Here is a 230686-nt window from a genome sequence, read left to right as displayed (position 1 = left end):
CCAAGGTTGTGAAGGGTGGTCGTCGCTTCAGCTTCACCGCGCTGGTCGTGGTGGGCGATGGTGACGGCACCGTGGGTGTCGGTTACGGCAAGGCCAAGGAGGTGCCGGCCGCGATCGCCAAGGGTGTTGAAGAGGCCAAGAAGCACTTCTTCAAGGTCCCCCGTATCCAGGGCACCATCCCGCACCCGATCACGGGCGAGAAGGCCGCGGGCGTCGTCCTGCTCAAGCCTGCTTCCCCCGGTACCGGCGTTATCGCCGGTGGCCCGGTGCGTGCTGTGCTCGAGTGCGCCGGCGTTCACGACATCCTGTCGAAGTCGCTCGGCTCGTCCAACGCGATCAACATCGTGCACGCGACCGTGGCGGCCCTCAAGGGTCTGCAGCGTCCCGAGGAGATCGCGGCTCGCCGTGGTCTGCCCCTCGAGGACGTCGCCCCCGCGGCCCTGCTGCGTGCACGTGCGGGAGCGGGTGCGTAATCATGGCTCAGCTCAGGATCACGCAGACGAAGTCGTACATCGGCAGCAAGCAGAACCACCGCGACACGCTGCGTTCGCTCGGGCTCAAGCGCCTGAACGACGTGGTCGTCAAGGAGGACCGCCCCGAGTTCCGCGGAATGGTGCACACCGTCCGCCACCTCGTGACGGTTGAGGAGGTCGACTGATCATGGCGGAGAACAACCCGCTCAAGATCCACAACCTCCGTCCCGCCCCGGGCGCCAAGACCGCCAAGACCCGTGTGGGTCGTGGTGAGGCGTCGAAGGGTAAGACGGCCGGTCGTGGTACCAAGGGCACGAAGGCCCGCTACCAGGTTCCGGAGCGCTTCGAGGGCGGGCAGATGCCCCTCCACATGCGCCTCCCGAAGCTGAAGGGCTTCAAGAACCCGTTCAAGACCGAGTTCCAGGTCGTGAACCTCGACAAGCTGGCCGCGCTGTACCCGGAGGGTGGCGAGGTCACCGTCGAGGGTCTCGTGGCCAAGGGTGCCGTTCGCAAGAACAGCCTCGTCAAGGTCCTCGGCCAGGGCGAGGTCTCCGTGGCGCTGCAGGTGACGGTCGACGCCGTCTCCGGCTCCGCCAAGGAGAAGATCACCGCCGCCGGCGGTACCGTCACCGAGCTCGTCTGATCACTTCAGGCGCCTCGATGACTTGAGCGATCCCGACCGGGGATGCCCCAACAAATGGGGCATCCCCGGTTGGTCGTTCCAAGGGGGGCAGTCTCGCCGGTAAGGTGGCCTGCACTGCCGACTTTCGTCCGGCTTCCCGCCGGGCGGCAGTTGACCGATACCTATTCGTCGAACCTCAAGACCATCACCCTTGACGCAGTTGCGCGGGGGTCGCAGGAGGCACCGTGCTCACCGCGTTCGCCCGGGCGTTCAGGACGCCCGACCTGCGCAAGAAGCTGCTCTTCACGCTCGCCATCATCGTGGTCTACCGGGTCGGTACGCACATTCCGATCCCGGGCGTCGACTACAAGAACGTCCAGACCTGTATCGACGCGGCCTCGAAGGGCAATCAGGGGCTGTTCGGTCTGGTCAACCTGTTCAGTGGTGGTGCGCTGCTGCAGATCACGATCTTCGCGCTCGGCATCATGCCGTACATCACGGCGAGCATCATTCTGCAGCTGCTGACGGTGGTGATCCCGCGCCTCGAAGCCCTGAAGAAGGAGGGCTCGTCCGGCACCGCGAAGATCACGCAGTACACCCGATATCTGACGGTGGCCCTCGCCATCCTCCAGGGCACCGGTCTCGTCGCGACCGCGCGCAGCGGCGCCCTGTTCAGCGGCTGCCAGGTCGCCAACCAGATCGTGCCGGACCAGTCGATCTTCCAGACCGTCGTCATGGTCGTCACGATGACCGCCGGTACCGGCGTCGTCATGTGGCTGGGCGAGCTCATCACCGACCGCGGCATCGGCAACGGCATGTCGATTCTGATGTTCATCTCGATCGCCGCGAGCTTCCCGACCGCGCTGTGGGCCATCAAGACGCAGGGCACCCTGGCCGGAGGCTGGATCGAGTTCGGCACGGTCATCCTCGTCGGCCTGGTCATGGTCGGCCTGGTGGTCTTCGTCGAGCAGGCCCAGCGGCGCATTCCCGTCCAGTACGCGAAGCGCATGATCGGCCGCCGGTCCTACGGGGGTACGTCCACGTACATCCCGCTGAAGGTCAATCAGGCGGGTGTGATCCCCGTCATCTTCGCGTCGTCGCTGCTCTACATCCCGGCGCTGGTCGCCCAGTTCTCCAACGGCAACTCCGGTTGGAAGACCTGGATCACGCAGAACCTGACCAAGGGCGACCACCCGATTTACATCACCATGTACTTCCTTCTGATCGTTTTCTTCGCGTTCTTCTACGTGGCGATCTCGTTCAACCCCGAGGAAGTAGCCGACAACATGAAGAAGTATGGTGGCTTCATCCCGGGCATCCGGGCTGGCCGACCGACCGCTGAGTACCTGAGTTACGTACTCAACCGGATCACCTGGCCGGGGTCGCTGTATCTGGGTCTGATCGCTCTCGTACCGACGATGGCGTTGGTTGGCTTCGGGGCAAGCCAGAACTTCCCGTTCGGTGGTACCAGCATCCTGATCATCGTGGGTGTGGGTCTTGAGACGGTGAAGCAGATCGAGAGCCAGCTTCAGCAGCGCAATTACGAAGGGTTCCTCCGCTGATGCGAATCGTCCTCGTCGGGCCGCCCGGTGCCGGGAAGGGAACGCAGGCCGCGTTCCTTGCCAAGAACCTGGGGATTCCGCACATCTCCACGGGCGACCTCTTCCGTGCCAACATCAGCCAGGGCACGGAGCTCGGCAAGCAGGCGAAGGCGTACATGGACGCCGGCAACCTGGTACCGGACGAGGTCACCATCGGGATGGCCAAGGACCGCATGGAGCAGCCCGACGCCGCGAACGGCTTTCTGCTGGACGGCTTCCCTCGTAACGTCTCGCAGGCCGAGGCGCTCGACGAGATGCTGAAGGCCGAGAGCATGCGGCTGGACGCGGTGCTGGACCTGGAGGTCCCCGAGGACGAGGTGGTCAAGCGCATCGCCGGCCGCCGCATCTGCCGCAAGGACTCGAGCCACGTGTTCCACGTGGAGTACAAGAAGCCGCAGCAGGACGGTGTCTGCGACGTCTGCGGCGGCGAGCTGTACCAGCGCGACGACGACTCCGAGGAGACCGTCCGTACGCGGCTGGAGGTCTACCACACGCAGACCGAGCCGATCATCGACTACTACAAGGCCCAGGGCCTGGTGGTCACGATCTCGGCGCTCGGCAAGGTGGAAGAGGTCACGGCGCGCGCCATGGAGGCGCTCCAGAGCAAGGCCGACGACAAGTAGTCGTCACGCTGTTTCGGCCGCGGTGCCCTCCGGGGTGCCGCGGCCGTAGTGTTGTACAGGTAGTCGTTCGTGTACGCAGTCGGTTGACGGAGAAGACGGAGAGCGCGGACCGCCATGGTGCAGATCAAGACCCCCGAGCAGATCGCCAAGATGCGTGAGGCGGGCCTGGTCGTAGCCGCGGTGCACGCGGCCACGCGCGAGGCGGCGGTGCCCGGCGCGACGACGCGGGACCTCGACGAGGTGGCGCGCAAGGTGCTCGCGGAGCACGGCGCGAAGTCGAACTTCCTGGGATACGGCGGTTTCCCCGCGACCATCTGCACGTCGGCCAACGAGGTCGTCGTGCATGGCATCCCGGACGACAAGACCGTCCTGAAGGACGGCGACATCATCTCCATCGACGCGGGCGCGATCGTGGACGGCTGGCACGGCGACGCGGCGTTCACGGCGTTCGTGGGCTCCGGCCACGCTCCGGAGCTGATCGAGCTCTCCCGGGTGACCGAGGAGTCGATGTGGGCGGGCATCGCGGCGATGAAGTCGGGGAACCGGCTCGTCGACGTCTCCCGCGCGATCGAGACGTACATCCGCCGCCAGCCGAAGGTGGGCGGCGGCCGGTACGGGATCATCGAGGACTACGGCGGCCACGGCATCGGCACCGAGATGCACATGGACCCGCACCTGCTGAACTACGTGGAGCGCCGGCGCGGCAAGGGCCCGAAGCTCGTCCCCGGTCTCTGTCTGGCCGTCGAGCCGATGGTGTCGCTGGGCACGCCGAAGACCGAGGTGCTGGAGGACGACTGGACCGTCATCACGACGGACGGTACGTGGTCCTCGCACTGGGAGCACTCGGTGGCGGTGACGGAGGAGGGCCCGCTGGTCCTGACGGCTCCGGACTGCGGCAGGGCGAAGCTGGCGGAGTACGGAGTGACGGCGGCGCCGGACCCGCTGGCGTAGCCGGACCGGCCGTGCCGGGGGTGCGCCGGCGCGGGTTCCGGTTCCGGGCGGGCCGACGGTACCGGGCAGGGTCCGTTCCCGGTCGGCAGGTGCGCGTCCGGCCGATTCGCGGTCGGCCGGTTCGCGCTCAATCACCAGGGGTCCAGGTTAAGGATCTCCCTGATGGGGCATTCTTCCTCGATTCGTCTTTCCGGGAGCCCTGACGTAGACTGACTCGTCGGCTCTCGTGCACCCGCATGTCTGCATGCGCTCGCGCGGAGTCGATCAAGGTAGTCGATTCGAAGGGCGAAGCGTGGCCAAGAAGCAAGGTGCCATCGAGATCGAGGGCACTGTCGTCGAGTCTCTTCCGAACGCCATGTTCAAGGTTGAGCTCCAGAACGGCCACCAGGTTCTGGCACACATCAGCGGCAAGATGCGTATGCACTACATCCGCATCCTCCCTGACGACCGGGTCGTGGTGGAGCTGTCTCCGTACGACCTGACGCGTGGCCGGATCGTCTACCGGTACAAGTAGATCTTGCCTTTACTCCGCGGTCCCGGTTCCGGGACGCGGGTGGTGGCACTGACCCGGAGAACCTCACCTAATGAAGGTCAAGCCGAGCGTCAAGAAGATCTGCGACAAGTGCAGGGTGATCCGCCGTCACGGTCGGGTCATGGTCATCTGCGACAACCCGCGCCACAAGCAGCGCCAGGGCTGACGCACGACCGCACCTTCTGCACCCGCAGATACTTCGCGCGACGCAAGCAGTACATGTTCATACGCAGAATCCAGGGCTGATTTCGATCAGGCCTGACACCCCCGGTCGGAGGCCGGGGACCCGGTTCGTACCGAATCTTCAGCAGAAGAGGACGGCGGGCGGGATCCGGTTCTGCGGAAGACCTCCGAACGACAACTGGAGCCATTGAATGGCACGCGTTTCCGGTGTTGACATCCCGCGCGAAAAGCGTGTGGAGGTCGCCCTGACCTACGTGTTCGGCATCGGCCGGACCCTTTCCCAGCTGACGCTGGCCGAGACCGGCGTGAACCCGAACACCCGCGTTCGTGACCTCTCCGAGGAGGAGCTGGTCAAGATCCGCGAGTACGTGGACGCCAACCTGAAGACCGAGGGTGACCTCCGTCGCGAGATTCAGGCCGACATCCGCCGCAAGGTCGAGATCGGCTGCTACCAGGGTCTGCGCCACCGTCGTGGCCTGCCCGTCCACGGTCAGCGCACCAGCACGAACGCTCGTACCCGCAAGGGCCCGCGTCGCGCCATCGCCGGTAAGAAGAAGCCGGGCAAGAAGTAGTCCTCAGCGGACGCTTATCAGCGGTCTTCGCTGTAGGACCGACCACCTCCCGTAGGAGTAATAGATGCCCCCCAAGGGTCGTCAGGGCGCTGCCAAGAAGGTGCGCCGCAAGGAAAAGAAGAACGTCGCTCACGGGCACGCTCACATCAAGAGCACGTTCAACAACACCATCGTCTCCATCACGGACCCCTCGGGCAACGTGATCTCCTGGGCCTCCGCCGGCCACGTCGGCTTCAAGGGCTCGCGCAAGTCCACCCCCTTCGCCGCGCAGATGGCCGCCGAGTCGGCCGCCCGCCGCGCGCAGGAGCACGGCATGCGCAAGGTGGACGTCTTCGTGAAGGGTCCGGGCTCCGGTCGCGAGACCGCGATCCGCTCCCTCCAGGCCACTGGCCTCGAGGTCGGCTCCATCCAGGACGTCACCCCCACCCCGCACAACGGCTGCCGTCCGCCCAAGCGCCGCCGCGTCTGACGCACGGCCGCTTGTCGGTTCGAGGTTTCCGGGCGGTACGGCTCTGTGAAAGGGCCGTATCGCCCGTACCCTTGCAGTACCCGTGCGGTGAAAACGCACGGTTTTGTCGGACGTCAAATAGCGGGCGTCCACGAAAGAAGGATCTGATCCACACATGCTGATCGCTCAGCGTCCCTCGTTGACCGAAGAGGTCGTCGACGAATTCCGCTCCCGGTTCGTGATCGAGCCGCTGGAGCCGGGCTTCGGCTACACCCTCGGCAACTCCCTGCGTCGGACCCTCCTGTCCTCGATCCCGGGTGCGGCGGTCACGTCCATCCGCATCGACGGCGTGCTGCACGAATTCACCACCGTGCCGGGCGTCAAGGAGGACGTCACCGACCTGATCCTCAACATCAAGCAGCTCGTCGTCTCCTCGGAGCACGACGAGCCGGTCGTGATGTACCTGCGCAAGCAGGGTCCGGGTCTGGTCACCGCCGCCGACATCGCGCCCCCGGCCGGTGTCGAGGTGCACAACCCGGACCTCGTCCTCGCCACGCTCAACGGCAAGGGCAAGCTGGAGATGGAGCTGACCGTCGAGCGCGGTCGCGGCTACGTCTCCGCCGTTCAGAACAAGCAGGTGGGCCAGGAGATCGGCCGTATCCCGGTCGACTCCATCTACTCGCCCGTTCTGAAGGTCACCTACAAGGTCGAGGCGACCCGTGTCGAGCAGCGCACCGACTTCGACAAGCTGATCGTCGACGTCGAGACCAAGCAGGCCATGCGTCCCCGTGACGCCATGGCGTCGGCCGGTAAGACCCTGGTCGAGCTGTTCGGTCTGGCCCGTGAGCTCAACATCGACGCCGAGGGCATCGACATGGGCCCGTCCCCCACGGACGCCGCCCTCGCCGCTGATCTCGCCCTGCCGATCGAGGAGCTCGAGCTCACCGTTCGGTCGTACAACTGCCTCAAGCGTGAGGGCATCCACTCCGTGGGTGAGCTCGTCGCCCGCTCCGAGGCCGACCTCCTGGACATCCGCAACTTCGGTGCGAAGTCCATCGACGAGGTCAAGGCGAAGCTGGCCGGCATGGGCCTGGCCCTCAAGGACAGCCCGCCCGGATTCGACCCGACCGCCGCCGCCGACGCCTTCGGCGCCGACGACGACGCGGACGCCGGGTTCGTCGAGACCGAGCAGTACTAAGAGCTCGGGACCGGCTGCCGGTTCTCGGGTGCGGGCGCGCTGTGCTTGATCGCGCAGTTCCCCGCGCCCCCTCCGGGACGCCCCTTCGGGGACGTCCCGGATCTCCGACGGGCAATCGCCCGCTCGGACACTGACTCCGGTACCTGATACGGCCGGGGCAGACACCTAGGAGAAACACCATGCCGAAGCCCACCAAGGGTGCCCGTATGGGCGGCAGCGCCGCGCACGAGAAGCTGCTCCTCGCGAACCTCGCGAAGTCGCTCTTCGAGCACGGCCGCATCACCACCACCGAGGCGAAGGCCCGTCGCCTGCGCCCGTACGCGGAGCGTCTGGTCACCAAGGCGAAGAAGGGTGACCTTCACAACCGCCGTCAGGTGCTCTCGGTGATCACGGACAAGAGCATCGTGCACACGCTCTTCACCGAGATCGGCCCGCGCTACGAGAACCGCCCGGGTGGCTACACCCGTATCACCAAGATCGGTAACCGCCGTGGCGACAACGCGCCCATGGCCGTCATCGAGCTGGTGGAGGCCCTGACCGTGGCCCAGCAGGCCACCGGTGAGGCCGAGGCGGCCACCAAGCGTTCCGCCAAGGACGCCGAGGCTCCGGCCAAGGTCGAGGACACCAAGGTCGAGGACGCCGCTGAGGCTCCCGCCGAGGAGTCGAAGGACGCCTGAGGCACTGCCTTGCTGTGAGCGGGTCCGTCCCTTCGGGGGCGGGCCCGCTTTCGCGTTCCGGCGGAGAAGCCGGGCTTGAGAGGATCCAGGAGTGAGTGACGAAGCGGAGCCCGGGTTCGTACGGGTGCGGATGGACCTGTCCTACGACGGGAGCGCGTTCTCCGGGTGGGCGAAGCAGGCCAGCGGCCGCAGGACGGTCCAGGGCGACATCGAGGACGCGCTGCGGACGGTGACGCGGACGAAGGACACGACGTACGAGCTGACCGTGGCCGGGCGCACCGACGCCGGGGTGCACGCGCGCGGGCAGGTGGCGCACGTCGATCTGCCGGCGGAGCTGTGGGCCGAGCACCGGGAGAAGCTGCTGAAGCGGCTGGCGGGGCGGCTGTCGAAGGACGTGCGGGTGTGGTCCCTGGCCGAGGCGCCCGCCGGCTTCAACGCGCGCTTCTCGGCGATCTGGCGGCGCTACGCCTATCGCGTCACCGACCACGCCGGGGGTGTGGATCCGCTGCTGCGCAATCACGTCCTCTGGCACGACTGGCCGTTGGACGTCGACGCCATGAACCAGGCGGCGGCCGGACTGGTGGGCGAGCACGACTTCGCCGCCTACTGCAAGAAGCGCGAGGGCGCGACGACCATCCGTACGCTCCAGGAGCTGAGCCTGGTGCGCGGGGACGACGGGATCATCACCGCGACCGTCCGGGCCGACGCCTTCTGCCACAACATGGTGCGTTCGCTGATCGGGGCGCTGCTGTTCGTGGGGGACGGGCATCGCGGGCCCGAGTGGCCCGCCAAGGTGCTGGCCGCCGGTGTACGGGACTCGGCCGTCCATGTCGTACGGCCGCACGGGCTGACGCTGGAGGAGGTCGGCTATCCCGCCGACGAGCTGCTGGCCGCGCGCAACAAGGAGGCGCGCAACAAGCGCACCCTGCCCGGGGCGCCGGGGTGTGACACCTGCTAGTGCCTCCTGGGCCGTGGACGGCCGCTGGTGCGCCGCGCAGGCGTCCGGCCGCCCCGTGCGGGGTGGCCGGGAGCGGCCCGGTCCACCCGCGGCGGCCGGCCGGTGACTACTGGTTGGCCGCCGACGAGGCCTGGGCCTCGCCGCGCCGACGGATCTGGCGGAAGGTGAACTCGGCCAGGTCGTCGCCGGTGCTGAACACCTCGGCGCTCTTGGCCGTCGCGTCCTTGCCGTTGGTGAAGCCGGCCAGGGTGAAGTAGGCGTAGCGGCCCACGGAGTTGGTGGTCGAGCGGCAGACCGCCGTGCGGCAGAAGGTGGCGACACCCTGGCCGGGCAGCGAGGTGATGATGCTCTTGCTGTCCGCCTGGGCCTTCGCCTTGTCCGCCTGGGCCTTGGTGTCGAAGACCGCGACGCCCACGGTCACGGCGACGCCGTCCTTGCTGTAGGTGACGCGCAGCAGCCGGGTGCAGCCGTTGTCGGTGAGGACCTTGGGGAGCGTCCGCTGCACGCCCGTCGCGCACTTCGTCGTCGAGGCGGTCGGGCCCTTGCGGTAGACGCGGTCACCCACGGTCAGCTGCGAACCGGGGAAGAGGATGTCCGGGCTGAGCGGAGCGGTGTCCTTCTTGACGCTGGATATGAAGTCCATCGGATCCAGCGGCGGAGGGGCCGAGGTCGGCGCGAACGAGGGCGCCGGCGCGGTGGTGTCGCTCGGGATGGCCGCGGTGCTGGGCAGCTTGCCGGGCTGGTTCGACGCCGTGTTGTCGCCGTTCGCGGAGACGACGGCCACGGCGACGGCCGCGCCGACCGCGAGCGTGGCGATCGCCGAGCCGCCGATCACCAGCAGCCTGCGGCGCCTGTTGCGCGTCTCGGACGCCTCGGCGAGTGCCGCCCAGTCCGGAGTCCGGTTCCCGCTACCCCAGTCGGGTTGCTGCGAACCAGGCTTCCACGGATCCCACGGGGGCTCCCCCTGCCCACCCTGCCCATAGCTCATGGGGCGCATCTTAGACGGGCGTTGGGGGGTGCCGTTCCGCACCGGGGGATACCTGAGCCCCTAGCGTGACCTGACCGCGCACGGGCAAAACTGACATCTCCGGGTGGTTGGTACGTCACGCCTTCCGGCGGGCTCGGCCGGGGCCGGCGGCGGTGTCGTGCGCACCCGTGACGGAGACGGCGTCCGGGTGCGTCGAAGCCGGCGCGCGAGAGTGGGGACGGGGAGCGTCGGGCGGAGGCGGATCCCGTGGGGTTCCTCACACGGGTGCCGGGCCGGGGGCGCGGCGCGCCTTCCCGGACTGGCTTACGCTGGGAGTGCAGGCTGCAGCGGCGGCCGTGCGGCCGGGAGCGGCCTCGGGGCGCACAGCGCCCGGAGTCGAGAGGCGTGCCCATCCGCCCGGACGACCGCCCGCGGCCGGCCGCAGGAGCCGCGTTTTGACCCGTCCGGGGAAGCGCGGGTACTCTTGCAGTTCGTTATGTGTATTGGCTTGCTCATTCTCACGTGAGGGGCCCTTACACCGGTCCACCGGGGCCGATGACCAGCGACCAGCACTCGGTATGCGTCACCGAGGTGCGGTCAGGGCTGTCGTGATCGTCCGTGGTGGCCATGTCAGGACCCACTCACTGAAGAAGCGAAGGCTACGACCGTGCGTACGTACAGCCCCAAGCCCGGCGACATCACTCGCCAGTGGTACGTCATCGACGCCCAGGATGTCGTCCTGGGTCGTCTGGCGACCACTGCAGCGAACATCCTGCGGGGCAAGCACAAGCCGATCTATGCGCCCCACGTCGACGCTGGTGACTTCGTCATCATCATCAACGCCGACAAGGTGCACCTCTCCGGCAACAAGAAGACCCAGAAGCTGGCGTACCGCCACTCCGGTTACCCGGGTGGTCTGCGCTCCGTCCGTTACGACGAGCTGCTGGCGAAGAACCCCGAGAAGGCCGTCGAGAAGGCCATCAAGGGCATGGTTCCGAAGAACACCCTGGGCCGTCAGGTGCTCTCGAAGCTGAAGGTCTACGCGGGCGAGAACCACCCGCACGCTGCGCAGCAGCCGGTCCCGTTCGAGATCACCCAGGTCGCGCAGTAGTTCCGGCCACCCCCTAAGACGAAAAAGAATCTGAGGAGAATCGTGGCCGAGACCACCGTTGAGCAGCCGGTCGAAGAGACTGAGCTCGTCGACATCGAGAACTACACCACCGAGTCCGAGGTCCCCGTCGAGGGCGAGTACACCTCGGAGTCGCTCGCGGGCCGCTTCGGCGACCCGCAGCCGGCCGCCGGCCTGGGCCGTCGCAAGAACGCCATCGCCCGCGTCCGGATCGTCCCGGGCACCGGCAAGTGGAAGATCAACGGTCGCACCCTTGAGGACTACTTCCCCAACAAGGTGCACCAGCAGGAAGTCAACGAGCCCTTCAAGGTGCTCGAGCTCGACAACCGCTACGACGTCATCGCCCGTATCTCGGGTGGCGGCGTCTCCGGTCAGGCCGGTGCGCTCCGTCTCGGTGTCGCCCGCGCCCTGAACGAGGCCGACGTCGACAACAACCGCCCGGCGCTGAAGAAGGCCGGCTTCCTCAAGCGCGACGACCGTGCGGTCGAGCGCAAGAAGGCCGGTCTCAAGAAGGCCCGTAAGGCCCCGCAGTACAGCAAGCGTTAATCACCGCCTGCTGGTATTCGTACGACCGTTCGCCCCGGCGGCACGCTGTGTGCCGTCGGGGCGTTCGTTTATCACCAGCCCAGGGCGTATAACGGCACAAGGCGCTCAAAGGCTTGCATGATCGGATGACTTCCGAATACTGAGCATTATCAGGAGGACACCAGTGGGACGACTCTTCGGCACGGACGGCGTGCGCGGTGTCGCCAACGCGGATCTGACGGCCGAGCTCGCGCTCGGTCTCTCCGTGGCGGCGGCGCATGTGCTGGCCGAGGCGGGCACGTTCGAGGGCCACCGGCCGGTGGCGGTGGTCGGGCGGGATCCGCGCGCGTCCGGGGAGTTCCTGGAGGCCGCCGTGGTCGCGGGCCTGGCCAGCGCGGGCGTGGACGTCCTGCGCGTCGGTGTGCTGCCCACCCCCGCGGTGGCGTACCTGACGGGTGCGCTGGGTGCCGACCTCGGTGTGATGCTGTCGGCGAGCCACAACGCCATGCCGGACAACGGCGTCAAGTTCTTCGCCCGCGGCGGGCACAAGCTCGCCGACGAGCTGGAGGACAGGATCGAGGCCGTGTACGACGAGCACCGCACCGGCGCTCCGTGGGACCGGCCGACGGGTTCGGGTGTCGGGCGCGTGCGCTCGTACGACGAGGGCTTCGACCAGTACGTCGCCCACCTGATCGGTGTGCTCCCGAACCGTCTCGACGGTCTCAAGGTCGTCCTCGACGAGGCGCACGGTGCCGCCGCCCGGGTGTCCCCGGAGGCCTTCGCGCGGGCCGGCGCGGAGATCGTCACGATCGGTACCGCCCCGGACGGTCTGAACATCAACGACGGTTGCGGTTCCACCCACCTCGACCTCCTCAAGGCCGCCGTCGTCGAGCACGGCGCCGATCTCGGCATCGCGCACGACGGTGACGCCGACCGCTGCCTCGCCGTGGACCACACGGGCGCCGAGGTGGACGGCGACCAGATCCTGGCCGTCCTCGCGCTGGCGATGCGGGAGCGTTCCGCACTGCGATCCGACACCGTTGTCGCGACGGTCATGTCCAACCTGGGCTTCAAGCTCGCCATGGAGCGCGAGGGCGTCGGCCTCATCCAGACCGCGGTCGGTGACCGTTACGTCCTGGAGGAGATGAAGCAGCACGGGTACGCGCTCGGCGGCGAGCAGTCCGGCCATGTGATCATCCTCGACCACGCCACGACCGGCGACGGTACGTTGACCGGCCTGATGCTGGCGGCCCGGGTCGCCCAGACGGGCCGTACGCTCCAGGACCTCGCGTCCGTCATGGAGCGGCTGCCGCAGGTCCTCATCAACGTCCCCGACGTCGACCGCTCGCGGGTGAACAGCTCCGCCGAGCTGGCGGCCGCGGTCGTCGAGGCCGAGCGTGAACTCGGCACCACCGGGCGGGTCCTGCTGCGTCCCTCCGGCACCGAGCCGCTCGTCCGGGTCATGGTCGAGGCCGCCGACATCGACCACGCCCGGTCGGTGGCCGGCCGGCTCGCGGACGCCGTGAAGTCCTCGCTCGGCTAACCGAGGGGTGTCACCGCACGCTGTCTCGCCCAGAACCACTTCTGGGCGAGCAGGGTGAGCGTGCCCGAGAGCACGATGCCGCCCAGATTGGCGAGCAACTGCCAGGTGGAGCCCCAGGTCTGCGAGTAGTCCGCGTAGCTGAGGGCGACCGCCGCGTTCGCCGCCGCCGGGACCGTGGTCACCGAGATCGCGACGCCGATCAGCGCGCCCGACTTCGCGGACGTGAGGGACAGGGTGCCCGCGATCCCCGCGAGGAAGGCCACGACGAACGACATCCAGTCGGGCTTCCAGATGAAGGCCGTGTTCGGCCGCGGCGCCTCCACCATCGCCTTCTCGAACAGGCCCAGGCCGTCCAGGAGCCGACTGAAGCCCGCGGTCAGCACCATGGCGAGGGCGAATCCCGCGAGCAGCGCCCACAGCGACCGCCACACCAGGTGCGGGGCACGCCGCACCAGCGCCGTCGAGATCCCGGCGAGCGGTCCGAACTCCGGTCCCACGGCCATCGCGCCGACGATCAGGATCGCGTTGTCCAGCATCACACCGCAGGCCGCGAGCATCGTCGCGACCGCCAGCAGAGCCACGTACGTGACGCTGAGCGTCGACTCCTCGTGCGAGGCGTCCGCCAGGTGCTCCCACAACACCGCGTCCGCCCCCTCGCCCGGTGCCTCCTCCTCGGCCCTGTCGGCGCGACGGGAGAGCGACAGGTCAATGTTCTCGACGGCGATCGAGCCGGTCCGGTCGAGGTCGAACTCCCTGAGCGCGCCGATGAGTTCGTCGCCCGCCTCGCGTGCGACGTCGCACATGACGACGTCCCCGGCCGGGTCGCGGGCGGCGCCGGGCAGCACGACGAGATGGGTGGTGCCGACCGTACGGCCGATCAGGCGCACCACCTCGTCGGTCCGTGCGGCCGGTGTGATCAGACGCAGATGCAGCATGCCGCGCAGGGTAGCCGCACCGAACGGCCGGTGGCCGCGGGGGACTACAGCTTGCGCAGGCTGAGGCGCTGCACCTTGTGGTCCGGACCCTTGCGGACGACGAGGGCGGCGCGGCCGCGGGTGGGGGCCACGTTCTCCATCAGGTTGGGCTTGTTGATGGTCCGCCAGGTCGTGCGGGCGTAGTCGAGCGCCTCCTCCTCGGAGACCTGGGTGTACTTGCGGAAGTACGAGGAGGGGTTCTGGAAGGCGGTGGCGCGCAGCTTGCGGAAGCGGTTGAGGTACCAGGCCTCGATGTCCTCGGCGCGGGCGTCGACGTACACGCTGAAGTCGAAGTAGTCGGCGAGGCCGACGCGGGTGCGGCCGTCCTTGCCCGGCAGGGCGGGCTGGAGCACGTTCAGGCCTTCGACGATGAGGATGTCGGGGCGGCGGACCGTGAGCCTCTGTCCGGGGACGATGTCGTAGATGAGGTGGGAGTAGACGGGGGCGGTGACCTCGTCCTTGCCCGCCTTGATGTCGGCGACGAACCGGGTGAGGGCCCGGCGGTCGTACGACTCCGGGAAACCCTTCCGCGACATCAGGCCGCGCGCCTCCAGCTCCTTGGTGGGGAGCAGGAAGCCGTCAGTGGTCACGAGTTCGACGCGAGGGTGTTCGGGCCAGCGGGAGAGCAGGGCCTGGAGAAGGCGGGCGACGGTGGACTTTCCGACGGCGACCGAGCCCGCGACGCCTATCACGAACGGGGTGCCGGACTGCGAGCCCTTCTCGCCGAGGAAGGTGTTCAGGGCGCCTCTCAGCCCGTCCGTGGCACCGACGTACAGATTCAGCAGTCTGGACAGCGGCAGATAGATGTCCCGCACCTCGTCGAGGTCGATGACATCGCCCAGACCGCGCAGCTTCTCGACCTCCTCGGCGTTCAGCGGCAGCGGCGTCTTTTCGCGCAGCGCGCTCCACTCGGCACGGGTGAGGTCGACGTAGGGAGTCGCCTCCGGCTTGTGCCGGTGGGCGCTCCGGGGCATCGGGGAGACCGGAGAGATCACAGTCCATTGTTACGGGAGTGTGGACGGGGTGGGGCGTGGGGTCCGTCACGCGGGGTCGTCCGGACGTCGCCCGGGGGCCGCTCCGGGGGCGTCCGCGGGCGAGCGGGAACCCCGGGACGGGTGCGGGAAGGCGGCTGGAATTTCCGATATCGGGCACGAGATGCCGAGATGCGACGGGTGTCGGCCCTTAGGCTGCGCGCATGTGCGGAATCGTGGGATACGTGGGGTCGCAGTCGGCGCTTGACGTGGTGATGGCCGGACTGAAGCGACTGGAGTACCGGGGGTACGACTCGGCGGGCGTCGCCGTACCGGCGGACGGCGGGCTGGCCGCGGCGAAGAGGGCCGGGAAACTGGTCAACCTGGAGAAGGAGCTGGTCGACCGGCCACTGCCGACCGGGACGACCGGGATCGGGCACACCCGCTGGGCCACCCACGGAGGCCCCACGGATGCGAACGCGCATCCGCATCTCGACAACGCGGGCCGGGTCGCCGTCGTCCACAACGGGATCATCGAGAACTTCGCCGAGCTGCGCGCCGAACTGACCGAGCGCGGCCACGAGCTGGCCTCCGAGACCGACACCGAGGTGGTCGCGCACCTGCTCGCCGAGGAGTTCTCGGTCTGCGCGGACCTCGCGGAGGCGATGCGGCTGGTGTGCCGGCGCCTGGAGGGCGCGTTCACGCTGGTCGCGGTGCACGCCGACACGCCCGACGTGGTCGTGGGTGCGCGCCGCAACTCGCCGCTCGTGGTGGGGGTCGGCGAGGGAGAGGCCTTCCTCGCCTCGGACGTCACCGCGTTCATCGACCACACGCGGTCGGCGATCGAGCTGGGCCAGGACCAGGTGGTGGAGCTGCGCCGGGATGGGGTGACGGTCACCGGTTTCGACGGGCGACCCGCCGACGTGCGCTCGTACCACGTGGACTGGGACGCGGCGGCGGCCGAGAAGGGCGGCTACGACTACTTCATGCTCAAGGAGATCGCCGAGCAGCCCAAGGCGGTCGCCGACACGCTCCTCGGCCGCATCGACGCGGGCGGCTCGCTCAGGCTGGACGAGGTGCGGATTCCCGTGCGCGAGCTGCGGGAGGTCGACAAGGTCGTCATCGTGGCCTGCGGTACGGCCTTCCACGCCGGGCTGATCGCCAAGTACGCCATCGAGCACTGGACGCGGATCCCGTGCGAGGTGGAGCTGGCCAGCGAGTTCCGCTACCGGGATCCCATCCTGGGCGCGCGTGCCCTGGTCATCGCGATCTCCCAGTCCGGCGAGACCATGGACACCCTGATGGCGCTGCGGCACGCGCGGGAACAGGGCTCCAAGGTGCTGGCGATCTGCAACACCAACGGCTCGACGATCCCGCGCGAGTCGGACGCGGTGCTCTACACGCACGCGGGCCCGGAGGTCGCGGTCGCCTCGACCAAGGCGTTCCTCACCCAGCTGGTGGCCTGCTACCTGGTCGCGCTGTACCTCGGCCAGGTGCGCGGCACCAAGTGGGGCGACGAGATCCAGGCCGTGATCCGGGACCTGTCCCACATCTCCGGCGAGGTCGAGCGGGTCCTGGAGACCATGGAGCCGGTACGGGAACTGGCGCGGACGCTCGCGGACAAGCGGACGGTCCTGTTCCTCGGCCGGCACGTCGGCTATCCGGTCGCGCTGGAGGGCGCCCTCAAGCTCAAGGAACTGGCCTACATGCACGCCGAGGGCTTCGCGGCGGGCGAGCTGAAGCACGGTCCGATCGCGCTGATCGAGGAGGACCTGCCGGTCGTCGTGGTCGTGCCCTCGCCGCGCGGCCGGTCCGTCCTGCACGACAAGATCGTGTCCAACATCCAGGAGATCCGGGCCCGGGGCGCGCGCACGATCGTGATCGCGGAGGAGGGCGACGAGGCGGTGGTGCCGTACGCCGACCACCTGATCCGCATTCCGGTGACCCCGACCCTGCTCCAGCCGCTGGTGGCCACGGTTCCCCTGCAGGTGTTCGCCTGCGAGCTGGCGACGGCCCGGGGCAACGAGGTGGACCAGCCGCGCAACCTGGCGAAGTCGGTGACGGTGGAGTGAGCGGGTGCGGTGGCCGCTGCGCGCGGGGCGGTCGCCGGTCCGGTTCCACCGCGTTCGGCCGCTCCGGTCCCGTTCCCGGGACCGGAGCGGAGCAGTGACAGGACGGTGGCGGCAGATGGCGGGACGGCGGGCGGGACGGTCGTAGGGTGCTCGGCATGAGCATCATCGGGGTCGGTATCGACGTGGCCGAGATCGACCGGTTCCGCGCGTCGCTGGAGCGTACGCCGGGGCTGGCCCAACGGCTCTTCCTGGAACAGGAGTTGCATCTGCCGAGCGGGGAACGCCGGGGCATCGCCTCGCTCGCCGTGCGGTTCGCCGCGAAGGAGGCGGTCGCCAAGGCGCTGGGCGCTCCGGGCGGAATGTACTGGACCGACGCCGAGGTCTATGTCGAGGACAGCGGCCGGCCGCGGCTGCGGGTGCGGGGCACCGTGGCGGCACGCGCGGCCGAACTGGGCGTCATGTCGTGGCATGTGTCGCTCAGCCATGACGCGGGCGTGGCGTCGGCGGTGGTGATCGCGGAGGGGTAGCGCGGCCGGGGCGGCACGGAGGGGCTCCGTACGGGAGACTCGGTCCCATGCGTACTGCGTACAGCGTGGAGACCGTGAGGACCGCCGAACGGGAGCTGATGGCACGGCTCCCCGAGGGGGCGTTGATGCAGCGGGCGGCGGCCGGACTCGCCGCCGCCTGCGCGGACGTGCTGGGGCGGGTGTACGGCAGCCGGGTCGTGCTGCTGGTCGGCAGCGGGGACAACGGCGGGGACGCGCTGTACGCGGGCGCGCGCCTCGCCCGGCGCGGAGCGGGCGTCACCGCGCTGCTGCTCGCGCCCGAACGCACCCATGCCGGGGGGCTGGCCGCGCTGCGACGGGCCGGCGGCGGCACGGTCGCGGGCGGGGACGGCTTCCACGGCACCGCGCGGGAACTGATCCGGCGGGCCGACCTCGTCGTCGACGGCATCGTGGGGATCGGGGGCAAGGGCGGTCTGCGGCCCGACGCGGCGCCGCTCGCGGAGTTCGCCGCGGACTCCCGTGCGGTGGTGGTCGCCGTGGACCTGCCGAGCGGTGTCGAGGCGGACACCGGAGAGGTCCGCGGTCCGGCGGTCCGCGCCGATCTGACGGTGACCTTCGGGACCCACAAGCCGGGGCTGCTGATCGATCCGGCGCGCGAGTACGCCGGTTCCGTGCGCCTCGTGGACATCGGGCTCGATCTGCCCGACACGGCCGAGCTTGAGGCCCTCCAGCACGTGGACGTGGCGGCGCGACTGCCCGCGCCGGGGGCGGAGAGCGACAAGTACCGGCGGGGCGTGGTGGGGATCGCGGCCGGGTCCGCCCGGTATCCCGGGGCCGCCGTGCTCGCCGTCTCGGGGGCGCTGCGCGGCGGCGCGGGGGCGGTGCGCTACGTCGGGCCCGCGGCGGACGCCGTGATCTCCCGTTTCCCCGAGACGCTGGTGTCGGACCTGGGGCCCGCGCGGGCCGGGCGGGTGCAGGCGTGGGTGGTGGGGCCCGGCGCCGGGGACGACGCGTCGGCGGTGGCCGAGGTGCTGGAGGCGGAGGTGCCGGTGCTCGTCGACGCGGACGGGCTGCGGCTGGCGGACCGTGACACGGTGCGCGGGCGTACCGCGCCGACGCTGCTGACCCCGCATGCCGGGGAGGCGGCGGCGTTGCTCGGGGTGTCGCGGGAGTCGGTGGAGGGGGCCCGGCTGGCGTCCGTGCGGGAGCTGGCGGCGCGGTACGGGGCGACGGTGCTGCTGAAGGGGTCGACGACGCTGGTCGCCGATCCGGGCGGCGGGGCGGTGCGGGTGAATCCGACGGGGACCGCGTGGCTGGCCACGGCGGGGAGCGGGGATGTGCTGTCGGGGCTCGCCGGGTCGTTGCTCGCGTCGGGGCTGTCGGCGTTGGACGCGGGGAGTGTGGGGGCGTATCTCCATGGGCTGGCGGGGCGGCTTGCGGCGGAGGGGGCTCCGGTGGGGGCGCATGACGTCGCGGAGGCGGTACGGGACGCCTGGCGCGACGTGATGGGCTGAGCCCGGGGCTTTCTCGCCCCCGCCGCCCCTACCCGACCCGTCCTGTCCCTTGGGGCTCCGCCCCCAGACCCCCGTCGGCCTCAAGGGCCTCGTCCTCAAACGCCGGACGGGCTGAAATACCCAGCGCTTCCGGCGTTTGGCGGGGGCGAAAGAGGCGGGGGCGTTGCCCATAACGGGGGACCCCATCCGCGCGGCTCACCCCCTCGCGCCCCCACGTTGCGTATCGCTGATCGCATGATGATGAGCAGACGAATGGCCTGCCGAAGCGCGGCGGTGATGCTGGCGGTGCTGACGGCACTGCCCGCACAGACCGCCCTGGCCGACGCGGACGGCCCCCTGTCGCCCGGCCCGGAGAGCCCGCTGGTGCCGGGGCAGGCGGCGGCCGCGGAGACCCTGGTGCCCGGCGTGGCGCCCGGCCCGCGGCAGTTGTGGCAGGGGCCGGCGGACACGCCGGACCAGATGTTCCCGCCGGAGGTGTACACACCGAGCGCCCGTGAGGACGCCGTCGAACCGCGGGACGCCACCGCCGGGGCGGACGCCCTGATCGAGTACGTCCCGCCCGCCGACGCCGCCGACAGGGCCCTGTCGTGCAGCAGGCGGACCGGCCCCTACCAGCGCCAGGTCGAGCGCTGGCTGAAGCTGAAGGTGGACGGCAGGCAGTCCGGCGGCGACTGCCGCGCGATCCGGACGTTCCAGTCCCACCACGGGATCAAGCCGCTCACCGGTTTCGCCGGACCCGTGACCTGGGCCCGTATGCAGCTGCTGTCCGCGCGCAAGAACCCGAACGCGGCCGGGAAGTGCCGCGTCCGCTCCTCCCGCGTCGCCTGCGTGGACCTGACCCGTCAGCTCACCTGGGTGCAGAAGGGGAAGAAGGTGCTGTGGGGACCGGTGCCGATGCGCAGTGGGCGGGCCGGGTACCGGACCAGGACCGGCCAGTTCAAGATCTACTGGAAGCACAAGAACCACTGGTCGACGCTGTACAACAGCCCCATGCCGTACAGCCAGTTCTTCAGCGGCGGCCAGGCCTTCCACGCCATCTACGGCAGCGTCTACGACCCGCACGGCTCGTGGGGCTGCGTCAATCTGCGCCTCGCCGACGCCCGCTCGCTGTGGAACGTGCTCAGGAAGGGCGACCGGGTGTCGGTGTGGGGACACAGGGCCGGTACCTGACCGTCCGGCGTCGTCCGAGGCCGTGGAAGCCGGAGATCGTCCGAGACCGTGGGAGCCGGAGATCGTCCGAGACCGTGCGGGCCGCCCGAAGGGCACCGGCACAGGGGGGCCGTCGGACCCCTCTGAGACACTGGGGGCGCGATGAACGAGACAGCACCGCTGCGCGCCCGCGCAGAGATCGACCTGGCCGCCCTGCGGGCCAACGTGCGGACCCTGCGCGCCCACGCGCCGTCCGCGGCCGTGATGGCCGTGGTCAAGTCTGACGCGTACGGCCACGGCGCGGTCCCGTGCGCCCGCGCGGCGCTCGAGGCCGGCGCCACCTGGCTCGGCACCGCCACCCCCGAGGAGGCCCTCGCCCTGCGGGCGGCGGGCATCCCGGGGCGTGTCATGTGCTGGCTGTGGACCCCGGGCGGGCCCTGGCGGGAGGCCGTGGAGGCCGACCTCGACGTGTCGGTCAGCGGGATGTGGGCGCTGCGGGAGGTCGTCGCGGCGGCCACCGCCGCCGGTGTCCCGGCCCGCGTCCAGCTCAAGGCCGACACCGGGCTCGGACGCAGCGGCTGCCAGCCCGCCGACTGGCCCGAACTGGTCGCGGAGGCCCTGCGCGCCGAGGCCGGGGGACGCATCCGGATCACCGGCCTCTGGTCGCACTTCGCCTGCGCCGACGAGCCGGGCCATCCCTCCGTGCAGGCCCAACTGACCGTGTTCCGCGAGATGGTGGCGTACGCCGAGGAGCGGGGCGTGCGCCCCGAGGTGCGGCACATCGCCAATTCGCCGGCCACGCTGACCCTGCCCGAGAGCCACTTCGACCTCGTCCGTACGGGGATCGCGGTCTACGGCATCTCGCCCAGCCCCGAGATCGGCACCCCGGCCGACTTCGGGCTGCGCCCGGTGATGACGCTGAGCGCGTCGCTGGCGCTGGTCAAGCACGTACCGGGGGGTCACGGCGTCAGTTACGGGCACCACTACGTCACTGCGGGTCCCACCACCCTCGGCCTGATCCCCGTGGGCTACGCGGACGGCATCCCCCGGCACGCCTCCGGTACCGGCCCGGTGCTGGTCGGCGGCAAATGGCGGACGGTCGCGGGCCGGGTCGCGATGGACCAGTTCGTGGTCGACCTCGGCGGGGACGAGCCGGCGCCCGGCACGGAGGCGGTCCTCTTCGGTCCGGGCGACCGCGGTGAGCCGACCGCCGAGGACTGGGCGCGGGCGGCGGGCACGATCGCGTACGAAATCGTCACCCGGATCGGAACCCGGGTGCCGCGCGTACACGTGAACAGGGAACAGGGCGGGTAATCGCACAGAGTGCCCTGTGCAGGACAACAGGACATGCGGACCCCAGCGGCAGCGTCAGTCACACCAGCACCAGCACCAGAACCAAGACCACGGCTCGCACGACACGCACCACCAGCGCGACCAGCACGACCAGCATCACCGACACCAACGGACGCATCAGTGGACGAGATCCCGGCGAAGAGGAGCGGTACGTGAGCGAGAGCAGTGCGGAGGCCGTGACGGACGTCGCCGCGGCGGCCGTCGCCTCCGCCGCCGGGAACTGGCGCAAGGCCGGTATCGCCGGCGTCGCCATAGGCGTGGTCGCCGCGGGCGCCGCGGCCGGAGTCGCCATAGAGAGGCTCACGGTCGGCCGCGGCATGCGGAACAAGGCGCGGCTCGCGCTCGACTCGACCGGCCCCTACGGCTCCCTGCGCGGTACCCCGGGCAAGGCGTACGCGGACGACGGCACCGAGCTGTACTACGAGGTGGACGACATCGAGCAGGACGTCACGTTCACCCCGCGCCGCCGCCGGCTCTTCGGACGCAAGGCGCCGGCTCCCGTCACGGTCGTCTTCAGCCACGGCTACTGCCTCAACCAGGACTCCTGGCACTTCCAGCGGGCCGCGCTGCGCGGGGTGGTGCGCACGGTGCACTGGGACCAGCGCAGTCACGGCCGCTCCGGGCGCGGGGTCGCCCAGTCGAAGGACGGCACGCCGGTCACCATCGACCAGCTCGGCCGCGACCTGAAGGCCGTCATCGACGCCGCCGCGCCCGAGGGGTCGGTCGTGCTGGTCGGGCACTCGATGGGCGGCATGACCGTCATGGCCCTCGCCGACCAGTACCCCGAGCTGATCAGGGACCGGGTCGTCGCCGTCGCCCTCGTCGGTACGTCGTCGGGGCGGCTCGGCGAGGTCAACTTCGGGCTGCCCGTCGCGGGCGTCAACGCGGTACGGCGGGTGCTGCCCGGGGTGCTGAAGGCGCTCGGTCAGCAGGCCGCCCTGGTGGAGCGCGGGCGACGGGCGACGGCCGACCTGTTCGCGGGGATCATCAAGCGGTACTCGTTCGCGTCCCGGGACGTCGACCCGGCCATCGCGCGGTTCGCCGAACGGATGATCGAGGGCACGCCGATCGACGTGGTCGCGGAGTTCTACCCGGCCTTCACCGACCACGACAAGACCGAGGCGCTGGCGTGCTTCGCCGACCTGCCGGTGCTGGTGCTGGCCGGCGTCGGGGACATGGTGACGCCGAGCGAGCACAGCGAGGCGATCGCCGACCTGCTGCCGGACGCCGAGCTGGTGCTCGTACCGGACGCCGGACACCTGGTCATGCTGGAGCGCCCCGAGGTGGTCATGGACCGCCTCGCCGACCTTCTGATGCGCGCGGGGGCCGTCCCGGCAGGGGCTACCGTGGGTGGCTATGGAAGCACCAGCAGCACCGCACAACCCGGCTGAGCCCGCCGCCGCGCGGGCCGGCGTCCACGTCACCGTCAACTCGCCCGAACAGATGCGGGAGCTGGGCCTTCGCCTGGCCGAGCTGCTGCGCGCGGGCGATCTGGTGATGCTCAACGGGGAACTCGGCGCGGGCAAGACGACCCTGACCCGCGGACTCGGCGAGGGGCTGGGTGTGCGGGGCGCGGTCACGTCCCCGACGTTCGTCATCGCCCGCGTGCACCCCTCCCTGGTCGACGGCCCGCCGCTCGTGCACGTGGACGCCTACCGGCTGGGCGGCGGGCTCGACGAGATGGAGGACCTCGACCTCGACGTGTCGCTCTCCGACTCGGTGATCGTCGTCGAGTGGGGCGAGGGCAAGGTCGAGGAGCTGACCGACGACCGCCTGCACGTCGTCATCCACCGGGCGGTGGGCGACACCACGGACGAGGTACGGCACGTCACGCTGACCGGGCTCGGCGCGCGCTGGGCGAGCGCCGACCTGAACGTGCTCACGGCGTAGCCCCTGTCTCGGGTTTTCGACACGGGGCCGTGCGTTCTTCGCACGGGTTCCGACAAGTCGTCGGCAAGATGTTGCGTTCGGCATCCCGGCCGTGGTCACATGGAGATCAGGCCGTAGTTAGGTGTACCTAACCACGCTTGCCCCCGAAGCCCCAGGAGGCGTCCATGTCGGCATCAGAACGTGACGGGCGCGACCTGCCGGCGCAGCAGCCGGGTGCGGTGGCCGGGGTGTCGATGCGGGATCTGCTGGCGTCGTGCGCCGCCGCCGAGGCGGTGTCGAGGCCGCCGCGGGCGCCGCGGGCGCCGGTCTCCGAGGCCGGTCGGGAGGACGAGCGGTCCCGTAGCGCCGCGTAGGGCTCCGCCGGTCCCCGGGTGGGCTCGGGTGCGGGTGCGTGTGCGTGTGCGTGTGCGTGTTCGTGTGCGGGCGGGGTGTGGCTGGGCGCGCAGTTCCTCGCGCCCCTGGCGGGGCGCTGCCACTGGGTGTCGATTGCTCGCGGAGGCGGTCCCGGGTGCGTGTTCGTGTGCGGGCCGGGTGTGGCTGGGCGCGCAGTTCCTCGCGCCCCTGACGGGGCGCTGCCGCTGGGTGTCGATGGTTCGCCGATGCGGTGCCGGGTGTGGCTGGGTGCGTGGTTCCCCGCGCGCCTGGCGGGGCGCTGTCGCTGGGTGTCGATGGTTCGCCGATGCGGTGCCAGGTGTGGCTGGGTACGTGGTTCCTCGCGCCCCTGGCGGGGCGCTGCCGCTGGGTGTCGATTGCTCGCGGAGGCGGTCCCGGGTGCGTGTTCGTGTGCGGGCCGGGTGTGGCTGGGCGCGCAGTTCCCCGCGCCCCTGACGGGGCGCTGTCACTGGGTGTCGATGGTTCGCCGACGCGGTGCCGGGTGTGGCTGGGTGCGTGGTTCCTCGCGCCCCTGGCGGGGCGCTGTCGCTGGGTGTCGATGGTTCGCTGAGGTGGTGCCGGGTGTGGCGGGGTGTGTGGTCCCCGTGCCGTCGGCGGGCGCTGTGCTGGGCGTCGGTTGCTCGGTGGAGGTCGGGTCGGGCTACTGGATGACGACGACCTTGACGCCGACCGTCGCGAAGGTCCACATCGCGTCGCCGTCGGCGCGGGACTCGCGGATGCCGCCGAGCCTCTTCGCGGGGTCGGGCGCGGACGTCGAGCCGTCCGTGGCCGCGCTGAAGCCGATCACGATGCCGTCGACCACGCTGAACCGCACCACGTGCTCGATCTGCGCGCCGTCCGATCCGGTGACGGTCCTGCCGCGCGAGGTGACGGCGTACGTACCCACGACCGGGTCCAGGGTGCCGGGCGTGACCGCGAAGGTGCGCTGGGTCTTGTTGTTCTCCCCGACCAGCCACACACGGTCGTCGTCGATCGAGTAGACGACCCGCTCACCGCTGCCGGAGTCACCGGGCAGCGCCACCGGGTTCTTCCGGTCCCGGGGTGCCTTCGTGGAGGTCTTGGGGGACGTGCCCGCACGGGGCCCGGCCAGCTGGTCCGGCGCGTTCGCCGACGCCTGGTAGGCGAGGAAGCCGACCACGGCGACAGCCGCGGCGGTGAGCCCGGCCACGAATCCCGAGCTGCTCCTGGCCACCTTGTGCCACCTCTCGTACCTTGATCGCGTCCAGTATGTCCTGTGTGGTGACGGTAGCAGCACGGGTCCGGCAGACCACGGCGGCCGTGCTCCGGTCCGCCGGACACCCCCCGGGCGCCGTACGCTGTTTGCGTGCTCTTGCTCGCTCTGGATACCGCCACCCCCGCCGTGACCGTCGCCCTGCACGACGGCACGTCCGCCATCGCCTCGTCGAGCCAGGTGGACGCACGCCGGCACGGAGAGCTGCTGCTGCCCGCCGTGGACCGCGTGCTCGCCGAGGCCGGCCTGCGGCTCGACGCCGTCACCGGTGTCGTCGTCGGCGTCGGCCCCGGCCCGTACACGGGGCTGCGCGTCGGCCTCATGACCGCCGACACCTTCGGCCTCGCGCTCGGCGTCCCGGTGCACGGCCTGTGCACCCTCGACGGGCTCGCCTACGCCGCCGACATCGACGGCCCCTTCGTCGTCGCGACGGACGCGCGGCGCAAGGAGGTGTACTGGGCCCGGTACGCCGACTCGCGCACCCGCGTCTCCGAGCCCGCCGTCGACCGGCCCGGCGACCTCGCCCTCGACGGCCTGCCCGCCGTCGGCGCGGGCGCCCTGCTCTACCCCGACACCTTCCCGGACGCCCGCGCGCCCGAGCACGTCTCGGCGGCCGCGCTCGCGTCGCTGGCGGCGGAGCGGCTGGCCGCGGGCGAGGAGCTGGAGCCGCCCCGGCCGCTCTATCTGCGCCGCCCGGACGCCCAGGTGCCCAAGAACTACAAGGTGGTCACCCCCAAGTGACCGTCGTGCTGCGCGAGATGCGCTGGTGGGACATCGATCCCGTCCTGGAGCTGGAGAAGGACCTCTTCCCCGAGGACGCCTGGTCGCGGGGGATGTTCTGGTCCGAGCTGGCCCACGCCCGCGGGCCGGAGGCGACGCGCCGGTACGTGGTCGCCCTCGACGGCGACCGGCTCGTCGGGTACGCGGGGCTCGCCGCCGCCGGTGACCTCGGTGACGTGCAGACGATCGCCGTCCGCCGTGAGCAGTGGGGCACCGGCCTCGGCGCCCGGCTGCTGGCCGAACTGCTGCGGGCCGCGACCGCGTTCGAGTGCGCCGAGGTGATGCTCGAGTGCCGCGTCGACAACGTCCGCGCGCAGAAGCTGTACGAGCGCTTCGGCTTCGAGCCCATCGGCTTCCGGCGTGGCTACTACCAGCCGGGGAACGTCGACGCCCTGGTGATGCGCCTCAACGACCCTTCCACCTCAGTAAACGGCGTACAAGGAACCGAGATCAATGGCTGACGAACCGCTCGTCCTCGGCATCGAGACCTCCTGCGACGAGACCGGCGTCGGCATCGTCCGCGGCACCACCCTGCTCGCGGACGCCATCGCGTCCAGTGTCGACGAGCACGCCCGCTTCGGCGGGGTCGTGCCGGAGGTCGCCTCCCGCGCGCACCTCGAGGCGATGGTGCCGACCATCGAGCGCGCCCTGAAGGACGCGGGGGTGAGCGCCCGTGACCTCGACGGGATCGCGGTGACCGCGGGGCCCGGACTCGCCGGCGCGCTGCTCGTCGGCGTCTCGGCGGCGAAGGCGTACGCGTACGCCCTGGGGAAGCCGCTGTACGGCGTCAACCACCTCGCCTCGCACATCTGCGTGGACCAGCTGGAGCACGGCGCGCTGCCGGAGCCGACGATGGCGCTGCTGGTCTCGGGCGGCCACTCCTCGCTGCTCCTGTCCACCGACATCACCTCGGACGTCCGTCCGATGGGCGCGACCATCGACGACGCGGCGGGCGAGGCCTTCGACAAGATCGCACGCGTGCTGAACCTCGGCTTCCCCGGCGGTCCGGTCATCGACCGGTACGCCAAGGAGGGCGACCCGCGGGCCATCGCCTTCCCGCGCGGGCTCACCGGGCCGCGCGACCCGGCGTACGACTTCTCCTTCTCCGGTCTGAAGACCGCCGTGGCCCGCTGGATCGAGGCGAAGCGGGCGGCGGGTGAGGAGGTGCCGGTGCGCGACGTGGCCGCGTCCTTCCAGGAGGCGGTGGTGGACGTGCTGACCCGCAAGGCGGTACGGGCCTGCAAGGACCAGGGCGTCGACCATCTGATGATCGGCGGCGGTGTGGCCGCGAACTCCCGGCTGCGCGTCCTGGCCCAGGAGCGCTGCGAGGCCGCCGGGATCCGGCTGCGGGTGCCCCGGCCGAAGCTGTGCACGGACAACGGCGCGATGGTGGCCGCGCTCGGCGCCGAGATGGTCGCCCGCAACCGCGCCGCCTCCGACTGGGACCTGTCCGCGGACTCGTCCCTGCCGGTGACCGACCCGCACGTGCCGGGGCACGGTCACCCGCACACGCACGATCACGTGCACGAGGTCTCGAAGGAGAACCTCTACTCGTGACCGTCGCGCTGATGTGGGAGGCCCGTGCCGTGACCGGCCGGGGCGGGGACCTGCTCGCCTGGGTGCGGCGGCAGGAGATCGCGGGGGAACCGGTCCGGCGCGAGATCCTGCGGGCGCCGCAGGACCGGGTCCTCGTGATCACCTGGTGGGACGCCGACTACGACGCGGACCTGCCCGAACTGCCCGAGCCGGACGGCGAGTTGGTGACGCGGGCCGTCCATCGGTGGCGGTTCGAGTCCGTGCCGGAGGACTGACCGGGGCCGGTGAGGTCCTCCGGCCGTCCCCACGGGCCGGTGACCGTCGGCGCCCGGACAGCTCCGGAAGCGTTCCCGCCCGTGTCCGCGTGGTGCCTCAGTCGTCCGTCGACACCTCGCAGCGCAGTCGCCGGTCCGAGCCCGGTACCCGTCGCGGCCCGGTCAGCGACAACCGCGCGGTGTGCCGGGTCTCCGCGCTCGACGCCCCCAGCCGCAGCTCCAGCGCGCCCGGCTCGACCACCCGCTCGCCCGAGCGGTCGGTGAAGGCCGACAGGTCCGCGTGGAAGCGGAACGTGACCCGGCGGGCCTCACCCGGTGCCAGGCGCAGGCGCTGGTAGCCGATCAGCCGCACGTCCGGACGCGTCACCGACGCCACCGGGTCGTGCAGGTAGAGCTGGACGACCTCCGCGCCGTCGCGGTCGCCGGTGTTGCGGACGGTGAGCGAGAGGTCGTACGAGCCGTCCGTCGCGATCTCCGGGTCCGTTCCCCGGAAGTCCTCCCAGGAGAACGTCGTGTACGAGCGGCCGTGGCCGAAGGCGTGGAGCGGGGTGGGGTCCAGGTTGCTGACCTCGCTCGCGAGGCCGAGCGGGGGCTGGAGGTAGGTCCACGGCTGGCCGCCGGGCAGCCGCGGCACGCTCACCGGGAGGCGCCCCGAGGGGTTGACGCGGCCGGACAGCACACCGGCGATCGCCGGGCCGCCCTCCTCGCCCGGGAAGAACGCCTGCACCACGGCGCCCAGCCGGCCGTCCCAGCGGCCCAGCGCGTAGGGGCGGCCGGTCAGCAGGACCAGCACCACCGGGACGCCGGTGTCGACCAGCGCGTCCAGCAGTTCGCCCTGGACGCCGGGCAGCCGGAGGTCGGAGGCGTCGCAGCCCTCGCCGGACGTACCCCGGCCGAACAGCCCGGCGCGGTCGCCGAGCACGACCACGCACACATCGGCTTCCGACGCCCGCGCCACCGCCTCGGCGAAACCGGACCGGTCGGGGTCCGAGACGCCGCAGCCCTCCGCGAACGTCACCTTGGTGTCCGGGAGTTCGGCGCGCAGCGAGTCGAGGACGGTGGGGATGTCGATGCCCATCGGCACGTCGGGGTGGTGCGTGAGGACGTGGGACGGGAAGGAGTAGCAGCCGAGCATCGCGAGCGGGTCCGCGGCACGGGGGCCGACGACCGCGACTCGGGTCTCGGGAGCCAGCGGCAGCAGCCCGGCCGGGTTGTCCAGCAGGACCACCGACGCCTCCGCCAGGCGGCCGGCCAGGGCCCGGTTGGCCGTCGAGTCCAGGTCGACGGGGCCCTGGCGCTCGGGCTCCCAGTCCTCGTCCAGGAGGCCGAGTTCGCACTTCTGCAGCAGGACGCGGCGGGCCGCACGGTCGATCAGCGACTCCGGGACGCTTCCGCCGCGTACGGCGTCCACCAGCGGTTTCCCGTAACAGTTCACCGTCGGCAGTTCGATGTCGATGCCGGCCTCCAGCGCCGCGTGGGCCGCCTCGGCCGGGCTTCCCGCCACCCGGTGCAGGGTCTGGAGGAAACCGACGCCGAAGTAGTCGGCGACCACGGTTCCGGTGAAGCCCCACCGCTCCCGCAGGAGTTCGGTCAGCAGCCGGGCGTCCGCCGACGCCGGGACGCCGTCCGTCTCGTTGTACGCCGCCATCACCGAACGGGCGCCGCCCTCGCGCAGCGCCATCTCGAACGGCGGGAGCGTGACGTCCGCGAACTCCCGCGCGCCCGCTCGCACCGGCGCCAGGTTCCGTGCCCCGGCCGACGACGCGTACCCGGCGAAGTGCTTCAGCGTGGCGACGATCCCGGCCGATTCCAGGCCCCGCACATAGGCCGTGCCGATCGTGCCGACGAGGTACGGGTCCTCGCCGATCGTCTCCTCCACCCGGCCCCAGCGCAGGTCGCGGACCACGTCGAGGACGGGCGCCAGGCCCTGGTGCACGCCTACCGAGCGCAGGTCGTCGCCGATGCGTCCGCCCAGCTCCTCGACCAGCTCCGGGTCGAAGGTGGCGCCCCAGGCGAGCGGGACGGGATAGGCCGTCGCGCGCCAGGCGGTGAATCCCGCCAGGCACTCCTCGTGGGCGACCGCGGGGATGCCGAAACGGCCGGCGTCGGCGATCGCCCGCTGGGCGCGGGCCAGAGCGCGCGCGCCCAGCGCCGGGTCCACCGGGGCGGTGCCGAAGGAGCGGGTCAGCTGTCCGAGCCCGGAGGTGATCAGCTCGTCCCAGTCCTGGTCGGCGGTCATCTCGTGCTGGAGCGGGGCGACTCCGTCGCCGTCCGTCGCCGCGCCCACCCACACGCCGTACAGCTGGGCGGCCTTCTCCTCCACGGTCATCCGGGAGAGCAGGTCGTCGACGCGGGCTGCCGGAGTGCGTGAAGGGTCGCGCCAGGGAGCGGTGGTCATGAAACTCCTGTCAGGGAAGAGGGGTTCGACTGCCCCCGGTCGTACACGTTCACTTGCCGCCCACACCCATGAGGCCGCCGACCAGCGCGCGGCGGGCCACCAGGTACACGACGAAGATCGGGACCCCGGAGAGGACCACGGAGGCCAGCAGCGCGGGGATGTTCACGCCGAACTCGCTCACGTAGTTGAACAGGCCGAGGGTCAGGACCCGGGGGCCGTCGGACTGCGTGAAGATCAACGGGAAGAGGAGCCCGTTCCAGGCCTGGAGCGCCGCGTAGACGACGACGGTGCTGATGCCGCCCTTGGCCAGCGGGATGACCAGCTGGAACAGCATCCGGGTGGTGGACGCGCCGTCCAGTCCCATCGCCTCGTACAGGTCCTCCGAGATGTCCCGCAGTGTGCCGGTGAGGATCAGCACCGACACCGGCATCGCGAAGGCGGCCGTCGGCAGGATGATCGCGAGCAGGCTGTCGTAGAGGTTCAGCTTGGTGATCATCAGGTAGAGGGGGACCACGACGGCCTGCGCCGGGATCGCGACGCCCAGCAGGAACAGCCGGAAGGCGGCCCCCGACCACACGCTCCGGGTCCGCACGGCGACGTAGGAGAGCGGGACGCACAGTGCCAGGACGATCACGACGACCGCGGCCGCCACGAGCGCGGTGTTCCACAGCAGGTGGCCGAAGCCGTTGTGCAGGACGGTGTCGTAGTTGTCCAGCGTCGGGTGGGACGGCGGTTTGAGGGCGTTGTGTCCCAGCGCCTCGCTCTGGTGGGTGAGCGAGGCCGAGATCATCGCGTAGACCGGGACGATCACGACGGCCAGCCAGATCACCGAGCCGGCTCCGGCGAGCGGGTTGGCGCGCCGGGACCAGTGCCTGCGGCGGGGCGCGGTCCGGTCGGGGTCCGGAGCGGGGGCGGTCCTCACAGGGCGCCGCAAGGTGTCGTGTGACATGCCGTCACATTCCTTCCCGGGTGCTGCGCATCGCGCCGAAGCCGGACAGCCGCACCATCAGCAGGGACAACGCGGTCGCGGCGATCACCAGGAACGAGGCGACCGCGCTCGCGTAGCCGAAGTCGTAGCTCTTGAAGCCCGCCTGGTACATCAGGTACGGCAGGATCGCCGTGTCGGTGCCGGGGCCGCCCTGGGTGAGGATGAGGACCGTCTCGAAGTAGGTGAGCGAACCGACGACCATCAGCACACCGGACGTGGTGGCGGTGTTGCGCAGCTGCGGCAGGGTGATCGAGAAGAACTGCCGCAGGCGTCCGGCGCCGTCGATGGCCGCCGCCTGGTAGAGCACCTCGGGGATCTGCCGTGCGCCACCCTGGTAGATGAGCGTGTGGAACGGGATGAACTGCCAGCCGCCGACGAAGACGATCGCGAGGAACGCTCCGCTGGTCGTGCCGAGGGTGTCCGCGTGGATGATGCCGAAGTTCGGGTCGAGCAGCGCGTAGAACAGCAGCGAGATCGCCGTCGACGACAGCAGGAACGGCGTGAAGAAGATCGCCGAGAGGACCGCGCGGTTGCGCTGCCTGCCCGCCGCCCACACGCCCAGCAGCAGCGAGATCACCGTCTGGAACACCCAGCTCACCACGGTCAGTGCCACGGTGACCGTCAGGGACTGGGTGAGCCGGTCGTCGTTCAGCAGCTTGCGCCAGTTCGCGAGGCCCACCGGCCGCGGGTCGCCCAGGCCGTTCCACTGCGTGAACGAGAGGTAGAAGGCCAGCACCATCGGGGCGACGGCGAAGAACACGAAGAACAGGATTCCGGGCAGGGCCAGCGCCGCGCTCGGGCGGCCCGCCCTGTCGCGTGCGGCGGAGCGAGGGCGGCCCGCGGTGCGCGGGCCGCCCTTGAGGTGCGTCGTGCTCACTTCAGCCCCTTGAGCGCGGACACGAACTGCGCCGGCGAGGACTTGCCCACGAACAGCTTGTTGACCTCGGTGAGCATCGGGGTCGACACGCTCGGGGCGACCGCCTGGTCCCAGCTCAGCGTGAACGCCGGTGCGTCCTGGACCATCTGGTACTGGAACTTGGCGAACTCCGGGTTGGGGGAGGCGTCCAGCAGACTCGCCGCGTTCGAGGTGGCCGGCACGTCGCCGTTGGCGATGAGCTCCTTGGTGTAGGCCTCGGAGGCACTGTCCCGCAGGAAGGCGATCGCCGCGTCCTTGTTGGAGGTGTGGGCGTTCACCGACCAGTAGTTGGTGGGGTTGCCGACCACGTTGCGGATGTTGCCGGCGCCGCCCTCGATCTTCGGGAAGGCGCACCATCCCATGTTCTTCTTGGCGAAGTCCGGGAACTTGCCGAGCTGCGTGGAGTACTCCCACGATCCCATCAGGTGCATCGCCGCTTTGCCCTTGGCGAAGACCGCGGGAGCGCCGCCGTTGCCGTAGCCGACCGAGCTGTAGCCCTTGCCGAAGGCGCCGTCGTCGATCAGCTCCTTGACGGTCTGCGCGGCCTTCAGGACGGCCGGGTCGCCCCAGCCGGAGGCGTCGCCGTTCTTGATCTTCTCGAAGACGTCGGGGCCGCCGATCCGGTCGACCAGGTACTCAAGCCACATCAGCTCGGGCCAGATGTCCGAGCCGCCCAGCGCGAACGGGGTGATGCCCGCCTTCTTCAGCTTGGCGTTGATGTCGAGCAACTGGTCCCAGGTGGTGGGCGGCTGGAGCTTGTGCTCCGCGAAGACGGTCTTGTTGTAGAAGAGGATCACGGGCTGCATGCCCCGCATGGGCACGCCGTAGTTCTTGCCGTCCAGCCCGCCCGCGCTGAGCACCGACGGCAGGAAGCCGCTCTTCAGCACCGGGTCGGAGGCGATGACGTCGGTCAGGTCCACGAGCTGTCCGGCGTCCTTGTACGCCTTGATCGAGCCGCCGCCCCAGTTGAAGAACACGTCGGGGGCGTTGGGCGAGCCCATCGCGGTGCGCAGCTTCGCCGGGTAGTCCGTGGCGGGCACCTTCTGGAGCTTGACGGTGCCCTTGGCCTTCTTCGCGGCGGCCGACGCGTTGAACCGGTTGACGGACTTGACCTGGATCTTCGCCGCGTCGTCCCCGTAGACGAACGCGGTGAGCGTGCCGCCGCCGCCCGAACCGCTGCCGGAGCCGCAGGCGGTGAGCCCGCCGACGGAGGCCAGGGCGGTCGCGCCCGCGCCGAGGAACCAACGTCTGCTGTAGGACTCCATGGGACGGCACCTCTCGGTATGCGCGAGGGCTCCACGACGAGCCGACGCGAATGTTTCGAGTTGAACTTCGAATGTTCCGGGAACGTAAGACGATCCTGAGGGTTCGTCAAGGGGTCGCGCAGGGTTACGATCACGAGCATGAAGCCTGGGAATTCCGTGGAAGCGCGGACCGCGACGCTCGCCGAGATCGCCCGTGAGGCCGGGGTCTCGGCTCCGACTGTTTCGAAGGTGCTCAACGGCCGCGCCGACGTCGCCCCCGCGACCCGCACCCGGGTCGAGGAGCTGCTGCGCGGCCACGGATACCGGCGGCGCGGGGGAGAGGGGGGCCGGTCGCCCCTCATCGACCTGGTCTTCCACGAGCTGGAGAGCGCCTGGGCGATGGAGGTCATCCGGGGCGTGGAGAACGTCGCCCGGGAGGAGGGGCTGAGCGTGGTGCTCTCCGAGAGCGCCGGGCGGCTGACTCCGGGCCGGACCTGGGCCGACCAGGTCGCGGCGCGCCGCCCGCACGGGGTGATCCTCGTGCTGTCCGGCCTCGACGAGTCCGGGCGCGCGCTGCTGACCAGCAGGTCCGTCCCGTTCGTGGTGATGGATCCGGCCGGTGACCCGGGTGACGACGTGCCGTCCATCGGGGCCACCAACTGGCAGGGCGGGCTCGCCGCGACGCGCCATCTGATCGAGCTCGGTCACACCCGGATCGGCGCGATCACCGGACCCTCGCGGATGATGTGCAGCCGCGCGCGGGTCGACGGCTACCGGGCGGCGCTGGAGACGGCGGGGCTGCCCGTCGACTCCGGGCTGATCCGCCCCGGCACCTTCCACCACGAGAGCGGCTACCAGGCCGGGCTCGAACTCCTGCGCATGCCCGACCGGCCCACGGCCGTCTTCGCCGGCAACGACCTCCAGGCGCTGGGCCTCTACGAGGCGGCCCGCGAGCTGGGGCTGCGCGTCCCCGAGGACCTGAGCGTCGTCGGCTTCGACGATCTGCCGGTGGCGCGCTGGGTGGGACCGCCGCTGACGACCGTACGGCAGCCGCTCACGGAGATGGCCGAGGCGGCGGCGAAGCTGGTGCTCGAACTGGGCCGTCAGGAAAGGCCCGCGGCCGGGACGCGGATGGAGCTGGCGACCAGCCTGGTGGTCCGCAGCAGCACGGGGGCGCCTCCGGCGTGAGCGGTGAGAGTTCACCCGCCGGGCCCGCCGAAGCCTGTCGAAGCCTGTCGATCGCGCCGTCGAAACTTTCGGACAGGGATGGCGGCGTCCGGGCGGGAGCGTGGGCGTTCGGACGGGTGTGCTCGGGCGAGGGTGGGGGGCCGGGTCGCTTCCCGGCGCGGGACGTTGCGGTCGTGGCCGCCGCGCCATCCGGTGTCCGCGGTGCCTGCGGTGCCTGCGGTGCTTGCGGTGCCTGCGGTGCCCGCGGTGCTTGCGCGCTGACGCCGGTCTGAGAAAAGTGAGAATTTCCGAAGAAAAGATCCCCCCGCGTCATTGCTCGACATAATTCGCACTTATGTTCCTCGTCGTGACGGAACACGACGAGAGCGGGGACGGGACGGAGCCGGTGGTCCGGCGGCGGGTGCTGAAGGCCGTCGGCCTCACCCTGGCCGGCGTCCTGGTGCTGGGCATCGGCACGGCGGGCTGGGCCTACTGGCACCTCAACCGGAACATCAGGAGCGTCGACATCGACGGGGCGCTCGGCGACAACCGCCCGGCGAAGGCGGTGCCGGCACCCTCCTCGTCCGCGTCCGCCGCCCCGCTGCCGAGCGGCGCCCTCAACATCCTGGTCCTCGGCTCCGACTCGCGCAGCGGGAAGGCGAACGCCGAGCTCGGCGGCGGCGACAGCACGGGCGCCCGTTCGGACACGGCGATGGTCGTCCACGTCGACGAGGGCCGCGCCGGCGCGACCGTGGTGAGCATCCCCCGGGACACCCTGGTGACCCGACCGTCCTGCCCGACCCCGTCCGGCGGGACCACGTCCGTGGCGTACGGCACGATGTTCAACAGCGCGTACGCGCTCGGTGGACCGGTCTGTGCCGTGAAGACCGTCGAGTCCCTGACGGGCGTCCGCATGGACCACTACCTGGAGATCGACTTCTCGGGCTTCGCGAAGCTGGTGAACGCGCTCGGCGGGGTCACGGTGACGACGGACGAGGACATCGACGACGACCAGAGCCATCTGCGCCTGAAGGCGGGCACCCATCTCCTGGACGGCACCCAGGCCCTGGCCCTGGCCCGTACCCGGCACGGCATAGGCGACGGCAGCGACCTCGGCCGCATCGGGCTCCAGCAGAAACTGGTCAAGGCGCTGCTGGACCAGATCTCCTCGACATCCCTGCTGACCAGCCCCGCCAAGCTCTACCAGGTCGCCGACGCGGTCACCGGCAGCCTCACCACGGACACCGGCCTCGACTCCCTCGGCGAACTGACGAAACTCGGCCAGAGCCTCAGGTCCCTGTCCGCCGACCACGTCAGGACGGTCATGATGCCGGTGGTGCCGGCACCCTCGGACGCCAACCGGGTGGTGCCGCGCGAGCCGGCCGCGGGCGAGCTGTGGGCGTCGCTCAAGTGACCGTGTACGTCAGCAGATAGCGCCAGTACAGGAGCTGCCGGACGCGGGCGCCCGGCAGCAGCCGGCTCGCCTCGTCGCGGACGGCGGCGAGCGACATCCGCGGCGTGCGCACCGGTGCCGGGACCACCGCGGGTCCGCCGCCGCGCAGCCGTTCGCCCGCCGACACCCCGGCCCGGGCCACCGCGTTGGCGGGCACGGCCGCGAGGTCCCACCAGGTGTGCCCCGCGTAGCAGCCCAGCACCAGCAGCACCCCGCCGGGCGCCAGCGCGTCGCGGAACCTGGTCACCGTCCGGAAGGGCATGTGGTGCAGGCTCGCGAGGCAGGTGATGACGTCGTAGTGCGTCTTCGGCAGCGCGGCCGAGGCGGCGTCCGTCCGCCGGAACCGGGGCCCGCCGCCGATCCGTTCGGCCGCTGCGATCACCTCCGCGGACGGGTCGACGGCGTCCACCGTGTAACCGCGCGCGGCGAGCCGCCGCGCGAAGCGGCCGGTACCACACCCGACGTCCAGCGCGGTGCGCCCGTGCCCTTGTGCGGGCAGTTTCCGCAGCAGGAGCCGGTGGTAGTGGTCGTTGTGGTCGAAGGGCATACGGGAAACCTCGCACACCGCGGGTACGGCGGGTAGTGCTCCTGGCACAGCCGTCCTCCACCTGTCCGGCGGCCGCTCGGGAAGCCGTCCGGCAGCGCCCGAAAAGAATCCTGGAGGTTTTCCGGGGACGGTGTCGAAACCGGCGCCCCCCGATCGACGCAGGGATGAGAGGCGGGGAGAAGCCCCGCCCTCCGCACCGAAGGAGCCACCATGCCCCGCTACCTGTCCCTGGTCCGCATCGACGAGACCACCGCCCCCGCCGAGGGCCCGAGCCCCGAGCTGATGCAGCGGATGGGCGAGCTGATCGAGGAGATCACCAAGGCGGGGGTCATGCTCGACACCGCCGGACTGACGCCGACCGCCCAGGGCAAGCGGGTGCACTGGGAGGGCGGCCAGCTGTCCGTCACCGACGGCCCCTTCACCGAGTCCAAGGAGGTCGTCGGCGGCTACGCGCTCATGCAGTGCAAGGACATGGCCGAGGCGCTGGAGTGGACCAAGCGGTTCCTGAAGACGCACGAGGAGCACTGGACGGTGACCTGCGAGGTGCGGGAGATCGCCGAGGGCTGAGCGGCGGCTTGGCCCGGCCGGTCCGCTGGTGTCTGATGGTGGGCTGTGGAACAGCAGCCCACCGGCACCCCGTCCGGCACCGACGAGACCGTGGAGACGATCTTCCGGATCGAGTCGCCCCGGATCATCGCCGGTGTCACCCGCGTCGTCCGGGACGTCGGCATCGCCGAGGAGCTGGCCCAGGACGCCCTGGTCGCGGCGCTGGAGCAGTGGCCGCGGGACGGAGTACCGGACAATCCCGGCGCCTGGCTCATGGCCACGGCCAAGCACCGGGCGATCGACCTCGTACGCCGCCGGGAGCGCTACGCGCGCAAGCTGGAGGAGATCGGGCGCGACCTGGAGACGACCGTCCCCTTCGAGGAACCCTCCGACCCGGACGACATCGACGACGACCTGCTCCGGCTCGTGTTCACCGCCTGCCATCCGGTGCTGTCCGCGCAGGCCCGCATCGCTCTCACGCTGCGTCTGCTCGGCGGACTGACCACGCCGGAGATCGCCCGCGCCTTCCTCGCGCCGGAGGCGACGATCGCCCAGCGCATCGTGCGCGCCAAACGGACGCTGGCGACCAAGGGGGTCCCCTTCGAGGTCCCCTACGGCCCGGACCGGGAGAGCAGGCTCGGCTCGGTCCTCGAGGTCATCTACCTCGTCTTCAACGAGGGGTACGCGGCCACGGCGGGCGACGACCTGCTGCGCCCCGCGCTGTGCGAGGAGGCCCTCCGGCTGGCCCGCGTCCTGGCGGAGCTGATGCCCAAGGAGCCCGAGGTGCACGGGCTCGTCGCGCTGCTGGAGCTCCAGGAGTCCCGCGCGGCCGCCCGTACGGGACCCTCGGGCGAGCCGGTCCTCCTCAGGGACCAGAACCGCCGCCGCTGGAACCGCCTGCTGATCCACCGTGGTTTCGCCGCCCTGGCCCGCGCGAACGCCGTCACCACCGGCGCCCCGGGTCCGTACGCCCTCCAGGCCGCCATCGCCGCCAGCCACGCCCAGGCACTCACGTACGCGGACACGGACTGGCGGCAGATCGCCACTCTGTACGGGCTGCTCGCGGTCCGCTCCCCGTCGCCCGTCGTCGAACTCAACCGCGCCGTCGCCGTCTCGATGGCGGACGGACCCGGCCCCGCCCTGGTCCTCGTCGACACCCTCCTGGCCGAACCCGCCCTGCGCGACTACCACCTGCTGCCCAGCGTCCGGGGGGACCTGCTCGCCCGGCTCGGGCGCACGCGGGAGGCGCGGGCGGAGTTCGAGCGGGCCGCGGGCCTGGCCCGCAACGAACGCGAACGGCGACTGCTGGAGGCCCGCGCGCGGGAGTGCCGCTAGGGCGTGTTGTGGCGTCAGCCGGAGTGCTGCCGGGCCGGGTGGCCGAGCAGCATCGTCGGTGCCCCCGCGACCCTGGTCAGGAAGACGGTGGCCGCGTGCGGACCCTGCGGCTTGACCTTCCGGCGCAGCTCCTCCGGCTCGACCGCCGAGCCCCGCTTCTTCACCGTGAGCACCCCGACCTCCCGCTCCCTCAGCAGTGCCCTGAGCTTCTTCACGTTGAAGGGAATCCGGTCGGTGATCTCGTACGCGGTGGCGTACGGGGTCGGGCGCAACGAATCCGCCGTGATGTACGCGATGGTCTCGTCGAGGAGCCCGCCGTCGAGGTCCTCGGCCACCTCGGCGACCAGATGGGCGCGGATCACGGCGCCGTCGGGCTCGTAGAGATAGCGTCCGACCGGGCGCACCGCGGGGTCGGGCAGACCGCGGCCGCGCAGGACGCGCGGGCCCGGCAGCAGGGTGGCCCGCACCAGGCCCGGCTCCGTGCCGAACCACAGCACGGCCTCCTTCACGTCCCCGCCGTCCGAGATCCACTCGGCCTCCGCCTCGGCGGGGACGGTCTCGTGCGGGATGCCCGGGGCGATCTTCAGGGCGGCGAGCGGGGCCTTCAGGGCGGCCCCGACCGCCCAGGAGAGCGGCGGTGAGTACGCCTCGGGGTCGAAGATCCGGCCGCCGGCCCTGCCGCCCCGCCGTGCCGGGTCCACGAAGACGGCGTCGTACGGGGCCGTGTCCACCTCCGTGACGTCCGCCTCGCGCACCTCGATCAGATCCCGGAGTCCGAGCGCCTCGGCGTTGGCGCGGGCGGCGGCGGCCGCGAGGGGGTCCCGGTCGACGGCGAGGACGCGTATCCCGGCGCGGGCCAGCGCGATCGCGTCGCCGCCGATGCCGGAACAGAGGTCGGCGACCGAGCGCACGCCGAGGGCGCGCAGACGCTCCGCGCGGTGCGTGGCGACCGTCGTACGGGTCGACTGCTCGACCCCGTTCGGGGTGAAGAACATCCGCTCCGCGTCCTCGGCGCCGAACTTCGCCGCCGCCCGCTGCCGCAGCCGCGCCTGTCCGAGCGCCGCCGAGACCAGCTCGGCCGGATGGGTGCGGCGCAGCCGGGTGGCGACGGCCAGTTCCCGGGCCGGGTCGGTGCCGCGCACCTCGTCGAGCAGCGCGCGGCCCTCCGGGGTGAGCAGAGAGGCGAAGGAGACGTCGTTCACCGGCCCATTGTCGGTCAGTGTGGGCCAGTCGGTGGACGATGCGGGTCCGGTCGCGGTGTCGAGGGCCCGTACGGGCCCTGGCCTGGGAAGATCCGACACCATGCGATCAGTACGACAAGCCGATAAAAATGACGTGAAATGGACGGTTGTCCGAACTGGGATCGCCGTCCTCGCCGTCATCGGCCTCGCGTCGCGCTGCGGCGGGGCCGCGGTGGCCCCGGGGGTCAGGCCCGCGCCTGGCCGGCCACAGGCGCTGCCCGTGCGGGTCGCCGCGGCCTGGAAAGGCGCCGGGCCCGACATGATCCGCCGGTTCCTGAAGAGGATCACGGGCGAGGGCCGCGCGGTGGCGCGACTGGAGGGCCACCTGTGAGAGGAGGGTCGCCGGCCCCGGGAGCCCGGGTGCGTGCGCGGGCGGTCGCCGCGCTGGCCGCCCTGCTGGCCGCCGTCCTGCTGGGCGGCTGCGCCCAGTCGGTCGACCCGATCGAGCGCCTGGGCAAGAAGGCCGCACAGGAGGTGGGCAGGGCCCGCCCGCACGGTCCGGCCTCGGCGACGTACCGGCGCTGGGGGCTGTCCGCCCCGCTCGCCCCGCCGCCTCGACCGCCCGCACGCGTCGGCGTGCGCCGCGACCGGACGGGGCTGGTCCCGGTCGTCGGCCGCGTGCCCACCCGGGACAAGGTGGTCTTCCTGACGTACGACGACGGCGTCGAGCGCGATCCGCGGTTCGTCGACATGGTGCGTGAACTGCGGCTGCCGGTCAGCGTGTTCCTCACGGACACCGTCGTCGGGCCCGGATACGGGCACTTCGCGCGGCTGCGGGAGGTCGGCGCGAGCGTGCAGAACCACACCCTCGACCACGCCTCGCTGCGCGGACTGCCGTACGCCGGCCAGCGGGCCGAGATCTGCGGCCAGCAGGAGAAGCTCAAGGCCCGCTTCGGCATCCGCCCCCGGCTCTTCCGGCCTCCCTACGGCACCTACGACTCCACCACCCTGCGCGCCGCCGCCGACTGCGGGGTCGCGGCCGTCGTCCTGGGCAGGGCGGCCGACGCCCGCCGGCTGCGGCCGGGTGACATCCTGTCCGGCTTCGAGGAGCCGAACCTCACCGCGGCGACCACCCGGCTCCTCCGCCGCATCCAGGCGGAGGGCTTCACCCCGGCCCGCCTGGAGAACTACCTCTGAACTTCCGGCGCGGGTGGCCGTCTTCGACGGGCCGGACTGACGGCGTGGGGCCGGGCGGCCTCTCCCGGCCGGGGCCCGCCCTTCAGCCCGTCCGGCGTTTGAGGACGAGGCCCTTCAGGCCGAAGCGGGGGCCTGGGGGCGGCAGCCCCCAGAAGCGCCCACACCGGCGAACGGTGCCCCGAACCTCACGCCACGCCGGAGGCATTTGGCACTCCGCTTGACCGAGTGCTAATCGCGGTCATAGTCTCAGGCCTGGCACTCCCCACTGGAGAGTGCCAATAGCGACGGGCAGGTCCGGCACCCGCGACGACGGATCCACCTGGTCGCCACCTCAGACAGTTAACCCCGTGAGATCTCCGAAGGGGGAGGTCGGATCGTGACGACCACCAGCTCCAAGGTTGCCATCAAGCCGCTCGAGGACCGTGTCGTGGTCCAGCCGCTGGACGCCGAGCAGACCACGGCCTCTGGCCTGGTCATCCCGGACACGGCGAAGGAGAAGCCCCAGGAGGGCGTCGTCCTCGCCGTGGGCCCGGGCCGCTTCGAGAACGGCGAGCGCCTGCCGCTCGACGTCAGCACCGGCGACATCGTGCTGTACAGCAAGTACGGCGGCACCGAGGTGAAGTACAACGGCGAGGAGTACCTCGTCCTCTCGGCCCGCGACGTGCTCGCGATCATCGAGAAGTAATTCACCACAGTTCTGCAGTGAACTGCGCCCCTGGCCCCCGCGACCTTATGAAGCCGGGCGCTGGGGGCGCGGTTCGTTTTCACCCACGTTTTCCGAGAGGGCTGAACCGCTCCCATGGCGAAGATCCTGAAGTTCGACGAGGACGCCCGTCGCGCCCTTGAGCGCGGCGTCAACAAGCTTGCCGACACCGTCAAGGTGACGATCGGCCCCAAGGGCCGCAACGTCGTCATCGACAAGAAGTTCGGCGCCCCCACCATCACCAACGACGGCGTCACCATCGCCCGCGAGGTCGAGCTCGACGACCCGTACGAGAACCTCGGCGCCCAGCTGGTGAAGGAGGTGGCGACCAAGACCAACGACATCGCGGGTGACGGTACGACCACCGCCACCGTGCTGGCCCAGGCGCTCGTCCGCGAGGGTCTGAAGAACGTCGCCGCGGGTGCCTCCCCGGCGCTGCTCAAGAAGGGCATCGACGCCGCGGTCAAGGCCGTGTCCGAGGAGCTCCTCGCGACCGCCCGCCCGATCGACGAGAAGTCCGACATCGCCGCCGTCGCCGCCCTGTCCGCCCAGGACAGCCAGGTCGGCGAGCTCATCGCCGAGGCGATGGACAAGGTCGGCAAGGACGGTGTCATCACCGTCGAGGAGTCCAACACCTTCGGTCTGGAGCTGGACTTCACCGAGGGCATGGCCTTCGACAAGGGCTACCTGTCGCCGTACTTCGTGACGGACCAGGAGCGCATGGAGGCCGTCCTCGAGGACCCGTACATCCTCATCCACCAGGGCAAGATCTCCTCCATCCAGGACCTGCTGCCGCTGCTGGAGAAGGTCATCCAGGCCAACGCCTCCAAGCCGCTGCTGATCATCGCCGAGGACGTCGACGGCGAGGCGCTGTCGACCCTGGTCGTGAACAAGATCCGCGGCACGTTCAACGCCGTCGCCGTGAAGGCCCCCGGCTTCGGCGACCGCCGCAAGGCCATGCTGGGCGACCTCGCCACCCTCACCGGCGGTCAGGTCATCGCCGAGGAGGTCGGCCTCAAGCTCGACCAGGTCGGTCTGGACGTGCTGGGCACCGCCCGCCGCGTCACGGTCACCAAGGACGACACCACCGTCGTCGACGGCGGCGGCGAGCACGACGCCGTCGTGGGCCGTGTCAACCAGATCAAGGCCGAGATCGAGAACACGGACTCCGACTGGGACCGCGAGAAGCTCCAGGAGCGCCTCGCGAAGCTGGCCGGCGGCGTGTGCGTGATCAAGGTCGGCGCCGCCACCGAGGTGGAGCTCAAGGAGAAGAAGCACCGTCTGGAGGACGCCATCTCCGCGACCCGCGCCGCGGTCGAGGAGGGCATCGTCTCCGGTGGTGGCTCCGCGCTCGTCCACGCCGTCAAGGTCCTCGAGGGCAACCTCGGCAAGACCGGCGACGAGGCCACGGGTGTCGCGGTCGTCCGCCGCGCCGCCGTCGAGCCGCTGCGCTGGATCGCCGAGAACGCCGGCCTGGAGGGCTACGTCATCACCTCCAAGGTCGCCGAGCTCGACAAGGGCCAGGGCTTCAACGCCGCCACCGGCGAGTACGGCGACCTGGTCAAGTCCGGGGTCATCGACCCGGTCAAGGTCACCCGCTCCGCCCTGGAGAACGCCGCCTCCATCGCCTCCCTGCTCCTCACGACCGAGACCCTGGTCGTCGAGAAGCCGGCCGAGGAAGAGGCCGACGCGGGCCACGGCCACGGCCACGGGCACTCCCACTAAGCACACGGTGACGTCCGCGACGGCAGGCGTCCACACCGGGTGACAGCACTGAGGCCCAGTACCCCGCGGGGTACTGGGCCTCAGTGCTGCGCCAAGTCCGTACTCGACCTACTCGCCGTACCGTCCTGCTGCTCCACGGCCCAGCTGCTCTACCGTCCGGGCCGCTCTACCGCCTTGCTGCCGTACGGCCCCGCGGCTCTACTGCGGCCCGTACTTGCGCCCCGTCCTCGACGTGATCCCGCCCAGCAGCCCGCGCGGCGCCACCTTCACCACACCCATCAGCGCCTTGTAACGCGGGTCGGGGATCGACAGCGACTTCCCGCGGGCGAGATCCGCGAGCGCCGCCGCGACCAGCTTGTCCGCGTCGAGCCACATCCAGTTCGGGATGTTGTCCGTGCCCATCCCGGCGCGCTGGTGGAACTCGGTGCGCACGAAGCCCGGAGCCAGCGCCATCAGCCGTACGCCGCTGCCCGCCAGATCCCTCGCCGCGCCCTGCGTGAACTGCACGACCCACGCCTTGGACGCCCCGTACGTACCCCGCGGTACGAACGCCGCCACCGACGCCACATTGACGACCCCGCCCCGGCCGCGCTCGCGCATGGCCGCGGTCGCCGCCGACGTCAGCCGCAGCACCGCCTCGCAGTGCACCTTGAGCATCGTCAGCTCGTCGGCCATCGAGACCTCGAGATAGCGGCCCTTGTTGCCGAAGCCGGCGTTGTTGATCAAGAGGTCGACCGGGTTCCTGCGGTCGCTCAGCCGCCGGGCCACCGTCTCGATGCCGTCGTCCGTCGCCAGGTCCGCCGTCAGCACCTCCGCCTCGATGCCGTGCCGGTCGTGCAGTTCCGTCGCCTGCTCGGCCAGGCGCTTGGTGTCGCGCGCCACCAGCACGAGGTTGTGGCCGTCAGCCGCGAGGCGGCGCGCGAAGGCGGCGCCGATGCCCGCGGTCGATCCCGTAATCAGAGCCGTTGTCATGGCCCAAGGCTAGTGACCTGACCAGGCCCACCGCGCCCCGCCTCCCGGTGCCCGGCCCCGCCGCGCACGCCCCGCGCGGCCCGTGTCGCGGCCGTCGCAGGGCGTGTCCCGCGCGTGCGGTGCCGGCCGCTACCCGCCCTGCTGCGCCACGTACTTCTCCGCCGCGGCCAACGCCTCCGGATGCAGGGCCGGGCCCGCGGTCAACAGCCGTGGCAGCAGCTCGCGTTCGGTCGTCATGGCGCGGAACTCGACCGCGACCGTCACCTCGTGCTCCGGGCGGTGCACGACCTCGATCGGGTCGCCCGCGCGGATCTCGCCGGGCTCGATCACCCGCAGATACGCGCCGGGCGCGGCCTTCCGGGTGAACCGCTTCACCCAGCCCCGCTCCCCGAGGTGTTCCTGGAACGTACGGCAGGGGATGCGTCCGGAGGTCACCTCCAGGACCAGCACGGAGCCGACGCGCCAGCGCTCACCGATCCGCGCGCCGGACACGTCCAGCCCCCGCGTCGTGAGGTTCTCGCCGAAGGCGCCGTTCACCAGCGGCCGGCCGAGCTCGCGCTCCCAGTCGTCGAGGTCCTCGCGCGCGACCGCGTAGACGGCCTGGTCGTCCCCGCCGTGGTGGCGCAGGTCGCACACCGTGTCCCCGGCCAGACCGCTCGTGCCGACCCCCTTGGGCCCAGGGGCGGTCACCCGCACCGGCCCGGCCACCGGCCGCTTGTCGATGGCGGTCACCCCCGCGGGCTGGTCCGTGTACGGGACGGCGCGCGGGCGGCCCAGATTCAGAGACAGAAGCTGCATGGCAGAACGCTAGGCGATGCAGGCCAAAGCGTCGACGCGATATTCGCCACCATGTCCAAGTCTCGCTTATGCTCGAGGGGTGATCGAGGCCCGTCATCTCCGTGTTCTGCGCGCCGTCGCCGCCACCGGTTCCTTCTCGGCGGCGGGACGCGAACTGGGCTGCACCCAGCCGGCCGTCAGTCAGCAGATGAAGGCGCTCGAATCGTCCGTCGGTACACCGCTGCTGATCCGCACGGGCCGTGAGATGCGCCTGACGCAGGCGGGCGAGGCGCTGGTCCGGCACGCGGCCGGCATCATCGCGGGGCTGACCGCCGCCGAGGAGGAGGTCGCCGCGATCGCGGGTCTGCGCGCGGGCCGGGTCCGGCTCGTCTCCTTCCCCAGCGGGAGTTCGACGCTCGTCCCCACCGCCCTGGCCGCCCTGCGCGCGGCGCATCCGGGCACCCGGGTCTCCCTGGAGGAGGCCGAGCCTCCCGAGTCCGTCGACAAGCTCCGCGACGGCGACTGCGACATCGCGCTCGCGTTCCGCTACGAGGGAGCGGCGGGCGTCGAGGAGTGGGACGACCTGGTCGTACGGCCGCTGCTGCGCGACCGGCTCGTCGGTCTGGTCCCGGAGGGGCACCGGCTCGCCCGCGCGGGGTCGGTCGCGATCGGCGAACTCGCCGGGGAACCGTGGATCGCGGGCTGCCCGCGGTGCCGGGGGCAACTGGTCGAGGTCTGTCGCCGCGAGGGTTTCGTGCCCCGCATCGACTTCGCCACCGACGACTATCCGGCGGTGGTCGGCCTGGTCGGCGCGGGTCTCGGGGTCGCGGTGCTGCCGGAGCTCGCGATCGAGTCCGTACGCCCCAAGGGCGCCCGTGCGGTGACCGTGGAGCCGCCGGTGCGGCGGGAGATCGTCGCGCTGACGCTGCCGGATCTCTCCCAGGTGCCGGCGGTGGCGGCGACGCTGGACCAACTGGCCCGGGCCGCGGCCCGCTGACGGCGGCGGAGGACCGCCGGCGCCGCACACAGATCAGGGACGCGCGTGCGCGCGCCCGTACGAGGGCATGCCAACGCGCGCCCGTTCAGGGACGCATCCGTGCGCCCTGCTGCGGACTCATCAACGCAGAAACGTTCCTTCAAGTGTTCGAAGCGGAACCGCTCCCGGTGGCCGACGCCGTCACCAGCCGGTTGCGTGCCCGGCCCATGAGTTCTTCGCGCTCGTCCTCGGTCAGGCCGCCCCACACCCCGTACGGCTCGCGCACCGCCAGCGCGTGAGCGGCGCACTGGGCGCGTACCGGGCATCGCATACAGACCTCTTTGGCCGAGTTCTCGCGAGCGCTCCGTGCCGCACCGCGCTCGCCCTCCGGATGGAAGAAGAGCGAGCTGTCGACTCCACGGCATGCCGCGAGGAGCTGCCAGTCCCAGAGATCCGCGTTCGGACCGGGAAGGCGGGAGAAATCTGCCATTGCGTGTCCCCTTGTTGCCGTTCTGGGATGCTCTGTGCCCACCGACCGTACATCTACGATCTAAGGAGATGAAAATATGACTCATTGCGAATCTAGCCGCAGACACCAGTAAATGGGAAGAAAACAGGCTGAATGGGGCATAGGTTGTGTTGAAAGATTGAGGGTCCGTTGCGCATGTCTGCACCGTGTCCGTGCCCTCACGTAGAGTGCCGAAGATGACCGGCTGCCCCGTAACTCTTTCGAGTGACCATCGTTGAGAGTGCGGAGGCGGTTGAAGGAACAAGCGCTCGGGCAGACGGCAGTTTCCGTCGGCGAGTGTCGACCGCACAGGTGACGATTCGTACCAGCCTGGAGGCTCAAGGTGACGCGCATCAGCTGCGGAGGGCGGCCATGACATCCGTCCTCGTCTGCGACGACTCCCCGCTTGCCCGAGAGGCGCTCCGCCGTGCGGTGGCGACCGTGCCCGGCGTCGAGCGCGTGACGACTGCGGCCAACGGAGAAGAGGTGCTCCGCCGCTGGGGTGCCGACCGTTCGGACCTGATTCTGATGGACGTACGCATGCCCGGTCTGGGCGGCGTCGAGACCGTTCGGCGGCTGCTGTCCGCCGACCCCGGTGCGCGCATCATCATGCTCACCGTGGCCGAGGACCTGGACGGTGTGGCGCTCGCCGTCGCCGCCGGGGCCCGCGGTTATCTGCACAAGGACGCCTCCCGGGCGGAGCTGCGCGCGACTGTGACCCAGGCGCTCGCCGACCCGACCTGGCGGCTCGCCCCGCGCAGACTGCGCTCGGCCGAGATGGGTGCCGCGCCCACGCTCACCGCGCGCGAGATCCAGGTCCTCGAGGGCATGAGCCACGGCCGCTCCAACGCGGAGATCGGTCGCGAGCTGTTCCTCTCCGAGGACACCGTGAAGACGCACGCCCGGCGGCTCTTCAAGAAGCTCGGCGCCTCGGACCGCGCGCACGCCGTGGCGCTCGGTTTCCGGTGGGGCCTGGTCCGCTAGGTGAGCCGTCGCGGGGGTACGACGCACCCCGCCTGCCGTGTGGCGGGCGGGGCCGACAAGGGGGCGCGCCGGGTGCCCGCTGCTCGTTTCGCCGCCGATGCCGCATCCTTGAGGTGTGGAGTTCCTCGGGGACAAGTCGGTCGAGCGGAAGGGGAGGGCGCAGGAGATGAGTTCCGGCGCACCTGCTCATAACGCTTCGGTGCACAACTACGGACGCGGTGCCACGGACAGAACGACGCCAAGGCACCATGGACCGATGCGTGACGACGAGACGACGGTGATCGGTGCGCTCGTCCATCGCGCGGTCGACGGCGACGAGCAGGCCACACACGACCTGCTCGCTCATGTTCACCCTCTGGCATTGCGCTACTGCCGCACGCGTCTGTCCCGGCTGCCGGGCGACGCGCGGCACTTCGTGGAGGACCTGGCGCAGGAGGTCTGCGTCGCGGTGCTCCTCGCCCTGCCGCGCTACAAGGACACCGGGCGGCCCTTCGAAGCCTTCGTCTTCGCCATCGCCGCGCACAAGGTCGCCGACCTGCAGCGTGCCGCGATGCGCCATCCCGGGTCGACGGCGGTTCCCTCGGACGAGATGCCCGAGCGCCCCGACGACTCCCTCGGCCCCGAGGAGCGTGCACTGCTCAGCAGTGACGCCGAATGGGCCAAGAAGCTGATGGCCAATCTCCCCGAGAACCAGCGCGAGCTGCTTCTGCTGCGTATCGCGGTGGGCCTCACGGCCGAGGAGACGGGCCAGATGCTGGGGATGTCGCCGGGAGCGGTCCGGGTGGCCCAGCACCGGGCGCTGAGCCGGTTGCGGGCGCTGGCGGAGCAGTAGGCGCGGTCGCCGGTGCGCGCGCCCGAGTGCCGGCGTGCGCGAGGGCGGTCGAGGGCGCGGGTGTGAGAGCGGGTGCGGGCGTGTGCGCGCGCTCCGTGACGTGCCTCGCGTCGTCGTGCTGACGCGTCGGTGTCGGCGCGTGCCCGATGCCGCGCCGTGCGGCGGTGCGTGCTCGATGTCGCGCGCCGTGTTCGGTGTCCGGCCTCGCCGTGCCCCGGCACGAGGGCGCCGGTTTCTTGCCGCAAACGTGAGAACGGACACGGCGGAATGCGGCATCGTCGGGAGAAACGCCGCCCGGGGAGCCGTACGGCGCCACGGTGGCGGGAAGGCGAACCCCGGGGGACCAGCCTGTCCGGCCGACGGATGAACGGCCGCGGCGTCCCGCCCGTAGGAACCTACGAAGCCCGAGGGCGTTCCGAACCGTGGAATGGGAGACCCCTGCTTCCCGTTAGCATGGACATCCGCACCGATCAAGGCCATTTGGGGAAGGTGTCATGACTGCCAACGTCGACGGAGTGCCCGCCAAATTCGCGACACTCGGGCTGACCTACGACGACGTGCTGCTGCTGCCGGGCGCGTCGGACATGGCGCCCGACGAGATCGACACCGCCTCGCACATCTCGAAGAACGTGCGGGTGAACATCCCGCTGCTCTCCGCGGCCATGGACAAGGTGACCGAGTCCCGCATGGCCATTGCGATGGCCCGCCAGGGCGGTGTCGGTGTGCTGCACCGCAACCTGTCCATCGAGGACCAGGCCAACCAGGTCGACCTGGTGAAGCGCTCCGAGTCCGGCATGGTGACCGACCCGATCACGGTCCACCCGGACGCGACGCTCGGCGAGGCCGACGCGATCTGCGCCAAGTTCCGCATCTCCGGCGTGCCGGTGACCGACGGAGGCGGCAAGCTCCTCGGCATCGTCACCAACCGTGACATGGCCTTCGAGACCGACCGTTCGCGCCAGGTGCGCGAGGTCATGACGCCGATGCCGCTGGTCACCGGCAAGGTCGGCATCTCCGGCACCGACGCCATGGAACTGCTGCGCCGCCACAAGATCGAGAAGCTTCCGCTGGTCGACGACGCGGGTGTCCTCAAGGGCCTCATCACGGTCAAGGACTTCGTGAAGGCCGAGAAGTACCCGAACGCCGCGAAGGACGCCGAGGGCCGCCTGCTGGTGGGTGCGGCCGTCGGCGTGGCCGGTGACGCCTTCGAGCGCGCCCAGGCCCTCATCGAGGCGGGCGTCGACTTCATCGTCGTCGACACCGCGCACGGCCACTCCCGCCTGGTCGGCGACATGGTCGCCAAGATCAAGTCGAACTCCGCGGGCGTGGATGTCATCGGCGGCAACATCGCCACCCGGGACGGTGCGCAGGCCCTCATCGACGCGGGCGTCGACGGCATCAAGGTCGGGGTCGGCCCCGGCTCCATCTGCACGACCCGCGTGGTCGCCGGCATCGGCGTACCCCAGGTCACCGCGATCTACGAAGCCTCCCTCGCCGCCAAGGCGGCCGGTGTCCCGGTCATCGGCGACGGTGGCCTGCAGTACTCCGGCGACATCGCCAAGGCCCTGGTCGCAGGCGCCGACACGGTGATGCTGGGTTCGCTCCTGGCGGGCTGCGAGGAGTCGCCGGGCGAGCTGCTCTTCATCAACGGCAAGCAGTTCAAGTCGTATCGCGGCATGGGCTCCCTGGGCGCCATGCAGTCCCGTGGCGAGCAGCGCTCCTTCTCCAAGGACCGCTACTTCCAGGAGGGCGTCGCCTCCGACGAGAAGCTGGTGCCCGAGGGCATCGAGGGCCAGGTGCCCTACCGCGGCCCGCTGTCCGCGGTCGTGCACCAGCTGGTCGGCGGCCTGCGCCAGTCGATGTTCTACGTCGGCGGGCGCACCGTTCCCGAGCTCCAGGACAACGGCCGGTTCGTCCGGATCACCTCGGCGGGCCTCAAGGAGAGCCACCCGCACGACATCCAGATGACGGTCGAGGCACCGAACTACAGCCGTAACAAGTAACGGTCAGCAAGCAGCCGTACAGAGCTCCACGCGTGCGTGAAGCCCGAACGAGGGCGGTCCCGGAGGTTCCGGGGCCGCTCTCGTCGTAGGCGTCGGGGATACTGGAAGGCGCAGAACCGAAGAGGGAAAGGCCACACACGTGACTGAGATCGAGATCGGGCGCGGCAAGCGCGGCCGCCGGGCGTACGCCTTCGACGACATCGCCGTCGTCCCGAGCCGCCGTACGCGAGACCCGAAGGAGGTCTCGATCGCCTGGCAGATCGACGCCTACCGCTTCGAGCTGCCGTTCCTGGCCGCCCCGATGGACTCGGTCGTCTCCCCGGCCACCGCGATCCGTATCGGCGAGCTGGGCGGCCTCGGCGTCCTCAACCTCGAAGGCCTGTGGACGAGGTACGAGGACCCGCAGCCGCTGCTCGACGAGATCGCCGGGCTGGACGCGGACACCGCGACCCGTCGTCTGCAGGAGATCTACGCGGCTCCCATCAAGGAGGAGCTGATCGGGCAGCGCATCAAGGAGGTGCGCGACTCCGGAGTCGTCACCGCCGCCGCGCTGTCCCCGCAGCGCACGGCGCAGTTCTCCAAGGCCGTGGTCGACGCGGGTGTGGACATCTTCGTCATCCGCGGTACGACGGTGTCGGCGGAGCACGTCTCGGGCGCCGCCGAACCGCTGAACCTCAAGCAGTTCATCTACGAACTGGACGTCCCCGTCATCGTCGGCGGCTGCGCCACGTACACCGCGGCCCTGCACCTGATGCGCACCGGCGCGGCGGGTGTCCTGGTCGGCTTCGGCGGCGGCGCCGCGCACACCACGCGCAACGTGCTGGGCATCCAGGTCCCGATGGCCACCGCCGTCGCCGACGTGGCGGCGGCCCGCCGCGATTACATGGACGAGTCCGGCGGCCGGTACGTGCACGTGATCGCCGACGGTGGCGTGGGCTGGTCCGGCGACCTCCCCAAGGCCATCGCCTGCGGCGCCGACTCGGTGATGATGGGCTCCCCGCTCGCCCGTGCGACGGACGCGCCCGGCAAGGGCCACCACTGGGGCATGGAGGCGGTCAACGAGGAGCTGCCGCGCGGCAAGAAGGTCGACCTCGGCACCGTCGGCACCATCGAGGAGATCCTCACCGGCCCGTCGCACATCCCGGACGGCTCCATGAACATCTTCGGCGCCCTGCGCCGCGCCATGGCCACCACCGGCTACAGCGAGCTCAAGGAGTTCCAGCGCGTCGAGGTGACGGTCGCGGACTCGCAGCACAAGCGGTGACATCGCGCTCGGCCTGAGCGAGGGGCCCGGACCGGCATCGGTCCGGGCCCCTGGCGCGTGCCTGACGGTTACCGGCCCGCCTTCCGCGTGCTGGAGAACGCCACATAGGCGGCGATCGCGAAGAAGAGGAAGGTCAGGGGGTCGGCGTCGGCCTTCCAGGCTTCCTGAAGGACGTCGAAGTGCTGGAAGAACAGCTCGTTGAAGCCGAACGGGGTTTCCTTGGCGCCGATGACGCCCTCGCCCACGATCTGGCCGAGGTAGACCGAGCCCGCGGACAGGAGGACGGCGGCGATCGGCAGGACGGGGTTGCGGCCGCCGACCCGGCCCGCCACGAGGCCGATCAGGAAGCCGACGCCCACGGCGGCCCAGCCGATCTCGTGCCGGGTGAGGCCGATGACGACGCCGTAGAGGCCCGCGGCGACCACGGCGGTGCCGGCGGCGGCCGCGAGGCCGAGAACGAGGCTGTTGCGCACGGGGGCGGCCGGAGCGGCGGGCGTCATCGGGTAGCCGGGCTGCGGGAGGCCCTGCTGCGGGAAGACCGCCTGCGGGGCGGGCGGCTGGACGGTACCCGGCCGCGCGGAGGCAGGCTGGTCGGTGTACGGGTTCTGGCCGGCGTACGGGTTGTCGACCGGTGGACCGGACGGCGGCGGCGACTGAGTCATGTGGATCCCCCCAGGGATGTGAGCGCACACCTGCGAGCGCCCGGGACGCGGGCGTACATGTGTGCGAGAGCGGACGCACACTAACAGGCGGCTGTGACATCGGGTCAGGGGATTTCGGTGAGGTCAGAGCCGGTGGGCCGCTCCCGTGGGAGTCGCTCCGCGGGTGTCCAGGAGGAGTTGGGCCTTCACGGACAGGCCCTGGAGGTCGTACGTCCGGTGCTGCTGGAGCAGGATCGTGAGGTCGGCGTCGGCGGCGGCCTCGTAGAGGGAGTCGGCGCGCGGGACGGGGTGGCCGAGGACGTTCCAGGCGGGGACGAGCGGGTCGTGGTAGCTGACGGACGCGCCGAGTTCCATCAGACGCAGGGCGATCTCGTGGGCGGGCGTGCCCTGTTGGTCGGCGAGATCGGCCTTGTAGGTGACGCCGAGCAGGAGCACGCGCGCGGCGCGCGCCGATTTCCCGTGCTCGTTGAGGAGGGCCGCGGCGCGCTGGATGACGTACTGCGGCATGTGGCTGTTGACCTGCTGGGCCAGTTCGACCATGCGCAGGGAGCGGGGCGCGCGGCCGGTCAGGTCCTGGGGGATGCCGTGCCCGCCGACGCCGGGGCCCGGCCGGAACGCCTGGAAGCCGAACGGCTTGGTCTCGGCGCAGCGGATGACGTCCCACAGGTCCACACCCAGGTCGTGGCAGAGCACGGCCATCTCGTTGACCAGGGCGATGTTCACGTGCCGGTAGTTGGTCTCCAGAAGCTGCACCGTCTCCGCCTCACGTGGTCCCCGCGCGCGGACGACCTTTTCCGTGAGGCGTCCGTAGAAGGCGGCGGCCGACTCGGTGCAGGCGGGGGTGAGGCCCCCGATGATCTTGGGAGTGTTGGCCGGGGTGAAGTCGCGGTTGCCGGGGTCGACCCGGCTGGGCGAGTAGGCGAGGTGGAAGTCGCGTCCCGCGCGCAGCCCGGAGCCCTCTTCGAGGAGGGGACGAAGGAAGTCGTCCGTGGTCCCGGGATGCACCGGCGACTCCAGGATCACCGTGGTGTGCGGGCGCAGGTGCGCGGCCAGGGTGCGGGCGGCGGAGGCCACCTGGGCCAGGTCGTGCGCGCCGTCCGGGCCCGGTGGGGTCGGGGCGCAGATGACGGCGGTGCGGACACGGCCGAGTTCGACCGCGTCGGTGGTCGGCCGGAAGCCCCCCGAGAGCATCCGGCGCAGTTCGGCGGGGGTGAGCGAGCCGCCTTCCGGCCCGGTCTTGTAGCCGAGCGTGGAGACGCCGGCGGCGACGGCGGCCTGGGCCAGGGGCAGGCCGAGATGACCGAGTCCGATGACGGCGAGATCTGCGGGCATGGCGTGGGCCGTCCTTCCCAGTAACCGAAGCGGGACAGGTGCGCAAGTCCTGTGGACAGGATGGACGAGCGCAATGTCAGACTAGGAGTAAATATGACCGATTTGTGGGATTGATCGGGCGAGTTTCCGCGAGTGTTGTCCACAGGCTGAGGGCGCGTGGTGGCCGAAGAAGGGCAAGACGGTCAGACTTTGGGCAGGGGGCATGTGAGCCGGGCGTCGCCGGACAGGTGCGGCCAGCGCGACAGACAGCGGGAGGCAGCGGTGAGGACAGCGAAACTGGGGCCGGCGGAGCGTGCCGAGTCCCTGGCGGGAATGGCCGAGCGCGAGCTGGATGTGCTGGTCGTGGGCGCGGGCGTGGTCGGTGCGGGCACCGCGCTCGACGCCGTGACACGCGGCCTGTCCACCGGCCTGGTCGAGGCCCGGGACTGGGCATCGGGCACGTCGAGCAGGTCCAGCAAGCTGATCCACGGCGGCCTGCGCTACCTGGAGATGCTCGACTTCGCCCTGGTGCGCGAAGCCCTGAAGGAGCGCGGGCTCCTCCTTGAGCGGCTCGCACCGCACCTGGTGAAGCCCGTGCCCTTCCTCTATCCCCTCCAGCACAAGGGCTGGGAGCGGCTGTACGCGGGATCGGGCGTCGCCCTGTACGACGCCATGTCGATGACGAGCGGCCACGGACGCGGACTGCCCACCCACCGTCATCTCTCCCGTGGCAAGGCCCTGCGCGTCGCCCCCGCGTTGAAGAAGGACGCGCTGGTGGGCGCGTTGCAGTACTACGACGCGCAGATGGACGACGCCCGCTATGTGGCGACCCTGGTGCGCACGGCGGCGGCGTACGGGGCGAAGGTCGCCAACCGCGCCCGCGTGACCGGCTTCCTGCGCGAGGGCGAGCGCGTGGTCGGCGCCCGGGTGCAGGACGTCGAGGGCGGCGGGGAGTACGCGATCCACGCCAAGCAGGTCGTCAACGCCACGGGAGTGTGGACCGACGACACCCAGGCCATGGTCGGCGAGAGGGGCCAGTTCCACGTACGCGCCTCCAAGGGCATCCACCTGGTCGTGCCGAAGGACCGGATCAACTCCTCGACCGGCCTGATCCTGCGCACCGAGAAGTCCGTCCTCTTCGTCATCCCCTGGGGGCGGCACTGGATCATCGGCACCACGGACACCGACTGGGACCTCGACAAGGCGCATCCGGCAGCGTCCAGCGCGGACATCGACTACCTGCTGGAGCACGTGAACTCGGTGCTCTCGGTACCGCTGACCCGGGACGACGTCCAAGGGGTGTACGCGGGACTGAGGCCGCTGCTCGCCGGCGAGTCGGACGCCACCAGCAAGCTGTCGCGCGAGCACACGGTGGCCCATCCGGTGCCGGGCCTCGTGGTCGTGGCGGGCGGCAAGTACACGACCTACCGGGTGATGGCCAAGGACGCGGTCGACGAGGCGGTGCACGGACTCGACCAGCGCGTCGCCGAGTGCGTCACCGAGGACACCCCGCTGCTCGGCGCCGAGGGGTACCGGGCCCTGTGGAACGCGCGGGCGCGCATAGCGCAGCGCACCGGGCTCCATGTGGTCCGTGTGGAACACCTGTTGAACCGCTACGGGGCGCTCGCCGAGGAGGTCCTCGACCTCATCGCCGCCGACCCGGCGCTGGGGGAGCCGCTGCCGGCCGCGGAGGACTATCTCAAGGCCGAGATCGTCTACGCCGCCTCGCACGAGGGCGCCCGGCACCTGGACGACGTGCTGACCCGGCGGACCCGCATCTCGATCGAGACCTTCGACCGCGGTACGCGCAGCGCGCGCGAGGCCGCCGAGCTGATGGCGCCGGTCCTCGGCTGGGACAAGGACCAGATCGAGCGCGAGGTGGAGCACTACGAGAAGCGGGTCGAGGCCGAGCGGGAGTCCCAGCGCCAGCCGGACGACCTGACGGCCGACGCGGCGCGACTCGGTGCCCCGGACATCGTGCCCATCTGACCTGCGGTTTCCGGCGCATCACCCGAACGAGTGCAGTGATCCGGGATCTCTGTTCGGGTCCCGCCCGCTCTAACGGGTGCGGGTGCGGGTGCGGGTGCGGAACTCGGCGAAGAGCTGGGCGGGTTCGGGACCGGGATCGGGCAACTTGTCCGTGCTCACGCGGGAGGTGAGGGCATGACGGCCGTCGACATCGGCCTCGGTGCGCACATACCGCGCACCGGACGCGGGAGATGAGCGTCCACGGAGCCGGACAGCGACAGCCGGTGTTCGGCGGCCAGTTGCAGCACCACGGTCGCGACGAGCGTCTCGGTGAGGCTGCCCGCGCGGAAGTGGTCGGCACGGGCGATTCCCCGTCCGGCGCCGGCAGTCAATCGGCGCGGACAGCGGGACTGTCCTCGAACCGTCCGGACGGGATGGCGTGGGACCCGAGGGACCCGACGACGGCAGGGAGACGAAGGAAGGCGAGAAGGACGGGTTCAGGCCGAACAGACCGGCCGATGCCAGTACCACAAGCGTCAGGGACAGTGGTATGACCAGGAGTGTCCGAGGTGTCCGGCGCGGTGGCGTCGGCGGTCCTAGCTTCTCGCCGTCCACCATGCGGGACGCCGCGGCCCCGGCACCGGGTGGACCCCTCCCGAGGGGCACCCTGGGCGCTGAGCGCTTGTCGGGTGAGGGACAATGAAGGCTCTGTCAGGGCGGGTTGCATGAGGGGACGCATGTCGGAGGCGGAGCGGGCGGGAGCATCCCGTCAGGACAAGAGCGAACGTCTCCTCGCCGGGCGGTACCGGCTGGGGGATGTTCTCGGCCGCGGCGGCATGGGCACGGTCTGGCGGGCCCAGGACGAAACGCTGGGCCGCACGGTCGCCGTCAAGGAGCTGAGGTTCCCGTCGAGCATCGACGAGGACGAGAAGCGGCGGCTGATCACGCGCACCCTGCGTGAGGCCAAGGCGATCGCGCGCATTCGCAACAACGGCGCGGTGACGGTCTTCGACGTGGTCGACGAGGACAACAGGCCGTGGATCGTGATGGAACTCGTCGAGGGCAAGTCGCTCGCCGAGGTGATCCGTGAGGACGGCCTCCTCACACCCAAGCGCGCCGCCGAGGTGGGGCTCGCGATACTCGACGTACTGCGGTCGGCGCACCGCGAGGGCATCCTGCACCGTGACGTGAAGCCGTCGAACGTGCTGATCTCCGACGACGGCCGGGTCGTGCTGACCGACTTCGGCATCGCCCAGGTCGAGGGCGACCCGTCGATCACCTCGACCGGCATGCTCGTGGGCGCGCCCTCCTACATCTCCCCCGAGCGGGCGCGCGGTCACAAGCCCGGCCCCGCGGCCGACCTGTGGTCGCTGGGCGGCCTGCTGTACGCGTCGGTCGAGGGCGTCCCGCCGTACGACAGGGGCTCCGCGATCGCGACGCTCACCGCGGTCATGACCGAGCCGGTGGAACAGCCGAAGAACGCGGGTCCGCTGGAGACCGTGATCTACGGCCTGCTGGCCAAGGACCCCGAACAGCGGCTCGACAACGAGCGTGCGCGGGCGATGCTCAGCGAGGTGATCCGCGCCCCCGAGCCCCGGGCGGCCGTGCCGGAGCCGGTGGACGCGACGAAGGTCGTGTCGTTGCCGCCGCTGCCGGACGAGGACTCCCGCAAGGGGAGTTCGGGCGGCACCGGCGCCAAGCGGGGCGAGGAGGCAGGCGAGCGGTTCCGCGGCGCGCTGCGTTCCGTGCGGAAGGCCGCCTCGGCGGCCGGCGCGGCCACCGCGGCGGCGACGGCGCGCGCCAAGTCCACCGGTACGACCGGCACGGACACCGGCACCGGCGCGGGCACGGTGGGCGCCGAGGGCACCGCTCCGAAGACGCCGACGGTTCCCGGGCCGACGGCTCCGCCGTCCGCGACCCCGTCGAAGCCGGCGGACGGGAAGGCCGCGACGGGCGGCGCGGGCACGTCGGGCACGGTCACGCCGGGCCCGCGCACCGGAGCTGCGGACGTCTCCCGCAAGCCGGGCGCCCGCGACGGCGCGCCGGTGGGGCTGAGCTCCGGCCCGGTCGGCGGGTCGGGTGCGAAGGACACCGCCGGCTCGGCGGATTCGACACGTGTGGTGGGGGCGGCCGGCTCGACGGGATCGAGCGGGACCGCGGGCGGCTCGGGCTCGGGGGGTTCCCAGGGTTCGGGATGGCCCGTGGCGCCCGAGCGGCCGCCGCGGCCCGCGCCGAGGGCGCCGCTCACCGATGTGGTGCCGCGGCGGACCCTGGTCATCATCGCGGTGGTCCTGGCGCTCGTGGTGATCGGGACGGTACTGGCCCTCACCCTCGGCGGCGGTGACGACAGCGGCTCGAAGGGCGGCAAGACCGACGACACCAAGTCGGCCGCGTCGAGCGGGGCGAACGCCGGCGGTGGCGGCAAGGACGCGAACAAGGGCGCGCACACCGACAACGGCGACAAGAAGGACGGCTCCTCCGGGTCGGACGAGGGCAGCGCTTCGGGCGCCGCGCCCAGCGCGGGCGCCTCCGGAGACGGGAGCGGCTCGGACGACGACAGCGGTTCGGGCGGCGACGGCAAGGAGGCCGGTTCCGCGGGCTCCACCGTGGAGTCGAAGTACCACGGAAGCCAGGGGTTCACGATCGGGCTGCCCAAGGGATGGAAGTACCGGTCCACGGACGACGCGGGCGCCCGTTTCACCGGCCCCGACGGGCAGAAGCTGCTCGTCGGCTGGACGGCGACGCCCAAGAACGACCCGGTCGCGGACTGGAACAACCAGGCGCGGTACATGACGCGCTCGCAGTACCAGAAGATCCGCATAGAGGCGGTGGAGTACCGCGGCTGGAAAACCGCCGACTGGGAGTTCACCTACCAGGACGGTGGGACGAAGTACCGGTCGATCGACCGCGGATTCGTTGTCAACGCCCATCAGGGGTATGCGTTGATGTACACGGCGAAGGCCTCCGCCTGGGACAGCGATCTGCGCGAGGACACCTGGCAGACGCTGACGAAGACGTTCCAGCCGAAGTCGTGAGACGCGGGCCCGAGCCCGAGTCGTGAGGTTCGGGCCGGTTCGCCCGGGGTGTCTGATGTAGGGCTCGGTCACGGGCTGGTGACATCTCGCATCCTCACATTGCGGGTTGCCTCCGGCACGTATCGTGAGTGGTTGCGGACCGTACCAAGCCGTAACGGGACGCAAGGCGAACGGAATTGACCACCGGGCGGCCGGGGGAGGCATCGTGGACGAGTACGCGGGTCGGGTACTGGCCGACCGCTATCGCCTGCCGCTGCCGCCGTCCGACGAGTACGAGTTCGCCGAGAGCCGCGCCTTCGACACCTACAGCGGACAGGAAGTCCTGGTCCGGCAGGTGCCGTTGCCGGAGGTCGTCGAGGCCGAGGTGCTCGACGCGGACGGGTTGCCCGAGGGGTACGTGGCTCGGGACGGCGGGGTGCGCCGCGCCTCCGCGCGCACCACGCGCCGGCCGGCCGAACCCGCGGTGCGACGGGCGATCGAGGCCGCGCAGGCCGCCGCCCAGATTCCCGACCACCCCCGGCTCGACCAGGTCTTCGACGTGTTCGCCGAAGGCGGCTCACTGTGGATAGTGAGTGAACTGGTACCCGCGAAGCCGCTGGCCGCGCTGCTCGCCGAGAAGCCACTGAGCCCCTACCGCGCGGCCGAGGTCGCCGCCGACGTCCTCACCGCGCTGCGGGTGCTGCACGCGCACGGGTGGGTGCACCGCAACATCACCGCGCGCACGGTACTCGTCTGTGACGACGGCCGGGTGATGCTGACCGGGCTGGCGGCCGGGGCCGCGGAGGAGGCGCTGTGCGGGTACGACCCCGTACCGGTACGGGACTTCGAGGGTCCGGCGGGCGCGGAGGGCGCGCCCGGAGGGCCGGGGGTGCCCGGGGCGCCGGGGGCCTCGGGTCCCGGTGGGACGCGGACTTCCCGGGTGTCACAGGTGGCGCAGGTCCCGCCGGTTCCCCGAGGTTCGAGGGCTCCCGGGGGTGAGGGCGGTGCGGGCACCGGGCCGGCGTGGAACGCCGGTTCGCCGGGCGCGCCTTCCGGCACGGGCCCCGGGGTGGGCACCTCGCGCGGCGTGAGCGGTGTCGGGGCCGGAGCTCCGGGGGCCACGAGTCCCGGGGGCACGTTCGGTGCCGTGGTCGCCGGCGCCGAAGGGATCGATGCGGAGGCCGCGCGGCGGGCCGCGATCGAGGCGCGCGCCGAGAACGGGACGCCCGTGGGGGAACCACCGGCCGCGGGCAGCGCGGCCCTGGCCCGCCGGGCACTGGAGACCGGGGGCGACGCCCGGGCGGCGCGGGCCGGAGCCATCGCCGCGTACCGCGCCGGAGCGCGCGCCGCCGCCCGCGTGCACGAACAGCAGCGGGGTGGCCCCGCCGCCCTGCCCGCGCCCCGCCCCGCCCCGCCGGCCGACTCCTCCGCACCGCCCGCCGAGGCGTCCGGACACATCGTGGAGCAGCGGCCGGAGACCCCGCCGCCCGGTCAGATCGCCGACCCGTACGGCGTGGCGCACACCAGGGCCTGGCACGGCGCCCAGCCCCGCCCCGGCACCGTGGGCCCCGGCCAGAGCATCGCCCCGGGCCCGGGACAGGACATCGACCAGAGCACCGGCCGGCGAACCGGCCACAACCCCGGCCAGGCTCCCGGCCACAACCCCGGCCAGAGCGTGCCCGGTCAGGCTCCCGGCCAGAGTGCGGGTCAGGGCTTCGGTCAAGGCGCGGGTCAGGGCTTCGGTCAGGGCGCGAGCCGGGAGATCGAGTACAACACCGGCCGGGGCTTCATCCAAGGCACCGGCTCCGACCCGGCTGAAGGCACCGGCCCCCACCCCGGTCAGGGCTTCGGCCCCGACACCGGCCAGGGTTTCGGCCGAGGTACCGGCCCCGGCACCGGCCAGGGCTCCGGTCAAGAAGCCGACGCCGGCACCGGCCAGGGCTTCGGCGAGGGCACCGGCCAGGGCTTCGTTCCAGGTGTCGGCCAGGGAGACGATCACAACGCGGGCCGGGGCGTCGGCCGGCATGTCCCCGCTCAGGGCATCGATCCCGGCGTCACCCGGGGCTACGGCCACGACGTCGGTCGGACCCCCGGAGACCCCGCCGCGCAAGCCCTCGGCCAAGGCGGCGGCCAGGCGCGCACGGCGCTCCCGGGCGGCGGCGCCGGACACGGCCGCGTCGCCCCGGAACTTCCCGGCGGTGCGCCCGCCCCGGTGCCCGGACGGCAGCAGTCCGCGGTTCCCGTGCCTCCGAACGGCCGCTGGGACGAGCTCGTCGCCGGTACCCCGCCGCGCCGCGGACCCGCCACCGCACTCGCCGCGGAGCGCGCCCGGCAGGCGCGGATGGCGGTCGTCGGCCCGGTGACCGAGCGCTGGGCGCCGGAGCAGGCCGGACCGGTCCACGAGAACTGGCAGTTGGCGGCGCCGATCGGCCCCGCGACCGACCTGTGGGCCCTGGGCGCCCTCCTCTTCCGGGCCGTGCAGGGCCACGCGCCCTACCCGGAGGAGAACACCGCCGAGCTGGTGCAACTGGTGTGCGCCGAACCGCCCGCGTTCGCGGAGGAGTGCGGGCCCCTGCGGCCCGTCGTGGAGTCGCTGCTGCGTCAGGACCCCACGGAGCGGCTCGACTTCGAGGAGCTGCGCGGCTGGCTGCGCTCGCTGGTACGGTCCGCGCCCGAGCCGGAGGCGGGCGCGCACGTCGTGGCGGCGCCCCCGGTCGATCCCAGCAGGCTCCCGATCGTGCGCAGGAGGGGCGAACTCGTCCGCCGGCGCCGCTCCGGACTGCCCGCGACCAGCCCGCACGCCCGCCACAAACGGGCCAGGAGCGACCGCCCGGTCCGTGCGCCGAGCCGGGCCGGCCAGGACCGGCCCCGACGGCTCGGGCGCAACCTGGTCCTGCTGGTCCTGCTTCTGCTGGTCGCGGCGGTCGCGTACGCGATGGTCTTCATGCCGAAGAACGACCGGACGAACGGCGCCGACGACCGGCCGGCCGGCTCCGGCGGACAGCTGAGCCCCGCACCGGAGAACTCCTCGGGCACCGGCGCCGACGGAAGTGCGAGCAGCGAGCCGCGGCCGGACCAGACCTCTCCCGGCGGCGACAAGAATCCTTCAGGGAAAGCCAGTTCGTCGACCTCCCAGAGCAACGCACCGGGCGCCGCGGCGGGCTTCACGCTCCGCAAGGACTCCGCGGGCTTCCAGGTCGCGGTGGCCGACGGCTGGGACCGCTCGCCCAAGAACGGGCGCGGCCAGGTCGTCTACTCCCACGGTGACTTCGAGCTCATCGTCGTACCCGGCCGGGACAGCACCGCGACCTACGGCAGCGATCCGCTGACGTACCAGCGCGAACGGGAGGCCGAGTTGCAGCCGTTCCGCGACTCGACATGGGCGACGTCCAGCGGGATGCGGCGGATCGACGTCGGCGGACGGACCATGGCCGAGGGGCAGTTCACCTGGCAGAACTCCGCGGGACAGGAACTGTACGTCCGCAATCTCGTGATCGTCGCCGGCGGGCACTACCACATCGTGCAGATGCGCGGCCCGGAGGCCGAGATGGACGAGGTGACCCGGCTGTACGAACAGGCGTCGGCGACGTATCAAGTCACCGGCTGAGCGCGCCGCCTGACACCCGCGCACGCTGAACGCGGAATGGTTCCCTTCCGTACCGGGAAGGGAGAACCGTCACAGTGCGGTCTCCGTACGACCCCGCCGGTTCCCTGTGGGGTGACCTCTCTTTAGTCTGACCCTGTCAAGACCATTGCGGGGAAACGTGAATCAGATGCAGGGCCTGCTCCTCGCGGGCCGCTACCGACTTGTCGAATCCATCGGCAGCGGTGGCATGGGCCGCGTGTGGCGTGCGCACGACGAGGTGTTGCACCGCGCGGTCGCGGTCAAGGAGCTGACGGCCGCGCTGTACGTCACGGAGACCGACCGGGCCGTGCTCCTGGCCCGTACCCACGCGGAGGCGCGGGCCGCGGCCCGGATCAACCACTCGGCCGTCGTCACCGTGCACGACGTGCTGGACCACGACAACCGGCCATGGATCGTCATGGAGCTGGTCGAGGGCAACTCGCTGGCCGACGCGGTCAAGGAACAGGGCCGGGTCGAACCGGCCGAGGCCGCGCGGATCGGCCTCTGGGTGCTGCGCGCGCTGCGCGCCGCGCACGCGGCCGGCGTGCTCCACCGGGACGTGAAGCCGGGCAATGTCCTGCTCTCGTCCGACCGGCGGGTGCTGCTCACCGACTTCGGCATCGCGCAGGTCGAGGGTGACACGACGATCACGCGCACAGGTGAGATCGTCGGCTCGGTCGACTATCTGGCGCCCGAGCGGGTGCGCGGCCAGGACCCCGGTCCGTCCTCCGACCTGTGGGCGCTCGGCGCGACGCTGTACACGGCCGTGGAGGGGCGCTCGCCGTTCCGGCGCACCTCGCCGCTGACCACCATGCAGGCCGTGGTCGACGAGGAGCCCGCGCCGCCGCAGCACGCGGGTGTGCTGGGGCCCGTCATCACCGCCCTGCTGCACAAGGATCCCGCCGTACGGCCCGGCGCGGAGGAGGCCGAGCAGATGCTCGCCGAAGCCGCGGATGGACGCCGCCCGAGCGCGGCGCAGGCGTATGTGCCAACCCAACATGTGGACACCACGAGAGGTGCGCCCGCGCACTCTCCGGCGGGCCCATATGCAACGACCACACAGGGCACCACGGCACATGGCACGGCCAGACATGGCACTGCGGGATATGACGGGACGGGGCATGGCACGGTCGCCCAGGGATACGGCGGGCCGCCCCACGGGGCGACATCGACGCTGAACGGACCGGCGTCCGGGCCCGCGGCCGGTGTTCCCGCCGGCGCCGGCAAGCGCCGCCGCGGACGGACGATCGCCCTCGTCCTCGCCTTCGCCGCGCTCGTCGGCGGTGGCGGTGCCGTGGCCATGAAATACCTGTCCGACGGGCACGGCCACAGCAATTCCTCGACCGGCAAGGACACCACCGGCAAGAAGACCACCGGCTGGAGGCAGGTGCTTGACCCCGAGGGGTTCAGCCTCCCCCTGCCCGACGGTTCATGGAAGCGGAAGGCCAACGACGGCCAGGTCGACTACACGCCGGACGGTGGCAAGCACTTTGTCCGCATAGCCGTCGACGCCTCCCCGGACTTCACCGACCCGCACGCGCACCAGCTCGACCTGGAGCAGCAGTTGACCAAGCTGGTCGCCTACAACAAGGTGACCCTGGAATCCAACACGTTCCGCGACCGGCCCGGCTCCCTGTGGGACTTCACCTGGACGGCGCTCCCGAAGCAGACGCCGTTCCCGGGTCCGCGCCGGGCGATCGAGGAGACATATCTCAGCCGGGACGGAGTCGAGTACGCGATCTACATGTCCGCGCCCGCGGCCGACTGGACCACCGCGCGGAAGCAGTTCGACGTGATCCTGCGCGGCTGGCTCCCGAAAGCCTGAGGACGCCTGCCGGATCCGGCAGGTCTGCCAGGTCTGACAAGGCCGGATAACAGCCACCGCCGGAGACGGATTCCGAGGGCGTCCGTCCGGTGCGGCATACGGAGCGTATGGGGACCGAGGGGGAGAACGTCCGCTTGATCGCCGGGCGTTACCGGCTGCAGTACAAGTGGACGGCGTGGGTGCAGGGTTCACGTCCCCCTGGGGGCGTACGGAGCCGCCGACCTGATGCGCATCGCCCGGAGCGGGGTTGATCACGCGATCTGCATGGCCAGCCGCTTCATGCTCTCACCGCTTGATTTCGCCCGGTCTGCGGCAGGCCTTCGATGAAAATCCGTATGAGAGCTCGGCCGAACAGTCCGTAAAGATGGCTCGGATTGTTGCCGATCAGGCCCAATCGAAGCAGGTCCTGACTATCTTGTCTCCTTCCCAGACCGCCACGTTCACGCCGATATAGCGGAGCCAACCGTTGGTGTTTGACGCGTGCGTGGTGAAGGAGAGTTTCGATCCCTCTCCGTCGTATTCGTGATGCCAGGGCCATGGATAGTTTTGGGCACTGCCATCGGTGGAGAGAAGTTGAATGGCCACATGGTGGCCATCGGCAGCGGTGTCCTTTACCCAGCCGCTGACGTCCACGTAATTGTCTGACCAGTTGGTGAATGTGAGACTTCCCGAGGCGCCGGTCGTAGAGCACGCGGCGTCGCCACTCGCTGCGCTGGCATTGGTCACTGTGGTCGTCGCGAATATGGCTATCGCCGCAACACTCGTGACAGAAAGGCGCTTCAATGTGTTTCGCATAAAGAAATGATAAGGCTTCCAAGATTCACGTGACAGCATGATTCCAGCCGCTCGTTCTGCCCTGTGCGGTGCATATCCTTTGGTGGTTTGCCATGCTTTGTGTATTGTTCAGGGCAGGTTACGGCCGAAAATGAACGCCTCTGGCCCGCCCGGACCGCCCTGGTCACGCACGCCGACGAACTGGCCGAACTCGCCGCCTCCGAGGAACCGTCGCGGACATCGGGGCCCGCCGGCGTGCCAAGCCGGTTGCTCGCGGATCTTCGTAGACAAGGCGCCCTTTCGTCGCGGTGGCCCCGTCGAATCCGTCCCGCATGGTCCGCGCCGAGGCCTGAGGTCCCTGGTGAATGCCACCGGCTGTCTTGGGCGACGACACTTGGCCGGTCGCCGCCACGGAGGGTGTCCGTCCGGTGCGGCATGATGGGGCGTATGGGGACCGAGGGGGAGAACGTCCGCGTGATCGCCGGCCGTTACCGGCTGGAGGCCAGGATCGGGCGGGGCGGCATGGGTGTCGTCTGGCGGGCCACCGACCAACTGCTCGGCCGTCAGGTCGCGGTGAAGGAGCTCGCCCTCGATCACTCGCTGTCCGCGGACGAGGCCCGTCAGCAGAGCGATCGCACCCTGCGCGAGGCCCGCGCGGTCGCCCAGCTGCACCACCCGCACATCATCGTCGTGCACGACGTGGTGGAGGAGGCCGAACGCCCGTACATCGTGATGGAGTTGATCGACGGCGGCTCGCTCGCCGAGCGGGTCTCCGCGGACGGCCCGGTCGACGCGCGCGAGGCCGCCCGGATCGGCATCGCCCTCCTCGGCGCGCTGCGCCGCGCGCACGACGCGGGGATCCTGCACCGTGACCTCAAGCCCGCGAACGTCCTGATGGAGGCGGGCACCGACCGGGTCGTCCTCACGGACTTCGGCATCGCCCAGGTCGCGGGGGCGACGACGCTCACCGAGAGCGGCTCCTTCGTCGGTTCGCCCGAGTACACCGCGCCCGAGCGGATGTCCGGCGCCCGGACCGGCCCCGAGTCCGACCTGTGGTCGCTCGGCGCGCTGCTGTGCACGGTGCTGAGCGGCGAGTCGCCGTTCCGCCGTGACTCCCTGGGCGGCATCCTGCACGCGGTCGTCATGGACGAGATCAGGCCGCCGGCCCAGGCCGAGCCCCTGCTCCCCGTCGTACGGGGGCTGCTGGAGCGCGATCCGGACCGGCGGCTCGACGCGGTGGAGGCGGAGCGGCTGCTGCGGGCGTTCCGGCAGACCGGTCGCACACCGCGGCCCGCGCCGCCCGGGTACTCGGCCACACAGCGCGACGTACCCAAGCGCAGGCCCGTGCCGCCGGACGCCGGGCCCCCGGTGCCCTCCGCCGGCACGGCCGCCACCGCCGTGCCGGAGCGCACCGCGAAGCGCTCCGCGCGGGGCCTGCTCGTCGCCGCGCTGGTCGCCGCGATGGCGGGTGCGGGGGTGTCGGCGGCCGCACTGCTGATGCACGACGGCCGGAACGGGGACGGCGGAGGCGGCGGGGGCGGTACGCCGGCCACGTCAGCGAGTCCGGCGCCGGGGGCCTCGGCGAACGCGTCGGCGTCCGCGAGCGGTCAGGTGTCCCCGACGACTCCGCACCCCACGGTCACCGTCACCCGGGAGCGGACGCCGACCGCCGCCGACCGCACCGCGCCGGCCGGTTACCGGACCGTGCGCGATCCGGACGGGTACGCGCTCGCCGTCCCCGACGGCTTCACCCGCGATCCGCAGGGCGAGCGGATCTTCTACATGTCGCCGGGGCAGACCTTCCGGATCGGCATCAAGGTGTCGGACCCCGTGGTGGGTGGCCCGCTCGTGGTGATGCGGAACGCGGACGCCGACGGGCCGTCCACGAACCCGGGTTACCACGACGGCACGGTCACCTCCACCACGCACTCCGGACGTCCCGCCGCGCTGTGGGAGTTCACCTGGGAGGGTTTCACCGAGGCGGAGGGGCCGCGGCACACGTACGACCTCTGCTGGGAGGAGCGCGGCCGGATGTACGACGTGTGGGTCTCGGCGCCGGTCGGCAGGATGACGGAGGCGAAGAAGTACTTCGACGTGGCGGTGGGCACCTTCACCGCCGCGTGAATCGCTCCCAGGCGGTGCAGAAGCGGCAAATCGGCGGTGTGCCGCGTCACGGGTCTGTGACCGGTACGCGACGGGTCTGGATGCCGGAGCGCGGGCCGCGATAGGGATGGACCCATGAGCAGTGACGGGGGAGTCCCGCAAGGCACCGACGAGCCGACCAGTTTCGCTCTGCAACCACCGCGGCCGGTGGCGCCCGCGGGGCAGCGGAGCGTGCCCCACCCGGGCAATCCGTACGCCGAGCCGACCGGGACCGCCCCGCGGACGCAGGCCGGCCCTCCACAGCAGCCGCAGACGGCACAGCCGCATCCGCAGACGGAACAGCCGCAGCCACAGACCGCACAGTCGCGTCCGCAGACCGCACAACCACATCCGCAGTCCCCGCATCCGCAGTCCCCGCACCAGGGGGCCGCGCATCCGCCGTCCCAGCAGCCACCCCAGCCTCAGCCCGCGCATCCTCAGCCGCCAGGGTCTCCGCGGCCCGCGCCTGCGCAGGCCTCGCCCCCGCAGGACCCCGGCACCGGGCGGCTCGTCGCGGGCCGCTACCGGCTGCTGGCCAAACTGGGCCACGGCGGCATGGGGACGGTCTGGCGGGCCAAGGACGAGACGGTGGACCGCGAGGTCGCCGTCAAGGAACCCAGGCTCCCGGGCCACCTGCCCGAGCGTGAACGCGCCAACGCCTTCGAGCGGATGCGCCGCGAGGCGCGCGCCGCGGCCCGGCTCGACCACCCCGCCGTGGTGAACGTCCACGACGTCGCGGTCGTGGACGGGCAGCCGTGGATCGTCATGGAGCTGGTGCGGGGCCGTTCGCTGGGCGCCGCCCTCGAAGAGGGCACGCTCGGTGCGCGGGAGGCGGCGCGGATCGGCCTGGAGGTGCTCGGCGCTCTGGAGGCCGCGCACGCGGCGGGCATTCTGCACCGTGACGTCAAGCCCGACAACGTCCTGCTCGGCCCGCACGGCCGGGTGGTCCTCACCGACTTCGGTATCGCGCAGATCGAGGGCGAGACCAGTCTGACGGACACCGGCGGCTTCGTCGGCTCACCCGAGTACATCGCGCCCGAACGGGTCCTGGGCCAGCGCCCGGGGCCGTCCTGCGACCTCTGGTCGCTCGGCGTCGTTCTCTACGCGGCCACGGAGGGCGTGTCGCCCTTCCGCCGCAGCAACACCCCGGCCACCCTGCAGTCCGTGCTCAACTCCACCCCGGCGCCGCCCGCTTCGGCGAAGGGACCGCTGGCGGAGGCGATCAACGGGCTGCTGGACAAGGACCCGTCCCGCCGCCTCGGGGCCGACCGCGTGCGCCCGCTCCTGGCGCAGGCCGCCGAACCGCCCGTACAGGCGCCCACGCAGGTCGTGCGGGTTCCCGAGGACGGGGGGAGAGGCGGGACGACGCTGAACGGCGGGACGGGACGCCACGGTGTCCGGGTGCCGCGGGCCGCCCTGTTCGGACTGGGCGCGGCCGTCGTCGCGGCGGCCCTGACGGCGTACCTGGTGATCGCGAACCCGTTCGCGGGACCGCTGCCCGACGACTGGGGGAAGCACCACGAGAAGGACGTCACCGCGACGCTCGCGGTGCCCGCGGGCTACCAGAGATCGACCCCGGACCGGACGTCGGACAAGGGCCACTGGGTCACGTACACCGACTGGAGCGGTGGCGTCTGGATAAGCCTCGCTGTGGCCCGGAAGTCCGAGGACACGTCCCATCAGATCAAGGACTCCTCGGCCGCTCAGATGTACGCCGACAACGGCGACTTCAAGCAGAGCGGCGCGTACGCCCTCGACATGCCCGAGGGGCCGAGGACGACGCCGGAGGAGACCACGTACCACGGCAGGCAGTCCGCGGAGAACACGGTCGTCTACACGACGAACGACAGCCAGGACCCGCGCCCGCGCGAGCTGCGCATGTTCTATTACAAGTCGTCCGCGGGAGACATGTACAAGCTCACGATCAGCTATCCGGGCAAGGGAGACTTCACGGCCCGCGGCCGTGAGGTCGCGAGGACGGCGATCGCGAACCTGGACATCGACAAGGGGTAGGAGTCCGACGGCCGACCCCGCCGTCTTCGTGGTGAACCGGGGCCGCCGCCCGTCACGGCTTCATTCTGGCGACGACGGCTCTGGCCAGGTTCGTCTTCGCCACCTGCAACGCGAAGTCCGCCGCGCCGGGTACCGCCTTCGCGTACCAGGGCAGTCCCCGGCGGCGCCACTTCGCCGGCACGGACTTCCTGGGGAAGGCCGGCAGGGGCGACGACCACGGGCCGAGGCGGAGGCGGCCGGTCCACTCGCCGGCGGGGAGCTGTGTGACCGGCACCCGTACGGTGAAGGTGCCGTCGGCCGCGGGACGGCCGGCCTCGAAGGACACGGTCGTGCCGCGCCCGTCGTCCAGAACGGCCCGCAGCGCGCCCTCCGGATGGGCGGCGAGCGTGCACCGCCCGGTGAATTCCAGCTCGGTGGGGGCACCGGGAGCCCAGCGGACGCCGTCCAGCCGGAGGCGGGACAGCACGTCGTGCTTCTTCTCGCCGATGTCGAGGGTGAAGTTGCCGTGCGGGTTGGTCGTGTAGAGCGTCAGCGCCCGCATGCCCGGGGCCGCGCCCGCCCGGTCGTCCTCGCCGGTGCCGACGACCCGTGTGCTCGCCTTGCCGGAGACGTCGGCGGCCCGCTTGCTGCCGACGCGGACTTCCCGGGTCACGCCCTGTGCGCCGACCGCCAGCGACAGGTCCCAGAGACCGTCGCCGAGGGGCTGCCCGCCGGCGGCGGTGGCGATGTCCACGCGGGCTTCGAACCCGGCCAGTTCGTACGCGTACCGCCCCGCGTCCGCGTCGGCGCCCAGGCCCGGCGTGGCGGTGTGCGCGACGGGCAGCCGGAACTCCCGTCCGCTGTCGCGCTCGCGCAGCACGAGATGGGTGGAGACGTCGGTCGTCTCCACGCGGTGCAGGTAGGCGTGGCCCGCCAGATGCAGCGTGCCGTCGCGCAGTTCGGCGCGCGAGACGTGGTGGCGTACGCCGAGCTGGCGGGTGACGTCGTAGCAGGCATCGGGGACGCCACGAGCCGGATCGCGCAGGAAGGGGTAGCGGGCGTAGGCCCGGCCGCCGTCGACGAGGACGGGGGTGGCCGCCTTGTCGCCGGACAACTCCTGCTCGAAGCGCACCAGTTCGAGCACCTCGTCGAGCATCCGGTTCTGTACGAGGTGCAGCCGCAGCCGGGCCATCGCGGAGAGCCGGTCGTTCATGCCCTCGTGCCACAGCGGGGCGACGATCTCGGCCAGCTCGGCGAGGGACTTCTCCTGCTGGACGCGGGGCTCGTGCACCAGGTGGCTGTCGAGGAGATGCGCCACGTCGACGGTGAGGTGCCGGTGGGCCAGGTGGTCGCGGCCGGCTCCGGCGGGCACGTTCTCCAGCAACAGGTCGACCATGCCGGAAAGGAACCGCAGCCGCGGCTCCGAACCCTTCGTGCGCACCGTGATGTTGCCGCCGTCGTCGCGCAGGGTGCAGTAGAGGCAGTCGTAGCCGGCGATCACGGAGACGCCCGACGCGTGCAGGTACGCCCGGGCCACGAACGGCTGGTCCTCGCCGACGGGCATACCGGTGGGGAACCGGAGCCCGTGCCGCTCCAGCAGGTCGCGGCGGAAGAGCTTCAACGGGTTGAGAGCCCAGTAGACACGGGAGGAGAAGACATCGGTCTTCGGCTGGTCGCGCCCGAACATGGACATGGGCAGGCCGCGTCCGCCCACGCCGATCATCTTCCCGAGCACGATGTCGGTGCCGTTCTCCTCGGCCATGGCGACCATGCGTTCCAGGGCCTCGGGGCCCAGGTGGTCGTCGGCGTCCAGGAAGAAGACGAACCTGCCGCGGGCGAGGTCGAGTCCGGCGTTGCGGGGTGCCGCGGGGCCGCCCGAGTTCTCCTGGTGGACGACACGGACCAGGCCCGGGAACTCGCCCGCGAGACGTTCGAGTTCCTCGGCCGTGCCGTCGGTCGAACCGTCGTTGACCGCGAGGACTTCCAACGCGTCCCGCCCGATGGTCTGTTCGGCCACGGAGGTGACGGAGCGTGTGACATAGGGCATCGCATTGTAGGCGGCGATGATCACAGATACGGTCGGCCCGGACATGGTCGTGCTCTCCCCGTGATGAAGGGTGCCCCGTGGTCCGGGTCGCACCGTCTGCTGCTCGTGGAACCGCCCGCGGGGCATCACACCGACTGGGCGTACTTGTCTCCTCAGGGCCTCGGCCGGCCCGCTTTCCGCAGGGCTCGGCCGGCCCGTTCCCTCAGGGCCTGAGCCGGCCCGCGACCGCCTTGACGAGGTCGGTCCTGCCGACCCGCAGCGCGAACCGCTCGGCTCCGCCGGACAGCGGCTTGGCGTACCAAGGGGTGCCCCGGCGGCGCCACTTGGCCACGGCCAGGTTCTTCGGGAGTGGCGGAAGGGCCACGGACCAGCCGGAGAGCCGCAGTTGCCCGCTCCAGACCCCCGCGGGGAGGTCGGTGGCCGGCACCCGCGCGGTGAAGGTGTCGCCGTGCGGGGTGCGGACGGCGGGGAAGACGGCCGTCGCGCCTCCGTCGCAGGTGAGCACCAGCTCCAGCGGCCCGTCCGGGTAGACGCCCAGCGTCCACCGGCCGGAGATCAGCAGCTCGGTGGGGGTGCTGGCGTTCCAACGGGCCTGCGCGAGCTTCAGGTGTGACAGCACCCGGTGCTTCTGCTCGCCCAGGTCCAGCGTGAAGTTGCCGTGCGGCTTGGTGGTGTAGAGGGTGACGGCGCGGATGCCCCCGGCGGTGTCCACGAGACGGCTGTCGGCCGCGCCGGGCACGTCCTCGCCCCGCTTGCTGCCGATCCGTACCTCACGCGAGAGCCCCTGGGCCCCGACCGCCAGGGAGATGTCCCACAGCCCGTCGTCGAGCGGCGCCGCGCCGGCGGCGGTGTCGATGTCGACGGAGACCTCGAATCCCGCCCTGTCGTACGTGTACCGGCCGTCGTCCTCGTACGCGCCCAGCCCCGGGGTGGCGGTGTGCGTGACCGGGAGGCGGTGCTCCGCCCCGCTCTCGCGTTCGCGCAGCACCAGCTCGGTGGTGACGTCCTCGGTCGCCACACGGTGCAGGTACGCGTAACCGGTCAGGCGCAGTACGGTGCCGCGCAGTTCGGCGCGGGAGACGTGGTGCCGGGTACCGACCTGGCCGGTGACGTCGTAGCAGTCGTCGGGGACGGCGTGCGCCGGGTCCCGGAAGAAGGGGTACCGGGCGTAGGCACGGCCCTTGTCGACGACCAGCGGGGTGGCCACGCCGGACTTCTTCGACTCCTCCTCGAAACGGTCGAGTTCGAGGAGTTCCTGGGCCATGCCCCGCTGGACGAGGTGGAGGCGGAGCCAGGCCATCGCGGAGAGCTCCTCGCGCAGGCCGTCGTGGAGCAGCGGGGTGATGATTTCGGTGAGACGGGCCAGGGTCTCGCGCCGCTGCTCGCGGGACTCCAGTCCGAGGTGGCGGTGGACGAGCGACCGCACCTCGACCGTGAGGTGGCGGTGCGCCATGCGGTCGCGGCCGGGACCGGGCGGGACGTTGTCGGTGATGAGGTCGACCATGCGGGCGAGGTAGCGCAGACGGGGCTCGGAACCCGAGGTGGTCGCGGTGATGTTGTTGCCGTCGTCCCGCAGGAGCCAGAAGACGCAGTCGTAGTCGGCGACCACGGAGATCCCCGAGGCGTGGAGATAGGCGGAGGCCACGAAGGGCTGGTCCTCGCCCGTGGGCAGATCGGTCGGGAAGCGCAGCCCGTGCCGTTCCACCAGGTCGCGGCGGAACAGCTTCATCGGGCTGAGGGTCCAGTAGACGCGGGAGGTGAAGACGTCGGTCTTCGGCTCGTTGCGCCGGAACATCGACGTGGGTGCCTCGCGTCCGCCGACGCCGACCATCTTGCCGAGGACGACGTCGGTGCCGTTCTGCTCGGCCATGGCGACCATGCGTTCCAGGGCCTCGGGGCCCAGGTGGTCGTCGGCGTCCAGGAAGAAGACGAACTCGCCGCGGGCGAGGTCGAGTCCGGCGTTGCGGGGTGCCGCGGGGCCGCCCGAGTTCTCCTGGCGGACGATGCGCAGAAGGCCGGGGTGCACGCCCGCGAGTCGGTCGAGTTCGGCCGCGGTGCCGTCCGTCGAGCCGTCGTCGACGACGATGACTTCCAGCCGTTCCGTGCCGATGGTCTGCTCGGCGACGGAGGAAATCGTGCGCGTCACGTAGGGCATGGCGTTGTATGCCGCGATGATCACCGAAACGGTGGGCGTGGCCATCTTCACGTTCTCCAAGCAGGGTGGGGCACCCCCCGGTTCTCTGGCATGGCCTTGGCCATGTGCGGAGGTGCGCGCCATTTTCGGGAATACGTGCCGACTGTCCTGTGAAGATACCGTGAGCTGCTTATGCCTTCAAGGTAAGAGTGAGGTTAAGAAATCGTCGCAGGGCGGGGCGAATAATGCCCCGATGTCTATTTTGCAATCTATTCATCCAGGGTGGGCCTCTCCTGTCCGTCGGCAGGGAAGAGTGCCGGGAAACCGGCCGCCGAGAGGACGTCCCAGGGTGCGGCGGCTCCTGATCGGAGGCTACGCTCCCCTTCCTCGCGGCGACGGGGGTGAGGCGGGTGCGTCCCGAACAACGCCCTGATCAGCGCATTCGCTGCCAGTGCTCACTGGCGTGGTGTGTGCACCCCGTGAAAGCGGGTTACCAACGGGTACCCAAAGCCCTCGCGCCGTCATACCCTGCGCTTCATGACGGACTCGCAGGCCCCGGAAATCATCGGTACGGACCAGCCGGAAAAGACCGGCACCAACCCCCTCGCCCCCGCCCCCGCGGGCGCCCGCACCGCTGCCGACGTGGTCACGCCCGAGCTGGTCGCGCAGCTCACCAAGGGTGTCGTCGGCTCCGGACGCACGGCCAATCACACCCCGTTCACCGGTGAGAAGCTGGCCGACCTGCCCGAGTCCACCCCCGAGGACGTCGCCATGGCCTTCGAGCGGGCCCGCAAGGCGCAGACGGTCTGGGGCGCCACCCCGGTGCGGCAGCGCGCCGCCGTCCTGCTGCGTTTCCACGACCTGGTGCTCGCGCGGCAGGCCGAGGTACTGGACCTCATCCAGCTGGAGACGGGCAAGGCCCGGCTGCACGCGCACGAGGAGGTGCAGGCCGTCGTCGTGGCCGCGCGCCACTACGGCCGCAAGGCACCGGCGTACCTGCGCCCCAAGCGGCACGCCGGTGCAATGCCCACCCTCACCAAGGTCACCGAGCTGCGGCACCCGCGCGGTGTCGTCGGTCAGATCGCGCCCTGGAACTACCCGCTCGAACTCTCCGTCGGTGACGCGCTTCCCGCGTTCGTCGCGGGCAACGCGGTCGTCATGAAGCCCGACACCGAGACCTGCCTCACCGCGCTCTGGGCGCGCGACCTGCTGATCGAGGCCGGGCTGCCCGCCGAGGTCTTCCAGGTGGTCATCGGAGACGGTCCGGTCGTCGGACCCGAGGTCGTCAAGCACGCCGACTACGTCTCCTTCACCGGGTCCACTCGTACCGGCCGGGAGGTCGCCCAAGGTGCCGCGGCCCGTCTCGTGGGCGTCTCCCTCGAACTCGGCGGCAAGAACGCCATGGTGGTCCTCGAGGACGCCGACATCGACAAGGCCGCCGCGGGCGCCGTCCGCGCCTGCTTCTCCTCCGCGGGACAACTCTGCATCTCGATCGAGCGGTTGTACGTCCACGAGTCCGTCGCCGACGTGTTCGCGGAGCGTTTCGCCGCCCGCACCAGGGCCATGCGGCTCGGCACCTCCCTCGCCTACGGGGCCGACATGGGCTCGCTGGTGGGGGAGCGGCAACTGGAGACCGTGACCCGGCACGTGGAGGAAGCGGTCGCGAAGGGGGCGAGGGTCCTCGCCGGAGGCGTCGCCCGTCCCGACGTCGGCCCCTACTTCTACGAGCCCACCATCCTCGACGGCGTCGAGGCGCCCATGGCCGTCTGCAACGAGGAGACCTTCGGGCCGGTGGTCTCCCTGTACCGCTTCAGGACGGAGGACGAGGTCGTCGAACTGGCCAACTCCACCGCGTACGGGCTCAACTCCTCCGTCTGGACGAAGGACGGCCGGCGCGGACGCGCGGTCGCGGCCCGGCTGCGCACCGGCACCGTGAACGTCAACGAGGGCTACGCGCCCGCGTACGGCAGCGTCCAGTCGCCCATGGGCGGCATGAAGGACTCGGGGCTCGGCCGGCGCCACGGCTCCGAGGGCATCCTCAAGTACACCGAGGCGCAGACCGTCGCCCAGCAGCGGCTGCTGCCGATGGCGCCGTCGCTCGGGATGGACGACGAGAAGTACGCGGCGTTCATGAGCCGGAGCCTCCAGGTCATGAAGGCGCTGCGGCTTCGCTAGTGCCGCACAGGCACCGGTTCCGGCCTTTTCGCGCGTCCGTACCCGTTCTCGACGAGGAGAGCAGCACGTGGCACACGAGAACTCCGCCCAGGAACAGCACGACGACTCCCCGCACGACTCGGCGCACGACTCCGCGCACGGCGACGCGCACGACTCGGCGCACGGCGACGCGCACGACTCGGCGTACGACTACGACGTCCTCGTGGTCGGCTCCGGGTTCGGCGGTTCCGTCACGGCCCTGCGCCTGACGGAGAAGGGCTACCGCGTCGGAGTGCTGGAAGCCGGACGTCGCTTCACCCGCGACACGCTGCCGAAGAACTCCTGGGACATCAGGAACTACCTCTGGGCCCCACCGCTCGGCATGTACGGCATCCAGCGCATCCATCTGCTGGGCAACGTCATGGTGCTGGCGGGTGCGGGCGTCGGCGGCGGCTCCCTCAACTACGCCAACACCCTCTACGTACCGCCGAAGGCCTTCTTCGACGACCCGCAGTGGAAGGACATCACCGACTGGCAGGAGGAGTTGGAGCCGTACTACGACCAGGCCCGGCGCATGCTCGGCGTACGGCTCAACCCGACGATGACCCCGTCCGACGTCCACCTCAAGGCGGCCGCGCAGCGGATGGGCGTCGGTGACACCTTCCACATGGCACCGGTCGGTGTCTTCTTCGGGGACGGGCAGGACGCGGACGGCACGGCCGAGGCCGGGCCCGGCGGCGAGGTCGCGGACCCCTACTTCGGCGGTGCCGGACCCGACCGCAAGGCGTGCACCGAGTGCGGTGAGTGCATGACCGGCTGCCGGCACGGTGCGAAGAACACCCTCAACGAGAACTACCTGTACCTGGCCGAGAAGGCGGGCGCGGTCGTGCACCCGATGACGACCGCCGTGTCCGTCACCGACGACTCGCGCGGCGGGTACGCCGTCGCCACCCTGCCCACGGACGGCAAACGCAAGGGCGCGGGCCGGATGTTCACGGCGCGTCGGGTCGTGATCGCCGCCGGTACGTACGGCACGCAGACCCTGCTGCACCGCATGAAGGCGGGCGGCCAACTGCCCCGCCTGTCGCCGAGGCTGGGTGAGCTGACCCGCACCAACTCGGAGGCGCTGGTGGGCGCGCAGACGGACAACCGCCGGTACCGCAGGGCCACCGGTGCGCCGAAGGTCGACTTCACCCGGGGCGTCGCCATCACGTCCTCGATCCATCCCGACGAGAACACGCACATCGAACCGGTCCGCTACGGCCGGGGATCGAACTCGATGGGCAGTCTCTCCATCCTCCAGGTCCCGTACGCGGAGGGCTCGTCGAGGGCTCTGGGCTGGCTGGCGAACGCCCTGCGGCACCCGCTGCTGGTGGCCCGTTCGCTCTCCAACCGGCACTGGTCGGAGCGGACCATCATCGGCCTGGTGATGCAGTCGCTCGACAACTCGCTGACGACCTACCTGAAGCCGAAGGGCGCGGGCAAGGGCCTGTTGACCGCCCGTCAGGGGCACGGGGCGCCCAACCCCAAGCAGATCAAGGCGGCTTCGCAGGCCGCCTCCACCATCGCCGCCGAGATCAACGGCTTCGCCGGCAGCAACGTGGGTGAGCTGATGGGCACGCCGCTGACCGCGCACTTCCTGGGCGGCTGCCCGATCGGCGCGAGTGCCGACGAGGGGGTGATCGACGCGTACCACCGGCTGTACGGCCACCCGGGGATCTCGGTGGTCGACGGCGCCGCCGTCTCCGCGAACCTGGGCGTCAACCCGTCGCTCACCATCACCGCCCAGGCCGAGCGCGCGATGTCGTACTGGCCCAACAAGGGGGAGGCGGACCCGCGCCCGGCGCAGGGAGCCGCGTACGAACGGCTGAAGCCGGTCGAGCCCCTACGGCCCGCCGTCCCCGCGGACGCCTTCGGCGCTCTGCGGCTGCCGTTCCTGGGGATGCCGACGGTGCCGCGGAAGAAGTAGGGCGGGGCCGGCCCCGCCGGCCGCGGGGAGAAGCGGCCAGAGGCAGGCGGGCGCGGGAAGACGCCGGCCGGCGCGGGAACGCGAAGAGGGACCTGTGCCCCCCTCCGAGCCCAGGTCCCTCTTCTTGCACGTGTACGAGTTCCTGTACCGAGTTCCAGTACCGGGTTCCTGTACGTGTACTGCTGGGAGGCGTGCCGCCTACGCGGTCCGTCTCCCGTGTACCGCCTTACGCGGCCGCGCCACCCGACTTGCGACGGCGCACCGTGAACACCGCACCGGCACCCGCGACGACGGCGATACCGCCCACGAGCGCGATCGTCGGCAGGGCGGACGAGGAACCGGTCGAGGCGAGGCTGCCGGTGGCCGGGATCTCGTCGGCGCCACCCTGCGGCTTCGTGCCGCCGGACGGCTTGTCGCCCTTGCCCGGCTTGGCCTCGCCCGGGTCCTCGTTGCTGCTGCCGGCCGCGAGCACGGTGAGCTCGTAGAACGCGAAGGAGCTGTGGACGCAGTCCTTCTCCTGGTCCACGTAACCGCCCAGGCCGAGGGCGTAGCCGTCGCCGGCCGGCGCCTTCGAGCTGATGTTGACACGCAGCTTGATGGCGACCGTCTGCTTGCCGCCCAGCGTGGTTTCACCGAAGTAGATGCCGTTGCCGACCTCGTCCGCGATGGACTCCCACGACTTGTTCGTGGGGTTGAAGTACTCGAGCTGGGCGTACGTGCTCAGCCAGTCGTTCTCGTCGTCGCTGTCCGAGTAGTTGTCGACCGTGGCGAGCCACTGGACCTGACCGAGGTCCTGGTCGCTGTGGTTGGCCGCGGAGAGCGTGAAGTTGTGCCAGCCGCTGCCCGCGACGATCTTGCCGGGCAGCCCGGAGACGGCCAGCGACAGCTGGGAGCCGGCGTCCACACCGTCGTCGTCGACGGGGCAGTCCTCCGTCGGCCACGCCGACGGCTCCGCGGACTGCGACGGAGTCGCGGACGCGGACGGCTTGCCGGACTCGCTCGCGCTGGCGCTGGCGCTCGCACTGCCGCTCGGAGCCGGAGCGGAACTGCTCGCGGACTCGGAGGTGCTCGGCGCGGGGGCGGAGTCGCTCGGCGACGCGGACGCGGACGCGGGGGCGCTCGTGGACTCGGACACCGTCGCGGTCGGGGAGGAGCTGCCGTCCGACGCGAACGCGGCCGGCGCCGAAAGCAGTGCCAGTGGAGCTATGGCTGCCGTCGCGGCCGCTACGGCCATGGCACGGCGAAGCTTCATGAAGACCTCAAAAAGTCCGGTGTACCGCGACACCGCGGTACGCGTATGGGTGAGGCCTCCGCGTGTGGGGCGCGGGTGTGGCCGTTGGTTCAGCAGGTGTGACCCGTGGAACCTGCGAAGGGTTGTGCTGTCTTTCACACAATCCTTATGTGTGCTGGGTCACATGTGAGTACGGCTTGTGGACACCCGTTCCATCCGCTTAGAACTGACCCTCGTGTCTGAGAAGCAGCCCGAAAGGGCAGGTGAGCCCGAGCGGCCGGAGGAGCCCTCCGTTCCCGACGAGGTGTGGGAGCGGTTCATCCGCGACTCCGAGCGGGACATCCGGGCCTCGGCCCCCAAGGAGCCGTCCGCCCGCGCTCGCATGGTGACCGAACGGCTGCGGCAACAGGAGGCCCGGGGAGTCGAACCGCAGGGATGGCGGACCGGGCCCGCCTGGCAGGAGATGCGGAAGGCGGAGGGCCGCACGGCCCGGCGCCGACGGCTGTGGGCGATCTTCGGCGTCCCCGTCGCGGCCGCCGTGGCGCTGGTGGCCGTACGGCCGTCGCTGCTGCCCGGCGATCCCTTCGGAACTTCTTCCGGCAGCTCCTCCTCCGGACGGACGTCGTCCGACGGCGGGGCACCCGTCGCCGAGCTGCCCGCCGAGACCGTGGCCCCGACCGCCGCGCCCTCGAACGTCCCGCCCGGCACACCCACCCTCGACCGGCCGTTCGCCGGATCACCCGCCGAGCGGTACGCCGACGGCGCGGCGGGCATCGTCGTGCCGGAGGCGAAACCGGTCGGCCCGCTCACCAAGGAGCAGGTCGCCAGGGCGCTGCGGCAGACCAAGGCGCTGCTCGTCGGCGCGAACATCGACCGGAAGGCGCTGCTCGGCGGCCGTCCGACGAGCGCGCTCGCCCTTCTCGACCCCCAGCAGCCGAAGATGGTCGACGACGTGAACAGCTGGCTGCGCAAGCCGGACGTGAAACACGATCCGCTCTGGCTCTTCAGCCGGTTCGACCCGCACGAGGTGCGGCTCGTCGGGGACGTGGTCAAGACCCGCGGCCGTATGACCTTCAAGGCGGGCACCCGCGCGTCCGTCGTCATCCACGCCGACTACACCTTCGTCTATCCGCTGGCCCAGGCGGACGGGGACTCGACCGAGGTGGCCCGCACCATCGTGCGCCGCGTCCTCGACATCGAGGTCTCCGACCCGACGAAGTACCAGGTCACCCCGGGCAAGCTGGCGCTCCTGGCCTACGACGAGGATCTCTCGAACTCGGCCTGCTTCGTCTACGACGGTTTCCTGCACCCGCAGTTCGACTCCGCCGCCCCGACGGGGGCGACGCCCAGCGGACCCGCGGTCGATCCGTACGACCGGAGCCGGCCCCTTCATCACTCCGACTCCGACTCCGCGTCCTGCGGATCGGTCTCCCGGACCTGAGCGGTTCGGTCTGCGGGACCTGAGCCGGAGGACACCCGGACGCACGCGCGAAGGGCCCCGCGGGACGGAAGCCGCGGGGCCCTTCTGCGTCAGCACCGACGTCAGGGCGGCGCCGGTGCCTGGGGCGCGGCGCCGGAGGGGGTGCGCCGCGGGTCATGGAGGAGGTCGTTCGTCCACGGGGACATGGAGCTGGAGCTGGGGTTGCGGCAGGAGCCGGGACCTTGGGACGCAGGGGGTGGGGACCTTCTTCGGGTGGGGTCCGTCGAAGGGGTTCGGTTCCGCCGGCCGGTCGGACGATTGCGCCGGTCGGCCCCGGGCGTCCCCGGAGCCGACCGTTCTCTTGAGTGACCGGGCCGCTGTCCCCTGCCGTCCGGTCACACCCCTGGGGCGAGGTCCCACGACGTACGGCACGATCCGTACGTCTCACCGCCCCAGCGGAGCCACGCGTGGTTGTTTCGGGCCCGCCCCTGGCTGGCACGGACACCGGGACCAACGAAGCCCGTCGCGCCCCGGTCACGCGCCGTACGGGTGAGACGGCATGCGTACGTGCGTACGCGGCGTGACGGGGTGCACGGGACGGACCGGGCGCCTGGGACACGAGCCCCCGTACGGGATCCGAGCCGTGCACGGGAGTACGAGCCGTGCACGGGACACGGGCCGTGCACGGGATTCAGATGCGGCCGCGGCACAGCTCCAGCAGGGTCATGGCCAGCGCCGTGCCCGGCTTGCCCAACGCCTCCCGGTAGCGGCCGAGGACCTCCATCTCGCGGGAGAGGTTCACGCGCCGGCCACCGGAGTCGATCCGGGCCTTCTGGATCACCGCGGAGACCGCCATGCGTTCCTGGACGAGGCCGATGATCCGGTCGTCGAGGGCGTCGACGCGGTCACGGGCGTCGGTGATCACGTCGGCGGCCTCGTCGGTGCGGGCGCCGGTCCTGTCGAGTACGTCGGCTGCGTCGGCCATGGTGGGGCTCCTTCAGTTCTGTGGAAGGGGTGCCCCGGGCGGTCCGGCCCGGAAACGGCAGACGCCCCGGGCCTTGTCGGCCCGGGGCGCCTGGGGAGTCGCTTGTCAGTTGCTCAAGCAGCACGACCATGGCAGCCGGTGGGCCGGTTGCCATAGGTAAACGCGAAGGTGTGATGCGTGAGCATGGGACCAGTATGCCCGCGCGTCCGGAACGGGCCAATCGGGTTCGGATACTGAGACAGCCGTCCGTATCCAGGCGCGGGTGGGCGAGGACTGCTCCAGCCCGACCGGAACCACCCAGCGCGCGCCCGCGCATCCAGCCCGTCGGGCGCTTGAGGACGAGGCCGCCCAGGCCGAACAGGGGTCTGGGAGCGGAGCCCCCAGGAACGGAGGGGTCGGGCAGCGGCGGTGGGGGCGAAAACGACGGGACGGCACCCCCACGCACACCCCCGGTAGACTCGACACCCCACACCCCCTGCTCACCGCCGGAAGGCAAACCGTGCCAGAAGCGTCCCCCGCCGCCCCCGACACCGTCCTGGTCGTCGACTTCGGTGCGCAGTACGCCCAGCTCATCGCCCGTCGCGTCCGCGAGGCCCGGGTCTACAGCGAGATCGTGCCGAGCACCATGCCGGTCCAGGAGATGCTCGCCAAGAACCCGGCGGCGATCATCCTCTCCGGCGGCCCCTCGTCGGTGTACGCCGAGAACGCCCCCCGCCTCGACCGCGAGCTCTTCGAGGCCGGCGTTCCGGTCTTCGGCATGTGCTACGGCTTCCAGCTGATGGCGACGGCCCTCGGCGGAACCGTCGACAACACGGGCGCCCGTGAGTACGGCCGTACGCCCCTGCATGTCTCGAAGTCGGGCTCCACCCTGTTCGAGGGCACCCCGGACGAGCAGTCGGTGTGGATGTCGCACGGCGACGCGTGCAGCGCCGCCCCCGAGGGCTTCACGGTGACGGCCGCCACGGACGTCGTCCCGGTCGCGGCCTTCGAGAACGACGAGAAGAGGCTGTACGGCGTCCAGTACCACCCCGAGGTCATGCACTCCACGCACGGCCAGCAGGTGCTGGAGCACTTCCTGTACCGCGGCGCCGGTCTCAAGCCGGACTGGACGACCGGCAACGTCATCGAGGAGCAGGTCGCCCTCATCCGCGAGCAGGTCGGCGGCAAGCGCGCCATCTGCGGTCTGTCCGGCGGTGTGGACTCCGCCGTCGCCGCCGCCCTCGTGCAGAAGGCCATCGGTTCCCAGCTGACCTGCGTGTACGTCGACCACGGTCTGATGCGCAAGGGCGAGACGGAGCAGGTCGAGAAGGACTTCGTGGCCGCGACCGGCGTGCAGCTGAAGGTCGTGGACGCGCAGGAGCGGTTCCTCGACGCGCTCAAGGGTGTCTCGGACCCCGAGGAGAAGCGGAAGATCATCGGCCGGGAGTTCATCCGGGTCTTCGAGCAGGCCCAGGCGGACATCATCGCCGAGGCCGCGGAGGGCGAGGACGTCGCCTTCCTGGTGCAGGGCACCCTCTACCCGGACGTGGTGGAGTCCGGCGGCGGCACCGGCACCGCCAACATCAAGTCCCACCACAACGTCGGCGGCCTCCCCGAGGACCTCGAGTTCGAGCTCGTCGAGCCGCTGCGCAAGCTGTTCAAGGACGAGGTCCGGATGGTCGGCCAGGAGCTCGGCCTGCCGGACGAGATCGTCCAGCGCCAGCCCTTCCCGGGTCCGGGCCTCGGCATCCGTATCGTCGGCGAGGTCACCAAGGACCGCCTCGACCTGCTGCGCGAGGCCGACGCCATCGCCCGCGAGGAGCTGACGGCGGCCGGCCTCGACCGCGACATCTGGCAGTGCCCGGTGGTCCTGCTCGCCGACGTCCGAAGCGTGGGCGTCCAGGGTGACGGCCGTACGTACGGCCACCCGATCGTGCTCCGCCCGGTGTCGAGCGAGGACGCGATGACGGCCGACTGGTCACGCCTCCCGTACGACGTCCTCGCCAAGATCTCGACCCGGATCACGAACGAGGTCGCCGACGTCAACCGCGTCGTCCTCGACGTGACGAGCAAGCCCCCGGGCACGATCGAGTGGGAGTAGCCCCTCCCGTCAGGTCCGCCTGAGGGTCCGCACCGGCTCCGAGGGCTTCCAGACCTGGACGACCAGATACGTGTCGTCCTCGACGAAGGTCCGTACGACCTCCGTCAGCTCGGTGCGGAAGAGGTGGAACGGCTCCGGCGGTTCCACCTCTTTCACGTACGCCCGTTTCGCGTCGCCGTCGGTGACCTCCACCGCCCGGCCGCTGATCCGTACGTCGCCCCCGCCCATGGCGGTGCCCGGCCCCGGGTTCGCCTGGAGCGCGAAGCGCGGGTCGCGGCGCAGGTCGAGCGCCTTGAGCGAGTCCGGCATCATGCCGAGCCACAGCTCGCCGAGCAGGAAACGCGTCTCGATGCCGCTGGTGCGGGGTGCGCCGTCCTTGCGGAGGGTCGCGATCACATGGTGGGTGAACGCTCCGAAACGCTCCTCGACAGGCCGGGCGAGTTCGGGTGCGGAGGCGGTGAAGGCCGCCCAGTTCGTACGACTCATGCGAGGAGTGTCGCGCCGATACCCAACATCTTCTGTCAGGTATGGAGGAGTCCTCTGCCCCCCATGAACCGGCCGCACGGCTCCCTCGCGACACTCCCGCGTAACGGTTGCGCACTCTCTTCACCGAACGGCCCTGTTCTCCTACGGCGCCCGGAGGTAACTTCCGGTCCGTATCGGACACGCCAGTGCTGGAGGACATATGCAAGGGCCCACGCCGCCCCTGCCCCTACCGACCGACCAGCTCCAGTTCGCCATGCCGCCGATGTACGACTCGCCGGACGACGAGCGACGCCACCGCAAGGAGCGGCTGGCCGGAGCGCTGCGGATCTTCGGGCGGCTCGGATTCGAGGACGGGGTCTCCGGCCACATCACCGCGCGCGACCCGGAGTACAGCGACTGTTTCTGGGTGAACCCCTTCGGGATGCCGTTCAAGCACGTCACCGTGAGCGACCTGGTCATGGCCAACCAGGACGGGCAGGTGGTCGAGGGCCGCTACCACGTGAACCAGGCGGCGTTCACCGTGCACGCCCAGGTCCACGCCGCCCGCCCCGACGTCGTCGCCGTCGCCCACTGCCACTCGGTGCACGGCCGCGCGCTCTCCGCCCTCGGCGACCTTCTCGACCCGATCAGCCAGGAGAGCTGTGCCTTCTACGAGGACCACGCGCTCTACGACACCTACAGCGGTGTCGCCGTGGACACCGAGGAGGGCCGCCGGATCGCCGGCGCGCTCGGCACCCGCAAGGCGCTGGTGCTGCGCAACCACGGACTGCTCACCGTCGGCGACTCGGTGGACGCGGCGGCCTGGTGGTTCCTGTCGATGGAACGCTCCAGCCAGGTCCAGCTCACCGCGCAGGCCGCGGGCCGCCCGGTCCTCATCGACCACAAGCAGGCGGTCGCGACCCGGGAGCAGCTCGGGGGCGACCTGGTGGCGTGGATCAACTACCAGCCCCTGTGGCAGGACATCAGCAGGAGCGAGCCGGATCTCCTCAGCTGAAGCCCTTCAGGACCGCCGCCTTCGTCGCCGTGAACTCCTCGTCCGTGAGCACTCCGTCCCGGTGCAGCTCACCCAGCTCGCGCAGCCGGCGCAGGAGTACGTCGTGATGGTCGGCCTGGGCCGGTACCGGCGCGTCGGCGGACGGCTGCGGGGGCCGGTCGGTGAACTCGCCCGCCCGGACCGACGGATGCGGCAGCCGGGCCGTCACCGCGGCGGCGACGAGTGCCGTGAGCAGGTCGCGGCGCGCGCTGCCCCACAGGTCGAGCGCGAACGGATCCTTCTCGGGCGGCAGTTTGGAGAACACGGTCTCGCGCGTGACGAAGCGCAGGAACCCGTCCTCGTAACCGGAGTTGGGCAGCCATTCCACCTGCACCAGGTCGGCCACGGCGATGATCCGCGGGCCCGTCGCGCGCTTGACCCGGTCGGAGGTGTCCGCCCAGTCGATGCGCACCTGCGCGCCGTCGAAGGAGACCGTGCCGTCGCTGGACCGTACGGAGACGGGCACCGGCGGTCCCGCGAGCAGATAGGTCTTCGCCGGTTCCTTGGGGACCTGGTCCAGGAGCAGCGCACGGCGGATCTCCTCGGCGACGTACTCGGCGACCCCGGAGCGGTCGGCGTCGACCGTCAGCCGGTACGGATCGGCCGCGTCGGGAAGCCGTCCCCCGGTCGCCTGGAGCAGCGGATCGGCGCCTTCGCGCAGTCTCAGGCGCAGCCGGCCGCGCTTGCGTTCCGGTTCGTGGACGATGCCGGACACCGCTTCCAGCGGGACCGTGATCTCCCCGTACGTCTGCCGGAACAGGGGCACGGAACGGTGCAGACCCGGCGTGATCCTGACCGTGCTGCCGTCGAAGGCCCAGGTTCCGTCGCGCTGGATGATCTCGGCCATGGGGGGATTCTCGCAGCCGGGTCAACACGGGGTCCGGCGCTTCACCCGCGCTGACCAGACCTGCCGGACGCGGGCGCTGTTGCGTACGGCACAATTCGCTGTCATCGCGGGGCAGTTGTAAGGCAGTGGTACGGAAGTCGGGCGTGCGGGTGCGTACGGAGGCGTACGACTCCGCGCGAGGACGTACGCAGGCGTACGCAGACGTACGAGGATCTGGCCGCACGGGAGTTCCCGGTGCGGGGAAGGCGGCAACGGGCGTGGCGGTGCAGGAGGCGAGACACGGCGCGGAGCGCGGTGCGGGGCGCGGTGGCGGGCTCGGCGCCGGGCAGGGCGCGCATGGTGGCGGCTGTACCTGCGGGGACTGTCCGCACGGGGCGCGCGAGGGGCACCGGCGGGCCGTCGCCGCGTTCCTCGCCAAACGCGACGAACTGGCGTCGGGACAGGGACTGCCGGCCGCCGTCGCCCACTCGGCGTCCGCGTCCCGGCAGTGGGTCTCGGACGAACTCACCCAGTCCGCCGACCTCGTCGCCGAACGCGGCCGCGTCGACGGCGAGGCCTGGCTGGGGCGACTGTGGCGGCGTACGGCGTTCGCGGTGTGGGGAACCGTCGTGGCGCTGCTGCTGGTGCAGGCGCTCACCGCGATCGGCGCGGGGTGGTCGGCGGCGCGGACCGCGGGGCTGGTCGCCGCCGTTGTGGTGGCCGGCCTGCTGACCGGTGCGGGTTATTTCCACCGGGCGCGCGGCGGTGCCCTCGCGCCGGTCGTCGGCGACGACAACCGCCTGTCCACCTCGCGTGCGATGGCCGTCGCGTGGGTGCTGTTCGTGGTGTACGCGGTGCTCGTCCTGGTGGGTCAGCTGGCGGCGGCCTCCGCCCACGGCAGGCGCGACGACCTGATCGCCGGGCTGGATCTCGCCCGGGGCGCCGGTGTCGTGACCGTCGTCGCGGTGGTGTGCGGGATCGCGGTGCTGGTACGCCGTGTGGTGGGCGTGCGGGTCCTCGGGCAACGGCTGCAGAAGGTACGGGCCGACCGGCCGCGCGCCGCCGACCTCCTCACGGACGATGCGGGCAAGGGCAGCTTCGCCGACATCCAGTACGTCGTCATCGGCGCCGTCGCCCTGGTCTTCGCCGCGGTACGGCTGGCCCGGCGGCCGGAGCAGTTGCCCGACCTGCCCTGGGGCCTGGCGCTGCTCGTCCTGGTCTCGGCCGCCACCTACCTCTCCGGCAAGTACGCGGAGGGCGGCCGGCCCGTGATCCTCTCGGTCGTCCGCTCCCGCGAGGCCGGTGACCTCGACGCTCCGATCCGCACCGGGGACGACATCGAGATCCGGGGGGCCGGGTTCGTCCCTCCGGGCGCCCAGACCGCGGACCGGCTCTCCCGCATGGTCGTCCGCATCGGCGCGGTCCATGTGCATGTACCGCTGGTCCCTGTGCCGGGCGGTTTCAGCAGTCCCACGGACGCCGTGCTCACCGTGCCGGTGCCGGTCGACGTGGAGCCGGGACGTGTGGAGGTCCAGGTGGTGACGGCGGCGGGTGTGGAGACCAACCGCTGCGTGATCGACGTGACCGACTGAGACGTGACGGAGTCACCGGTTCGGCGGTGGCGGGCGGCGGCGGAATCCGCGCCCGGCCGGACCGGCGCTCCGGGGCCGGAAGGCGGCCGGGATGTGCCTCCGGGCAAGAAAACCGGTCCCGGTCATTGAGCGCGGACTCGCTCTCGTACGTATGGTCTGTTGAGGGGTCAACGGAATACGGGTGAGAGGCGGCGAGAGCGATGACTCACGGTATGCGGACGGATACCCAGAGCTCCTATGTCGACAGCGGCGGACGGGGCGGATGGCGCGAGACGGCCACGCGCTACGCCCTGTTGCCCCTGCGGATCTTCCTCGGCGTCACCTTCATCTACGCGGGGATCGACAAGCTCACCAACAGCGCGTTCCTCTCCGCCTCCGGCTCCGGCTCGATCGGGGACCTGATGCGCACGGTGCGTGACTCCTCGGCGATCCCGGCCCTGGTCGACCTCGCGCTGAAGAGCCCCGTCGGCTTCGGCTACGCCATCGCCCTCGGTGAGCTGGCCGTCGGCATCGGCACCCTCATCGGGCTGCTGGCCCGCCTCGCGGCGTTCGGCGGCGCGCTGATCTCCCTCAGCCTGTGGCTGACCGTCAGCTGGGCCTCCGACCCGTATTACTACGGCAACGACCTCGCCTATCTCATGGCCTGGCTGCCCCTGGTCCTCGCCGGCGCCTCGGTCTTCTCCCTCGACGCGGTCTGGCGCGCGCGACGAGGGCGGCGCGGCGGGGAGTACCGCTACTAGACGGGACGCTTCCGGCTGCCGGTCGGGGGGCCGCCCGGCAGCCGGAAGGACGGGTGGACCGACGCCTGCCGGCCGTCCGCCGGCCACCGCGGGTCCGAGCCAACCGGTCCCGCCGGCCCGTGCGCGGGTCCCGGCCGGCGGCACGAACCAGCCGGCGGCACGAACCACCGCACACCCACAGGACCGCGAGGCCGAGGCGCCGGCGCCGGAGGCCGAGCGGTCCATTCGTGTGCCGTGCACCTGCCGGGTCAGCCCGCCACGTGCGAGTCCTCGGGGCCTCTGTTCGCCGATCCCGCGGCCGCCCGTCGTGCGCCCGCCCTGCGTCGCCGTATGCCGTGGGCCAGGAACGCCACCGCTCCGGCCAGACAGAGCCCGCCCGTGACGAGGGGGATCATCACGAACCACGGGGTGTCCCACCAGCCGCCCGCGTCACCGGCGTACACGACGCCCGCGGTGGTGAGGAAGAAGCCCGCGACCAGCTTTCCCGGCTGGAACTCATGACGTGCCACGGGTCACCTCCGCCTGGCCGACGCCGACGTGCAGGTCGAGGTCGAGGGTTCCGCCGTGCCCGGTGCCGGCCGCGGGAGCCAGCGTCACCTGCTTGAACTTGCCGGGCTCCACGTCCACGTCCTTCTTGCCGTCGCCGGGCAGCTGGATGTCTCCGAGACCCACGTCGATGTTCAGCCTCACGGTCGCGTCCTTCGGGACCACCACTTCGAGGCGGCCCGCCCCCACCTCCGCGCGCGTCGTCACCGTCTGTCCCTCCGCGAGGTCGAGCCGGCCGAGGTCGAGGGTGCCCACGCCGGAGCCGAGTTCGTAGTTCTTCTGTACGTCGGTGACGGCGGCCGGTGTCCAGTCGGTCCGCTTCCAGTGCGTGCTGATGTCCTTCGGCAGGGCCACCGAACCGGCCAGCAGGGCCGCCGTGACCACGGCCAGGAAGAGCGAGCCCGCGCCCGTACGCCCGACGAACGCGCTGAGCGCGATGCCCAGGCCGAAGACGACGAGCGCGCAGGACAGACCGATCTGCAGGCTCGAACCGAGCGGCCGGTCGTGCCACGTCAGACCCGAGCCGAGGCCGCCCGCGACGAGCGCGAGCAGGAACACCCAGCCGCCGATCCAGCGCGGCCCGCGCGGCCGCGGCGCCCTTGCCGCGCGCAGGTCGGGACCCGGTGTGCCGCGGGCGATGTTGACCGCCGCCGCTACATCCCGGTCCCGGGCGTCCTGCGGGCCCCAGAGATAGCCCGTGCCGCCGACGTGCGAACCGTCCTTGACGATCGGGTCGCGCCACCAGGAGGGGTAGGAGGCGGGGACGGGCGGGGCCTGCGCCTCGGGCGGGGCGTCGGCCACGGCCTGCGCGGCGAGCGGGTCCGGGTCGGGAGCGCCACGCTGCTGCGACCAGTACCCCGCGCCCGCGAGGAGCAGGGTGAGGACCACGGCGAAGGTGAGCACCCCGCCGTTGTTGAGCATGGAGAGGAAGACACCGCAGCCGACGAGGGCGAAGAGCACGGCCGTCAGCGCCTGGCCGTCCACGCGGCCGGTGAGGAGCTTGCGCACCTCGTTCTCGTCCTCGTCGTCGTACGGGACGAACAGCCAGAAGAAGCCGTACAGGATGAGGCCGATGCCGCCGGTCGCCGAGAGCACCGCGAGCACGATCCGGAAGATCACCGGGTCCATGTCGCACTGCCGGCCGAGGCCCGCGCACACTCCGCCCAGCATCCTGTGCCGCCGGTCGCGCCGGAACCTGTGCGGGGCTTCGGGCGTCACCACGTCGTCGTGCGCGCGCGGCTCACCATCTGTGGCGGTGCCCGGTGGCGGGGCGCCGGAGCCACGGGGCGGCTCCGCTGCCGCGCGCTGCTGATCTGTCATGTGTCCATGGTGACGGGCGGGAAGGCGCGACGGGAGTCGGGACGACCCTGGCCGAACCCTGATATCGGCCCCGACGGGTGCGCGGGGAGCCGTTCGAGGACCGGCTCGCCGAAGATCAGGGGAGTCTCGGGGGTCGACCCTGATGCTCCGGCCGCCCGGCCGTGTGAACATCGTTGGCATGCCGGACGCCGCAGCAGTGCCTCTCGACGAGCCGCGGCCCCCGCGCAAGCTCTACCGCAGCAGTGACGGACGCTGGCTCGGCGGTGTGGCGCGGGGGCTCGCCGGGCACCTCGGGCTGCCCGTCATCTGGGTGCGGCTGGTGTTCGTCGGCCTGTTCATGGCGGACGGTCTGGGCGCGCTGCTGTACGCCGCCTTCTGGTTCTTCGTGCCGCTGGGCGTCGGCGGGGTCGACTCCGAGCGCGCGTCGGCCTTCACCACCGAGACCGCTGCCGACGGCCGCCGCAGACTCGTCGCCCGCAAGCCGGACCGGGGCCAGATCGTCGCCCTCCTGCTCATGGTCGTCGTGGCCATGGTCTTCGTCGGCAATGTGAACCTCGGAGGCGGAGCCAAGGCGTATCTCTGGCCCACCGTCCTCGTCGGCGCGGGCGTCGCCCTGGTCTGGCGCCAGGCGGACAACGCGCGGCGGGCCCGCTGGGTGGAGGTCGGCCGCCGCCGCCGGACGCTCACGCTGCTGCGGTCCGCTGCCGGTGTCCTGCTCGTCACCGCGGGCGTCACCGGGATATTCGTCCTCCAGGGCTCCGCGGCCCACCTCGGCTCCGTCCTGCAGGCGGCGCTCGCCGTCCTCGTCGGCACGGCGCTCCTCGCGGGCCCCTATCTCGTCCGCATGACGCAGGACCTCTCCGAGGAACGCCTGATGCGCATCCGGGCCCAGGAGCGCGCCGAGGTGGCCGCCCATGTCCACGACTCGGTGCTGCACACCCTGACCCTGATCCAGCGCAACGCGGAGAACGCGAACGAGGTGCGCCGGCTCGCCCGGGCCCAGGAGCGCGACCTGCGCGCCTGGCTCTACAAACCGGAAGGCACCGGCAAGGACGAGGCCGACGAGCCCGCCACCCTCGCCGAGGCGGTCCGCCGCAACGCCGCCGAGGTCGAGGACAAGCACGGCGTCCCCATCGAGGTCGTCGTGGTCGGCGACTGCCCGCTCGACGAGGGCCTGACCGCACAGATGCAGGCCGCACGGGAAGCCATGGTGAACGCCGCCAAGTACGGTGGCGAGGGCGGCGCCGTACAGGTCTACGCCGAAGTCGAGGGAAGGACGGTCTTCGTGTCCGTCCGGGACCGCGGCCCCGGCTTCGACTTCGACGCGATACCCGCCGACCGCATGGGCGTCAGAGAATCGATCATCGGCCGCATGGAGCGCAACGGCGGCACGGCGCGACTGCGCGCGGTGCCGGACGGCGGCACGGAGGTCGAGCTGGAAATGGAGAGGGCGGAGAAGACGTCATGAGCGACGCGAACGGGCCGACCGGACAGACGGCCGGGCCCACCGGCCCGGAGGAGCCGAGCGACACCGCGACCGGAGCGGGGGCGGTCACCGGGTCCCCAGGGGCGAGCGGGCCGGCCGCCGCCGACACCGCCGTGCCGTCCGGAGCCCCGACTGGGCGTCAGGTGCGGGTCGTCCTCGTCGACGACCACCGCATGTTCCGTACGGGGGTGCAGGCCGAGATCGGTCAGACCGAGCGGACCGGCGTCCAGGTGGTCGGCGAGGCCGCGGACGTCGACCAGGCGGTCACGGTCATCACGGCCGCCCGGCCCGAGGTCGTGCTGCTCGACGTCCACCTTCCGGGCGGCGGCGGTGTCGAAGTGCTGCGCCGCTGCGCCCCGTTGATGAGTGACGCCGAGCAGCCGGTCCGTTTCCTCGCGCTGTCCGTGTCGGACGCCGCGGAGGACGTCATCGGCGTGATCCGCGGCGGCGCCCGGGGATACGTCACCAAGACGATCACCGGAACCGACCTGGTGGACTCCATCTTCCGGGTCCAGGAGGGCGACGCGGTCTTCTCGCCCCGCCTGGCGGGATTCGTCCTGGACGCCTTCGCCTCCACCGACGCGCCGCCGGTCGACGAGGACCTCGACCGTCTCACCCAGCGCGAGCGCGAGGTGCTGCGCCTCATTGCCCGCGGCTACGCGTACAAGGAGATCGCCAAGCAGCTGTTCATCTCCGTCAAGACGGTCGAGTCCCACGTCTCGGCGGTCCTCAGGAAGCTCCAGCTCTCCAACCGGCACGAGCTGACGCGATGGGCGACGGCACGACGCCTGGTGTGACACGCCGTCCGCCGGGCCGCGCGGACGCCGGAGGCCCCTCGGTGTTCCGCGGCGGACGCACCCCCGCTGTTGCCGCGGTTCCGCGGCGGGCGCCCGGCTGTTGCCGGTGTCCGCCGGTGGGCACCGGGGGCTCCCGCTGGTGTTCTGCGGTGGATGCCGGACGCCTACCGGTGTTCCGTGGCGGGCGCCGGTCCCAGGATCCGCAGGGCCCACCGGTAGTGGCGTACGGCCTTCGCGATTCCGATGAGACCGGTCATCCACAGGATCAGGCCGATTCCGACGCCCTGGACGACATCGCTGTACAGGCCGTGACCCGACCCGGCCGGTGCCGCCGCGTCGTAGGACGTCCAGACGCCGATCGCACAGACGCCGAGCGAGGAGAGCAGCCAGAAGAGACTGAGCCCGGGGGAGCGGAGCCGGGAGTCGGTCGCGGGGTGGCGGTCCAACTCGGTCCAGGCCTGGAGCAGTTCGTGCAGGCGACGGTCGCTGCGGACGGACAGGGCGACGGCGAGGACCGTCGGGGCGAGCGCGGCCAGGCCCAGCAGGGCGAACAGCGGCCCCAGGACGACACCGGTGGGGTCGCGCTGCTCGATCTGCTGCAGCGGCAGCACCAGCAGGGCCCAGCCGACGATCGCCGCGAGCGCCAGCAGCCAGAGCAGCAGCACCCGGTGCACCCCGAGGCTCCGTCCGCGCAGTTCCTCCAGTGCCCGCCCCCGGTCGGCCAGCAGTGCCGCCCGGTCCGGCCAGGAGCGGATGTGCGCGGGCGGCGGAGGCGGCGGCAACAGGAAGCCGGGCATCAGGACCTCTCGGACGACGGAACGGAGTCCGCGTCGACGCTACCGCGATCCACCCCCGCGCCCCCACTACGCCGATCCGCCCCGGTGTCTTCGCGCCACCCGGGTGGACCTGCCCTCAGGCCACGCGGGTGGCTCCCGCGAACGGCATCTCGTCGACGGGCGCGAGACGCACCGGCGCGGTGGGGTTCGGGGCGTGGATCATCATCCCGTTGCCCACGTAGATCCCCACGTGGCTGATGCCCGAGTAGAAGAACACCAGGTCACCGGGGAGGAGTTCGGAGCGGGAGACCCGTCGGCCCGCGTTGATCTGGGAGTACGTCGTGCGCGGCAGCTGGACGCCCGCCGAGCGGTACGCGGCCTGGGCCAGACCCGAGCAGTCGAAGGCGTCGGGACCGGTGGCGCCCCAGACGTAGGGGCTGCCGAGCTTCCCGTAGGCGTACGAGACAGCGGCGGCCGCGCGGGAGTTGGGGGCCGCGACGGAGCCGGCCGAGGGTGCGGCGGAGGCCGGGCCCAGGTCCCGCGCGGCGGAGCGGGAGGCGTGCCGCACCGTGTCCGCCGCACCGCCGGCCGCCCCGAGGCGTGCCCGCTGCTCGTCGGTGAGCCGTGACAACAGCTGTCGCGCGGAGTCCAGTTTTCCGGTGATCGTCTTCTTGGCCCGCTTCAGCTCCGCCTGACGCGAGGTGAGCGACGCCAGCTCGACGTGCGCGGCCCCGCGCAGCTGCTCGATCTCCCGCAGCTGCTTGCGTACCCGGGCCACCGCCCCCGCCTGCCGGTCACCGACCCGCTCGGCGAACGCGGCCCCGTCCAGGTACTGGTCGGGCCGGTCGGAGAGCGCGAGCTGCAGAGCGGGGTCGAGGCCCCCGCTGCGGTACTGCGCCGCGGCGATCGAACCCAGCGCGGTCCGCGCCGCGTTGAGCCGGTCCTCCTTGCGCGCCGTCTCGTCGCGCAGGTCGTGCAGCCGCCGTGACGCCTGGTCGGCCTTCTCCTTCGCCCCGTCGTACTTCTCCGTGGCGACCTCGGCCTCTTCGTACAGCTTGTCGACCCTGGCCTTCACCTGCGCCGGGGACAGTTGCGGCTCCGCGTGCCCCGTGCCCTCGAATCCGGCCGTCGTCGCCGCGCCGGCGAGGGCGATGGTCGCGGCCGTGCGGACCGTATGGCCGCCGAGTGAGCGCTGTCTGGGCTTGCGGTGCGCTGCCACGAGGGCCCACATCCTTCCCGGGGGACGTGACCGCCGGGGAGTGCGCGGTCATCGGTGAGGCGTCCGGCGACGGCCCACACAGGGGGAGCGGGTCGCCGCCGGACCTTTCTCGGCGGTGGTGTCCGACTGCCGCCCCTGGCCCGGGCGGCGGTGGGGAGCCGGGCACCTGGTGGAGGACGCTAAACCTGAGGGTGAGGGCTCGGTAACACCATGTACGGAACTGGCGTAACTGGATCGCCGGGTGACCGTATGTGACCGTGATTCGGCTCCGGACCCGGCGACTTCACGCAGGGTGATGACCGATGGGACGGTTCCGGGACAACCGGGGGTTCTCAGGTGCTACGGGTCCCGAGGGGGTGGGCCGGTGCGAAGGGGGACACCCACCGCCGATTAGGCTCCGGCCCCATGGACGTACTCATCCATCTCTTCGTGGGCCTGCACATCATCGGCATCGCCTCGCTGCTCGGCGGCTTCCTCACCCAGATGAAGGCGATGGGCCGGGGCACCGCCCGATTCGTCCCCGCCATGCTGCACGGCGCGCTGACCATGCTGGTCACGGGTGTCGTCCTGGTCGGTCTCAACCAGGCCGACGACCACGCGGTCAACACCGTCAAGATCGGCGTGAAGCTGGCCCTGCTGATCGTGATCCTCGGGCTGGTCTACGTGAAGCGGGACGACGAGAAGGTCGACAAGGGCCTGTTCGGGCTGGTCGGGCTGCTGACGACCGCGAACATCTTCATCGCGGTGCTGTGGACCTGACGGTTCCGACCGCCACCAGCAGCCAGGCCGCCACCGAGATCCACAGCAGTACCTGCCCGAGCGTCCTGAGCCAGGCGAAGCCGACGGCGTCCGCGACCGTCAGGGCCGCCGCCGCCGTCATGGCCATCGGGAACACGGTCGCCCAGCGCCGCACGTCGTACCGCGGGCGCCGCCACAGCAGCTCCGCGACGGCCAGCACGGCGTACCAGGCGAGCGCCACCATGATCAGCGCCTGGGTCACCCAGCGCATCACGCCGTTGTCGTCGTAGTTCCACAGATAGGTGTCCGCCTGGTAGGCGAGGACCAGCTTCGACGCGGCCAGCGCCGCGATCGCGAGCGCGCCGCCCGCGATCCAGTGGTCGCCGCCCCCCGTGGCCGTCTCCAGGAAGTCGAAGCACGTCAGCGCCACCACGTACAGCACCAGGAACCCCAGCCAGAACAGCACCAGCGCGGCGTACGCGAGCCAGTCCGCGCGCGCGGCCTCGGCGAGCGACGCGGCGAGCACCGCGAGGGCCTGTGTGGCCACGCACCCGAGGAACACGCTTCCGGGCATCCGGAGCCGCAGGTTTCGGAGGAGCAGGTAGAGCAGCCCCGGCCACAGCACCGCGGCGAGCGCGAGCAGCACCTCGGCGGCCCCGGGCCACCCCAGGTCGGTCAGCCGGGTGCCGATGACGGCGGTCGCGGCGACCCCGGTGAGCGCGCTCGGCGTGCCGGCCTCCTCCCACCACCGCTCCCGCTCCCGCGTCAGGCGGACCGTGAAGTCCACGGCGAACCCGAGCCAGGCGACGGCCGCCAGGACCAGCGCGATCCGGGACAGGATCTCGTCACCGGTCTCGTACAACCCGACCGAGAGGATGCCGGTGGCCAGGACGACGGCCGCGGCGGCGGGCGGGCTCTCCGCCCACCAGGTGCGGAGTCGGACCCACGGGCTGCGGGGCGGCGAGGTGGCTGACATGGCCCCGATGCTAGGGATCTGCGAGCGGGTTGCCCGGGGGGCGCGCGCGTGCTTCACGAATGCGGGGTCGGCCGGACGGGCGCGCGGGTCCGGGGACGCGGGGGTACGAGTGCGCGGGCGTACGGCGGTACCGGCCTGCCGTGATGCGGGCGCCGCACGGGATGGCGGGTGAGGGCGAGAGGGGTCGCCGACCAGGCGGGAGGGGGAGACTCCGGCGCACGGGTCCGGGGGCGCGGGTGGCGCCGGCACGTGTGCGGCACGCGCGCGTGGAGCCCGGGAGACCTCACGCGCGCGTGCCCCGCGCCGGGGCTCACGCCGGGCGCACCACGCTGTGGATGATCGACTGGCCCGCGTAGAAGATCGACTCCTCACGGACGTACGCACCCGGCTTGGGGGCGTGGATCATCATCCCGTTGCCGATGTAGAGGCCCACGTGGCTGATGTCGTCGTAGAAGAAGACCAGGTCTCCGGGCTCGATGGCGGAGAGGGAGACCGTGGTGCCGGCGTTCACCTGGTCGTAGGTGGTCCGCGGGAGGGTGACGCCGGCGGCCTTCCAGACGGCCTGGGTGAGACCGGAGCAGTCGTACGAGCCGGGCCCGGTCGCGCCCCACACGTACGGCTTGCCGATCTGGGCGCGGGCGAAGGCGATGGCCCTGCCGGCCTTGGCGGCGTACGAGGAGTCGGTCGCCGGGGTCCCGGAAGTCCCCGTGGTTGCCGACGGCGTGCCCGGCTGCCGGGCCGTCTCCCGGGCCTTCTGCTCCGCCGCGGCCCGCTCGGCCGCCAGCTCGGCCGCCTCGCGGTCGGCCGCTTCCCGCTTCTTCTTCGCGATCGCGGCGAGCCGCGCCTTCTCGTCGGCGGTCAGCTTCGAGAGCAGGTCGCGCGCCGCGGCGAGCTTGCCCTGGACGTCCGCCTTGGAGGTCTTGAGCGCGTCCTGCGACGTGGTGAGCGTCCGCAGGCTCCGGGAGGCCTCGCCGCGCTTCTTCGAGGTGGCGGCCTGCTCGGTGGCGTAGTCGTCGACGGCCGCCTTCTGGCGGGTGGTCAGACGGTCCATCAACTGGGTCTGGTCGAAGTAGTCCTGCGGATTGTCGGCCAGCAGAAGACTCGCGCTGCCGGGCGCGGACGCCCCGGTGCGGTACTGCGCCGCGGCGAACGAACCCAGCTCCTCGCGCGCGGTGTTGAGCTTCTCGGTGCGCCGGGCCACGTCGTCGAGGAGGGCGTCGACCCGCTTGCGCTGCTTGGCGGTCTTCTCCCTGGTCGCGTTGTACTTCTCGGTGGCCGTCTCGGCCTGGTGGTAGAGGTCGTCGACCTTCTTCTCGACCTCTTCGAGGGTCGGCCGGGGCTCGGCCGGGGGTGCGGCGTTGGCCGTCTGCGAGAGCAGGGCCACGGAGGTCAGGGCGGCCGTGGCGAGGGCCGGGGTCCGTATGCCCGTCCTGCGCGGGCCGGGAGGACTCCACTTGCGGTGCGACGCCAAGAGAGGCGACTCCTTCCGTCATCCGCCTACCGGGTTAGCTGTCGGGTTCGGGCGGGTACTTCCGGAAGGTTTGCCCTACGGTCCTTGCCCCAGGGGCGGTTGGACCGATTCACCCCAAAGTCGGTTGGGTCCCCGGCTCCGGTCGCCGCACGGGCGCGCCGGACTCGGCGGAGGCCGCCCGGCCCGGCGACGTTCGCCGGTGCTGTCGAGCGGTCTGCCCGGCACGCTAGCCAACGCGTAAGTGTTCTGTGAAGTTTGATGTGCGATATGCCCGATACATTTTCGTGACCTGAACCGCCGGGGCGCCCGGAGTGGCCGACCGTAGTGGGGCGATGCCGGAAGGTGAGGGCGCATCGGTGCGGGAGGGGCGGCCCGCTTTCAGGGGCGCTCCGGCCCGGACTCCGCGGGCACCCCGGCCCGGACTCCGCGGGCACCCCGGCCCGGACTCCGCGGGCACCCCGGCCCGGACTCCGCGGTGGATCCAGCCCGGACTCCGTGGGAAATCCGGCCCAGTTTCCCGGGTGGCGGCGGGTTGTCAGTGCGGCCGCCTAGACTCGGAGAGCGATGAGCAGCCTCTTTGATGACAGCTTCCTGGCGGACCTCAGGCCTTCCGGGGCCCATGAGGAAGAACCGCCGCCGCCCGAGGACGAGGCGGCGGAGCCGCTTCCGGACGACCTGTTCGGCGGCCGCTTCGACGCGCCCCCGGACCGCGACGCGTACTACCGCGACGGCGCGCACAGGCCCGCCGTCGACCCGGCGGCCCTGCTGGACGGGCTGAACGAGAACCAGCGCGCGGCCGTGGTGCACTCCGGCTCCCCGCTGCTCATCGTGGCCGGCGCCGGCTCCGGCAAGACCCGGGTGCTCACGCACCGGATCGCGCACCTGCTGGGCGAGCGCCATGTCCACCCCGGCCAGATCCTCGCGATCACCTTCACGAACAAGGCCGCGGGCGAGATGAAGGAGCGCGTCGAGCAGCTCGTGGGCCCGCGCGCCAACGCCATGTGGGTGATGACCTTCCACAGCGCGTGCGTGCGCATCCTGCGCCGCGAGTCGAAGCGACTCGGCTTCACGTCCTCCTTCTCGATCTACGACGCCGCCGACAGCAAGCGCCTGATGGCCCTGGTCTGCCGTGACCTGGACCTCGACCCGAAGCGCTTCCCGCCGAAGTCGTTCAGCGCCAAGATCTCCAACCTGAAGAACGAGCTGATCGACGAGGAGGACTTCGCCGGCCAGGCGGCGGACGGCTTCGAGAAGACCCTCGCCCAGGCCTACGCGATGTACCAGTCGCGGCTGCGCGAGGCCAACGCGCTCGACTTCGACGACCTGATCATGACGACGGTCAACCTGCTCCGTGCCTTCCCGGACGTCGCCGAGCACTACCGCCGCCGCTTCCGCCACGTCCTGGTCGACGAGTACCAGGACACGAACCACGCGCAGTACGCCCTGGTCAGGGAGCTCGTGGGGCCGGCGAGCGGCGACCGTCCCGAGGACGTGCCGCCGGCCGAGGGCGACCTCGGGCCCGCCGAGCTGTGCGTCGTGGGCGACGCCGACCAGTCGATCTACGCCTTCCGCGGTGCGACCATCCGCAACATCCTCCAGTTCGAGGAGGACTACCCGGACGCGACGACGATCCTCCTGGAGCAGAACTACCGCTCCACCCAGACGATCCTCAGCGCGGCCAACGCGGTCATCGAGCGCAACGAGTCGCGCCGCCCCAAGAACCTGTGGACCAACGCGGGCGCGGGGTCGAACATCACGGGCTACGTCGCCGACACCGAGCACGACGAGGCACAGTTCGTCGCCGACGAGATAGACCGTCTCACCGACGCGGGCGAGGCGAAGGCGGGCGATGTCGCGGTCTTCTACCGGACGAACGCCCAGTCCCGTGTCTTCGAGGAGATCTTCATCCGCGTCGGCCTGCCCTACAAGGTCGTCGGCGGAGTCCGCTTCTACGAGCGCAAGGAGGTCCGGGACGTCCTGGCCTACCTGCGGGTCCTGTCCAACCCCGAGGACTCCGTCCCGCTGCGCCGGATCCTGAACGTCCCCAAGCGGGGGATCGGCGACCGCGCCGAGGCGATGATCGACGCCCTTTCGCAGCGGGAGAGGATCAGCTTCCCGCAGGCTCTGCGCCGCGTCGACGAGGCGTACGGCATGGCGGCGCGCTCGACGAACGCCGTGAAGCGGTTCAACACGCTCATGGAGGACCTCCGTACGATCGTCGAGTCCGGCGCGGGCCCGGCGACGGTCCTGGAGGCGGTCCTCGAGCGCACCGGCTATCTCGCCGAGCTCCAGGCCTCGACCGACCCGCAGGACGAGACCCGCATCGAGAACCTCCAGGAACTCGCGGCCGTGGCGCTGGAGTTCGAGCAGGAGTCCGGTGAGGGCGAGGACGGTGCCGGTGCCGGTGCGGCTGCCGGGGCCGCGGCGGCCGGCGGGGCTGGAGCGGCCGGCGGACTCTCCGGGTTCCTGGAGCGGGTCGCGCTCGTCGCCGACTCCGACCAGATCCCCGACGAGGACGACGGCAACGGCGTCATCACCCTGATGACCCTGCACACCGCCAAGGGCCTGGAGTTCCCGGTCGTGTTCCTCACCGGCATGGAGGACGGTGTCTTCCCGCACATGCGTGCGCTGGGGCAGGTCAAGGAGCTGGAGGAGGAGCGGCGGCTCGCGTACGTCGGCATCACGCGCGCGCGGGAGCGGCTCTATCTCACCCGCTCGTCCATGCGCAGCGCGTGGGGCCAGCCCTCGTACAACCCGCCCTCCCGCTTCCTGGAGGAGATCCCGGACACGCATCTGGAGTGGAAGCGCACGGGCGCCACGGCCCCGGTGCCCTCGGGACCCGTCTCGGGGGTGGCGGCCTCGCTGTCGTCCTCGCGTTCGCGGTCCGCGGCGTCCGGGGCCTCCGGTTTCGCGACGCGCCGCGGGGCCTCCGAGAAGCCGGTCGTCTCGCTGGCGGTGGGCGACCGGGTCACCCACGACCAGTTCGGTCTCGGCACGGTGGTCGGCGTGAAGGGCACGGGGGCGAACGCGGAGGCCACGGTCGACTTCGGAGAGCCCAAGCCGAAGCGGCTGCTGCTGCGGTACGCGCCGGTGGAGAAGCTCTAGTCCACGGGGTTCGGGGCCGGGCGGAGTTCCCGTCCGGTCGCGAACCCCGGCGGTGGATCACGACGCGTGGGTCACGGCGAGTGGGTCGCGGCGGTGCTCACGTCGGGTCCAGGCCGTGGCTGCGCAGCCACGGCAGGGGGTCGATGGCCGAACCACCCGCGGGTCGGACCTCGAAGTGCAGGTGCGGCCCGGTCGAGTTCCCGGAGTTCCCGGAGAACGCGATCTGGTCACCGGCCTTCACGACGGTGCCCGACGGCACCTTGTAGCTGGAGAGGTGGCAGTACCAGGTCTCCGTGCCGTCCTTCGCGGTGAGGATGGCCATGTTCCCGTACGCGCTGTTCCACTGCGTCCGTAGGGTTCCGTCCGTCGCGGCCATCACCGTCGTGCCGTACGACACGGGGAAGTCGATGCCCGTGTGCACGGACATCCAGTTGACCCCCGCCTGACCGAAGTAGGCGCTGAGTCCTTTCTGCGTGACCGGCAGGACGAACTTGGGCCGCAGCCGCTCCTTGCGGGCCGCCTCGGCCACCGCCTTCTGCCGCTCGGCGGCCTGCTGGGCCTTGAGGTCGATGCGTTCCTGGGTCCGGCTGGCCCGGTCGGCGAAGTCGTCCGCACCCGCGGACAGGCTCTGGAGCTGGGTGTCCAGCTTGTTGTTGGCGGTGGACGGCTTCACCGCGGTCGCGTCGGACGCGCTGGCCGTCGTGTTCTTGGTGTCGTCCCCGCCCATGGTGCCCACGGAGGCGGCGGCGATACCGGCGACGCCCATCACACAGGCCGAGGGCACGGCGACGGTGAGCAGTGCGGAACGCTTGGCCGGGGAGCGGCGACGGGAGCGGGACGCCGGACGGTTCGCGGCACGGGGGGCCGGAGTGACCTCTTCCATGTCGTCGAGCAGCGGCGTCTCGTGCGCGGGATCGGCGTCCTCGAAGTCGTACGCGTCCGGCAGTTGCTCGAAGGTGGCGGTCGCCTGCTGGTCGAAGGGCTCGGGATCGGCCTGCTGCTCGTACGGGTCGACGGAGGGCTGGTGCTCGTACGGGTCCGCCGCGACCTGGTGCTCGTAGGACTCCGCCGCGACCTGGTGCTCGTACGGGTCGGCGGCCCGGTGCTCGTGCGACTCGCCCTGATGGGGGTGCTCGTAGGCCTCGTACGGGTCGTGGTCACCGACGGTGTTCCACTGCGTGGCGTCGTACGCACCCGTCTCCTGGGTGGGGGCGCTCCACTGCTGCGTCTGGCCGGCCTGCTCGGCCTGGAGCCAGGCGGCCGCGTCCCACTGGCCCGTGGCGTCGGGGCCCGGATGCTGCGCGGGGATGTCGGCGAGCTGCTGGTAGCCGGTGGCCCAGGCGGTGGTGTCGTAGCCGCCGGTGTCGTACCCGGTCTGGTGCTGCGCGGCGTACGGGTCGTAGGCCGGGGTCTGGTGGCCGCCGGTGTTCCACTGCGTCGCGTCGTACGAACCCGTGCCGTCGCCGCCCGACATGTCGCCGAAGAGGGGGTCGGTCGCGAAACTCGCGGTCGCGTAGGCGCCGGTTCCGTTGTAGCCGTCGTACAGGGTGAAGTCGCCGTACTGGACTTCCTGGCCGGCGTACGACGCGTAGGGCGCCGAGGCGGCATCGGAAGCCGGAGCCGGGGGGGTCACGGTCCCCGACGGGTGACGGTCGTTCACCAACTTCTCTTTCGCCTCGACAACAGGGGCTGGCAGAGCAGTGCGGCGACTGTACCCGGCGGTATGCGGGCGCGACAATCTTCGGCAGGTTTCCTCCTCGCAGGAAACGGGCATTCGGCCGTCTTTCGGGGGAGTGCGGGCACGGGCTTGGCCTGGCGTTCGATGAATGTTCGAAACTGAGGCGCCTTCTGACCCGTGTCCGACTCCCGTCCCACCCCCGTCCGGGCCCTCTCCGGCCGTCAGGAGAGGGGCCGGACGGGGGATCGGCCGGGGGCGTCACGCCACGGTGAGGCCGCCGGCTTCGGCCACGGCCTCCGCGGCGGTGGTGCGGACGGCCGTCTCCTCGCTGTCGAGCGCCTGCCGTATCCCGGTGGCGACGGCGGGGTGGACCGGCAGCGCGAGATGCCCGATGCCGCTCACCTGCACGCTCTGTGCGAGCAGGTCCGGGTGGTCGATGGCGGCGGTCTCCAGTGGGTCCATCAGATGATCGAGGTCGCTCCAGAAACTCACGAAACGCGTACGGCAGTCGGGCGCGGGCTCGCGCAGCTCCCTGATCACTTCGGACCCCGGGCGCATCTGACGGACGATCGGGTGGGCGTTCATCAGCGGGACGACCCGGGTGCCCGAGTGCGGTGTGCCGAGCGTGACCAGCGTGCGGACCCGCAGGTCGCCGCCGAGGCGCTGCACGTAGTACCGCGCGATCAGTCCGCCGAGGCTGTGTCCGACGATGTCCACCTGGTCGCGCCCCGTGCGCTCGCAGATGTCCTCTATGTGCCGGCCGAGCAGCTCCGCCGCGGTGCGGATGTCGTACGTCAGCGGTGAGTAGTTGAGCGATTCGATGTGCTGCCTGCCGTGCTGCGCGAGGTTGCGGCGCAACAGGACGAAGACCGAGCGGTTGTCGATGAAGCCGTGCAGCAGGACGACCGGGGGCTTGGTCCCGGTGGGCAGCCGGGTGGCGTCGGACGGGGCGGGCGCGGGAGAGGTGCGGCGCTCCTGGACGATGCCGGAGGGATAGAGGAGGAGGTGTCCGGCGAGGATCGCGATCTCCAGCGCCGTCGCCTTCAGCAGGGCCACCGAGAGGCCTGTCGGCCTGCCTGGCAACAGGCGCTGACGGAGCGGGAGAACGGGTGACTCTGTCCCGGTGACCTTCATGGCCGACCTCCAGTCGACACCCGAAGGGACCGCTCTGTCCCCCGTGTGCCCTTGTGGAAAGCCGGGGTGGCGGAGGCCGACGGTGCGTTCGCGACGCGTGGTGCGCCGGTGGCGCGGCGGGAGTCCCTGCCGTCGTGCTCCCGCCGGTGTGCCGCACCGTCGCCGCGCCTCGTCGGCGCGGTGCCGGTGTCACCACCTGCTGGCGGCTCTCCTTGCGCAGGTTCCGGTCGTGGCCCGCGCGTCGCAGGTTCCTGCGGCGCGTGTGCCGCTGAAGCGCGGAGCGATGCGCGGCGAATGTGTCCCACCGTGTGATTTCCCCCTCGCTCTTCAGCGGGAAACTGTGGTTTGCACGGATCTGACGATAACGTTCGTTCACTTCCCCGGCCGGTGCGGTGCGGGGCGCCCGTGCCGCAGAGGTGCGTCCCGTGCGGCGAGCGGCGGAATGTTCGATACGTGTCGGTACGGGTCGTTGTGGTCCGTTCATGGAGGCAGTGATGGGTGTGGCAGCCGGTCCGATCCGCGTGGTGGTGGCCAAGCCGGGGCTCGACGGCCACGATCGGGGGGCCAAGGTGATCGCGCGGGCGCTGCGCGACGCCGGCATGGAGGTCATCTACACCGGGCTCCATCAGACCCCCGAGCAGATCGTCGACACCGCGATCCAGGAGGACGCCGACGCGATCGGTCTCTCCATCCTCTCCGGCGCGCACAACACGCTGTTCGCCGCCGTGATCGATCTCCTCAAGGAGCGTGACGCGGAGGACATCAAGGTCTTCGGCGGCGGGATCATCCCGGAGGCGGACATCGCTCCGCTCAAGGAGAAGGGTGTCGCCGAGATCTTCACGCCGGGTGCGACGACCGGGTCGATCGTGGAGTGGGTGCGGGCGAACGTACGGCAGCCCGCGGGAGCGTAGCGCCTGGCCGGCAGGGGGCGGCGCGGGCGGCGTTCTGCCCTGGCCGCCCTCGCCCGTCCCCGGGTGGGGGGTCGTTGTCCGCGGGTGGGTGGGGGTCGGCCGCGCAGTTCCCCGCGTCCCTGACGGGGCGCCGGGGGCCTTCCGGCACTTGGCGGCCCCGGCCCCGGTGTTCAGGGCGTCGTCGGCGGACGTCCGGGTTCCGGCACCGCCAGCTCCGCCGTCATCTCCGCACGCAGCCGCAACGTGGTGACGAGGCGCTGGAAAGCTTCCGACCAGTAGCCGCCTGCCCCCGGCGCCGCGTTCTCCGTCTCGTCGGGAATCGCCGTGAGCGCGTCGAGCCGACCCGCTTCGAGCGGATCCAGGCAGCGCTCGGCCAGCCCCATCACCCCACTGAAGCTCCATGGATAACTCCCCGCGTCGCGTGCGATGTCGAGCGCGTCGACCACCGCCCGCCCCAGGGGCCCCGCCCACGGCACGGCACAGACCCCCAGCAGCTGAAACGCCTCGGACAGGCCGTGCGTGGCGATGAACCCCGCCACCCACTCGGCCCGCTCGGCCGGACCCAGCGTGGCGAGCAGCTTCGAACGCTCCGCCAGCGACACCGCCCCCGGCCCGCCGGCCTCCGGGGCGGAGGGCGCGCCGAGGAGCGCCCGGGACCATCCGGGGTCCCGCTGCCGTACCGCAGCCCGGCACCACGCGGCGTGCAGTTCGTTCCGCCAGTCGTCCGCCACAGGAAGCGCGACGATCTCCTCCGGTGTACGTCCCCCCAGCCGCCGCGGCCACGTCCCGAGCGGCGCTGCTTCGACCAACTGGCCCAGCCACCACGACCGTTCCCCTCGTCCCGCCGGAGCTTTCGGTACAACACCGTCCCGCTCCATGCTCGCGTCGCACTCGTGCGGCGCCTCGACGACGATCGAGGGCGTCCCCTGCGTGCGGTCGACGGCCACGCACGAACCGGCCCGTGCCGCCATCCGGGCGGCCAGCGCCGAACCGGGCAGCGCGGACAGCAGCTCCGCCGCCGTGGCCCGGACATTGCGGCTGCGGTCGGTGAGCGCGCTCTCCAGGAACGGCTCGTCGGCCGGCCCCAGCCCTGACCGCAGCGAGTCGAGGAACATCAGCCGGTCCTCGGCCCGCTCCGTCCCCCAGGTGGTGGCGAGCAGCTCGCGCGCGGTCGCGGGACGCCGGGCCCGCAGCGCTGTGAGCAGCGCGACCCGCTCGGCGAACAGGCCCTCCTGCCACAGCCGTTCCGTACGCTCGGGCTCGTCGGGGCCGGGCAGCGCGGCGCCGCCCCCCGGCATGGAACGCAAGGCGAACCGCCAGTCGGGGTTCAGCCGGGCCAGCCACAGCGCGCGCGGTCCGGCGAAGGCCAGCGCGGCCGGCCGCAGATCCGTACGGCCCCGGGCCGCGTCGAGGAGGGCCGGCAGCGTTTCCGGAGGAGCCGCGAAACCGTGCGCGTTGGCCAGCGCCAGCCACTGGGGCAGCAGTTCCATGAGGTCGGGGGCCGCGCCCCGGCGGCCACCTGCGGTGCCGGGCCGGTCGGCCAGCAGCACACCAAGGCGGTGGGCCGCGGCGGGCGGGAGGGGGCGTCGCGGGTCCGGCGCCGCGGGCTCGGGCCGGGCGGCCGCCCGGCCGGGCCGCATGCCGGCCCGCCGCCGCAGGGTCGCCACGGCGGCCGCGTCCAGGACGGCCACCGGTACCTCGCGCCCGGCGGCCCACGCGGGCGGTGTACGCCGCTCGGTCCCGAGCAGCGCCACGGTGACGAGCTCGTCCCAGGAGCCCTCGACGGGCGCGCCCGTCGAGGCGGAGGTCGCGTTCATGAACGTCCTTTCCGTACGGAGGCACAGAGCCGGGGAAAGCGAGCGGTGTCCGGGGCGCAGAGCCGGGGAAAGCGGGCGGTGTCCGGGAGGGGGAAGCCGGCGGTGGACGTGGTGTCGCGGGTCAGCACAGCCGTACCGCCTCGCCCGTCCCCTCCGGCCAGGCCGTCAGCGGAGCGAAGCCACGGTGACCGCACTCGCCGAAGACGGTGACGGGGGCGCCGCCGGAGAGGGCGGCCAGCCGCCACAGCCCGGGGCCGGAAAGCGCCGAGGGCGTGAGGGGGAGCGCGAAGTCACCGTCCGCGTCCGCGAGTTGCCAGGCGTCCCCGTCCGGGGTGGGTATGACCCGGGACAGCGTGACCGGGCAGGCGTCGAGCCAGGGATCGTCCCGCAGGGCGTCGCCGTAGCGGGCCGCCGCGCGGGGTGTGCTCACTCCCGGCGGGCGGGTGCGCGTGGGCGCCGGCAGGGTGAACCGCTCGCCCAGGGCCACCCGGAGCTGTCCCGCGCCCGGGTACGCGGACACCTCCGCCTCGAAGGCCAGGCCCACCGGCAGGGTCAGCTCCGGCGGCCGGCCGGCCGCCCCGTAGGAGAGGACCCGGACCGTGCGGCCGGACTCCGCGCCGTACAACCAGATCCTGCGGGTGGTGAGTCGGCTGTCCGCCGTGTCGTACTGGGCGAGGACCAGCCAGCGGTCCCGCAGCGGAGGGCCGCCCGCCGGGCCGGACAGACCGACCCGGGAGCGGACCGTCGCGGCCAGACCGTCCGGCAGCGACTCCCGGCGCAGCCAGCCCTGGTCGAGGAGATGGAGCAGCGCGCACTCCTCCAGCAGCCGGACGGGCCAGCCCGGACCGGAGGCGGGGATCGCCCCCAACTCCCGCACCCGCGCGGCCAGTCCGGGCGCCTGCGCGTCGACCATGCGGGCCGCCGTCTCCTCCCACATCCCGTACCCCGCCTGCTCGGCCGCCGCGAGGCCGCCTCGCAGCAGGTCGGCCAGCCGCCGCTCCAACTCCCCCGCCCCGGCGGTGATCCGCGCGGCCCGGCGCTCCGCCCGGCGCCGGGCCGCCTCCGGGTCAGCCGGTGACGCCGTCCCAGATGCCGCGTCCGTCGTCCGAGTCGCCGCCGCTCGCTCCCTTCTCCCCTCCGTCCATCGCTCCGCCCAGTCCGGCACGGGTCCCCGCGGCACCGTGCCGTCCTCGCCCGCCCAGAGCAGGAGCAGTCCCAGCGTGTGCTTGCACGGGAACTTCCGGCTCGGACAACTGCATGTGTACGCGGGCCCGGTGGAGTCCGCGATGTCGACGACCGTCCGATAAGGCGTGCTGCCGCTTCCTCTGCACAGTCCCCATAGCGTCCCCTCGTCAGAACTGCCTGTTTCCGACCACGGTCCGGCGGTGCCGAGCTTGCTGCCCGCTCTGCGTGACGCCTCGTCAGGCGCCAGTGCCAGCACCTGATCCGCCGTCCAGCGCACCCCCTGCTGAGTCATGTCGTCGAAGGTAGGTCCCACCACTGACAATCGACCTTCGCGAGCACGTCTGCGCAGGTCAGAGCGGATTGTCAGTGGTGTGGTGCACGGTGGGGACCAGATCCGAACCGGCCGAGCTGGAGGGGGGACCGAGCCATGACCGTGTCCATCGAGTCCGTGGAACCGACGTCCGTCGACGCACCCGCGGGACAGGCCGGGGGAGCGGCCCCGGGCGACAGCGCCGACGGGAGCACGGGGGGCACCGCCGGGCCGGCGGGGGAGGTGCTGCGACCGCACGCCGAGCACGCCTTCGCCGCCGAACTCGCCGCGCTGGCCGCGCAGGACGACCGGCCCCGCCCGGCCCGCTGGCGGCTGTCGCCGTGGGCGGTGGCGACCTATCTGCTGGGCGGCACCCTGCCGGACGGCACGGAGATCACACCGAAGTACGTGGGCCCGCGCCGCATCGTCGAGGTCGCGGTCACCACCCTCGCCACCGACCGCGCCCTGCTGCTGCTCGGCGTGCCCGGCACCGCGAAGACCTGGGTGTCGGAGCACCTGGCCGCGGCGGTCAGCGGCGACTCGACCCTCCTGGTGCAGGGCACCGCCGGCACACCGGAGGAGGCGATCCGCTACGGGTGGAACTACGCGCGCCTGCTCGCGCACGGCCCCAGCCGGGACGCGCTCGTGCCGAGTCCGGTCATGCGCGCCATGGCCGAGGGCATGACGGTCCGCGTCGAGGAGCTGACCCGTGTCCCGGCGGACGTACAGGACACACTGATCACGATCCTGTCGGAGAAGACCCTGCCCATACCGGAGTTGGGCCAGGAGACCCAGGCCGTCCGCGGCTTCAACCTGATCGCCACGGCCAACGACCGCGACCGCGGGGTGAACGAGCTGTCCAGCGCCCTGCGCCGGCGCTTCAACACGGTGGTGCTTCCGCTGCCGGAGAGTGCCGAGGCCGAGGTGGACATCGTCGCGCGCCGCGTCGACCAGATCGGCCACTCCCTCGACCTCCCTTCGGTCCCGGACGGCGTCGACGAGATCCGCCGGGTCGTCACCGTCTTCCGTGAGCTGCGCGACGGAGTGACGGCGGACGGGCGTACGAAACTCAAGTCGCCCAGCGGCACGCTGTCCACCGCCGAGGCGATCTCCGTCGTCACCGGCGGGCTGTCGCTGGCCGCCCACTTCGGCGACGGCGTTCTGCGCGCCTCGGACGTGGCCGCGGGCATCCTCGGCGCCGTCGTCCGCGATCCGGCGGCCGACCGGGTGATCTGGCAGGAGTACCTGGAGGCGGTCGTCCGCGAGCGCGAGGGCTGGAAGGACTTCTACCGGGCCTGCCGGGAGGTGAGCGCGTGACCGGACCACGGGAGGGGGCGGCGAGGGAGGAGCCCGTCGTTCGGGAAGGGGCGGAGAGGGAGGAACTCGACGTTGGGGAAGGGGCGGAGGAGCCCGGTGGGCGGGAGGGGACGCGGCGTGCGGTCGGAGCGGGGGCGGATCGGGTGCCTCCCGCGCGGGCGGCCGGGCCGCTGCTGCTGGGGGTGCGGCACCACGGGCCCGGCTCGGCGCGTGCCGTGCGGGCCGCGCTGGACGCCGCGACACCCCTGACGGTCCTGATCGAGGGCCCTCCGGAGGCCGACGCGCTCATTCCGCTCGCCGCCGACCCGGACATGCGTCCTCCGGTCGCGCTCCTGGCCCATGTGGTGGACGAGCCCGGCCGGTCCGCCTTCTGGCCGCTGGCCGAGTTCTCCCCGGAGTGGGTGGCGATCCGGTGGGCGCTGGACCACGGTGTCCCGGCCCGCTTCATCGACCTGCCGGCGACGCACACGCTGGCATGGGAGAAGGAGGAACCGCCCCTGTCACCCGCCGAGCCCGCCGAACCCGCCCAACCTGTCGAACCCGCAGGCGACGCCGTGCGGATCGACCCGCTCGCCGTGCTCGCCGGGACGGCCGGTCACGACGATCCCGAGCGCTGGTGGGAGGACGCGGTCGAGCACCGGAGCGGGGCCGGTACCGATCCGTTCGCGCCGTTCGCCGTGCTGGAGGAGGCGATGGGAGCACTGCGGGAGGCGTACGGGGGCGGCGGACACGACCGGGATCCGCAGCGGGAGGCGTACATGCGGCTCCAGGTGCGCGCGGCACAGCGCGAGTTCGGGGACGACGTGGCCGTGGTGTGCGGGGCCTGGCACGTGCCCGCGCTGCGCCGCAGAACCACGGTCGCCGCCGACCGGGCGCTGCTCAAGGGGCTGCCCAAGGCCAAGACCGACATGACGTGGGTGCCGTGGACGCACCGCAGGCTGTCCCGGTCCGGCGGGTACGGCGCGGGCATCGACTCGCCGGGCTGGTACGGGCACCTCTTCGGCGCCCCCGACCGCCCGGTCGAGCGGTGGATGACGAAGGTGGCCCGGCTGTTGCGCGACGAGGACCGGATGGTCTCCGCCGCGCACGTCATCGAGGCGGTGCGGCTTGCCGACACCCTCGCCGCCGTACGGGGCCGCCCGCTGCCCGGGCTGACCGAGACCACCGACGCCGTACGGGCCGTCATGTGCGAGGGCTCGGACGTGCCCCTGGGGCTCGTGCACGACCGGCTCGTGGTCGGCGACGCGCTGGGCGAGGTGCCGCGGTCCGCCCCCGCGGTGCCGCTCCAGCGCGACCTCGCCCGGCTCCAGAAACGGCTGCGGATCAAACCGGAGTCGCTGGAGCGGGAGATGGAGCTCGACCTGCGCGGCGAGACCGACGCGGCGCGGAGCCGGCTCCTGCACCGGTTGCGGCTGCTCGGCATCGGCTGGGGCGAGACCGCCGCATCCCGCGGCAGCACCGGCACCTTCCGGGAGACCTGGCGGCTCCGCTGGGAGCCGGAGTTGTCCGTGCGGGTCGCCGAGGCCGGGGTGTGGGGCACGACCGTGCTGTCCGCGGCGACCGCCAGAGCGGAGGCGGACGCCGTCGCCGCGCCCGCCCTGGCCGACGTCACGGCACTCGCCGAACGCTGTCTGCTCGCCGGACTCTCGGACGCCCTGCCGGTGGTGATGCGGGTCCTCGCCGACCGGGCCGCCCTGGACACGGACGTCGGCCACCTCGCCCAGGCGCTGCCCGCGCTGGTCCGCGCGCTGCGCTACGGGGACGTTCGCGGCACGGACACCCACGCTCTCACCGAGGTCGCCGCGGGCCTCGCCGAGCGGATCTTCGTCGGTCTCCCGCCGGCCTGCGTGGCACTCGATGCCGAGGCCGCCGAGGACATGCGGCGCCATGTGGACGCGGTGCACGGCGCGGTGGGACTGCTGGGAGAGACGGGGCTGTTGGGAGAGACGGTCGCGGTGCGACCGTCCGTCGACGGACCGCCCGGCACGGGCATGCGCGGTCGCTGGCACTCCGTGCTGCGGGTGCTGGCCGGCCGCGACACCGTCCCCGGTGTGCTCCGTGGACGGGCCGTGCGACTGCTGCTGGACGACGGCGAGCTGGGACAGGAGGAGGCCGCCCGGCTCATGGGACTCGTACTGTCGCCGGGCACGGAGCCGGGGGACGCGGCCGCGTGGATCGAGGGGTTCGTAGGCGGCGGCTCCGGGGGAGGCATGCTGCTCGTGCACGACGAGCGGCTGCTCGGACTGGTCGACGCGTGGTTGACGGGGGTACCGGCGGAGGCGTTCACCGATGTGCTCCCGCTGCTGCGGCGCACGTTCTCGGCGTACGAGGCCGGGGTGCGCAGGACGCTGGGGGAGCTGGTCCGGCGCGGCCCGGGGGCGCGGGGGAGCGCCGCGGCCGCCGCCTCCGGCATACCCGGGTTCGCCCCCGAGCTGGACGCCGGGCGCGCCGACGCCGTCCTCCCGGTGCTGCGCCTGCTGCTCGGGCCGGACGACGAAGAAACCACCGGCGCCGACGAATCCGCCGACGCGGACGCCGGCGAAACCGACGCCGGCGAAACCGCCGGCGCCGACGACCTTGTGGGGGCGGACCGATGACCTCAGTACCGCTGGACCCGGCCGACACGGCCCGACCCGGCAGCGCGCCCCGTCCGACTGACGCAGACCAGACGGCCGACGTGCTCCGGCCGGCCGACCCGCCCCGACTCGGCGACGCGGCCCGACCGGGCGACGTGCCGCGGCCGGTCGGCGTGCGCGGTGCGAGCGCCTCGGCCGACGAGCGGCTGCGGCGTTGGCGGCTCGTGCTCGGGGGCGACGAGGCGGACGGCACCGGACGCGCCCTCGCCGGGCAGGACGCGGCGATGGACGGCGCGCTCACCGCCTTGTACGGGAAGGGGAGCGCGACGCGGTCGGGGCGGGACCGTTCGGCGGGGCTCGGGGCGTCCGCACCGTCGGTCGCGCGCTGGCTCGGGGACATCCGGACGTACTTCCCGTCGTCCGTCGTGCAGGTCATGCAGCGGGACGCGATCGACCGGCTCGGACTGTCCGCCCTGCTGCTGGAGCCCGAGATGCTGGAGGCGGTGGAGGCCGACGTGCACCTGGTGGGCACCCTCCTCTCCCTCAACAAGGCCATGCCGGAGACGACGAAGGAGACCGCGCGGTCCGTCGTGCGCAAGGTCGTCGAGGACTTGGAGAAGCGGCTGGCCACCCGTACCCGGGCCTCGCTCTCCGGGGCCCTCGACCGCAGCGCCCGCATCAACCGCCCCCGCCACCACGACATCGACTGGAACCGCACGATCGCGGCCAACCTGAAGCACTACCTGCCCGAACACCGCACGGTCGTTCCCGAGCGGCTGATCGGTTACGGACACGCCTCGCAGTCCCTGAGGAAGGAGGTCGTCCTGTGCGTGGACCAGTCGGGCTCGATGGCCGCGTCCGTCGTCTACGCGTCCGTCTTCGGGGCCGTCCTCGCGTCGATGCGGTCCCTCGCCACCCGGCTCGTCGTCTTCGACACGGCCGTCGTCGACCTCACCGACCAGCTCGACGACCCGGTCGACGTCCTCTTCGGCACGCAGCTCGGCGGCGGTACGGACATCAACCGGGCGCTCGCGTACTGCCAGTCGCGGATCACCCGGCCCGCCGACACCGTGGTCGTGCTCATCAGCGACCTCTACGAAGGGGGCATACGCGACGAGATGCTGAAGCGGGTGGCGGCGCTGAAGGCGTCGGGGGTGCAGTTCGTGACGCTGCTGGCGCTGTCCGACGAGGGGACGCCGGCCTACGACCGTGAGCACGCGTCGGCACTCGCGGCACTGGGCGCACCGGCGTTCGCCTGCACACCCGATCTGTTTCCCGACGTGATGGCGGCGGCGATCGAGAAACGTCCGCTTCCCGTGCCCGACGCCGTATGACGAGAGCCGAAAAACCGGACATGAATACCCATCGGTAACAGGGGGCTTGCGCAACCGCGGGAGTTCCGTGCGAGGATCATCGCCTCTCGAATCGAACGGTGCGCAGGGTTCTGTCCCGTACCGTCCGGCCCCGCCGCACGGAGGCTCTTCCCGTCTTGATCCCGACCGCCGCACCGCCCGTCGCCGGTGCCGCTCTGCGCCTGCTGCGCACGGCGGCGGGGCGGCGTGCGCTGCAGGCGTCGTTGCTGGTGGGCGGAGTGTTCGCGCTCGGCTTCCTCTGCGGGGAACAGGCACGCGCCGCGGACGGACGGACGCCCACGGCCCTGACGACGCAGGTGACTTCGGCGGCCGAGCGGGCCACGCAGCCGCTCCTCGCCGCGACCGCCGGAGCCCCGGCCGCCGGCCAGCCCGCGGACAACTCGGCCGAGCGGAACCAGGAGGCGCAGCCGAACCAGGAGGCGCAGCCGGGCCAGAAGGCACAGTCGGGCCAGAAGCCGCGGCCGAGCGAGAAGGTCCAACCGGGCCAGAAGGCTCAAGCGGGCCAGGAGTCGCGGCCGAGCGAGAAGGCCCAACCGGGCCAGAAGCCGCAGCCGAAGCGGGAGTTGTTCCAGAAGCGGGAGTTGTTCCAGAAGTCGGGGGAGCTCGGGGAGCCACGGCGGAAGCACCCCGCGGCACCGACGCAGACACCCCGGGTACCGGCGTCGGCCGACCGCGCCGGCTCCCTGGTCACCGAGGCGGTCGGCAGCGTCGTACGGCCGGTTGCCGACATCGTCGTACGACCGGTTGCCGACACCGTCGTACGGCCGGTCGGTGATCTCGCGGAGACGCTCACCGGGGAACTGGCCGCATCCCTGCCGAAGACCCTTCCGCCCCTCCCCGCACTCCCGGCGGTGCCGCCGGTGCGGGCAGTCCCGTCGCTTCCGTCCCCGCCCGCGCCCCCGGGTCTGCTCCCGCCTCCGAGCACGGGGGACGGCGAACAGTTTCCGCCCGCGGATCCGGACCACCCGCACCACTCGGCCGTGCCGGTCCCGGACCCGGTGGCACCCCGCGCCGCCGGCAGGGAACCGGGTTCCGCGACTGTCCTCGCGTACGGTCCCGCGGTCCTCGGCGTGGACGTCCAGTCGGGTGCCGCGCACGCGGGACCTGGCCACGACGGCCACCACGGTGGCCGGGGCCAGGCCACAGGACCGGCTCCCGCCCGGCAGGCACCGGCCGGTGACTCCTCGGGCACGCCGGGCGACCGGCCCGCTGTCGACAGCGGGGTGTCGCGGCACGGCGACGCGCATGCCGTCACCCCGGACCACCGCGCGCCGCTGCGGCTCGTGTCCGGCACGTCCGAGGCCGTGACCGCGGCCGGAACCCGGGACAGGTACCGGGACATTCCCCTTTTCCCCGGCTAGGACCCTCCTTCCCCGGTCGGTGACCCGCCCCCGCGAGGACGGCACGCGTCCCGCCCCGCGCCCCCGCGAGGGGGTGTCCGGGGCATGACCGAGCCGGCCGTCCCGCGCACCCGGCACACCTGACTCGTCCGTACACACCTGAGACTCCGCGGGGCCGCAGCCCCGGACGGCCGAAAACCGTCGGACCCGTCCGGCCGTACCCCGCGGACGGGACAGGTGGTCCCCATTGGGGTGGGGAGCACCCGTCCTGGGCCCCTCAAGGGCCTGTTCAAGGGGCCTCACCGGGCCAACCCCAGCCCGGTGAGGCCCTGCCCCGCCATGGGGCCGGCAGGATCTGTGACAGGTATCACCGCTCAGGTGTGATCTGCGATTTAGGGACCCACGTCCTGCGGCGATAACCTGCGGGACGGACATGCCGCGCGCTCGGACACCGTGTGCGCCTCCCTTGTGACAGCGGACGTCACGTTGCCCTTCGCGGCACGCCCACGCATCCAACGAACCGCGAGATCACTGATAGGGACGGACGCGCGTGGACCTGTTCGAGTACCAGGCGAGGGACCTCTTCGCCAAGCACGGTGTACCGGTGCTGGCCGGTGAAGTCATCGACACGCCTGAGGCAGCCCGCGAGGCGACCGAGCGTCTTGGCGGCAAGTCCGTCGTCAAGGCCCAGGTGAAGGTCGGTGGTCGCGGAAAGGCCGGCGGCGTCAAGCTCGCCGCCACCCCGGACGAGGCCGTCGCCCGCGCGACGGACATTCTCGGCATGGACATCAAGGGCCACACGGTCCACAAGGTGATGATCGCCGAGACCGCGCCCGAGATCGTCGAGGAGTACTACGTCTCCTACCTCCTCGACCGCACGAACCGCACCTTCCTCGCCATGGCGTCCGTTCAGGGCGGCGTGGAGATCGAGGTCGTCGCGGAGGAGAACCCCGACGCTCTCGCGAAGGTGCCGGTCGACGCCAACGAGGGCGTCTCGATCGAGAAGGCCCGCGAGATCGTCGCCCAGGCGAAGTTCCCGGCCGAGGTCGCGGAGCAGGTCGCCGAGATCCTGGTGACGCTGTGGGACACCTTCATCAAGGAGGACGCCCTCCTCGTCGAGGTGAACCCGCTCGCCAAGGTCGCCTCCGGCAAGGTCATCGCCCTCGACGGCAAGGTCTCCCTCGACGAGAACGCCGAGTTCCGCCAGCCGGACCACGAGGCGCTCGTCGACCACGCGGCGGCCAACCCGCTCGAGGCCGCCGCCAAGGCGAAGAACCTCAACTACGTCAAGCTCGACGGCGAGGTCGGCATCATCGGCAACGGCGCGGGTCTCGTCATGAGCACCCTGGACGTCGTCGCGTACGCCGGTGAGAACCACGGTGGCGTGAAGCCCGCCAACTTCCTCGACATCGGCGGCGGCGCCTCCGCCGCGGTCATGGCGAACGGCCTGGAGATCATCCTCGGCGACCCGGACGTCAAGTCCGTCTTCGTCAACGTCTTCGGTGGCATCACCGCCTGCGACGAGGTCGCCAACGGCATCGTCCAGGCGCTGCAGCTGCTCGCCGACAAGGGCGAGGAAGTCACCAAGCCGCTGGTCGTGCGTCTCGACGGCAACAACGCCGAACTGGGTCGCAAGATCCTCTCGGACGCCAACCACCCGCTGGTCCAGCGCGTGGACACCATGGACGGCGCGGCCGACAAGGCCGCCGAGCTCGCGGCTGCGAAGTAAGGGACGAGGGACTAAACAGCCATGGCTATCTTCCTCAACAAGGACAGCAAGGTCATCGTCCAGGGCATGACCGGTGCCACGGGCATGAAGCACACCAAGCTCATGCTCGCGGACGGCACGAACATCGTCGGTGGCGTGAACCCGCGCAAGGCGGGCACGTCCGTCGACATCGACGGCACCGAGATCCCCGTCTTCGGCACGGTCGCCGAGGCGATCGAGAAGACGGGCGCCAACGTCTCCGTCCTCTTCGTGCCGCCGGCCTTCGCGAAGGCCGCCGTCGTCGAGGCGATCGACGCGGAGATCCCCCTCGCGGTCGTCATCACCGAGGGCATCGCCGTCCACGACTCCGCCGCCTTCTGGGCGTACGCGAAGGCGAAGGGCAACAAGACCCGCATCATCGGCCCGAACTGCCCCGGTCTCATCACCCCGGGCCAGTCCAACGCCGGCATCATCCCGGGCGACATCACGAAGCCGGGCCGCATCGGCCTGGTCTCGAAGTCCGGCACGCTGACGTACCAGATGATGTACGAGCTCCGTGACATCGGCTTCTCCTCCGCCGTGGGCATCGGCGGCGACCCGGTCATCGGGACGACGCACATCGACGCGCTCGCCGCGTTCGAGGCCGACCCCGACACCGACCTGATCGTCATGATCGGCGAGATCGGCGGCGACGCCGAGGAGCGGGCCGCGGACTTCATCGCGAAGAACGTGACGAAGCCGGTCGTCGGCTACGTCGCGGGCTTCACCGCGCCCGAGGGCAAGACCATGGGCCACGCCGGCGCCATCGTCTCCGGCTCCTCCGGTACGGCCGCCGCGAAGAAGGAGGCCCTCGAGGCCGCCGGCGTCAAGGTCGGCAAGACGCCGACCGAGACGGCGAAGCTGGCGCGCGAACTGCTCAAGGGCTGACACGCAACAGCGAGACGGGCCCGCACCCCCTGGGGTGCGGGCCCGTCCGCGTTCTCACCGCGGATCCGGGCCCGTCCGCCTTCTCACCGCGGATCCGGGACCAGCCGCTCCGGACCGCTCGCCGTCGTCGCCTTGAGCCGGGCGCGCAGGGCCAGTTCCTCATGGGACAGCGGCCCCGGAGCGATCCGCGGAGGCAGACCGGTCACCGTGGCCCCCGGGGCGAGGGGCGGTTCGTAGTGGTCGGGGGCGGCCCTGAGGGTCAGCGAGGTGATGCCGATGAAGACGGCGGTGAAGGCCATCGCCGCACGGGTCCAGCGCTGGACCCGGCGCTCGCTGCTCCAGCGGACCATGAAGGGTTTCCCGGCCCGCAGCCGTTCCGTCCCGGCGACCTCGGCGAGCCGGCGGTGCAGCTGCTCGGGCGCCGCGAGCTCCGGCAGCCGGGTGGCCACGGTCTCGCGCGCGTGCAGCAGCCGGTTGGCCGCGGCCGGCGTGCTCGCCTCCGTCTCGGCCGCGGTCTCCGGCAGGTCGAGTCCGACACCGTCGTAGAGCAGCAGGGTCCGCCGGTGCATCGGCGGCAGTTCCAGGAGTACGGAGAGCAGCTCGCGGTCGGCTGGGTCGGCGGGCGGTGGCTCCTCGTGCCGGTACCGCGGGCGGATCCGGTGCCAGGGCGAGAGGGCGTACTCGTACGCGACCGCCCGCACCCACCCCGCCGGATCCCGGTCCACGGCCACCTCCGGCCATCGCTGCCAGGCCGACTGGAAGGCCCGCTCCACCGACTCGCACGCCAATTCGCGCCGCCCGGTGAGCAGATAGGTCTGCCGCAGGAGGGCGGGGGCGCAGAACCCGTAGAGCTCGTCGAAGGCCTGAGCGGGCGTCAGGCCGACCGGGACGGGTTGGTATCCGGGACCCCATCCGGGCCCGGCCGCGGGATTCGTCTCGGAGCCGGTGTGCGCCGCCTGCGGCCGCGGTGGCCTGGGGGGCGGCTGTTCGGGGCCGGCGGCGACACCGGCCAGGACGGGGACGGCCTCGTCCCGTGCGTCGCCCGGACGTGCGGCCTGCTCGCCGTCGCCGTCGCCGCGACGGCGGGGGGTCCGGCTGCTCAGACGTCCGCTCGGACGGTCGCCGGACGCGCCGGGGCGGTCGGGGACTCCGGGGCCGTCGAGGTCGTCGAGGTCGTCCGGGACGCTGCGGACGCCCTCCTGACGGCCGGTCACCTCATGGGGGTTCAGCAGCTCCGCGTACGCCTCCCGTTCGCGGCCGCACGGTGTCGTACGGCCGGACTCCCACGAGCGTACGGTCGCGGCGGTGACGCCCACCGCGGCCGCGATGTCGGCGTGGCTCAGCGACTTGGCCTCGCGCAGTCGGCGGCGCTCCTCGCGGCCGGGCAGGGGAGTCGCGGAGTCTCCTGTCGTTGCGGACCCCTCAGGGCTGCCTTTCCGTACGAAAAGGTACATAGCTGCATATTGAGCGACACATCCAAGCTTTCCCTGTTACGACGAGAAAGCGCGTGTCGTTGGGAGCATGACCGGGTGACACAGATGACCGACCACAGGCTTTCGTTGTCGCTCCTGATCACGCGGATGCGTCGCCGATCACCCGGACTGGCCGCCGGATTTCTGGGCGGTGCGCTCGCGGCGGGGCTCGGGCTCGGCTCGCTCGCCGTCCTCGTCATGATGCTCTGGATCAGCTCGCCGTACCCGGACAGCGGGCCCGGTGGCGCGCTGCACGTCGCCGCCGCGCTGTGGCTGCTCGCGCACGGAGTGGAGCTGGCCCGCACCGACACCCTGTCGGGCCTGCCCATGCCGGTGGGTCTCACCCCGCTGCTCCTGGCGCTGCTCCCCGTGTGGCTGCTGCACCGCGCGGCGCGCGACGCCGCGGACGCCGACGCCGGGGCCTCGGGACGCACCGTGTGGGCCGGGACCGTCGCGGGCTATCTGACCCTGAGCGCGGCGGCGCTGCTCTACACCGCGGGCGGCGAACTGCGGCCGTCCTGGGCATGGTCGGGTCTGTGCCTGCCACTGCTCACCGCGAGCGCGGCGGGGGCCGGGGTGTGGACGGCGTACGGGCACCCGCGCGGGCCGGTCCCGTTCTGGGTGGGCCGGGCTCTCGGTCGCCGGCCGTTGCCCGCCGGGGTGCGCCGCTGGGCCACCGGCGAGCTGCCGGCGCCGTGGGTCAGGCGGTGGCTCGGCGCTTCGGCACGGGCGGCGCTCGCCGGGGCGGCGGTGCTCGTCGGGGGCGGGGCGCTGCTGGTGGGGGTGTCGCTGGTGTGGCACGGCGATCTGGCGCGGGAGTCCTTCCAGCAGCTCACCGCGGTGTGGTCGGGGCGGTTCGCCGTACTCCTGCTCTGTCTGGCACTGGTGCCGAACGCGGCGGTGTGGGGGGCCGCTTACGGACTCGGGCCCGGTGTGGTGCTGGGGGCCGGACAGGTCGCGGGGCCCTTGTACGCGGCTGCGCCCGGGACGTTGCTGCCGCCGTTTCCGCTGCTGGCGGCGGTGCCGGCGGCCGGGGGGCCGTGGAGCTGGGCGGGGGCGGGGGTGCCGGTGGCGGCCGGGGTGACGGTGGTGTGGTTCCTGCGGAAGGCGGCCGGGGGGCGCGGGGGTGCGGCGGCCGGGGCCGGGGCCGGGCCAGGGGCAGGGGACGAAGGCTGGTCCCGGGGGCGGGTCGTCGCGGGGGTGGGGGTCGCGGGTGTCCTCTGCGGTCTGGTGATGGCGCTGCTCGCCGGGCTGGCGGGCGGACCGCTGGGGGTCGGCGCGCTGGCCCACTTCGGGCCGGTGTGGTGGCAGGTGGGGGGTGCCGTGATGGTGTGGACGGTGGGGGTGGGGGTTCCGCTGGGGGCGGTGGTGCCGGGAATCGGGCGGGGGCCTCGGCGGCTTTCCTGGGCGTCTTTGGTGCCTGTGGTGCCTGTGCTGTCCGTACCGGCGTGGTTGTCGTGGTCTTCGTGGTCTTCGTGGCGGGCGCGGGATGACGGGGCGCAGGAGTCGGCGTCGAGGCCGGGGGTGGGGGCGGTGGGGGCGCAGGCGGTCGGGGGGTCGGTCCTTGTGCCGGAGCCGGAGGGTGAACGGGATCCCAGTCATGCGCCGTACGACCTTCTGCCGTCCGACGACGACCCGGGGATGGCGTCGTGGCACGAGGATGTGGTGCGGGAGGCGCGGTGGGCGGCGTTGCGGGAGGCGTCGTCGTCGGTGGAGGTGCGGGATCCGGATTCGGAGGGCTGAGGGAATGCACGGGTTTCTCGCCCCCGCCGCCCCTACCCGACCCATCCCGTACCTGGGGGCTCCGCCCCAGACCCCGCCAAGGGGCTCCGCCCCCTGGACCCCCATCGCCCGAAGGGCTCGTCCTCAAACGCCGGACGGGCTGAAATGCGTGAGCCCGGACGTCACCTTCGAGGGCGACCCATCAGCGCGGGCCCGCCATCCCGCAGATGCCGACATCTCCAGCGCACGCCGAAGCCTCCAGTCCAGGCCCGCACCTCCAGCCCGTGCGGAGCCGTCCAGCGCGGGCTCGCACGCCGAAGGCTTCGGCGTGGTCCCGCGCCTCCAGCCCGTCCGGCGATTGGGGACAAGGCCGTTCAGACCGGAGCGGGGGGGCCGGGGGCGGCAGCCCTCGGAGGTGGGGACGCGCTAGTTCTGTGTCCCCAGCACACCCCGCAGCTCCTTCGGCAGAAGCTGGTTGCAGGACTGCTTCGCCGCATTGGTGAGCGCGTCGTTCGTGCACGAGTAGTAGTCGCTGTAGACGAGCTGCGCGGAGAACATCGCGGCGACCATGGCGATGGCGAGGGACGCGGTGACGAGGCCGCTGACGGCCGCGGTCGTCTGGGGGCGGCTGTTCGGGTCGGGTGCCGGCGCGTCCGGGTCCGGCTTGCGGGGCTTGGCGCGCAGGGCGCTGACTCCCCAGTACAGCGCGAGCGCGCCGAGCAGCAGGGCCACGTACGGCCAGCTGAACAGGGCGAAGAAGAAGGCCCACATGCCGGAGAGCAGCGCGTAGCGTGCCCGGCGCTGGGCGGGGTCCGTCGGGTCCCAGCGCATTCCGGAGGCAGGACCGCCACCGGGTCCTTCCGGGCCGCCCTGGCCCTGCGGCGCCCCGGGCCGCTCACCGAAGCCGCCGCCGCTCGAGCGGCCCGGCTGCTGGTCGCTCCACTGGCTGCCCCAGGGGGAGTGCTGTCCGGAGCCGCTGCCGTTCTCGTCCGGGCCCTGTCCGCCGCCCTGTCCGCCCGCGGGCCGTCTGGGCTGCCAGGGCCGGTCGGGCGTGCCCTCCGGCGGCGGCGCGAAAGGATTGTGGTCGTCGGAGCCGGAGCCGGAGCCGGAGCCGGAGCCGGAGCCGGACCCCGAGCCGCTCCCACCTGCCGAGCCGCCCCCGCCCGAGGAGTCGCGTCCGCCCGAGGAGTCGCCCCTGCCCGAGGGCGTGTCCCCGTTCTCCCGCGGCGGGGTGGGCGAAGGGCGCCGCTCGCGCAGCAGGAGCGGAGGGAGTCGGAGACTGCGGTCCGGCATCAGGTGTGCGTCTTCCCCTTGGTGGTTCTGGCGGGCGGCGTGTCCGCACGGCTTCGTGCTCGCGACGCGTACCCCGGGTTTGCTGTCCAGGACTCGCACCCAGGGTTCGTACCCCGGACGTTCGTCCCCGGGGCGTCTGCCCCGGATGTTCCTGTCCGTCCCTGGTCAACGTCCCGCAGACACAGGGCGTTCCCCATGCCGAACGGTGTTCCCGGGAGGTTCCTCCCCAGACGCTACCTTCCGGCCACGCCCCCGTCCCGTGGGGGCTGCCCGGTGTGCCGGTATCGTTGCTGACGGTCGGCCGGTTCGTAGACTTCCCCGTATCCCGGGGCGCGAAGCATTCGTACGACCGTACAAACGCTCCCCCGAGAAAGGGCCCCGTCGTGGCCAAGGCCAAGCGCCTCGTCGTGCTGGTCTCCGGATCAGGCACGAATCTGCAGGCACTGCTCGACGCCGTCGCGGAGGCAGGGCCCGAGGGCTACGGGGCCCGGATCGTGGCGGTCGGCGCCGACCGCGACGGCATCGAGGGGCTCGCGCGCGGTGAGCGGGCGGGACTGCCCACCTTCGTCCGGCGCGTGAAGGACTACGGCACCCGGGACGAGTGGGACGCGGCGCTCACCGAGGCGGTCGCCGCCCATGAGCCCGACCTCGTGATCTCCGCCGGGTTCATGAAGATCGTGGGGAAGCAATTCCTCGCCAGGTTCGGCGGGCGGTTCGTCAACACGCACCCCGCCCTGCTGCCGAGTTTCCCCGGGGCCCACGGTGTGCGCGAGGCGCTCGCGTACGGCGCGAAGGTCACCGGATGCACCGTCCACTTCGTCGACGACGGCGTCGACACCGGACCGATCATCGCTCAGGGCGTGGTCGAGGTCCGGGACGAGGACGACGAGAGCGCTCTGCACGAGCGCATCAAGGAAGTCGAGCGAGAACTGCTCGTCGATGTCGTGGGGCGGCTCGCCCGCAACGGCTATCGCATTGAGGGACGAAAGGTAGTTATCCAGTGACCGCCGACAGCACAGTCACGGCCGAGGGCACTGCGGGCACCAGGCGGGCCATCCGGCGCGCGCTCGTCAGTGTCTACGACAAGACCGGGCTCGAAGAGCTCGCGCGCGGGCTGCACGAGGCCGGTGTCGAGCTGGTGTCCACCGGCTCCACCGCCGCCCGCATCGCCGCGTCCGGCGTCCCCGTCACCAAGGTCGAGGAACTCACCGGCTTCCCCGAGTGCCTCGACGGCCGTGTCAAGACCCTGCACCCCCGGGTCCACGCGGGCATCCTCGCCGACCTGCGCCTCGACAGCCACCGGGAGCAGCTCGCCGAGCTCGGCGTCGAGCCGTTCGACCTCGTCGTGGTGAACCTCTACCCCTTCCGTGAGACGGTCGCCTCGGGCGCGACGCCCGACGAGTGCGTCGAGCAGATCGACATCGGCGGTCCCTCGATGGTGCGGGCGGCCGCAAAGAACCATCCGTCCGTCGCCGTCGTCACCAGCCCGGACCGCTACGCCGCCGTCCTGGCCGCCGTAGAGGAGGGGGGCTTCGAGCTCACCGCCCGCAAGCGGCTCGCGGCGGAGGCCTTCCAGCACACCGCCTCGTACGACGTCGCCGTCGCCTCCTGGTTCGCGGACGACTACGCCGCGGCCGACACCAGCGGCTTCCCCGACTTCCTCGGGCACACCTACGAGCGGAAGAACACCCTGCGCTACGGGGAGAACCCGCACCAGGGCGCCGCGCTGTACGTCGACGGCACGGGCGGCCTCGCCGAGGCCGAGCAGCTGCACGGCAAGGAGATGTCGTACAACAACTACACGGACACGGACGCCGCGCGCCGTGCCGCGTACGACCACGAGGACCCCTGCGTCGCGATCATCAAGCACGCCAACCCGTGCGGCATCGCCGTCGCCTCGAGCGTCGCCGAGGCGCACCGCAAGGCGCACGCCTGTGACCCGCTCTCCGCGTTCGGCGGCGTGATCGCGGTCAACCGGCCGGTGACCAAGGAGATGGCGGAGCAGGTCGCGGACATCTTCACCGAGGTCATCGTGGCGCCGGAGTACGAGGACGGCGCGCTCGAAGCCCTCACCAAGAAGAAGAACATCCGGGTCCTGCGCGCCCACCGGGCGCCCGCCAACCCGGTCGAGGTCAAGCAGATCGACGGCGGCGCGCTGCTCCAGGTCACCGACCGGCTCCAGGCCGACGGCGACAACCCGGCGAGCTGGACGCTGGCCACCGGTGACGCGCTCGGCCAGGGCGAGCTGGACGAACTGGCCTTCGCCTGGCGGGCCTGCCGCGCGGTGAAGTCCAACGCCATCCTGCTCGCCAAGGACGGTGCCTCGGTCGGCGTCGGCATGGGCCAGGTCAACCGCGTCGACTCCGCGAAGCTGGCGGTCGAGCGGGCGGGCGCCGAGCGGGCCCGCGGTGCGTACGCCGCCTCGGACGCGTTCTTCCCCTTCCCCGACGGCCTGGAGATCCTCGCCGAGGCGGGTGTCAGGGCCGTGGTGCAGCCGGGCGGTTCGGTCCGTGACGAGCTGGTGGTGGAGGCCGCGAAGAAGGCCGGCATCACGATGTACTTCACCGGGACGCGTCACTTCTTCCACTGAGCGCCGGCTGCTCATCATCGATCACTGACGTCGATCGCTGATCGCACACGTCCGACGGCGGTTTCCGGCTCCCCTTCCGGGAGGGCTGGAAACCGCCGTCAGCGCGTCGGCGGACCGGTGTCGGTGACAGCGGGCAGCAGGCAGTGGGCATGGGGTAGTGGGCAGTTGGGCGGAACTCAGTACTTCGGGCGGTTGAACCAGGCCTCGCCGTCGGCCTTGCCGACGAACACCGCGATGAGGATCGCGAGCACGGTGTGCGCCAGACCGACGATGATGAACGGGTAGATGCCGAGGATCGCGGTCAGGATGCCGAACACCATCGTGGTGATGCGCACGCCGTTGCCGCCGTTGGCGCACTTCACACCGAGCCAGATCGCGAGAACACCCCAGGCCAGCACCGCGACCGTCACGCCCCACAGGGCGCCGGCCGAGTAGTCGGCGAGCTGCTGGAAGCGGACGTCGTCCTTGAGCTCCGCGTTGTTCTTCGCGGCCGAGACGGCGACCGCGGAGAACGCGATCAGAATGGCGCCGAGTACCTGGAGACCGCCGATGACGAACAGCATCACGCGCGCGGACTTCACCCCGCCGGGCATCACCATCGGGCCGCCGGGGTAGCCGCCGTACGGCGACTGCTGGACCGGCGGGGCCTGCGGGTAGCCGTATCCGGGCTGCTGCGGGGCGTCCTGGGGGTAGCCGTAGCCGGGCTGGCCCTGGGGCGGGTAACCCGACGGCTGGCCCTGCGGGGGACCGTAGGGGTTGTTCGGGTCGCCGAAACTCATGGCGGGGTTTCCTCCGTTGCCTGGTGCAGGGACGAGGCGCGGCACGGTGCGGAGGAGAGTTTCTGCAGAGCGGTCCGTCCCCCCGGTACTGCCCGCGGCACTGTGTCGTTCATCGTTCTCAATGCCTTCCTTATTTGTCCAGAGTGCTTCCGGGTGCGTTGTGCATGTGTTGTGCAAGTGCAACATCGCTGATCACGGCGGGATCGGGGGAGACGAGGGCGCGGGGGAGGCGCCCGGATTGGAACCAGGAGCGGGTCATCCGCGAGGATGGGACCATGACCGCCCAGATTCTCGATGGCAAGGCCACCGCAGCCGCGATCAAGTCCGATCTGACCGTCCGCGTGGCGGCCCTGAAGGAGAAGGGCGTCACGCCCGGCCTGGGGACCGTCCTGGTGGGCGACGACCCCGGCAGCCAGAAGTACGTCGCGGGCAAGCACCGCGACTGCGCGCAGGTGGGCATCGCCTCCATCCAGCGTGAACTGCCCGCGACCGCCACGCAGGAGGAGATCGAGGCGGTGGTGCGGGAACTCAACGAGGACCCCGCGTGCACCGGCTACATCGTTCAGCTCCCGCTCCCCAAGGGCATCGACGAGAACCGCATCCTGGAGCTGATGGACCCGGACAAGGACGCGGACGGACTGCACCCGATGAACCTCGGCCGCCTCGTGCTGAACGAGCCGGCCCCGCTGCCCTGCACCCCGAACGGCGTCCTCACCCTCCTGCGTCGCTACGGCGTGGAGATCAAGGGTGCCGAGGTCGTGGTCGTCGGCCGCGGGGTGACCATCGGCCGTCCGATGCCGCTGCTGCTGACGCGGCGCAGCGAGAACGCGACCGTGACCCAGTGCCACACCGGTACCCGGGACCTCTCCGCGCACCTGAAGCGCGCCGACATCATCATCGCCGCGGCCGGCTCCGCGCACCTCGTCCGCGCCGAGGACGTGAAGCCGGGCGCCGCCGTCCTCGACGTCGGCGTCTCGCGCAGCGCCGAGGGCAAGATCGTCGGCGATGTCCACCCGGACGTCGCCGAGGTCGCGGCGTGGATCTCCCCGAACCCGGGCGGCGTCGGCCCGATGACCCGTGCCCAGCTGCTCGTCAACGTGGTGGAAGCGGCGGAGCGCAGTGTCGGCTGACGGCAGCTCGGAGAGGGCCGACTCCGCATCGGCCGTACGGGAAGCGGAGGCAGTGGCGGAAGCCACCGTGCGGGCCGAGGCGTCCGCACGGACGGATGGGGCCGCACGGACGGATGGGGCCGCACGGTCCGAGGGGGCCGCGCCGGGCGTGACGGGGGCGCGGGCCGAGGCCGAGGCGCCGGACGCCGCCGGGTCCGGGGACGGCTCCGGGTCCGGGGACGACGCCGAGGAGGGCGACCCCGGTGCGATCGACGCGGTGAGTGCCCCGGACGCCGAGGGGCGGCCGCGCCGCACCACCCGCCGCTTCCCGCTGTTCACGAAGGACACCGCGCGGCCCGAGGGCGGCGGCCGGGCGGCATCGGGCGACGCCCCGGCCCCGGCCCGCCAGTGGCCCATCCTGGCCGTGCTGGGTTCCGTCGGGCTCGGCCTGCTGCTGGTCGCGCTGGACGCGTTCCGGTTCGGCACGATCCTGATCGGCGCCGCCCTGCTGGCCGGTGCCGTGATGCGCTGGATGCTGCCCGACGTGGGCATGCTCGCGGTCCGTTCCCGCTTCACGGACATGGTCACGTACGGCGTGCTGGGCCTCGCCATCGTGCTGCTCGCGCTGATGGCACAGCCCAGCCCATGGCTGGTGATCCCGTTCCTGGACGACACGCTGCACTTCACGGTCCGCTGAGACCCCCGCGCCGTCCGCGCACGGCGCCGCGACCCGTCCTCTCCCCCGAGTAAGGACGGGCCGCGGCCGGGCGGCCGTACCGCCCGGGGACAACCCTTCTGCACCGGGACGGGCCGTACAACAGCCGGCAGTTCGCTGTGGCACGGAAGTGACCGTTCCGCCACCGTGTCCGCGTCGCGTGACGGGAACCGTCCCACCGTCCGGCGCCGTCCCTCGCTCACAGGGGACGCCGGGAGGCGGACGAGCGCCTACGGAACGCCGCAGGAGGTGGGTGAGCGATGGGTGCCTGGCAGCCGCTGCCGGAGGAACTTCCCGCGGAGGTACGGCACTTCGTCGAGCAGGTACGGCTGCTCAAGGACAGCACCGGGCTGAGCCTGGTCGCGCTGGGCGCGCGCACCGCGTACAGCAAGTCGTCCTGGCAGCGCTACCTCAACGGGACCCAGCCGCCACCCCGGCAGGCGGTCGCGGCCCTGTGCCGGGTCGCGGGTCTCACCGGTGCCGATGCCGAACGCTTCGGCGTGCGGTGGGAGTTGGCGGTACGGGTCTGGCCCCGCGAGCCCGCGCCCGCACGTCTCCCCGTGGGCGGACCACCCCCCGGTGGGCGTGACGGCGCGCACGACGGACACGGTGCGCACGACGGACACGGTGCGCACGACGGACACGATGCGCACGACGGACACGATGCGCACGACGGACACGATGCGCACGACGGACGTGACGGACACGGCGGCGCGGGGCAGGGTGCGGACGACCGTGCGGGCCCGTGCGGGTACGAGGAGGAGCCCACGCTTCCGTGGTGGGACCTGCTCGACGAGGAACCCGCGCCCGGTCCGCGCTCGGGACGTCTCCTCCTCTACGCCGCCCTGCTCGTCCTCGCGCTCCTCCTCGTCGCGGTCGCGGGTGCCGTCACTCTCGGGTGACTTGATAGCCCGTTCACGACCGGCGGGGGTCGCACCCGCGTTCCCGCTGTGCCGAGGTCCTGGCAGGTTCGAGGACCGAGCCCGGTCCGTTCCGACCGGCGCCTGTGCGGAGGTCGGGAGTCCTTCTGGCCGGAGCGGGGGAAATGGGACACTGGGAGCGCGGCCCGACGGGCGTGCAACGGCGCGTGCCCCGGCCCGAACGCTCCTGTGCGCCCCCGTCGCGGGAACTGAGGTCCCGGCCGGACGCATCCCTGTGGGTAACGAGAACGGGGACTCGGCGGCGACGGGCCCCTCCCTTGCCCGCACGCGGGGGAGAGCCCGGGGGAGCCGCGCGGGGGGAAATGTCAGGCACGCACGGGGGGAAAGAAGCAGGGGGGAACAGCAATGCCTCGTTGGAAGGCCTTGCCGGATGAACTCGATCCGCAGGTCAGGGAGTTCGCCGGCCAGCTGCGCCGATTGGTCGACCGGAGCGGGCTGAGTGTCGCCGCCCTGGCCGACCGTACGGGCTACAGCAGGACGTCCTGGGAGCGTTACCTCAACGGCCGGCTTCTCGCGCCCAAGGGTGCGATCGTCGCCCTGGCCGAGGTGACCGGGACCAGTCCCGTTCATCTGACCACCATGTGGGAGCTCGCCGAGCGTGCCTGGAGCCGTTCGGAGATGCGCCACGACATGACCATGGAAGCGATCCGCATCTCCCAGGCGCGGGCGGCGCTCGGGGAGTCCGGGGCGTCCCCGGCGAACGGGAGCGACGGCAAGCAGGCACGCAAGGGCCGCGGCGCGATCGTGACGCCCGGGATCGCCGGGCCCGCGGGTGTGTCGCCGTCGGTACCGCCGCAGCCGACCGCGGCGGACGTGGAGGACTCGGTGCCCGGGGCCTCGTCGCCGAACGCGGGTGGTGTGCGCGGCGGTTCCTCGTCCGGTGGGTCCTCCTCCGGCGGTTCCTCGTCCGGAGGGGCCTCGCGGGGCGGTGGGGGCGGTGGCTGGGGGGCCGTCGCCACGCCGTCGTCCGGGGGCGCGGGGCGGTTCGGGCCGCCGGTGGCGGCCGGTCCGGCCGGTCCGGCCGGACCCACCCCGTCCGCCGGTGGTCCGCCGGCCGGTGGCCGGCCGGCCGCCGGGAAGTCTCCCGACGGGGCCTCGCCCGGCGGAGCGTCGGCCGACGGGGCGCGGCGCAAGCGGCGGTTGACGATGTTCCTCGCGGGTGTCGTGGGTGCGCTCGTCGTCATCGCCGTGGCCGTCCTCCTCACCGGGGGTGGCGGTGACAAGAAGGAGCAGGGCACGCCCAAGGCGCCCACGACGTCCGCCTCCGTCCACCCCGACCTGCCGGCCGGGGTGAAGTGCAGTGGCGGCGACTGCACGGGCAAGGACCCGGAGAACATGGGCTGCGGGGGGCAGTTGGCGACCACTCCCACCAGCATCACTGTCGGTACGACGCTCGTCGAGGTCCGCTACAGCAAGACCTGTGCCGCGGCCTGGGCCCGCATCACGCAGGCCGTGGCCGGTGACTCGGTCGTGGTGTCCGCCGCCGGTGTGCCGCAGCAGACCGGTTCGGTGGACACCGACACTGATGCGTACACCCCGATGATCGCCGTCAAGGGTGCCGGTGAGGCGAAGGCCTGCGTGACGTTGAAGTCGGGGCAGCGGGGGTGTACGCGGTGAGGTAGCAGGGGCTGGGGTGGTGGGGGTAGTTCGAGGGAGGTTTCTTCGCCCCCGCCGCCCTTACCCGACCCATCCCTGGGGGCTCCGCCCCCAGACCCCCCGCCAAGGGGCCGCGCCCCCTGGACCCCCGCTTCGCCCGAAGGGCTCGTCCTCAGACGCCGGACGGGCTGAATTGCATGACCCCGGGCGTCAGCCTTCGAAGGCGACCCATCAGTGAGGGCCCGCGAGGCCGTTCAGGCGGCAGCCCCCAGGGGTGAGAACAACGGGCGCGGGTGACGGTTGGCGGATGACGGTTGATGGGGCGCTCGGAAAGTGGGGGGAATGGTCGGGCCCGGCGCGGGCAGGCGGACAGATAACCCCCACGGGATCCGGCGACGCCCGGGAGGGGCGGGACGTGCACCCGCCCCCGGGACGGACCCCGGCACCCCCTCGGTGGCCGCCGCCCCCTTCCCCCCCGGGGCCGGCGGCCGCCCGTTCGGGGCCTCTGTGGGGTGGGCCACACGGGACCCGGCCGTCGGGGGTGTCGGATGCGCGATAGCCTGACGGCGGATCTCTCTTGACGCCGAGAGATCGATCATCGGCACCTTTGATCGATCATTGCGGTGGACGCAGGGGACGATCCTGCACCCCGGGGCAGGGACGCCCCACCGCCAGCTGTCATACGGAGAACGCCATGACCCGCACTCCCGTGAACGTCACCGTCACCGGCGCGGCCGGCCAGATCGGTTACGCCCTGCTCTTCCGCATCGCCTCCGGCCAGCTGCTCGGCGCGGACGTGCCGGTCAAGCTGCGCCTCCTGGAGATCACGCCGGCGCTGAAGGCCGCCGAGGGCACCGCCATGGAGCTCGACGACTGCGCCTTCCCGCTCCTCGCGGGGATCGACATCACGGACGACCCGAACGTGGCCTTCGACGGCACGAACGTCGCCCTGCTCGTCGGCGCCCGCCCGCGTACCAAGGGCATGGAGCGCGGCGACCTGCTGTCGGCCAACGGCGGCATCTTCAAGCCGCAGGGCAAGGCCATCAACGACCACGCCGCGGACGACGTCAAGGTCCTCGTCGTGGGCAACCCGGCGAACACCAACGCCCTCATCGCGCAGGCCGCCGCTCCGGACGTACCGGCCGAGCGCTTCACCGCGATGACCCGTCTGGACCACAACCGCGCGCTGACGCAGCTCGCGAAGAAGACCGGCACGACGGTCGCGGACATCAAGCGCCTCACCATCTGGGGCAACCACTCCGCCACCCAGTACCCGGACATCTTCCACGCCACGGTCGCCGGCAAGAACGCCGCCGAGGTCGTGAACGACGAGAAGTGGCTCGCCGAGGACTTCATCCCGACCGTCGCCAAGCGCGGTGCCGCGATCATCGAGGCGCGTGGCGCCTCCTCCGCCGCCTCCGCGGCCAACGCCGCCATCGACCACGTGCACACCTGGGTCAACGGCACGGCGGACGGCGACTGGACCTCCATGGGCATCCCGTCGGACGGTTCGTACGGCGTCCCGGAGGGGATCATCTCCTCCTTCCCCGTCACCACCAAGGACGGGCAGTACGAGATCGTCCAGGGCCTGGACATCAACGAGTTCTCCCGCGCCCGTATCGACGCCTCCGTCAAGGAGCTCGAGGAGGAGCGCGACGCGGTCCGCGGTCTCGGTCTCATCTGAGCCCTCGCACCCCGCCGCACCTCGCGGTACCCCACGCAGGCCCCGCCCGGGTTTCCCGGGCGGGGCCTGCGCCGTTCCTGTGAATAAACGCGGCAGGGATGCCACACGACCCCTATGCTGTGACGCCGGACACACCAACGCGTGTGCGGAACACGGCAGTTCACGCCTCGGGGGAGCAGCGTTGACGCAGACATTCCAGTTACCTCAGCAACCACAGCCACCCCGGACCACCGTGACCGGCGAGCCCGGTGTGCCGCCGGGGGCGAGTGAGGCGACGCGGCTGCTCTGCGCGGGCACCTACCTGGACGCGGGCTACCGCGACGCGGTGATCGAGGAGCTGTACGTCCACGAGGAGCGCCTCGCCGCCCCCTCGCTCGGCCACGACGCGGCGCGCGTCCTGGCCCACGCCCTGCGCGCACGCCGGCTCGACGTGGGCTGGGCGGCCGCGATCCTCGGACTGTGGGCGGTGGGTTTCCCGCTCTCCAACTACCTGCTGGCCGCCCTGCTGCTCCCGTGTCTGGTGCTCGCCACCGCCTCCTGGATCCGGGGCGCGCGGGAACGCCCCCCGTGGTACCGGAGATTCCCCGCGTGGTGGCTGCGCTGGTGGGGGCGGATTTTCCTGATCTACGCCTCGGTCACGACGGTGCGCGCGGCCTTCGGCGTCGTGGACCAGCGGGAACTCTACGAATTCTTCGACGCCTTCCTCCCCACCCCGCTGGCGACGGCGCTCTTCGAGCACGGCGGGGTGCGCATCCGGCCGGTCAACGCCTGGTCCGCGCTGCTCGTCCTGCTGCTGGTGGCGGTGTGCGTCGCCGTGCAGCGCGGTCAGTTCGCGCGGGCGCTCGCGCACGAGCTGCACCCGGCGCGTTTCGGCGACATGGCCGCCGACCCGGCCGAACTCTCCGAGGGACGGCGCTTCCAGCGGCTGCGGCAGCGCATCCGCGTCGAGCAGCACTCGCCCCTGGTGATGTACCACGCGGCGCACCCCTTCTGCGGTGCCGGGCAGGCGTACGACACCTGGAGTCTCGCCGTCGAGCTTCGGCCGGACCCGGAGCGCCGGGAGCCGCCGCTGCCCATCAACAACCGGGTGATCCTCGACCGGATCCACGAGCTGCTGGCGCGGTTGCGACTGCCCTCGCCGCACGCCGGGGGCGCGGTCCGGGACCGGCTGCGCCGCCTGGAGATCGACGAGTGCGTGTTCCTGCCGGTGGCGGGGCTGCCCCGCAGGGACCTCGCGCCGTACCACCAGGACGCGTTCGTCCTGCACAGCGCCGAGTCGGTCGAGGAGGGCGGCGAGACCCGCCGGCACTTCCTGCGGGCACGGGTCGGCGGCTGGGAGGAGGAGGTCGTCACCACCGTCTTCGTCCGCGTGCACACCCAGGGCGGCATGCTGATGCTGGAGATCGCCCCGCACGTCCTGCTGCCGGTCCGCGCCGACTTCGAGAACGCGGACCGCATCGCCCACCAGCACCGTCACAACAGCCCGCTGGGCAAGGCGGTGTGGGCGCTCGCGCGCACGCCTCGCTCGGCGCCTCTCGCGGCCGCGACAGTGGGCCGGGGAGTGGCCCTGACCTGGCGGATCCTCACCGCGGGCTACGGCGCGGCGATGCCGGACGGGCCCGCCCGGTCGGTGCGCGAGCTGGGCTCCGGGGACAGTGCCTCGCTCTTCCAGGACATGGACGTCACCCGCTATCTCAAGTCGATCCAGGACCGGGTCGCGCAGGGGGTGCGGCAGGTTCTGAAGGACTCGGGCTACCGGACCGACGAGTTCGCCCAGAAGGTCGTCAACGTGAGCGGCGGCAGCACCCTGATCGAGAACGCGCAGGGGGCGTTCGCCCTCGGTGACAACAACGTGGTCACCAACAGGGCGCCGAGTACGCCGAGTACGCCGAGTACGCCGGGCGTGCCGGACACGCCGGGCGCACCGAGTACGTCCGGTGCGCCGGGCCCGTCGAACGCGCCGGGCACGCCGAGCACAGCGAGCACACCGAACGGGGCGGGAGGGGATGGGAATGGCTGACGAACAGGCCGCCGGAAGAGGATCCATCAACATCAGCGGTGTCAGCGGGGCCTTCGCGATCGGCGACGGGAACAACGTCGTCAATCAGCCGGGCGCCGGAGCGCCGGGCCGCGACCCGGCGCACGAGGAGCTGCTGCGGCAGGTGCGTGAACTCCGCGCCGACCTGGGACGGCTGGTCGCCAGCAGCCAGACGGCCGGCCTGGACTCCGAACTCGCCGTGGCTCAGGCCGAGATCGAGGAGTCGGGCCGGGCGGGGCAGAGCCGGCTCGCCCGGCTCCGGCAGGCCCTCACGGACGCCGGCGCGCTGACCGGGCTGCTGGCCTCGGCGGGCGCGGTGGCCGAATCCGTCGCCGCGCTGCTGGGGAACTGACCGTGGCCGGCAAGGACGAGGTCCACTGGAACGCCGAGACGCAGAGCTGGGAGACGGGCGGCGCGCCGCGGGGCCGCTACACCCCGCCGCCTCCGCCGCGCCCGGAGTTCGAGCCGGTCCACCCGCCCACGCCCGCGCCCGCGCCCGGCCCGGGTGCTGCCCCTGGCCCGGCCCCGGGGGACGGCTCGGGTTCGGCTTCCGGCTCCGCCGGTGAATCCGCCACCGATCCCGCCACCGGCCCCGGCCCGGGTACCGACCAGCGGAGCCAGTACCCGGCCCCCGCCTTCTTCCCCGGCCCCGACCCGGGCGCGTACCACCCCGTCCACCCGGCCTACTCGACTCCTGGTCCCCTTCCCGCTCCGGGTCCCGCCTCGCGGCCCTCGGTGCGGCGCGTGGTCGCGGTGCTGACCGCGGCCCTGCTCGTCGGCGGGGCGGCGGGGTTCGGCGGCTGGTACCTGTGGAGCAGGGACAGCGGCGGTACGCACAAGGACGACGCCCGCACCAAGGTGTCCACCGCGCCCACCGGCCCGAGCGCCCAGGACCCCGCGCCCGTGTCCACGCCCGCACCGACCCTGGACGCCACCTCGGCCTCCCCGTCGCCGAGCGCTCTCCCGGCCGGATACCACCGGGTCTCCAACGGCGAGTTCGACACCGCCGTACCGGACGGCTGGCAGCCGGAGACGCAGAGCGGCAAGAACGGCGTCACGATCTACTTCTTCCGGGAGTCCGGCGGAGGACCCCGCTATCTCCAGGTCTTCCGGGTCAGCGAGGACGACCCCACCCCGCGCGGCACGCTCACGGCGGCCGAGAAGGACCTCAGGAAACAGCTGCCGGGCTACCACCGCAACAGTCTCACGACCGTGCCCGACGCCCGGGGCGAGGCCGCCGAGCTCGACTACTCCCACCCCAGCCAGAAGTGGGGCGTCGAGGTGCGCACCCTGGACCGGGTCGTCCCGGCCGGCGGCGGTGAGCTGTACGTCGTCCTCACCTCGGGACCGGCCGACGCATGGCCCGCGCAGCGGCAGGTCCAGGAGGCGGCGGTGACATCGTTCTGCCTGGCCGGCGCCTGCTGAACCGGGGTACCGCCCGTCACGGGAGCGGCTTCGGGAACGCTCGGAGTCGTTTCTCGAACCAGTGAGCGGCGTAGACGTTGTCGTCGTACCGGGGGATCTCCGCGTATCCGCACGCCCGGTACATCGACTGCGCCTCGGTGAGCACCGCGTGCGTGTCGAGCCGTACGACGGCGCAGCCGCGTCCGGCGGCCTCGCGCTCCAGCCCGTCGAGGATCCGTCGCGCCAGACCGAGCCGCCGGGCTCCTGGACGCACCCACACATGGCGGATCTCGCCGACCCCCGGTTCCAGGAGGCGGAGCGCCCCGCACCCCACGGGACGCCCTTCCTCGTACGCGACGAGGAAGGCACCCGAGTCCCCGGACACTTCTTCGGGCCGTACCAGGGCGGCGGGGTCGAACCCTTCCGGGAACCGCTGGTCGATGTCGGCGGCGTACCCCGCGAGGCAGTCGCGCGCGTCGGGCGAGGCGCCGTCGACGGACTCGACGGTGATGCCCGCCAGCCGCAGCAGCCGCTCGGCGGCGCCGATGGCGGCGGTGAGTTCGTCGCGCTGCCGCTCGTCGAGTCCGCCGAGCAGTCCTTCGGCGAGCGCGTCGGCCCGCCGGTTCTGCTCCTCGACCTCGGCGCGGCCGGCCGGCGTGAGCTCCGCGACCCGCAGCCGGCTGTCCTCGGCCGGCACGCTCACCCGAACCAGCCCCTGCGCCTCCAGTGCCCGGACCATCCGGCTCAGATATCCGGCGTCCAGGCCGAGCCGGTTCCGCAGCTCGCGCAGGGACACCCCGCCGCCCAGCTCGAACAGCAGCCGCGCCTCGCCGAGCGGCCGGTCCTGTCCGAGGTAGCGGTCGTCCAGGACTCCGATGCGGCGGGTGAAGTACCGGTTGAAGCGCCGGAGCGCCCGCACGTCCTCCGCAGACACTGTCTCCCTCATTCTTTGACTTTAGTCAAAGAAGAGGGAAGGGAGAAGGAGGGGAGGCCGGGCCGGCCACCCTGCCAGGCGTCGCTTCTGGTCGCATTTCTGCTGATTTTTCAGTGACACGGCGCACTTCCGGTCACCGATCGTGCATGCAATCCGGGTCGGGGGGCATGCGCTCCCGGTCCCCGAGAGTGACACGTACGTGACACAGGGGAACGGATCAGGAACGGAAGGCAGCACCGACCATGGCCGGACACCGGGCTCAGCAGGCAGAACAGACGCTCCACGTGGGCGGGGAGTGGCGCGCGGCCGCATCCCGCGCGACCCGCGAGATCCTCGACCCCGCGGACGCCAAGCCGTTTGCCGTGGTCGCGGAGGGTGACGAGAGGGACACCGACGCGGCCGTGGCGGCCGCGCGCGGCGCCTTCGACGCGGGCCCGTGGCCGCACACCCCCGTCGCCGAGCGCGCGGCCCTGCTGCGCCGCGTCGCCGACCTCCTGGTCCGCGACCGTGAGGAGCTCGGGCTGCTGGAGAGCCGGGACGCGGGCAAGACGGTCGAGGAGGGGCGCGTCGACATCGACTGCGTCGCGGACGCCTTCCGGTACTTCGCCGATCTCGTCGTGGGGGAGGGCGGCGGCCGGGTCGTCGACGCCGGGTCCGAGGACGTCCACAGTGTCGTCGTGCACGAGCCGGTGGGTGTCTGCGCACTGATCACGCCGTGGAACTATCCGCTGCTGCAGGCCAGTTGGAAGGTGGCGCCCGCCCTGGCCGCCGGGAACACCTTCGTGATCAAGCCGAGCGAGATCACGCCGCTGACGACGATCGCGCTGCTGCGGCTGCTCGTCGAGGCCGGTCTGCCGGCCGGGGTCGCCAATCTCGTCACCGGGCCCGGACACACGGTCGGCGCCCGCCTCGCCGAGCACCCCGACGTCGACCTCGTCTCCTTCACCGGTGGCCTGGTCAGCGGGACGAAGGTGGCCAGGGCCGCCGCCGACACCGTCAAGAAGGTCGCCCTCGAACTCGGCGGCAAGAACCCCAATGTCGTCTTCGCGGACGCCTGCGCGACGGACGAGGACTTCGACACCGCCGTCGACCAGGCGCTCAACGCCGCCTTCATCCACAGCGGCCAGGTCTGCTCGGCGGGCTCGCGTCTCCTCGTCGAGGAGTCCGTGCGCGAGCGCTTCGTCGCCGAACTCGCGCGCCGGGCCGGGCGGATCAGGCTGGGCCGCGGCACCGAGGAAGGTGTCGAGTGCGGCCCGCTGGTCTCCGAGCAGCAGCGGGAGAAGACCGAGGCGTACGTCGCCTCCGCGCTGGCTGAGGGTGCGGTGCTGCGGGCCGGCGGGCAGCGTCCGGAACCCTCCGACAGCAGGCCCGCCACCGGGTACTTCTACGAGCCGACCGTTCTCGACCAGTGCCACCGCGGGATGAAGGTGGTCCGCGAGGAGGTCTTCGGGCCCGTCCTGACGGTGGAGACCTTCCGTACCGAGGAGGAGGCCGTCGCGCTCGCCAACGACACCGAGTACGGGCTCGCGGGCGCCGTCTGGACCACCGACGCGGGCCGTGCCCGCCGGGTCGCCGGACGGTTGCGGCACGGCACCGTCTGGATCAACGACTTCCACCCCTATCTCCCGCAGGCGGAGTGGGGCGGCTTCGGGAAGAGCGGTGTGGGGCGCGAGCTGGGCCCGGCGGGCCTCGCCGAGTACCGCGAGACGAAGCACGTCTACCAGAACCTCGCGCCCAAGCCGGTCCGCTGGTTCGCGGGCTGATCCCCGTGACGCAACTCCCCACCGCCCCCAGCACCCTGGAGCACGACCACATGCACGAGAACACCTACGACTATGTCGTCATCGGAGGCGGCACGGCCGGTTCCGTGATCGCCTCCCGGCTCACCGAGAACCCCGACGTCACCGTCGCCGTCATCGAGGGCGGCCCCAGTGACGTGGGCCGCGAGGACGTCCTCACCCTGCGCCGGTGGATGGGCCTGCTCGGCGGCGAGCTCGACTACGACTACCCGACGACCGAGCAGCCCCGCGGCAACTCGCACATCCGGCACAGCCGGGCCCGGGTGCTGGGCGGCTGCTCCTCGCACAACACGCTCATCGCGTTCAAGCCGCTGCCCTCCGACTGGGACGAGTGGGAGGCGGCGGGCGCCGAGGGCTGGGGCGCGGTGCCGATGGAGGCGTACTTCGCGCGGCTCCTCAACAACATCGTCCCGGTCGACGAGAAGGACCGGAACGCCATCGCCCGCGACTTCGTGGACGCCGCCCGGTCCGCGCTGGGCGTCCCCCGCGTCGAGGGCTTCAACAAGCAGCCGTTCACCGAGGGTGCCGGCTTCTTCGACCTCGCCTACCACCCCGAGAACAACAAGCGGTCCAGCGCGTCGGTCGCCTATCTGCACCCGGTGATGGACGAGCGGCCCAACCTCACGCTGATGCTGGAGACCTGGGCGCACCGGCTGGAGCTGGCGGGGACGCGCGCGACGGGCGTGCACGTCCGCACCAAGGACGGCGAGGAGATCCTCGTACGGGCGAAGCACGAGGTCGTGCTGTGCGCCGGCGCCGTGGACTCGCCGCGGCTGCTGCTGCACTCCGGCATCGGACCGGCCGCCGATCTGGAGGCGCTCGGCATACCCGTCGCCCACGACCTGCCCGGCGTCGGTGAGAACCTGCTCGACCACCCCGAGTCGGTGATCGTGTGGGAGACGGTCGGCCCCATCCCCGAGAACTCCGCGATGGACTCCGACGCGGGTCTCTTCGTGCGCCGCGACCCCGAACACGCGGGCCCCGACCTGATGTTCCACTTCTACCAGGTCCCGTTCACCGACAACCCGGAGCGGATCGGCTACGAACGCCCCGCGCACGGCGTCTCGATGACCCCGAACATCCCCAAGCCGCGCAGCCGTGGACGGCTGTACCTGACGAGCGCCGATCCGGTGGTCAAGCCCGCCCTCGACTTCCGTTACTTCACGGACGAGGACGACTACGACGGCCGCACCCTCGTCGACGGGATCCGTATCGCCCGCGAGATCGCCGCGACCGAGCCGCTCGCGGGCTGGCTCAAGCGTGAGGTGTGTCCCGGTCCGGACGTCACGGACGACGAGGAGCTGAGCGCGTACGCGCGCCAGGTCGCGCACACCGTGTACCACCCGGCGGGCACCTGCCGGATGGGAGCGGCGGCGGACACCGACGCCGTGGTCGACCCCGAACTGAGGGTGCGCGGCCTCGACGGCCTGCGTATCGCCGACGCGTCGGTCTTCCCGACGATGCCCGCCGTGAACCCGATGATCGGGGTGCTCATGGTCGGGGAGAAATGCGCCGAGCTGATCGGAGGTGGTGCGTGATGAGTACGACTGCCAGCAGTGCCAGCAGTGCCAGCAATGTGAGTAGTGCCAGTGGTGCCGGAAGCGCGGGTGCCGCCGAAGGTCCCGTCTTCTCCGTCGACGGTCTGTGGAAGGTCTTCGGACCCAGGCCCGAGCGGGTCCCCGCCGACCCCGAGCTCTCCGCCCTCACCCCCGCCGAACTCCGCTCCCGCACCGGCTGCACCGCCGCCGTCCGCGACGTCGGCTTCGACGTGCGCAAGGGCGAGGTCTTCGTCGTCATGGGCCTGTCCGGCTCGGGCAAGTCCACCCTCGTACGGTGTCTGACCCGGCTCATCGAGCCGACCGCGGGCACGATCGCCATCGACGGCGAGGACGTGCGCGCCATGGACCGGGCCCGGCTGCGCGAACTGCGCCGCCACCGCGCCGCGATGGTCTTCCAGCACTTCGGCCTGCTCCCGCACCGCTCCGTCCTCGACAACGTCGCCTACGGCCTGGAGATCCAGGGCGTCGGCAAGGCGGAGCGCCGCGAGCGGGCCGCCGGGGTCGTCGCCAAGGTCGGCCTCGAAGGCATGGAACACCGCAAGCCGGGCCAGCTCTCCGGCGGCCAGCAGCAGCGCGTCGGGCTCGCCCGGGCCCTCGCCGTCGACCCCGAAGTGCTGCTCTTCGACGAGCCGTTCAGCGCACTCGACCCCCTCATCCGGCGTGACATGCAGGAGGAGGTCGTCCGCCTCCACCGCGACGAGGGCCGCACGATGGTCTTCATCACCCACGACCTGAACGAGGCCCTGCGCCTGGGCGACCGCATCGCCCTGATGCGCGACGGCCGCATCGTCCAGCTCGGCACGCCCGAGGAGATCGTCGGCTCACCCGCCGACGACTACGTCCGCGAGTTCGTCCGGGACGTGCCGCGCGAGCAGGTCATGACGGTGCGTACGGCGATGCGGGCCGCGTCCGCGGACGAGGCCGCGCGAGGCCCGGCCGTGACACCCGAGACGACCGTCTCGCAGGCCATCGAGGCGGTGGCGCGCTCCGGCGACCCGGCACGCGTCATGGACAAGGGACGCTGCCTCGGGGTCGTGGACTCGGCGGCGCTGCTCGGGGTGGTGGCCGGGACGGACTCCGCGGCCCGCAGCGAGGGGGTGGCCTGATGGCTGCCGTCACCGCGACCGTCGGGCACACCGGCGTCTCCGCCCTGCTCAAGAGCGCCACCCGGCACCGCGCCGTGGCCAAGATCCTGCTGCTCGCCGTCGCCGCGGCCGTCCTCGTCCCGGTCCTCGACTCCCGCTGGGCCAGCGGGACCTGGCCGCACGCGCTCACCGTCGACCTCGCCGGGCCCCTCGGCAGAACCAGCGACTGGATCATCGACAACCGGGACAGCCACCCCCTGTTCCTCTACTTCTTCGGCTACGTCAGCAACGCCGTCGTCCTCTGCGTACGCGCCGTCTACCTGGTGCTGCTCGCGGCGGGCTGGGCCGGCGTCACGGTGGCCGCGGGACTCGTCGCCTGGCGGGCCGCCGGGATCCGGCTCGCGCTCGGAACGACCGCCGCCTTCCTCGCCTGCGGGCTGCTCGGCATGTGGGTGCCCACCCTCCAGACGCTCGCGCTCATGGTGGTCGCCGTCCTCGCGTCCGTCGCCCTCGGCGCGCTGCTCGGCCTCGCCGCCGGGCTCTCCGACCGCACCTACCGCGCGCTGCGCCCGGTCCTCGACACCATGCAGGTGCTCCCGGCCTTCGCCTACCTGCTGCCCGTCGTCCTGGTCTTCGGCATCGGCGTCCCCGCCGCCGTCCTCGCCACCGTCGTCTACGCGGCGCCGCCCATGGCCCGTCTCACCGCGCTCGGTCTGCGCGACGCCGACACCGGTGTGATGGAGGCCGTCACCTCGCTCGGCGCCACGGCCCGGCAGCGGCTGCTGACCGCCCGCCTCCCGCTGGCCCGCAAGGAACTCCTGCTGGGCCTCAACCAGACGATCATGATGGCGCTGTCGATGGCGGTCATCGCGTCCGTCATCGGCGCGGGCGGCCTCGGTGACCGCGTCTACCAGGCCCTCGCCTCCGTCGACGTCGGTGCCGCGCTCGCCGCCGGCATCCCGATCGTGCTGCTCGCGGTCGTCCTGGACCGGGTGACCGGCGCCGCGGGCGAACGCCTCGGCACCCGCACCGGGGGAACCGCCCTGCTCTGGGTGTACGTCCTCGCCGGGGCCGTCGCCGTGGCGCTCGCCGGACGCCTCACCGACCGGCTCGACTGGCCCGGCACCTGGACCCTGCACATCGCCGAGCCCGTGAACCGGGTCGTCGGCTGGATGACCGACCACCTCTACTCCGGAGTCCCCTACCTCGGCGGCACCGCCGACTGGGCCGGACACTTCACCACCTGGGTCCTGGACCCACTCCGGGACGGCCTCCAGTCACTGCCCTGGTGGTCGGTCCTGCTGATCGTCGCCGCCCTCGCCTGGCTGATCGGCACCTGGCGGACCGCCCTCACCGCGGTCCTCGCGATGGCCGCGATCGGGGTGCTGGGCGTGTGGAAGCCCTCCCTGGACACGCTCTCGCAGGTGCTCGCGGCCGTCGCCGTGACCCTCGTCCTCGGTTTCGCGACCGGTGTGGCGGCGGCGCGCAGCGAGCGCGTCGAACGGCTGCTGCGGCCCGTTCTCGACGTCTTCCAGACGATGCCGCAGTTCGTGTACCTCATCCCGGTGGTGGCGCTGTTCGGTGTCGGCCGCGCGCCCGCCGTCGCCGCGGCCGTCGTCTACGCGCTGCCCGCCGTGGTCCGCATCACCACGCAGGGGCTGCGCGCCGTCGACCCCGCCGCCCTGGAGGCGGCCCGCTCGCTCGGCGCCACCGGCGCCCAGCAACTGCGCCAGGTCCAGCTTCCGCTGGCCCGCCCGGCACTGCTTCTCGCCGTCAACCAGGGGGTCGTGCTGGTCCTCGCCGTCGTCATCATCGGCGGCCTGGTCGGCGGTGGCGCGCTCGGCTACGACGTCGTGTTCGGCCTCGCCCAGGGCGACCTGGCGACCGGCCTGGTGGCCGGAGCGGCGATCGTCTGCCTCGGCCTGATGCTCGACCGGGTGACCCAGCCGACCCGGCGGCCCACGAAGAAGGGAGCGTGACATGCGACTTCGTACGATGTCGGTGACCGCCGGTGTGTCCGCCCTGCTGCTGCTGACCGGCTGCGGCGCGGCCGACATGACCAAGCAGGCCTCGCCCTTCGCGGGCGCCCAGGGCGCCGGGACGGTGACCCTGTCCGTGCAGTCCTGGGTGGGTGCGCAGGCCAACGTGGGTGTCGCGCAGTACCTGCTGGAGCACAAGCTCGGCTACCGCGTCGACACCGTGCAGGTCGACGAGGTCCCCGCGTGGGACGCGCTCAGTCAGGGCCGGGTCGACGCCATCCTGGAGGACTGGGGCCACCCCGACCAGGAGAAGCGGTACGTCGAGGACAAGAAGACGATCGTCCCGGGCGGCGGGCTGGGGGTCACCGGGCACATCGGCTGGTACGTGCCCACGTACTTCGCCCGGCAGCACCCGGACGTCACCGACTGGAAGAACCTCGACAAGTACGCCGGCCGGCTCCGCACCGCGGAGAGCGGCGGCAAGGGCCAGCTGCTGGACGGCTCCCCTTCGTACGTCACCAACGACAAGGCCCTGGTCGGCAACCTGAAGCTCAACTACCAGGTGGTGTTCGCCGGTTCGGAGGCCGCGCAGATCACCCAGATGAAGCAGTTCGCGAAGGAGAAGAAGCCCTTCCTCACATACTGGTACTCACCCCAGTGGCTCTTCGAGAAGGTCCCGATGACGGAGGTGAAGCTGCCCGCCTACAAGGAGGGCTGCGACGCGGACGCGGCGAAGGTCGCCTGCGCCTATCCGCACACCCCGCTCCAGAAGTACCTCAACACGGACTTCGCGAAGAACGGCGGCAAGGCGGCCGCCTTCCTGAAGAAGTTCAAGTGGACCACCGAGGACCAGAACGAGGTCTCCCTGATGATCGCCAACGACAAGCTGTCGGCGCAGGAGGCGGCGAAGAAGTGGGTGGACAGCCACGCGTCGACCTGGCGCGCGTGGCTGTCGTGACCCCGGTCACCTCAGCCCCGTGACGAACTCATCTCAGTCCCGTGACGAACCGCCGCAGCGCCTCCGCCGCGCGTCGCTGCACCCCCGGTCCGAACGTGATCCGGGTGGCTCCCCGCTCACCGAGGTCGGTGAGCGAGGAGCCGTCGGGGCTGGCCAGCACGTTGACGGGGCCTTGAACGCCCGCTCTGAGCAGGGGGAGCACGCCGACGGGCGCGCCGATCGGATACACGCAGTCGGCGCCCGCGGCGACATACAGCGCGGCCCGTTCGAGGGCCCGTTCCGGATCCCCGTCCCCGTGCGCGAAGACGTCGACGCGGGCGTTGACGAAGAGCCGGTCACCGGCGGCGGCCCGGACCTCCGCCAGCCAGTCGGCGTGCCGTGCCGGGTCCTTGAGGACACCCCCTTCGGAGTCCTCGAGGTTGCAGCCGACCACGCCCGCCGCCAGCAGCCGCTCCACCAGCTCCCCGGGTGCCAGCCCGTAACCGCCCTCCACGTCCGCGGAGACGGGCACGTCGACGGCCCGCGCGATCCGGGCGACCGCCGCGAACATCTCGTCGGCGGGTGTGGCCCCGTCCGCGTATCCGAGCGAGGCGGCGACACCCGCGCTGGGCGTGGCGAGCGCGGGGAAACCGGCGTCCGCGCACACCCGCGCGCTGACGGCGTCCCAGGGGCCGGGCAGGACGAGCGGGTCGCCCGGGGCGCGGCCGTGGTGCAGGGCCCGGAAGGTCTCGACTCCGCTCATGACGGGAGATCACCCGGCGGGATCCCGGGGCGCGCCGGTGCCTGCGCGGGAGCCGTCGCTGCCACCGTCGCTGCCACCGTCACCGTCACTTGAACTGCCCCGGCGTGTAGTGGCCGGGCACGAGGCGGCAGGTCACCCCGAACCGGTTCCACGCGTTGATGACCGTGATCGACGCGATCAGCTGCGCCAGCTCGGTCTCCTCGAAGTGGCGGGCGGCGCGCGCGTAGACCTCGTCCGGCACGAAGCCGTCGGTCAGTACGGTGATCGCCTCCGTCAGCTCGATCGCCGCGAGCTCCTTCTCGGTGTAGAAGTGCCGGGACTCGTCCCACGCGCCGAGCTGCACGATCCTCTCGACGCTCTCGCCGGCGGCGAGCGCGTCCTTGGTGTGCATGTCGAGGCAGAACGCGCAGTGGTTGAGCTGTGAGGCACGGATCCGCACCAGCTCGCCCAGTTTCGGGTCGAGCCCCTGCTGGGCCGCCGTGTCGAGCCGGACCATCGCCTTGTAGACGTCGGGGGCCAGCTTGGCCCAGGCCAGACGGGGGCTGTGCTCGGGGGCGTACTCCTCGGTCGCGCCGGTACCGGCGCGGGTGTCGGCGGGGGCTTCGTTCGTCGTCATGCCTCGACCCTACGAACAAGGCAGCCCAGGAGTATGGTCCATTTCCATGGCAGAATCCTGGGCCACTTTCGGGATCGACCTCCATGTCGAGCCGACCGGATCCGGTGTCCGCAAGGGCCTGACGGACGCCCTGCGGGAGGCGGTCCGCGGCGGCCGGCTGGCGCCGGGCACCCGGCTGCCCTCCTCCCGCTCCCTCGCCGCCGACCTGGGCATCGCCCGCAACACGGTCGCGGACGTGTACACCGACCTGGTGGCGGAGGGCTGGCTCACCGCACGCCAGGGCTCGGGCACGAGCGTCGCCGAACGTCCGGTGCCCGCGCCGTCGGCCGCCCAGGAGCCGCGCCGCGCCCGCTCCCGGCCGGCGTACGACCTGGTCCCCGGCACCCCGGACCTGTCCTTCTTCCCCCGCGCGGCCTGGCTGAAGGCCTCCCGCCGGGCGCTGGCGAGGGCTCCGTACGACGCCCTCGGCTACGGCGACCCGCGGGGCCGGGTGGAACTGCGCACCGCCCTGGCCGGCTATCTGGCGCGGGCCCGCGGGGTCCGCGCCGACCCGGAACGCATCCTGATCTGCTCCGGGTTCGCGCACGGGCTGATGCTGCTCGGCCAGGTGCTGCACGGACGGGGAGCGCGGGCGCTGGCCGTGGAGCCGTACGGGCTGGATGTGCACTGGGACCTGGTGGAACGAGCCGGCCTGCGGACGTCACCGCTCGGATTCGACGCACTGGGCACGCGCACGGAGGAGTTGACGTCCGGTGACCTCGCCGGGGTGCGGGCGGTGCTGCTGACCCCCGCGCACCAGTTCCCGATGGGGGTGCCGCTGCACCCCGAACGGCGGGCCGCGGTGGTGGACTGGGCGCGGCGCGGCGACGGGCTGATCCTGGAGGACGACTACGACGGGGAGTTCCGCTACGACCGCCAGCCGGTCGGCGCGCTCCAGGGCCTCGACCCCGACCACGTGGTCTACCTGGGCACGGCGAGCAAGTCCCTGGCTCCGGGACTGCGGCTGGGCTGGCTGGTGCTGCCGCCGTCGATCGGGCCGGAGGTGATCGCGGCGAAGGGCGAGGCGGACTGGTCCTGCGGGGTGCTGGACCAGCTGACCCTGGCGGAGTTCCTCACCTCGGGTGCGTACGACCGGCATGTCCGCGCGGCCCGGCTGCGCTACCGCCGTCGCCGGGACGCGCTGGTGGCACAGCTCGCGGCACGGGCTCCCGGGGTCCGGGCGACCGGGATCGCCGCGGGTCTGCACGTGGTGCTGCGGCTCCCGCCGGGCACGGAGCGGCCCGCGCTGCGGGCGGCGGCCTGGCACGGTCTCGCCGCCCATGGACTGGACCGCTACCGCCACCCGGACTCGACGGCCGGGCGGACGGACGCGCTCGTGGTGGGGTACGGAACACCACCGGACCACGCGTGGGGCGGAGCGCTGGAGGCACTGTGCGCGGCCCTGGCCTCCGCCGGCAGATAGCCCGGGACGGCATTCCGGGGCGGAGCGGCGCGCCGCCACGAGCGTGACCGTCCGACGAGGGGCGGGGCGGGGGCGGGGGAGCGCGGCCCCGAGGGAGACGCGCCGCGGGTGAGGAGACTCCGCTGTGGGGAGACTCCGTGGCTACCGTTCCCCTCCGTGGCCACCGTCCCCTTCGTGGCTACCGTCGCCTCCGTGGCAACCGTCCCCGTCCATGGCAACCGTCCCCCCGGTGGCTACCGCCCCCGTCGCACCGTCAGGCCTCCTCCACCGGGGCCTCTCCGAACCGCGCCAGGGCCAGTGCCCCCGCCACCGCCACCAGGAACCCGAGCACGGCCAGCCACTCCAGCCCCTCCCGCGTACGGTCCCCCAGCCAGACCACCCCCACCAGGGCCGGCCCGATGGTCTCGCCGATCACCAGACCCGCGGTCGCCGTCGTCACCGAGCCGCGCTGCAGGGCCGTGGTCAGCAGCAGGAACGCGGCACCTCCCCCGACCAGCAGCGCGTACACCGCCGGATTGCGCACCAGCGTTCCCGGTGCGAGATCGTCGATCAGCCGCACGGACACCTCGACCACCCCGAACCCGAACCCCGCCCCCAGCCCGAGCACCAGCGCCCGCCCGCGCCCCGGCAGCCGGCCACCCACCAGCCCCAGCAGCAGCACCAGTACCGCGGTCCCCAGCATCGCGTACTTCAGCGTCATCGAGCCCGCGCGGTCCCCCTCGGCCCCCGACGCCAGCCCGAGCATCCCCAGCCCCGCGCACACCACTCCCACCGCGGCCCACTCCGTCCCGCTGAGCCGCACCCGCAGCAGCCGCGCCGCCACCACCGCGGTCACCGCGAGGCTCGACGCCAGCGCGGCCCCCACCGCGTAGATGGGAAGCGACCGCAGCGCCGCGATCTGGAACACGAACCCGAGCCCGTCCAGCGCCAGACCCGCCAGATACCGCCACTGCCGCAGGGCCCGCAGCAGCAACGCCGCGTCCCCACCCGGACCGCCGGTGCCGGCGCCGGTACCGGCCGCCGTCCGCGCGGCGATCGCCTGAAGCACCGTCGCCGTACCGAAACAGACCGCGGCACCAAGTGCGCACAACATTCCAAAGAGCACGAAGTGACTGTAGGGGAAGGCGAATCGGAGGGGGCCACCGCGTACCGGCCCCGACCGGTCTCTAATCTGAACGCCGGCGCTGAGCCGGATGACATCGACGGAGACCAACGGGGGACCGAACATGGCGGACACACGACGACGACTGCGCTCCGGCACGGTCGTGCTCGGCGGTATGGGACTGCTCGCGGCGACTCTCACCGCCTGCTCCTCGGACCCCGACAAGCGCTGCGTCGACCGCGACAGCTACCAGGCGATCAAGGGCTACAAGGTCGTCGCGGACAAGAACTGCACCTCAACCAAGACCTCCGGCCACGGCTTCTGGTACTACGGCGGCAAGAAGAAGAGCGGCTGGGTCGACGGCGGCTCGTTCACCAAGCCGGGCAAGGGATCGGGTTCCTCCGGCGGCAGCCACGGCCACGGCGTGGACCGCGGCGGCATCGGCGGCGGCAAGGGCGGAAAGGGCGGCTCCGGCGGCTGAGCGCCCCGACGCCACCGACCCCGCACCGACCCGGCACCGCCCCCGCACCCGATCGGACACATGACGCCGTGCAACGCCGTTCCCTCGAACCCCGCGCCGACTGGCAGCAGACCGTCGAGCGGCAGGGCCTCATCTATCCGCTGACCCGCTACCCGGACGACTCCCTGCGCCCCTACTGGGACGAGAGCGCGTACTACGCCTTCTCGCTCCCCGAGGTCGAGGCGCTGGAGGACACCGTCGCGGAACTCCACCGCATGTGTCTCGCGGCGGCCGGGCACATCGTCGAGGAGAACCGCTTCGCCGACCTCGGCATCACCGACCCGAGGGTCGCCCGTGCGGTCGCCGAGGCCTGGCACCGCCGCGCCGAACTCCCGTCCGTCTACGGCCGCTTCGACCTGCGCTACGACGGTACGGGCCCCGCCAGGCTGCTGGAGTACAACGCCGACACCCCGACCTCGCTCGTCGAGGCCGCGAGCCCCCAGTGGTTCTGGATGGAGGACCGTTTCCCCGGCGCCGACCAGTGGAACTCCCTGCACGAACGCCTCGTCGCCGCCTGGCGGAAGCAGGCCGCCCTCCTCCCGCCGGGCAGCCCCCTCTACTTCGCGCACTCCGCGGAGGACGAGCTCGGCGAGGACCTGATGACCGTCGCCTATCTGAAGGAGACCGCCGAACAGGCGGGCCTCGACACCGACTGGATATCGGTCGAGGAGATCGGCTGGGACCCCCTGTCCGATCGCTTCGTCGACAACCGGCTCGGCTTCATCCGCAGCTGCTTCAAGCTGTACCCCTGGGAATGGCTCACCACCGACCGCTTCGCCGACCACGTCCTGGACACCCTCGACAACGGCGGCGGTACGGGCTCGACGATGTGGATCGAGCCCGCCTGGAAGATGCTCCTCAGCAACAAGGCGCTCCTGGCGATCCTCTGGGAGCTGTACCCGGGCCACCCCAACCTTCTGGCCGCCCACCTCGACGGCCCGCGGGAGCTGGCCGCGACCACGGGGTACGTCGCCAAGCCCCTGCTCGGCCGCGAGGGAGCCGGCGTCACCGTCCACGAACCCGGCGCGGACCCCGTCCTGCGGGACGAACCCTGCTGCTACCAGGAACTGGCCCCGCTGCCCTCCTTCGACGGCAACCGCGTCGTACTCGGCGCCTGGGTGGTGGAGGACGAACCGGCGGGACTCGGCATCCGCGAGTCGACGGGCCTGATCACCGACGAGTACGCCCGCTTCCTGCCCCACGTGATCGTCTGACCGGGACAGCCCTCAGACACCCAGCACGCCCCGCAGCTGCGCCAGCCCCCAGTCCAGGTCCTCCTCGCCGATCACCAGCGGCGGGGCGATCCGGATCGTCGGACCGTGGGTGTCCTTGACCAGGACGCCCCGGTCCATCAGCTCCTCGGAGACCTCGCGGCCCGTCCCGTACGCCGGGGCGATGTCCACGCCCGCCCACAGCCCGCGCCCGCGGACCCCGGTCACCCGCCCCGTGCCGGCCAGCAGCCCCAGCTCCCGGTGCAGACGGGTCCCCAGCTCCGCCGCCCGCCCCTGGTACTCGCCGGTCCGCAGCATCGCGATCACCTCCAGCGCCACCGCACAGGCCAGCGGATTCCCGCCGAAGGTGGACCCGTGCTCGCCGGGCCGGAACACACCGAGCACCTCACCGCTCGACACCACCGCCGACACCGGCACGACCCCGCCACCGAGCGCCTTGCCGAGCACGTACATGTCCGGCACCACACCCTCGTGCTCGCACGCGAAGGTCCTCCCGGTCCGGCCCAGACCCGACTGGATCTCGTCCGCGACGAACAGCACGTTCCGTTCCCGTGTCAGGGCCCGTACCGCGGCGAGATAGCCGGCCGGCGGCACCACCACCCCCGCCTCGCCCTGGATCGGTTCCAGCAGCACGGCGACCGTCTCGTCGGTGAGCGCCGCCCGCAGCGCGCCCGCATCCCCGTACGGCACGATGTCGAAGCCCGGCGTGAACGGACCGAAGTCCGCCCGCGCCTCCCGGTCGGTGGAGAAGCCGACGATGGTCGTCGTACGGCCGTGGAAGTTGTCGGCCGCCACCACGATCCTCGCCCTGCCGTCGGGAACGCCCTTGACGCGGTACCCCCACTTCCGGGCCGTTTTCAGGGCCGTCTCCACCGCCTCCGCGCCCGTGTTCATCGGCAGCACCATCTCCATGCCGCACAGCTCCGCCAGCTCCGTGCAGAAGGCGGCGAACCGGTCGTGGTGGAACGCCCGGGAGGTCAGCGTCACCCGCTCCAGCTGCGCCTTGGCCGCGTCGATCAGCCGGCGGTGGCCGTGCCCGAAGTTCAGCGCCGAGTAGCCGGCAAGCAAATCGAGATAGCGGCGCCCCTCGACGTCCGTCATCCAGGCGCCCTCCGCCGTCGCCACGACGACCGGCAGCGGACGGTAGGTGGGCGCGGCGTGCGCGTCGGCCTCCGCGATGAGGCGTTCGGTGAGGGTCACGGAGTCTCCGTCTCCTGCGGCACGAGAGCCTTCCTCCCATCGTCGCTCGCCCGGGGCGCCGACGGCGAGCGCTCGCCCGGCGACGTCGCGTGGCCCGTGATCCGGCGTGCCCGGTAGGCTGACCGGCGGGGCCGTGACTGGCGCGCTGGGATGGGACCGACCATCGGGGAGCGGCTCCGTGAACTGTGTGCCGTGCGCCTGGGCCGACCCGTGAACGCCGAACGCCACGTCCGGAGGCCGTCATGTCCGAGCCCCTGTCCACCGAGTCCACCGCCTTCCGCAGCGCCCTCGACGTGATCCGGGCGGTGGAGCCCCGTGTCGCGGACGCCATCGGCCAGGAAGTCGCCGACCAGCGCGCCATGCTCAAGCTGATCGCGTCCGAGAACTACGCCTCCCCGGCCACCCTGCTGGCCATGGGCAACTGGTTCAGCGACAAGTACGCCGAGGGCACCGTCGGCCGCCGCTTCTACGCCGGCTGCCGCAACGTCGACACCGTCGAGGCCCTCGCCGCCGAGCACGCCCGCGAACTCTTCGGCGCCGAGCACGCCTACGTCCAGCCGCACTCCGGTATCGACGCCAACCTTGTCGCCTTCTGGGCCGTCCTCGCCGCCCGCGTCGAGGCCCCGGCCCTCGCCAAGGCCGGCGTCCGCAACGTCAACGACCTCTCCGAGGCCGACTGGGCGGAACTGCGCCAGGCCTTCGGCAACCAGCGCATGCTCGGCATGTCCCTGGACGCCGGCGGTCACCTCACCCACGGTTTCCGCCCGAACATCTCCGGCAAGATGTTCGACCAGCGCTCCTACGGCACCGACCCCGCCACCGGCCTCATCGACTACGAGGCCCTGCGCGTGTCCGCCCGCGAGTTCAAGCCGATGATCATCGTCGCCGGGTACTCCGCCTACCCCCGCCTGGTGAACTTCCGGATCATGCGGGAGATCGCCGACGAGGTCGGCGCGACGCTGATGGTCGACATGGCGCACTTCGCCGGTCTCGTCGCCGGCAAGGTCCTCACCGGCGACTTCGACCCGGTCCCGCACGCCCAGATCGTCACCACCACCACCCACAAGTCGCTGCGCGGCCCGCGCGGCGGCATGGTCCTGTGCGACGAGTCCCTCGCCGAGCAGGTGGACCGCGGCTGCCCGATGGTCCTCGGCGGCCCGCTCCCGCACGTCATGGCCGCCAAGGCCGTCGCGCTCGCCGAGGCCCGCCGCCCCGAGTTCCGCGACTACGCCCAGGCCGTCGTCGACAACGCCCGCGCCCTGGCCGAGGGGCTGATGCGCCGCGGCGCCACGCTGGTCACCGGGGGCACCGACAACCACCTGAACCTGATCGACGTCGCCTCCTCCTACAGCCTCACCGGCCGCCAGGCCGAGTCCGCGCTGCTCGACTCGGGCATCGTCACCAACCGCAACGCCATCCCCGCCGACCCCAACGGCGCCTGGTACACCTCGGGCATCCGCATCGGCACGCCCGCCCTGACCACCCGTGGTCTGGGCACCGCCGAGATGGACGAGATCGCCGGCCTGATCGACCGCGTCCTCACCGTCGCCGAGCCCGGCACCACCGCCAAGGGCAACCCGTCCAAGGCCCAGCACGTCCTGGACCCGAAGATCTCCGACGAGATCTCCCACCGCGCCACCGATCTGCTGGCCCCCTTCCCGCTCTACCCGGAGATCGACCTCGGCTGACGATCGACCTCGGCTGACGATCGCCGGCGTCGGGCCCAGCCGGCGCTACAGGTCGATCAGCTCCTGTCGTGGTTCCCGCGGCGGTCCGGCAGCGTCACGCCGGGCCGCCGCGCGGCGTATCAGACGGGTGCCTCCCGCACCGACGAGCAGGCCCACCGCCAGTCCGGTCACCGCCCACTTCGCGCACACGGCCGGACCGGCGCCCCGCGCCGCCGCGGGCACCGCCGGGGTCCCCGGGCCGAACGGGCCCCCGTGCTCCACCAGCCCGTCGAACACCGAGCGCGCCGCCCGGTGCCAGCGGACGTCGTCGTCCGCCACGTCCGGCGAGGGGTCCGACCGCACCCAGGGGGTGCCGTCCGGGGCGAGGAAGACCTGGTCCTCACGCTCGATGGCGACGTCTCCGCCGGGTGCCCGGCTCGTCTGCGGCCACCCCCCGACACCCGTCATCCCCCAGATGACGGTGGCGCGCACCGGCGGATAGTCGCCTGCCGCCCAAGCGTCGGGCACTCTCTCCGTTCCCGTGAAGCGGGGCGCCAGCAGGCGCCAGAGCCGGGCGAAATCGCGGTCCCCGGAGTGCACGAGGGTGGTGTGTCCGGTGCCTCCGGCGACGACCAGGGCCATGTCCGGCGTGTCGGCCCGCGCGGCCACCGCGGTGGGAGCGGACGCCCGGGCCCCAGGTGCGCCGAGCACCGCCAGCGCCAGCGATACCAGGAGCGGCAGCCACCATCGCCCGCGCCCGCCGTGCCACCCCGTCCGACCTGATGGCCACCGCCCCGTCCGGCCCGATCGCCGCCAGACCGTCCGGCCTACCCGCCGCCACGCCGCCCGCTGGTCCCGGCACGCCGCGTCCTCGCCCCGGCGTTCCGTCCGTTCGCGGCTCGCCGCGGCCCCGCTCCGGCGTCCTGTCCGCTCGTCCCGACCCCGTGTCCCTTCGCCCCGCTGCTCCGTCCACTCACCCCGGTATCCCGTCCCGTCCCTCCGACTCCCCCTGTCCCGAAGCGCCGCCCGAACGACCCACCCGTGCATCCGTCCGCCTGGGCTCCCCCTACGCAGGACCCGCCGTTTCATCCGTTCCCCCCGACACTCGTCCGCCCGAACCGCCCCCTCATCCCTGCCCGGCCCCGCGCCCATCCGTGCGCCCGTCCGCCGGTCCTGGTACTTCACCCACGGTCTGCGCCCGCCGGCGTGCCTTCCGCCGCGTCGCCCCGCGTCCGGACGGCGGCTTTCACGAGTCGCGCAGCTCCTGCCGGGGGCCCGTCGCACGCTGCCTTCGGCGCCGGAGCAGGGAGCCGGGACCGGCGGGGACCAGGGGGCGCAGCAGCAGGGTGGCCGCGGCCCCGCCCACCGCGCCCGGTATCGCCCACCACCAGTCGGTGCCGTGGTCCGTCCCGGACGCGACCGTGCCGCGGGGAGGCCCGGCGGGCGTGGCCGCGGGTGCGGCGGACGGCTCGTCCGTGGGCAGCGGCAGGGACGCCGGGGGGATCGCGCCCGTCCCCGCGCCCGAGGAGGCGCCCATCACTCCGAGCTTCTTCAACAGGGCTCGCAGGCGCGCCGGCTGCTCCGCCCTGTGCCAGTAGCCGTTCATCGACCGCGGCACATCGGTCGCTGTGTGGATCCAGGCCTCCTTGCTGCCCGGGACGTCCGGAAAGACGCGGTCGACGCGCCAGGGCGAGACGTCATGGACGAGCCACGTGACATTGATCTGACGGCCGCTGCCCACGGTCAGGCCCGGCGGCGACTTCCGAGCCCCCGCGCCCGGTTCGCCCAGCAGCCGCGCCAACTCCCCGTACTCCTCGTCCGCGTGGTACAGCCCGGCGGTCTCCGCGCTCTCCGGGCAGACCACCAGCACACTCGTCGGGCCGCCGGCCACGGCGGACGGCGCACCCAGCAGCACGGCCGAGAGGGCCACCCCCAACGCCCCCACCACCGCGAGCAGTTCACGAACCCCGCGCATCCGAGCCCCCCACCTGCCGGCCGATCGGCGCGCGGACCGCCCGCACGCCGTGTGTCACTTCTGGTACACCGCTCGACCCGCCGGGGTTCCCACTCTCCGTCCGCCTATTTCCGCCGTTCCAGCGACTGCGCGATCTCCGTGGCGCGCGCCTTCGACGCCACGCCCTCCAGACGGAGGGTCACCTCGCCCGCGCGCATCCACAGCAGCGTGGGCCCCGCGGTCCGCTCCGAGCGGGTGAAGCGGTCGCCGGACGCGCCGATCAGCCAGAAGCTGAGCAGATGCGGCCGGGGGAACCACAACGCCGGATCACCCAGGCCGGCGTCCCCGCTCCCGTCCCCACTCCCGCTCCCGCTCCCGTCCCCACCCAGCAACACCCACTCCGGCGGCTCCCGCACCGTCTTGGCGAAGCCCATGTCGAGGCCGGCCGGATACTCGTCCAGCCGGATCGTGTGTCCGTGCTCGCGCCAGCAGAGAGTCATCAGGAACCGCACCTTCGGCTCCGGCGTCACCGTCACCGCGTCCGGCACCCCGAGGTCGTCCGGCACGAGCGGCGTGAACCCCACCCGCCGCCCCGCCTCGGCCAGGGTGAGCGACGGACCGCACCCCGGCACCTCGGCGCCCGGCGAGGGCACCGCCGACGGGTCGTACCGCACCTCGACCCCGCCGAAGCCGAACCAGTCGACGACCGCGGCGCGCACCGGAGGCGTGAGCACGAGCACCGTCAGCAGACCGCACAGGCCCGCGGCCAGCACGCGCCCCCTGAGCCGCACCCAGCGACGCACCGCGCGGACACGCTCACCGGGCCCCGGCCGGACGGCCACCGGGACCGGGATCCGCTCGGCGAGTATCCGCTCCAGCACCCGCTCTGCCATCGACTCGTCCCCGGACGCGCCCGGCCCGTCCAGCGACCGCCCGAGCGCGCGCAACTCCTCCGCGAGGCGTGGGGCGCCCTCGCGAGCCGCTCGCTCCCGCTCATCGGAGGGCTCCGAGCCCTGTTCCCCGTGCGGCTCAGTCATGCGCGTCACCCCCTTCCCGGGGCTCGCCCGGCTCGAAGCCCGGCAGCAGTCGGCCGAGCTTGCGCAGGGCGCGGTTCAAGCGGGATTTCACGGTGCCCCGGGGCCAGCCCAGGGCCTCGGCCGTCTCCGGCTCGTCCATCTCCAGGAGGTAGCGGTAGGTCACGACGAGCCGGTGCTCCTCGCTCAGCTGATCGAGTGCCGCCAGCAGGGCCGCCCGGCGCTCCGCCCCGAGCGCGGCGGCCGCCGGGTCCACCGATTCCGGTATCCGCGGGTCCGCTTCGGTGAACGCCGCCTCGCGGCCAGCCAGCGTCCGCTGCCGCGCCGCCGTGCGCACTGTGTTCCTCGTCTCATTGGCGACGATCGAGAGCAGCCACGGCTTGAACGCCGCGCCGTCCCGGAACCGCCCCAGCGCGCAGTACGCCTTGAGGAAGGCCTGCTGCACCACGTCCTCCGCGTCCGCACCCGCCCCGAGCGCCCGGGCCGCCCTGATCGCGATGCCGGTGTGGGCGCGGACCAGCTCCGCGTACGCCTCCGGCTCCCCGGCGCGTACGCGTGCGATCACCACGGCCTCGTCGACGACGATGCGGCCCCCCTCCCGCGTCCTCACACTCTTGCTACACCGCCGGAGGCCGATCGGTTCCCACCCGCGTTCCTCCGTTTCCCCGTGCCCCTCTCTTTCGCGCCAGTTCCGGACCGGGCGCCGACACCTGAGAGAATGGTGGGCATGGCCTCTGATCGTCCCCGCGTGCTCTCCGGAATCCAGCCCACGGCAGGCTCGTTCCACCTCGGCAACTACCTCGGCGCCGTGCGCCAGTGGGTGGCCCTGCAGGAGTCCCACGACGCGTTCTACATGGTCGTCGACCTGCACGCGATCACCGTTCCGCAGGATCCGGCGGACCTGCGCGCCAACACCCGGCTCGCCACCGCCCAGCTGCTGGCCGCGGGTCTCGACCCGGAGCGCTGCACGCTCTTCGTCCAGAGTCATGTCCCCGAGCACGCCCAGCTGGCCTGGATCATGAACTGCCTCACCGGTTTCGGCGAGGCGTCCCGCATGACCCAGTTCAAGGACAAGTCCGCCAAGCAGGGGTCCGACCGTGCCTCCGTCGGCCTCTTCACGTACCCGATCCTTCAGGTCGCGGACATTCTGCTGTACCAGGCCAACGAGGTCCCGGTGGGTGAGGACCAGCGCCAGCACATCGAGCTGACCCGCGATCTCGCCGAGCGCTTCAACGGCCGGTTCGGCGAGACCTTCACGGTCCCGAAGCCGTACATCCTCAAGGAGACGGCGAAGATCTTCGATCTTCAGGACCCGTCGATCAAGATGAGCAAGTCGGCCTCCACGCCCAAGGGCCTCATCAACCTCCTCGACGACCCGAAGGCGACCGCCAAGAAGGTCAGGAGCGCGGTCACCGACACGGACACCGTCGTCAGGTACGACACCGAGCTCAAGCCGGGTGTCAGCAACCTGCTGACCATCTACTCGACCCTCACCGCGACCGGTGTCGCGGAACTGGAGGAGAAGTACGCCGGCAAGGGCTACGGTGCGCTGAAGACGGACCTCGCCGAGGTCATGGTCGATTTCGTGTCGCCGTTCCGGGAGCGCACCCAGCAGTATCTGGACGACCCGGAGACGCTCGACTCGATCCTGGCCAAGGGGGCCGAGAAGGCCCGCGCCGTGGCCGGGGAGACGCTCGCGCAGGCGTACGACCGGGTGGGCTTCCTGCCCGCCAAGCACTGAGAGCGCCCGCGCGACACCGTTCGACAGTCCGTACGAGACGAGAGCAACACCGGTACGACGGCCGGTATCGGGCCGTATCGCCGTACAGTCGATAGCCGAACCGGCAGTCGTTCCTGCGCGCAGGAGCACCGGACATCGACCCAACGACAGGAGACGACGTGGGGACCGTAACGATCGGAGTGTCGATCGCGGTCCCGGAGCCTCACGGCAGCCTGCTCCAGGAGCGGCGCGCGGGCTTCGGTGACCCCGCGGCTTGTGGCATTCCCACCCACGTCACCCTGCTGCCTCCGACGGAGGTGGACGCCTCGGCGCTGCCGGCGATCGAGGCGCACCTCCTGGAGGTCGCGGCCGCCGGGCGCCCCTTCCCGATGCGGCTGTGCGGCACGGGCACCTTCCGGCCGCTGTCGCCCGTCGTCTACGTCCGGGTCGTGGAGGGCGCCGAGGCCTGCACCTGGCTGCAGAAGCAGGTCAGGGACGCGTCGGGGCCGGTGGCCCGCGAACTCCACTTCCCGTACCACCCGCACGTCACCGTGGCCCACGCCATCGACGACGCGGCGATGGACCGGGCCTTCGAGGAGCTCGCCGGGTACGAGGCCCAGTGGCCGTGCACCGGCTTCGCCCTCTACGAGCAGGGCACCGACAGTGTCTGGCGCAAGCTGCGCGAGTACGCGTTCGGGGGTGCTGTCGTCCCGCCGCAGGCCTGCGCGCCCGCGGACCAGGACACGACGCTGACGGCCTGAGGGCTGTCGGGGCCCCCGTCAGATCGGCAGTCGCCGGTACACCGTCCGCGGTACGTGCCGCAGCGCCGACATCACCAGCCGCAGCGCCCCCGGCACCCACACCGTCTCCGAGCGTCGGCGCAGCCCCACCTCGATGGCCGTCGCGACCGCCTCCGGGGTGGTGGACAGGGGGACGGCGTCGAGGCCGGCCGTCATCCTCGTGCGGACGAAGCCGGGGCGTACGACCATCACATGGACGCCGGTGCCGTACAGCGCGTCGCCCAGGCCCTGGGCGAAGGCGTCCAGGCCCGCCTTGCTGGACCCGTAGATGAAGTTGGAGCGGCGGGCCCGCTCGCCCGCGACCGAGGAGAGCACCACCAGCGAGCCGTGGCCCTGGGTCTGGAGGGACCGCGCGCACACCAGCCCCGCGGACACCGCGCCCGTGTAGTTGGTCTGCGCGATCCGTGCCGCGGCCAGCGGCTCGCGCTCGTCGCGTGCCTGGTCGCCGAGGACCCCGAAGGCGAGCAGCACCATGTCGAGGTCGCCCTCGGCGAAGACCTTGTCGAGCACGGCCTCGTGGGACTCGCAGTCGAGTGCGTCGAAGGCGACGGTACGGACGTCCGCGCCGAGTTCGCGCAGGTGCTCGGCGTCCCGTTCCAGGGCCGCCGAGGGCCGTCCCGCGAGCCACACCGTGTGGGTGCGGCGGGCGATCAGGCGGCGGGCCGTGGCGAGCGCGATCTCGGACGTGCCGCCGAGGATCAGCAGGGACTGGGGGGCACCGAAGGCGTCCTTCATGTCAGCTCCTAGAGGGTGTGGGGCGTGGGGCGACGTGCCGGTTCCCGGTGCCGGGGCGGACGTTGTCTGCCGTGGCACCGGAGTCCGAGCCGGCGGGACAGGTCCGAGGTGAACACGCCGCGGGGGTCCAGTTCGGCGCGCAGCCGCCGGAACTCGGCCAGCCGTGGGTACATCCGGTCGAGCAGCTCGGGCCGCAGCCGTGCGTCCTTGGCGAGGTAGACGCGCCCGTCCGCCCCGGCCACCTCCTCGTCCAGTTCGTCGAGGAAGGTGCCGAGGCCGGGCAGGTCCGCCGGGATGTCCAGGGCGAGGGTCCAGCCGGGCATCGGGAAGGACAGCCAGCCGGGGTCGGCCGTTCCGAAGCGCTTGAGGACGGCGAGGAAGGAGGGGCAGCCGCGCTCCGAGATGCGCCGCACGATCCGGCGCAGGGTCTCCTCCCGGCCGTGTCCGACGACGAACTGGTACTGCACGAAACCTGCGCGCCCGTAGATCCGGTTCCAGTGCGGCACCCCGTCGAGAGGGTGGAAGAAGGCCGGGATGGTCTGCAGTTCACCGGTGCGCGCGCGGGGCGCCCTGCGGTACCAGAGCTCGTTGAAGAGGCCGACCGTGGTCCGGCCGAGGAGCCCGTCCGGCACGAAGGCGGGCGCGGCCGGAAGCCGGCCGGGACGGAACGCGAGGGGCTGTCGGCGCGCGCGGGCGGGCAGGGCGTCGAGCGGCGCGTGCTCGCCCCGCGTCAGCACCGAGCGCCCCGTCGAGCGGCCGCGCGCGAGCAGGTCGATCCAGGCGACCGAGTAGCGGTAGCGGTGGTCGGTGGCGGTGAGGCGGGCCATCAGGTCGTCCAGGTCCGTCGCGCGTGCGGTGTCGACGGACATCAGCGAGGTCTCCACCGGCAGGAGCCGCACGGTCGCCGACAGGATCACGCCGGTCAGGCCCATGCCGCCGGTGGTGGCGTCGAAGAGCGGGCTGCCGCGGTCCACGGTCCGGATGCCGCCGTCCGCGGTCAGCAGGTCGAAGGAGAGCACATGGCGGGAGAAGGAGCCCGAGCCGTGGTGGTTCTTGCCGTGGATGTCCGCGCCGATCGCCCCGCCGACGGTCACATGGCGGGTGCCGGGTGTGACCGGTACGAACCAGCCGTGCGGGAGCAGGACCTCCATCAGCCGGTGCAGGCTCACCCCGGCGTCGCACATCACGGTGCCGCAGGCGGCGTCGATGGTGTGGACGCGGTCCAGGCCCGTCATGTCGAGCACGGCCCCGCCCGCGTTCTGCGCCGCGTCGCCGTACGCGCGGCCGAGCCCCCGTGCGATGCCTCCGCGTGCCCCGCACATCCGGACCGCGGCGGCCGCCTCCGCGTAGCTGCGCGGGCGTACGAGCCGCGCGGCGCTGGGGGCGGTGCGGCCCCATCCCGTGACGGTGACGGTCTCGGTCGTGACCGGGACGGAGACGCGCCGGGGGGCGGGAGGGGGAGCGGAGCCGGTGTCGGAGCCGGCGTCGGTGTCGGCGGGCATGACCGTGACCGTATCGCCGAAAAAGGTGCATAACACCCCGCTCTCCCTGGTGCCAACGGCTCCTCACCGAAATGGGTGATTAATGGGATGTCATCACTGATTGCCGTAATTCTGCGGTCACTCTCTAGAAGAGTGAGATCACATGGACGACCTTGACGACATGGACCGCCGGCTGCTGTCGGCATTCCACGCGTGCGGCACGGATCCACGGGTGGCGGCGGTCGCGCGCGCCCTGTCCTGGAGCGGGGAGCACGGGGCGCTGTGGCTGGCGGCCGGACTCACGGGGGCGGCCGTCGACCGGGGGCGGCGCGGCGCGTGGATGCGCGGCACCGCGCTCACCGGTACCGCCCACCTCGCCAGCATGGGCCTGAAGCGGATCGTGCGCCGTCCCCGCCCCGCGCACCCGGCACCCCTGGTCCGCACGGCCGGGCGTCACTCGTTCCCCAGCTCGCACGCCACCTCGGCGACGGCCGCCGCGGTCGCGTTCGGACGGCTCGGTGTCCGGGCGGTGCCGCCGCTCGCGGCCGTCATGTGCGTCTCACGGCTGGTCGTCGGCGTCCACTACCCCTCCGACGTCGTCGCGGGCGCGGCCCTCGGAGCCCTGACGGCCTGGCTGGGCGTCCGGGGGACGGAGACCGGCCATGGCTGAGCGCACGGTGCTCCTGGAGCACCGCGGCACTCCGCCGGTGCCCGCGCGCACCGGCAGCCTCGCGCTCGGCCTGCTGAAGACCGCCCGCCCCCGTCAATGGGTGAAGAACCTGCTGGTGGCGGCGGCTCCGGCGGCCGCCGGGCAGCTGTTCTCCCGGCACGCGCTGACCCAACTCGCCCTCGTCTTCGTCCTGTTCACGGCCTGCGCCGCCGCCGTGTATCTGATCAACGACGCCCGGGACGCCGTCGCCGACCGCGCCCACCCGGTCAAGCGCCACCGTCCGGTCGCCGCGGGCCAGGTCCCGGTCCGGGTCGCCTACACCGTCGGGGGTGTCCTCGCCGTCCTCGGCCCCGTGCTCGCCGCCTGGCTGTCCTCCCCGGTCACCGCGGCGCTGCTGACCGCCTACCTCGGCATGCAACTGGCCTACTGCGTCAGCCTCAAGCACGTCCTGGTCGTGGATCTCGTCGTCGTGACGACCGGATTCCTCATGCGGGCGATGATCGGCGGCCTCGCCCTCGGCATCCCGCTCTCGCGCTGGTTCCTGATCACCACGGGCTTCGGCGCGCTGTTCATGGTGTCGGCGAAACGCTACTCCGAGGCCGTCCAGATGGCCGGGACGGCGGGGGTCACCCGCGCGCTGCTCACCGAGTACACCACCGGCTACCTGCGCTTCGTCTGGCAGCTGGCGGCCGGGGTCTCCGTCCTCGGCTACTGCCTGTGGGCCCTGGAGCGCGGCGGCGTGCCCAGCGGCGGTGTGCTGCCCTGGCGCCAGCTGTCGATGGTCGCCTTCATCCTGGCCGTCCTGCGGTACGCCGTCTTCGCCGACCGGGGCACCGCCGGCGAACCCGAGGACGTCGTCCTGCGCGACCGGCCGCTCGCGCTGATCGGCCTGGTGTGGCTGGCGATGTACGGCCTCGCGGTCGCCAACTGGTGAGTCGCGCCCAGCGCGCCGCGGTCCTCGCCGTCCGCCACCACGTCCTCCGGCTCGCCCCGCGGCGCGCCGACACCGTCCCGGGCGCGGGGAGCGGCACGGTGTTCGCCACTGTCCTGCCTTTTCGGGGTACCCGGACATTGGTTTTCCGAGGCGAGGGCAGATTCGGATCATGGACTGGCTGAGAAAGCTCCCGATCGTGGGCCCTTTGGTCACCCGCCTGATGGCCACGCACGCATGGCGGTCGTACGAGCGGCTGGACCGGGTGAAGTGGACGCGGCTCGCCGCCGCGATGACCTTCGTCAGTTTCGTGGCGCTCTTCCCGCTGCTGACCGTCGCCGCCGCGGTCGGCGCCGCGACGCTCACGGTCCATCAGCAGAAACAGCTCCAGGACAAGATCGCCGAGCAGGTGCCGGGGATCTCCGACCAACTGGACATCAACACACTGGTGCAGAACGCGGGCACGATCGGCGTCATCGCGGGCGCCGTCCTGCTGCTCACCGGCATCGGCTGGGTCGGCCAGATGCGGGACTGTCTGCGCGCGGTCTGGGAGCTTCCCGACAGCGAGGAGAACCCCCTGCTGCGCAAGCTCGTGGACGGGGGTGTCCTCGTCGGGCTCGGCGGCGCGGTGCTCGTCACCGTCGGTGCCTCCGCCGCCGCCTCCACGACGGTCGGCTGGACGGCCCGGCTGTTCGGCGTCGACGAGAACGGCTGGGGCGGGGGGCTGTTGCAGGCCGCCGCGTTCGGAGTCGCCGTGCTCGCCGACTTCCTGCTGCTCCTGTACCTGCTGACCCTGCTGCCGGGCGTCCAGCCGTCCCGCCGCCGGCTCGTCGTCGCCGCCCTCATCGGCGCCGCGGGCTTCGAACTGCTCAAGCTGCTGCTCAGCAGCTATATGAGGGGCATCGCGTCGAAGAGCATGTACGGCGCCTTCGGAGTGCCCGTGGCGCTGCTCCTGTGGATCAACTTCACCGCGAAACTGCTGCTGTTCTGCGCGTCCTGGACGGCGACGGAGCACCAGGAACCGGAGCACGAGGACCCGGACCACGAGGACCCGGCGCCCGAGGACCCGGCGCCCGAGGACCCGGCGCCCGGGACCGGCGCGCCGGGCGGCCCCGGGCCCGAGGAGATCAGCGGCGCCGGCGCATCAGGTCCGGCAGCGGCCACCGGCGGTTGACCAGGAAGGCACTGCCGGCCAGCAGTACCAGGAGGCCGCCGGCGACGGCCAGCGCGATCCCGACCCCGCTCGAACCGTCCTTGGCTCCCGCGGAGGCGGCCACCGGCGCCGTCGATCCTCCGCCCGTGCCGGACGAGGGGCCGCCCGAGGGGGTCGAGCCCGCCTGCGTACTGGTGTCCGCGCTCCGCGGCGGTACCAGCTCACCCACCGGCGTGACCTTGTCCGCGGCCTTGAAGCCCCAGTCGAGCAGTTGCGCGGCCTCCTTGTAGACCTCGTTGTGCTCGTGCTTCTCCGGGTTCATCACGGTGACCAGCAGCACCTTGCCGTTCCGTTCGGCGACACCGGTGAAGGTCGCCCCCGCGTTGGTGGTGTTGCCGTTCTTCACGCCCGCGATGCCCTGGTACGTGGAGATGTCGCTGTCGCCGGTGAGCAGCCGGTTGGTGTTCTGGATCTCGAAGGACTCGCGGCTCGTCTTGCCCTTCTTGTCCTTCTTCGTCTCCCCGGGGAACTTCGCCCGCACGGTCGAGCAGTACTCCCGGAAGTCCTTCTTCTGCAACCCGGAACGGGCGAACAGCGTCAGGTCGTACGCCGAGGACACCTGGCCCTTCTGGTCGTAGCCGTCGGGGCTGACCACGTGCGTGTCCAGGGCCTGCAGGTCGTCGGCGTGCGCCTGCATGTCCTTGACCGTCTGCGCGACGCCGCCGTTCATCGCGGACAGCACGTGCACGGCGTCGTTGCCCGAGCGCAGGAACACCCCGAGCCACAGGTCGTGCACCGTGTACGTCTCGTCCTCCTTTATCCCCACCAGGCTGGAGCCCTCGCCGATGTCCGCGAGGTCGGTGACGGCGACCTTGTGCCGTTCGGTCCGCGGGAACTTCGGCAACAGCGTGTCGGCGAAGAGCATCTTCAGGGTGCTCGCCGGGGGCAGCCGCCAGTGCGCGTTGTGCGCGGCCAGGACGGCGCCGGACTCGGCGTCGGTGACGATCCAGGAGCGCGCGGTGACGTCCTTCGGCAGCACGGGGGCGCCGCTGCCCAGGTCGGCCTGGGTCCCGGGCAGGCCGAGCCGCGCGCCGCCCACCGTCGACATGTCCGCCGGGGGAGTGGCGCTCGGCGTAGGCGACGGTGACGGCTCGTCGGCGGCCAGGACCGGAGCGGCCGTCAGCGAAAGGGACAACAGGGTGGCGGATGTGACCAACAACGATCGCTTGATGGTCTTCTTGATGACGGGCACGGTCGAGAAAGTACAGGGCTCCGGCGGTGAAGTCCTCTCACCCTGCCCACCCCGGCCACGGGTGACGGCCGATGGCGGCGATACTGGACCCATGAAGCTCAGCCGCCCCGTCTCCTGGTTCCTGCTCGCCTTCGGGGTGTGGAGCTGGATCATCTGGATCACTTTCGTCAAGAACCTGTGGAAGGACGGCAGCGGGCTCGCGTTCGACGACGCGGGGGATCCGACGGCGTACTTCTGGGTGCACCTGACGCTCGCCGTAGTCTCCTTTGTTCTGGGGACGGTCGTCGGGGCCATCGGGTTCCGCGGGCTGCGCGCCTTGCGACAGACGTCATAGCGACGGGGGACACCGGGTCGTGGTCATCGTCTTTCTGCTGGTGGGCCTGGCGGTCCTGACCGCGTTCGCGGGCCTGCACCGGTACCTCTGGCGCCGTCTGGTGCGCGACACGACGACCGGTCCGGGGCTCGCGCGCCGCGCGGGCACCGTGGTCTTCGTCGCCGGCCCCGTCCTGATGGTCGGCGCGGTCGCCGCCGAGCGCGGGGGCGCGCCCTTCTGGCTCCAGCGGACGCTGGCCTGGCCCGGCTTCCTGTGGATGGCGCTGGCCCTCTACCTGTTGCTCGCGGTGGTGGCGGGGGAGGCCGTACGGCCCCTGGTGGCGCGGCTCGTGCGGCGGCGGACCGCCGACGACGGGCCGGGGGCGCCGCGCTTCGTCGTGGCGGCGGCGACGGGACCCGGCGTCGCTCCCCGCTCGGCCGCGGAGCCGGAGGTCCCGGTCGCCGCGCGGGAAGCCGGTGCCGACGCGCCGGCCGCCGCGGCCGGACGGCCCGACGCACCTTCGCAGGGGGCGGCGGGTGCGGACGGCGTCGCGACGGGACCCTCGCGGCGGCTCTTCGTCTCACGGGCCGTGGGCGGGACCGCCGCCGCCGTCGCCGTGGGAACCGTCGGGTACGGCACCTACGGCGTCCTGCGCGGGCCTCGTGTGAAGCGGGTGACCGTACCGCTGGCCAGACTGCCGCGGTCCGCGCACGGCTTCCGGATCGCCGTCGTCAGCGACATCCACCTCGGGCCGGTCCTGGGCCGGGACTTCTGCCGGCGGGTCGTCGACACGATCAACGCGACGCAGCCCGACCTGATCGCGGTGGTCGGGGACCTGGTCGACGGCAGCGTGAAGAACCTGGGACCGGCCGCCGCGCCGCTCGCGGGCCTGCGGGCACGGCACGGCTCGTACTTCGTCACCGGCAACCACGAGTACTACTCGGGCGCCGCGCAGTGGGTCGCGGAAGTACGCGAACTGGGGCTGCGTCCGCTGGAGAACGCGCGGACGGAACTGGCCGGGTTCGACCTCGCCGGCGTCAACGACGTGGCGGGCGAGAGCGAGGGACAGGGACCCGACTTCGCGAGGGCGCTGGACGGCCGGGACACCGCGCGGGCCGTGGTGCTGCTCGCGCACCAGCCGGTCCAGATCCACGACGCCGTACGCCACGGTGTCGACCTCCAGCTCTCCGGGCACACCCACGGCGGCCAGCTCTGGCCCGGGAACTACGTCGCCGAACTCGCCAACCCCACCGTCGCGGGCCTCGAACGGTACGGCGACACGCAGTTGTACGTCTCCCGGGGCGCGGGGGCCTGGGGACCGCCGACCCGGGTGGGCGCGCCGTCGGACATCACGATCGTGGAACTGGCCTCCCGGCAGGCCTGAGGGCGGCGGTCCGGCACCGGGTGACTCACGGCGCCGGAGTCGAGCCGTACGCCGTCATGAAGCGGTCGCGGAAGGAGCTCATCTTCCAGACCGGGGCGTTGTGCTCGGGCTGGAGACCGTCCGTCCACCCCCAGTCGGCGATCTTGTCGAGGACCTTCGGGTCCTTGGCGACGATCGAGACCGGCACGTCACGGCTGGCGTGGTTGCCGCTGACCCGGGCGATGGGCTGGTGGTCGCCGAGGAAGATCAGCACGGTGTTCTTGTTGCCGTACTTCACCAGGTAGTTGATCAGGCTCGACACCGAGTACTGGATGGACTTGCCGTACTCCTGCTTCGACTTCGCGGAGTCGGTGATGATGTCGGCGGGCTTCTTGCCGGCCTTCTCGATGGCGTTGTAGATCGAGCCGTCACCGACCTGGTCCTGCGGGACCAGCTGGGGGATCGGTGCCCAGGGCTGGTGGCTGGAGGTCAGGATGATCTCCGACATCAGCGGCTTGTCGTGCTTCTTGCCGTGCACCAGGCGTTCGAACGCGGTCAGGGCGTACTGGTCGGGCATCGTCGACCAGCTGAACTTCGGGCCCTTGTAGTCGAGCTTGTGGGAGTCGTACACCTTGTCGAGGCCGTAGAACTTGGACTCCGGCCAGGCCTTCTGGACGCCGGGCATCACACCGACGGTGTCCCAGCCGCCCGACTTCTTGAAGGCCTTGGTGAGGGTCAGGTGCTCGCCCGCGGTGACGGTGCGGTACCGCTGCTGGTTGCTGATCCACAGGCCCGACAGGAACGTCGAGTGGCCCAGCCAGCTGCTTCCGCCGTACGTCGCCGAGGTCAGCCAGCCGCTCTTCGCCGCGAACCCGGCCTTGACCAGCTTCTGGTTCTCCGCGGTGAGAGTCGCGTCCACCCCCGGCGCCATGACCGGGTCCTCGATCGCGCTGCGGCCGTAGCTCTCGATGAAGGTGATCATCATGTCCTTGCCGCGCAGGTCCGTGAGGAGCTGGTCCGGCGGGGTGTTGGCGAAGGCGTCCTTCTTGGCGAACTTGGCGAACGCCGCCTCGTCCCGCAGGGTCGCCTGCACCCGCTTGGTGCGGTCCTCGACGGACTTGGCCGTGCGGTCGGAGGCGACCGGCACGCCGGTGAACTGCACGCCGAGCGCCGCGCAGGCGATCCATACGGTGCCCAGCACCAGGGTCGAGCGGGTGGCCGTCACGGTGTGCCGGGACATCAGGCCGGCGAGCCGGACGACCGCCAGCGACATGACGGCGAGCAGGACGATCACGAACAGCACGAGGGCGACCACGATGCCGAGCGTGGCCTGCTTGCCCATCGTGTCCTGGAGATAGGCCCGCGCGTCGGCGAACAGCGACCAGTCGAGGACGAGGTTGAATCCCCGCCCGAGGTACTCGTTGAAGCCGATGTCGAGGAGGTTCAGGATCGTCAGCACGCCCAGGACCAGGCCGCCGACCGCCGCCACCACCACCCGGGGCCTGCGGGGCAGGACGATCAGCACGGCGGCGCCGAAGACCGCTTCCACCGGGATGCGCACGAACTCGCCGGGCCGGAAACCGGCGCTGCTGTTCGGCATGAGCAACGCGAACAGCACGAGCACGGCGGCGAGACCGGTGGTGGTCCAGGTCAGGGCCCGCGCGGCGACCGGGTACCTCGCCCGCCACCCGCGCCACCGCCCTTTGACCGGCACCGGCCCGGGGGCGACCTCGTCTCCGGGCTCGGCGGGCGTGGCGGAGTCGGCGGAGTCGGCGGACGCGACGGGTTCCGCGGACCCGGCCGGTTCGGCCCCTTCGGCGGCCCTGACCCCTTCCGCGGGTTCGGCCCCTCCCGCGGACTCCGGGGAGTCGGCGGAGGCGGCGGTGTCGGCACCCTCGGGGGAGCCGTTGGGCTGGTCCGCTTCGGCAGTCGTGGCGCCCTCGGGGGAGCCGGTGGGTTGGTCCGCTTCGGCGGACGCGGCGCCCTCGGGGGAGCCGGTGGCCGAGGTGGCCTTCGCGCCCTCGGCCGAGTCGGTGGCCGCGGTGGCCTTCGCGGGCTCGGGGGACTCGGCGGGTTCGGTGGCCGCGGAGGAGTCGCCCGGCGCGTCGGCTTCGGCGGGGGTGGCGGTCTCCGTGGGGCCGGCAGCCTTCGCGCGGGCAGCGGTCCGAGGGGTCTTCGGCGCGGCGGGCGCGTCCGGCGTCCGCTCGGCCGCATCGTCCGGCGTCCGGATCTCCCGCGGGCGCGCCTCGTCGGGCGTCTCGTCCGTGTCCGGCAGCTGTCGAGAGCTCGTGTTGAACGACAACCCGAAGGTCCTTCCGTGCGAAGCCCGGTGATGGCGCGGCGGACCGGGCCGAAGGGGCCGGGCCGCCTGCTTCTCTGTACGGCACCACGGCGGACGCTGTTCAATCCCCCAGGTCTGCTTATGTTCAAGGGCAACACCGCATATGTTCAAGCAGGTCAGCGCGCAGGCAGCGTCACGGTCACGGCGAGCCCCTCGCCCGGCGCCGTCCGTACCGCCACCTCACCCCCGTGAGCCGTCACCACCCCCTGCACGATCGCCATCCCCAGTCCGCTCCCCGCACCGCCGCCCGCCCGGAAGAACCGGTCGAAGATGCGCGCCGCGTCCTCCTCGGCCAGCCCCGGCCCCTGGTCCGCGACACACAGCCGTACGACCCCGTCCGCGCGCTCCAGACCGAGCCGCACCGGCACCTCGGCGGGCGTGTGCGTGCGGACGTTGGCCACCAGATTGCCCAGGACCTGCCGCAGCCCCGATTCGTCGGCGTGCACCAGCAGGGTGCCGTCGGCGCCCACGGTCACCGGCCGGGCCGGCTGCTGGGCGCGCAGATCCTCGGCGGCGTCCCGTACGAGCCGGCTCAGGTCGACGTTCCTGAACCGCAGCTCGGGCCGCTGGTCGAGGCGGGCGAGGGTGAGCAGCTCGTCCACCAGCCGTCCCATCCGGTCGGCCTCGGCGTTCATCCGGTCCCAGGCCCGCCGCCGCTCGGCCGGCTCGCTCAGCATGCCCTTGTCGTACAGCTGGAGGTACCCGCGGATCGCGGACAGCGGGGTGCGCAGCTCGTGCGAGGCGTCCCCGACGAACCGCCGCAGCTGGGCGGCGCTGCGCTCACGCGTCCGGTAGGCCGATTCCACCTGCTGGAGCATGGAGTTGAGGGCGAGCCGCAGCTGCTCGACCTCCTGGGTCGGATGGTGGCTGGAGGGCACGCGGCGCGTCAGATCCCCCTCGGCGATCGCCGACGAGGTCTCCACCATGTCCTCCAGCGGCCGCAGCCGTCGGCTGACGCTGAGCATGGTCAGCACCGCGAGCAGCGCCAACAGCAGGGTCCCCACGGCGAGATCGAGCCGCAGGGCCTTGGCTATGCCCTTTTCCAGCGCGTCGGTGGAGGTGGCGAGCAGCACGTAGGTGCCGTCGGCGAGCCGCGCCCCGGTCGCCCGGTAGGCGGCGCCGTGCACGGTGATGTCGTGCAGCGCCCTGTCACGGACGAGGGCGCGCGGGTCGTCCACCGCGGCGACCAGCGCGCGCTGGGTGCCGGTCGGCTTGAACCCGCCGATACTGAGCGGCTGCCCCCGGCCGTCCACCGCCGCGAAGATCGAATCCGGCTGCGGGGAGCTGTCCGAGCGGGGGGTCAGGTGGTTGCGGACGAAGGACAGCGCGGTCAGTGAGTCGATCTGGTGCAGCGTGAGCTGCGAACCGGTCAGCGAGTCACGCGTCTTGACCAGCTCCGCGTCGACCTGGTCGAGCAGGTAGTGCCGCATGCCCATCAGACTGACGGCGGTCGCCACGATGATGCCCAGCGCCAGCAGCGCCACGTTGGCGAGCGTCAGCTTGCCGCGCAGCGAGTGGATCCCGTGATGGCGGCGGGGACGCCGGATGCCCGCCCGCGCCGCGAGGATGCGATCCGGGACCTTCATGCGAGCCCGTACCCGACACCCCGCCGGGTCTGGATGACCGGCGGTCCGAGTGGTTCGAGCTTGCGCCGCAGATAGCTGATGTAGGTCTCCACGACGGTCGACTCGGCCGAGTGCTCGTACTGCCACACGTGCCGCAGGAGTTGCTCCTTGGGCACGATCCGGCCGCCGTTGCGCACCAGGAAGCGCAGCAGCGCGTACTCGGTCGGGGTGAGTTCCACGGTCCGCTCGCCACGGTGCACGGAGTACGTCGTCTCGTCCAGTTCCAGTTCGCCGTAGCGCAGCGGCGGGCGCTGCGGCAGGACGTCGGCGGGGCGGGTGCGGCGCAGCACGGCGGTGATACGGGCGACGACCTCGTCGATGTTGAACGGCTTGGTGATGTAGTCGTCACCGAAGCCGAGCGCGCCCACGATCTCCGCGGGCGCGTCCCGGGCGGTGAGGAAGACGACCGCCAGATCGGGCTGCCGTATCCGCAGTTCACGGCCGAGGGCCCGGCCGTCGCCGTCCGGCAGCATCACGTCGAGCAGGGCCGCGTCGGGCCGGGTGCGCTCGGCCAGCGTGAGCGCCCGGCGGACGGTGCCCGCGGTCATGACCTCGAAACGGTGGTAGCGCAGGGCGATGGCCAGGACGTCCGCGATGCTCGGTTCGTCCTCGACGACGAGGACGGTGGCCCCCTCATGAGCGGTCATGCCCCCAGTATCCGCACGCCCGTCCCGCCCGGGGGCGGCTCCCGTCTTGGAGTTCCTTGAGAGTCATGGGCGGGTCGTTCATCGCGCGGGCACGCCGGTCGATGGTTCTTCCAGGACCTGGGGGACCGACCGACCGACTAAGGAGCGTTGAGCGTGGCGACATTGGCACGGTGGTGCTATCGGCACCGGCTGGTGGTCCTGTTGTTGTGGGTGGGGGCGCTGCTCGGACTGGGGGCCGCGGCGTCCACCGCGGGCACGGACTACGCGAACGTGTTCTCCCTGCCCGACACGGATTCCAAGCGCGCGTACGACCTGATGGAGAAGGCCTTCCCGGACCGCGCGGGCGACACCGACACGGTGGTGTGGAAGGTCGACGGGGGCACGGTCCGGGACCAGGCCGTACGCGCCCGGATCGAGCCGGCGCTGGAGAAGATCGGCGGGATGAAGGGCGTCGGCGGCGTCACCAGCCCCTACACGGGCGCGCAGGGCGCGGCGCAGATCAGCGAGGACGGGCGGATCGCCTACGCCCAGGTCACCTTCGCCGAGCAGGCCAACGCCGTCCCCAAGGAACTGGTGCAGAGCGTCGTGGACACGGCGCAGGGCGCCGAACGCGCCGGTCTGCGGGTGGACCTGGGCGGCCAGGCGATCCAGCGGGTCCAGGAACCGCCCACCGGGCTCGCCGAGATGGTCGGCATCCTGGCCGCGGCCGTCGTCCTCTTCCTCGCCTTCGGGTCGCTGTTCGCGATGCTGCTCCCGATCGGCATCGCCATCTTCGGCGTGGGCACCGGACTGTTCTCCACCCAGCTGATCAGCCATGTCACGGACGTGCCCGACCTGGCTCCGCTGCTCGCCACCCTGATCGGACTCGGCGTCGGCATTGACTACGCGCTGTTCATCGTCACCCGCCACCGGCGCGGCATCCTGCGCGGCGCGGACCCCGAGGAGTCGGCGGTCACGGCGCTCAACACCTCGGGGCGGGCGGTGCTGTTCGCAGGCGGCACGGTGTGCATCGCGCTCGCCGGGATGCTCGTGACCAACCTGCGCTTCCTGGACGGTGTGGTCATCGGGACCTCGCTGACGGTCGTGTTCAGCGTGCTCGCGGCGGTCACGCTGCTGCCCGCGCTGCTCGGCTTCCTCGGCCCGCGGGTGCTCAGCCGCCGTCAGCGGCGCAGGCTGGCCGCCGAGGGAGGGCGGGAGCCGGAGTCCGCGAGCGGCCTGGCCGCGCGCTGGTCGGCGGGCGTCCAGAAGCGCCCGCGCACGATCGCCGCGATGGCCGTGGTGGTCATGGCCGTCCTCGCGCTGCCCGTGCTGTCCCTGCGGCTCGGTGCCACCGACCAGGGCAACGACGACGCGACCACGACGACGAGGAAGGCGTACGACCTGCTCGCGGAGGGCTTCGGGCCCGGCTTCAACGGTCCGCTGCAGGTGGTCTCGTCCGGCGGTGACACGGACGCGCTCGTACGGAACATCCGCGCGACCGACGGTGTCGCCCGCGTCGCCGCGCTGCCGCCCGCCGGGGGCGTCACGGTGATCCAGGTCGTGCCGACCACCTCACCGCAGTCCGAGAAGACGGACCGGCTCATCGACGCCCTGCGCGACAAGGCGATCCCGGACGCGGGCGTCCAGGCCCACGTGGGCGGTGTGACGGCGATCTCCAAGGACTTCTCGTCCGTGACCGGCGACCGCCTCCCGCTCTTCATCGCCACCATCATCGGCCTCGGCTTCCTGCTCCTGATGGTCGCCTTCCGTTCCCTGGTGGTGCCGCTGACGGCCGCCGTGATGAACCTCATCGCGGCCGCCGCGTCCTTCGGCGTCCTCGTCGCGATCTTCCAGTGGGGCTGGGGCCTGGACCTGCTGGGCCTCGGCAAACAGGGGCCGATCAACGCCTTCCTGCCCGTCATCATGCTCTCGCTGCTCTTCGGCCTCTCGATGGACTACCAGGTGTTCCTGGTGAGCCGGATGCACGAGGAGTGGGTGCACACCCGCGACAACGCGCGCGCGGTCCGGGTCGGTCTCGCGGAGACCAGCCGGGTCATCAACTCGGCCGCCCTGATCATGGTCTGTGTCTTCCTGGCCTTCGTCCTGAGCGGCGACTCGGGGGCGGCGATGGCGGGCGTCGGCCTGGCGGCGGCGGTCGCGCTCGACGCGTTCATCCTCCGTACGGCGCTGGTGCCGGCCGCGATGCATCTGCTCGGCAACTCCAACTGGTGGCTGCCGGCCGGGCTCGACAAGCGGCTGCCGCACCTGGCGGTGGAACCGGCGGAGGAGGCGGAGCCGGTGCCGGTGCCGGTGCCCGCGCAGGGACGCGGAGCGACGGCCGTCCACGGCTTCGTCCGCGACGCGACGGGCGAACCCCTCGACGGGGCGGTCGTGACGCTGCTCTCCAAGGGCGGGCGCCAGCTGGACCGGGTGACGTCACTGGCCGACGGCTCGTACATCGTCTCGGTGCCGGCCCCGGGGACCTACCTCCTGGCGGCGACGGCACCCTCGTACGCGGCCCGTGCCGGTCACGTGCTCGTGGGCGGCGAACCACTGGTGCACGACGTGGAGTTGACGGAGGACGAGGTGGACGCGGTCAACTAGCCGTGGGCCGGCCGGCCTTCAGGATCTCGTCGACGTCCAGGGCGACCTTGGCGCCGAGCGAGTCGGGCAGCACGGCGAGCTCCCCGGGGGCGTGGACGCGGTGACTCGCGTCCTCGTCCCCGAGGGGCTCGGTCAGCACGTGGAGACGCTGGTGTCTGCGGTCGACGATCACATGGACCGGGATCCTCGCTCGGCGTACGGCGCGACTTTGGTGCGGAGGTCGGTCTGGTACTCGCCGGAGGTGACCTCGAGGACCGAGCGGAAGCAGGCCGGGTCGTAGCAGTTGTTCTCGACGAGGTGGCCTCGATGTCGGCGTCGACGACAACGAGATCGGCTACCGCGTAGTCCTCCGAACCGGTCGGGAGCCAGAGACCGACTCCTTCGAGCACCTCGGTCTCGCCGCCGTCTAGTCCGGCGGTGAAGAACGGGCGCCTCAACTGGAGCGGGCGGGTCCCCGGTGTCCGGTTCGCGCCGCTTCACCCGATGGTGATCACTCGGTCCGCCCCTTGGCCGCCGGATCGGGGAGCAGCCTCGTCATCCCCGGCAGGAAGTCCGTGAACAGCTCGTGCACCTCGTGGACGAGCGGTCGCAGCACCCGGAAGCGGGCCAGTGAGACACCCCGGGTGGTGAGCCGGGCGCCGCGCTCGGCGAGCCGGTAGCTGCGCTCGCGTCCCTCCGTGCGGTCGAAGACCCAGTAGAGGACGAGCCCCATCTGGGACAGCCACATCAGCTCGGGCAGGGCGTCCCGCAGCTCCTCGGGGACCTTCGCCTTCGACCCCGCGAGCACCTTCCGGTGCAGGGCGATGGACTCCTCGCGCGGTCCCGCCGACTCGGGCGAGAAGGGGCTGAGCGGGCTGTCGGGATCGGCGGCGTTCTTGAAGAACTGCGCCGCGAACTCGTGGTACGGCTCCGCCACGTCCAGCCACGTCTTCAACACGCCCGCGATCCGCGCCTCCAGATCCTTCTCGCGTTCCAGGACCGGCCGGACCGCCACCCGGTGCTCGGCGGCGATCCGGTCGTAGAAGCCCTGGATCAGGTGCTCCTTGCCGGCGAAGTAGTAGTACGCGTTGCCGACCGAGACCCCGGCCTCCTTGGCGATGGCCCGCATGGTCGTCTTGTCGTACCCCCGTTCCTGGAACAGCCGAAGAGCCGTTTCCAGGATCAGGGCTCGGGTCTGCTCGCTCTTGGCGGGGCCCCTGTCCGGGCCCTGGGGGCCGTTGCCGGGGCCGGGGCCGGGGGCGTCTGTCGGTGCTGGCACGGTCATGAGCCTAACGAGTCGAACAGGTGCCGCCGTCACAGCCGGGAGGGTTGTACAGCCATCCGACGGTCGGCTCGTACACCCATCCTTCGCTCCGCCGGTAGACGTCCCCGCCCCAGCCCTCGGCCCGGCGGTGCCCCTCGCGCCACTTCGCGGCCGCGAGCATCGCGCCCCTCGCCAGCAGGGCACCCGCCGGGGTGCTGAGCCGGTGCGCGAGCGCCCGGTACTCGCGCAGCGCCCACAGGCAGACGACCCAGGCGGCGGCCCCCTGGTAGACCTGACCGGCGTCGCCCACGACGGTGATCTCGTCGAGGGTGGCCCGGTGGTCGAGCGCGGGGAAGAGCCCCCGGGCCTCGTCGGAGGCGGCCGGCACCAGCCGCAGCGGAACCAGCTGGGGCTGGCGCGCCAGCCAGTCGTGCAGGAAGGCGCACAGCGAGCACCGCGCGTCGTAGAGAACGGTGAGCCCGCGGACCGGGACGCGCGCGGCGTCCCGGTCCCGGGTGCCCGAGGAGGCGGCCACCGGGGTCACACCCCGGCCGAGGGCGCGACCCAGTCCGTCGGCCCGACGGGCGGCAGCTGCTCCCGCTCCATCACGCCCCGCCGCCGGATCCTGTTGAGCACGTACACGTTGCCGAGGTGCATGACCCCGAGCACGAGCAGGACGACGCCGAGCTTGGTCGACAGGGCCTCGAAGACCCCGCGGGCGTTCTCGATCTCGTCGTCCCCGTTCAGATAGAGCGCGACGAAGCCCAGGTTGACCAGGTAGAAGCCCACCACCAGCAGGTGGTTGACGGCTTCGGCGAGATTCTCGTTCCCGTGCAGAACGTCGGAGAGGAAGATCCGCCCGTTGTGGCTCAGCGTGCGCGCCACCCAGACCGTCAGCGCGATGCTGACCAGCAGATAGATGACGTACGCGACGACCGTGAGGTCCATGCCCCCACCCCTTCTTGAACGCGTTCAAAACGCTGTCGAGTAGGAATGTAGACCTGCTTTTGAACATGTTCAAGTCAGGGGTGGGGGTGTGCCCGGCGTCACGTGCGGCGTCGGGTGCGGCAGGCCCTAAGGGCGGCGGGCGAGTTCGGGACGCTTGGTGTAGTCCGTGAAGCCGATGACGTTGCCCCAGGGGTCGGCGATCTCGACGGTCCTGCCGGTGGCGACCGGGAACACGGGAGCGAGTGGCCGGATGCCGGCCGCGGTCAGCGCGTCGGCCGTGGCCCGCGCGTCCCGGACCTCCAGCCACACCCGTGCCGGGGCCCATACCGGCGGCCGCGGGCCGAGTCCGTCCTCCAGGCGCAGCAGCAGCCCCGGAGTCTCCTTGCCCACCTTCAGCAGGGCGATCCCGGCCTCGTCGAGCCGGAACGCCACCGGGAACCCGGCCCGTTCGTAGAAGCTCACCGCCGCGCCGAGGTCACCCACCGGCAGCAGTACGTTGTCGAGGCCGAGCAGCTCATGTGACACGTCATCTGACATGCCGTCAGATTAGGTGTTCGTCCGCCTTCGCCCGCGGGGGCTGACCGTGGGGGTCACTCATTGGGCCGAGGAGCGGCTGACGGCCGGCTGGGCGGATATCGCCCCGAAGGCCGGACAGCACGGTCCGGCAACGGCGAAGGCCCCGCTCCCACAAGGGGAACGGGGCCAAAGGCGCCGTACGGCCGAGGAGGCCGCCCGGAAGGACCGGAAGCGGACCGGAAACGGACCGGAAGCGGACCAGAAACGGACCGGAAGCGGATCAGAAGCGACGCGTGATCAGCGCGCGCTTGACCTCCTGGATCGCCTTCGTGACCTCGATACCGCGCGGGCAGGCGTCCGTGCAGTTGAACGTGGTGCGGCAACGCCACACGCCGTCCTTGTCGTTGAGGATCTCCAGGCGCTGCTCGCCCGCTTCGTCACGGCTGTCGAAGATGAAGCGGTGCGCGTTCACGATCGCGGCCGGGCCGAAGTACTGGCCGTCGTTCCAGAACACCGGGCAGGACGACGTGCACGCCGCGCAGAGGATGCACTTGGTGGTGTCGTCGAAGCGCTCGCGGTCCTCGGCGCTCTGCAGACGCTCGCGCGTCGGCTCGTTGGTGTCCTTCGTGATGAGGAAGGGCATCACGTCGCGGTACGCCTGGAAGAACGGGTCCATGTCGACCACGAGGTCCTTCAGGACCGTCAGGCCCTTGATGGCCTCGACCGTGATCGGCTTCTCCGGGTTGATGTCCTTGATCAGCGTCTTGCAGGCAAGGCGGTTCTTGCCGTTGATCCGCATGGCGTCCGAACCGCAGATGCCGTGCGCGCAGGAGCGGCGGAAGGTGAGCGTGCCGTCCTGGTCCCACTTGATCTTGTGCAGCGCGTCGAGGACGCGCTCCTTCGGGTCGATCTCCAGCTGGAAGTCTTCCCAGACCGCGTCCGCCGAGACCTCGGGGTTGAAGCGGCGGATGCGGAACGTGGCGGTGATGTACGGCGAGTCGGCGAAGCCCGCCTCGGGCTGGCCGGCGCTGTCCGCCTTGTCGAGAGTCGGGGTAGCCATCAGTACTTACGCTCCATCGGCTGGTAGCGGGTCTGGACGACCGGCTTGTAGTCGAGACGGATGGACTCGGTGCCGTCGTCGCCGACCTCGCGGTACGCCATGGTGTGGCGCATGAAGTTGACGTCGTCGCGGTTCGGGTAGTCCTCGCGGTAGTGACCGCCGCGGGACTCCTTGCGGGCGAGCGCGGAGACGGCCATGACCTCGGCCAGGTCGAGCAGGTTGCCCAGCTCGATGGCCTCGAGGAGGTCCGTGTTGAACCGCTTGCCCTTGTCCTGGATCGCGACGTTCTTGTAGCGCTCGCGCAGCTCCGCGATCTTCTCGACCGCCGTCTTGATCGTCTGCTCGGTGCGGAACACCATCACGTTGGCGTCCATGCACTCCTGCAGCTCGAGGCGGAGCGTCGCGACCCGCTCCGTGCCCGTGGAGTCGCGCAGGCGCTCGACCTGCGCGACGACCTGCGAGGCCGGGTTGTCGGGCAGCTCGACGAATGCGGCCTTCGCCGAGTACTCGGCCGCGGCGATGCCCGCGCGGCGCCCGAACACGTTGATGTCCAGGAGCGAGTTCGTGCCGAGCCGGTTGGCGCCGTGCACGGACACGCAGGCGACCTCGCCGGCCGCGTACAGGCCCGGGACGACCGTGGTGTTGTCGCTCAGCACCTCACCCTCGACGTTCGTCGGGATGCCGCCCATCGCGTAGTGCGCGGTGGGCTGGATCGGGATCGGGTCCGTGTAGGGCTCGATACCGAGGTAGGTACGCGCGAACTCGGTGATGTCGGGGAGCTTCGCGTCGAGCTGCTCCGGCGGGAGGTGGGTGAGGTCGAGGTAGACGTGGTCGCCCTCGGGACCGCAGCCGCGGCCCTCACGGATCTCCGTGTAGATGGAGCGGGACACGACGTCACGGGACGCGAGGTCCTTCATGACCGGCGCGTACTTCTCCATGAAGCGCTCGCCGTCCTTGTTGCGGAGGATGCCGCCCTCACCGCGGGCGCCCTCCGTCAGCAGGATGCCCATGCGCCAGATGCCGGTCGGGTGGAACTGGAAGAACTCCATGTCCTCCAGCGGCAGTCCGCGACGGTAGACCGCCGCCTGCCCGTCACCCGTCAGGGTGTGCGCGTTGGACGTCACCTTGAAGAACTTGCCGGTGCCGCCGGACGCGTAGATCACGGCCTTCGCCTGGAAGACGTGGATCTCACCGGTCGCGAGTTCGTAGGCGACGACACCCGCGGACCTCTTGACGCCGTCGACCTCGGTGATGAGCTGGTCGAGCACGTAGAACTCGTTGAAGAACTCCACGCCCTCCTTGACGCAGTTCTGGTACAGCGTCTGGAGGATCATGTGGCCGGTGCGGTCCGCGGCGTAGCAGGACCGGCGGACCGGGGCCTCACCGTGGTTGCGGGAGTGACCGCCGAAACGGCGCTGGTCGATCCGGCCCTCGGGCGTCCGGTTGAACGGCAGGCCCATCTTCTCCAGGTCGAGGACCGAGTCGATGGCCTCCTTCGCCAGGATCTCGGCGGCGTCCTGGTCGACCAGGTAGTCACCGCCCTTGACGGTGTCGAAGGTGTGCCACTCCCAGTTGTCCTCCTCCACATTGGCCAGCGCGGCGGCCATGCCGCCCTGCGCCGCGCCCGTGTGGGAGCGGGTGGGGTAGAGCTTCGTCAGCACGGCGGTGCGGCTGCGCTTCGTCGCCTCGATGGCGGCGCGCATGCCGGCGCCGCCGGCGCCGACGATGACGGTGTCGTACTTGTGGATCTGCATGAGTCGGTTACCTCAGCCCCGTGCCTAGCGGATGTTCGGGTCGAAGGTGAAGATCACCAGCGTGCCCAGCAGGATGGTGAACACCGTCGCGGTGTAGAGCAGGCCCTTGAGCCACAGGCGGGTGTTCGCGCGCTCGGCGTAGTCGTTGATGACCGTGCGCAGGCCGTTGGCGCCGTGCAGCATGGCGAGCCACAGCATCGCGAGGTCCCAGGCCTGCCACCACGGGGACGCCCAGCGGCCCGCGACGAACGCGAAGCCGATCTTGGACACACCGCCGTCGAGGACGAGCTGGATGAGCAGGTGGCCGAGGACCAGGACGACGAGGACGATGCCGGACAGGCGCATGAAGAGCCAGCCGTACATCTCGAAATTGCCGCGCGTCGACTTCGGGGTCTTCTTGGTGCGCTTGCGGGGGGCCTCGATGAGCGGCGCCGGGTTGTCGACGCCGTACGCCGAGAACGTGCCCGCGCCCTCGACGGGGCCGATGCCGGAAGCGGCGGTCTCTGTGGTGGACATCTGCGTCAGCTCCCGAAGACTTCGCGGAATGCGTGCCCGAGGACGGGGTAGAGCGCCCCGACCATCAGCACGACCCAGATACCGACGACGGACCAGAGCATCTGCTTCTGGTAGCGCGGGCCCTTCGACCAGAAGTCGACGGCGATGACACGCAGGCCGTTGAGCGCGTGGAAGAGGATGGCGGCGACGAGGCCGTACTCCAACAGCGCGACGATCGGCGTCTTGTACGTGGACACGACCTTGTCGTAGTCCTCGGGGGAGACACGGACGAGAGCGGTGTCCAGCACGTGTACGAACAGGAAGAAGAAGATGAGGACGCCGGTGACTCGATGAGCCACCCAGGACCACATTCCTTCCCGGCCGCGGTACAGCGTTCCAGCCGGCACGGAAGAACCCTCCGGGAGCGGGGATTGGGGCCTGCCGGCTTCTGTGTCGGTCGGCCCGGCCGGGTACGGTCCACCGGCCCCGGCCATCGTAGCGACGACTTGTCGGAACGTTTACAGCGGCCCTATCTATGTGATCAAACTGGCAGACAATCAGGCACGGACGGGCTACTGCGGACACGGAGCGCGGCCCTGTGTCCCGGCGATCCGGGAGGTGGCGTCCGGGGGGTGGCGGTCCCAGAGGGGGCGGTCCGGGAGGTCGCGTCCGAGTGGTGGCGGTCCTAGAGGGGGTGCTCCAGTACGGGTGGCGCGCTGAAGTGCTGCACCAGACGGGCGAGGCGGCCCCGGGCGAGGCGGCGCAGTTCGTCCGCCGTCGTCACGCGCTCCTCCTCCCGATCGTTCGTCAATCGTGACCGGATGGCACCGAGCACCTGGTCGAGGGCTTCTTCGGGGGCTATGCCGTCCAGGCAGATGACGAACACGTGCCCGAAGCGGCTTTCGTACGCGGCGTGCGCGGCGCTCAGCGCGGTGTGGGCGGCGGAGTAGCCGCCGTCCGGGAGCGGCGTGAGCGACTCGCCGGCCAGTGCTTCGGCGAGATCGCCGGGCGTGAGGTCGTACGCCGCCTCGTCGGCCGCGGCCAGCAGGGCGTCCAGATCCGGGTAGGGCCGGTGGGCGGCCAGCCGGTGGGCCCAGCGCGGATTGCGGCAGCACGTGAGCAGGGCCCGCTCGACGTCGTCGGCGGGCGCGTTGTTGAAGTGCTGCAGGCGCGCCGGGGACGGTGACCCGCTCTTCTGCTCGGGTAGGGCGACCTGGCCGGGGAGGCGTGGGAGACGGTGCGCGGGCAGCGTGGGTCCTCGGCGATGGGATGGCGGCGGGTGCGTGCCGGGGCGTCCTGTGGACGTCACGTGTGGTGCGGCAGGGGATGAAGTGAGAAGTGTGCCGCCACGCTATCGACGATTGACGGGAGCTGTCCGTCCGATGCCTGAATTTCACCCGGACGGGAGAGTTTCGGAACGTGCGGTGGACGGTTGTGAAGGAGAAAGGGACTGTGGTTCATGAGGGGGGTGTACGACGTGAGGTGTACGGGGTGCGGGATGCGTACGTGAAGGTGCGGGTCTCGACGGCCGGGGCGCGAGCGCGATCGTGAAAGGCGTGGTGCGGTGAGCACGGGCAGGCGGCGACGGGCGCCGGTGCGGAGCGGGAGACGGCCGGCGCTGATCGCCGCCGGAGCGGTGGTGGCGGCGGGCGCCGTGGTGGCGGCCGTGGTGCTGTGGCCCTCCGGTGACGGCGAGCCGACCGGGGCGAGCGTGTCCTCGGCGAGCAGGTCCGCCGCCGCGAGCCGGTCCTCCGCGGCCGCCTCGGCCACCCGGACCTACCCCCTCTCCCAGGCTCCCCGCACGATTCCCGCCGTGCGGGAGCACACGCCCGCCCGGGGTCCCGGCTGGCGTCCCGCCGCGGGCGGCCGGGTGGTCGTCGACGACGCCGGGCTCGCCGACGAGGGGAAGCTGATCGCGGGGGAACTGAAACTGTCCTACGCGGGGCGGACGCAGGCCCGTGACGGTGACGTCGAACTCGGTCTGAACGACACCGCCGCCGATCCGGAGTCGTACACCCTGACGGTGAAGAACCGCCGGGTCACCATCTCCGCGCCGGGCCAGGCGGGCGTCTTCTACGGCACGCGCACCCTGAAGCAGGAGGTGCACGGCGGTGGTACCGCGCCGGAGGGCGTCGTACGCGACCGGCCCGCGAAGCCGCGCCGCGGCTTCATGCTGGACATCGCCCGCAAGCACTTCACGGCCGCCTGGATCGAGGACCGGGTCCGCGAACTGGCCGACCTGAAGTTCAACGAGCTGGGCCTGCACTTCTCCGACGACCAGGGCTTCCGCATCCAGTCGGACACCCACCCGGAGATCGTGTCCCGGCAGCACCTGTCCAAGACCGAGGTCAAGGACATCATCGACCTCGCGGAGAGCCGCCACATCCATGTCGTTCCCGAGATCGACTCGCCGGGCCACCTCGGCGCGGTGATCGCCGCCCACCCCGACCTCCAGCTCCGGAACGCCTCGGGGGTCCCCACCCGCGGAGCCGTCGACATCTCCAAGCCGGCCTCGGCGGGCATCGTCGACGACCTGCTCAACGAGTACGCGGGTCTCTTCCCCGGCCCGTACTGGCACCTCGGCGGCGACGAGTACCAGGCGCTGACGGTGGCGAACCCGGCGACCTCCTACCCGCAGCTGGCCGCCGCGGCCAGGAAGCTCTTCGGGGCCGGCGGGAGCGTCGCCGACCTGACGACCGGCTGGCTCAACGACCGCGCCGCGGTGGTGCGCGGACACGACCGGACCTCGCGCGCCTGGAACGACGGGTTCTTCCGCGGGGGCAACGTCCAGGCCGCCAAGGACATCGAGGTCGCGTACTGGACCGGCAAGGAGATCGGCGCGCGGCCGCCGGCCGAGTACCTGAGCGCCGGCCGCGAACTCATCAACTACAACGACGAGTTCCTCTACTACGTCCTCGGCGAACCGCAGACCTTCGTCTATCCGACCGGGCAGCGCATCTACGAGCAGTGGACCCCGCTCGTGCTGCGCGGCACCACACCGGTCCCGTCGAGGTACGACGGCCAGATCCTCGGCGGGAGCTTCGCCGTCTGGTGCGATCTCGCGGGCTCGCAGACCCAGGACCAGGTGGCGGCGGGCATCAGGATGCCGTTGCGCGCGACCATCCAGAAGCTGTGGGATCCGGGCCGCCCGGACCTGTCCTGGACCGGCTTCAAGAGCCTCGCGGACCGACTGGGCTGAACGGGCCCCGCGGGGCGGGCCGGACCCACTGGTCGCATCCGCCGCGGGGCCGGGCGCAATCGGTTGGACGCCGGGACGGGATGAACGTATCTTCCGATGGTTCGTGTGCCGGGTGTGCCCCTGGGGAAGGGGCGCACCCGGCTTCTTGTGCCGGTACCGCCTCGCGTGCGGGCCGGAGACCCGGGGGGCCCGATGTCCAGTACACCCATGCCTGATGCGCCCATGTCCGGTGCGCCCATGTCCGTGCCCGCGCCCCCGTCCGTACCCGCACCGCTGCCGACAGGCACCCCGGTGTCCCCGCACGGTCCGGCCTGGCTGAGGTCGCCGGTCGGCCTCGGGCGGGCCACCGCCGCGCTGCTCGGCCTGGTGGTCGCGACCGACCTCTTCGCGATCCGGGCGGACCGCACGATGTACGACGTGGCGTCCGCGCTGGTGGACGGCCGGACCGGGGAGGGCATCCGGCGGAAGGCGGACCACGCGGACTCGCTGTACTCCGCGGCCGGGTACGCGCAGACGGGCGCCCTGCTCGCGACCGTCGTCGTCTTCCTCGTCTGGTTCCACCGGGCGCGGATCAACGCCGAGGTGTTCGATCCCTTCGGACACGGAAAGAGCCGCGCCTGGACGTTCTGGGGCTGGTTCGTGCCGGTGCTCAACCTGTGGCGCCCGCGCCGGATCATGCTGGACATCTGGGACGCGAGCGCCCCGCAGGGCGTCCGGGTCTCGCACGGCCTGGTCAACGTCTGGTGGGCGCTGTGGCTGATCGCGCTGGCCGCCGACCGGGCCTCCATGACGGAGCACCGCCACGCCGGGACCCCGCTGGAGATCCAGCACGCGGCCGGCCAGACGATGTTCGCGGACGCCACCGACATCGCCGCCGCGCTGCTGGCGATCCTCGTCGTCCTGCGGCTGACCCGGATGCAGAACGAGAAGGCCCTGCGCGGACCGGCGGCGGCGGTCTGACACCTGTCGGCGGGATCAGGCGGCCGCTCGCCGTACTGACCGCGGAGACCCCACCGTTGGCCGAAAATCTGCTGTTTCGCCTCCTGGACCGGCTCGGCGTGGTACCTCTGTGACACTCCCGCTGCTGAGCACGCAGTAAGGGAAAGTGCGGGCTCCGTAAGGGGGAGCGCCCTGTCGAGGGGAGGCGTGATGAGTCTGGTGGACCTGATCGCTCAGGCCGACGAGCGTGGTCTGGCGGCCAGCGGGCTGGCTTGTTTGGATCGATGTGTGCCTCTGCTGGGCGGCGACGACGAGGTCCTGAGACCGCTGTGGTCGAGCCTCGTGGACGGTGGCGCCTGGAGCGAGTGCCTCGAACGGGCGCGGACCGAGCTGGACGCCGCCGACCCCGGACAGGCCGTCGCCGACGAGGACGAGGCCGCCGTCCTGGTCCGCCGTATGCTCGCCGCCGCTCCCGACGACACCCGCGCGTCCGACCTGCGGGAGTGGGCCGACGCGTGCTCGGTGGCGGCCCTGCGGATCCACCGGCTGCTCGACGCCACCGCCGACGACACCGGTACGTGTCCGGTCTCGGCGCACCGCGAGGGCGACACGGACGGCATCTCCCCCCTCGTCGCGGCCGAACTGCGCCGCCAGGTCGCCGTCCTGGAGCTACTGGCGGGCCGGGGCGCGGGCGGACTGCGCCCCGCGCTGGAGGTGTCCACGGAGGGACGGCGCGTGCTGCGCGCGGTGGTGTCGCGGCGGGCCCGCGGACGCGCGTGACGCGGAGCCCCGGGTCCGGCGGCGACGAGGCGCGGAAGGTGAGGCCCGGTCAGGGTCCCGACGTGCCGCGACCGGAGTCCCGGGCGGTGGGGCAGGAGTCAGGGGTCAGGGAGGACGGACCGGAGCCCTGAGTCCCCGGCCCGGCCGTAAACCTGTTTCCTGCGGGGTTCCTGTGACTGTCCTGCGCGGGCGGATGGGGGTCGTGGGCCGGTGTCGCGAATGTGCCCGGAACGCGTGACGAAACCCGTCCGCGGAGCGCTTTTCCGAGTGTGAACGCACAGCGAGCAACCAGGCCCCAGGCCGCGACGAAGCCCGTGCGCTGGGCGGCGGACACCGTCGCCACGATGCGCGAGGGCGCCCGACTGCGCCTCGACTACTCGGCCCAGAGTCTGTGGCGCGTCGACCGGCTGATCGACGAGATACGCCGCGAACGGGCGCCGTACGCCGCCGTGGAGAGTGTGCTGCGCGGCTTCGGCGCGTACGCCGGCGAGGTCGTCGCCCGGTACACCGGCGCGGAGTGGTGGGAGACCGGCGGCGAGCACTGGCTGCGGACCCCCGACGGGCGGCTGTGGGACCCGATCGACGAGGCCCGCCGCTGCTACGGGGGCGACGGCTCGCTGCGTCTGCTGTGCCGGGAGGCCACCGGGGACAGGGCGCGGCGCTGACGGACTCGTCGGGGCAGGGCGGCAGGATTACCACCTCTTAAGGTACGCGACCGTTCCCAACGGGCGGTCCCCGGAGGGACCATGAGGGCAACCGCCGGACCCGGGAGGCCTCGTGGCCGCGAACCGCCGCTGGTGGGCGCTGGTTGTCATCGCCCTCGCCCAGCTGATGGTCATCCTCGACATGACCATCGTGAACATCGCCCTGCCGTCCGCCCAGACCGCCCTGCACATGTCGGACGGGAACCGGCAGTGGGTCATCACCGCCTACACCCTGGCCTTCGGGGGCCTGCTGCTGCTCGGCGGCCGGATCGCCGATCTCGCCGGGCGCAGACTCGCCTTCATGACGGGCCTGTTGGGCTTCGCCGCCGCGTCCGCGCTGGGCGGCGCAGCGGCCGACTCCGGGATGCTGTTCGGGGCGCGCGCCCTGCAGGGCGTGTTCGCGGCGCTGGTCGCGCCGGCCGCCCTTTCGCTGCTCACCACGACGTTCACCGATCCCAGGGAACGCGGCAAGGCCTTCGGCGTGTTCGGCGCGATCGTCGGCGCGGGCGCGGCGATCGGACTCCTCGCGGGCGGTCTCCTCACCCAGTACCTCGACTGGCGCTGGTGTCTGTACGTCAACGTCCCCATCGCCCTCGTCGCGTTCGCGGGCGCCTGGCTGCTGCTCGACGGCGGGGGCCGCTACGAGGACGCGCACCTCGACGTGCCGGGCGCGCTGCTCGGCTCCGCCGGCATGCTCTCGCTGGTGTACGGCTTCTCGGAGGCGGAGTCGCGGAGCTGGGACGACGGACTGGTCCTCGGCCTGCTGGCCGCCGGCGTCGTACTGCTCGGCCTGTTCGGGCTGTGGCAGACCCGGGCCAGGGTGCCGCTGCTGCCGATGTCGGTGGTGAGGGACCGGCAGCGGGTCGGGGCGTTCCTCACCATCCTGATGGTCACCATCGGGATGTTCGGGGTCTTCCTCTTCCTCACGTACTACTTCCAGCGTGTCCTCGGGTACTCGCCGCTGAAGACCGGGCTCGCCTATCTGCCCATCACCGTCGGCATGATCACCGGCTCCACGCAGGTCGCGGCCCGGCTGCTGAACCGTGTTCCGCCGCGTGCGCTGATCGTCCCGGGACTGCTGCTCGCCGCGGGCGCGTTGGCGATCATCGCGCAGGTCGGCGTGGCACCCGCGTACGCGTCGCACGTCCTGCCCGGCATGCTGATGCTCGGCCTCGGCATGGGCACGGCGATGATGACCTGCGTCTCGCTGGCCACGTCGAGCGTCGCGCCCCGGGACGCGGGCGCGGCCTCCGCGACCTTCAACACCGCTCAGCAGGTGGGCGGTTCCATCGGGACGGCGCTGCTCAACACGATCGCCGCGAGTGTCACGACCCGCTATGCGACCGCCCACGCCGGGCCCGGCGCCGACCGCCGCACCCTCGCGTCCCGGGCCGCCGTGCACGGCTTCAACGTCGCCACCTGGTGGGCGATGGGCGCGCTGCTGCTGGCCGCGCTGATCGCCGGGGTCGTGGTGAACGCCGACCGGATGCCGGCCGCGCAGGGACAACCGGCCCCGGCGCCCGAGCCGGTGGAGAGCGTCGGCTGACGGACGCCCGTACGCGAGCCGCGCCTCCCGCCGCCCGGACGTGTGGGCCGGTGGCGCTCCGAGGTGCGGGCGGCGGCCCTGACGGCCTGTGACATTTCCGTGGGGGCCGACGCTGATGACCACGGGGACGTCGACACGGCCGGCCGTGTCGCACGGCGCGCATTCAGGTGAACTCGGTACGAACGAGGACAGTGTTGGGCCAGGGAGGGGAACCCCGCCGCGTACAGGTGTACGACGGTGAGCTCGGTGCGGCCGTGGCGCGGGCGCAGGAGGGGGACGAGGCCTCCTTCGCGGTCGCCTACCGGATGGTGCAGCCGGGCCTGCTCGGCTATCTGCGCGGGATCGTCGGGGACGACGCCGAGGACGTGGCGTCCGACGCCTGGCTGGAGATCGCCCGTGACCTGGGACGGTTCCGGGGGGACGGCGCCGGGTTCCGCGGGTGGACCGCGACGATCGCCCGGCACCGCGCGCTCGACCATCTGCGACGCCAGAAAGCACGGCCCCGGGCCACTCCACTCGAGAACGAGGCACTGGAGCTGCCCGGCCACCACAGCACCCACGACCAGGCGCTGGAGACCCTCGGTACCGAGCGCGCCCTGGAACTGGTCGCGCGACTGCCCCGCGACCAGGCTGAGGCCGTTCTGCTGCGGGTGGTCGTCGGCCTGGACGGCCCGGCCGCCGCACGCGTCCTCGGCAAGCGCCCGGGCGCGGTGCGCACCGCGGCCCATCGCGGTCTGAAGCGACTGGCCCAGCAGATCGCCGCCGACGGGACCGACAACGCCACGGACGACGGCGCGCCGAGCGGCACGGACGACGGCGCGACAGGCGGTGTGACGCCCGAAGGCCGCCGGACGCTGGGGGATTCGGGATGAGCGCCAGGAGCGGTCGGTGAGGGGTGGGTGGAGACATGGGTGAACGGCACGGAGACGCCGGGCCCTTCCTCGGCACCTCCCTCGATGTCTCCCTCGACGCGCTGCTCGCCGCCGTACGGACCGCTCCCGTCGATCCCGACGCGGAGGGGCGGGCCGTCGCCGCGTACCGGGCCGCGCGGGAGCGGGGGGCGCACGGGGCGCGGACCCGGCGGCGGGACGACTGGACCGACATGACCGGGGTGACTCACCGGGCCGACGGGAACTCGGGCGCCGGGGCGGAGACGGAGAATCCGGAGCAGGCGCTGGCGCAGGCGCAGGCGCAGGCGCGGGAGCGGGAGCCGGAGGAGCCGGAGTAGGGGTGGGGGGGAGGGGGCCTGCCCCACGGCGAAGCCGGGCGTGTCCCGTGGGATGCGGCGGCGGCGTACCGAAGACGCCCGTCCGGAGAGCCGATGGCAACGGCCGGGGCCGCCACCCCCCACAGGAGAGGCCCCGGCCGTCGCGCGGCACGGGCCGCGCGGCGGCCCGTACTCTCTACAGCGCCGCGACTGCGTTTTGTGTCACACCTCGCTCCGTCACGAGATAGTTGCAAGTTGTACGGACGTGGACGGGGAGCTGTTTCAGGCCGTAACGTGCCATTCGCGCCGGGGCGCGGAGGACAGGCAACCACAACGGCGAGAGCCCGGTCCGCGAGAGCGGCGCCGGTTCAGGCGCAAAGAGGGGCGCGCGGGTGCTGGGGGACGACGCGGAGCTGACCACCGCGGTGCTTGCGGCGCAGGACGGGGACGAGACCGCGTTCCGGACTGTGTACCGCGCGGTGCACCCACGGCTGCTCGGATACGTACGGACGCTGGTGGGTGACCCGGACGCGGAGGACGTCACCTCCGAGGCCTGGCTGCAGATCGCCCGCGACCTGGAGAGGTTCAGCGGCGACGCCGACCGCTTCCGCGGCTGGGCCGCCCGGATCGCCCGCAACCGCGCCCTCGACCACATACGCATGCGCGGGCGCCGCCCCGCGATCGGCGGCGACGAGACCGAACTGACCGGCAGGGCCGCCGAGTCGGACACCGCGGGCGAGGCCATCGAGGCGCTGACCACCGACAGCACCCTCTCGCTGATAGCCCAGCTCCCGCAGGACCAGGCGGAGGCCGTCGTACTGCGGGTCGTCGTCGGCCTCGACGCCAAGTCCGCGGCCGAGACCCTCGGCAAGCGGCCCGGAGCCGTCCGCACCGCGGCGCACCGGGGTCTGAAGCGGCTCGCGGAGCTGATCGGCGGCGATCCGGAATCCGCGGTCGCGCTCGGCGCGGTACCCCCACCTAGAGAGTCGCGCACACGCGCGGTGACGTCCGCCGGTGTGACGCATACGCGGTCGCGGACGCAGAAGGACATGTGATGGCCGACGAGGACTACAGGTGGCTGGACCGCGAGGCCGCGGAGCGTCTGTTGCGCGGTGAGCCGCTGGAGGCCGTCGACGCCGACACCAAGGAACGCGTGGAGCGGCTGGCCGAGGTGCTCGCCTCGCTGGTCGCGGAACCCGCGCCGGACGGAGCCGAACTCCCCGGCGAGGCCGCCGCGTTGGCCGCGTTCCGGGCCACTCGCGCCGGCCGTGACGGAGTGTCGGCCCAGGCCGTCGCGGGCCGGGACCCGCGGGCCGCCGCGCACTCCGCCGACGCCGGTCTGGTCCGTCTGGGGAGCCCCGGTCCGGGCGGTCACCGGGCCCGCTGGGGCCGCCCCGTGCGCTTCGGGCTGGCCGCCGCGCTGGCCGTCGGCATGATCGGCGGGGTCGCCGTCGCGGCCGGAACCGGAGTGCTGCCGACTCCGTTCCGTGACGACAGGTCGCACCCGGCCGCCACGGTCTCCGCGGCCCAGACACCGCAGCGCCCGCTGGTCTCGCCGTCGCCGGGGGTGTCGCAGGCCGACGGCTCAGAGGTACCGCTGCCCGGTGCCACGACGAGCGGATCGGCCGGTTCCGGCTCCTCCGACGACGTGGCGGCCGGCGACTCCGCGAGCGGGCAGCCCCACCCGTCCGGGCCGGGCCGGCCGGCGCGCTCCCACGAGTGGTGGAGCAGGACGCGCTCGTCCTGCCGGGATGTCCTGGGCGGCAAGAACCTGGAGGCCGGCCGCAGACGCGTCCTGACGGACGCGGCGGGCGGCGGCGGACGGGTGAAGACGTTCTGCAGGCGTGTCCTGGGCTGGACGGGAGCCGGTTCCGGCGAGGGCCGGGACGACCGGGGCGGTCAGGACGGTCAGGGCGACGGGCAGAGCGGCTCCGGCCCCGGCCACGAGTCCGGGCACGGTTCCGGCGACGGAAAAGGCGGCGACGACGGCGGCCACGTGGGCCCGGGCGGCAACGGCCACCACCACAGCGGGGTCTTCACCCCGGTCCTGCCCTCGGCTCTGGCACCGGTCCCGCCGCGCACGTCGGCGCTCTCCTCGGCCGTACGGGACACCGTGCGGGCGGACGAGGCGTTGCCGCAGAGGTCGGCCGTCTGAGCCGCTTCCCGGCCATCGACAGCCGCTTCCCGGCCATCGACAGCCGCTTCCCGGCCACACGGCGGACGCCGCCGCCGGCCACCAGGTGCCGAGACACCTTCACGCACCCGCTCTGAACTGCGGTTTCGTATTTCCTTGAACTTTTTTCCGCGCCGGTGTGACGTTTTCGGCCGCGTCGACGCAGTACTGGGTGAGCCGACTGGTCATCGGCCGTCGCACCGAGCCGGGTTCCCCCCGTACCCAGGCTCGGTGCACACCGGCGCGGGCGGGACACGTTCCCCCGGTCCCGCCCGCGCCCTGCAAGCACTGAGCGCCCGGCCGCCCGCCGTCACCAGTAGACGACGACCTTGTCCCCCGTGCGGACCTGCGCGAACAGCGCCGCGATCTTCCCCTCGTCCCGTACGTTGACGCAGCCGTGCGAGGCGCCCGCGTAGCCGCGGGCCGCGAAGTCGGCGGAGTAGTGCACCGCCTGGCCGCCGCTGAAGAACATCGCGTACGGCATGGACGTGTGATAGATCGTCGACACGTGGTAGCGGGACTTGAAGTCCACGCTGAACACGCCTTCGCGGGTCGGGGTGTACTGCGAGCCGAACCGCACGTCCATCACCGAGACGGTCCTTCCGTCGACCATCCAGCGCAGGGTGCGGCTCGTCTTGCTGACGCACAGCACCCGGCCGGTCAGGCAGCGCGGGTCGGGCGGGGCGGCGGGCTGGCCGCCGAACGCGTACAGCTCCCACCGGGCCGGCTCGTGCGTCATCGACAGCAGCCGTTGCCAGGTCACGGCGTCCAGCGCGCCGGTGCGCGCGAGCCCCCGCTTGCCCTGGAAGCCCCATACGGCCGTGACCGTCGCGGAGTCGTACGTCCCCGTCGGGCCCTCGAAGAGCCAGGCGAGCTGGCGCAGCCGGGCCTGGACCTCACGGACGTCCCGGCCACGGTCGCCGCGGGACCACAGCACCTTGGGAGGCGGTGTTCTGGAGGCGGTCGGGCCCGGTTCCCGCGACGCGGAACCCGGCACGGCGCCTCCCGCACCGGGCTTGGCGTCGTCCGAAGTGCCCGTCGAGCCGGGCGTCGCCCTCACCGGCGTCCGCGTCCCGTGCGCGTCGACGGTCTCGACCCGGCAGCCGCTCACCGCGATGAGCGTCAGCAGAGCGGCCAGTGCTCTTCCCCTACCTGTGATGCGCATTCGAACCCCCGTCGTCTCACCCGTCCACCGCACGCCGATGTGCCAGGTATACCCCTGGGAGACACCCTGAGGATGTTCCCCGCGCGTGACCGGTCGTGAACCGCGCGGCATGGAGGAGGGAGAAGGCGGGCGCAACAGAAGGGAACAGGTTCGTGCACCGGTCTGTGAGCAAGGTCCCAGCCCGGTCCTCTCCACCGGGCGCACGGCCACCACTACAGTCCGTCGCGAGAGGCGGACCTACCAGTGAGTAACCCAGCGGGAGGCACAGCGATGTCGCGCGAGTCGGAGTCCGGACAGCCCATCGAAGCGGTCTACGGACCGGGGGTCCTGAAGGACTGGGATCCGGCGGAGAAGCTGGGCGAACCCGGCCAGTACCCCTACACCCGCGGTGTGTACCCGTCGATGTACACCGGCCGTCCCTGGACGATGCGCCAGTACGCCGGATTCGGCACGGCGGTGGAGTCGAACGCGCGGTACAAGCAGCTGATCGCGAACGGCACGATGGGCCTCTCGGTCGCCTTCGACCTGCCCACCCAGATGGGCCACGACTCGGACGCCGCCATCGCGCACGGCGAGGTCGGCAAGGTCGGCGTCGCGATCGACTCGGTGGAGGACATGCGGATCCTGTTCGGCGGCATCCCGCTGGACAAGGTCTCCACCTCGATGACGATCAACGCCCCCGCGGCTCTGCTGCTGCTCATGTACCAGCTGGTCGGCGAGGAACAGGGCGTCCCGGCGTCCCGGTTGACCGGCACGATCCAGAACGACGTGCTGAAGGAGTACATCGCGCGCGGCACGTACATCTTCCCGCCCAAGCCGTCCCTGCGGCTGATCGCGGACATCTTCAAGTACTGCAGGACCGAGATCCCGAAGTGGAACACGATCTCGATCTCCGGCTATCACATGGCCGAGGCGGGCGCCTCCCCCGCACAGGAGATCGCGTTCACCCTCGCGGACGGCATCGAGTACGTCCGCACCGCGGTGGCGGCCGGCATGGACGTCGACGACTTCGCTCCCCGCCTGTCCTTCTTCTTCGTCGCCCGTACGACGATCCTGGAGGAGGTCGCCAAGTTCCGGGCCGCACGCCGCATCTGGGCCCGTGTGATGCGCGACGAGTTCGGCGCGAAGGACCCCAAGTCACTGATGCTGCGCTTCCACACGCAGACCGCGGGCGTGCAGCTGACGGCCCAGCAGCCGGAGGTGAACCTGGTGCGCGTCGCGGTCCAGGGCCTGGGCGCGGTCCTCGGCGGCACCCAGTCGCTGCACACCAACTCCTTCGACGAGGCGATCGCACTGCCGACCGACAAGTCGGCGCGTCTGGCCCTGCGGACACAGCAGGTGCTGGCCTACGAGACCGACGTCACGGCGACCGTCGACCCCTTCGCGGGCTCGTACGTCATCGAGAGCATGACCGACGACGTCGAGGCGGCCGCCGTCGACCTCATGACGAGGGTCGAGGACCTGGGCGGCGCGGTCAACGCCATCGAACAGGGCTTCCAGAAGGGCGAGATCGAGCGCAGCGCGTACCGCATCGCGCAGGAGACCGACTCCGGCGAGCGGGTCGTGGTCGGCGTCAACCGCTTCCAGCTCGACGAGGAGGAGCCGTACGAGCCGCTGCGGGTCGACCCGGCCATCGAGGCCCAGCAGGCCGAACGCCTCGCCAGGCTGCGCGCCGAGCGCGACGGGGCGGCGGTCGAGGCGGCCCTCGCCGACCTGAAGAGGGCGGCCGAGGGCACGGCCAACGTCCTCTACCCGATGAAGGACGCCCTGCGCGCCCGCGCCACGGTCGGCGAGGTGTGCAACGCGCTGCGCGAGGTCTGGGGGACCTACGTGCCGACGGATGCCTTCTGACCTGGGCGATTCCTCCCTACGGGTGATCGGGGGCGAAAGCCGAACGCCCCCGGTCACGCTCATGGAGAGTGACCCCTGAAAAGGAGGATGCCGTGGCCGTACTGCAACACGAGCTGACGTTGAGCGAAGCCGCCGACCTGCTCTCCCGTGCACTGCCTGGGCACCGCGTGGAGATTCTCCAGGGGAGCTCACTGCGACACCGCCGCCGGACGGCTCGCATGCGCTGTCGTTGACGAAGCTGGGCAGGGCATTCGATCGAGCCGGCCTCCCGGTCCACCTCGTGGCCGACCGCAAGCACGACGAGGTGCTCCTCCACCGGGATCCGGTCAACGGCAAGTACCCGGCCCCCGAGCGCTACCGGCGGGGACAGAGTGTCCCGATCCCGGAGTCCGTCGGCGTCACGCTCGAACTCTCCGTGGACACGCTGCCCGACGGTGACTGAGACGGTGACTGAACCGCGAGACGGGCACGCCGGGTGTCGTACCCCCGTGCGACACTCCTCCTCATGCTTGGTGTCATCGACCTCCCCACCTACCTGGCGGGCCTCGTCCTGATCGTTCTGCTCCCCGGGCCGAACTCGCTCTACGTGCTGTCCGTCGCCGCCCGGCGTGGCGTGCGCGCCGGGTACACGGCAGCGGCGGGCGTGTGGTGCGGGGACACGGTGCTGATGACGCTGTCGGCGGCCGGAGTCGCCTCGCTGCTGCAGGGCAACGCCGTGCTGTTCGGGATCGTGAAGTACGCCGGGGCCGGGTATCTGACATGGCTGGCGTTCGGGATGCTGCGGGCCGCGTGGACGATGTGGCGGACCCGGCGGGCGCGGATCGAGGAGGAGCTCTCCGACCAGTCGGCGGCCGAGGAGCGGCCGTACCGGAAGGCGCTGGTCATCAGCCTGTTCAACCCGAAGGCGATCCTGTTCTTCGTCGCCTTCTTCGTGCAGTTCGTGGACCCGGGATACGCCTACCCGGCCCTGTCCTTCGTGGTCCTCGGAGCCTTCGCCCAGTTCGCGAGCTTCCTGTACCTCACCGCGCTGATCTTCAGCGGGACGAGGCTCGCGGAGGCGTTCCGGCGGCGCAGGCGGCTGTCCGCGGGCGCCACGACCGTCGCGGGCGCCCTCTTCCTCGGCTTCGCGGTCAAGCTCACGCTCGCCAGCGCCTAGGTGTATTGATCACGAGCGTCGACAACGCCCGTGATCAATACACCGGGCGGCGCCACGGGCCGTCCGACCCGTCGCGGCGCCCGGCACGCGTTCTCGGCACCTTGTCGCGGCGGCCTCGTCCCGACGGCCGCAGCCCTCAGCGGGCGAGGAACGGACTTCAGCGGGCGAGGAACGGACCGACTGCCGCGGTGAATTCGGTGGGCGCGTCCAGTGCGATGAGGTGACCCGCGGTGGCGAACTCGACCAGGGTGGCACCGGGGATCTCGGAGGCGTAGCGCCGGCCGATGTCCTGGAAGTCGGCCACGTCCAGCTTGCCGACTCCGACCAGGGTGGGGACGGAGACGGTCGCGAGGTCGCCGGTCGCGGGGCCCTGGGAGTGCTTCCCGACGATGTCCTGGTTCACCAGCGACGTCCGGAGCGGGCCGCGGAGTCGGTCGGTCAGCCCGGTGGCGACGTCCTCCCAGCTTCGGGCCGGCCCGCGCAGCCACATGTCCAGGTTGATCCGGACGGCGGCGTCCAGGTCGTGCGCGTCCAGGGCCGCCGTCTCCGCCTCGTCGTACGCGATCATGTCCGCGGACCAGTCGTATCCCGGCCACGGCGCGGAGAACAGCGCGAGGGAGTGCACCCGGTCCGGGTGGGTGAGGACGAAGTCCACGGCCACGCGGCCGCCCCAGGACGCGCCGACGAGCCGGACACGTTCGTGGCCGAGGTGGTCCAGGAGGCGGCGCAGGTCGTCCGTCTCGCTGAACGGGCCGGTCGGCGGCGCGGACTGGCCGAAGCCGCGCAGGTCGTACCGGATGACGGTGTGCCGTTCTGCCAGGTCGGGCACGACCGCGTCCCACATACGGTGGTCGGCGATGCCGGCGTGCACGAGCACGACGGGCGGTCCGTCTCCGGTGACGACGTAGGAAAGGCGTCCGAGATCATCATCAAGTGTGAGCATCGGCTTGATGGTCGCAGGGCGACCGCGCAAGTGCCACCAAATATGGGGGGCTCGGCCCTCGCCCTCGCCGCCACCGGCGTCCGGCTCCACCCATGAGCGGGGCGACGGTTCCCGGATCCGGTGGACCGTCTCGGTCAGCGCCCCTGGCCGACAGCCAGCCCCACCCGGTGCGCGTACCGCGGCAGGTCCCGCGTACCGGTGCCCGCCCACCCCACGTAGCCGTCGGGTCGGACGAGGAAGACGCCGGTCCCGTACCGGTCGTACGACGCGATCCGGACGGTGCGGACGCCCGGGAGCGGCGGCAGTTCCCCCTCGGTGCCGACGGCCAGCAGTGTCCAGTGCGGTCCCCGGAACACGTCGAAGAGGCGTACGCCCTCCACGGTTCCGTCGGGCGCGCGGTCGCCCGCCCACAGGGCCTTCTCCGGCAGATCCACGCGGGTCTCCACCGCGAGGGAGGAGCCGCGGTAGCCGAGGCCGAGCTGGCGGGTCGCCGCGCCGCGCCGGGCCTCGCCGCGGTGCACCCGGGTCGACAGGCCCAGCATGTCGGCGGCGACGGGCAGCCGTTCCTCCTCGTAGGTGTCGAGGAGCGACTCCGCAGCCGCGCCGCTCAGCACCGCGCCGAGCTTCCAGCCGAGGTTGTAGGCGTCCTGGACGCTGGTGTTGAGGCCCTGGCCGCCGGCCGGTGAGTGCATGTGCGCCGAGTCCCCGGCGAGGAAGACCCGCCCGGCGCGGAAGCGGTCCGCCAGCGCGGTGCGCGGCCGGAAGTCCGAGGCCCAACGCACCTCGGTCACGGACTCGGGGGAGAGGTGGGAGCGCTCGGCGACGGTCCCGCGGATGCCGTCGAGGGAGAGGTCGACGTCCGTGCCCTCCGGGAACTGCGCCACGACCTGGAAGTCCTCCGTGCCGGCGAGCGGGCAGATCGCGAGGAAGCCGCCGGTGTCCTCGCGGGGCGGGAAGACATGCCAGTTGTCGCGGTCGAGGCCGGTGATCCGTACGTCCGAGACCAGCATCGGGTGGGGATCGACGGTCTCCCCGGTCATGGCGATGCCGAGCGCGCGCCGCACCGCGGAGCGGCCGCCGTCGGCGGCGACGACGTACCGGGCGCGGACCGGTGCGCCCGAGGCGAACTCCACGCTCACCCCGTCCTCGTCCTGCGCGACCGCGACGACCTCGCGGCCGAAGGCGACCCGCCCCCCGGACTCCTCCAGCCGCGCGAAGAGGATCTCCTGCGTACGCCACTGCGGCACCATCCACGGCGCGGTGTACGGCGAGTCGTCGCTCGCCTCGGCCGGGTCGAACATCAGGTGCTCGCCGGCCCGGCGGCCGTCCTGCCAGATCATCCCGACCGGGTAGTCGCCGCCCGCCGCGCGGATCGCGCCGAGGACGCCGAGGTCGTCGAAGACCTCCATCGTGCGCGGCTGGATGCCCTTGCCGCGGGAGCCGGGGAACAGACCGTCGGCCCGCTCCACGACGAGGGCGTCCACCCCGCGCCTGGCCAGGTCGACGCCGAGGGCGAGACCGGTCGGACCGGCGCCGACGACGAGTACGTCCACGTCCACGAGCCCCTCCTTAACGCTGTTAAGTTCCATGCCGCGAGCATGCCCTTAACGGCGTTAAACTGTCAAGCGTGGCTACCCAGAGACCCCAGCGATCCCCCAAGCTGGACAAGAAGCAGATCGTCGACACCGCCCTGCGGCTGCTCAACGGGACGGGCCTGGACGGCCTCACCCTCCGGGCCATCGCCAAGGAGCTGAACGTCCAGGCGCCCGCGCTCTACTGGCACTTCCGGAACAAGCAGGAGCTGCTCGACGAGATGGCCACGGAGATGTACCGGCGGATGGTCGAGGACGCCGGGGCGGCTCCGGGCGACGGCTGGCGGGAGCGGCTGCTCACCGCCAACCGCGGACTGCGCGCGGCGCTGCTCGGCTACCGCGACGGCGCGAAGGTCTTCAGCGGCTCACGCTTCACCGGCACACTGCACGCCGTGGAGATGGAGCGGACGCTGACGCTCTTCACCCAGGCGGGATTCACCCTTACCCAGGCGGTCCGCGCGACGTCCACCACGTACCTGTACACGATCGGCTTCGTCACCGAGGAGCAGGGCGTCCAGCCCCTGCCGGGCGAGCGCCGCGAGGGCTACGACGTGACGGAACGCGCCCGCCGCATGGCCGACTTCCCCCTGTCGGCCGCGGCGGGCGCGGAGATCTTCGAGGACTACGGCCGGCACTTCGAGGAAGGGCTGGCCCTGGTGATCGCGGGCATCGGGGCGCGCTACGGGATCGGCTGAGCGGGGCGGCCCCGGCGGTCCGACCGGTGCGGCACCGACCGGTTGGGGCACGGGGCCCGGCCGGGTCAGCGTGTCGCCGCGCGCCGGGCGGTGCGCGCGCTGCGGAGGGCGCGGGTGAGCACCGGCGGCAGCAGGTCGGCGGCGATCCGCCGGGTGCGGGTGCGGCGCGCGGCCGGCCGGGAGTGCGCGGACGCCGCTCCCGACGGACGCCCGGAGGCGTCCTCGGTTTCCGCGGCGCCGGGGCTGTCCATGCCGTACCGGGAGACCGGGAAGGGCGGGGCCTGCATGTTCTTGGACTTGAGCCGGACGATGCGGTGGCCGGCCGCGTGCTGCACGCTGAGGTGGCAGTCGTCCCGCTCCCGCACCGCGGCGAGCAGTTCCTCCTGGACCGCCTCGGGATCGTCCCAGGTTCCGTACAGCTTCTGCGTGCTGAGACAGATGGGGTGCAGGCCCCGGTTGAGCACGGCCTCCCAGGCGGCTATGGAGACACCGGGCGTGTGCTCGGAACGGAAGTCGTCCAGGACGACGATGCCGCCGGGCAGCAGTGCGTCGCGGGCGGCGCCGATGTCCCCGTGGACGTGCTCGTACAGGTGTGAGGCGTCGATGTGGACGAACCGGCAGGACCGGGGTTCGACCTCGGCCGGGACGAGTGAACTCGGGCCCGGCAGGACACGGGGCAGTTCGTCGTGGAAGGAGAGGTAGTTCTCCTCGAACACCTTCCGGGTGAGCGCGCTGTAGGACTTCGTCGACTCCGCCTGGTTGGCGCCGTCCGGGGCGTCGCCCTCGAAGAGGTCGCACACCGTGTACCGCTCACCCTGACGCAGATGGTCCCCGAGGAAGATCGCACTCTTGCCCATGTACACGCCGACCTCCAGCAGGTCGCCGGTCGTTCCGGCGGACTCCTGCCGGTCCAGGAACCACTTGAAGAGCATCTGGTCGAGAACGGGGAACCACCCGGGGACGTCGTCGAGGCGGCGGGGCGGTCGGATCGTGTCTGGTGCGGCAGTCATGAGAGAAAGCGCTCCCTTGTGCGGACGAGGCGAACGAGCGCCCCGGAACCTATGGGACGCCTATGGCTCGGTCAAGAACTATGCGGCGCCTGCCCGTGGCGCTTCTCCCGAATCTGCGGCCAGATGAACACCCGGCCAATTTCCGCTTTATCGAGGGCCTTATCCGGGTGACCGGAGCGGATTCCTACGGTCGCGGCTTCGACAGTGCGGTACGCAGCTTCGGCGTGAGCCAGTTCTCCACGTAGCGGTTGAGCAGCCAGGCCAGCAGCAGCATCGTCGCGACGGTCAGCGGGAGGGTGCCGTACGAGGGGATGTGCAGGGTGCGGTGGTAGGCCTTGATGACGACCCAGCCCAGGTGCTCGTGGACCAGGTAGAAGGGGTACGTCAGGGCGCCCGCGACCGTGAGCCAGCGCCAGTTCGCCCAGTTCAGGTAGCCCAGGGCGATCGCGCCGACGGCGAGGTAGCCGAGCGTGACGACCAGGACGATGCCGTACGAGCTGCGGTAGGAGAAGAACTCCGGGTTCGGCGCGTGCCACAGGCGGGCCACCGCGTAGTGCTGGCCGATCAGCCAGCTCACGCCCACGATGCCCCAGGCGTACGCGTCACGCCGGTTGCGATGCAGGAGGTAGAGGCCGACGCCGCCGATGAAGAACGGGGCGTACTCCGGCATCAGGACGGTGTTCAGGAGGGGTTCGTTCGCCGTCTGGGCGATCGCCGCCGCCAGGGTCCAGCCCGCGCAGAAGAGGATGACGCGCTGACGGTTGGCACCCGGCAGGACGATGCAGAGCGCGAAGAGCGCGTAGAACCGGACCTCCGCCCACAGCGTCCAGCAGACGCCCAGCACCCGGTCCACCCCCAGCGGCTGCTGGAGCATCGTCAGGTTCAGCAGGGCGTCGCTCGGCCCGACCGTCTTGTACGCGACCACCGGCAGCGCGAACACGGCCGTCACGATGATCACCGCTGCCCAGTAGGCGGGCAGCAGCCGGGACGCGCGGGACGCGAAGAACGACCGGAGCGGCCGGCCCCAGCCGCTCATGCAGATCACGAAGCCGCTGATCACGAAGAAGATCTGGACGCCGAGGCAGCCGTACGCGAAGTACGAGTGCAGGCTGGGGAACTGGTGTCGCGGGGAGGTGCCCCAGGCCTGTGTGACCTCGCCGTCGCGGCCCCCGTAGTGGTACGCCGCCACCATCAGCGCGGCGATCAGCCGCAGTCCGTCCAGGGCGCGCAGACGGGACTCCCGGGGCTTCGCGCGCGACGGCGGGCGGGTGTCGGGCGCCGGGAGGACGGCGCGGATCGCCGGACCCTCGGACGTCACGCGCGTGTCCTGGGGGGTGTTGGTCACGGAATTCCTCTTCGCGGGCGGTTCATGCTGACGGGTTACACCCAGCACGCTAGTCCGATTCACGGGAAGCATCCGATTGACCAAGTGACGATTCCCCGTACGGACGCCATGAGTTCACCCGCCCGTCGCTTCAGGTTCCCTCTTTCTCCGGCCGCCCCCAATTCACCGACAAGGGCCGGTTCGGCGCAGAGGGCGAACTCGTTCGACGGTGAATGGATCACCTCGCCGACCGGGGAATGCGGAACGGGCGTGGGGGCCGGTTCGTCATGAACCGGCCCCCACGCCCGTGGGAACCCCTGGGGGGACGCTCAGCGCCGTACGGCCCGGCGCAGACTGCGCGCCCGGCGCGCGACACGGCGGACCGTGGCGTTGCGCGGCAGGAAGGCCAGCTGGGCCGGGACCGCGCCGGGCAGCGCCAGCGAGGTGAGGCGCTTGCGCTTGAAGTACCGCCAGGTGTGGGTGTTCAGGTGCTGCGTCAGATAGCGCTCGGCGGCCGGGCGCAGGTCCGGCAGGATCTTCGGCTGCATCGCGTAGCCCACCGCCCGTACGAGCCCGGTCAGGGCCTCCGTGGTCATGCCCACGCGCTGTTCGGCGACGGCCGCCTTGTCGGTCAGCTCCGGCAGCAGGGCGTCCACGATCGTGACCGGGACGCGGTTGCTGTTCTCGTAGGGCACCAGACGGTCCAGCAGCGTGTCGGTGCCGATGCGGGCGACGGGCAGGCCGTAGAGCGCGGACGCGGTGAGCAGCGCGGTGGAGAAGCAGCCGACGACGAGCGCGGGACGCATGCGCTGGTACAGGACCTCGGCGAGGACGGGTGTGTCGAGCACCGTCAGCTCGACGTCGAGCTTCCCGGCCTCCTTCTCCAGGACGCGCGACCAGCGGGCCGGCGCCGTGGGGTGCGGCTTGAACACGACCCGGGTGTGGCCGAGCGCGACGGCGCCCTTGAGCATCCGTACGTGCAGGTCCTCCTCCTGCTCGGCGGTGAGGATGCCGAGCGCGGAGAGGTACTGGCCGAGCAGCAGCGCGGGCTCGTCGATGAGCGGGAGTTCGTCGCCGGTGTCGACGAGCTCGGCGAGCACCTTCGAGAACGCGTCCGTGGGCACGATCTCGGGTTCGACACCGAACTCGGTCAGCAGCAGCGGCGTCAGACCGGGGACCAGGTCCAGGTGGAGCAGGCGGGTCACCCGGGTGCCGACCAGCGGGTCGATCTTGTTGCGGGTGGGTCCGTAGCTCATCAGACCGTCCGCGTACACGGTGACGGGCGCGCCGGTGAAGATCTGGGCGAGGCCGAGCGCGGGGTTGACCTGGATCGACTCGACGGCCAGCTCGATGTCGTCGTCGCCGAGGTTCCAGGCCAGCCGCAGATGCCGCTCCCACAGGGGCGTGTCGTCGAGGCGCGGGGCCCAGCCGCCGGGGTGGAACGGCGTGATCGTCTCGTTCCACGACAGCACGTCGTCGAAGCGGCCGCGCAGCCGGCCGAAGCCGGGCATCTCGTCCACGGCGGGTGTCGTCTCGGGCGTCGCCGCGTTGTTGGAGACGAGCAGGATGCGCCGGTCGGCGGGGCCGAAGCAGTCGGCGTCCAGGGCCGCGGCGAGCGTCGCGGTCCCGTACAGCGTGGACGCCATGAAGATCTGGGTCGTCACGCTGCCACCCCTGTGCCCGCGGTGGGACGGCGGCGCAGCCGGCGCAGCCGGGTGGCCCGCTGGACGTCCATCGAATCGAGTGCCTCGTCGAGCACGTCCTGAGGCATGCGCTGCAGTGCCGCCGCACTCATCGACTTCAGTTTCCGCGCCACGGGCGGCTCGAACCTTTCCATGGATCCCAGATGGTGGGAAATAATCGCGCAGTACGTGCGCACGGCCTTGGGCAGCAGTCTCGACGCGTCGGGATCCTCGGCGGTCTCCGCCACGACCTGGTCGAACGCGCGGATGAAGTCGAGCTGGCGCACGTCCCCGATCTGGGTGAGGGAGGAGGCGACACCACGTCGGTAGAACACGCCGAGCAGGCTCACCGCGGCGAAGGACTCGGCCTCGCGGTGCAGTTTCCAGATCCACGGACGGTCCTCGGCCGTACGCAGTCCGTGGGTGAAGTGCAGCAGTCCGCGGTCGACCAGACGGCGGTGGTAGATGCCCGCCCAGGCGTACGCGTAGTCGACGGAGGTGGAGCGGTCGGAGGGCAGTATGGCGTCCCGGGGGTTCATCACGACGCCCCGGCGGCCGTGCGGGACCCGGTGGATGGTGCGGGCCCGCGCGGTGCACTGGACATGGTCCGTACGGACGAAGTCGCAGCCCAGGTCCTCGATCGCGGTGACGAGTTGCTCGTAGTAGCCGGGGGCGAGCCAGTCGTCCCCGTCGAGGAACGTGAGGTATTCGCCGCGCGCGGCGTCGATGCCCGTGTTGCGCGCGGTCGCCAGCCCTCCGTTCTTCTCATGTCTGACATGCACCGCGCCCGGGAGCTCGCGCTCCGCGCGCGCGAGAATCTCCGGTGTCTCGTCGCTCGAACAATCGTCGACGAGAATGAATTCGAAGTCCTCGCGCACGTTCGCACGCAGGCTCTTCAGGGTGTCGGGTGCGTATTGCTGCACGTTGTAGAACGGCACGATGACGGAGAGCTTGACCACCCACGTGACGTTAGGGGGCGGTCCGGCATTCGTCTTGGCCGTTGGTGAGATGTCAGGTGAACGACGCGTGGCGAAGCCGTGAACCAGGCTGATTTCTGGATGGTTCGCGGCCTGATTCGCCATTCGTCGATGTGCTGTTAACCGTTTGTTGCATTCAGGTTGGGCCGTTACTCGGAATGGCTTCCTAGCGTCTTGGACGTGCCAGCAAGTACCAGGAAGTCCCTGCGGGTCGCCGTTCTCGCGGATTCCGACACACGGTGGAAATGGGGTTCGCTCACCGCGAACCGCGTATCTACCACTGAAACGTCCAATACGGACATTCAGGAGTCGGACCTCCGCCTCGACGGCTATCTCCTGCGTGGCCGTGCCACTCCCACCGCCCGCCAGCTCGAAGAGGTCGGCGTCCGCGCGGATTCCCTCCGCGAAGTGACCGCCGTCGAATTCCTGCGCGCCATGGAGCGGGAGCGGTACGACGTCCTGGTCCTCGCCCTCGTCGGCGGCGCCGTCCAGGCGGTCCTGCACGGCCTGGCCCACCTCTGGGACGGGAGCACGGAGCGGCCCGTGGTCGTCACCGGCTATGTCGGTGTCGTCTACGAGAAGCTCGCCGACGGCCTGCTGCTGCGGCACGGCGCGGACCTCGTCCTCGCCAACTCGCGCCAGGACGCGGACCGCTTCCGGGACGTGTACGAGGGAGTGGGCGCCGACGCCTCGTCCGTGACCGAGGTGGCGCTGCCCTTCCTCGGCGGGGCCGCCTACAGCAAGAACGACCCGTACACGGTCGTCTTCGCCGCCCAGCCCTCCGTACCGGAGAGCCGCAAGGACCGTACGTACCTGCTGGACCGGCTGATCGCCCACGCCCGCCTGCACCCCGACCGCGAGGTGCTGCTGAAGCTGCGCTCCAAGCCGGGCGAGCACACCACGCACATCGAGGAGCTGCCCTACCAGAAGCTGGCGCAGAAGACCGATCTGCCCGCCAACTTCCGCCTGGTGTACGGACACATGGGCGACGTGCTCGACCGCACCGACCTGCTGGTCACCATCAGCTCCACGGCGGCCCTGGAGTCCCTGCACCGCCGTATCCCCACCGTCGTCCTCAGCGACCTCGGGGTGCGCGAGTCGCTCGGCAACCACCACTTCGTGGGCTCCGGCTGCCTCGCCTCCTGGGACCAGCTCGACGCCGGACACCAGCCGGCCCCCGATCCGGCGTGGGTGGCCCGGCAGGGCGTGGCCGCCGACGGCTCGTACGAGACGGCCTTCGACGAGGCACGCACCCGCATCGCCGAACTGCTCGCGGGCCCCGGGCTGCCGCCCCTGACCCCCTACTACACACCGGTCACCGCGCCCGGCTACCTCCCCGGGATCCTCGCCCGCCACCACCTGGCCCCGGACGGCAGCCCGCTGCCCGGCGCCCCCACGGCCGACAAGGAGCCCAGCCCCGTACGGCAGATCGTGCGCCGGGCGGCCCGCGGTGCCTACCGCCACGGAGTGCAGCGCGTGGCTCCGGTGATCCGGCGGATGGGGGAGCTGTGACCGCCGCCGATCCCTCCAGCCTTCCTCGTCAAGGAGAACAGCGCATGACCAACTCGGAAGCGGGCCGACCGGCGCCGGTGCGCCGCGTGCTCGCGGTGATCCCCGCGCGCGGCGGCTCCAAGGGCGTCCCCGCGAAGAACCTCCTCCCGGTCGGCGGGGTACCGCTGGTGGCCCGCGCGGTGCGCGAGTGCCGCGCCGCCCGCCTGGTGACGGACGTCGTCGTCTCCACCGACGACCAGGCCATCGCGGCCGCCGCCCGCCAGGCCGGTGCCGAGGTCGTCCTGCGCCCCGCCGCCATCGCCGGTGACACCGCCACCTCCGAGGCCGCCGTCCTGCACGCCATGGACGCCCACGAGGGGCTGCACGGCTCCCCGGTCGACGTGGTGCTGCTCGTCCAGTGCACCAGCCCGTTCATCGTCCGCGAGGACGTGGACGGCGTCGTGAACGCGATCGTCGCGAACGGCGCGGACACGGCGCTGACCGTGGCCCCCTTCCACGGCTTCGTGTGGCGCGACGGCGACGACGAGCCCGCCGTCCCGGTGGCCGCCGACGCCGAGCGTGCCGCCGTCGCGGGCGGCACCGACACCCTGGTCACGGACACCGGTACCAGCGGCGGCTACGGCATCAACCACGACAAGTCCTTCCGGCCGCGCCGGCAGGACCGCCCCCAGGACCTCCTGGAGACCGGTGCCGTCTACGCCATGGAGGCCGACGGCTTCCGTGTCGCGAAGCACCGCTTCTTCGGCCGCACCGAACTCGTGCGCACCGACCCGGCCCGTGTGCTGGAGATCGACGACCCGCACGACCTCGCCCGCGCCCGCGCCCTCGCGCCGCTCTTCGACGCGAACCGCCCCGGCGCCCTCCCGACCGCCGCCGACATCGACGCGGTCGTCCTCGACTTCGACGGCACCCAGACCGACGACAGGGTGCTGATCGACTCCGACGGACGGGAGTTCGTCTCCGTGCACCGCGGGGACGGACTCGGTATCGCCGCCCTCCGCAAGAGCGGACTGACGATGCTGATCCTGTCCACGGAACAGAACCCGGTCGTCGCCGCCCGGGCCCGGAAGCTCAAGATCCCGGTCCTGCACGGCATCGACCGGAAAGACCTCGCGCTGAAGCAGTGGTGCGAGGAGCAGGGCATCGCGCCTGAGCGCGTGCTCTACGTCGGCAACGACGTCAACGACCTCCCGTGCTTCGCCCTCGTGGGCTGGCCCGTGGCGGTCGCGAGCGCCCACGACGTCGTGCGCGGCGCCGCACGCGCGGTCACCACCGTCCCCGGCGGCGACGGCGCGATCCGAGAGATCGCCAGCTGGATCCTCGGCCCTTCTCTCGACTCCCTCGACAAGTAAGGAACGTCTCACCATGAGCAACTCCCGTCTGCGCACCTTCGGTTCGAAGACCGCCGGCCCCGGCCAGCCCGTCTACGTCGTCGGCGAGATCGGCATCAACCACAACGGCGAGCTCGAGAACGCCTTCAAGCTGATCGACGCCGCCGCCGAGGCCGGCTGCGACGCCGTCAAGTTCCAGAAGCGCACCCCGGAGATCTGCACCCCGCGCGACCAGTGGGACATCGAGCGCGACACCCCCTGGGGCCGCATGACCTACATCGACTACCGCCACCGTGTGGAGTTCGGTGAGGACGAGTACCGCCAGATCGACGAGTACGCCAAGAGCAAGAACATCGACTGGTTCGCCTCCCCGTGGGACACCGAGGCCGTCGCCTTCCTGGAGAAGTTCGACGTCCCGGCCCACAAGGTCGCCTCCGCGTCGCTGACCGACGACGAGCTGCTCCGCGCCCTGCGCGCCACCGGCCGCACGGTCATCCTCTCCACCGGCATGTCGACGCCGAAGCAGATCCGCCACGCGGTCGAGGTCCTCGGCAGCGACAACATCCTGATGTGCCACGCCACGTCGACCTACCCGGCGCAGGCCGAGGAGCTCAACCTCCGCGTCATCAACACCCTCCAGGCCGAGTACCCGAACGTTCCGATCGGCTACTCCGGTCACGAGACGGGCCTGCAGACCACGCTCGCCGCGGTCGCCCTCGGCGCCACCTTCGTCGAGCGTCACATCACCCTGGACCGCGCGATGTGGGGCTCCGACCAGGCCGCCTCCGTCGAGCCGCAGGGCCTCACCCGCCTCGTCCGCGACATCCGCACCATCGAGGCCTCCCTCGGTGACGGTGTCAAGAAGGTCTACGAGTCCGAGCTCGGCCCGATGAAGAAGCTGCGCCGCGTCACCGGCGTCGTCGCCGAGTCGGAGATCGCCGCCGCCGCGGGCGAGCCGGTCTCGGTCTGAACGCCCTGATTTCCTTACGACGGGACGGTCGTACGCCGATGAGCCCCCGCGCCGGTACCTCCGGCCCCCACACGCTGGCCTTCGTCGAGAGCCCGGTACAGCTCCTGAACGTGCTGGAGTGGGCGCATGCCCACGCCCCGCACGCGACGGAGGCCGGCGACCGGGCACCCGGCGCGGGACCGGACGGTTCGTCCGTCCGGCCCGCCGGCGCGGGGCTCACCCTCGTCGTCCTCTCGCCCAACGACCCGATGACCCGGGGCCAGTTGCGTCGCATGGCCGAACTGGCCCGCGACGAGGGTCACGAGGTCCGCTGGGAGGAGGCGCGCGGTGGCACCACGGCGCCCTTCCACACGATCGGCGGTCTGGCACCGCTGCTGCGCAGGGCCCACCGCATCGTCATGGGAGACCCGTTCTCCCGTTACGTGCAGCTCCTGCTGACGATCACGAAGGCACGCGACCTCGTGGTCGTGGACGACGGCACGGCCACGATGGAGTTCGTCGCCCAGCTGGCCCGCGGTGAACGGCTGGTGCGCTGGCACCGGCGCGGTGGCCGTCCCGGCGCCCGCGACGTGCTGTTCGCCCCGATCTCGTCGTCGGCCCGCCGCCGGCTCACCCCGAGCGAGGGACGGCGGGTGGAGGTCTTCTCCTCCATGCCGATCGACTCGGCGCCGGACGGCGTCACCATCACCGCCAACGACTTCTCCTGGACCCGCGCCCGCTTCGGCCCGCCCCGGATCACCAAGGGCGCGGACCTGGTCGGCACCTCCCTGGTCGAGACGGGTGTGGTGGACCCCGACCGCTATCTGGAGGCGGTCCGTTCCCTCGCCAAGGCCCATGGCGCGACCCGCTACTTCGCCCACCGCCGCGAGAGCACCGACAAGCTCCACCGGCTGGCCGTCGAGACGGGACTGGAGATCGTCCGCCCCGACCTCCCCCTCGAACTCATCGCCCGCCGCGGCCCCATCGGCCGCACGATCCTGAGTTTCCCCTCGACCGTCGTGCACACGCTGCCGCTGGCGCTGGTGGGCACCGACGTCCGGGTCGCCGTCTGCGACATCGACCCGGCCTGGCTGACGGAGACGGCTTCGCCACGCGCCCAGGGGTTCCTGTCGGGAGTGACCGGCACGGCCCGGGACGTGCACCGGCTGTCCTCCGTCGCGACGGCGTAGAGAACCGGCGCCGCGCGTGGTGCGTGGCACCCGTGCGGTGACCGTTCACGGTCCGGGCCTCGCTGGCCCGGGCCGGTCCGATCGACCCCTGGCACCGCGAGGTACCGCCTCCCCGCAGGCCTCGCGCGCCCGCGACACCCGGCGGACGGCGAGCACCGTCCCCCTCCCACCGTGCCCCTTCCCTCGACGCCCGGCCACTCCCGGTGGAGGCCGGCCGGATTCCGCCCCGAACGCCCCGCCCAGGATCTGGGCGGGGCGTTCGGCGTTGAGCGGGTGACCGGCGGTCGACGGGACGAGGGGTCCTTTCATCGGTGGCCGGGTCTTCCGGTACCAGCTGACGGCCGGCGTCGTCGTCCTCGCCATCATGGCGGAGGCCGCCCGTGTCTCCCGGCAGTGCGCGTTCTTCCTCGCCGAGCAGGGCACCCCCGCGGCATCGTCGAACACGGCCTCCTCGAACACATCTTCGGCACCCCTGCGGGTCAGCGCACGGCGGACTATGTGGCGCACCGCTTCGGCTGACATCCTCAGCCGTCATGGAGACCAGGCGCCGTACCCTTCCCACCGCGCTCGCGAAGACGCCCGCCCTGAGCGCGGTCACGCCCGCGGCGGCCACCGAACAGGCCTCGAACACGGCTCTGTACGCCAACCCCGCCTGGACGGAGGGCACGGACTGGGCCCGCCGCTCCCGACGTCACCCGGTCGACGACCGGAGCACGACGGACGGCGCCCCTTCCATCCGCTCCACGGTCATCGCCCCGCACGGCGGCGGCATCGAAGGGGGCACCTCGGAACTCTGCCTGGCGACAGCCGGTTACCACCCCGCCGACCTCTCACCCACCCCGCCCGCCGGACCGGTCCACGACTTCTGGATGTTCGAAGGGCTGATGAGAAGCGGTAACGGCGACCTGCACGTCACCTCCACCGACTGCGACGACACGATCGCCCGCTCCCTGTGCGCGGGCAGCCTCAACGTCCTCTCCCTCCACGGCTGCAGGCCGGAGCAGGCGGGCCTGGAACCCGGTGCCGCGGCCGTCCTCGTAGGCGGCCTCAACCCCGTCTTCCGCCAGTACCTGACGGAGGAGTTCACCGCGGCCGGCATCCGCGCGGTGACGGCTTCGGGCGAGCAGGAGATAGCGGGCATCGCCCCGGACAACATCTGCAACCGCACCCTCCTCGGCATGGGCGCCCAGCTGGAGATGACCACGGCCCTGCGCGCCGCGATGTTCGCCGACGGCAAGAACACCCTCGCCGACCGCGCGGCCAACCTCCTCCCGTTCTTCTGGACCTTCGTCGACGCGACCCGCAGGGCCATCGACCGGGTGGAGGCGGGGCAGGCGGTGCGGAGCCAGCGGTGTCGCGCGTGAGTTGTTAGGGTCACCAGTGCGAATAGGCGAGTTGACGGACTGACGCGACCGAGGACACCGTGCGCATCCGCGAAGTGACGCCACCCCCGCCACCCACTGGGAATGGCACGCCCGCTTCCCCGAACTCGCCCAGTTCCTCGGCGGCTGGTTCTCCCAGGACATGCCGGACGAGTTCCCCGACCATGACGTCGCCGTCGACGACTACCGGTCCTCCGCCTCCCCGCAGCTCGTGGTCCGGCGGAACCGAAGGACGCACCGTCGCGATCAGGATCCTCATCGCCGGCCGTACGGCTGTCTGACACGGGACGGCGCGGTGCGGGGGATCAGAAGCCCGAGGGCGCGCCCCCTGGTCCCGCTGACGGCCCGACCCGGCCCCGACCCGGCACCCCCTCGCACCCTGGTCGACAAAGAGTCGTGCCCACGCATCCATACGCATGATCTTGGTCAGGTCTGTGGGACCGTAGGGTACGGGAATGGGCTCGGACACCCCGAGCGTTCCCCCATGGGAGTCCGCGGGCAGCCCCGGCGGACTGGATCGAGAGAGGGTCGGCGGCCCGCATCAAGGGTCGGCGTCGCCCTGTGGTCACAGACCGTCACCGGAGTCGGTCACCGGCTCGGACACGGCAGCAGTCGGCCGTCGTCCCCGCACAGGGCAGTCGGCCCCCGGCCGGGATGCGGCCCGGCCAGGGCACGCATACCGTCTGGCTCACGATCCCATCGTCCGGAAAGACGGGCGAGCGTACCCATCCCACCTGAAACCTATGCGTCGCGCGGCCAAGTTTCTTCCCCTAACGGGCTGAAGTTTTGTTGATCGTGGGTCAGTTGGCCGCCCCGTCGCCCTACCCTTCAAAGGGTGAACCAATTGATGTCCCGAGAGTACGAGGCCGATGTTCCCGGGGGAGCAGCGCTCCCCGGCACCCTGACCGACGCACTGCGTGCGGAGCTGATCGCGTTCCGGCGCGACATGCACATGCACCCGGAGCTCGGCAACCACGAGTTCCGCACCACCGCGGCACTCAAGGCACGCCTGGAGCAGGCGGGACTCAAGCCCCGTGTGCTCGACATCGGGACCGGGCTCATCTGTGACATCGGGATCGACGACGGCGAGCAGGACGGCGAGGTCGACGGCGGACGCGGCATGCTCGCCCTGCGCGCCGACATCGACGCGCTGCCCATCCCGGACACGAAGAGTGACTGCGCGTACCGCTCGACCGTGCCCGGCCGCGCGCACGCCTGCGGCCACGACGTGCACACGACCGTCGTCCTCGGCGCCGGACTGGTCCTCGCCGAGCTGCACCGCCAGGGGCTCCTGCCGCATCCCGTGCGGCTGATCTTCCAGCCCGCCGAAGAGGTCCTGCCCGGGGGCGCGCCCGACGTCATCGAGTGCGGAGTACTGGACGGCGTGGGGCGGATCATCGGTGTGCACTGCGACCCGAAGGTCGACGCCGGACGGATCGGACTGCGCCACGGTCCCATCACCTCGGCCTGCGACCGGCTGGAACTCTCGCTCGACGGCGCCGGCGGCCACACCGCGCGCCCCCACCTCACCACCGACCTCGTCACCGCCGCCGCGCGCGTCGTCACCGACGTGCCGTCCCTCGTCGCCCGGCGTGTGGACGCCCGCAGCGGGCTCGCGGTGACCTGGGGACGGATCGAGTCCGGGCACGCCTGCAACGTCATCCCGCAGCACGCCGAGCTCTCCGGGACCGTACGCTGCCTCGACCTCGAGGCGTGGCGGCAGGCGCCCGACCTGGTGCACGAGGCCATCGACGAGATCGCGAACCTGTACCGCGCCAAGACCGAGATCAACTACATCCGGGGTGTCCCGCCGGTCGTCAACGACCCGGCGGTCACGGAGCTCCTCCACGACTCCATGACCTCGCGGCGCGGCCCGTACTCCGTCGAGGACACCGAGCAGAGCCTCGGCGGCGAGGACTTCTCCTGGTACCTGGAGCACGTGCCCGGCGCCATGGCCCGCCTCGGAGTCCGTACACCGGGCGAGCGCACCACCCGTGACCTGCACCGCGGCGACTTCGACGTGGACGAGTCGGCCATCACCGTCGGGGTCGAGCTCTTCACCGCGGCGGCCCTGCTGGACGCGATCCGCTAGCTCCGCCAGGTCCCTGGGCCCCAGGACCCGGACGCGCGGTCCCGTGCACGTGAGCCGTTCACGCACGTGAGCCGTTCACGTGCGGATGGCGCGAAAGGGGGGCCCGGGACCCAGGTGAGGCAAGGCGTGCCCGGGCCGCCCACCCGCCCGATGCCCCGATCGGTGCCTCTTCGTCCACTTGCGTCACCCCGGCGTAACGGGTGGCGCGCAAACGTAACCCGGTGGCGGCACGGTTCGATAACGGCCAGGAGAAACCCCGTTCCCCTCCCCTTCTACGCGCGTTACTGTGCGCCGAAATCGCTGCGGTGCGGCGTGTTGGGGAAGCGGACCGGCGACGGCCGTGGGGATGAAGGGTGCTTGCTGTGCGTCTGATATCTCGGAGGACCAGGTTCTCCCAAGCAGCGGTGGCCGTCACGGTCATCGCCCTCGCGGCGGTCGGTTGTGGCAAGTCGAGCACCGACACGGGCAGCGACTCCAAGAAGAGCTCGTCGGGCTACGCTGGGAAGGGCATCGGTCTCGCGTACGACATCGGCGGCAAGGGCGACCAGTCCTTCAACGACGCCGCGTTCGCCGGTTTCCAGAAGGCCGAGGCGGAGTTCAAGATCGGCGGCCGGGACATCGAGCCGCAGGACGGCGAGTCCGACGCCGACAAGGTGCAGCGCCTGGAGCAGCTCGCCAAGTCGGGCTACAACCCGGTGATCGGCGTCGGCTTCGTCTACGCCCCGGCGATCAAGGAAGTCGCGGCCAAGTACCCGAAGGTCACCTTCGGCATCATCGACGACGAGCAGGACAAGGCCGCGAACGTCGCCGACCTGGTCTTCCACGAGGAGCAGTCGTCGTACCTCGCGGGTGTCGCGGCGGCGAAGGCCACCAAGAAGAACCACATCGGCTTCATCGGCGGCGTGGACATCCCGCTGATCCACAAGTTCGAGGCGGGCTTCGACCAGGGTGCCAAGTCGGTCAACCCGAAGATCAAGATCGAGTCGCAGTACCTGACGCAGACGCCTCAGGAGGGTGGCTTCGCCAGCCCCGACAAGGGCAAGGACGCGGCGGCCGGTCAGATCGAGAAGGGTGCCGACGTGCTCTACCACGCGGCCGGCCTGTCCGGTCAGGGCGTGATCTCCCAGGCCGCCGCCAAGAAGGTGTGGGCCATCGGCGTCGACTCCGACCAGTACGCGCAGAGCTCTCTGGCCAAGTACAAGGACTGGATCCTCGGCTCGGCCCTGAAGAACGTCGGCGGCGCCGTGTACGACCTGACCAAGTCCGTCGTCGACGGCAAGCCGCTGAGCGGCGTCGTGCGCGGTGACCTGAAGTCGGGCGGCGTGGGCTTCGCCGACTCCAACCCGAAGTACAAGGCCCTGCCGGACGTCGTCGCCGCGGTCGAGAAGGCCAAGCAGGACATCATCGACGGCAAGGTCACCGTCAACACGAACCCGTAAGCCGTGTCCGTGGTCGTCGACCAGCGTGGGGGAGCCCCCGGCCCGCTGTAAGGGCCGGGGGCTCCCCCCTGCGTGCGCTGTCCGTCCCCTTGCCGTCCACGCGTGCCGGGCGCGCTCGTGGACGGCGGGACGATCCTGGAATCCGGTCGGCCAGACCTGGCTAGACCGGTTCCTCCGTCTCGACGGTGATCCGGTACACCTCGACGCCGGACGACCTCGGGTTCGTGGTGCAGACGGCCTTCGACGTCTCGCCGTGGCGGGTGCTGACCCACTTGCCGTACACGTTGGCCTTGTCGCCGCGAGGCCCGATGCACACCACCTTCACGCGGTGCTCGCTGAGGCGGGTGTTCCCCCCGGTGCACTTCGCGTAACCGGTCGAGCGGTCCGCGGAGATCCGCGTGCTGCAGGTCGACGCGGCCATGGCGGGCGTCGCGACACCGACCACGGTGCCCGACAGCACCACACCGACGCCTATCGCGGTTGCGGTGAACTTGTTGAGTTTCACGATCCCCCTTGGATCAGAAGCGTTTGCCGCAGGCTGGTCCGGCCCGCCGCCGCAGGCTGGTCCGGCCTGCGGAGATGCGCATCTCGAACAGGGATTCTTCCGGTGGGTACCTGCCGAAAAGATCCGACCTGGGAAGGATCTTGGGATGTGTGGTGGTCTGGTACATGACACCGGAGCGGTGGGCGCCGCGCCCAGAGGCCGGGCGGGTTTGCCGAGCGGACGCGTCCCATGTGTTCGGCGACCGTTCGCCGAGGGTTCAAAACGGTCGGATAACACTCTGGCAAGGTGGGTTCTCTGCTATGTCTACGCGCGTTACGCTGCGGCGGAATCAGCGCCTGGTCTGGGCGCCTGCACAAAAGGAGTCACGTTCATGCGCCGGGTGTCCCGAATCGCGGTTGCGGGCGTTGCAACCGCATCCCTCGCCGTTGCTCTCTCCGCCTGTGGCGGCTCGTCCACCGATGCCTCCAGTGGCGGCTCGGCCAAGGGTAAGGGCATCGGTCTCGCGTACGACATCGGCGGCAAGGGCGACCAGTCCTTCAACGACGCCGCGTTCGCCGGTTTCCAGAAGGCCGAGAAGGAACTCAAGATCGGCGGCCGGGACATCGAGCCGCAGGACGGCGAGTCCGACGCCGACAAGGTGCAGCGCCTGGAGCAGCTCGCCAAGTCGGGCTACAACCCGGTGATCGGCGTCGGCTTCGTCTACGCCCCGGCGATCAAGGAAGTCGCGGCCAAGTACCCGAAGATCACCTTCGGCATCATCGACGACGACCAGGACAAGGCCGCGAACGTCGCCGACATGGTCTTCCACGAGGAAGAGGCCTCCTACCTGGCGGGCGTGGCCGCGGCCAAGGCCACCAAGAAGGACCACATCGGCTTCATCGGCGGCGTGGACATCCCGCTGATCCACAAGTTCCAGGCCGGTTACGTCCAGGGCGCCAAGTCGGTCAACCCGAAGATCAAGATCGAGTCGCAGTACCTGACGCAGACCCCCCAGGAGGGTGGCTTCGCCAGCCCCGACAAGGGCAAGGACGCCGCCGAGGGCCAGATCGACGCCGGCGCCGACGTGCTCTACGCCGCCGCGGGCCTGTCGGGCCAGGGCGTCATCCAGTCCGCCGCCGCGCACAAGGTGTGGGCCATCGGCGTCGACTCCGACCAGTACAAGCAGGACGCGCTGGCCAAGTACAAGGACTACATCCTGACCTCGGCCACCAAGGACGTCGCCGGGGCGGTCTTCAACCTCGCGAAGTCGGTGCAGGACGGCAAGCCCGCGACCGGCGTCGTGCGCGCCAGCCTCGCCACCGGCGGTGTCGGCCTCGCCGACTCGAACCCGGCGTTCAAGAACAACGCCGACCTGCAGGCCGCGCTGAAGAAGGCCGAGGCCGGCATCAAGGACGGCTCGATCAAGGTCAAGACCTCCTGACCCGAGTCCCGATCCCCGCCAGGTCACGACGTCATCACCAGACGTCGAAACCATGGCCATGGCGACGCTGTAATGGCAGCGTTACGGCCACGGAACGGGGTGTGGGGAGGATGACTCCTCGCGCCCCGTTCGCGCGGCAAAATGCTCGGACCGCATCGGATCTGATCGAAAATGATCACCTTCGGTCCGTCCGGGCACTATTTAAAGCAGGGGCGCTACGCGCGTAGATGGCCCCTTTTCCAAGGAGAGTGCGCCATCGACGCGTCCAGCAGCCCTCCCCTCACCGCGCAGTCGACCGCGGTCGAGCTGGCGGGGATCACCAAGCGGTTCCCGGGTGTGGTGGCCAACCACGACATCCATCTGAGCGTCCGCAAAGGTACGGTCCACGCCCTCGTCGGCGAGAACGGTGCCGGCAAGTCGACGCTGATGAAGATCCTCTACGGCATGCAGAAGCCGGACGAGGGCACGATCGCCGTCGACGGTGAGCAGGTCAGCTTCTCGTCGCCCGCCGACGCCATCACGCGCGGCATCGGCATGGTCCACCAGCACTTCATGCTCGCCGACAACCTCACCGTCCTGGAGAACGTCGTCCTGGGCAGCGAGAAGCTGTACGGCATCGGCGGCGGCGCCCGTAAGAAGATCAAGGAGATCTCGGACCGGTACGGGCTGAACGTCCGCCCGGACGTGCTCGTCGAGAGCCTCGGCGTGGCCGAGCGCCAGCGCGTCGAGATCCTCAAGGTCCTCTTCCGCGGCGCCCGCACCCTGATCCTGGACGAGCCCACCGCCGTACTGGTGCCGCAGGAGGTCGACGCACTCTTCGACAACCTGCGCGAGCTCAAGTCCGAGGGCCTGGCCGTCATCTTCATCTCGCACAAGCTGGGCGAGGTCCTGTCGGTCGCCGACGAGATCACGGTCATCCGGCGCGGTACGACGGTCGGTACCGCCGTGCCGTCCGAGACCACCCCGCGCCAGCTCGCCGAGATGATGGTCGGCAGTGAGCTGCCGACCCCGGAGACCGCCGAGTCGACCGTCACGGACAAGCCGGTGATCGAGGTCAAGGGCCTCACCGCCCTCGCCAGCGGCGGCGCCTCCCTCGGCGAGCTCGCCGCGCCGGCCCCCGGCGCCGGTCTGGTCACGGAGGACAAGGCCGAGACCGCCGGCGCGGTGCGACGCGTTCTCGACGACGTCACCTTCACCATCCACGCGGGCGAGGTCATGGGCATCGCCGGCGTCGAGGGCAACGGCCAGACCGAGCTCATCGACGCGCTGATCGGCCTCAAGCACGCCGACTCGGGCACCGTGTCCTTCCTCGGCGAGGAGATCACCGGCTGGCCCACCCGCAAGCGTCGCGAGCAGGGCATCGGCTACATCCCCGAGGACCGCCACCGCCACGGCCTGCTGCTGGAGTCCCCGCTCTGGGAGAACCGCATCCTCGGCCATGTCACCGAGAGCCCCAACGCCAAGGGGTTCTGGCTCGACATCAAGGGCGCCCAGGAGGACACCAGGCGGATCGTCAAGGAGTACGACGTCCGTACCCCCAGCATCGACGTCACCGCCGCCTCCCTCTCCGGCGGCAACCAGCAGAAGCTGATCGTCGGCCGCGAGATGAGCCACAAGCCGCGCTTCCTGATCGCCGCCCACCCCACCCGCGGTGTGGACGTCGGCGCGCAGGCGGCGATCTGGGACCAGATCCGCGAGGCCCGCCGCGAAGGCCTGGCCGTGCTGCTGATCTCGGCCGACCTGGACGAGCTGATCGGCCTGTCCGACACCCTCAGGGTGATCTACAACGGCAGGCTCGTGGCGGACGCCGACCCGGCGACCGTCACCCCGGAGGAACTCGGCTCGGCCATGACCGGCGCCGCCTCCGGACACCTGGAGCACGTAGCGGAAAGCGCCGCCCCGGAGGACGAGGCCCGATGAAGAAGTTCGACAAGGAGCGCGTGCTCCTCGCGGTGGCCGGCCCGGTCATCGCGCTCGTCACGGCGATCGCACTGACCTCGGTCGTGCTGCTCGCCTCGGGCAAGAGCGCGTTCGAGCCGTACTCCCTGATGCTTCAGCAGGCGACGTACTCCGACACCCAGGTGCTGATCGTCAACCAGGCGTCGCTGTACTACATCGCGGCGCTCGGCGTGGCCATCGGCTTCCGCATGAACCTGTTCAACATCGGTGTGGACGGCCAGTACCGCCTCGGCGCGATGATGACCGCGGTGGTCGGCGCCCACCTCGCGCTGCCGTCCTTCCTGCAGATCCCCGTGCTGATGATCGTCGCCATGTGCACCGGCGCCTTCTGGGCCGGCATCGCGGGCGTCCTGAAGGTCACCCGCGGAGTGAGCGAGGTCGTCGCGACGATCATGCTCAACGCGATCGCCACCAGCCTCATCGGCTACCTCACCGCGGAGAACATCTGGGGTGTGCAGGTCGGCAACAACAACACGACCGGCATCATGAAGAAGTCCGGCTGGTTCCCCGGCATCGACCTGGGACCGGGCGTCGGCGAGATCTACGGCATGGTCTTCCTCGCGGTCCTCATGGGCGTCCTGTTCTGGCTCGTCCTCAACCGCACCCGCTTCGGCTTCGACCTGCGCGCCACCGGTGCCTCCGAGGAGGCCGCCGCGGCCTCCGGCGTCGACGCCAAGCGGATGGTGCTCACCGCGATGCTGATCTCCGGCGCGGTCGCCGGTATCTCCGGGCTGCCGCTTCTCCTCGGCGACGCCCACACCTACAGCCTGAGCTTCCCCGCCGGTCTCGGCTTCACCGCCATCGGCATCGCGCTGCTCGGCCGCAACAACCCGGGCGGCATCGCCCTCGCCGCCCTCCTGTGGGCCTTCCTCGACAAGGCGTCCCCGGCTCTCGACTACGCGACCCCGGTGGCGTACGAGAAGGAGATCGCCACGATCATGCAGGGCCTGATCGTCTTCGCGGTGGTCATCTCGTACGAGGCCGTACGCGTCTGGGGCCTGCGCCGCCAGCAGAAGCGGGTCGGTGAGGAACTGGCCGCCGCGGCCGCCGCCAACAACAACTCCCCGAAGGAGGTGGCTGCCCGATGAGCACCGCGACCGTCGCCAAGCCGCAGGCGCAGCAGCCCGGCAAGGGCAGCCGCCGTATGTCCCTACCGGTACTCCTGCTCGTCATCGCGGGTGTACTGATCCTGGTCTCGATCGTGCGCCTCATCACCGGCGCCGACGGCATCACCTCCACCGGACAGATGTCCACGGCGCTGCGCCTCGCGGTGCCGATCGGCCTCGCGGGCCTCGGCGGTCTGTGGGCCGAGCGCGCGGGCGTCGTCAACATCGGCCTCGAGGGCATGATGATCCTCGGCACCTGGTTCGGTGCCTGGGCGGGCTACCAGTGGGGCCCGTGGACCGGTGTCGCCTTCGGCATCATCGGCGGCTGCCTCGGCGGCATCCTGCACGCCATCGCCACCGTGACCTTCAACGTCAACCACATCGTGTCCGGTGTGGCCATCAACATCCTGGCGCTGGGCACCACCCGCTACCTCTCCAAGTTCACCTTCGAGGACGCTCCGCAGGGCTCCTCCAAGCAGTCCCCGCCGATCGACTCGCTCGGGACCTTCGACATCCCAGGACTGTCCAGCTGGCTGTCCACCATCAACGGGAAGCACTGGTTCCTGGTCTCGGACATCGCGGGACTGCTGGGCGGACTGGTCACCGACCTGTCTCCGCTCACCCTCGTCGCGGTGGCCCTCGTCCCCGCCACCTGGTGGGTGCTGTGGCGCACGGCCTTCGGCCTGCGGCTGCGTTCCTGCGGCGAGAACCCGGTGGCCGCGGAGTCCCTCGGCGTCAACGTCTACAAGTACAAGTACATCGCCGTGATCATCTCGGGCGGCTTCGCCGGCCTCGGCGGCGCGTTCCTGTCCATCGTGGCGTCCAACGTCTACCTGGACGGTCAGACGGCCGGCCGCGGCTACATCGGTCTGGCCGCGATGATCTTCGGTAACTGGATGCCGGGCGGCCTCGCCCTCGGCGCGGGCCTGTTCGGCTACACCGACAGCCTCAACCTGCGCGGCGGCAGCACCAACGTGCACGCGCTGATCCTGCTCCTCGCCATCCTGCTGGTGATCGCCGTGGGCTACCTGGCGTGGAGGAAGCGGGTCGTGCCCGCGGTCGTCACCGCCGTGGTCTCGGCGCTGATGTTCGTCTGGTACCTCGCCACCGACGAGGTCCCGCAGCAGTTCGTGAGCGCCACTCCGTACGTCGTGACCCTGCTCGTGCTCTCGCTGTCCGCCCAGCATCTGCGGATGCCGAAGGCGGACGGCATGCCGTACCGGAGAGGACAGGGCAAGTGACGTCCCCGGAGACCGGATCCACGGAGCCCGCATCCCGGGAGACCGGGTCCGTGGACGTCGACTGGGAGGCCCTGCGGGAACTCGCGCGGGACGCCATGGCCCGTGCCTACGCCCCCTACTCGGGGTTCCCGGTGGGTGTCGCGGCGCTCGTCGACGACGGCCGGACCGTCACCGGCTGCAACGTCGAGAACGCCTCGTACGGGCTCGGGCTGTGCGCCGAGTGCGGTCTCGTCTCCCAGCTCCAGAACAGCGGGGGCGGTCGGCTGACGCACTTCACCTGCGTCGACGGGCAGGGCGAGATCCTCGTGCCGTGCGGACGCTGCCGCCAGCTGCTGTACGAGTTCGGCGGGCCCGAGCTGCTCGTGGAGACGCCGGCCGGGATCCTGCCGCTCTCCGAGATGCTGCCCCAGGCCTTCGGGCCGGAGAATCTCACCAAGTAACGCCTGTGCGGCCCCTCCCGACGACCGGACCACCGGTCGGGAGGGGCCGTGCATGTTCGTAAGTCTTCGGAAGGAAAGTCATGGCCATGGACGCCGTCTCCGTCATCCGCACCAAGCGGGACCGCGGTGAGCTCAGCGACACACAGATCGACTGGGTCATCGACGCGTACACCCGCGGCGAGGTCGCCGACTACCAGATGGCCGCCCTCAACATGGCGATCCTGCTCAACGGCATGAACCGCCGTGAGATCGCCCGCTGGACCGCCGCGATGATCGCCTCGGGCGAGCGCATGGAGTTCTCCTCGCTGTCCCGTCCGACCGCCGACAAGCACTCCACGGGCGGTGTCGGTGACAAGATCACGCTTCCGCTGGCTCCGCTGGTCGCGGCCTGCGGTGCCGCGGTGCCGCAGCTGTCCGGACGGGGCCTCGGCCACACCGGCGGCACGCTCGACAAGCTGGAGTCGATCCCCGGCTGGCGGGCCCTGCTCTCCAACGAGGAGATGCTGCACGTCCTCGACACCACGGGCGCGGTCATCTGCGCGGCGGGCGACGGGCTGGCCCCCGCGGACAAGAAGCTCTACGCCCTCCGTGACGTCACGGGCACGGTGGAGGCGATCCCGCTGATCGCGTCCTCGATCATGTCGAAGAAGATCGCCGAGGGCACGGGCTCGCTGGTGCTGGACGTGAAGGTGGGCACCGGCGCCTTCATGAAGACCATCGAGGACGCCCGGGAACTGGCCTCCACGATGGTCGGCCTGGGCACCGACCACGGGGTGCGCACGGTCGCGCTGCTGACCGACATGTCGACCCCGCTGGGCCTGACCGCCGGCAACGCACTCGAGGTACGGGAGTCCGTCGAGGTGCTGGCCGGCGGCGGCCCCTCGGACGTCGTCGAGCTCACCGTCGCCCTGGCGCGGGAGATGCTGGACGCGGCGGGCGTGAAGGACGCGGATCCGGCGAAGGCCCTCGCCGACGGTTCCGCGATGGACGTCTGGCGCCGCATGATCGCCGCGCAGGGCGGTGACCCGGACGCCGAACTCCCCACCTCGCGCGAGCAGCACGTGGTGACGGCGGCGTCCTCGGGCGTGCTGACCCGTCTCGACGCGTACGACATCGGTATCGCCGCGTGGCGGCTGGGCGCCGGGCGTGCGCGCAAGGAGGACCCGGTGCAGGCCGCCGCGGGCGTCGAGATGCACGCCAAGCCCGGTGACACCGTCACCGCGGGCCAGCCGCTGCTGACCCTCCACACCGACACTCCCGAGCGGTTCGCGTACGCGCTGGAGTCGGTCGAGGGTTCGTACGACATCGCGGCCCCGGGTACGGAGTTCAAGCCGAACCCGATCGTGCTGGACCGGATCGCCTGATCCTCACGAGGAGTGCGAGGAGGGGCCGGGCGCGGGGCGCACCGGCCCCTCCTCGCGTGTATCCCGGCCCGGTACGGTGCGTGCGCCTCTGCCCGGGGCGGGGCGGGGCGGGGCGATTGCGGTTGCGGGCGGTGGTGGGTGCGGGGCCGTGCCGGTACGTCGAGCCCGTCGCCGTTGGATCAGGCGTGGGCCGGGTTGGGGAGCCGCTGCTCGATCCGGGTGTAAGCGACGGGCTGTGACGTACCGGCCCGGCCCCTCGCGTGCGTTGCCGGGTGCGGGTGCGGGTGCGGCCCGGGGTGGGGGCGGGGCCGTGCCGGTACGTCGAGCCCGTCGCCGTTGGATCAGGCGTGGGCCGGGTTGGGGAGCCGCTGCTCGATCCGGGCGTAAGCGACGGGCTGCGACGTACCGGCCCGGCCCCTCGCGTGCGTCGCCGGGTGCGGGTGCGGGTGCGTGTGCCGGCTGTGGCGTGGCCCTCGTGTGTGTTGCCGTGCGGGTGTCGGGCAGCGTCGTGGCGTGGGCGCGTATGCGTCAGCCGAGTACGGTCGCGATCACCACCAGGGCCGGGACGGACAGGATCGTCGACAGCAGGATCGACTCGCGGGCGAGCGTCTCGCCGACGCGGTAGCGCGACGCGTAGGTGAAGAGGTTCTGGGCGGCGGGCAGCGCCGAGGTGACCACGACGTCGAGCAGGGGCGCACCGTGCAGCCCGAACACGCCGGCCGCCAGCGCCCAGGCCGCCGCGGGCTGGCCCACCGCCTTCAGCACGACGGACAGCAGCACGGGGTGCCGGTCCGCGCCGCGACCGGGCAGCGTGCTGCCGCACAGCGAGATACCGAACGCGAGCAGCACCGCGGGCACCGACATGTTCCCGATCAGGGTGAGCGGGTCCATGACCGGCCCCGGCACCCGCAGGCCGCTCGCCGACACGGCGACCCCGGCGAGCGAGCCGACGGCGATGGGGTTGCGCAGGGGCGTGACCAGCCGCAGCCACACCGAACCCTTCTCGCCCGGGCCCGACAGGTCCAGGACCGTCAGCGCGACCGGCGTGACCACGATCTGCTGGAACAGCAGCACGGGCGCCACCAGCGAGGCGTCTCCGAGCACGTACACCGCGATCGGGATGCCGAGGTTGCCGGAGTTGACGTAGCTGGAGCACAGGGCGCCGATCGTCGTCCGGCCCACACCCCAGCCGCGTACGGCACCCACCACGACGAAGACGCCGGCCGCCGCGGCCGTGCTCATGGCGGTGACCAGCAGCCGGCTGGAGAAGATCACCGACAGGTCGGCGCGGGCGAGCGTGGTGAACAGCAGCGCGGGTGAGGCCACATGGAAGGCGAGCTTGGTCAGCACCTCGCGGCCGTTCTCCCCGAGATAGCCCCGGCGGCCGATCAGCCAGCCGACGCCGATGACGACGGCAATCACCGCAAACCCGGTCAACACCCCCTGCACGGCACCTCCTTGAGGTGCGGGAGGAGGCCTGGCGGATGGTCGGGCACGGGTTCGTGGGGCATACACCCAACCCTCCGGGGAAGGCCGGGCGCGGGTCAATGTGATCCTTACGGCACGCGGGCGGGCGAGACCGGCCGCCGGGCCCCGATGAGTTCGGTCCCTCCGGCCGGTCTACTGACCGTGGACGCCATGACACCCGCCGTTCTCGTGCTGCCCGCCCTCGTCACCCGCGACGAGGTGCCGGGGCTCTGCGACGACGTGCGTGCGCGGCTGGTGGAGACGGGCGGCGGAGTGCTCGTCTGTGACGTCGCCGGGCTCGGTCCGCCCGGGCTCGCCACCGTCGACGCGCTGGCCAGGATGGAGCTCGCCGCCCGCCGGGCCGGTGGACGCATACGTCTGCGCGATCCGGCCCCGCCGCTGCGCGCCCTCCTCGATCTAGTGGGCCTCCGCTTCGAGTTGGAGGGGCAGTCCGAAGAGGGGGAACCAGCGCTCGGTGTCGAGGAAGCAGTGGAATCCGGTGATCCGGCCGTCTGAGATCTCCAGGGCCTGGATCGCCCAGGCGCTGAAGCCGCCCTTCTCCGGGTCCGGCTTGTAGTGCGCGAAGCCCGGCAGACCGTTCACCGACACCGGGAGCAGGCGCGAACCCGCGCAGGAGGCGCCGAGCGTCGTCATGAAGCCGGTGATGTCGCCGGGGCCGAGCAGCCACAGGTCGAACGGCGGCATCGTCATGATCGCGTCCTCGTGGAGCAGCGCGGTCAGGGCCGTCATGTCGTATCCCTCGAACGCGGCGACATACCGCTCCAGGAGCTTCTGCTGCTCCTCGTCGAGCGGGTCGGAGACGGCGCCCGGGGTGCCTTCCCTCTCCGCGAGCGTGGCGCGGGCCCGCTGCAGCGCGCTGTTGACCGAGGCGACCGTGGTGCCGAGCAGCTCGGCGACCTCGCTCGCCTTCCATGCGAGGACCTCGCGCAGGATGAGCACGGCCCGCTGCTTGGGCGGCAGCTGCTGGAGGGCGGCCATGAAGGCGAGCCGCACCGACTCCTTGGCCACCGCGGCCTCGGCCGGGTCGCTGATGGTGGGCAGCACGCGGGCGTCGGGCACCGGCTCCAGCCAGGTGTTGTCCGGGCGCGGGGTGAGCGCCGCCTGGGCGAGCGGGGAGGGACCGGTGAGGTCCATGGGCCGGGCCCTTCTGTTGCCGGCGTTCAGCATGTCCAGGCACACGTTCGTGGCGATCCGGTACAGCCAGGAGCGTATCGACGAGCGGCCCTCGAACTTGTCGTAGCTGCGCCAGGCGCGGACCATCGTGTCCTGCACCGCGTCCTCCGCCTCGAAGGAGGAGCCGAGCATCCGGTAGCAGTATCCGGTCAGCTCGACCCGGTGCTTCTCCAGCCGGACGTCCAGGTCTGTCGTCGTCGCCGTACCCTCGCTCATGGCCAACCCACCCCTGTGGCTGTTCCTGTCGCGCCGTCGCTTCGCTGCGCCGGCACCTCGGAAGCTACCGCAGGCCACTGACAATGGCCCCCGGAGTGCGGAAAGCGGCAGGTCGGACCGGTTGCCTCGGGGGCCTTGAGCGGACGCCGACCCCCTCCGGCGGGTCGTGGCGGGCCGGGTCAGTGGGCCAGGGCCGGCTTCCGGGCCGCCTGGGCCCGCGCCGCGTGCGTGCCGAAGAGGGTGATCGACACGACGCCGAGCACCGCGAGCAGCCCGAGCGCCACCGTGCCGGCCCAGCCTCCCGCGTGGAAGGCGACGGCGCCGAGGGTGCTGCCGGCGCTGGAGCCGATGTAGTAGGCGGACTGGTAGAGGGCGGACGCCTGGGCGCGGCCCTCCTTGGCGGTGTGGCTCACCGACGAGGACGCCACCGCGTGGCCCGCGAAGAAGCCCGCGGTGATCAGGACCAGGCCGAGCAGGACCAGGGGGAGGGAGTCGGCCAGCGAGAGGAGGAGTCCGGCGGTGGTCGTGCCGCCCGCCAGGTAGAGGGAGCCGCGCCGGCCCAGGCGGTCGACCAGCCGGCCCGCCGTCGACGCCGACACCGTACCGACCAGGTAGACCAGGAAGATCGATCCGATGACGCCCTGGGGGAGCGAGAACGGGGCGTCGGTCAGGCGGTAGCCGATCACCGTGTAGACCCCGCCGAAGACCATCATGAACAGTGCGCCGATCGCGTACAGCCGGCACAGCAGCGGGTTGGCGAGGTGGTCGCGGACCGTGCGGACCAGGGCCCGCGGGCGCGGCGAGCCCGGGGTGAAGTGCCGGGGCGCGGGCAGCAGCAGCCGGAAGGCCACCGCGCACGCCACGGCGATCACGCCGATCGTGGCGACGGCGATCCGCCAGCCCCACTCCTGCGCGACCCAGCCGGTGATGACCCGGCCGCTCATCCCGCCGACGCTGTTGCCCGCCACGAAGAGGCCGATCGCCGTGATCAGCGCCTTGGGGCGGACCTCCTCCGCCAGGTACGCCGTCGCCGAGGCGGGCAGCCCCGCCAGCGCCGCGCCCTGTACCGCGCGCAGTGCCACCAGCGCGCCGATCGACGGCGCGAAGGGCACGAGCAGCCCGACCGCCACCGCGACCACCAGCGACGCCGTCATCAACGTGCGCCGTCCGTAGCGCTCCGAGAGCGCGCTCATCGGGAGGACGAAGAGCGCCAGTCCGCCCGTCGCGGCCGACACCGTCCAGCTGGCCTGGCTCGCGGTCACGCCGAGGTCCGTGGAGATGAGGGGGAGGAGGGCCTGCGTGGAGTAGAGGAGCGCGAAGGTCGCGACACCGGCGAGGAAGAGGGCGAAGCTCATCCGGCGGTAGCCCGGCCCGCCCGGGGCCAGACGGGAGTCGGCGGACGCGGGGACGGCGGCTGCGGCGGCGTCCACGGTGGTGGACGCCCCGGTACTGGCGGAAGGCATGCTTCGAAATTAGGACCCCACCATTCATCCGTCCAATGCATGGAATCGCCATAATCGTTCCCATGGTGCATCAGCAGAGGTCACAGGGTCACCTGTCACCGTCCAGTGACACAGAAGACATCGTCGCGGTGCTCGCCCCGCGTCTCGCGCACTTCGCCGGGGTCGCCCGCACCGAGCACGTGACGAGGGCCGCGCAGGAGATGCGGGTCCCGCAGTCGACCCTGTCGCGCGCCATGGTCCGGCTCGAACAGGACCTGGGCGTCGACCTGTTCGCGCGCCGCGGCCGTACGGTCTCCCTCACCCCCGCAGGCCGTACGTTCCTCTCCTCCGTCGAACGGGCCCTCGCCGAGATCGGGCGCGCCGCCGACGAGGTGCGCGCGGACGCCGACCCGGCCACCGGCAAGGTCGCCTTCGGCTTCCTGCACACGATGGGATCGGAGACCGTCCCCGGGCTCATCCGCGCCTTCCGCGCCGACCACCCCCGGGTCCGCTTCAGCCTCGTGCAGAACTACGGCGAGGCGATGCTGGAGCGGCTGCGCTCGGGGGAGCTGGACCTGTGCCTCACCTCGCCCGTGCCCGACGCGCCCGACCTGGTGGGCCGCCTCCTCGACGAGCAGAAGCTGCGGCTCGTCGTCCCCGCCGACCACCGGCTCGCCGCCCGCAGGCGGGTCCGTCTGGTGGAGGCCGCCGACGAGACCTTCGTGACCCTCGAACCCGGCTACGGCATGCGGCGCATCGCCGACGACCTCTGCCGGGAGGCGGGATTCACGCCGCGGATCGCCTTCGAGGGCGAGGAGACCGAGACGCTCCGCGGACTCGTCGCCGCCGGTCTGGGTGTCGCCCTGCTGCCGCCACCGGCCGTGGCCCGCCCCGGAGTCGTCGAACTGGCGATCACCGCTCCGCGCGCGGTCCGTGAGATCGGGGTGGCGTGGCTGGACGGCCACCCCGACACCCCGCCCGTGGCGGCGTTCAAGAAGTTCCTGCTCTCACGGCGGGGCCACCTGCTCCGGGACAGCCCCTAGAGGACGGGGAGCATCCCTTCGGGGCGCGGACGGCCCTCAGTGGCGCAGCGCCTTCCCGAAGCCCGAGGCGAGCGGCATCCGCAGGCCCAGCGGCGGTGGCGCCGCGAGCGCGTCCTCCAGCGGACGGGACAGTCCCCGCCCGAACAGCGCCCCCATCACGAAGTCCTCGGCCAGCGCGTGGACTTCGGTCCGGTGCTGGTGCAACCCGTGTCCGTCGGAGTGGACCTCGAAGCGGCAGACGTCGCGGTTGGACTTCTTGGCGCGGGCCGCGAGCCGGAAGGACAGTTCCGGGTCGGTGCGCTCGTCGTTGGTGCCGTGCACGATCAGCACGCGCCGCCCGGTGAGCTGTTTCACCGGTTCGGGTGGCGCCGCCATGTCCTCCTCGGGCAGCCAGGGTGCCAGCGCCAGCACGGAGTTGACGGCGGTGTGACCGGCCGCGCGCAGTGCGGCCCGGCCCCCCATGTCGACGCCGGCGAGGCAGACGGGAACGTCGCCGTAACGGCGTACGACCTCGTCGGCGGCCCAGGACGCGTCGCCCGCGAGATGCGCCTCGCTGCCGTTCCAGCCGCGGAAGCGGTAGTGCACGACATGGGCGGCCAGGCCCTCCGCCTGTCCCGCGCGCGTGAGGCGGCGGCCCAACGCGCGTACGGAGGCGGTCGCCCACATGGGGGAAGGCCTGCGGCCGGAGGTCTCGTCGCCGCCCGGGAGCAGCAGGACCACTCCGCTGACCGCTGTCGGCTCCGGGCCCAGTGCCCTCCCCAGCCGGGCGCTGCGTACCGGCGTCGCTTGCTGTGCCATGACAGAACAGTGTCAGAAGTGACGGTGTACGCCACCCGTCCGCCGGGTCACCGTTACATATCGACGGATCGGGACGACAGAACATCTACGCGCGTAGGGGCTACAGTGCGCGAATGACGAGCCAGATCCGGAACACCCCGAGCTCGGAACAGATCCTCCGGGCGCCCAAGGTCCTGCTGCACGATCACCTCGACGGGGGCCTGCGCCCCGGGACGATCGTCGAACTCGCCCGGGAGAGCGGCTACTCCGGGCTCCCCGAGACCGACCCCGGCAAACTCGGCGTCTGGTTCAGGGAGGCCGCCGACTCCGGTTCCCTCGAGCGGTACCTGGAGACCTTCGCGCACACCTGCGCCGTCATGCAGACCCGTGAGGCGCTGGTGCGGGTCGCCGCCGAGTGCGCCGAGGACCTCGCCGAGGACGGGGTCGTCTACGCCGAGGTGCGGTACGCCCCCGAACAGCATCTGGAGCGCGGGCTCACCCTCGAAGAGGTCGTGGAGGCGGTCAACGAGGGCTTCCGGGAGGGGGAGCGCCTGGCCCGGGAGAACGGCCACCGCATCCGGGTGGGCGCGCTGCTCACCGCGATGCGGCACGCGGCCCGCGCCCTGGAGATCGCCGAACTGGCCAACCGTTACCGGGACCTGGGTGTCGTCGGCTTCGACATCGCGGGGGCCGAGGCCGGCTTCCCGCCCACCCGGCACCTCGACGCGTTCGAGTACCTCAAGCGCGAGAACAACCACTTCACCATCCACGCGGGCGAGGCCTTCGGGCTGCCCTCCATCTGGCAGGCGCTCCAGTGGTGCGGCGCGGACCGGCTCGGCCACGGCGTCCGGATCATCGACGACATCGAGGTCGCGCAGGACGGCTCGGTGACGCTCGGGCGCCTCGCGTCGTACGTCCGCGACAAGCGCATCCCGTTGGAGCTGTGCCCCAGCTCCAACCTGCAGACCGGTGCCGCCGACTCCTATGCCGAGCACCCGATCGGGCTGTTGCGGCGGTTGCACTTCCGGGCCACGGTGAACACGGACAACCGGCTCATGTCCGGGACGAGCATGAGCCGTGAATTCGAGCACCTTGTCGACGCGTTCGGTTATTCGCTCGACGATCTCCAGTGGTTCTCGGTCAATGCTATGAAGTCAGCATTCATTCCTTTCGATGAACGACTTGCCATGATCAATGACGTGATCAAGCCGGGATATGCCGAGCTGAAGTCCGAATGGCTGTTCCAGCAGACCTCTTCCACCAGGGGATCCTTGGAGAATCAGGCCTGATCGGAGCGGCGGGGGACGGTCGGGTCTTCACTCATTCTCCATGACTCGACCGGTTTTCGATGTTTGCGGAGTGGCGCTTTGCGTGTTTACGGTTTTGGACCGCTCACATCCCCGTCACACGGATCCAAGGACGCATTCCATATGAAGCAGTCTGCTGCCAAGACCCTCGGTGTCGCCGCTCTCGGTGCCGCTTTCGCCGCCGTCGGCGCCGGCGCCGCGAACGCGACACCGGCCGTGCCGGACGCCTCGTCGGCGCTGAACACCGTCACCCAGGCGCTGCCCGCGCAGAGCGTGGCCAGTACGCTGCCGGGCGCGGGTCAGGCGCTTGCCCAGGGTCAGAGCGCGCTCGGTGCGGGTGTGGCGGCCGCCCAGCCCGCCGCCGCGAAGGTGCTCGCGAACGGCCCCACCGCGCCGGTGGCCGGGCTGCTCGGCGGCCTGCCGCTGCAGGGCCTGCCGACGCACGGCCTGCCGGTGAACGGACTGCCGATCGGCTGACACCCGCCGCCCGGGCTCCGGCCCGCACACGCGACAACGCCGGTGGGGCGCACCCGAGTCGGGTGCGCCCCACCGGCGCGTCGTGCTGTACGGCGAGGACCTCGCCGGCGCGTGACTACCAGGCGGTGCGGACCTTGTCCTCGGACGGGAACAGGATCCACAGCGCTATGTAGAGCAGGAACTGCGGCCCGGGCAGCAGGCAGGAGAGTACGAAGATCACACGCATCGTCGTCGCGGAGGTGCCGAAGCGCCGTGCCAGCGCTGCGCACACTCCGCCGATCATGCGGCCGTTGGTGGGGCGGGCAAGGGCGCTCATGAGGACTCCTTCGTGAACCGTGGCTGATCGTGTGCCGGATGTCCGGCCCCGATGTCTTCAACGCTACGGTGACGAAGCGGACGAAGCGTCGCTCTACGGTGCGATACCGACCCTGGGAATCGTCGGGGTCCGACCCTGAGCCGTGTCCTCCCGGGGGAGGGCCGCGCGGCGCCTGGTCTCGGCCCGGCGGCGGAGCCCCACCCTGACGGCGGGCACGACCGCGGCGTGGACCAGTGCCACGCCGACGGTGTTGAGCAGCAGCGCGTCGATGTCCACGACCTGCCCGGGAACGCCGGTCTGCAGCAGTTCGATGCCCAGCGAGAGCAGAGCGCCGGCGGCGACCGTGCGGACCAGGGAGCCGAGGGGCGAGGCGGTCAGCCTGCCGCCCGCCAGCGGGAGCAGGACACCGAGCGGGGCGAGCAGCCCCAGGCCCTCGCCGATGCGGCGGGCGGCCTGCGCGGGGCCCAGGGCGAGGTCCGCCCTGATACCGGCGAAGGGGCGCAGGTTGGCGGGGCTCACCCAGGGGACGTCCAGCGGGCGCAGCGTGATCCAGGCGACGAGCGCGAGATGCGCGACGAGGAGGAGACCTCCTGCCGCACGGACGCGGATCACGGCGCTGCCGCCGTCTTCGCCTTGACGTTGCACGCCTCCCAAGACGCGGCGGTCGGCAGGATCGGTTCCGGCTTGTCGGCGGGCTTGGCGCCCAGCGGTGAGGCGTGCGCCACACGCACGGGCCCCCGGGGCGGTCTCCCGGCTCTCCGCGGAGGCCGGGGACACACCCCGGGCGCGACGGTCAGGCGCCGTCGAGAGCCGTGGACGGCGGGGATTTCCTGTCGGGGTCGGAGCGGACGTCCGACGTGCACTGGTAACGGCGCAGCGGACTCGCGTCGGGGCCGCCGAGGACCACCGAACCGTCGTCCTCCGCCGCGGCGGAGTCGGAGAAGGTGCAGACGATCTGGGCCAGGGCCGCCGGGGTCAGCTCCCGGGGCGGGGTGCTCAGCCGGAGCGTGTCCTCCGGCTCCGAGGCGCTCCGGGGACGGGGTCCGCTCACGGTCATCCCGCCGCGCACGTCCGTCGTGTAACCCGCCTGCTGCTCCGGAGTGGAGGGCGACACGGCGAGCTCGTCGAGGAGCCCCTGCGCCACCAGGACGCGCCGCGCGCTCTCCGTCGCGCCGTCGGGCACCCGCACGGACCGGTCGACCGTCACCAACTGCCCGGAGCAGAGCAGGAACACCTGCACCGGGATGCCGCGGGAGGCCTGGGTGGAGACGTCCGGGCCGGACAGCGTGCACGGGACCCGGGAGGGTGCCGGGCCGAAGTCCGTGGGGACCTGGGTGGAACGGATGCCGCAGCCCGCGAGCAGCAGCGCGAGGAGGGGGACGGCCGGCCACCGGCGCGCGCCTCGACGTCGTACGGTCGTCATCCGGCGCTGCCCTTCGTGCCGTTCCCGGTCCGGTTCCGCTCGCGCTCGTCGTCGGCGAGCAGTTCCGAGGCGTCCTGCGGGAGCCGGAGCGTGAAGACCGCGCCTCCCTCGGCCGCGTTCGCGGCGGTGATCTCGCCGCCGTGGATGTGCGCGTTCTCCAGGGCGATCGACAGACCCAGGCCGCTGCCCTCGGAGCGCGGGCGCGACGCGCTCGCCTTGTAGAAGCGGTCGAAGACGTGCGGCAGGACGTCCTCGGGGATGCCGGGACCGTGGTCCTGGACCTCGATCAGGAGGTCGTCCGCCTCCTCCCGGACCGAGACACGTACCGGACTGCCGCCGTGCTTGAGCGCGTTGCCGATCAGGTTGGCCAGGATCACGTCCAGGCGGCGCGGGTCGAGACGCGCCATGATGCCGCGCTCGGCGTCCAGGTCCACCGCGTCCAGCCAGGCGCGGGCGTCGATGCAGGCGGTGATCTGGTCGGCGATGTCCACGTCGTCGAGGACGAGCCGGGCGGTGCCCGCGTCGAAGCGGGTGACTTCCATGAGGTTCTCGACCAGGTCGTTCAGACGGCGGGTCTCACTGACGACCAGACGCACGGCGGGCTCGATCATCGGATCGACGCTGCCGGTCTCCGCGTCCAGCTCCTCCTCCAGGATCTCCGTCACGGCGGTGATCGCGGTGAGGGGCGTACGGAGCTCGTGGGACATGTCCGCCACGAAACGGCGGGACGCCTCGTCACGGGCGCTCATGTCCTCGACGCGCTTTTCGAGCGCCTCCGCCGTGTGGTTGAACGTCCGTGACAGATCGGCGAGTTCGTCCGTCCCCGACACGCGCAGCCGGGTGTCGAGCTTGCCCTCGCCGAGGCGGCGGGCGGCGATGCCGAGGCGGTGCACCGGCTTCAGGACCGTCGTCGCGGCGGCCTGGGCGAGCAGCGCCGAGCCGATCAGCGCGAGGCCGGTGGCGATACCGAGCGACCAGGCCAGGGAGTTGAGGTCCTTGGCCTCCGGCTCCAGCGACTTGAGCATGTAACCGGTCGTGGTCCCGCCGATCACCTTCGCGCCGCCCACCAGGTAGGGCTTGCCGTGGTCGGTGACGCGCTGCCAGTACAGGTGATAGGCCGACTTGTTGTTCGAGGAGAGCGACTGTTCCTTGTTCACGGCCTTCTGGAGGGACGCGGGCACGTCCTCCAGCGTGAAGGTGTCCAGCTCCGAGTTGCCCACCACGGGCTTGCCGCTGCCGTCCTGGGCCACCAGCAGCACGCTGAAGCGCTGGCTGCTGTTCGCCATCTGCCCCGCGGCGCGCTGCAGTTCGTCCTGCGCCGGACGCACCGGCAGCAGGCTCGCGTGGTTGCGCATCTCCTGCTGGAAGTCACGCAGCACCGCGTCCTGCGTACGCGTCAGCACGGCCTCGCGGTTGAGCCAGTACGCGATGCCGGACGCGGACACCGCGGCCGTGAGCGCGACGAGTCCGAAGACCACGACCAGCCGCAGCCGCAGACTGGTGAACCGCAGACCCGCGAGTATCGCCCTGCGCGCCGCGGCCCAGCCGCGGAGCCCGTCCTGCGGTGGGGTCACTGAGGACTGTCCAGCCGGTAGCCGACCCCGCGGACCGTACGGATGAGCGTGGGGGAGGACGGGACGTCCTCGACCTTCGCGCGCAGCCGCTGCACACACGCGTCCACGAGACGCGAGTCGCCCAGGTAGTCGTGCTCCCAGACGAGCCGCAGCAACTGCTGGCGGGACAGCGCCTGTCCGGGACGGCGGCTCAGCTCCAGGAGCAGCCGCAGCTCGGTGGGCGTCAGCTGGAGGTCCTCACCGTTCTTGGTGACCGTCATCGCCGCGCGGTCGATGACGAGGGAGCCGAACGTCGCCGAGTCGTTGGCCTCGCGCTCACCGCGCCGCAGCACGGCCCTGATACGGGCGTCGAGCACCCGCCCCTGCACCGGCTTGACGACATAGTCGTCGGCGCCGGACTCCAGTCCGACCACCACGTCGATGTCGTCGCTGCGCGCGGTCAGCAGAATGATGGGCAACTGGTCCGTGCGCCGGATGCGCCGGCACACCTCGAACCCGTCGATGCCGGGCAGCATCACATCCAGCACGATCAGGTCCGGCCGCTGCTCACGCAGCAGCTTCAGACCGTCCTCGCCGGTGGCAGCGGTGGCCACACGGTGTCCCTGGCGCGTCAAAGAGAGCTCCAGGGCCGTACGGATGGCGTCGTCGTCCTCGATCAGCAACAGGGAAGGCACGGACGTCATTCTGGCCCATGGTGAGGGACTCTTTCGACAGTTGGAGCGCTCCCACCCATCTCTCGCACAGAAGGGACGCATCGGAAGGCGTCCGAGCGGCCCTACCGCTCTTCTCCGTGATCGTGCTGTGACGCGCCCACAGAGGACCCCTGTGACAGGTCTGTGACAGTCGGCGGACACGGCCATGAAGTGCCCCGGGCAAGCTTTTCGACACAAGCAAGGAAGCACGGAGCGAGCACGGGGCCAGGCACGACGGCACCGGGCGCGTACGGAAGACACCGGGACTCCACGACGGGGGGCGCGAGATGAACACGCTGCACAGCACCAGCACGAGCGCAGTTGTCACGCGGCTCCACGACGTCACCCGGGGCACGGAGAAGTCCGGTGCCGTGAGCCCGCGGGGGTGCGCTCGCGGCACCGGGCGTCAGCACACCACGTACATGACGGTGGTTGACGCTTTCACGGGGGAGAGCCCCGCGGCGGCAGCCGCCGCGGGGACGGTCGGCGGGGCTCACGGGGGAGCCGCGTACGGGGAGGCCACGGGGGAACGTCGCTCGCTGTCGGAGGCGGAGTTCACCGCCTACGTCCAGGAGCGCCGCGCCTCCCTGTACGCAACCGCCTACCACCTGACGGGGGATCGTTTCGAGGCCGAGGACCTGCTGCAGAGCGCGCTGTTCTCGACGTACCGGGCCTGGGAGCGGATCAGTGACAAGGCCGCGGTCGGGGGCTACCTCCGTCGCACCATGACCAACCTGCACATCAGCGCGTGGCGCCGCCGCAAGCTGAACGAATACCCGACCGAGGAACTGCCGGAGACCGCGGGTGACACGGACGCGATGCGCGGCACCGAGCTGCGCGCCGTGCTGTGGCAGGCGCTGGCCCGGCTTCCCGAACTCCAGCGCACCATGCTGGTCCTTCGTTACTACGAGGGCCGCACGGACCCGGAGATCGCGGAGATCCTCGACATCAGTGTCGGCACGGTGAAGTCGAGCATCTGGCGGTCGC

Annotated in this window: 201 protein-coding genes, 2 pseudogenes and 2 riboswitches (2 of these 205 only partly in view); of the genes and pseudogenes, 125 read left to right on the top strand and 78 right to left on the bottom strand. The window is 71.7% G+C overall.

All coding sequences use genetic code 11. The features are described from left to right. The 13 genes from rpsE to truA form a co-directional block, all read left to right on the top strand. A protein-coding gene (gene rpsE, locus OG199_RS18380; protein ID WP_037694140.1) for a 30S ribosomal protein S5 crosses the window boundary here: on the top strand, positions 1–473 show its 3' portion. It extends 133 nt beyond the left edge of the window; the window shows 473 of its 606 coding nt (coding positions 134–606); the start codon falls outside the window, past its left edge; the stop codon is at positions 471–473. A 2-nt stretch (positions 474–475) separates the two neighbouring features. Then, positions 476–658, top strand: coding sequence for a 50S ribosomal protein L30 (gene rpmD / locus OG199_RS18375; protein WP_060901490.1), 183 nt, complete (start codon positions 476–478; stop codon positions 656–658). A gap of 2 nt (positions 659–660) precedes the next feature. Further along, complete coding sequence (gene rplO, locus OG199_RS18370) at positions 661–1116, top strand: 50S ribosomal protein L15 (protein WP_007443991.1); 456 nt, start codon at positions 661–663, stop codon at positions 1114–1116. A gap of 224 nt (positions 1117–1340) precedes the next feature. After that, entirely contained in the window at positions 1341–2657 is a 1317-nt protein-coding gene (gene secY / locus OG199_RS18365; protein WP_351722163.1) for a preprotein translocase subunit SecY, read from the top strand. Continuing rightward, positions 2657–3319 carry an adenylate kinase gene (locus tag OG199_RS18360; protein WP_356802960.1) on the top strand — a complete coding sequence of 221 codons (663 nt, stop codon included), beginning with the start codon at positions 2657–2659 and terminating at the stop codon, positions 3317–3319. Before secY ends, OG199_RS18360 begins: the two co-directional genes overlap by 1 nt. Before the next feature lie 114 nt (positions 3320–3433). Beyond that, positions 3434–4270, top strand: coding sequence for a type I methionyl aminopeptidase (map, locus tag OG199_RS18355; RefSeq protein ID WP_356802962.1), 837 nt, complete (start codon positions 3434–3436; stop codon positions 4268–4270). Between the two features lie 292 nt (positions 4271–4562). Next, positions 4563–4784, top strand: a complete 222-nt coding sequence (gene infA / locus OG199_RS18350) for a translation initiation factor IF-1 (protein ID WP_003948620.1) — start codon at positions 4563–4565, stop codon at positions 4782–4784. Between the two features lie 70 nt (positions 4785–4854). Next, complete coding sequence (gene rpmJ / locus OG199_RS18345; protein ID WP_003974245.1) at positions 4855–4968, top strand: 50S ribosomal protein L36; 114 nt, start codon at positions 4855–4857, stop codon at positions 4966–4968. A 208-nt stretch (positions 4969–5176) separates the two neighbouring features. Next, positions 5177–5557 (top strand): 30S ribosomal protein S13, encoded by a 381-nt coding sequence (gene rpsM / locus OG199_RS18340; RefSeq protein WP_266700854.1) that lies wholly within the window; start codon positions 5177–5179, stop codon positions 5555–5557. A gap of 64 nt (positions 5558–5621) precedes the next feature. Next, positions 5622–6026: a 30S ribosomal protein S11 gene (rpsK, locus tag OG199_RS18335; protein ID WP_003956432.1), complete on the top strand. Its 405-nt coding sequence runs from the start codon at positions 5622–5624 to the stop codon at positions 6024–6026. A 154-nt stretch (positions 6027–6180) separates the two neighbouring features. After that, positions 6181–7203 (top strand): DNA-directed RNA polymerase subunit alpha, encoded by a 1023-nt coding sequence (locus OG199_RS18330; protein WP_003966937.1) that lies wholly within the window; start codon positions 6181–6183, stop codon positions 7201–7203. 179 nt (positions 7204–7382) lie between these two features. Then, positions 7383–7880 carry a 50S ribosomal protein L17 gene (rplQ, locus tag OG199_RS18325; protein ID WP_266700855.1) on the top strand — a complete coding sequence of 166 codons (498 nt, stop codon included), beginning with the start codon at positions 7383–7385 and terminating at the stop codon, positions 7878–7880. A gap of 91 nt (positions 7881–7971) precedes the next feature. Then, a complete protein-coding gene (gene truA, locus OG199_RS18320; RefSeq protein WP_405830347.1) occupies positions 7972–8838 on the top strand; it encodes a tRNA pseudouridine(38-40) synthase TruA in 867 nt (288 codons plus the stop codon). Between the two features lie 106 nt (positions 8839–8944). Here truA and OG199_RS18315 read toward each other — a convergent pair whose 3' ends face one another. Beyond that, the gene (locus OG199_RS18315; protein WP_356802967.1) at positions 8945–9826 is read right to left on the bottom strand and encodes a hypothetical protein; all 882 of its coding nucleotides are present in this window, start codon (positions 9824–9826) and stop codon (positions 8945–8947) included. Between the two features lie 646 nt (positions 9827–10472). Here OG199_RS18315 and rplM point away from each other — a divergent pair. From rplM to glmM, 3 genes are all read left to right on the top strand, one after another. Continuing rightward, positions 10473–10916, top strand: a complete 444-nt coding sequence (gene rplM / locus OG199_RS18310; RefSeq protein WP_168529673.1) for a 50S ribosomal protein L13 — start codon at positions 10473–10475, stop codon at positions 10914–10916. Between the two features lie 42 nt (positions 10917–10958). Continuing rightward, on the top strand, positions 10959–11480 hold the full coding sequence (gene rpsI, locus OG199_RS18305; protein WP_060895271.1) for a 30S ribosomal protein S9: 522 nt from the start codon (positions 10959–10961) through the stop codon (positions 11478–11480). A 163-nt stretch (positions 11481–11643) separates the two neighbouring features. Further along, positions 11644–13002, top strand: a complete 1359-nt coding sequence (gene glmM, locus OG199_RS18300; RefSeq protein ID WP_356802969.1) for a phosphoglucosamine mutase — start codon at positions 11644–11646, stop codon at positions 13000–13002. Here the strand turns inward: glmM and OG199_RS18295 are convergent. Beyond that, on the bottom strand, positions 12999–13937 hold the full coding sequence (locus tag OG199_RS18295; protein ID WP_401805496.1) for a DUF389 domain-containing protein: 939 nt from the start codon (positions 13935–13937) through the stop codon (positions 12999–13001). The two genes, glmM and OG199_RS18295, sit on opposite strands and share 4 nt — an antisense overlap. Before the next feature lie 44 nt (positions 13938–13981). Then, complete coding sequence (gene coaA, locus OG199_RS18290; RefSeq protein ID WP_405830343.1) at positions 13982–14950, bottom strand: type I pantothenate kinase; 969 nt, start codon at positions 14948–14950, stop codon at positions 13982–13984. A gap of 221 nt (positions 14951–15171) precedes the next feature. Between coaA and glmS the strand changes: the two genes are divergently transcribed. From glmS to OG199_RS18250, 8 genes are all read left to right on the top strand, one after another. Beyond that, positions 15172–17019 carry a glutamine--fructose-6-phosphate transaminase (isomerizing) gene (gene glmS / locus OG199_RS18285; RefSeq protein ID WP_356802973.1) on the top strand — a complete coding sequence of 616 codons (1848 nt, stop codon included), beginning with the start codon at positions 15172–15174 and terminating at the stop codon, positions 17017–17019. Between the two features lie 155 nt (positions 17020–17174). Continuing rightward, entirely contained in the window at positions 17175–17546 is a 372-nt protein-coding gene (locus OG199_RS18280) for a holo-ACP synthase (RefSeq protein ID WP_356802975.1), read from the top strand. 47 nt (positions 17547–17593) lie between these two features. After that, entirely contained in the window at positions 17594–19039 is a 1446-nt protein-coding gene (locus OG199_RS18275) for an NAD(P)H-hydrate dehydratase (RefSeq protein WP_405830341.1), read from the top strand. A gap of 252 nt (positions 19040–19291) precedes the next feature. Next, on the top strand, positions 19292–20209 hold the full coding sequence (locus OG199_RS18270; protein WP_405830339.1) for a L,D-transpeptidase family protein: 918 nt from the start codon (positions 19292–19294) through the stop codon (positions 20207–20209). A 141-nt stretch (positions 20210–20350) separates the two neighbouring features. Further along, positions 20351–21502: an alanine racemase gene (gene alr, locus OG199_RS18265; protein WP_356802981.1), complete on the top strand. Its 1152-nt coding sequence runs from the start codon at positions 20351–20353 to the stop codon at positions 21500–21502. A 191-nt stretch (positions 21503–21693) separates the two neighbouring features. Continuing rightward, positions 21694–22932 (top strand): alpha/beta hydrolase, encoded by a 1239-nt coding sequence (locus tag OG199_RS18260; protein WP_356802983.1) that lies wholly within the window; start codon positions 21694–21696, stop codon positions 22930–22932. After that, positions 22898–23431: a tRNA (adenosine(37)-N6)-threonylcarbamoyltransferase complex ATPase subunit type 1 TsaE gene (gene tsaE / locus OG199_RS18255; RefSeq protein WP_356802985.1), complete on the top strand. Its 534-nt coding sequence runs from the start codon at positions 22898–22900 to the stop codon at positions 23429–23431. The genes OG199_RS18260 and tsaE overlap by 35 nt, the downstream gene beginning before the upstream one ends. A gap of 164 nt (positions 23432–23595) precedes the next feature. Next, the gene (locus OG199_RS18250) at positions 23596–23784 is read left to right on the top strand and encodes a hypothetical protein (protein ID WP_401805500.1); all 189 of its coding nucleotides are present in this window, start codon (positions 23596–23598) and stop codon (positions 23782–23784) included. 680 nt (positions 23785–24464) lie between these two features. Here the strand turns inward: OG199_RS18250 and OG199_RS18245 are convergent. Beyond that, on the bottom strand, positions 24465–25016 hold the full coding sequence (locus tag OG199_RS18245) for a hypothetical protein (RefSeq protein ID WP_356802989.1): 552 nt from the start codon (positions 25014–25016) through the stop codon (positions 24465–24467). Positions 25017–25148: 132 nt separating this feature from the next. Between OG199_RS18245 and tsaB the strand changes: the two genes are divergently transcribed. The 4 genes from tsaB to OG199_RS18225 are packed head-to-tail and all read left to right on the top strand — an operon-like array spanning position 25149 to position 27646. Next, positions 25149–25796, top strand: coding sequence for a tRNA (adenosine(37)-N6)-threonylcarbamoyltransferase complex dimerization subunit type 1 TsaB (gene tsaB, locus OG199_RS18240; protein ID WP_401805503.1), 648 nt, complete (start codon positions 25149–25151; stop codon positions 25794–25796). Positions 25797–25813: 17 nt separating this feature from the next. Continuing rightward, positions 25814–26296, top strand: a complete 483-nt coding sequence (rimI, locus tag OG199_RS18235) for a ribosomal protein S18-alanine N-acetyltransferase (protein ID WP_351718137.1) — start codon at positions 25814–25816, stop codon at positions 26294–26296. Further along, positions 26289–27392, top strand: a complete 1104-nt coding sequence (gene tsaD, locus OG199_RS18230) for a tRNA (adenosine(37)-N6)-threonylcarbamoyltransferase complex transferase subunit TsaD (protein ID WP_356800715.1) — start codon at positions 26289–26291, stop codon at positions 27390–27392. Before rimI ends, tsaD begins: the two co-directional genes overlap by 8 nt. Further along, positions 27389–27646, top strand: a complete 258-nt coding sequence (locus OG199_RS18225; RefSeq protein ID WP_356800716.1) for a hypothetical protein — start codon at positions 27389–27391, stop codon at positions 27644–27646. Before tsaD ends, OG199_RS18225 begins: the two co-directional genes overlap by 4 nt. 97 nt (positions 27647–27743) lie before the next feature. Here OG199_RS18225 and OG199_RS18220 read toward each other — a convergent pair whose 3' ends face one another. From OG199_RS18220 to OG199_RS18205, 4 genes are read right to left on the bottom strand one after another with little or no spacing between them, the layout of a single operon-like run. Further along, entirely contained in the window at positions 27744–30044 is a 2301-nt protein-coding gene (locus OG199_RS18220; RefSeq protein WP_405830335.1) for a glycoside hydrolase family 3 N-terminal domain-containing protein, read from the bottom strand. 49 nt (positions 30045–30093) lie between these two features. Further along, positions 30094–30993: a carbohydrate ABC transporter permease gene (locus OG199_RS18215; protein ID WP_356800718.1), complete on the bottom strand. Its 900-nt coding sequence runs from the start codon at positions 30991–30993 to the stop codon at positions 30094–30096. 4 nt (positions 30994–30997) lie between these two features. Next, positions 30998–31909 (bottom strand): carbohydrate ABC transporter permease, encoded by a 912-nt coding sequence (locus OG199_RS18210; RefSeq protein ID WP_405830333.1) that lies wholly within the window; start codon positions 31907–31909, stop codon positions 30998–31000. Further along, complete coding sequence (locus OG199_RS18205; RefSeq protein ID WP_356800719.1) at positions 31906–33213, bottom strand: extracellular solute-binding protein; 1308 nt, start codon at positions 33211–33213, stop codon at positions 31906–31908. Before OG199_RS18205 ends, OG199_RS18210 begins: the two co-directional genes overlap by 4 nt. A 138-nt stretch (positions 33214–33351) precedes the next feature. Here OG199_RS18205 and OG199_RS18200 point away from each other — a divergent pair, with 138 nt between their 5' ends. Together OG199_RS18200 and OG199_RS18195 are read left to right on the top strand one after the other, a co-directional pair. After that, positions 33352–34380, top strand: coding sequence for a LacI family DNA-binding transcriptional regulator (locus OG199_RS18200; protein WP_356800720.1), 1029 nt, complete (start codon positions 33352–33354; stop codon positions 34378–34380). Positions 34381–34714: 334 nt separating this feature from the next. Beyond that, positions 34715–35773: an LCP family protein gene (locus tag OG199_RS18195; protein ID WP_405830331.1), complete on the top strand. Its 1059-nt coding sequence runs from the start codon at positions 34715–34717 to the stop codon at positions 35771–35773. On the opposite strand, the gene OG199_RS18190 is transcribed toward OG199_RS18195, so the two are convergent. Further along, complete coding sequence (locus OG199_RS18190; protein WP_405830330.1) at positions 35766–36359, bottom strand: class I SAM-dependent methyltransferase; 594 nt, start codon at positions 36357–36359, stop codon at positions 35766–35768. The two genes, OG199_RS18195 and OG199_RS18190, sit on opposite strands and share 8 nt — an antisense overlap. A gap of 210 nt (positions 36360–36569) precedes the next feature. On the opposite strand from OG199_RS18190, the gene OG199_RS18185 reads away from it, so the two are divergent. Together OG199_RS18185 and OG199_RS18180 are read left to right on the top strand one after the other, a co-directional pair. Beyond that, positions 36570–36926, top strand: a complete 357-nt coding sequence (locus tag OG199_RS18185) for a YciI family protein (RefSeq protein ID WP_356800723.1) — start codon at positions 36570–36572, stop codon at positions 36924–36926. Between the two features lie 45 nt (positions 36927–36971). Then, entirely contained in the window at positions 36972–38240 is a 1269-nt protein-coding gene (locus tag OG199_RS18180) for an RNA polymerase sigma factor (protein ID WP_405830328.1), read from the top strand. A 14-nt stretch (positions 38241–38254) separates the two neighbouring features. Here OG199_RS18180 and OG199_RS18175 read toward each other — a convergent pair whose 3' ends face one another. Beyond that, entirely contained in the window at positions 38255–39442 is a 1188-nt protein-coding gene (locus OG199_RS18175; RefSeq protein WP_356800725.1) for a class I SAM-dependent methyltransferase, read from the bottom strand. Between the two features lie 133 nt (positions 39443–39575). Here OG199_RS18175 and OG199_RS18170 point away from each other — a divergent pair, with 133 nt between their 5' ends. The 4 genes from OG199_RS18170 (at position 39576) to groL (ending at position 43046) form a co-directional block, all read left to right on the top strand. Next, positions 39576–39812 (top strand): hypothetical protein, encoded by a 237-nt coding sequence (locus tag OG199_RS18170; protein WP_405830326.1) that lies wholly within the window; start codon positions 39576–39578, stop codon positions 39810–39812. Positions 39813–39841: 29 nt separating this feature from the next. Further along, positions 39842–40618, top strand: a complete 777-nt coding sequence (locus tag OG199_RS18165) for a polysaccharide deacetylase family protein (protein WP_356800727.1) — start codon at positions 39842–39844, stop codon at positions 40616–40618. A gap of 376 nt (positions 40619–40994) precedes the next feature. Next, entirely contained in the window at positions 40995–41303 is a 309-nt protein-coding gene (gene groES, locus OG199_RS18160; protein WP_060901476.1) for a co-chaperone GroES, read from the top strand. Positions 41304–41417: 114 nt separating this feature from the next. Further along, positions 41418–43046, top strand: coding sequence for a chaperonin GroEL (gene groL, locus OG199_RS18155; RefSeq protein WP_266700883.1), 1629 nt, complete (start codon positions 41418–41420; stop codon positions 43044–43046). 198 nt (positions 43047–43244) lie between these two features. Here groL and OG199_RS18150 read toward each other — a convergent pair whose 3' ends face one another. Both OG199_RS18150 and OG199_RS18145 read right to left on the bottom strand, forming a co-directional pair. Further along, positions 43245–44018 carry an SDR family oxidoreductase gene (locus OG199_RS18150; RefSeq protein WP_356800728.1) on the bottom strand — a complete coding sequence of 258 codons (774 nt, stop codon included), beginning with the start codon at positions 44016–44018 and terminating at the stop codon, positions 43245–43247. A gap of 129 nt (positions 44019–44147) precedes the next feature. Further along, positions 44148–44816: an MOSC domain-containing protein gene (locus OG199_RS18145; protein ID WP_356800729.1), complete on the bottom strand. Its 669-nt coding sequence runs from the start codon at positions 44814–44816 to the stop codon at positions 44148–44150. A 79-nt stretch (positions 44817–44895) separates the two neighbouring features. Here OG199_RS18145 and OG199_RS18140 point away from each other — a divergent pair, with 79 nt between their 5' ends. Beyond that, complete coding sequence (locus OG199_RS18140; protein WP_356800730.1) at positions 44896–45792, top strand: LysR family transcriptional regulator; 897 nt, start codon at positions 44896–44898, stop codon at positions 45790–45792. A gap of 139 nt (positions 45793–45931) precedes the next feature. Here the strand turns inward: OG199_RS18140 and OG199_RS18135 are convergent, their stop codons facing one another. Further along, positions 45932–46261, bottom strand: a complete 330-nt coding sequence (locus OG199_RS18135; RefSeq protein ID WP_153289078.1) for a WhiB family transcriptional regulator — start codon at positions 46259–46261, stop codon at positions 45932–45934. 390 nt (positions 46262–46651) lie between these two features. On the opposite strand from OG199_RS18135, the gene OG199_RS18130 reads away from it, so the two are divergent. The 4 genes from OG199_RS18130 to OG199_RS18115 all read left to right on the top strand — a co-directional run bounded on the left by OG199_RS18130 (position 46652) and on the right by OG199_RS18115 (position 51362). Beyond that, complete coding sequence (locus OG199_RS18130; RefSeq protein WP_003948568.1) at positions 46652–47263, top strand: response regulator transcription factor; 612 nt, start codon at positions 46652–46654, stop codon at positions 47261–47263. A 256-nt stretch (positions 47264–47519) separates the two neighbouring features. After that, on the top strand, positions 47520–48095 hold the full coding sequence (locus OG199_RS18125; protein WP_148010063.1) for a sigma-70 family RNA polymerase sigma factor: 576 nt from the start codon (positions 47520–47522) through the stop codon (positions 48093–48095). Between the two features lie 494 nt (positions 48096–48589). Then, the gene (gene guaB / locus OG199_RS18120; RefSeq protein ID WP_168529729.1) at positions 48590–50098 is read left to right on the top strand and encodes an IMP dehydrogenase; all 1509 of its coding nucleotides are present in this window, start codon (positions 48590–48592) and stop codon (positions 50096–50098) included. A gap of 139 nt (positions 50099–50237) precedes the next feature. Beyond that, the gene (locus OG199_RS18115) at positions 50238–51362 is read left to right on the top strand and encodes a GuaB3 family IMP dehydrogenase-related protein (protein WP_356800731.1); all 1125 of its coding nucleotides are present in this window, start codon (positions 50238–50240) and stop codon (positions 51360–51362) included. 68 nt (positions 51363–51430) lie between these two features. Here the strand turns inward: OG199_RS18115 and OG199_RS18110 are convergent, their stop codons facing one another. After that, positions 51431–52024, bottom strand: a complete 594-nt coding sequence (locus OG199_RS18110) for a hypothetical protein (RefSeq protein ID WP_405830324.1) — start codon at positions 52022–52024, stop codon at positions 51431–51433. Positions 52025–52147: 123 nt separating this feature from the next. Then, entirely contained in the window at positions 52148–53356 is a 1209-nt protein-coding gene (locus OG199_RS18105) for a nucleotide sugar dehydrogenase (protein WP_405830323.1), read from the bottom strand. Between the two features lie 261 nt (positions 53357–53617). Here OG199_RS18105 and OG199_RS18100 point away from each other — a divergent pair, with 261 nt between their 5' ends. Then, positions 53618–55324: a glycerol-3-phosphate dehydrogenase/oxidase gene (locus OG199_RS18100; RefSeq protein WP_356800734.1), complete on the top strand. Its 1707-nt coding sequence runs from the start codon at positions 53618–53620 to the stop codon at positions 55322–55324. A 155-nt stretch (positions 55325–55479) separates the two neighbouring features. Here OG199_RS18100 and OG199_RS18095 read toward each other — a convergent pair whose 3' ends face one another. Further along, a complete protein-coding gene (locus tag OG199_RS18095; protein WP_405830321.1) occupies positions 55480–55695 on the bottom strand; it encodes a hypothetical protein in 216 nt (71 codons plus the stop codon). Between the two features lie 345 nt (positions 55696–56040). Here OG199_RS18095 and OG199_RS18090 point away from each other — a divergent pair, with 345 nt between their 5' ends. The 3 genes from OG199_RS18090 (at position 56041) to OG199_RS18080 (ending at position 63767) form a co-directional block, all read left to right on the top strand. Next, positions 56041–58338: a serine/threonine-protein kinase gene (locus OG199_RS18090; RefSeq protein WP_405830319.1), complete on the top strand. Its 2298-nt coding sequence runs from the start codon at positions 56041–56043 to the stop codon at positions 58336–58338. Between the two features lie 205 nt (positions 58339–58543). Further along, positions 58544–61924 carry a protein kinase gene (locus OG199_RS18085; RefSeq protein ID WP_405830317.1) on the top strand — a complete coding sequence of 1127 codons (3381 nt, stop codon included), beginning with the start codon at positions 58544–58546 and terminating at the stop codon, positions 61922–61924. Between the two features lie 166 nt (positions 61925–62090). Beyond that, positions 62091–63767, top strand: coding sequence for a serine/threonine-protein kinase (locus OG199_RS18080; RefSeq protein WP_356800743.1), 1677 nt, complete (start codon positions 62091–62093; stop codon positions 63765–63767). A 384-nt stretch (positions 63768–64151) separates the two neighbouring features. On the opposite strand, the gene OG199_RS18075 is transcribed toward OG199_RS18080, so the two are convergent. Next, entirely contained in the window at positions 64152–64562 is a 411-nt protein-coding gene (locus OG199_RS18075) for a hypothetical protein (protein WP_401805523.1), read from the bottom strand. Between the two features lie 426 nt (positions 64563–64988). Between OG199_RS18075 and OG199_RS18070 the strand changes: the two genes are divergently transcribed. Together OG199_RS18070 and OG199_RS18065 are read left to right on the top strand one after the other, a co-directional pair. Then, a complete protein-coding gene (locus OG199_RS18070; RefSeq protein ID WP_356800738.1) occupies positions 64989–66665 on the top strand; it encodes a serine/threonine-protein kinase in 1677 nt (558 codons plus the stop codon). Between the two features lie 114 nt (positions 66666–66779). Continuing rightward, positions 66780–68696 (top strand): protein kinase domain-containing protein, encoded by a 1917-nt coding sequence (locus OG199_RS18065; protein WP_405830315.1) that lies wholly within the window; start codon positions 66780–66782, stop codon positions 68694–68696. A gap of 52 nt (positions 68697–68748) precedes the next feature. Here the strand turns inward: OG199_RS18065 and OG199_RS18060 are convergent, their stop codons facing one another. Next, on the bottom strand, positions 68749–70767 hold the full coding sequence (locus OG199_RS18060; protein WP_405830313.1) for a glycosyltransferase family 2 protein: 2019 nt from the start codon (positions 70765–70767) through the stop codon (positions 68749–68751). Positions 70768–70924: 157 nt separating this feature from the next. Continuing rightward, the gene (locus OG199_RS18055; protein ID WP_405830311.1) at positions 70925–72922 is read right to left on the bottom strand and encodes a glycosyltransferase family 2 protein; all 1998 of its coding nucleotides are present in this window, start codon (positions 72920–72922) and stop codon (positions 70925–70927) included. A 471-nt stretch (positions 72923–73393) separates the two neighbouring features. Here OG199_RS18055 and OG199_RS18050 point away from each other — a divergent pair, with 471 nt between their 5' ends. Beyond that, a complete protein-coding gene (locus tag OG199_RS18050; RefSeq protein WP_405830309.1) occupies positions 73394–75031 on the top strand; it encodes a succinic semialdehyde dehydrogenase in 1638 nt (545 codons plus the stop codon). Positions 75032–75233: 202 nt separating this feature from the next. Next, on the top strand, positions 75234–76979 hold the full coding sequence (locus OG199_RS18045; protein ID WP_401805688.1) for a GMC oxidoreductase: 1746 nt from the start codon (positions 75234–75236) through the stop codon (positions 76977–76979). A gap of 226 nt (positions 76980–77205) precedes the next feature. Here the strand turns inward: OG199_RS18045 and OG199_RS18040 are convergent, their stop codons facing one another. Continuing rightward, a complete protein-coding gene (locus OG199_RS18040) occupies positions 77206–78231 on the bottom strand; it encodes an LPXTG cell wall anchor domain-containing protein (protein WP_401805529.1) in 1026 nt (341 codons plus the stop codon). Between the two features lie 214 nt (positions 78232–78445). Here OG199_RS18040 and OG199_RS18035 point away from each other — a divergent pair, with 214 nt between their 5' ends. Next, entirely contained in the window at positions 78446–79651 is a 1206-nt protein-coding gene (locus OG199_RS18035; protein ID WP_405830307.1) for a hypothetical protein, read from the top strand. A 670-nt stretch (positions 79652–80321) separates the two neighbouring features. Here OG199_RS18035 and OG199_RS18030 read toward each other — a convergent pair. After that, entirely contained in the window at positions 80322–80615 is a 294-nt protein-coding gene (locus OG199_RS18030; protein ID WP_356801328.1) for a chorismate mutase, read from the bottom strand. 499 nt (positions 80616–81114) lie between these two features. Between OG199_RS18030 and guaA the strand changes: the two genes are divergently transcribed. Further along, positions 81115–82695, top strand: coding sequence for a glutamine-hydrolyzing GMP synthase (gene guaA / locus OG199_RS18025; RefSeq protein WP_405830304.1), 1581 nt, complete (start codon positions 81115–81117; stop codon positions 82693–82695). A 9-nt stretch (positions 82696–82704) separates the two neighbouring features. Here guaA and OG199_RS18020 read toward each other — a convergent pair whose 3' ends face one another. Next, positions 82705–83181, bottom strand: a complete 477-nt coding sequence (locus OG199_RS18020) for a pyridoxamine 5'-phosphate oxidase family protein (RefSeq protein WP_405830302.1) — start codon at positions 83179–83181, stop codon at positions 82705–82707. A 199-nt stretch (positions 83182–83380) separates the two neighbouring features. Here OG199_RS18020 and OG199_RS18015 point away from each other — a divergent pair, with 199 nt between their 5' ends. Then, complete coding sequence (locus OG199_RS18015) at positions 83381–84175, top strand: class II aldolase/adducin family protein (protein WP_153289062.1); 795 nt, start codon at positions 83381–83383, stop codon at positions 84173–84175. Here the strand turns inward: OG199_RS18015 and OG199_RS18010 are convergent. Next, positions 84168–85061 (bottom strand): DUF4429 domain-containing protein, encoded by an 894-nt coding sequence (locus OG199_RS18010; RefSeq protein WP_405830300.1) that lies wholly within the window; start codon positions 85059–85061, stop codon positions 84168–84170. The two genes, OG199_RS18015 and OG199_RS18010, sit on opposite strands and share 8 nt — an antisense overlap. A 257-nt stretch (positions 85062–85318) precedes the next feature. On the opposite strand from OG199_RS18010, the gene OG199_RS18005 reads away from it, so the two are divergent. Both OG199_RS18005 and OG199_RS18000 read left to right on the top strand, forming a co-directional pair. After that, positions 85319–86632, top strand: a complete 1314-nt coding sequence (locus tag OG199_RS18005) for a hypothetical protein (RefSeq protein ID WP_405830298.1) — start codon at positions 85319–85321, stop codon at positions 86630–86632. Between the two features lie 200 nt (positions 86633–86832). Then, complete coding sequence (locus OG199_RS18000; RefSeq protein WP_356801338.1) at positions 86833–87372, top strand: DoxX family protein; 540 nt, start codon at positions 86833–86835, stop codon at positions 87370–87372. Between the two features lie 248 nt (positions 87373–87620). On the opposite strand, the gene OG199_RS17995 is transcribed toward OG199_RS18000, so the two are convergent. Together OG199_RS17995 and OG199_RS17990 are read right to left on the bottom strand one after the other, a co-directional pair. After that, positions 87621–87881 carry a hypothetical protein gene (locus OG199_RS17995; protein ID WP_356801340.1) on the bottom strand — a complete coding sequence of 87 codons (261 nt, stop codon included), beginning with the start codon at positions 87879–87881 and terminating at the stop codon, positions 87621–87623. After that, positions 87868–89238 (bottom strand): PspC domain-containing protein, encoded by a 1371-nt coding sequence (locus OG199_RS17990; RefSeq protein ID WP_405830295.1) that lies wholly within the window; start codon positions 89236–89238, stop codon positions 87868–87870. The genes OG199_RS17995 and OG199_RS17990 overlap by 14 nt, the downstream gene beginning before the upstream one ends. Before the next feature lie 142 nt (positions 89239–89380). Here OG199_RS17990 and OG199_RS17985 point away from each other — a divergent pair, with 142 nt between their 5' ends. Then, positions 89381–90706 carry a PspC domain-containing protein gene (locus OG199_RS17985; RefSeq protein ID WP_356801342.1) on the top strand — a complete coding sequence of 442 codons (1326 nt, stop codon included), beginning with the start codon at positions 89381–89383 and terminating at the stop codon, positions 90704–90706. Further along, on the top strand, positions 90703–91521 hold the full coding sequence (locus OG199_RS17980) for a LuxR C-terminal-related transcriptional regulator (protein ID WP_405830293.1): 819 nt from the start codon (positions 90703–90705) through the stop codon (positions 91519–91521). The genes OG199_RS17985 and OG199_RS17980 overlap by 4 nt, the downstream gene beginning before the upstream one ends. 164 nt (positions 91522–91685) lie before the next feature. On the opposite strand, the gene OG199_RS17975 is transcribed toward OG199_RS17980, so the two are convergent. Both OG199_RS17975 and OG199_RS17970 read right to left on the bottom strand, forming a co-directional pair. After that, a complete protein-coding gene (locus tag OG199_RS17975; protein ID WP_405830291.1) occupies positions 91686–92318 on the bottom strand; it encodes a hypothetical protein in 633 nt (210 codons plus the stop codon). A gap of 115 nt (positions 92319–92433) precedes the next feature. Next, on the bottom strand, positions 92434–93516 hold the full coding sequence (locus tag OG199_RS17970; protein ID WP_405830289.1) for an NlpC/P60 family protein: 1083 nt from the start codon (positions 93514–93516) through the stop codon (positions 92434–92436). A 405-nt stretch (positions 93517–93921) separates the two neighbouring features. Between OG199_RS17970 and OG199_RS17965 the strand changes: the two genes are divergently transcribed. Then, entirely contained in the window at positions 93922–94275 is a 354-nt protein-coding gene (locus OG199_RS17965; RefSeq protein WP_356801347.1) for a hypothetical protein, read from the top strand. Here OG199_RS17965 and OG199_RS17960 read toward each other — a convergent pair. Together OG199_RS17960 and OG199_RS17955 are read right to left on the bottom strand one after the other, a co-directional pair. After that, a complete protein-coding gene (locus OG199_RS17960; RefSeq protein ID WP_405830287.1) occupies positions 94253–95230 on the bottom strand; it encodes a hypothetical protein in 978 nt (325 codons plus the stop codon). The genes OG199_RS17965 and OG199_RS17960 overlap by 23 nt on opposite strands. A 310-nt stretch (positions 95231–95540) precedes the next feature. Beyond that, positions 95541–96701: an NlpC/P60 family protein gene (locus tag OG199_RS17955; protein WP_405830286.1), complete on the bottom strand. Its 1161-nt coding sequence runs from the start codon at positions 96699–96701 to the stop codon at positions 95541–95543. Positions 96702–96708: 7 nt separating this feature from the next. Next, positions 96709–96881, bottom strand: a riboswitch (cyclic di-AMP (ydaO/yuaA leader). Positions 96882–97265: 384 nt separating this feature from the next. On the opposite strand from OG199_RS17955, the gene pcrA reads away from it, so the two are divergent. Continuing rightward, entirely contained in the window at positions 97266–99806 is a 2541-nt protein-coding gene (pcrA, locus tag OG199_RS17950; protein WP_405830284.1) for a DNA helicase PcrA, read from the top strand. Between the two features lie 97 nt (positions 99807–99903). Here the strand turns inward: pcrA and OG199_RS17945 are convergent, their stop codons facing one another. Both OG199_RS17945 and OG199_RS17940 read right to left on the bottom strand, forming a co-directional pair. Beyond that, entirely contained in the window at positions 99904–101466 is a 1563-nt protein-coding gene (locus OG199_RS17945) for a peptidoglycan DD-metalloendopeptidase family protein (RefSeq protein WP_405830282.1), read from the bottom strand. 276 nt (positions 101467–101742) lie between these two features. Next, a complete protein-coding gene (locus OG199_RS17940; protein WP_405830280.1) occupies positions 101743–102618 on the bottom strand; it encodes an esterase/lipase family protein in 876 nt (291 codons plus the stop codon). 494 nt (positions 102619–103112) lie between these two features. Here OG199_RS17940 and OG199_RS17935 point away from each other — a divergent pair, with 494 nt between their 5' ends. Next, positions 103113–103529, top strand: a complete 417-nt coding sequence (locus OG199_RS17935; RefSeq protein ID WP_099942951.1) for a cobalamin B12-binding domain-containing protein — start codon at positions 103113–103115, stop codon at positions 103527–103529. A gap of 170 nt (positions 103530–103699) precedes the next feature. Here OG199_RS17935 and OG199_RS17930 read toward each other — a convergent pair whose 3' ends face one another. Next, positions 103700–105346 (bottom strand): DUF5691 domain-containing protein, encoded by a 1647-nt coding sequence (locus tag OG199_RS17930; RefSeq protein WP_405830278.1) that lies wholly within the window; start codon positions 105344–105346, stop codon positions 103700–103702. Positions 105347–105467: 121 nt separating this feature from the next. After that, positions 105468–106823 (bottom strand): SWIM zinc finger family protein, encoded by a 1356-nt coding sequence (locus OG199_RS17925; RefSeq protein WP_405830276.1) that lies wholly within the window; start codon positions 106821–106823, stop codon positions 105468–105470. A gap of 135 nt (positions 106824–106958) precedes the next feature. Between OG199_RS17925 and OG199_RS17920 the strand changes: the two genes are divergently transcribed. From OG199_RS17920 to sucD, 6 genes are all read left to right on the top strand, one after another. Next, positions 106959–108158 carry an AAA family ATPase gene (locus OG199_RS17920; protein ID WP_405830275.1) on the top strand — a complete coding sequence of 400 codons (1200 nt, stop codon included), beginning with the start codon at positions 106959–106961 and terminating at the stop codon, positions 108156–108158. 143 nt (positions 108159–108301) lie between these two features. After that, positions 108302–110755, top strand: a complete 2454-nt coding sequence (locus OG199_RS17915; protein WP_405830273.1) for a DUF5682 family protein — start codon at positions 108302–108304, stop codon at positions 110753–110755. Next, on the top strand, positions 110752–112068 hold the full coding sequence (locus OG199_RS17910; RefSeq protein ID WP_405830271.1) for a vWA domain-containing protein: 1317 nt from the start codon (positions 110752–110754) through the stop codon (positions 112066–112068). The genes OG199_RS17915 and OG199_RS17910 overlap by 4 nt, the downstream gene beginning before the upstream one ends. A 155-nt stretch (positions 112069–112223) precedes the next feature. Further along, positions 112224–113468, top strand: a complete 1245-nt coding sequence (locus OG199_RS17905; protein ID WP_405830270.1) for a hypothetical protein — start codon at positions 112224–112226, stop codon at positions 113466–113468. 529 nt (positions 113469–113997) lie between these two features. Next, a complete protein-coding gene (gene sucC / locus OG199_RS17900; protein ID WP_266700923.1) occupies positions 113998–115176 on the top strand; it encodes an ADP-forming succinate--CoA ligase subunit beta in 1179 nt (392 codons plus the stop codon). A 21-nt stretch (positions 115177–115197) separates the two neighbouring features. Beyond that, the gene (gene sucD, locus OG199_RS17895) at positions 115198–116082 is read left to right on the top strand and encodes a succinate--CoA ligase subunit alpha (protein WP_168529780.1); all 885 of its coding nucleotides are present in this window, start codon (positions 115198–115200) and stop codon (positions 116080–116082) included. 83 nt (positions 116083–116165) lie between these two features. Here the strand turns inward: sucD and OG199_RS17890 are convergent, their stop codons facing one another. After that, complete coding sequence (locus OG199_RS17890) at positions 116166–117536, bottom strand: RNA polymerase sigma factor (RefSeq protein WP_405830267.1); 1371 nt, start codon at positions 117534–117536, stop codon at positions 116166–116168. An 84-nt stretch (positions 117537–117620) separates the two neighbouring features. Between OG199_RS17890 and OG199_RS17885 the strand changes: the two genes are divergently transcribed. After that, positions 117621–119297: a DUF6350 family protein gene (locus tag OG199_RS17885; RefSeq protein ID WP_405830265.1), complete on the top strand. Its 1677-nt coding sequence runs from the start codon at positions 117621–117623 to the stop codon at positions 119295–119297. Positions 119298–119702: 405 nt separating this feature from the next. Here OG199_RS17885 and OG199_RS17880 read toward each other — a convergent pair whose 3' ends face one another. Beyond that, positions 119703–120569, bottom strand: a complete 867-nt coding sequence (locus OG199_RS17880; protein WP_405830263.1) for a hypothetical protein — start codon at positions 120567–120569, stop codon at positions 119703–119705. A 383-nt stretch (positions 120570–120952) separates the two neighbouring features. Here OG199_RS17880 and purN point away from each other — a divergent pair, with 383 nt between their 5' ends. Next, positions 120953–121573 (top strand): phosphoribosylglycinamide formyltransferase, encoded by a 621-nt coding sequence (gene purN, locus OG199_RS17875; RefSeq protein WP_356797343.1) that lies wholly within the window; start codon positions 120953–120955, stop codon positions 121571–121573. After that, the gene (gene purH, locus OG199_RS17870) at positions 121570–123159 is read left to right on the top strand and encodes a bifunctional phosphoribosylaminoimidazolecarboxamide formyltransferase/IMP cyclohydrolase (RefSeq protein WP_356797341.1); all 1590 of its coding nucleotides are present in this window, start codon (positions 121570–121572) and stop codon (positions 123157–123159) included. Before purN ends, purH begins: the two co-directional genes overlap by 4 nt. A gap of 176 nt (positions 123160–123335) precedes the next feature. On the opposite strand, the gene OG199_RS17865 is transcribed toward purH, so the two are convergent. Then, complete coding sequence (locus OG199_RS17865; RefSeq protein WP_356797339.1) at positions 123336–123938, bottom strand: proline-rich domain-containing protein; 603 nt, start codon at positions 123936–123938, stop codon at positions 123336–123338. Positions 123939–124213: 275 nt separating this feature from the next. Here OG199_RS17865 and OG199_RS17860 point away from each other — a divergent pair, with 275 nt between their 5' ends. The 8 genes from OG199_RS17860 (at position 124214) to OG199_RS17825 (ending at position 133446) form a co-directional block, all read left to right on the top strand. Continuing rightward, the gene (locus OG199_RS17860) at positions 124214–125068 is read left to right on the top strand and encodes a bifunctional methylenetetrahydrofolate dehydrogenase/methenyltetrahydrofolate cyclohydrolase (RefSeq protein ID WP_037626775.1); all 855 of its coding nucleotides are present in this window, start codon (positions 124214–124216) and stop codon (positions 125066–125068) included. 247 nt (positions 125069–125315) lie between these two features. Next, entirely contained in the window at positions 125316–125744 is a 429-nt protein-coding gene (locus tag OG199_RS17855) for a DUF3017 domain-containing protein (RefSeq protein WP_405834579.1), read from the top strand. Positions 125745–126022: 278 nt separating this feature from the next. Next, positions 126023–126664: a helix-turn-helix domain-containing protein gene (locus OG199_RS17850; RefSeq protein WP_405830260.1), complete on the top strand. Its 642-nt coding sequence runs from the start codon at positions 126023–126025 to the stop codon at positions 126662–126664. Between the two features lie 384 nt (positions 126665–127048). Continuing rightward, on the top strand, positions 127049–128320 hold the full coding sequence (locus OG199_RS17845) for an XRE family transcriptional regulator (RefSeq protein WP_401805567.1): 1272 nt from the start codon (positions 127049–127051) through the stop codon (positions 128318–128320). A gap of 673 nt (positions 128321–128993) precedes the next feature. After that, positions 128994–129983, top strand: a complete 990-nt coding sequence (locus OG199_RS17840; RefSeq protein ID WP_356797331.1) for a malate dehydrogenase — start codon at positions 128994–128996, stop codon at positions 129981–129983. Positions 129984–130164: 181 nt separating this feature from the next. After that, positions 130165–132003: a hypothetical protein gene (locus OG199_RS17835; protein ID WP_356797329.1), complete on the top strand. Its 1839-nt coding sequence runs from the start codon at positions 130165–130167 to the stop codon at positions 132001–132003. Next, a complete protein-coding gene (locus OG199_RS17830) occupies positions 131996–132373 on the top strand; it encodes a hypothetical protein (RefSeq protein ID WP_356797327.1) in 378 nt (125 codons plus the stop codon). Before OG199_RS17835 ends, OG199_RS17830 begins: the two co-directional genes overlap by 8 nt. Positions 132374–132375: 2 nt before the next feature. Continuing rightward, positions 132376–133446, top strand: a complete 1071-nt coding sequence (locus OG199_RS17825; RefSeq protein ID WP_356797325.1) for a hypothetical protein — start codon at positions 132376–132378, stop codon at positions 133444–133446. Between the two features lie 16 nt (positions 133447–133462). Here the strand turns inward: OG199_RS17825 and OG199_RS17820 are convergent, their stop codons facing one another. Then, positions 133463–134371 (bottom strand): GNAT family N-acetyltransferase, encoded by a 909-nt coding sequence (locus tag OG199_RS17820; protein ID WP_401805573.1) that lies wholly within the window; start codon positions 134369–134371, stop codon positions 133463–133465. 230 nt (positions 134372–134601) lie between these two features. Here OG199_RS17820 and OG199_RS17815 point away from each other — a divergent pair, with 230 nt between their 5' ends. From OG199_RS17815 to OG199_RS17795, 5 genes are read left to right on the top strand one after another with little or no spacing between them, the layout of a single operon-like run. Next, positions 134602–136122, top strand: coding sequence for an aldehyde dehydrogenase family protein (locus OG199_RS17815; protein ID WP_356797321.1), 1521 nt, complete (start codon positions 134602–134604; stop codon positions 136120–136122). Between the two features lie 50 nt (positions 136123–136172). Next, the gene (locus OG199_RS17810; protein ID WP_405834577.1) at positions 136173–137696 is read left to right on the top strand and encodes a GMC family oxidoreductase; all 1524 of its coding nucleotides are present in this window, start codon (positions 136173–136175) and stop codon (positions 137694–137696) included. Beyond that, a complete protein-coding gene (locus OG199_RS17805; protein ID WP_405830257.1) occupies positions 137696–138823 on the top strand; it encodes a glycine betaine/L-proline ABC transporter ATP-binding protein in 1128 nt (375 codons plus the stop codon). The genes OG199_RS17810 and OG199_RS17805 overlap by 1 nt, the downstream gene beginning before the upstream one ends. Then, positions 138823–140781, top strand: coding sequence for an ABC transporter permease (locus tag OG199_RS17800; RefSeq protein ID WP_405830255.1), 1959 nt, complete (start codon positions 138823–138825; stop codon positions 140779–140781). Before OG199_RS17805 ends, OG199_RS17800 begins: the two co-directional genes overlap by 1 nt. A 1-nt stretch (position 140782) precedes the next feature. Beyond that, the gene (locus OG199_RS17795; protein WP_356797315.1) at positions 140783–141739 is read left to right on the top strand and encodes an ABC transporter substrate-binding protein; all 957 of its coding nucleotides are present in this window, start codon (positions 140783–140785) and stop codon (positions 141737–141739) included. 28 nt (positions 141740–141767) lie between these two features. Here the strand turns inward: OG199_RS17795 and OG199_RS17790 are convergent, their stop codons facing one another. Together OG199_RS17790 and OG199_RS17785 are read right to left on the bottom strand one after the other, a co-directional pair. Next, the gene (locus OG199_RS17790) at positions 141768–142481 is read right to left on the bottom strand and encodes an isocitrate lyase/phosphoenolpyruvate mutase family protein (protein ID WP_356797313.1); all 714 of its coding nucleotides are present in this window, start codon (positions 142479–142481) and stop codon (positions 141768–141770) included. 85 nt (positions 142482–142566) lie between these two features. Continuing rightward, positions 142567–143097 (bottom strand): carboxymuconolactone decarboxylase family protein, encoded by a 531-nt coding sequence (locus tag OG199_RS17785; protein ID WP_405830252.1) that lies wholly within the window; start codon positions 143095–143097, stop codon positions 142567–142569. A 46-nt stretch (positions 143098–143143) separates the two neighbouring features. Between OG199_RS17785 and OG199_RS17780 the strand changes: the two genes are divergently transcribed. Next, the gene (locus tag OG199_RS17780; RefSeq protein WP_405830250.1) at positions 143144–144559 is read left to right on the top strand and encodes a PLP-dependent aminotransferase family protein; all 1416 of its coding nucleotides are present in this window, start codon (positions 143144–143146) and stop codon (positions 144557–144559) included. A 253-nt stretch (positions 144560–144812) separates the two neighbouring features. On the opposite strand, the gene OG199_RS17775 is transcribed toward OG199_RS17780, so the two are convergent. After that, positions 144813–145652 (bottom strand): hypothetical protein, encoded by an 840-nt coding sequence (locus OG199_RS17775; RefSeq protein WP_405834575.1) that lies wholly within the window; start codon positions 145650–145652, stop codon positions 144813–144815. A gap of 133 nt (positions 145653–145785) precedes the next feature. Here OG199_RS17775 and OG199_RS17770 point away from each other — a divergent pair, with 133 nt between their 5' ends. Both OG199_RS17770 and OG199_RS17765 read left to right on the top strand, forming a co-directional pair. Next, the gene (locus OG199_RS17770) at positions 145786–146142 is read left to right on the top strand and encodes a hypothetical protein (protein ID WP_356797307.1); all 357 of its coding nucleotides are present in this window, start codon (positions 145786–145788) and stop codon (positions 146140–146142) included. 68 nt (positions 146143–146210) lie between these two features. Next, entirely contained in the window at positions 146211–147395 is a 1185-nt protein-coding gene (locus OG199_RS17765) for a glutathionylspermidine synthase family protein (RefSeq protein WP_356797305.1), read from the top strand. A gap of 12 nt (positions 147396–147407) precedes the next feature. Here OG199_RS17765 and rocD read toward each other — a convergent pair whose 3' ends face one another. After that, a complete protein-coding gene (rocD, locus tag OG199_RS17760; RefSeq protein WP_356797303.1) occupies positions 147408–148613 on the bottom strand; it encodes an ornithine--oxo-acid transaminase in 1206 nt (401 codons plus the stop codon). A gap of 123 nt (positions 148614–148736) precedes the next feature. Continuing rightward, a riboswitch (ZMP/ZTP riboswitch) is annotated at positions 148737–148824 on the top strand. Between the two features lie 31 nt (positions 148825–148855). Between rocD and OG199_RS17755 the strand changes: the two genes are divergently transcribed. Continuing rightward, a complete protein-coding gene (locus OG199_RS17755) occupies positions 148856–150301 on the top strand; it encodes a glycine hydroxymethyltransferase (RefSeq protein ID WP_405830248.1) in 1446 nt (481 codons plus the stop codon). Positions 150302–150346: 45 nt separating this feature from the next. Here the strand turns inward: OG199_RS17755 and OG199_RS17750 are convergent, their stop codons facing one another. The 4 genes from OG199_RS17750 to OG199_RS17735 form a co-directional block, all read right to left on the bottom strand. Beyond that, positions 150347–150991, bottom strand: a complete 645-nt coding sequence (locus tag OG199_RS17750; protein ID WP_356797299.1) for a hypothetical protein — start codon at positions 150989–150991, stop codon at positions 150347–150349. Between the two features lie 535 nt (positions 150992–151526). Further along, the gene (locus tag OG199_RS17745) at positions 151527–152255 is read right to left on the bottom strand and encodes a hypothetical protein (protein ID WP_405830246.1); all 729 of its coding nucleotides are present in this window, start codon (positions 152253–152255) and stop codon (positions 151527–151529) included. A 104-nt stretch (positions 152256–152359) separates the two neighbouring features. Beyond that, positions 152360–153271, bottom strand: coding sequence for a hypothetical protein (locus tag OG199_RS17740; protein ID WP_405830245.1), 912 nt, complete (start codon positions 153269–153271; stop codon positions 152360–152362). Further along, positions 153264–153878, bottom strand: a complete 615-nt coding sequence (locus OG199_RS17735; RefSeq protein ID WP_356797293.1) for a sigma-70 family RNA polymerase sigma factor — start codon at positions 153876–153878, stop codon at positions 153264–153266. Before OG199_RS17735 ends, OG199_RS17740 begins: the two co-directional genes overlap by 8 nt. A gap of 117 nt (positions 153879–153995) precedes the next feature. Here OG199_RS17735 and trpS point away from each other — a divergent pair, with 117 nt between their 5' ends. Together trpS and OG199_RS17725 are read left to right on the top strand one after the other, a co-directional pair. After that, positions 153996–155009 carry a tryptophan--tRNA ligase gene (trpS, locus tag OG199_RS17730; protein WP_356797291.1) on the top strand — a complete coding sequence of 338 codons (1014 nt, stop codon included), beginning with the start codon at positions 153996–153998 and terminating at the stop codon, positions 155007–155009. A 158-nt stretch (positions 155010–155167) separates the two neighbouring features. After that, positions 155168–155749 carry a 2'-5' RNA ligase family protein gene (locus tag OG199_RS17725; protein WP_356797289.1) on the top strand — a complete coding sequence of 194 codons (582 nt, stop codon included), beginning with the start codon at positions 155168–155170 and terminating at the stop codon, positions 155747–155749. An 18-nt stretch (positions 155750–155767) separates the two neighbouring features. Here the strand turns inward: OG199_RS17725 and OG199_RS17720 are convergent, their stop codons facing one another. Further along, positions 155768–156523: a decaprenylphospho-beta-D-erythro-pentofuranosid-2-ulose 2-reductase gene (locus OG199_RS17720; protein ID WP_401805585.1), complete on the bottom strand. Its 756-nt coding sequence runs from the start codon at positions 156521–156523 to the stop codon at positions 155768–155770. A gap of 8 nt (positions 156524–156531) precedes the next feature. Further along, positions 156532–158025 carry an FAD-binding protein gene (locus OG199_RS17715; RefSeq protein WP_405830242.1) on the bottom strand — a complete coding sequence of 498 codons (1494 nt, stop codon included), beginning with the start codon at positions 158023–158025 and terminating at the stop codon, positions 156532–156534. A 142-nt stretch (positions 158026–158167) separates the two neighbouring features. Between OG199_RS17715 and OG199_RS17710 the strand changes: the two genes are divergently transcribed. The 3 genes from OG199_RS17710 (at position 158168) to OG199_RS17700 (ending at position 160779) form a co-directional block, all read left to right on the top strand. After that, positions 158168–158674, top strand: coding sequence for a phosphatase PAP2 family protein (locus OG199_RS17710; protein WP_356797283.1), 507 nt, complete (start codon positions 158168–158170; stop codon positions 158672–158674). Continuing rightward, complete coding sequence (locus OG199_RS17705) at positions 158667–159608, top strand: decaprenyl-phosphate phosphoribosyltransferase (RefSeq protein ID WP_405830240.1); 942 nt, start codon at positions 158667–158669, stop codon at positions 159606–159608. Before OG199_RS17710 ends, OG199_RS17705 begins: the two co-directional genes overlap by 8 nt. 169 nt (positions 159609–159777) lie before the next feature. Then, positions 159778–160779, top strand: a complete 1002-nt coding sequence (locus OG199_RS17700; protein WP_405830238.1) for a YihY/virulence factor BrkB family protein — start codon at positions 159778–159780, stop codon at positions 160777–160779. Here OG199_RS17700 and OG199_RS17695 read toward each other — a convergent pair. Next, complete coding sequence (locus OG199_RS17695; protein ID WP_405830236.1) at positions 160733–162010, bottom strand: D-alanyl-D-alanine carboxypeptidase family protein; 1278 nt, start codon at positions 162008–162010, stop codon at positions 160733–160735. The two genes, OG199_RS17700 and OG199_RS17695, sit on opposite strands and share 47 nt — an antisense overlap. Positions 162011–162101: 91 nt before the next feature. On the opposite strand from OG199_RS17695, the gene OG199_RS17690 reads away from it, so the two are divergent. Further along, positions 162102–162344, top strand: coding sequence for an SCO4848 family membrane protein (locus OG199_RS17690; protein ID WP_261994617.1), 243 nt, complete (start codon positions 162102–162104; stop codon positions 162342–162344). A 19-nt stretch (positions 162345–162363) separates the two neighbouring features. Continuing rightward, entirely contained in the window at positions 162364–163707 is a 1344-nt protein-coding gene (locus OG199_RS17685) for a metallophosphoesterase (protein ID WP_405830233.1), read from the top strand. A gap of 25 nt (positions 163708–163732) precedes the next feature. Here the strand turns inward: OG199_RS17685 and OG199_RS17680 are convergent, their stop codons facing one another. The 3 genes from OG199_RS17680 to OG199_RS17670 form a co-directional block, all read right to left on the bottom strand. Next, the gene (locus tag OG199_RS17680) at positions 163733–165988 is read right to left on the bottom strand and encodes a sulfatase-like hydrolase/transferase (protein ID WP_405830231.1); all 2256 of its coding nucleotides are present in this window, start codon (positions 165986–165988) and stop codon (positions 163733–163735) included. A gap of 155 nt (positions 165989–166143) precedes the next feature. Next, positions 166144–167613 (bottom strand): sensor histidine kinase, encoded by a 1470-nt coding sequence (locus tag OG199_RS17675; RefSeq protein ID WP_405830230.1) that lies wholly within the window; start codon positions 167611–167613, stop codon positions 166144–166146. Continuing rightward, positions 167610–168299 (bottom strand): response regulator transcription factor, encoded by a 690-nt coding sequence (locus tag OG199_RS17670; RefSeq protein ID WP_356797271.1) that lies wholly within the window; start codon positions 168297–168299, stop codon positions 167610–167612. The genes OG199_RS17675 and OG199_RS17670 overlap by 4 nt, the downstream gene beginning before the upstream one ends. 162 nt (positions 168300–168461) lie before the next feature. On the opposite strand from OG199_RS17670, the gene OG199_RS17665 reads away from it, so the two are divergent. After that, on the top strand, positions 168462–170882 hold the full coding sequence (locus OG199_RS17665; RefSeq protein ID WP_356797356.1) for an MMPL family transporter: 2421 nt from the start codon (positions 168462–168464) through the stop codon (positions 170880–170882). Here the strand turns inward: OG199_RS17665 and OG199_RS17660 are convergent. The 10 genes and pseudogenes from OG199_RS17660 to OG199_RS17615 form a co-directional block, all read right to left on the bottom strand. After that, positions 170875–171319 (bottom strand): annotated as a pseudogene (locus OG199_RS17660) (Uma2 family endonuclease); the annotation flags it as partial. The gene OG199_RS17665 and the pseudogene OG199_RS17660 overlap by 8 nt on opposite strands. A gap of 53 nt (positions 171320–171372) precedes the next feature. Beyond that, positions 171373–172140, bottom strand: coding sequence for a TetR/AcrR family transcriptional regulator (locus tag OG199_RS17655; RefSeq protein ID WP_401805600.1), 768 nt, complete (start codon positions 172138–172140; stop codon positions 171373–171375). A gap of 10 nt (positions 172141–172150) precedes the next feature. Further along, the gene (locus OG199_RS17650; protein WP_356797269.1) at positions 172151–172660 is read right to left on the bottom strand and encodes a DCC1-like thiol-disulfide oxidoreductase family protein; all 510 of its coding nucleotides are present in this window, start codon (positions 172658–172660) and stop codon (positions 172151–172153) included. A 5-nt stretch (positions 172661–172665) separates the two neighbouring features. After that, on the bottom strand, positions 172666–173073 hold the full coding sequence (locus tag OG199_RS17645; RefSeq protein WP_401805602.1) for a hypothetical protein: 408 nt from the start codon (positions 173071–173073) through the stop codon (positions 172666–172668). A 126-nt stretch (positions 173074–173199) separates the two neighbouring features. After that, positions 173200–173610 carry a VOC family protein gene (locus OG199_RS17640; protein WP_266700964.1) on the bottom strand — a complete coding sequence of 137 codons (411 nt, stop codon included), beginning with the start codon at positions 173608–173610 and terminating at the stop codon, positions 173200–173202. A 259-nt stretch (positions 173611–173869) separates the two neighbouring features. Beyond that, positions 173870–174649 carry a succinate dehydrogenase iron-sulfur subunit gene (locus OG199_RS17635; RefSeq protein WP_356797264.1) on the bottom strand — a complete coding sequence of 260 codons (780 nt, stop codon included), beginning with the start codon at positions 174647–174649 and terminating at the stop codon, positions 173870–173872. Next, positions 174649–176403 carry a succinate dehydrogenase flavoprotein subunit gene (sdhA, locus tag OG199_RS17630; RefSeq protein ID WP_356797262.1) on the bottom strand — a complete coding sequence of 585 codons (1755 nt, stop codon included), beginning with the start codon at positions 176401–176403 and terminating at the stop codon, positions 174649–174651. The genes OG199_RS17635 and sdhA overlap by 1 nt, the downstream gene beginning before the upstream one ends. A 24-nt stretch (positions 176404–176427) precedes the next feature. Beyond that, the gene (locus tag OG199_RS17625; protein ID WP_266700966.1) at positions 176428–176919 is read right to left on the bottom strand and encodes a succinate dehydrogenase hydrophobic membrane anchor subunit; all 492 of its coding nucleotides are present in this window, start codon (positions 176917–176919) and stop codon (positions 176428–176430) included. Between the two features lie 5 nt (positions 176920–176924). After that, positions 176925–177305, bottom strand: a complete 381-nt coding sequence (gene sdhC, locus OG199_RS17620) for a succinate dehydrogenase, cytochrome b556 subunit (protein ID WP_356797260.1) — start codon at positions 177303–177305, stop codon at positions 176925–176927. Positions 177306–177583: 278 nt separating this feature from the next. After that, on the bottom strand, positions 177584–178207 hold the full coding sequence (locus OG199_RS17615) for a 2-oxo-4-hydroxy-4-carboxy-5-ureidoimidazoline decarboxylase (RefSeq protein ID WP_356797258.1): 624 nt from the start codon (positions 178205–178207) through the stop codon (positions 177584–177586). A gap of 255 nt (positions 178208–178462) precedes the next feature. Here OG199_RS17615 and OG199_RS17610 point away from each other — a divergent pair, with 255 nt between their 5' ends. The 9 genes from OG199_RS17610 to OG199_RS17570 all read left to right on the top strand — a co-directional run bounded on the left by OG199_RS17610 (position 178463) and on the right by OG199_RS17570 (position 187428). Then, positions 178463–180097, top strand: coding sequence for a beta-N-acetylhexosaminidase (locus OG199_RS17610; RefSeq protein ID WP_405830227.1), 1635 nt, complete (start codon positions 178463–178465; stop codon positions 180095–180097). A gap of 207 nt (positions 180098–180304) precedes the next feature. Further along, positions 180305–181057 (top strand): DUF4328 domain-containing protein, encoded by a 753-nt coding sequence (locus OG199_RS17605; RefSeq protein ID WP_405830226.1) that lies wholly within the window; start codon positions 180305–180307, stop codon positions 181055–181057. Between the two features lie 189 nt (positions 181058–181246). Beyond that, positions 181247–181816, top strand: a complete 570-nt coding sequence (locus OG199_RS17600; protein WP_405830224.1) for a hypothetical protein — start codon at positions 181247–181249, stop codon at positions 181814–181816. A gap of 269 nt (positions 181817–182085) precedes the next feature. Beyond that, a complete protein-coding gene (locus OG199_RS17595; protein ID WP_351717934.1) occupies positions 182086–182481 on the top strand; it encodes a hypothetical protein in 396 nt (131 codons plus the stop codon). Positions 182482–182593: 112 nt separating this feature from the next. Further along, entirely contained in the window at positions 182594–184066 is a 1473-nt protein-coding gene (locus OG199_RS17590; RefSeq protein ID WP_405830222.1) for an MFS transporter, read from the top strand. A gap of 194 nt (positions 184067–184260) precedes the next feature. Further along, positions 184261–184938, top strand: coding sequence for an RNA polymerase sigma factor (locus OG199_RS17585; RefSeq protein WP_356797350.1), 678 nt, complete (start codon positions 184261–184263; stop codon positions 184936–184938). A gap of 35 nt (positions 184939–184973) precedes the next feature. After that, entirely contained in the window at positions 184974–185294 is a 321-nt protein-coding gene (locus tag OG199_RS17580; protein ID WP_405830220.1) for a hypothetical protein, read from the top strand. Between the two features lie 371 nt (positions 185295–185665). Then, positions 185666–186328: an RNA polymerase sigma factor gene (locus OG199_RS17575; RefSeq protein ID WP_356797247.1), complete on the top strand. Its 663-nt coding sequence runs from the start codon at positions 185666–185668 to the stop codon at positions 186326–186328. Beyond that, positions 186328–187428, top strand: coding sequence for a hypothetical protein (locus OG199_RS17570; protein WP_405830218.1), 1101 nt, complete (start codon positions 186328–186330; stop codon positions 187426–187428). Before OG199_RS17575 ends, OG199_RS17570 begins: the two co-directional genes overlap by 1 nt. A 328-nt stretch (positions 187429–187756) precedes the next feature. Here the strand turns inward: OG199_RS17570 and OG199_RS17565 are convergent, their stop codons facing one another. Next, positions 187757–188611 carry a L,D-transpeptidase family protein gene (locus OG199_RS17565; protein WP_405830217.1) on the bottom strand — a complete coding sequence of 285 codons (855 nt, stop codon included), beginning with the start codon at positions 188609–188611 and terminating at the stop codon, positions 187757–187759. Positions 188612–188881: 270 nt separating this feature from the next. Between OG199_RS17565 and OG199_RS17560 the strand changes: the two genes are divergently transcribed. The 3 genes from OG199_RS17560 to leuE all read left to right on the top strand — a co-directional run bounded on the left by OG199_RS17560 (position 188882) and on the right by leuE (position 191618). Next, on the top strand, positions 188882–190462 hold the full coding sequence (locus OG199_RS17560) for a methylmalonyl-CoA mutase (protein ID WP_405830215.1): 1581 nt from the start codon (positions 188882–188884) through the stop codon (positions 190460–190462). Positions 190463–190742: 280 nt separating this feature from the next. Beyond that, positions 190743–190904: a hypothetical protein gene (locus OG199_RS17555; protein WP_405830213.1), complete on the top strand. Its 162-nt coding sequence runs from the start codon at positions 190743–190745 to the stop codon at positions 190902–190904. Positions 190905–190967: 63 nt separating this feature from the next. Further along, entirely contained in the window at positions 190968–191618 is a 651-nt protein-coding gene (gene leuE / locus OG199_RS17550; protein WP_401805628.1) for a leucine efflux protein LeuE, read from the top strand. A gap of 157 nt (positions 191619–191775) precedes the next feature. On the opposite strand, the gene OG199_RS17545 is transcribed toward leuE, so the two are convergent. Together OG199_RS17545 and OG199_RS17540 are read right to left on the bottom strand one after the other, a co-directional pair. Then, on the bottom strand, positions 191776–192561 hold the full coding sequence (locus OG199_RS17545) for an alpha/beta fold hydrolase (RefSeq protein ID WP_405830211.1): 786 nt from the start codon (positions 192559–192561) through the stop codon (positions 191776–191778). Positions 192562–192695: 134 nt separating this feature from the next. Further along, the gene (locus tag OG199_RS17540) at positions 192696–194120 is read right to left on the bottom strand and encodes an FAD-dependent oxidoreductase (RefSeq protein ID WP_405830209.1); all 1425 of its coding nucleotides are present in this window, start codon (positions 194118–194120) and stop codon (positions 192696–192698) included. A 68-nt stretch (positions 194121–194188) separates the two neighbouring features. Between OG199_RS17540 and OG199_RS17535 the strand changes: the two genes are divergently transcribed. Further along, positions 194189–194848, top strand: coding sequence for a TetR/AcrR family transcriptional regulator (locus tag OG199_RS17535; protein ID WP_356797231.1), 660 nt, complete (start codon positions 194189–194191; stop codon positions 194846–194848). A gap of 65 nt (positions 194849–194913) precedes the next feature. Here the strand turns inward: OG199_RS17535 and OG199_RS17530 are convergent, their stop codons facing one another. The 4 genes from OG199_RS17530 to OG199_RS17515 form a co-directional block, all read right to left on the bottom strand. Then, the gene (locus OG199_RS17530) at positions 194914–195858 is read right to left on the bottom strand and encodes a class I SAM-dependent methyltransferase (protein WP_356797229.1); all 945 of its coding nucleotides are present in this window, start codon (positions 195856–195858) and stop codon (positions 194914–194916) included. 184 nt (positions 195859–196042) lie between these two features. After that, positions 196043–197203 carry an acyltransferase family protein gene (locus OG199_RS17525; protein ID WP_405830207.1) on the bottom strand — a complete coding sequence of 387 codons (1161 nt, stop codon included), beginning with the start codon at positions 197201–197203 and terminating at the stop codon, positions 196043–196045. 308 nt (positions 197204–197511) lie between these two features. Further along, positions 197512–198846, bottom strand: coding sequence for a polysialyltransferase family glycosyltransferase (locus tag OG199_RS17520; protein WP_356797227.1), 1335 nt, complete (start codon positions 198844–198846; stop codon positions 197512–197514). Then, complete coding sequence (locus OG199_RS17515; RefSeq protein ID WP_356797225.1) at positions 198843–199823, bottom strand: glycosyltransferase family 2 protein; 981 nt, start codon at positions 199821–199823, stop codon at positions 198843–198845. Before OG199_RS17515 ends, OG199_RS17520 begins: the two co-directional genes overlap by 4 nt. 198 nt (positions 199824–200021) lie before the next feature. Here OG199_RS17515 and OG199_RS17510 point away from each other — a divergent pair, with 198 nt between their 5' ends. The 8 genes and pseudogenes from OG199_RS17510 (at position 200022) to OG199_RS17475 (ending at position 209736) form a co-directional block, all read left to right on the top strand. Next, positions 200022–201353 (top strand): DUF6716 putative glycosyltransferase, encoded by a 1332-nt coding sequence (locus tag OG199_RS17510; RefSeq protein ID WP_356797223.1) that lies wholly within the window; start codon positions 200022–200024, stop codon positions 201351–201353. A gap of 44 nt (positions 201354–201397) precedes the next feature. Beyond that, positions 201398–202705, top strand: coding sequence for an N-acylneuraminate cytidylyltransferase (locus OG199_RS17505; protein WP_356797221.1), 1308 nt, complete (start codon positions 201398–201400; stop codon positions 202703–202705). Between the two features lie 13 nt (positions 202706–202718). Next, positions 202719–203654 carry an N-acetylneuraminate synthase family protein gene (locus tag OG199_RS17500; protein ID WP_266700987.1) on the top strand — a complete coding sequence of 312 codons (936 nt, stop codon included), beginning with the start codon at positions 202719–202721 and terminating at the stop codon, positions 203652–203654. A gap of 38 nt (positions 203655–203692) precedes the next feature. Then, the gene (locus OG199_RS17495) at positions 203693–204823 is read left to right on the top strand and encodes a hypothetical protein (protein WP_405830203.1); all 1131 of its coding nucleotides are present in this window, start codon (positions 203693–203695) and stop codon (positions 204821–204823) included. Positions 204824–205356: 533 nt separating this feature from the next. After that, positions 205357–206187 carry a poly-gamma-glutamate hydrolase family protein gene (locus tag OG199_RS17490; protein WP_405830201.1) on the top strand — a complete coding sequence of 277 codons (831 nt, stop codon included), beginning with the start codon at positions 205357–205359 and terminating at the stop codon, positions 206185–206187. A gap of 79 nt (positions 206188–206266) precedes the next feature. Then, positions 206267–206425, top strand: a pseudogene (locus OG199_RS17485) (contact-dependent growth inhibition system immunity protein); the annotation flags it as partial. A 627-nt stretch (positions 206426–207052) separates the two neighbouring features. Next, entirely contained in the window at positions 207053–208297 is a 1245-nt protein-coding gene (locus tag OG199_RS17480) for a M20 family metallopeptidase (protein WP_401805647.1), read from the top strand. Positions 208298–208668: 371 nt separating this feature from the next. Continuing rightward, positions 208669–209736 (top strand): BMP family ABC transporter substrate-binding protein, encoded by a 1068-nt coding sequence (locus OG199_RS17475; protein ID WP_356797346.1) that lies wholly within the window; start codon positions 208669–208671, stop codon positions 209734–209736. Positions 209737–209896: 160 nt separating this feature from the next. Here OG199_RS17475 and OG199_RS17470 read toward each other — a convergent pair whose 3' ends face one another. Beyond that, positions 209897–210241, bottom strand: coding sequence for a hypothetical protein (locus tag OG199_RS17470; RefSeq protein ID WP_356797212.1), 345 nt, complete (start codon positions 210239–210241; stop codon positions 209897–209899). A gap of 370 nt (positions 210242–210611) precedes the next feature. Here OG199_RS17470 and OG199_RS17465 point away from each other — a divergent pair, with 370 nt between their 5' ends. The 6 genes from OG199_RS17465 to OG199_RS17440 all read left to right on the top strand — a co-directional run bounded on the left by OG199_RS17465 (position 210612) and on the right by OG199_RS17440 (position 217771). Then, positions 210612–211661 (top strand): BMP family protein, encoded by a 1050-nt coding sequence (locus OG199_RS17465; RefSeq protein ID WP_401805651.1) that lies wholly within the window; start codon positions 210612–210614, stop codon positions 211659–211661. Positions 211662–211832: 171 nt separating this feature from the next. Continuing rightward, positions 211833–213581: an ABC transporter ATP-binding protein gene (locus OG199_RS17460; protein WP_405830198.1), complete on the top strand. Its 1749-nt coding sequence runs from the start codon at positions 211833–211835 to the stop codon at positions 213579–213581. Next, complete coding sequence (locus OG199_RS17455; RefSeq protein ID WP_356809032.1) at positions 213578–214708, top strand: ABC transporter permease; 1131 nt, start codon at positions 213578–213580, stop codon at positions 214706–214708. Before OG199_RS17460 ends, OG199_RS17455 begins: the two co-directional genes overlap by 4 nt. Beyond that, positions 214705–215967: an ABC transporter permease gene (locus OG199_RS17450; protein WP_356809033.1), complete on the top strand. Its 1263-nt coding sequence runs from the start codon at positions 214705–214707 to the stop codon at positions 215965–215967. Before OG199_RS17455 ends, OG199_RS17450 begins: the two co-directional genes overlap by 4 nt. After that, positions 215964–216407, top strand: coding sequence for a cytidine deaminase (locus tag OG199_RS17445; RefSeq protein WP_405830196.1), 444 nt, complete (start codon positions 215964–215966; stop codon positions 216405–216407). Before OG199_RS17450 ends, OG199_RS17445 begins: the two co-directional genes overlap by 4 nt. 80 nt (positions 216408–216487) lie before the next feature. Continuing rightward, the gene (locus tag OG199_RS17440) at positions 216488–217771 is read left to right on the top strand and encodes a thymidine phosphorylase (protein ID WP_266700999.1); all 1284 of its coding nucleotides are present in this window, start codon (positions 216488–216490) and stop codon (positions 217769–217771) included. Positions 217772–218299: 528 nt separating this feature from the next. On the opposite strand, the gene OG199_RS17435 is transcribed toward OG199_RS17440, so the two are convergent. Next, positions 218300–219220 carry an AEC family transporter gene (locus tag OG199_RS17435; RefSeq protein ID WP_356803576.1) on the bottom strand — a complete coding sequence of 307 codons (921 nt, stop codon included), beginning with the start codon at positions 219218–219220 and terminating at the stop codon, positions 218300–218302. A gap of 189 nt (positions 219221–219409) precedes the next feature. Here OG199_RS17435 and OG199_RS17430 point away from each other — a divergent pair, with 189 nt between their 5' ends. Further along, positions 219410–219754 (top strand): STAS domain-containing protein, encoded by a 345-nt coding sequence (locus OG199_RS17430; protein ID WP_405830193.1) that lies wholly within the window; start codon positions 219410–219412, stop codon positions 219752–219754. On the opposite strand, the gene OG199_RS17425 is transcribed toward OG199_RS17430, so the two are convergent. Both OG199_RS17425 and OG199_RS17420 read right to left on the bottom strand, forming a co-directional pair. Then, on the bottom strand, positions 219656–220648 hold the full coding sequence (locus tag OG199_RS17425) for a sigma-70 family RNA polymerase sigma factor (RefSeq protein WP_356803571.1): 993 nt from the start codon (positions 220646–220648) through the stop codon (positions 219656–219658). The genes OG199_RS17430 and OG199_RS17425 overlap by 99 nt on opposite strands. Positions 220649–220827: 179 nt before the next feature. After that, on the bottom strand, positions 220828–222111 hold the full coding sequence (locus OG199_RS17420) for an MFS transporter (protein ID WP_356803570.1): 1284 nt from the start codon (positions 222109–222111) through the stop codon (positions 220828–220830). Positions 222112–222173: 62 nt separating this feature from the next. Between OG199_RS17420 and OG199_RS17415 the strand changes: the two genes are divergently transcribed. Further along, positions 222174–223133, top strand: a complete 960-nt coding sequence (locus tag OG199_RS17415) for a LysR substrate-binding domain-containing protein (RefSeq protein ID WP_356803568.1) — start codon at positions 222174–222176, stop codon at positions 223131–223133. Between the two features lie 36 nt (positions 223134–223169). Here the strand turns inward: OG199_RS17415 and OG199_RS17410 are convergent, their stop codons facing one another. Beyond that, positions 223170–223931, bottom strand: coding sequence for a prolyl oligopeptidase family serine peptidase (locus tag OG199_RS17410; RefSeq protein ID WP_351725419.1), 762 nt, complete (start codon positions 223929–223931; stop codon positions 223170–223172). Positions 223932–224044: 113 nt separating this feature from the next. Here OG199_RS17410 and OG199_RS17405 point away from each other — a divergent pair, with 113 nt between their 5' ends. Together OG199_RS17405 and OG199_RS17400 are read left to right on the top strand one after the other, a co-directional pair. Beyond that, on the top strand, positions 224045–225199 hold the full coding sequence (locus tag OG199_RS17405; protein ID WP_356803566.1) for an adenosine deaminase: 1155 nt from the start codon (positions 224045–224047) through the stop codon (positions 225197–225199). A 141-nt stretch (positions 225200–225340) separates the two neighbouring features. Next, on the top strand, positions 225341–225694 hold the full coding sequence (locus tag OG199_RS17400; RefSeq protein WP_405830190.1) for an ATP-binding protein: 354 nt from the start codon (positions 225341–225343) through the stop codon (positions 225692–225694). 115 nt (positions 225695–225809) lie between these two features. Here the strand turns inward: OG199_RS17400 and OG199_RS17395 are convergent, their stop codons facing one another. The 5 genes from OG199_RS17395 to afsQ1 all read right to left on the bottom strand — a co-directional run bounded on the left by OG199_RS17395 (position 225810) and on the right by afsQ1 (position 229681). Continuing rightward, a complete protein-coding gene (locus OG199_RS17395) occupies positions 225810–226010 on the bottom strand; it encodes a PspC domain-containing protein (RefSeq protein WP_266701008.1) in 201 nt (66 codons plus the stop codon). Positions 226011–226103: 93 nt separating this feature from the next. Then, a complete protein-coding gene (locus OG199_RS17390; RefSeq protein WP_356803562.1) occupies positions 226104–226655 on the bottom strand; it encodes a VanZ family protein in 552 nt (183 codons plus the stop codon). 148 nt (positions 226656–226803) lie between these two features. Continuing rightward, the gene (locus OG199_RS17385) at positions 226804–227433 is read right to left on the bottom strand and encodes a hypothetical protein (RefSeq protein WP_356803561.1); all 630 of its coding nucleotides are present in this window, start codon (positions 227431–227433) and stop codon (positions 226804–226806) included. After that, positions 227430–229007, bottom strand: coding sequence for a sensor histidine kinase (locus OG199_RS17380; protein WP_401805659.1), 1578 nt, complete (start codon positions 229005–229007; stop codon positions 227430–227432). The genes OG199_RS17385 and OG199_RS17380 overlap by 4 nt, the downstream gene beginning before the upstream one ends. Beyond that, complete coding sequence (gene afsQ1, locus OG199_RS17375; protein WP_128380879.1) at positions 229004–229681, bottom strand: two-component system response regulator AfsQ1; 678 nt, start codon at positions 229679–229681, stop codon at positions 229004–229006. Before afsQ1 ends, OG199_RS17380 begins: the two co-directional genes overlap by 4 nt. Positions 229682–229986: 305 nt before the next feature. Between afsQ1 and OG199_RS17370 the strand changes: the two genes are divergently transcribed. After that, a protein-coding gene (locus tag OG199_RS17370; RefSeq protein ID WP_405830188.1) for a SigE family RNA polymerase sigma factor crosses the window boundary here: on the top strand, positions 229987–230686 show its 5' portion. It continues 77 nt past the right edge of the window; only the first 700 of its 777 coding nucleotides appear in the window; its start codon is at positions 229987–229989; its stop codon lies beyond the right edge, outside the window.

This window comes from Streptomyces sp. NBC_01176, assembly GCF_045039825.1.
Lineage (GTDB): Bacteria > Actinomycetota > Actinomycetes > Streptomycetales > Streptomycetaceae > Streptomyces.
The sequence above is the reverse complement of the archived record's forward strand: the minus strand, read 5'-3'. Positions and strand labels throughout refer to the sequence as shown.

What these genes read in the sequence shown, in the direction of transcription:
- OG199_RS17645 (WP_401805602.1), bottom strand. Translation starts at nt 173,073, where the DNA reads ATGGACCTCACGGTCGTCGCGTACGTCATCTATCTGCTGGTCAGCATC.
- OG199_RS17400 (WP_405830190.1), top strand. Translation starts at nt 225,341, where the DNA reads ATGAAGCAGTCTGCTGCCAAGACCCTCGGTGTCGCCGCTCTCGGTGCC.
- OG199_RS17890 (WP_405830267.1), bottom strand. Translation starts at nt 117,536, where the DNA reads ATGTACCTTTTCGTACGGAAAGGCAGCCCTGAGGGGTCCGCAACGACA.
- OG199_RS17640 (WP_266700964.1), bottom strand. Translation starts at nt 173,610, where the DNA reads ATGTCAGATGACGTGTCACATGAGCTGCTCGGCCTCGACAACGTACTG.
- OG199_RS18080 (WP_356800743.1), top strand. Translation starts at nt 62,091, where the DNA reads ATGCAGGGCCTGCTCCTCGCGGGCCGCTACCGACTTGTCGAATCCATC.
- sucD (WP_168529780.1), top strand. Translation starts at nt 115,198, where the DNA reads ATGGCTATCTTCCTCAACAAGGACAGCAAGGTCATCGTCCAGGGCATG.
- OG199_RS17560 (WP_405830215.1), top strand. Translation starts at nt 188,882, where the DNA reads ATGTCGCGCGAGTCGGAGTCCGGACAGCCCATCGAAGCGGTCTACGGA.
- OG199_RS17840 (WP_356797331.1), top strand. Translation starts at nt 128,994, where the DNA reads ATGACCCGCACTCCCGTGAACGTCACCGTCACCGGCGCGGCCGGCCAG.
- alr (WP_356802981.1), top strand. Translation starts at nt 20,351, where the DNA reads ATGAACGAGACAGCACCGCTGCGCGCCCGCGCAGAGATCGACCTGGCC.
- rpsK (WP_003956432.1), top strand. Translation starts at nt 5,622, where the DNA reads ATGCCCCCCAAGGGTCGTCAGGGCGCTGCCAAGAAGGTGCGCCGCAAG.
- OG199_RS17795 (WP_356797315.1), top strand. Translation starts at nt 140,783, where the DNA reads ATGCGACTTCGTACGATGTCGGTGACCGCCGGTGTGTCCGCCCTGCTG.
- OG199_RS17885 (WP_405830265.1), top strand. Translation starts at nt 117,621, where the DNA reads ATGACCGACCACAGGCTTTCGTTGTCGCTCCTGATCACGCGGATGCGT.
- OG199_RS17790 (WP_356797313.1), bottom strand. Translation starts at nt 142,481, where the DNA reads ATGAGCGGAGTCGAGACCTTCCGGGCCCTGCACCACGGCCGCGCCCCG.
- OG199_RS17975 (WP_405830291.1), bottom strand. Translation starts at nt 92,318, where the DNA reads ATGCCCGGCTTCCTGTTGCCGCCGCCTCCGCCGCCCGCGCACATCCGC.
- OG199_RS17740 (WP_405830245.1), bottom strand. Translation starts at nt 153,271, where the DNA reads ATGACTGAGCCGCACGGGGAACAGGGCTCGGAGCCCTCCGATGAGCGG.
- trpS (WP_356797291.1), top strand. Translation starts at nt 153,996, where the DNA reads ATGGCCTCTGATCGTCCCCGCGTGCTCTCCGGAATCCAGCCCACGGCA.
- OG199_RS18105 (WP_405830323.1), bottom strand. Translation starts at nt 53,356, where the DNA reads ATGCCCGCAGATCTCGCCGTCATCGGACTCGGTCATCTCGGCCTGCCC.
- OG199_RS17960 (WP_405830287.1), bottom strand. Translation starts at nt 95,230, where the DNA reads ATGTCAGCCACCTCGCCGCCCCGCAGCCCGTGGGTCCGACTCCGCACC.
- groL (WP_266700883.1), top strand. Translation starts at nt 41,418, where the DNA reads ATGGCGAAGATCCTGAAGTTCGACGAGGACGCCCGTCGCGCCCTTGAG.
- OG199_RS17710 (WP_356797283.1), top strand. Translation starts at nt 158,168, where the DNA reads ATGGACGACCTTGACGACATGGACCGCCGGCTGCTGTCGGCATTCCAC.
- OG199_RS17415 (WP_356803568.1), top strand. Translation starts at nt 222,174, where the DNA reads ATGGTGCATCAGCAGAGGTCACAGGGTCACCTGTCACCGTCCAGTGAC.
- OG199_RS17395 (WP_266701008.1), bottom strand. Translation starts at nt 226,010, where the DNA reads ATGAGCGCCCTTGCCCGCCCCACCAACGGCCGCATGATCGGCGGAGTG.
- OG199_RS18020 (WP_405830302.1), bottom strand. Translation starts at nt 83,181, where the DNA reads ATGAGTCGTACGAACTGGGCGGCCTTCACCGCCTCCGCACCCGAACTC.
- OG199_RS18205 (WP_356800719.1), bottom strand. Translation starts at nt 33,213, where the DNA reads ATGGAGTCCTACAGCAGACGTTGGTTCCTCGGCGCGGGCGCGACCGCC.
- OG199_RS17845 (WP_401805567.1), top strand. Translation starts at nt 127,049, where the DNA reads ATGCCTCGTTGGAAGGCCTTGCCGGATGAACTCGATCCGCAGGTCAGG.
- OG199_RS17985 (WP_356801342.1), top strand. Translation starts at nt 89,381, where the DNA reads ATGCTCCGGCCGCCCGGCCGTGTGAACATCGTTGGCATGCCGGACGCC.
- OG199_RS17965 (WP_356801347.1), top strand. Translation starts at nt 93,922, where the DNA reads ATGGACGTACTCATCCATCTCTTCGTGGGCCTGCACATCATCGGCATC.
- OG199_RS18220 (WP_405830335.1), bottom strand. Translation starts at nt 30,044, where the DNA reads ATGACCACCGCTCCCTGGCGCGACCCTTCACGCACTCCGGCAGCCCGC.
- OG199_RS17425 (WP_356803571.1), bottom strand. Translation starts at nt 220,648, where the DNA reads ATGAGCGAGGGTACGGCGACGACGACAGACCTGGACGTCCGGCTGGAG.
- OG199_RS17545 (WP_405830211.1), bottom strand. Translation starts at nt 192,561, where the DNA reads ATGCTCACACTTGATGATGATCTCGGACGCCTTTCCTACGTCGTCACC.
- OG199_RS17465 (WP_401805651.1), top strand. Translation starts at nt 210,612, where the DNA reads ATGCGCCGGGTGTCCCGAATCGCGGTTGCGGGCGTTGCAACCGCATCC.
- OG199_RS17745 (WP_405830246.1), bottom strand. Translation starts at nt 152,255, where the DNA reads ATGCGCGGGGTTCGTGAACTGCTCGCGGTGGTGGGGGCGTTGGGGGTG.
- OG199_RS17700 (WP_405830238.1), top strand. Translation starts at nt 159,778, where the DNA reads ATGGACTGGCTGAGAAAGCTCCCGATCGTGGGCCCTTTGGTCACCCGC.
- map (WP_356802962.1), top strand. Translation starts at nt 3,434, where the DNA reads ATGGTGCAGATCAAGACCCCCGAGCAGATCGCCAAGATGCGTGAGGCG.
- OG199_RS17920 (WP_405830275.1), top strand. Translation starts at nt 106,959, where the DNA reads ATGACCGTGTCCATCGAGTCCGTGGAACCGACGTCCGTCGACGCACCC.
- pcrA (WP_405830284.1), top strand. Translation starts at nt 97,266, where the DNA reads ATGAGCAGCCTCTTTGATGACAGCTTCCTGGCGGACCTCAGGCCTTCC.
- OG199_RS17800 (WP_405830255.1), top strand. Translation starts at nt 138,823, where the DNA reads ATGGCTGCCGTCACCGCGACCGTCGGGCACACCGGCGTCTCCGCCCTG.
- OG199_RS17670 (WP_356797271.1), bottom strand. Translation starts at nt 168,299, where the DNA reads ATGACCGCTCATGAGGGGGCCACCGTCCTCGTCGTCGAGGACGAACCG.
- OG199_RS17810 (WP_405834577.1), top strand. Translation starts at nt 136,173, where the DNA reads ATGCACGAGAACACCTACGACTATGTCGTCATCGGAGGCGGCACGGCC.
- OG199_RS17605 (WP_405830226.1), top strand. Translation starts at nt 180,305, where the DNA reads ATGCCTGATGCGCCCATGTCCGGTGCGCCCATGTCCGTGCCCGCGCCC.
- OG199_RS18330 (WP_003966937.1), top strand. Translation starts at nt 6,181, where the DNA reads ATGCTGATCGCTCAGCGTCCCTCGTTGACCGAAGAGGTCGTCGACGAA.
- OG199_RS17830 (WP_356797327.1), top strand. Translation starts at nt 131,996, where the DNA reads ATGGCTGACGAACAGGCCGCCGGAAGAGGATCCATCAACATCAGCGGT.
- rpsM (WP_266700854.1), top strand. Translation starts at nt 5,177, where the DNA reads ATGGCACGCGTTTCCGGTGTTGACATCCCGCGCGAAAAGCGTGTGGAG.
- OG199_RS18010 (WP_405830300.1), bottom strand. Translation starts at nt 85,061, where the DNA reads ATGGCCGAGATCATCCAGCGCGACGGAACCTGGGCCTTCGACGGCAGC.
- OG199_RS17505 (WP_356797221.1), top strand. Translation starts at nt 201,398, where the DNA reads ATGACCAACTCGGAAGCGGGCCGACCGGCGCCGGTGCGCCGCGTGCTC.
- OG199_RS17720 (WP_401805585.1), bottom strand. Translation starts at nt 156,523, where the DNA reads ATGAAGGACGCCTTCGGTGCCCCCCAGTCCCTGCTGATCCTCGGCGGC.
- OG199_RS17990 (WP_405830295.1), bottom strand. Translation starts at nt 89,238, where the DNA reads ATGACAGATCAGCAGCGCGCGGCAGCGGAGCCGCCCCGTGGCTCCGGC.
- rimI (WP_351718137.1), top strand. Translation starts at nt 25,814, where the DNA reads ATGCGCTGGTGGGACATCGATCCCGTCCTGGAGCTGGAGAAGGACCTC.
- OG199_RS17910 (WP_405830271.1), top strand. Translation starts at nt 110,752, where the DNA reads ATGACCTCAGTACCGCTGGACCCGGCCGACACGGCCCGACCCGGCAGC.
- tsaD (WP_356800715.1), top strand. Translation starts at nt 26,289, where the DNA reads ATGGCTGACGAACCGCTCGTCCTCGGCATCGAGACCTCCTGCGACGAG.
- coaA (WP_405830343.1), bottom strand. Translation starts at nt 14,950, where the DNA reads ATGCCCCGGAGCGCCCACCGGCACAAGCCGGAGGCGACTCCCTACGTC.
- OG199_RS17405 (WP_356803566.1), top strand. Translation starts at nt 224,045, where the DNA reads ATGACGAGCCAGATCCGGAACACCCCGAGCTCGGAACAGATCCTCCGG.
- OG199_RS17460 (WP_405830198.1), top strand. Translation starts at nt 211,833, where the DNA reads ATGATCACCTTCGGTCCGTCCGGGCACTATTTAAAGCAGGGGCGCTAC.
- OG199_RS18055 (WP_405830311.1), bottom strand. Translation starts at nt 72,922, where the DNA reads ATGGCCACGCCCACCGTTTCGGTGATCATCGCGGCATACAACGCCATG.
- OG199_RS18125 (WP_148010063.1), top strand. Translation starts at nt 47,520, where the DNA reads ATGCGTGACGACGAGACGACGGTGATCGGTGCGCTCGTCCATCGCGCG.
- OG199_RS18015 (WP_153289062.1), top strand. Translation starts at nt 83,381, where the DNA reads ATGCAAGGGCCCACGCCGCCCCTGCCCCTACCGACCGACCAGCTCCAG.
- OG199_RS18215 (WP_356800718.1), bottom strand. Translation starts at nt 30,993, where the DNA reads ATGTCACACGACACCTTGCGGCGCCCTGTGAGGACCGCCCCCGCTCCG.
- OG199_RS17940 (WP_405830280.1), bottom strand. Translation starts at nt 102,618, where the DNA reads ATGAAGGTCACCGGGACAGAGTCACCCGTTCTCCCGCTCCGTCAGCGC.
- OG199_RS18275 (WP_405830341.1), top strand. Translation starts at nt 17,594, where the DNA reads ATGCGTACTGCGTACAGCGTGGAGACCGTGAGGACCGCCGAACGGGAG.
- OG199_RS17805 (WP_405830257.1), top strand. Translation starts at nt 137,696, where the DNA reads ATGAGTACGACTGCCAGCAGTGCCAGCAGTGCCAGCAATGTGAGTAGT.
- leuE (WP_401805628.1), top strand. Translation starts at nt 190,968, where the DNA reads ATGCTTGGTGTCATCGACCTCCCCACCTACCTGGCGGGCCTCGTCCTG.
- OG199_RS17480 (WP_401805647.1), top strand. Translation starts at nt 207,053, where the DNA reads ATGTCCCGAGAGTACGAGGCCGATGTTCCCGGGGGAGCAGCGCTCCCC.
- rpmJ (WP_003974245.1), top strand. Translation starts at nt 4,855, where the DNA reads ATGAAGGTCAAGCCGAGCGTCAAGAAGATCTGCGACAAGTGCAGGGTG.
- OG199_RS18050 (WP_405830309.1), top strand. Translation starts at nt 73,394, where the DNA reads ATGACGGACTCGCAGGCCCCGGAAATCATCGGTACGGACCAGCCGGAA.
- OG199_RS18360 (WP_356802960.1), top strand. Translation starts at nt 2,657, where the DNA reads ATGCGAATCGTCCTCGTCGGGCCGCCCGGTGCCGGGAAGGGAACGCAG.
- OG199_RS18075 (WP_401805523.1), bottom strand. Translation starts at nt 64,562, where the DNA reads ATGCGAAACACATTGAAGCGCCTTTCTGTCACGAGTGTTGCGGCGATA.
- OG199_RS17570 (WP_405830218.1), top strand. Translation starts at nt 186,328, where the DNA reads ATGGCCGACGAGGACTACAGGTGGCTGGACCGCGAGGCCGCGGAGCGT.
- OG199_RS17880 (WP_405830263.1), bottom strand. Translation starts at nt 120,569, where the DNA reads ATGCCGGACCGCAGTCTCCGACTCCCTCCGCTCCTGCTGCGCGAGCGG.
- OG199_RS17600 (WP_405830224.1), top strand. Translation starts at nt 181,247, where the DNA reads ATGAGTCTGGTGGACCTGATCGCTCAGGCCGACGAGCGTGGTCTGGCG.
- OG199_RS17450 (WP_356809033.1), top strand. Translation starts at nt 214,705, where the DNA reads ATGAGCACCGCGACCGTCGCCAAGCCGCAGGCGCAGCAGCCCGGCAAG.
- OG199_RS18065 (WP_405830315.1), top strand. Translation starts at nt 66,780, where the DNA reads ATGAGCAGTGACGGGGGAGTCCCGCAAGGCACCGACGAGCCGACCAGT.
- OG199_RS17420 (WP_356803570.1), bottom strand. Translation starts at nt 222,111, where the DNA reads ATGCCTTCCGCCAGTACCGGGGCGTCCACCACCGTGGACGCCGCCGCA.
- rpmD (WP_060901490.1), top strand. Translation starts at nt 476, where the DNA reads ATGGCTCAGCTCAGGATCACGCAGACGAAGTCGTACATCGGCAGCAAG.
- tsaE (WP_356802985.1), top strand. Translation starts at nt 22,898, where the DNA reads ATGGAAGCACCAGCAGCACCGCACAACCCGGCTGAGCCCGCCGCCGCG.
- OG199_RS18315 (WP_356802967.1), bottom strand. Translation starts at nt 9,826, where the DNA reads ATGAGCTATGGGCAGGGTGGGCAGGGGGAGCCCCCGTGGGATCCGTGG.
- OG199_RS18030 (WP_356801328.1), bottom strand. Translation starts at nt 80,615, where the DNA reads ATGGCCGACGCAGCCGACGTACTCGACAGGACCGGCGCCCGCACCGAC.
- OG199_RS17495 (WP_405830203.1), top strand. Translation starts at nt 203,693, where the DNA reads ATGAGCCCCCGCGCCGGTACCTCCGGCCCCCACACGCTGGCCTTCGTC.
- OG199_RS18195 (WP_405830331.1), top strand. Translation starts at nt 34,715, where the DNA reads ATGTTCCTCGTCGTGACGGAACACGACGAGAGCGGGGACGGGACGGAG.
- OG199_RS18280 (WP_356802975.1), top strand. Translation starts at nt 17,175, where the DNA reads ATGAGCATCATCGGGGTCGGTATCGACGTGGCCGAGATCGACCGGTTC.
- OG199_RS18090 (WP_405830319.1), top strand. Translation starts at nt 56,041, where the DNA reads ATGTCGGAGGCGGAGCGGGCGGGAGCATCCCGTCAGGACAAGAGCGAA.
- rplQ (WP_266700855.1), top strand. Translation starts at nt 7,383, where the DNA reads ATGCCGAAGCCCACCAAGGGTGCCCGTATGGGCGGCAGCGCCGCGCAC.
- OG199_RS17780 (WP_405830250.1), top strand. Translation starts at nt 143,144, where the DNA reads ATGGCAGAATCCTGGGCCACTTTCGGGATCGACCTCCATGTCGAGCCG.
- OG199_RS17455 (WP_356809032.1), top strand. Translation starts at nt 213,578, where the DNA reads ATGAAGAAGTTCGACAAGGAGCGCGTGCTCCTCGCGGTGGCCGGCCCG.
- OG199_RS18135 (WP_153289078.1), bottom strand. Translation starts at nt 46,261, where the DNA reads ATGGCAGATTTCTCCCGCCTTCCCGGTCCGAACGCGGATCTCTGGGAC.
- sdhA (WP_356797262.1), bottom strand. Translation starts at nt 176,403, where the DNA reads ATGCAGATCCACAAGTACGACACCGTCATCGTCGGCGCCGGCGGCGCC.
- OG199_RS17625 (WP_266700966.1), bottom strand. Translation starts at nt 176,919, where the DNA reads ATGTCCACCACAGAGACCGCCGCTTCCGGCATCGGCCCCGTCGAGGGC.
- OG199_RS17430 (WP_405830193.1), top strand. Translation starts at nt 219,410, where the DNA reads ATGACACCCGCCGTTCTCGTGCTGCCCGCCCTCGTCACCCGCGACGAG.
- OG199_RS17785 (WP_405830252.1), bottom strand. Translation starts at nt 143,097, where the DNA reads ATGACGACGAACGAAGCCCCCGCCGACACCCGCGCCGGTACCGGCGCG.
- OG199_RS18000 (WP_356801338.1), top strand. Translation starts at nt 86,833, where the DNA reads ATGACTCACGGTATGCGGACGGATACCCAGAGCTCCTATGTCGACAGC.
- OG199_RS18110 (WP_405830324.1), bottom strand. Translation starts at nt 52,024, where the DNA reads ATGACTCAGTCGCCGCCGCCGTCCGGTCCACCGGTCGACAACCCGTAC.
- OG199_RS17865 (WP_356797339.1), bottom strand. Translation starts at nt 123,938, where the DNA reads ATGAGTTTCGGCGACCCGAACAACCCCTACGGTCCCCCGCAGGGCCAG.
- OG199_RS18185 (WP_356800723.1), top strand. Translation starts at nt 36,570, where the DNA reads ATGCCCCGCTACCTGTCCCTGGTCCGCATCGACGAGACCACCGCCCCC.
- OG199_RS17935 (WP_099942951.1), top strand. Translation starts at nt 103,113, where the DNA reads ATGGGTGTGGCAGCCGGTCCGATCCGCGTGGTGGTGGCCAAGCCGGGG.
- OG199_RS17715 (WP_405830242.1), bottom strand. Translation starts at nt 158,025, where the DNA reads ATGCCCGCCGACACCGACGCCGGCTCCGACACCGGCTCCGCTCCCCCT.
- OG199_RS17580 (WP_405830220.1), top strand. Translation starts at nt 184,974, where the DNA reads ATGGGTGAACGGCACGGAGACGCCGGGCCCTTCCTCGGCACCTCCCTC.
- OG199_RS17635 (WP_356797264.1), bottom strand. Translation starts at nt 174,649, where the DNA reads ATGGCTACCCCGACTCTCGACAAGGCGGACAGCGCCGGCCAGCCCGAG.
- OG199_RS17705 (WP_405830240.1), top strand. Translation starts at nt 158,667, where the DNA reads ATGGCTGAGCGCACGGTGCTCCTGGAGCACCGCGGCACTCCGCCGGTG.
- guaB (WP_168529729.1), top strand. Translation starts at nt 48,590, where the DNA reads ATGACTGCCAACGTCGACGGAGTGCCCGCCAAATTCGCGACACTCGGG.
- OG199_RS17820 (WP_401805573.1), bottom strand. Translation starts at nt 134,371, where the DNA reads ATGAGGGAGACAGTGTCTGCGGAGGACGTGCGGGCGCTCCGGCGCTTC.
- OG199_RS18190 (WP_405830330.1), bottom strand. Translation starts at nt 36,359, where the DNA reads ATGCCCTTCGACCACAACGACCACTACCACCGGCTCCTGCTGCGGAAA.
- glmS (WP_356802973.1), top strand. Translation starts at nt 15,172, where the DNA reads ATGTGCGGAATCGTGGGATACGTGGGGTCGCAGTCGGCGCTTGACGTG.
- OG199_RS18295 (WP_401805496.1), bottom strand. Translation starts at nt 13,937, where the DNA reads ATGCTGCATCTGCGTCTGATCACACCGGCCGCACGGACCGACGAGGTG.
- OG199_RS17925 (WP_405830276.1), bottom strand. Translation starts at nt 106,823, where the DNA reads ATGACTCAGCAGGGGGTGCGCTGGACGGCGGATCAGGTGCTGGCACTG.
- OG199_RS17385 (WP_356803561.1), bottom strand. Translation starts at nt 227,433, where the DNA reads ATGACGACCGTACGACGTCGAGGCGCGCGCCGGTGGCCGGCCGTCCCC.
- OG199_RS17530 (WP_356797229.1), bottom strand. Translation starts at nt 195,858, where the DNA reads ATGACTGCCGCACCAGACACGATCCGACCGCCCCGCCGCCTCGACGAC.
- OG199_RS17440 (WP_266700999.1), top strand. Translation starts at nt 216,488, where the DNA reads ATGGCCATGGACGCCGTCTCCGTCATCCGCACCAAGCGGGACCGCGGT.
- OG199_RS18060 (WP_405830313.1), bottom strand. Translation starts at nt 70,767, where the DNA reads ATGTCCGGGCCGACCGTATCTGTGATCATCGCCGCCTACAATGCGATG.
- OG199_RS18150 (WP_356800728.1), bottom strand. Translation starts at nt 44,018, where the DNA reads ATGACAACGGCTCTGATTACGGGATCGACCGCGGGCATCGGCGCCGCC.
- OG199_RS18040 (WP_401805529.1), bottom strand. Translation starts at nt 78,231, where the DNA reads ATGAAGCTTCGCCGTGCCATGGCCGTAGCGGCCGCGACGGCAGCCATA.
- OG199_RS17930 (WP_405830278.1), bottom strand. Translation starts at nt 105,346, where the DNA reads ATGAACGCGACCTCCGCCTCGACGGGCGCGCCCGTCGAGGGCTCCTGG.
- OG199_RS17980 (WP_405830293.1), top strand. Translation starts at nt 90,703, where the DNA reads ATGAGCGACGCGAACGGGCCGACCGGACAGACGGCCGGGCCCACCGGC.
- OG199_RS17860 (WP_037626775.1), top strand. Translation starts at nt 124,214, where the DNA reads ATGACCGCCCAGATTCTCGATGGCAAGGCCACCGCAGCCGCGATCAAG.
- OG199_RS18270 (WP_405830339.1), top strand. Translation starts at nt 19,292, where the DNA reads ATGGCCTGCCGAAGCGCGGCGGTGATGCTGGCGGTGCTGACGGCACTG.
- OG199_RS17490 (WP_405830201.1), top strand. Translation starts at nt 205,357, where the DNA reads ATGGAGACCAGGCGCCGTACCCTTCCCACCGCGCTCGCGAAGACGCCC.
- OG199_RS17410 (WP_351725419.1), bottom strand. Translation starts at nt 223,931, where the DNA reads ATGGCACAGCAAGCGACGCCGGTACGCAGCGCCCGGCTGGGGAGGGCA.
- OG199_RS17500 (WP_266700987.1), top strand. Translation starts at nt 202,719, where the DNA reads ATGAGCAACTCCCGTCTGCGCACCTTCGGTTCGAAGACCGCCGGCCCC.
- OG199_RS17755 (WP_405830248.1), top strand. Translation starts at nt 148,856, where the DNA reads ATGTCCGAGCCCCTGTCCACCGAGTCCACCGCCTTCCGCAGCGCCCTC.
- OG199_RS17565 (WP_405830217.1), bottom strand. Translation starts at nt 188,611, where the DNA reads ATGCGCATCACAGGTAGGGGAAGAGCACTGGCCGCTCTGCTGACGCTC.
- OG199_RS17815 (WP_356797321.1), top strand. Translation starts at nt 134,602, where the DNA reads ATGGCCGGACACCGGGCTCAGCAGGCAGAACAGACGCTCCACGTGGGC.
- OG199_RS17850 (WP_405830260.1), top strand. Translation starts at nt 126,023, where the DNA reads ATGGGTGCCTGGCAGCCGCTGCCGGAGGAACTTCCCGCGGAGGTACGG.
- rplO (WP_007443991.1), top strand. Translation starts at nt 661, where the DNA reads ATGGCGGAGAACAACCCGCTCAAGATCCACAACCTCCGTCCCGCCCCG.
- OG199_RS18130 (WP_003948568.1), top strand. Translation starts at nt 46,652, where the DNA reads ATGACATCCGTCCTCGTCTGCGACGACTCCCCGCTTGCCCGAGAGGCG.
- OG199_RS18200 (WP_356800720.1), top strand. Translation starts at nt 33,352, where the DNA reads ATGAAGCCTGGGAATTCCGTGGAAGCGCGGACCGCGACGCTCGCCGAG.
- OG199_RS18145 (WP_356800729.1), bottom strand. Translation starts at nt 44,816, where the DNA reads ATGCAGCTTCTGTCTCTGAATCTGGGCCGCCCGCGCGCCGTCCCGTAC.
- OG199_RS17775 (WP_405834575.1), bottom strand. Translation starts at nt 145,652, where the DNA reads ATGTTGTGCGCACTTGGTGCCGCGGTCTGTTTCGGTACGGCGACGGTG.
- OG199_RS17675 (WP_405830230.1), bottom strand. Translation starts at nt 167,613, where the DNA reads ATGAAGGTCCCGGATCGCATCCTCGCGGCGCGGGCGGGCATCCGGCGT.
- OG199_RS17690 (WP_261994617.1), top strand. Translation starts at nt 162,102, where the DNA reads ATGAAGCTCAGCCGCCCCGTCTCCTGGTTCCTGCTCGCCTTCGGGGTG.
- OG199_RS18250 (WP_401805500.1), top strand. Translation starts at nt 23,596, where the DNA reads ATGTCGGCATCAGAACGTGACGGGCGCGACCTGCCGGCGCAGCAGCCG.
- OG199_RS18070 (WP_356800738.1), top strand. Translation starts at nt 64,989, where the DNA reads ATGGGGACCGAGGGGGAGAACGTCCGCGTGATCGCCGGCCGTTACCGG.
- OG199_RS17770 (WP_356797307.1), top strand. Translation starts at nt 145,786, where the DNA reads ATGGCGGACACACGACGACGACTGCGCTCCGGCACGGTCGTGCTCGGC.